Origin of the sequence: Streptomyces fuscichromogenes (genome assembly GCF_014645815.1) — a bacterium.
Taxonomy (GTDB): Bacteria; Actinomycetota; Actinomycetes; order Streptomycetales; family Streptomycetaceae; genus Streptomyces; species Streptomyces fuscichromogenes.
This window is the reverse complement of the sequence record NZ_BMML01000003.1, coordinates 229842-457862: the sequence shown is the minus strand read 5'-3', so window position 1 is coordinate 457862 and position 228021 is coordinate 229842. Positions and strand designations below refer to the sequence as shown.

208 protein-coding genes and 2 pseudogenes (1 of these 210 cut by a window edge) are annotated in these 228021 nt (G+C 71.0%); 103 read left to right on the top strand and 107 right to left on the bottom strand.

What is annotated here, in order from left to right; translation table 11 throughout:
• From IEZ11_RS09125 to IEZ11_RS09065, 13 genes are all read left to right on the top strand, one after another.
• Positions 1-290 carry the 3' end of an aromatic ring-hydroxylating oxygenase subunit alpha gene (locus tag IEZ11_RS09125; RefSeq protein ID WP_189262105.1) on the top strand. 1063 nt of this gene lie to the left of the window's left edge, so the window shows 290 of its 1353 coding nt (coding positions 1064-1353); its start codon lies beyond the left edge, outside the window; the stop codon is at positions 288-290.
• Between the two features lie 48 nt (positions 291-338).
• A complete protein-coding gene (locus tag IEZ11_RS09120; protein WP_189262104.1) occupies positions 339-737 on the top strand; it encodes a nuclear transport factor 2 family protein in 399 nt (132 codons plus the stop codon).
• 247 nt (positions 738-984) lie between these two features.
• Complete coding sequence (locus tag IEZ11_RS09115) at positions 985-2001, top strand: acyl-CoA dehydrogenase family protein (RefSeq protein WP_189262103.1); 1017 nt, start codon at positions 985-987, stop codon at positions 1999-2001.
• On the top strand, positions 1998-2753 hold the full coding sequence (locus tag IEZ11_RS09110) for an SDR family oxidoreductase (RefSeq protein WP_189262102.1): 756 nt from the start codon (positions 1998-2000) through the stop codon (positions 2751-2753). Before IEZ11_RS09115 ends, IEZ11_RS09110 begins: the two co-directional genes overlap by 4 nt.
• A gap of 133 nt (positions 2754-2886) precedes the next feature.
• Complete coding sequence (locus IEZ11_RS09105) at positions 2887-3426, top strand: TetR/AcrR family transcriptional regulator (RefSeq protein ID WP_229712901.1); 540 nt, start codon at positions 2887-2889, stop codon at positions 3424-3426.
• A gap of 68 nt (positions 3427-3494) precedes the next feature.
• Entirely contained in the window at positions 3495-4301 is an 807-nt protein-coding gene (locus IEZ11_RS09100) for an enoyl-CoA hydratase (protein ID WP_189262100.1), read from the top strand.
• Between the two features lie 37 nt (positions 4302-4338).
• Positions 4339-5172, top strand: coding sequence for an acyl-CoA thioesterase (locus tag IEZ11_RS09095; RefSeq protein WP_189262099.1), 834 nt, complete (start codon positions 4339-4341; stop codon positions 5170-5172).
• Between the two features lie 149 nt (positions 5173-5321).
• Positions 5322-6017, top strand: a complete 696-nt coding sequence (locus IEZ11_RS09090; protein ID WP_189262098.1) for a TetR/AcrR family transcriptional regulator — start codon at positions 5322-5324, stop codon at positions 6015-6017.
• 294 nt (positions 6018-6311) lie between these two features.
• Positions 6312-7508, top strand: coding sequence for an amidohydrolase family protein (locus tag IEZ11_RS09085; protein ID WP_189262097.1), 1197 nt, complete (start codon positions 6312-6314; stop codon positions 7506-7508).
• 122 nt (positions 7509-7630) lie between these two features.
• Positions 7631-8842: a cytochrome P450 gene (locus IEZ11_RS09080; RefSeq protein WP_189262096.1), complete on the top strand. Its 1212-nt coding sequence runs from the start codon at positions 7631-7633 to the stop codon at positions 8840-8842.
• Positions 8843-8870: 28 nt separating this feature from the next.
• The gene (locus IEZ11_RS09075; protein ID WP_189262095.1) at positions 8871-9065 is read left to right on the top strand and encodes a ferredoxin; all 195 of its coding nucleotides are present in this window, start codon (positions 8871-8873) and stop codon (positions 9063-9065) included.
• A gap of 54 nt (positions 9066-9119) precedes the next feature.
• Positions 9120-9887, top strand: coding sequence for an SDR family oxidoreductase (locus tag IEZ11_RS09070; RefSeq protein ID WP_189262094.1), 768 nt, complete (start codon positions 9120-9122; stop codon positions 9885-9887).
• A 227-nt stretch (positions 9888-10114) separates the two neighbouring features.
• Positions 10115-10762 (top strand): TetR/AcrR family transcriptional regulator, encoded by a 648-nt coding sequence (locus IEZ11_RS09065; RefSeq protein ID WP_189262238.1) that lies wholly within the window; start codon positions 10115-10117, stop codon positions 10760-10762.
• 974 nt (positions 10763-11736) lie between these two features.
• Here IEZ11_RS09065 and IEZ11_RS09060 read toward each other — a convergent pair.
• The gene (locus tag IEZ11_RS09060; RefSeq protein WP_189262093.1) at positions 11737-12642 is read right to left on the bottom strand and encodes a helix-turn-helix transcriptional regulator; all 906 of its coding nucleotides are present in this window, start codon (positions 12640-12642) and stop codon (positions 11737-11739) included.
• A gap of 211 nt (positions 12643-12853) precedes the next feature.
• Here IEZ11_RS09060 and IEZ11_RS09055 point away from each other — a divergent pair, with 211 nt between their 5' ends.
• The 5 genes from IEZ11_RS09055 (at position 12854) to IEZ11_RS09035 (ending at position 15666) form a co-directional block, all read left to right on the top strand.
• Positions 12854-13693, top strand: coding sequence for an SDR family oxidoreductase (locus IEZ11_RS09055; protein WP_189262092.1), 840 nt, complete (start codon positions 12854-12856; stop codon positions 13691-13693).
• Between the two features lie 109 nt (positions 13694-13802).
• The gene (locus IEZ11_RS09050) at positions 13803-14588 is read left to right on the top strand and encodes an SDR family oxidoreductase (protein WP_229712899.1); all 786 of its coding nucleotides are present in this window, start codon (positions 13803-13805) and stop codon (positions 14586-14588) included.
• 32 nt (positions 14589-14620) lie between these two features.
• Entirely contained in the window at positions 14621-14947 is a 327-nt protein-coding gene (locus IEZ11_RS09045; protein ID WP_189262090.1) for a carboxymuconolactone decarboxylase family protein, read from the top strand.
• A gap of 13 nt (positions 14948-14960) precedes the next feature.
• Complete coding sequence (locus IEZ11_RS09040; RefSeq protein WP_189262089.1) at positions 14961-15377, top strand: (R)-mandelonitrile lyase; 417 nt, start codon at positions 14961-14963, stop codon at positions 15375-15377.
• Positions 15378-15522: 145 nt separating this feature from the next.
• A complete protein-coding gene (locus tag IEZ11_RS09035) occupies positions 15523-15666 on the top strand; it encodes a hypothetical protein (protein WP_189262088.1) in 144 nt (47 codons plus the stop codon).
• Positions 15667-16063: 397 nt separating this feature from the next.
• On the opposite strand, the gene IEZ11_RS09030 is transcribed toward IEZ11_RS09035, so the two are convergent.
• Entirely contained in the window at positions 16064-17002 is a 939-nt protein-coding gene (locus tag IEZ11_RS09030; protein ID WP_189262087.1) for a helix-turn-helix transcriptional regulator, read from the bottom strand.
• Positions 17003-17397: 395 nt separating this feature from the next.
• On the opposite strand from IEZ11_RS09030, the gene IEZ11_RS09025 reads away from it, so the two are divergent.
• Positions 17398-18297 (top strand): helix-turn-helix transcriptional regulator, encoded by a 900-nt coding sequence (locus IEZ11_RS09025; RefSeq protein ID WP_189262086.1) that lies wholly within the window; start codon positions 17398-17400, stop codon positions 18295-18297.
• Between the two features lie 127 nt (positions 18298-18424).
• Here the strand turns inward: IEZ11_RS09025 and IEZ11_RS09020 are convergent, their stop codons facing one another.
• On the bottom strand, positions 18425-19060 hold the full coding sequence (locus IEZ11_RS09020; protein ID WP_189262085.1) for a TetR family transcriptional regulator: 636 nt from the start codon (positions 19058-19060) through the stop codon (positions 18425-18427).
• 131 nt (positions 19061-19191) lie between these two features.
• Between IEZ11_RS09020 and IEZ11_RS09015 the strand changes: the two genes are divergently transcribed.
• The gene (locus tag IEZ11_RS09015; protein WP_189262084.1) at positions 19192-19956 is read left to right on the top strand and encodes an SDR family NAD(P)-dependent oxidoreductase; all 765 of its coding nucleotides are present in this window, start codon (positions 19192-19194) and stop codon (positions 19954-19956) included.
• 619 nt (positions 19957-20575) lie between these two features.
• Here IEZ11_RS09015 and IEZ11_RS09010 read toward each other — a convergent pair.
• Positions 20576-22060, bottom strand: coding sequence for an MFS transporter (locus IEZ11_RS09010; protein WP_189262237.1), 1485 nt, complete (start codon positions 22058-22060; stop codon positions 20576-20578).
• 272 nt (positions 22061-22332) lie between these two features.
• On the opposite strand from IEZ11_RS09010, the gene IEZ11_RS09005 reads away from it, so the two are divergent.
• The gene (locus IEZ11_RS09005; protein WP_229712897.1) at positions 22333-22944 is read left to right on the top strand and encodes a TetR/AcrR family transcriptional regulator; all 612 of its coding nucleotides are present in this window, start codon (positions 22333-22335) and stop codon (positions 22942-22944) included.
• A 563-nt stretch (positions 22945-23507) separates the two neighbouring features.
• On the opposite strand, the gene IEZ11_RS09000 is transcribed toward IEZ11_RS09005, so the two are convergent.
• On the bottom strand, positions 23508-24347 hold the full coding sequence (locus IEZ11_RS09000) for a COG4705 family protein (protein ID WP_189262082.1): 840 nt from the start codon (positions 24345-24347) through the stop codon (positions 23508-23510).
• Between the two features lie 116 nt (positions 24348-24463).
• On the opposite strand from IEZ11_RS09000, the gene IEZ11_RS52385 reads away from it, so the two are divergent.
• Positions 24464-24637, top strand: a complete 174-nt coding sequence (locus IEZ11_RS52385; RefSeq protein WP_189262081.1) for a hypothetical protein — start codon at positions 24464-24466, stop codon at positions 24635-24637.
• Positions 24638-25007: 370 nt separating this feature from the next.
• On the opposite strand, the gene IEZ11_RS08990 is transcribed toward IEZ11_RS52385, so the two are convergent.
• The 3 genes from IEZ11_RS08990 to IEZ11_RS08980 are packed head-to-tail and all read right to left on the bottom strand — an operon-like array spanning position 25008 to position 28233.
• Positions 25008-26282, bottom strand: coding sequence for a COG4705 family protein (locus IEZ11_RS08990; protein WP_229712896.1), 1275 nt, complete (start codon positions 26280-26282; stop codon positions 25008-25010).
• A gap of 38 nt (positions 26283-26320) precedes the next feature.
• A complete protein-coding gene (locus IEZ11_RS08985) occupies positions 26321-27589 on the bottom strand; it encodes a sensor histidine kinase (protein ID WP_189262080.1) in 1269 nt (422 codons plus the stop codon).
• Positions 27580-28233 carry a response regulator transcription factor gene (locus IEZ11_RS08980; protein ID WP_189262235.1) on the bottom strand — a complete coding sequence of 218 codons (654 nt, stop codon included), beginning with the start codon at positions 28231-28233 and terminating at the stop codon, positions 27580-27582. Before IEZ11_RS08980 ends, IEZ11_RS08985 begins: the two co-directional genes overlap by 10 nt.
• Before the next feature lie 379 nt (positions 28234-28612).
• Between IEZ11_RS08980 and IEZ11_RS08975 the strand changes: the two genes are divergently transcribed.
• From IEZ11_RS08975 to IEZ11_RS08960, 4 genes are all read left to right on the top strand, one after another.
• Positions 28613-29041 (top strand): BlaI/MecI/CopY family transcriptional regulator, encoded by a 429-nt coding sequence (locus tag IEZ11_RS08975; RefSeq protein WP_229712895.1) that lies wholly within the window; start codon positions 28613-28615, stop codon positions 29039-29041.
• A gap of 4 nt (positions 29042-29045) precedes the next feature.
• Entirely contained in the window at positions 29046-30071 is a 1026-nt protein-coding gene (locus IEZ11_RS08970; protein ID WP_189262079.1) for a M56 family metallopeptidase, read from the top strand.
• A 462-nt stretch (positions 30072-30533) separates the two neighbouring features.
• Entirely contained in the window at positions 30534-31868 is a 1335-nt protein-coding gene (locus tag IEZ11_RS08965; protein ID WP_229712894.1) for an MGDG synthase family glycosyltransferase, read from the top strand.
• Entirely contained in the window at positions 31865-32617 is a 753-nt protein-coding gene (locus IEZ11_RS08960) for a polysaccharide deacetylase family protein (RefSeq protein ID WP_189262077.1), read from the top strand. Before IEZ11_RS08965 ends, IEZ11_RS08960 begins: the two co-directional genes overlap by 4 nt.
• A gap of 91 nt (positions 32618-32708) precedes the next feature.
• On the opposite strand, the gene IEZ11_RS08955 is transcribed toward IEZ11_RS08960, so the two are convergent.
• The 5 genes from IEZ11_RS08955 to IEZ11_RS08935 form a co-directional block, all read right to left on the bottom strand.
• Positions 32709-34931: a transglycosylase domain-containing protein gene (locus IEZ11_RS08955; RefSeq protein ID WP_229712893.1), complete on the bottom strand. Its 2223-nt coding sequence runs from the start codon at positions 34929-34931 to the stop codon at positions 32709-32711.
• A 246-nt stretch (positions 34932-35177) separates the two neighbouring features.
• Positions 35178-36494 (bottom strand): MFS transporter, encoded by a 1317-nt coding sequence (locus tag IEZ11_RS08950; protein WP_189262076.1) that lies wholly within the window; start codon positions 36492-36494, stop codon positions 35178-35180.
• Positions 36491-37705 (bottom strand): type III PLP-dependent enzyme, encoded by a 1215-nt coding sequence (locus IEZ11_RS08945; protein WP_189262075.1) that lies wholly within the window; start codon positions 37703-37705, stop codon positions 36491-36493. The genes IEZ11_RS08950 and IEZ11_RS08945 overlap by 4 nt, the downstream gene beginning before the upstream one ends.
• Positions 37702-39411 carry an IucA/IucC family protein gene (locus tag IEZ11_RS08940; protein ID WP_189262074.1) on the bottom strand — a complete coding sequence of 570 codons (1710 nt, stop codon included), beginning with the start codon at positions 39409-39411 and terminating at the stop codon, positions 37702-37704. The genes IEZ11_RS08945 and IEZ11_RS08940 overlap by 4 nt, the downstream gene beginning before the upstream one ends.
• 37 nt (positions 39412-39448) lie before the next feature.
• Positions 39449-41023 (bottom strand): IucA/IucC family protein, encoded by a 1575-nt coding sequence (locus IEZ11_RS08935; protein WP_189262073.1) that lies wholly within the window; start codon positions 41021-41023, stop codon positions 39449-39451.
• A 409-nt stretch (positions 41024-41432) separates the two neighbouring features.
• Here IEZ11_RS08935 and IEZ11_RS08930 point away from each other — a divergent pair, with 409 nt between their 5' ends.
• From IEZ11_RS08930 to IEZ11_RS08900, 7 genes are all read left to right on the top strand, one after another.
• Entirely contained in the window at positions 41433-42194 is a 762-nt protein-coding gene (locus IEZ11_RS08930; RefSeq protein WP_189262072.1) for a response regulator transcription factor, read from the top strand.
• Complete coding sequence (locus tag IEZ11_RS08925; RefSeq protein WP_189262071.1) at positions 42191-43654, top strand: sensor histidine kinase; 1464 nt, start codon at positions 42191-42193, stop codon at positions 43652-43654. The genes IEZ11_RS08930 and IEZ11_RS08925 overlap by 4 nt, the downstream gene beginning before the upstream one ends.
• Before the next feature lie 174 nt (positions 43655-43828).
• Entirely contained in the window at positions 43829-45862 is a 2034-nt protein-coding gene (locus tag IEZ11_RS08920) for a right-handed parallel beta-helix repeat-containing protein (RefSeq protein WP_189262070.1), read from the top strand.
• Between the two features lie 339 nt (positions 45863-46201).
• Positions 46202-47254 (top strand): NAD(P)/FAD-dependent oxidoreductase, encoded by a 1053-nt coding sequence (locus IEZ11_RS08915; protein ID WP_189262069.1) that lies wholly within the window; start codon positions 46202-46204, stop codon positions 47252-47254.
• A gap of 21 nt (positions 47255-47275) precedes the next feature.
• Complete coding sequence (locus tag IEZ11_RS08910) at positions 47276-47485, top strand: DUF4262 domain-containing protein (protein WP_189262232.1); 210 nt, start codon at positions 47276-47278, stop codon at positions 47483-47485.
• Between the two features lie 208 nt (positions 47486-47693).
• On the top strand, positions 47694-48065 hold the full coding sequence (locus tag IEZ11_RS08905) for a CU044_2847 family protein (protein WP_189262068.1): 372 nt from the start codon (positions 47694-47696) through the stop codon (positions 48063-48065).
• Complete coding sequence (locus IEZ11_RS08900) at positions 48065-52303, top strand: nSTAND1 domain-containing NTPase (RefSeq protein WP_189262067.1); 4239 nt, start codon at positions 48065-48067, stop codon at positions 52301-52303. Before IEZ11_RS08905 ends, IEZ11_RS08900 begins: the two co-directional genes overlap by 1 nt.
• Before the next feature lie 442 nt (positions 52304-52745).
• Here the strand turns inward: IEZ11_RS08900 and IEZ11_RS08895 are convergent, their stop codons facing one another.
• The gene (locus tag IEZ11_RS08895) at positions 52746-53339 is read right to left on the bottom strand and encodes a TetR/AcrR family transcriptional regulator (RefSeq protein WP_229712891.1); all 594 of its coding nucleotides are present in this window, start codon (positions 53337-53339) and stop codon (positions 52746-52748) included.
• A 110-nt stretch (positions 53340-53449) separates the two neighbouring features.
• Between IEZ11_RS08895 and IEZ11_RS08890 the strand changes: the two genes are divergently transcribed.
• Positions 53450-54175 (top strand): NADPH-dependent F420 reductase, encoded by a 726-nt coding sequence (locus IEZ11_RS08890; RefSeq protein ID WP_189262065.1) that lies wholly within the window; start codon positions 53450-53452, stop codon positions 54173-54175.
• Positions 54176-54458: 283 nt separating this feature from the next.
• Here IEZ11_RS08890 and IEZ11_RS08885 read toward each other — a convergent pair whose 3' ends face one another.
• Complete coding sequence (locus IEZ11_RS08885) at positions 54459-55178, bottom strand: TetR/AcrR family transcriptional regulator (protein ID WP_189262064.1); 720 nt, start codon at positions 55176-55178, stop codon at positions 54459-54461.
• A gap of 320 nt (positions 55179-55498) precedes the next feature.
• On the opposite strand from IEZ11_RS08885, the gene IEZ11_RS08880 reads away from it, so the two are divergent.
• On the top strand, positions 55499-57097 hold the full coding sequence (locus IEZ11_RS08880; RefSeq protein WP_229712890.1) for a GMC oxidoreductase: 1599 nt from the start codon (positions 55499-55501) through the stop codon (positions 57095-57097).
• Positions 57098-57300: 203 nt separating this feature from the next.
• Here IEZ11_RS08880 and IEZ11_RS08875 read toward each other — a convergent pair whose 3' ends face one another.
• A complete protein-coding gene (locus IEZ11_RS08875) occupies positions 57301-57888 on the bottom strand; it encodes a TetR/AcrR family transcriptional regulator (protein ID WP_189262062.1) in 588 nt (195 codons plus the stop codon).
• Positions 57889-57994: 106 nt separating this feature from the next.
• On the opposite strand from IEZ11_RS08875, the gene IEZ11_RS08870 reads away from it, so the two are divergent.
• Entirely contained in the window at positions 57995-59191 is a 1197-nt protein-coding gene (locus tag IEZ11_RS08870; protein WP_189262061.1) for an MFS transporter, read from the top strand.
• A 242-nt stretch (positions 59192-59433) separates the two neighbouring features.
• Here IEZ11_RS08870 and IEZ11_RS08865 read toward each other — a convergent pair whose 3' ends face one another.
• On the bottom strand, positions 59434-60027 hold the full coding sequence (locus tag IEZ11_RS08865) for a hypothetical protein (RefSeq protein WP_229712889.1): 594 nt from the start codon (positions 60025-60027) through the stop codon (positions 59434-59436).
• A gap of 614 nt (positions 60028-60641) precedes the next feature.
• Between IEZ11_RS08865 and IEZ11_RS08855 the strand changes: the two genes are divergently transcribed.
• Complete coding sequence (locus tag IEZ11_RS08855; RefSeq protein WP_189262059.1) at positions 60642-61589, top strand: cation diffusion facilitator family transporter; 948 nt, start codon at positions 60642-60644, stop codon at positions 61587-61589.
• Positions 61590-61665: 76 nt separating this feature from the next.
• On the opposite strand, the gene IEZ11_RS08850 is transcribed toward IEZ11_RS08855, so the two are convergent.
• Complete coding sequence (locus tag IEZ11_RS08850; RefSeq protein ID WP_189262058.1) at positions 61666-62016, bottom strand: helix-turn-helix transcriptional regulator; 351 nt, start codon at positions 62014-62016, stop codon at positions 61666-61668.
• Positions 62017-62134: 118 nt separating this feature from the next.
• Between IEZ11_RS08850 and IEZ11_RS08845 the strand changes: the two genes are divergently transcribed.
• Complete coding sequence (locus tag IEZ11_RS08845; RefSeq protein ID WP_189262057.1) at positions 62135-62911, top strand: ANTAR domain-containing protein; 777 nt, start codon at positions 62135-62137, stop codon at positions 62909-62911.
• Positions 62912-63070: 159 nt separating this feature from the next.
• On the opposite strand, the gene IEZ11_RS08840 is transcribed toward IEZ11_RS08845, so the two are convergent.
• From IEZ11_RS08840 to IEZ11_RS08830, 3 genes are all read right to left on the bottom strand, one after another.
• On the bottom strand, positions 63071-63397 hold the full coding sequence (locus tag IEZ11_RS08840; RefSeq protein WP_189262056.1) for a plasmid stabilization protein: 327 nt from the start codon (positions 63395-63397) through the stop codon (positions 63071-63073).
• A gap of 49 nt (positions 63398-63446) precedes the next feature.
• A complete protein-coding gene (locus tag IEZ11_RS08835) occupies positions 63447-63602 on the bottom strand; it encodes a DUF6131 family protein (protein WP_189262055.1) in 156 nt (51 codons plus the stop codon).
• 305 nt (positions 63603-63907) lie between these two features.
• Positions 63908-64465, bottom strand: coding sequence for a hypothetical protein (locus IEZ11_RS08830; RefSeq protein ID WP_189262054.1), 558 nt, complete (start codon positions 64463-64465; stop codon positions 63908-63910).
• 193 nt (positions 64466-64658) lie between these two features.
• On the opposite strand from IEZ11_RS08830, the gene IEZ11_RS08825 reads away from it, so the two are divergent.
• Positions 64659-66107 carry a catalase gene (locus IEZ11_RS08825; protein ID WP_189262053.1) on the top strand — a complete coding sequence of 483 codons (1449 nt, stop codon included), beginning with the start codon at positions 64659-64661 and terminating at the stop codon, positions 66105-66107.
• 69 nt (positions 66108-66176) lie between these two features.
• On the top strand, positions 66177-66338 hold the full coding sequence (locus IEZ11_RS08820) for a hypothetical protein (protein WP_189262052.1): 162 nt from the start codon (positions 66177-66179) through the stop codon (positions 66336-66338).
• 224 nt (positions 66339-66562) lie between these two features.
• Here IEZ11_RS08820 and IEZ11_RS08815 read toward each other — a convergent pair whose 3' ends face one another.
• Positions 66563-67522, bottom strand: a complete 960-nt coding sequence (locus IEZ11_RS08815; RefSeq protein ID WP_189262051.1) for an SRPBCC family protein — start codon at positions 67520-67522, stop codon at positions 66563-66565.
• Positions 67523-67525: 3 nt separating this feature from the next.
• Entirely contained in the window at positions 67526-68338 is an 813-nt protein-coding gene (locus IEZ11_RS08810; RefSeq protein WP_189262050.1) for a histone protein, read from the bottom strand.
• A gap of 147 nt (positions 68339-68485) precedes the next feature.
• On the opposite strand from IEZ11_RS08810, the gene IEZ11_RS08805 reads away from it, so the two are divergent.
• From IEZ11_RS08805 to IEZ11_RS08735, 15 genes are all read left to right on the top strand, one after another.
• The gene (locus IEZ11_RS08805; RefSeq protein WP_189262049.1) at positions 68486-68848 is read left to right on the top strand and encodes a gas vesicle protein GvpO; all 363 of its coding nucleotides are present in this window, start codon (positions 68486-68488) and stop codon (positions 68846-68848) included.
• Positions 68849-68879: 31 nt separating this feature from the next.
• Positions 68880-69371 (top strand): gas vesicle structural protein GvpA, encoded by a 492-nt coding sequence (locus IEZ11_RS08800; RefSeq protein WP_189262048.1) that lies wholly within the window; start codon positions 68880-68882, stop codon positions 69369-69371.
• Between the two features lie 2 nt (positions 69372-69373).
• Positions 69374-70087, top strand: a complete 714-nt coding sequence (locus tag IEZ11_RS08795) for a GvpL/GvpF family gas vesicle protein (protein WP_189262047.1) — start codon at positions 69374-69376, stop codon at positions 70085-70087.
• 12 nt (positions 70088-70099) lie between these two features.
• Complete coding sequence (locus IEZ11_RS08790; protein ID WP_189262046.1) at positions 70100-70354, top strand: gas vesicle protein GvpG; 255 nt, start codon at positions 70100-70102, stop codon at positions 70352-70354.
• A 21-nt stretch (positions 70355-70375) separates the two neighbouring features.
• Positions 70376-70816, top strand: a complete 441-nt coding sequence (locus IEZ11_RS08785; protein WP_373294865.1) for a gas vesicle protein — start codon at positions 70376-70378, stop codon at positions 70814-70816.
• Positions 70809-71672, top strand: a complete 864-nt coding sequence (locus IEZ11_RS08780) for a GvpL/GvpF family gas vesicle protein (protein ID WP_189262045.1) — start codon at positions 70809-70811, stop codon at positions 71670-71672. Before IEZ11_RS08785 ends, IEZ11_RS08780 begins: the two co-directional genes overlap by 8 nt.
• Positions 71669-71902 carry a gas vesicle protein gene (locus tag IEZ11_RS08775; RefSeq protein ID WP_189262044.1) on the top strand — a complete coding sequence of 78 codons (234 nt, stop codon included), beginning with the start codon at positions 71669-71671 and terminating at the stop codon, positions 71900-71902. Before IEZ11_RS08780 ends, IEZ11_RS08775 begins: the two co-directional genes overlap by 4 nt.
• Positions 71899-72327 (top strand): gas vesicle protein K, encoded by a 429-nt coding sequence (locus IEZ11_RS08770; protein WP_189262043.1) that lies wholly within the window; start codon positions 71899-71901, stop codon positions 72325-72327. Before IEZ11_RS08775 ends, IEZ11_RS08770 begins: the two co-directional genes overlap by 4 nt.
• Before the next feature lie 82 nt (positions 72328-72409).
• Positions 72410-72583, top strand: a complete 174-nt coding sequence (locus tag IEZ11_RS08765; RefSeq protein ID WP_189262042.1) for a CsbD family protein — start codon at positions 72410-72412, stop codon at positions 72581-72583.
• A gap of 195 nt (positions 72584-72778) precedes the next feature.
• Positions 72779-73345, top strand: coding sequence for a GNAT family N-acetyltransferase (locus IEZ11_RS08760; RefSeq protein ID WP_229712888.1), 567 nt, complete (start codon positions 72779-72781; stop codon positions 73343-73345).
• A 151-nt stretch (positions 73346-73496) separates the two neighbouring features.
• Positions 73497-73835 carry a hypothetical protein gene (locus IEZ11_RS08755; RefSeq protein WP_189262041.1) on the top strand — a complete coding sequence of 113 codons (339 nt, stop codon included), beginning with the start codon at positions 73497-73499 and terminating at the stop codon, positions 73833-73835.
• Between the two features lie 37 nt (positions 73836-73872).
• Positions 73873-74457, top strand: a complete 585-nt coding sequence (locus IEZ11_RS08750) for a hypothetical protein (RefSeq protein WP_189262040.1) — start codon at positions 73873-73875, stop codon at positions 74455-74457.
• A 75-nt stretch (positions 74458-74532) separates the two neighbouring features.
• Positions 74533-74736: a hypothetical protein gene (locus tag IEZ11_RS08745; RefSeq protein ID WP_189262039.1), complete on the top strand. Its 204-nt coding sequence runs from the start codon at positions 74533-74535 to the stop codon at positions 74734-74736.
• 245 nt (positions 74737-74981) lie between these two features.
• Positions 74982-76355, top strand: coding sequence for a cryptochrome/photolyase family protein (locus tag IEZ11_RS08740; RefSeq protein WP_189262229.1), 1374 nt, complete (start codon positions 74982-74984; stop codon positions 76353-76355).
• On the top strand, positions 76352-77857 hold the full coding sequence (locus tag IEZ11_RS08735) for a cryptochrome/photolyase family protein (RefSeq protein WP_189262038.1): 1506 nt from the start codon (positions 76352-76354) through the stop codon (positions 77855-77857). The genes IEZ11_RS08740 and IEZ11_RS08735 overlap by 4 nt, the downstream gene beginning before the upstream one ends.
• A gap of 20 nt (positions 77858-77877) precedes the next feature.
• On the opposite strand, the gene IEZ11_RS08730 is transcribed toward IEZ11_RS08735, so the two are convergent.
• From IEZ11_RS08730 to IEZ11_RS08715, 4 genes are all read right to left on the bottom strand, one after another.
• Positions 77878-78771, bottom strand: coding sequence for a cobalamin-dependent protein (locus IEZ11_RS08730; protein WP_373294878.1), 894 nt, complete (start codon positions 78769-78771; stop codon positions 77878-77880).
• A 104-nt stretch (positions 78772-78875) separates the two neighbouring features.
• On the bottom strand, positions 78876-79502 hold the full coding sequence (locus tag IEZ11_RS08725) for an RNA polymerase sigma factor (protein ID WP_189262036.1): 627 nt from the start codon (positions 79500-79502) through the stop codon (positions 78876-78878).
• Positions 79503-79652: 150 nt separating this feature from the next.
• Positions 79653-81785 carry an MMPL family transporter gene (locus IEZ11_RS08720; protein WP_229712887.1) on the bottom strand — a complete coding sequence of 711 codons (2133 nt, stop codon included), beginning with the start codon at positions 81783-81785 and terminating at the stop codon, positions 79653-79655.
• A gap of 222 nt (positions 81786-82007) precedes the next feature.
• Positions 82008-82448: a MarR family winged helix-turn-helix transcriptional regulator gene (locus IEZ11_RS08715; protein WP_229712922.1), complete on the bottom strand. Its 441-nt coding sequence runs from the start codon at positions 82446-82448 to the stop codon at positions 82008-82010.
• Between the two features lie 249 nt (positions 82449-82697).
• Between IEZ11_RS08715 and IEZ11_RS08710 the strand changes: the two genes are divergently transcribed.
• The 4 genes and pseudogenes from IEZ11_RS08710 (at position 82698) to IEZ11_RS08695 (ending at position 86549) form a co-directional block, all read left to right on the top strand.
• Positions 82698-84257: an SDR family oxidoreductase gene (locus tag IEZ11_RS08710; RefSeq protein ID WP_189262035.1), complete on the top strand. Its 1560-nt coding sequence runs from the start codon at positions 82698-82700 to the stop codon at positions 84255-84257.
• Between the two features lie 293 nt (positions 84258-84550).
• A pseudogene (locus IEZ11_RS08705) lies at positions 84551-85039 on the top strand (phospholipase D-like domain-containing protein); the annotation flags it as partial.
• Between the two features lie 58 nt (positions 85040-85097).
• The gene (locus IEZ11_RS08700) at positions 85098-85934 is read left to right on the top strand and encodes a YihY/virulence factor BrkB family protein (protein WP_189262034.1); all 837 of its coding nucleotides are present in this window, start codon (positions 85098-85100) and stop codon (positions 85932-85934) included.
• 117 nt (positions 85935-86051) lie between these two features.
• Positions 86052-86549 (top strand): MarR family winged helix-turn-helix transcriptional regulator, encoded by a 498-nt coding sequence (locus IEZ11_RS08695; protein ID WP_229712886.1) that lies wholly within the window; start codon positions 86052-86054, stop codon positions 86547-86549.
• Between the two features lie 2 nt (positions 86550-86551).
• Here IEZ11_RS08695 and IEZ11_RS08690 read toward each other — a convergent pair whose 3' ends face one another.
• The 6 genes from IEZ11_RS08690 to IEZ11_RS08665 form a co-directional block, all read right to left on the bottom strand.
• Positions 86552-88360, bottom strand: coding sequence for a PP2C family protein-serine/threonine phosphatase (locus tag IEZ11_RS08690; protein WP_189262032.1), 1809 nt, complete (start codon positions 88358-88360; stop codon positions 86552-86554).
• Positions 88357-89403 (bottom strand): ATP-binding SpoIIE family protein phosphatase, encoded by a 1047-nt coding sequence (locus IEZ11_RS08685; RefSeq protein ID WP_189262031.1) that lies wholly within the window; start codon positions 89401-89403, stop codon positions 88357-88359. The genes IEZ11_RS08690 and IEZ11_RS08685 overlap by 4 nt, the downstream gene beginning before the upstream one ends.
• Entirely contained in the window at positions 89400-89849 is a 450-nt protein-coding gene (locus IEZ11_RS08680; RefSeq protein WP_189262030.1) for an ATP-binding protein, read from the bottom strand. Before IEZ11_RS08680 ends, IEZ11_RS08685 begins: the two co-directional genes overlap by 4 nt.
• Positions 89846-90265: an STAS domain-containing protein gene (locus IEZ11_RS08675; RefSeq protein ID WP_189262029.1), complete on the bottom strand. Its 420-nt coding sequence runs from the start codon at positions 90263-90265 to the stop codon at positions 89846-89848. The genes IEZ11_RS08680 and IEZ11_RS08675 overlap by 4 nt, the downstream gene beginning before the upstream one ends.
• On the bottom strand, positions 90262-91155 hold the full coding sequence (locus IEZ11_RS08670) for an STAS domain-containing protein (protein WP_189262028.1): 894 nt from the start codon (positions 91153-91155) through the stop codon (positions 90262-90264). The genes IEZ11_RS08675 and IEZ11_RS08670 overlap by 4 nt, the downstream gene beginning before the upstream one ends.
• 137 nt (positions 91156-91292) lie before the next feature.
• Positions 91293-92441 (bottom strand): PP2C family protein-serine/threonine phosphatase, encoded by a 1149-nt coding sequence (locus IEZ11_RS08665; RefSeq protein ID WP_229712885.1) that lies wholly within the window; start codon positions 92439-92441, stop codon positions 91293-91295.
• A 161-nt stretch (positions 92442-92602) separates the two neighbouring features.
• On the opposite strand from IEZ11_RS08665, the gene IEZ11_RS08660 reads away from it, so the two are divergent.
• Entirely contained in the window at positions 92603-93088 is a 486-nt protein-coding gene (locus tag IEZ11_RS08660; protein WP_189262026.1) for a MarR family winged helix-turn-helix transcriptional regulator, read from the top strand.
• 406 nt (positions 93089-93494) lie between these two features.
• Positions 93495-94484 carry an Acg family FMN-binding oxidoreductase gene (locus tag IEZ11_RS08655; RefSeq protein WP_189262025.1) on the top strand — a complete coding sequence of 330 codons (990 nt, stop codon included), beginning with the start codon at positions 93495-93497 and terminating at the stop codon, positions 94482-94484.
• A gap of 186 nt (positions 94485-94670) precedes the next feature.
• On the opposite strand, the gene IEZ11_RS08650 is transcribed toward IEZ11_RS08655, so the two are convergent.
• Positions 94671-94799, bottom strand: coding sequence for an adenine nucleotide alpha hydrolase family protein (locus IEZ11_RS08650; RefSeq protein WP_373294863.1), 129 nt, complete (start codon positions 94797-94799; stop codon positions 94671-94673).
• 76 nt (positions 94800-94875) lie between these two features.
• Here IEZ11_RS08650 and IEZ11_RS08645 point away from each other — a divergent pair, with 76 nt between their 5' ends.
• Positions 94876-95529, top strand: coding sequence for a cation efflux transmembrane domain-containing protein (locus IEZ11_RS08645; RefSeq protein WP_189262024.1), 654 nt, complete (start codon positions 94876-94878; stop codon positions 95527-95529).
• 106 nt (positions 95530-95635) lie between these two features.
• Here the strand turns inward: IEZ11_RS08645 and IEZ11_RS08640 are convergent, their stop codons facing one another.
• A complete protein-coding gene (locus tag IEZ11_RS08640) occupies positions 95636-95905 on the bottom strand; it encodes an SHOCT domain-containing protein (protein WP_229712884.1) in 270 nt (89 codons plus the stop codon).
• Between the two features lie 291 nt (positions 95906-96196).
• Between IEZ11_RS08640 and IEZ11_RS08635 the strand changes: the two genes are divergently transcribed.
• The gene (locus IEZ11_RS08635) at positions 96197-96721 is read left to right on the top strand and encodes a pentapeptide repeat-containing protein (protein WP_229712883.1); all 525 of its coding nucleotides are present in this window, start codon (positions 96197-96199) and stop codon (positions 96719-96721) included.
• Between the two features lie 105 nt (positions 96722-96826).
• On the opposite strand, the gene IEZ11_RS08630 is transcribed toward IEZ11_RS08635, so the two are convergent.
• The 11 genes from IEZ11_RS08630 to IEZ11_RS08580 form a co-directional block, all read right to left on the bottom strand.
• Positions 96827-97504, bottom strand: a complete 678-nt coding sequence (locus tag IEZ11_RS08630; RefSeq protein ID WP_189262023.1) for a hypothetical protein — start codon at positions 97502-97504, stop codon at positions 96827-96829.
• Between the two features lie 143 nt (positions 97505-97647).
• On the bottom strand, positions 97648-98652 hold the full coding sequence (hpaD, locus tag IEZ11_RS08625; RefSeq protein ID WP_189262022.1) for a 3,4-dihydroxyphenylacetate 2,3-dioxygenase: 1005 nt from the start codon (positions 98650-98652) through the stop codon (positions 97648-97650).
• Entirely contained in the window at positions 98649-100142 is a 1494-nt protein-coding gene (gene hpaE, locus IEZ11_RS08620; RefSeq protein ID WP_189262021.1) for a 5-carboxymethyl-2-hydroxymuconate semialdehyde dehydrogenase, read from the bottom strand. The genes hpaD and hpaE overlap by 4 nt, the downstream gene beginning before the upstream one ends.
• Positions 100143-100189: 47 nt before the next feature.
• The gene (gene dapA, locus IEZ11_RS08615) at positions 100190-101122 is read right to left on the bottom strand and encodes a 4-hydroxy-tetrahydrodipicolinate synthase (RefSeq protein ID WP_189262020.1); all 933 of its coding nucleotides are present in this window, start codon (positions 101120-101122) and stop codon (positions 100190-100192) included.
• A gap of 25 nt (positions 101123-101147) precedes the next feature.
• Positions 101148-102623 carry a fumarylacetoacetate hydrolase family protein gene (locus IEZ11_RS08610; protein ID WP_268239902.1) on the bottom strand — a complete coding sequence of 492 codons (1476 nt, stop codon included), beginning with the start codon at positions 102621-102623 and terminating at the stop codon, positions 101148-101150.
• 72 nt (positions 102624-102695) lie between these two features.
• Complete coding sequence (locus IEZ11_RS08605; RefSeq protein WP_189262018.1) at positions 102696-103469, bottom strand: ABC transporter ATP-binding protein; 774 nt, start codon at positions 103467-103469, stop codon at positions 102696-102698.
• Positions 103466-105364, bottom strand: a complete 1899-nt coding sequence (locus tag IEZ11_RS08600) for a dipeptide/oligopeptide/nickel ABC transporter permease/ATP-binding protein (protein WP_189262017.1) — start codon at positions 105362-105364, stop codon at positions 103466-103468. Before IEZ11_RS08600 ends, IEZ11_RS08605 begins: the two co-directional genes overlap by 4 nt.
• A gap of 2 nt (positions 105365-105366) precedes the next feature.
• The gene (locus IEZ11_RS08595; protein WP_189262016.1) at positions 105367-106416 is read right to left on the bottom strand and encodes an ABC transporter permease; all 1050 of its coding nucleotides are present in this window, start codon (positions 106414-106416) and stop codon (positions 105367-105369) included.
• Between the two features lie 37 nt (positions 106417-106453).
• Positions 106454-108037, bottom strand: coding sequence for an ABC transporter substrate-binding protein (locus IEZ11_RS08590; RefSeq protein WP_189262015.1), 1584 nt, complete (start codon positions 108035-108037; stop codon positions 106454-106456).
• Positions 108038-108063: 26 nt separating this feature from the next.
• On the bottom strand, positions 108064-109509 hold the full coding sequence (locus IEZ11_RS08585; RefSeq protein ID WP_189262014.1) for an aldehyde dehydrogenase family protein: 1446 nt from the start codon (positions 109507-109509) through the stop codon (positions 108064-108066).
• On the bottom strand, positions 109509-111191 hold the full coding sequence (locus IEZ11_RS08580) for a thiamine pyrophosphate-dependent enzyme (RefSeq protein WP_229712882.1): 1683 nt from the start codon (positions 111189-111191) through the stop codon (positions 109509-109511). Before IEZ11_RS08580 ends, IEZ11_RS08585 begins: the two co-directional genes overlap by 1 nt.
• Before the next feature lie 141 nt (positions 111192-111332).
• Between IEZ11_RS08580 and IEZ11_RS08575 the strand changes: the two genes are divergently transcribed.
• On the top strand, positions 111333-112082 hold the full coding sequence (locus tag IEZ11_RS08575) for a FadR/GntR family transcriptional regulator (protein WP_189262013.1): 750 nt from the start codon (positions 111333-111335) through the stop codon (positions 112080-112082).
• Between the two features lies 1 nt (position 112083).
• On the opposite strand, the gene IEZ11_RS08570 is transcribed toward IEZ11_RS08575, so the two are convergent.
• The 3 genes from IEZ11_RS08570 to IEZ11_RS08560 are packed head-to-tail and all read right to left on the bottom strand — an operon-like array spanning position 112084 to position 114776.
• A complete protein-coding gene (locus IEZ11_RS08570; protein WP_189262012.1) occupies positions 112084-112569 on the bottom strand; it encodes a hypothetical protein in 486 nt (161 codons plus the stop codon).
• Positions 112566-113759, bottom strand: coding sequence for a Rieske 2Fe-2S domain-containing protein (locus IEZ11_RS08565; RefSeq protein ID WP_189262011.1), 1194 nt, complete (start codon positions 113757-113759; stop codon positions 112566-112568). Before IEZ11_RS08565 ends, IEZ11_RS08570 begins: the two co-directional genes overlap by 4 nt.
• A gap of 60 nt (positions 113760-113819) precedes the next feature.
• A complete protein-coding gene (locus IEZ11_RS08560) occupies positions 113820-114776 on the bottom strand; it encodes a PDR/VanB family oxidoreductase (RefSeq protein WP_189262010.1) in 957 nt (318 codons plus the stop codon).
• Between the two features lie 106 nt (positions 114777-114882).
• On the opposite strand from IEZ11_RS08560, the gene hisC reads away from it, so the two are divergent.
• Positions 114883-115968: a histidinol-phosphate transaminase gene (hisC, locus tag IEZ11_RS08555; protein ID WP_189262009.1), complete on the top strand. Its 1086-nt coding sequence runs from the start codon at positions 114883-114885 to the stop codon at positions 115966-115968.
• Between the two features lie 231 nt (positions 115969-116199).
• On the opposite strand, the gene IEZ11_RS08550 is transcribed toward hisC, so the two are convergent.
• The 6 genes from IEZ11_RS08550 to IEZ11_RS08525 form a co-directional block, all read right to left on the bottom strand.
• Entirely contained in the window at positions 116200-117162 is a 963-nt protein-coding gene (locus IEZ11_RS08550) for an ornithine cyclodeaminase family protein (protein ID WP_189262008.1), read from the bottom strand.
• 5 nt (positions 117163-117167) lie between these two features.
• Positions 117168-118319: an alanine racemase gene (locus IEZ11_RS08545; protein WP_189262007.1), complete on the bottom strand. Its 1152-nt coding sequence runs from the start codon at positions 118317-118319 to the stop codon at positions 117168-117170.
• Positions 118316-119698 (bottom strand): M20/M25/M40 family metallo-hydrolase, encoded by a 1383-nt coding sequence (locus IEZ11_RS08540; protein ID WP_229712881.1) that lies wholly within the window; start codon positions 119696-119698, stop codon positions 118316-118318. Before IEZ11_RS08540 ends, IEZ11_RS08545 begins: the two co-directional genes overlap by 4 nt.
• Positions 119686-120723: a M42 family metallopeptidase gene (locus IEZ11_RS08535; RefSeq protein ID WP_189262006.1), complete on the bottom strand. Its 1038-nt coding sequence runs from the start codon at positions 120721-120723 to the stop codon at positions 119686-119688. The genes IEZ11_RS08540 and IEZ11_RS08535 overlap by 13 nt, the downstream gene beginning before the upstream one ends.
• A complete protein-coding gene (locus tag IEZ11_RS08530) occupies positions 120716-122518 on the bottom strand; it encodes a M1 family metallopeptidase (RefSeq protein WP_189262005.1) in 1803 nt (600 codons plus the stop codon). The genes IEZ11_RS08535 and IEZ11_RS08530 overlap by 8 nt, the downstream gene beginning before the upstream one ends.
• 529 nt (positions 122519-123047) lie before the next feature.
• Complete coding sequence (locus IEZ11_RS08525; RefSeq protein ID WP_189262004.1) at positions 123048-123692, bottom strand: helix-turn-helix transcriptional regulator; 645 nt, start codon at positions 123690-123692, stop codon at positions 123048-123050.
• 759 nt (positions 123693-124451) lie between these two features.
• On the opposite strand from IEZ11_RS08525, the gene IEZ11_RS08520 reads away from it, so the two are divergent.
• The 5 genes from IEZ11_RS08520 (at position 124452) to IEZ11_RS08500 (ending at position 130429) form a co-directional block, all read left to right on the top strand.
• Positions 124452-125027, top strand: a complete 576-nt coding sequence (locus tag IEZ11_RS08520; RefSeq protein ID WP_189262003.1) for a TetR/AcrR family transcriptional regulator — start codon at positions 124452-124454, stop codon at positions 125025-125027.
• Positions 125028-125116: 89 nt separating this feature from the next.
• Positions 125117-125911: an SDR family NAD(P)-dependent oxidoreductase gene (locus IEZ11_RS08515; protein ID WP_189262002.1), complete on the top strand. Its 795-nt coding sequence runs from the start codon at positions 125117-125119 to the stop codon at positions 125909-125911.
• Between the two features lie 255 nt (positions 125912-126166).
• Positions 126167-127189 (top strand): methyltransferase, encoded by a 1023-nt coding sequence (locus IEZ11_RS08510; RefSeq protein WP_189262001.1) that lies wholly within the window; start codon positions 126167-126169, stop codon positions 127187-127189.
• 247 nt (positions 127190-127436) lie between these two features.
• Positions 127437-128000: a DinB family protein gene (locus IEZ11_RS08505; RefSeq protein WP_189262000.1), complete on the top strand. Its 564-nt coding sequence runs from the start codon at positions 127437-127439 to the stop codon at positions 127998-128000.
• A 500-nt stretch (positions 128001-128500) separates the two neighbouring features.
• Positions 128501-130429, top strand: coding sequence for a maleylacetate reductase and hydroxyquinol 1,2-dioxygenase domain-containing protein (locus tag IEZ11_RS08500; RefSeq protein WP_189261999.1), 1929 nt, complete (start codon positions 128501-128503; stop codon positions 130427-130429).
• Positions 130430-130500: 71 nt separating this feature from the next.
• On the opposite strand, the gene IEZ11_RS08495 is transcribed toward IEZ11_RS08500, so the two are convergent.
• From IEZ11_RS08495 to IEZ11_RS08480, 4 genes are all read right to left on the bottom strand, one after another.
• On the bottom strand, positions 130501-131382 hold the full coding sequence (locus tag IEZ11_RS08495) for a helix-turn-helix domain-containing protein (protein ID WP_189261998.1): 882 nt from the start codon (positions 131380-131382) through the stop codon (positions 130501-130503).
• Between the two features lie 139 nt (positions 131383-131521).
• Positions 131522-134287, bottom strand: coding sequence for a helix-turn-helix transcriptional regulator (locus tag IEZ11_RS08490; RefSeq protein WP_189261997.1), 2766 nt, complete (start codon positions 134285-134287; stop codon positions 131522-131524).
• 201 nt (positions 134288-134488) lie between these two features.
• The gene (locus tag IEZ11_RS08485; protein ID WP_189261996.1) at positions 134489-135277 is read right to left on the bottom strand and encodes an SDR family NAD(P)-dependent oxidoreductase; all 789 of its coding nucleotides are present in this window, start codon (positions 135275-135277) and stop codon (positions 134489-134491) included.
• A 405-nt stretch (positions 135278-135682) separates the two neighbouring features.
• Positions 135683-136345 carry a hydrolase gene (locus IEZ11_RS08480; protein ID WP_189261995.1) on the bottom strand — a complete coding sequence of 221 codons (663 nt, stop codon included), beginning with the start codon at positions 136343-136345 and terminating at the stop codon, positions 135683-135685.
• 333 nt (positions 136346-136678) lie between these two features.
• Here IEZ11_RS08480 and IEZ11_RS08475 point away from each other — a divergent pair, with 333 nt between their 5' ends.
• The 7 genes from IEZ11_RS08475 (at position 136679) to IEZ11_RS08445 (ending at position 143738) form a co-directional block, all read left to right on the top strand.
• The gene (locus tag IEZ11_RS08475) at positions 136679-138568 is read left to right on the top strand and encodes an amidohydrolase (RefSeq protein ID WP_189261994.1); all 1890 of its coding nucleotides are present in this window, start codon (positions 136679-136681) and stop codon (positions 138566-138568) included.
• A gap of 58 nt (positions 138569-138626) precedes the next feature.
• Positions 138627-139712, top strand: coding sequence for an MBL fold metallo-hydrolase (locus IEZ11_RS08470; RefSeq protein WP_189261993.1), 1086 nt, complete (start codon positions 138627-138629; stop codon positions 139710-139712).
• A gap of 94 nt (positions 139713-139806) precedes the next feature.
• Positions 139807-140022 carry a lipase family protein gene (locus tag IEZ11_RS08465; protein WP_229712880.1) on the top strand — a complete coding sequence of 72 codons (216 nt, stop codon included), beginning with the start codon at positions 139807-139809 and terminating at the stop codon, positions 140020-140022.
• 89 nt (positions 140023-140111) lie between these two features.
• Positions 140112-141101: an alpha/beta fold hydrolase gene (locus IEZ11_RS08460; protein WP_189261992.1), complete on the top strand. Its 990-nt coding sequence runs from the start codon at positions 140112-140114 to the stop codon at positions 141099-141101.
• A 104-nt stretch (positions 141102-141205) separates the two neighbouring features.
• Entirely contained in the window at positions 141206-142009 is an 804-nt protein-coding gene (locus IEZ11_RS08455; RefSeq protein WP_373294877.1) for an alpha/beta fold hydrolase, read from the top strand.
• Between the two features lie 140 nt (positions 142010-142149).
• Positions 142150-142827, top strand: coding sequence for a YoaK family protein (locus IEZ11_RS08450; protein ID WP_189261991.1), 678 nt, complete (start codon positions 142150-142152; stop codon positions 142825-142827).
• Between the two features lie 77 nt (positions 142828-142904).
• On the top strand, positions 142905-143738 hold the full coding sequence (locus IEZ11_RS08445) for an alpha/beta fold hydrolase (RefSeq protein ID WP_189261990.1): 834 nt from the start codon (positions 142905-142907) through the stop codon (positions 143736-143738).
• A 166-nt stretch (positions 143739-143904) separates the two neighbouring features.
• Here IEZ11_RS08445 and IEZ11_RS08440 read toward each other — a convergent pair whose 3' ends face one another.
• Both IEZ11_RS08440 and IEZ11_RS08435 read right to left on the bottom strand, forming a co-directional pair.
• Entirely contained in the window at positions 143905-146835 is a 2931-nt protein-coding gene (locus IEZ11_RS08440; RefSeq protein WP_229712878.1) for an AfsR/SARP family transcriptional regulator, read from the bottom strand.
• Positions 146836-147218: 383 nt separating this feature from the next.
• Positions 147219-148244, bottom strand: coding sequence for a M28 family peptidase (locus IEZ11_RS08435; RefSeq protein WP_229712877.1), 1026 nt, complete (start codon positions 148242-148244; stop codon positions 147219-147221).
• Between the two features lie 197 nt (positions 148245-148441).
• Between IEZ11_RS08435 and IEZ11_RS08430 the strand changes: the two genes are divergently transcribed.
• The 3 genes from IEZ11_RS08430 to IEZ11_RS08420 all read left to right on the top strand — a co-directional run bounded on the left by IEZ11_RS08430 (position 148442) and on the right by IEZ11_RS08420 (position 153837).
• Entirely contained in the window at positions 148442-151405 is a 2964-nt protein-coding gene (locus tag IEZ11_RS08430; RefSeq protein ID WP_229712876.1) for an AfsR/SARP family transcriptional regulator, read from the top strand.
• Between the two features lie 484 nt (positions 151406-151889).
• Positions 151890-152642 carry a helix-turn-helix transcriptional regulator gene (locus IEZ11_RS52205; RefSeq protein WP_308426462.1) on the top strand — a complete coding sequence of 251 codons (753 nt, stop codon included), beginning with the start codon at positions 151890-151892 and terminating at the stop codon, positions 152640-152642.
• A gap of 484 nt (positions 152643-153126) precedes the next feature.
• Complete coding sequence (locus IEZ11_RS08420) at positions 153127-153837, top strand: HAD family hydrolase (RefSeq protein ID WP_189262220.1); 711 nt, start codon at positions 153127-153129, stop codon at positions 153835-153837.
• Positions 153838-154580: 743 nt separating this feature from the next.
• On the opposite strand, the gene IEZ11_RS08415 is transcribed toward IEZ11_RS08420, so the two are convergent.
• The 4 genes from IEZ11_RS08415 to IEZ11_RS08400 form a co-directional block, all read right to left on the bottom strand.
• Positions 154581-155102 (bottom strand): DUF2231 domain-containing protein, encoded by a 522-nt coding sequence (locus tag IEZ11_RS08415; protein WP_189261987.1) that lies wholly within the window; start codon positions 155100-155102, stop codon positions 154581-154583.
• Between the two features lie 178 nt (positions 155103-155280).
• Positions 155281-156021 carry a DUF6924 domain-containing protein gene (locus IEZ11_RS08410; protein WP_373294876.1) on the bottom strand — a complete coding sequence of 247 codons (741 nt, stop codon included), beginning with the start codon at positions 156019-156021 and terminating at the stop codon, positions 155281-155283.
• Positions 156022-156233: 212 nt separating this feature from the next.
• On the bottom strand, positions 156234-158324 hold the full coding sequence (gene ligA / locus IEZ11_RS08405) for an NAD-dependent DNA ligase LigA (RefSeq protein WP_189261986.1): 2091 nt from the start codon (positions 158322-158324) through the stop codon (positions 156234-156236).
• 192 nt (positions 158325-158516) lie between these two features.
• Positions 158517-160862 (bottom strand): ATP-binding protein, encoded by a 2346-nt coding sequence (locus IEZ11_RS08400; protein WP_189261985.1) that lies wholly within the window; start codon positions 160860-160862, stop codon positions 158517-158519.
• Between the two features lie 128 nt (positions 160863-160990).
• Here IEZ11_RS08400 and IEZ11_RS08395 point away from each other — a divergent pair, with 128 nt between their 5' ends.
• On the top strand, positions 160991-161824 hold the full coding sequence (locus IEZ11_RS08395; protein WP_189261984.1) for an alpha/beta fold hydrolase: 834 nt from the start codon (positions 160991-160993) through the stop codon (positions 161822-161824).
• Positions 161825-161954: 130 nt separating this feature from the next.
• Here the strand turns inward: IEZ11_RS08395 and IEZ11_RS08390 are convergent, their stop codons facing one another.
• Positions 161955-163493, bottom strand: a complete 1539-nt coding sequence (locus IEZ11_RS08390; RefSeq protein ID WP_189261983.1) for an ArnT family glycosyltransferase — start codon at positions 163491-163493, stop codon at positions 161955-161957.
• A 474-nt stretch (positions 163494-163967) separates the two neighbouring features.
• Positions 163968-164558: a TetR/AcrR family transcriptional regulator gene (locus IEZ11_RS08385; protein WP_189261982.1), complete on the bottom strand. Its 591-nt coding sequence runs from the start codon at positions 164556-164558 to the stop codon at positions 163968-163970.
• Between the two features lie 95 nt (positions 164559-164653).
• On the opposite strand from IEZ11_RS08385, the gene IEZ11_RS08380 reads away from it, so the two are divergent.
• Entirely contained in the window at positions 164654-165373 is a 720-nt protein-coding gene (locus IEZ11_RS08380) for an SDR family oxidoreductase (RefSeq protein WP_189261981.1), read from the top strand.
• A 94-nt stretch (positions 165374-165467) separates the two neighbouring features.
• Here IEZ11_RS08380 and IEZ11_RS08375 read toward each other — a convergent pair whose 3' ends face one another.
• The 5 genes and pseudogenes from IEZ11_RS08375 to IEZ11_RS08355 all read right to left on the bottom strand — a co-directional run bounded on the left by IEZ11_RS08375 (position 165468) and on the right by IEZ11_RS08355 (position 169824).
• Entirely contained in the window at positions 165468-166538 is a 1071-nt protein-coding gene (locus tag IEZ11_RS08375) for a zinc-dependent alcohol dehydrogenase family protein (RefSeq protein ID WP_189261980.1), read from the bottom strand.
• Positions 166539-167035: 497 nt separating this feature from the next.
• Positions 167036-167908, bottom strand: coding sequence for a universal stress protein (locus tag IEZ11_RS08370; RefSeq protein ID WP_189262219.1), 873 nt, complete (start codon positions 167906-167908; stop codon positions 167036-167038).
• An 11-nt stretch (positions 167909-167919) separates the two neighbouring features.
• Positions 167920-168105: pseudogene (locus tag IEZ11_RS08365) on the bottom strand (alcohol dehydrogenase catalytic domain-containing protein); the annotation flags it as partial.
• Positions 168106-168128: 23 nt separating this feature from the next.
• Positions 168129-169037 carry a universal stress protein gene (locus IEZ11_RS08360; RefSeq protein WP_189261979.1) on the bottom strand — a complete coding sequence of 303 codons (909 nt, stop codon included), beginning with the start codon at positions 169035-169037 and terminating at the stop codon, positions 168129-168131.
• 151 nt (positions 169038-169188) lie between these two features.
• Positions 169189-169824 (bottom strand): DoxX family membrane protein, encoded by a 636-nt coding sequence (locus IEZ11_RS08355; RefSeq protein ID WP_189261978.1) that lies wholly within the window; start codon positions 169822-169824, stop codon positions 169189-169191.
• Positions 169825-170132: 308 nt separating this feature from the next.
• On the opposite strand from IEZ11_RS08355, the gene IEZ11_RS08350 reads away from it, so the two are divergent.
• The 3 genes from IEZ11_RS08350 to IEZ11_RS08340 all read left to right on the top strand — a co-directional run bounded on the left by IEZ11_RS08350 (position 170133) and on the right by IEZ11_RS08340 (position 174141).
• The gene (locus IEZ11_RS08350; protein WP_189261977.1) at positions 170133-171587 is read left to right on the top strand and encodes a WGR domain-containing protein; all 1455 of its coding nucleotides are present in this window, start codon (positions 170133-170135) and stop codon (positions 171585-171587) included.
• Positions 171588-171823: 236 nt separating this feature from the next.
• Positions 171824-172204, top strand: a complete 381-nt coding sequence (locus IEZ11_RS08345) for a VOC family protein (protein ID WP_189261976.1) — start codon at positions 171824-171826, stop codon at positions 172202-172204.
• A 230-nt stretch (positions 172205-172434) separates the two neighbouring features.
• Complete coding sequence (locus IEZ11_RS08340; RefSeq protein ID WP_189261975.1) at positions 172435-174141, top strand: MFS transporter; 1707 nt, start codon at positions 172435-172437, stop codon at positions 174139-174141.
• A 354-nt stretch (positions 174142-174495) separates the two neighbouring features.
• On the opposite strand, the gene IEZ11_RS08335 is transcribed toward IEZ11_RS08340, so the two are convergent.
• A complete protein-coding gene (locus tag IEZ11_RS08335; protein WP_189261974.1) occupies positions 174496-175119 on the bottom strand; it encodes a TetR/AcrR family transcriptional regulator in 624 nt (207 codons plus the stop codon).
• Positions 175120-175305: 186 nt separating this feature from the next.
• On the opposite strand from IEZ11_RS08335, the gene IEZ11_RS52380 reads away from it, so the two are divergent.
• Together IEZ11_RS52380 and IEZ11_RS08325 are read left to right on the top strand one after the other, a co-directional pair.
• Complete coding sequence (locus IEZ11_RS52380; RefSeq protein ID WP_189261973.1) at positions 175306-175746, top strand: hypothetical protein; 441 nt, start codon at positions 175306-175308, stop codon at positions 175744-175746.
• 316 nt (positions 175747-176062) lie between these two features.
• Positions 176063-177397 carry an NAD-dependent succinate-semialdehyde dehydrogenase gene (locus IEZ11_RS08325; RefSeq protein ID WP_189261972.1) on the top strand — a complete coding sequence of 445 codons (1335 nt, stop codon included), beginning with the start codon at positions 176063-176065 and terminating at the stop codon, positions 177395-177397.
• A gap of 416 nt (positions 177398-177813) precedes the next feature.
• Here IEZ11_RS08325 and IEZ11_RS08320 read toward each other — a convergent pair whose 3' ends face one another.
• A complete protein-coding gene (locus IEZ11_RS08320; RefSeq protein ID WP_229712874.1) occupies positions 177814-178644 on the bottom strand; it encodes an alpha/beta fold hydrolase in 831 nt (276 codons plus the stop codon).
• A 281-nt stretch (positions 178645-178925) separates the two neighbouring features.
• Here IEZ11_RS08320 and IEZ11_RS08315 point away from each other — a divergent pair, with 281 nt between their 5' ends.
• Positions 178926-179582, top strand: a complete 657-nt coding sequence (locus IEZ11_RS08315) for a TetR/AcrR family transcriptional regulator (protein ID WP_189261970.1) — start codon at positions 178926-178928, stop codon at positions 179580-179582.
• 124 nt (positions 179583-179706) lie between these two features.
• Here IEZ11_RS08315 and IEZ11_RS08310 read toward each other — a convergent pair whose 3' ends face one another.
• The 11 genes from IEZ11_RS08310 to IEZ11_RS08260 all read right to left on the bottom strand — a co-directional run bounded on the left by IEZ11_RS08310 (position 179707) and on the right by IEZ11_RS08260 (position 189615).
• A complete protein-coding gene (locus IEZ11_RS08310; RefSeq protein WP_189261969.1) occupies positions 179707-180351 on the bottom strand; it encodes a TMEM175 family protein in 645 nt (214 codons plus the stop codon).
• Positions 180352-180532: 181 nt separating this feature from the next.
• Complete coding sequence (locus IEZ11_RS08305; protein ID WP_189261968.1) at positions 180533-180718, bottom strand: hypothetical protein; 186 nt, start codon at positions 180716-180718, stop codon at positions 180533-180535.
• Between the two features lie 210 nt (positions 180719-180928).
• Complete coding sequence (pqqE, locus tag IEZ11_RS08300) at positions 180929-182044, bottom strand: pyrroloquinoline quinone biosynthesis protein PqqE (protein ID WP_189261967.1); 1116 nt, start codon at positions 182042-182044, stop codon at positions 180929-180931.
• Positions 182041-182304, bottom strand: a complete 264-nt coding sequence (gene pqqD / locus IEZ11_RS08295; RefSeq protein WP_189261966.1) for a pyrroloquinoline quinone biosynthesis peptide chaperone PqqD — start codon at positions 182302-182304, stop codon at positions 182041-182043. Before pqqD ends, pqqE begins: the two co-directional genes overlap by 4 nt.
• Positions 182297-183061 carry a pyrroloquinoline-quinone synthase PqqC gene (gene pqqC / locus IEZ11_RS08290; RefSeq protein WP_189261965.1) on the bottom strand — a complete coding sequence of 255 codons (765 nt, stop codon included), beginning with the start codon at positions 183059-183061 and terminating at the stop codon, positions 182297-182299. The genes pqqD and pqqC overlap by 8 nt, the downstream gene beginning before the upstream one ends.
• A gap of 127 nt (positions 183062-183188) precedes the next feature.
• A complete protein-coding gene (gene pqqA / locus IEZ11_RS08285) occupies positions 183189-183323 on the bottom strand; it encodes a pyrroloquinoline quinone precursor peptide PqqA (protein ID WP_189261964.1) in 135 nt (44 codons plus the stop codon).
• Positions 183324-183403: 80 nt separating this feature from the next.
• Entirely contained in the window at positions 183404-184384 is a 981-nt protein-coding gene (locus tag IEZ11_RS08280) for a ThuA domain-containing protein (RefSeq protein ID WP_229712873.1), read from the bottom strand.
• A 38-nt stretch (positions 184385-184422) separates the two neighbouring features.
• Positions 184423-186570: an outer membrane protein assembly factor BamB family protein gene (locus tag IEZ11_RS08275; protein ID WP_189261963.1), complete on the bottom strand. Its 2148-nt coding sequence runs from the start codon at positions 186568-186570 to the stop codon at positions 184423-184425.
• Between the two features lie 210 nt (positions 186571-186780).
• Positions 186781-187593 (bottom strand): citryl-CoA lyase, encoded by an 813-nt coding sequence (locus tag IEZ11_RS08270; RefSeq protein ID WP_189261962.1) that lies wholly within the window; start codon positions 187591-187593, stop codon positions 186781-186783.
• Positions 187590-188798, bottom strand: coding sequence for a CaiB/BaiF CoA transferase family protein (locus IEZ11_RS08265; RefSeq protein WP_189261961.1), 1209 nt, complete (start codon positions 188796-188798; stop codon positions 187590-187592). Before IEZ11_RS08265 ends, IEZ11_RS08270 begins: the two co-directional genes overlap by 4 nt.
• Before the next feature lie 49 nt (positions 188799-188847).
• Entirely contained in the window at positions 188848-189615 is a 768-nt protein-coding gene (locus IEZ11_RS08260) for an IclR family transcriptional regulator (RefSeq protein ID WP_189261960.1), read from the bottom strand.
• Positions 189616-189828: 213 nt separating this feature from the next.
• On the opposite strand from IEZ11_RS08260, the gene IEZ11_RS08255 reads away from it, so the two are divergent.
• The 6 genes from IEZ11_RS08255 to IEZ11_RS08230 all read left to right on the top strand — a co-directional run bounded on the left by IEZ11_RS08255 (position 189829) and on the right by IEZ11_RS08230 (position 197792).
• Positions 189829-191331, top strand: coding sequence for an aldehyde dehydrogenase family protein (locus tag IEZ11_RS08255; RefSeq protein ID WP_189261959.1), 1503 nt, complete (start codon positions 189829-189831; stop codon positions 191329-191331).
• Positions 191328-193079: a thiamine pyrophosphate-binding protein gene (locus tag IEZ11_RS08250; protein ID WP_229712872.1), complete on the top strand. Its 1752-nt coding sequence runs from the start codon at positions 191328-191330 to the stop codon at positions 193077-193079. The genes IEZ11_RS08255 and IEZ11_RS08250 overlap by 4 nt, the downstream gene beginning before the upstream one ends.
• Before the next feature lie 109 nt (positions 193080-193188).
• A complete protein-coding gene (locus IEZ11_RS08245; protein WP_189261958.1) occupies positions 193189-194349 on the top strand; it encodes an ABC transporter substrate-binding protein in 1161 nt (386 codons plus the stop codon).
• A 7-nt stretch (positions 194350-194356) separates the two neighbouring features.
• Entirely contained in the window at positions 194357-195226 is an 870-nt protein-coding gene (locus tag IEZ11_RS08240; RefSeq protein ID WP_189261957.1) for a branched-chain amino acid ABC transporter permease, read from the top strand.
• Positions 195223-197058: a branched-chain amino acid ABC transporter ATP-binding protein/permease gene (locus IEZ11_RS08235; protein WP_189261956.1), complete on the top strand. Its 1836-nt coding sequence runs from the start codon at positions 195223-195225 to the stop codon at positions 197056-197058. Before IEZ11_RS08240 ends, IEZ11_RS08235 begins: the two co-directional genes overlap by 4 nt.
• Positions 197055-197792, top strand: coding sequence for an ABC transporter ATP-binding protein (locus tag IEZ11_RS08230; protein ID WP_189261955.1), 738 nt, complete (start codon positions 197055-197057; stop codon positions 197790-197792). The genes IEZ11_RS08235 and IEZ11_RS08230 overlap by 4 nt, the downstream gene beginning before the upstream one ends.
• On the opposite strand, the gene IEZ11_RS08225 is transcribed toward IEZ11_RS08230, so the two are convergent.
• Entirely contained in the window at positions 197749-198255 is a 507-nt protein-coding gene (locus IEZ11_RS08225) for a TetR/AcrR family transcriptional regulator (protein WP_189261954.1), read from the bottom strand. The genes IEZ11_RS08230 and IEZ11_RS08225 overlap by 44 nt on opposite strands.
• 138 nt (positions 198256-198393) lie before the next feature.
• Between IEZ11_RS08225 and IEZ11_RS08220 the strand changes: the two genes are divergently transcribed.
• Entirely contained in the window at positions 198394-199254 is an 861-nt protein-coding gene (locus IEZ11_RS08220) for a shikimate dehydrogenase (RefSeq protein ID WP_189261953.1), read from the top strand.
• An 11-nt stretch (positions 199255-199265) separates the two neighbouring features.
• Here the strand turns inward: IEZ11_RS08220 and IEZ11_RS08215 are convergent, their stop codons facing one another.
• Entirely contained in the window at positions 199266-199712 is a 447-nt protein-coding gene (locus IEZ11_RS08215; RefSeq protein ID WP_189261952.1) for an anthrone oxygenase family protein, read from the bottom strand.
• Positions 199713-199803: 91 nt separating this feature from the next.
• Here IEZ11_RS08215 and IEZ11_RS08210 point away from each other — a divergent pair, with 91 nt between their 5' ends.
• On the top strand, positions 199804-200382 hold the full coding sequence (locus IEZ11_RS08210) for a TetR/AcrR family transcriptional regulator (RefSeq protein ID WP_189261951.1): 579 nt from the start codon (positions 199804-199806) through the stop codon (positions 200380-200382).
• Here IEZ11_RS08210 and IEZ11_RS08205 read toward each other — a convergent pair.
• Positions 200353-201303: an AraC family transcriptional regulator gene (locus tag IEZ11_RS08205; RefSeq protein ID WP_189261950.1), complete on the bottom strand. Its 951-nt coding sequence runs from the start codon at positions 201301-201303 to the stop codon at positions 200353-200355. The genes IEZ11_RS08210 and IEZ11_RS08205 overlap by 30 nt on opposite strands.
• 128 nt (positions 201304-201431) lie before the next feature.
• Here IEZ11_RS08205 and IEZ11_RS08200 point away from each other — a divergent pair, with 128 nt between their 5' ends.
• Entirely contained in the window at positions 201432-202211 is a 780-nt protein-coding gene (locus IEZ11_RS08200) for an MBL fold metallo-hydrolase (RefSeq protein ID WP_189261949.1), read from the top strand.
• Positions 202212-202291: 80 nt separating this feature from the next.
• Here the strand turns inward: IEZ11_RS08200 and IEZ11_RS08195 are convergent, their stop codons facing one another.
• From IEZ11_RS08195 to IEZ11_RS08160, 8 genes are read right to left on the bottom strand one after another with little or no spacing between them, the layout of a single operon-like run.
• Complete coding sequence (locus IEZ11_RS08195) at positions 202292-203059, bottom strand: ferredoxin reductase (protein ID WP_189261948.1); 768 nt, start codon at positions 203057-203059, stop codon at positions 202292-202294.
• Complete coding sequence (locus IEZ11_RS08190) at positions 203052-203663, bottom strand: sulfite oxidase-like oxidoreductase (RefSeq protein WP_189261947.1); 612 nt, start codon at positions 203661-203663, stop codon at positions 203052-203054. Before IEZ11_RS08190 ends, IEZ11_RS08195 begins: the two co-directional genes overlap by 8 nt.
• Positions 203660-204967 carry an amidohydrolase gene (locus IEZ11_RS08185; RefSeq protein WP_189261946.1) on the bottom strand — a complete coding sequence of 436 codons (1308 nt, stop codon included), beginning with the start codon at positions 204965-204967 and terminating at the stop codon, positions 203660-203662. Before IEZ11_RS08185 ends, IEZ11_RS08190 begins: the two co-directional genes overlap by 4 nt.
• A complete protein-coding gene (locus tag IEZ11_RS08180; RefSeq protein ID WP_189261945.1) occupies positions 204964-205740 on the bottom strand; it encodes a nucleoside phosphorylase in 777 nt (258 codons plus the stop codon). The genes IEZ11_RS08185 and IEZ11_RS08180 overlap by 4 nt, the downstream gene beginning before the upstream one ends.
• A complete protein-coding gene (locus tag IEZ11_RS08175; protein ID WP_189261944.1) occupies positions 205737-206642 on the bottom strand; it encodes an ABC transporter permease in 906 nt (301 codons plus the stop codon). The genes IEZ11_RS08180 and IEZ11_RS08175 overlap by 4 nt, the downstream gene beginning before the upstream one ends.
• Complete coding sequence (locus IEZ11_RS08170) at positions 206642-207718, bottom strand: ABC transporter permease (RefSeq protein ID WP_189261943.1); 1077 nt, start codon at positions 207716-207718, stop codon at positions 206642-206644. The genes IEZ11_RS08175 and IEZ11_RS08170 overlap by 1 nt, the downstream gene beginning before the upstream one ends.
• Before the next feature lies 1 nt (position 207719).
• Positions 207720-209288 carry an ABC transporter ATP-binding protein gene (locus IEZ11_RS08165; protein WP_189261942.1) on the bottom strand — a complete coding sequence of 523 codons (1569 nt, stop codon included), beginning with the start codon at positions 209286-209288 and terminating at the stop codon, positions 207720-207722.
• Complete coding sequence (locus IEZ11_RS08160) at positions 209269-210321, bottom strand: BMP family ABC transporter substrate-binding protein (RefSeq protein WP_189261941.1); 1053 nt, start codon at positions 210319-210321, stop codon at positions 209269-209271. Before IEZ11_RS08160 ends, IEZ11_RS08165 begins: the two co-directional genes overlap by 20 nt.
• A 327-nt stretch (positions 210322-210648) precedes the next feature.
• Here IEZ11_RS08160 and mtnA point away from each other — a divergent pair, with 327 nt between their 5' ends.
• Positions 210649-211680, top strand: a complete 1032-nt coding sequence (mtnA, locus tag IEZ11_RS08155) for an S-methyl-5-thioribose-1-phosphate isomerase (RefSeq protein WP_189261940.1) — start codon at positions 210649-210651, stop codon at positions 211678-211680.
• A gap of 49 nt (positions 211681-211729) precedes the next feature.
• Here the strand turns inward: mtnA and mtnB are convergent, their stop codons facing one another.
• The 3 genes from mtnB to IEZ11_RS08140 are packed head-to-tail and all read right to left on the bottom strand — an operon-like array spanning position 211730 to position 213671.
• Positions 211730-212338, bottom strand: a complete 609-nt coding sequence (mtnB, locus tag IEZ11_RS08150) for a methylthioribulose 1-phosphate dehydratase (RefSeq protein ID WP_189261939.1) — start codon at positions 212336-212338, stop codon at positions 211730-211732.
• Complete coding sequence (gene mtnC / locus IEZ11_RS08145) at positions 212335-213069, bottom strand: acireductone synthase (RefSeq protein ID WP_373294875.1); 735 nt, start codon at positions 213067-213069, stop codon at positions 212335-212337. The genes mtnB and mtnC overlap by 4 nt, the downstream gene beginning before the upstream one ends.
• A 2-nt stretch (positions 213070-213071) precedes the next feature.
• The gene (locus IEZ11_RS08140) at positions 213072-213671 is read right to left on the bottom strand and encodes a 1,2-dihydroxy-3-keto-5-methylthiopentene dioxygenase (protein WP_189261937.1); all 600 of its coding nucleotides are present in this window, start codon (positions 213669-213671) and stop codon (positions 213072-213074) included.
• Positions 213672-214217: 546 nt separating this feature from the next.
• Here IEZ11_RS08140 and IEZ11_RS08135 point away from each other — a divergent pair.
• From IEZ11_RS08135 to mtnK, 4 genes are read left to right on the top strand one after another with little or no spacing between them, the layout of a single operon-like run.
• Positions 214218-215318 carry a substrate-binding domain-containing protein gene (locus tag IEZ11_RS08135; protein WP_189261936.1) on the top strand — a complete coding sequence of 367 codons (1101 nt, stop codon included), beginning with the start codon at positions 214218-214220 and terminating at the stop codon, positions 215316-215318.
• Positions 215305-216840: a sugar ABC transporter ATP-binding protein gene (locus IEZ11_RS08130; RefSeq protein ID WP_189261935.1), complete on the top strand. Its 1536-nt coding sequence runs from the start codon at positions 215305-215307 to the stop codon at positions 216838-216840. Before IEZ11_RS08135 ends, IEZ11_RS08130 begins: the two co-directional genes overlap by 14 nt.
• A gap of 36 nt (positions 216841-216876) precedes the next feature.
• On the top strand, positions 216877-217923 hold the full coding sequence (locus tag IEZ11_RS08125) for an ABC transporter permease (protein WP_189261934.1): 1047 nt from the start codon (positions 216877-216879) through the stop codon (positions 217921-217923).
• A gap of 13 nt (positions 217924-217936) precedes the next feature.
• Complete coding sequence (gene mtnK, locus IEZ11_RS08120; RefSeq protein ID WP_189261933.1) at positions 217937-219160, top strand: S-methyl-5-thioribose kinase; 1224 nt, start codon at positions 217937-217939, stop codon at positions 219158-219160.
• A gap of 181 nt (positions 219161-219341) precedes the next feature.
• Here mtnK and IEZ11_RS08115 read toward each other — a convergent pair whose 3' ends face one another.
• Together IEZ11_RS08115 and IEZ11_RS08110 are read right to left on the bottom strand one after the other, a co-directional pair.
• Positions 219342-219830: a DUF8617 domain-containing protein gene (locus tag IEZ11_RS08115; RefSeq protein WP_189261932.1), complete on the bottom strand. Its 489-nt coding sequence runs from the start codon at positions 219828-219830 to the stop codon at positions 219342-219344.
• Positions 219831-219957: 127 nt separating this feature from the next.
• Entirely contained in the window at positions 219958-220545 is a 588-nt protein-coding gene (locus IEZ11_RS08110) for an NADPH-dependent FMN reductase (protein WP_189261931.1), read from the bottom strand.
• 88 nt (positions 220546-220633) lie between these two features.
• Here IEZ11_RS08110 and IEZ11_RS08105 point away from each other — a divergent pair, with 88 nt between their 5' ends.
• Positions 220634-221140 (top strand): MarR family winged helix-turn-helix transcriptional regulator, encoded by a 507-nt coding sequence (locus tag IEZ11_RS08105; RefSeq protein ID WP_189261930.1) that lies wholly within the window; start codon positions 220634-220636, stop codon positions 221138-221140.
• 35 nt (positions 221141-221175) lie between these two features.
• Here IEZ11_RS08105 and IEZ11_RS08100 read toward each other — a convergent pair whose 3' ends face one another.
• From IEZ11_RS08100 to IEZ11_RS08075, 6 genes are all read right to left on the bottom strand, one after another.
• Positions 221176-222993 carry an ABC transporter ATP-binding protein gene (locus IEZ11_RS08100; RefSeq protein ID WP_189262216.1) on the bottom strand — a complete coding sequence of 606 codons (1818 nt, stop codon included), beginning with the start codon at positions 222991-222993 and terminating at the stop codon, positions 221176-221178.
• A gap of 245 nt (positions 222994-223238) precedes the next feature.
• Positions 223239-223382 (bottom strand): hypothetical protein, encoded by a 144-nt coding sequence (locus IEZ11_RS08095; RefSeq protein ID WP_189261929.1) that lies wholly within the window; start codon positions 223380-223382, stop codon positions 223239-223241.
• A 71-nt stretch (positions 223383-223453) separates the two neighbouring features.
• Entirely contained in the window at positions 223454-224656 is a 1203-nt protein-coding gene (locus tag IEZ11_RS08090; RefSeq protein ID WP_189261928.1) for an ABC transporter permease, read from the bottom strand.
• A gap of 155 nt (positions 224657-224811) precedes the next feature.
• Positions 224812-225522, bottom strand: a complete 711-nt coding sequence (locus tag IEZ11_RS08085; protein WP_189261927.1) for an ABC transporter ATP-binding protein — start codon at positions 225520-225522, stop codon at positions 224812-224814.
• Complete coding sequence (locus IEZ11_RS08080; RefSeq protein ID WP_189261926.1) at positions 225519-226991, bottom strand: peptidoglycan-binding domain-containing protein; 1473 nt, start codon at positions 226989-226991, stop codon at positions 225519-225521. The genes IEZ11_RS08085 and IEZ11_RS08080 overlap by 4 nt, the downstream gene beginning before the upstream one ends.
• Positions 226988-227938 carry a DcrB/PsbP domain-containing protein gene (locus IEZ11_RS08075; protein ID WP_189261925.1) on the bottom strand — a complete coding sequence of 317 codons (951 nt, stop codon included), beginning with the start codon at positions 227936-227938 and terminating at the stop codon, positions 226988-226990. Before IEZ11_RS08075 ends, IEZ11_RS08080 begins: the two co-directional genes overlap by 4 nt.
• Positions 227939-228021 lie beyond the last annotated feature (83 nt).

Here is a 228021-nt window from a genome sequence, read left to right as displayed (position 1 = left end):
TCTCGTACCGCGTACGACCCGATTCCGGCGACCCGGAGCACTGTTACTTCGAGTTCTGGTCCCTGACCCTGTATCCCGAGGGCGAAGAGCCGGGGAAACCGACGCTCGACGGCGTGTACCCGGCGGAGAGCGAGGCGTGGCCGCTCATCCCGCGGCAGGACTTCAGCAACATCGAACGCCAGCAGCGCGGCCTGCACACCCCCGGCTACAAGGCGCAGCGGCTCGCTCGCAAGTACGAGGACGGCATCGCCAACCTGCACGTCCACCTCGACTCCTACCTCGCCCGCTGACGGATCGAGACTCCGGTGACATCGAGAAACATGGAAACCCTGCGCCGAATGATCGGCGGGGGAACCGCGGAGTTCAACAAGGACCGGACGAGTGAGGCCTACGAACACAGGATGGTCGAGTTCTTCCATTCCGACATCGAGGTCCACGAACCGCCGTGTCTCCCCCACGGAGGCGTCCACCGGGGACGGGAGACCTGGCTCAGGGTCCGACGCACGATGATGTCTCATTGGGAACAGAAGCTCGACATCCTGCATGTCTGGGAAGACCCCGAAGCGGACGTCATCATCCTCAACTACATGATGGACTGGACCGCCAGGACGACGGGCCGCAGTTTCCGCATGCCGGCCGTCGAGGTCCTGACCTTCAGGGACGCGAAGATCGTCAAGGTCGAGTTCTATCCCCAGGACGCCAAGGCGATGGCGGAGTCGCTGGAACCCGCCGTGTGAAGGCCGTGCGGAAACCGTACGAGCATTGCGCTCCCTGCCCACTCAGTGAGTGCGCCGGCGCGAACGGCGCGCGGATGCCGGAGGCGAGATCTTTGGCCGCTCCATCACACCACCCCGGTGCCCGGGGGGCCGTCCCGGCGCCGGCCCCGCGTGGGCCGGTTCTTCGCCAAGGCGGCACTTTCGTCGGGCGGAGCCTCGGCCCCGACACGCCGACGCCCCCGCGGTTCCCCCCTGCAGGGGCCGCGTGATGCTCCGAACCGACACCGACACCGGACTCGTCGCGGAGTTCCGCAAGTCCGTCGCCGCCGCTCTCGACCGCGACGAGCCGTCCGGCGCGCGTTCCGCGCTGGTGAAGGCCGGCTGGCTGGACGCGCTGGCCGCGCAGGAGGCCATGGCCGTCGCCGTCGTCTTCCGTGAACAGGGGCGAACCGGCATCGACGCGGCAGCCCTCGACGACGTCCTGGCTGCGGCTCTGGGTACCGGTGAGGCTGCCGTCGCCTACCCCGCCACGGCCGGTACCCACGTGGTGCTGCCGGCGCACCGCCACGCCGAACGACTGCTCTGGCTGCCCGACCTGAGCGGCGAAGGCCTGGTCGTGGTGGACCTCGACGGCCCCGTCGAAGCCCGGCCGCTGGGAGGCATCGATCCGGCCGCGGGCCTCCTGGCACTGCCGGGACTGCCCGCGGGCCGGACCACGGACATCCCCGCCACGGTGTGGCCCGCCGCCCTGGCCGCAGGTCACCGCGCGCTCTCCCACCAGTTGGTGGCGAGCAGTCGGGCGTTGCTCGCCCTCGCGACGGACTACGCCGGGGAGCGCAGGCAGTTCCGCACGCCCATCGCGGAATTCCAAGCGGTGAAGCACCGGCTCGCCGAGACCCTGGTCGCCGTCGAGGCCGCCGACGCCGCGGCCGTGGCCGCCGCCACCGCCGGCACGGTCACCGCCGCGATGGTGGCCAAGATCCTCGCCGGCCGGGCCGCCGACGCGGCCGGCCGCAACTGCTTCCAGGTGTTCGGCGGTATCGCCTTCACCAGTGAACACGAATTCCACCGAGGCTATCGCCGGAATCTGGTGCTCGACCGCCTGCTCGGAGACCCCCGCACGCTGGCACGCCGTCTCGGCGCCCAGATCCGCGCGGGCGACCTTGCCGGTGAGCGACTGGTGGGCCTGGCCGACGTACCCGGTATCGGTCCTGACGGGAGCGGGCCGCGCCTACCGGCGGCCAAGCGATCCGCCCGACGACAGAAAGGAGAGGCGTCCAGATGACCCAGCGCTTCATGGGCAAGGCAGCACTGGTCACCGGCGCCAGCCGGGGCATCGGATTCGCGATCGCCCGGCGATTGGTGGCCGACGGTGCCCGGGTATGCCTGACCGCGCGCAAGGAGGAGGCGCTCGACGCGGCAGTGAGCGAGTTGGGCGGACCGGCGAACGCCATCGCGGTGGCAGGACGCGCGGACGACCCGGCTCACCAGGCCGACGCCGTTCGCCGCACCGTCGAGGCGTTCGGCGGCGTCGACCTGCTGGTGAACAACGCCGGCACGAATCCCGCCTACGGCCCGCTGCTGGAACTCGACCTCGCCGCCGCACGCAAGACCTTCGAGGTCAACTGTCTGGCAGCGATCTCCTGGGTGCAGCGGGTACATCGGGCGTGGATGGGCGAGCACGGTGGTGCGATCGTGAACGTCTCATCGCTTTCGGCATCGCAATCGGCCCCCGGAATGGGCTTCTACGGTGCCACGAAGGCCATGCTCAACCGCGTCACCCAGCAACTGGCCACCGAACTGGGCCCGGGAATCCGGGTGAACGCCGTGGCTCCCGGTCTCGTGAAGACCCGCTTTGCGGAGGTTCTCTACCGGGACAAGGAGGACGCAGTCGTCGAGGCGTATCCGCTGAAGCGACTGGGCGTCCCCGAGGACATCGGTGACACCGTCTCCTTCCTGCTGTCCTCGGACGCCTCCTGGCTGACGGGACAACTCGTCGTCGTTGACGGTGGAGTCAGCCTCGCCGGCGCCGGTTGACGCTTCGCGGTCCGGCACCAGGAACGACACCCTCGGTGAGGTGGTAGCGATGGATGGCAGCACCAGGCGACCTGCTCCGCACCACGCTGTGTCGTCTCTGTCCACGGCGGAACTGTGGTTCGCGGAGCACGGAATGCACGCGGTTCCCGACCCGGCGGCCAGGGCGGAGCTGGCGTGCGCGATCACAGCCGAACACGCCCGCCAGATCGAGCGGCTGCGTGCCCCCATGGTGTCCAGGACCGACGGGTCGGCGGAGCTGCGTGACTGGGTCGACTGTCTCGTCAGGCCGGTCACCCAGCACCTGGACCGGCTGGGCAGCCCCACCTGGTACGCCAGGTTCTGCGCCCAGTTGCTGAAAGAGCCGCTCCTCCACGACGTCACGCTCGACGTGTCGTTGGCCGCTTCCCCGGCTCTCCCGGCTCTCCTTCAGGGGCTGGAGCGCTGCCTTCCGGAACTGCCGGCGCACACCCACTTCGAACGCGCCACCATGGCTCGCCACTTGATCGTGCACGTGTGCGCGGAGCGCGAGTCCGCGCTGGCGGAAGGTTCATCGACGCTCTGGTCGAGCTGGGACAACGCCGCCGCGTGTCTCGTCGACGGTGTCACGGGCCTCTGGCGCGCGCCCGTCGCCCACTCCCCCACCGGCCGAGACACCGCCCGCCTGATTCCTTGATGTTGACATCAACGACACCTAGCAAGAATCGGACCGCATGGACGGTCCGTACTCGGAGGGCAGACACGATGCGGTTCGACCACGTCGAGTACGACGTCGACGATCACGTCGGGATCATCACGCTGGACCGGCCCGAGGCCGCCAACGCACAGAGCGAGAAGGTTCTCGTCGAACTGGACGAGGCATGGCGCCTCGCCGAGTCCGACCGCGAGGTCAAAGTGATCGTCCTGCGGTCCACCGGCAAGCACTTCTCGGCCGGACATGACATGTCGGGCACACAGCCGACCTCGGCGGACACCGGGATTCCGCTGCCCGATGCCATGTACGACTGGGAGACGCGGTACTACTTCCACTTCGCGAAACGCTGGCGCGACGTTCCCAAGCCGTCGATCGCCGCGGTGCAGGGCAAGTGCATCGCCGCGGGGCTGATGCTGTGTTGGCCGTGCGACCTCATCGTCGCCGCGGAGAACGCAGAGTTCTCCGACCCGGTGCTCTTCATGGGCATCTGCGGGGTGGAGTACCACGCCCACACCTGGGAGTTCGGCCCCCGCAAGGCCAAGGAGATCCTTTTCACCGGCGACTCGATCACCGCCGGGGAAGCCCGGCAGCTCGGGATGGTCAACCAGGTCGTTCCCCCGGACGAACTCCTTCCGGCGACGCTCCGACTGGCCCGCCGCATAGCAAGGGTTGACGGCTTCGCGTTGCGCATGGCCAAGCGGGCGGTGAACCGCGCTCTCGACGCGCAGGGGTTCAGCGCCGCCCTGGAGGCGTCGTTCGACATGCACCACCTCGGCCACAACCGCGCGCTCGTGATCACGGGTGACAAGCCGGCCCTGGTCAACTTGGCCGCCATGAAGGAAAGGAGGGCCGAGTGAACCGGTCCGACGACCCCCAGCCCTCGGAGTGACAGCCATGCCATTCACCATCGAGGCCTTTCTTGACGCGCTCGACCTGAAGGAAGTGGGCACCGACCGCTACACCGCCGGCAACATCGACACCGGCCACTTCGTGGTCTTCGGAGGCCAGTTGCTGGCACAGTCGATCGCCGCGGCCCGGTTCGCCGAGCAAGGCAAGTCCGTCAAGACCCTGCATACGGTCTTCGCCCGGGCGGGTTCACCGGCCGAGCCCATGCAGATCTCGGTGGAGCGGCTACACAGCGGCCGGTCGCTCGCGAGCTGCACGGTGACCATCAGCCAGGGCGAGCAGGTGTGCACCCGGTCCATGGTTCTGCTCAGCGCGGACGAACCCGACTTCATCCGGCACGGCGACCGGCTGACCGACGCCGGTCCGCCGGCAGCGGCGAGTCGCCGCCGCGAGGACAACGGCGAGTGGGAGGTGCGGATTGTCGACGGCGCCGACATCGACGATCCTCTCGCGGTCGGCCCGGCACGGCTGGGCGTCTGGACCCGCTTCCCCAACGCCCCCGACGATCCGGCGACCGCACAGGCGCTGCTGGCCTACGCCACCGACGGTTTCCTCATCGGCACCGCGATGCGACCCCACCGAGGGGTGGGCCAGTCGCTGGCGCACAGAACGATCTCGAGCGGTGTGCTGAGCCATACGATCACTTTCCACGAGCCCTTCTCCGCCGCCGACTGGCTGCTGCTGTCGCACAGCAGCCCCTACGCCGGCCGCGGGCGGAGTTACGGACGCGCGGACGTGTTCGCCGAGGACGGTCGGCTCCTGGCGTCCTTCGTCCAGGACAACATGATCCGCGCCATGCCGAAGGGCGCCACCGGGCTCTGAGCGGCCAGGGCTGACGGCTGAGGCAGGCGTCGTACAGACTCGCCCTGCCCCGCCTGCACATCACGGCTCCCCGTCTGTCGCCCGCGTCCGAGTCGTCGGCCCGCTCGATAGACTGACCGGTACGTGAGCCGACAGTGAGGAGATCCGCCGTGGTGGCCACGACCGGCCCGACAGGAGACACCTCGGGCGGCCCGCGGGCCCGCCAGCGGGCGGAGGCTCGTGCACGTCTGCTGCGCGCGGCGAAGGAGGTGTTCGAGGAGAAGGGGTTCCTGGACGTCCGGGTCGCCGACATCGCCGGCCGCGCCGGGGTCTCGCACGGCCTCTTCTACCACTACTTCGACTCGAAGGCGGAGATCTTCCGCGAGCTGGCCACGATGGTGGACCGGGAGCTGACCGACACCATCGACGTCATGCTGGACCGCTCGTCGGGAGCGACGCCGTACGAGCGGCTGCGGAAATCGATCCGCGTGCATTTCGAGCGGTACCGGGACGAGGCGCGGATGATGGCGGTCATCGAGGAGGTGTCCCGGTACGACGACGGTGTCAGGGCGGCCCGCGAGACCCTGCACGCCGCCGAGATCGAGCGCGTCGTGAAAGCGATCCGTCAGTTGCAGGAGCGGGGCATGGCCGACCAGCGGCTGGACCCACGGGTCGCCGCCGTGGCGATCGAGGCGCTGACCTGGAACTTCGCCGAGCGCTGGCTGGTTCGTGGCGAGTTGGACTGCGACTTCGACGACTGTGTCGACCAGTTCTTCGTCATGTTGACCAACACCCTCCAGATCAAGGAGGGTTCGGGGCCGAACGACGGCCAGGCCCCGCGCGAGGCAAGCCGCCGCACCGGCTGATCCAACAGGTGGGTGGCGCCTGACCGTGCCGCTGCCCGGCCTGGTCACCGCCGCCCCGTACACCCCGCCGGACACGAGCGTACCTCGCGTTCTCCCGACCGAAGTCCATGGTTCCACCCATGCGAACGGTGCGGGCCTCAACGGGTTGATGACCTCTGTCCGTTCGGCGGGACAAGCGGCGAACGTGGACCCCCGGAGGCGCTCCGCCCGACCGCTCACCCCTACCTCCGCGGGATCCCACGACGTCATTCACCTTCATTGACATCAACGTCAACCAACTGCATGCTGATGAGCATGAGCGGATCATTGGGTTTTCCGGTATTCGACTCCGACAATCACCTCTACGAGACACGGGACGCCTTCACACGGCACCTGCCCAAGCGGTACGACGGCGCCATCGAGTACGCCGAAATCCGCGGCAGGACAAGGCTTCTGATACGCGGTCAGGTCTCCAACGCCGTTCCGAATCCGACGTTCGAAGTGGTCGCGCGTCCGGGGGCGCAGGAGGAGTACTTCCGCAACGGCAACCCGGAAGGCAAGTCCTACAAGGAGATCGTGGGCGAGCCCATGCGCGCCGTCCCGGCGTTCTTCCAGCCCGAGCCCCGGCTGAAGCTGCTGGACGAGCTGGGCGTCGACCGCACCCTGATGTACCCCACGCTGGCGAGTCTGCTGGAGGAGCGTCTGCGGGACGATCCGGAGCTGACGCACGCCGTGGTGCACTCGCTCAACGAGTGGCTGCACGAGGAGTGGCAGTTCAACTACTCGGACCGCATCTTCACCACTCCCGTGATCACTCTGCCGATCGTGGAGGAGGCGATCAAGGAACTCCAGTGGGTGGTCGACCGTGGCGCCAAGGCGGTACTGATCCGACCCGCACCGGTGCCCGGCTTCCGCGGGTCGAGGTCGTTCGCCCTCCCCGAGTTCGACCCCTTCTGGCAGGCGGTCGTCGACGCCGACGTACTCGTCACCATGCACGCCTCCGACTCGGGTTACGCGCGCTACGTCAGCGACTGGACGGGCCCCATGGAGTCACTGCCGTTCCGGGACCAGGCGTTTCGCATGCTGACCACCAATTTCGGGCACAAGCCGGTGGAGGACGCGTGCTCCTCCATGGCACTGCACGGCCTGTTCACCCGGTTTCCCGACCTGCGTATCGCCCTGATCGAGAACGGGGCCGGCTGGGTGCCGGGGATGTTCGAGCTCTGGGAGGACGTGTACAAGCGCACCCCCCAGGCATTCCAGGAACACCCCGTAGACGCGTTCAAGCGCAACGTCTGGATCGCCCCCTTCCATGAGGACGACATCAAGGTGGTCGCCGCCGAACTCGGAGCGGACCGGCTCCTGTTCGGTTCCGACTACCCGCATCCGGAGGGCCTCGCCCAGCCGACCAGCTACGCCGACCATCTGCCGTCGGACATGCCGGCTGAGGACGTCGCCAAGATCATGGGCGGCAACCTCTCGGAGATCATGCGCGTTCCGGCCCGCACCTGACCGGTCCGGCTCGACGTTCCCTTCGCGGGTGGCGTGTCGACCGGTGGGTCCCGGCGACCTCATCGCTGCTTTACGCCACCCGCCGTTCTCAGCGGTGGAGCCGCGAACTTCTGGAGGAATGCATGAGCACTGCCGCCGGGCCGGAGATCCCGGACTTCCCCGTCGCGCGGGCCCCGGGGTGCCCTTTCGACCCGCCGCCCGTCTGGCAGGCTCTGCGCAACAACGCTCCGGTCAGCAAGGTACGGCTGTGGGACGGCAGCACCCCCTGGTTGGTGACCCGCTACGCCGACCAGCGCGCGTTGCTGGCCGACCCCAGGGTCAGCGTCGACTCGGGTCGCCCCGGCTACCCGCACCTGTCACCGCACGGTGGCGGCTCGAATCTCGGCTTTCTCAGGATGGACGACCCCGAACACTCCAGGCTGCGCCGCCTGGTGACCGCGCCTTTCGCCGTCAAACGCATCGAGGCGATGCGACCCATGGTGCAGAAGATCGTCGACGACCTCGTCGACGGGCTGCTCACCGGTCCGAAGCCCGTCGATCTCGTCGAGGCCTTTGCCCTGCCCGTTCCGACACTCGTGATCAGCGAACTGCTCGGCGTTCCGTACTCGGATCACCAGTTCTTCCAGGAGAACAGCACCGCCGTCATCAGGCGCACGGCGACCATGGAGGAACGTACGGCGGCTGGTCGCAATCTGGGCGAATACCTGGGCGAACTCGTCGGCCGGAAGCTCGCCGAGCCCCGCGACGACGTGCTCTCCGAACTGGCGGCCCGTATCAAGGCCGGCGACCTGACCCACCGAGAAGCCACCCAGATCGGGGTCCTCCTGCTGATCGCCGGGCACGAGACCACCGCGAACATGATCGCCTTGGGCACTGTGGCCCTGATGGAACACCCGAACCAGCTGGAACTGCTGCGCCGCACGGACGATCCGCACGTTGTCGCCACCGCGGTCGAGGAACTGCTGCGCTACCTGCACATCACGCACAACGGCATGCAACGGGTGGCGGTCGACGACATCGACATCGCCGGCCTGACCGTCCACGCCGGCGAAGGGCTGCTGATGCTCAACGAGGTGGGCAACCGAGACCCGGAAGCCTTCCCCGAGGCACCGGACACCCTCGACATCACCCGGGACGCCCGTCATCACATCGCGTTCGGCTTCGGTGTGCACCAGTGTCTGGGGCAGTCGCTGGCGCGCATGGAACTGCAGGTCGTGTACAGCACCCTGCACAGGAGAATCCCCACCCTCAGGCGAGCGGTCGGCCTCGACCGGATTCCGTTCAAGCACGATGCGTTCATCTACGGAGTCCACGAACTGCCCGTCACCTGGTGACGCCACCGCACGCCCCAAGGAGGATCTCGTGAAGGTGACCATCGAACAGGACAGGTGTATCGGGACCGGACAGTGCGTGCTCGCCGCCTCCTCGGTGTTCGATCAGCGAGACGAGGACGGCATCGTCGTCCTGCTCGACGACAACCCGCCGGCCGACCAGGCGGACGGCGTCCGGCGCGCGGCCATGGTGTGCCCCGCCCTCGCCATCCGTCTCGCGGAGTGACGCAAGCGCAACCGATGCCCCGATCATGACTGTGTGACCAGGTAGGGAGCAGATGTGCAGATCGCAGGGATGTCCGCACTCGTCGTAGGGGGAACCGGCGGCCTCGGGGAGGCCACCGTACGCCGGTTGCACGCCGCGGGTGCGCAGGTCGTGGCCGCGGACGTCAACGACGAGAAGGGCAGGAGTCTGGAAACCGAACTCGGCATCCGCTACGTACACACGGACGCGACCGACGAGAAGAGCGTCACGGCGGCGGTCACGGCGGCCGAGACCACGGGACCGCTGCGGATCGTGGTGGACGTGCACGGCGGCCCGGCGAGCGGCGGCCGACTGGTCGGAAGAGACGGCAGCCCCTTGGACCTGGACGGTTTCCGCACGACGATCGAGTACTACTTGACCGCGGTGTTCAACGTGATACGCCTCGGTGCCGCGGCGATCGCGCGGCAGGACCCGCTGGACGACGGTGGTGGGCGGGGAGTTGTCGTCACGACCGCGTCCATCGCCGCGTTCGAGGGGCAGACAGGCCAGCTCCCCTACGCCGCGGCGAAGGGCGGGGTGGCCAGCATGACGCTGGTCGCAGCGCGCGATCTGTCACCGCTGGGCATCCGTGTCGTCACCGTCGCCCCAGGCACCGTGAACACTCCCGCGTACGGAAAGGCCGGCGAACAGCTTGAGGCCTACTGGGCTCCTCAGGTGCCGTTCCCGAGGCGCATGGGCCGCGCGGCGGAGTACGCGGCGCTGGTGCAGCACCTGTGCGAGAACGACTACCTGAACGGAGAAGTGGTGCGGCTGGACGGCGCGCTGCGCTTCCCGCCCAAGTGAGTACCGGCGGCGCGGCCGGTGTACGCCATGCCTGTCCCACGGGGCGTCGTGGTGCTGGTGTGCGACTCTCGAAGACCGACGGCTCGCCCGGTGCCGCCCTCGACGCCAGGCGGGCCCCGCTGATCAGTAGGCTTTCCTTCCGTCGCCCACCGTCCTGGGGGCGGACCTTCGGTGGCAGCAGGGACTGGTCGTCGCAGGGCAGTGGAAGTCCCGGAGCGGTGACGATCATGGCTGGCAGAAGCGTGCGGGAGGAGAAGGTCGAGGCGACCCGGGAGGCGATTCTGGGCGCGGCCGAGCGGCTGTTCGCCGAGCATGGCGTGTACGCAGTCTCCAATGCCCAGATCAGCGAGGCCGCGGGGCAGGGCAATACCGGCGCGGTGAACTACCACTTCGGCAACAAAGCCAACGTGGTCCGTGCGATCGCCCGCAGGCATGCGGAGCAGATGGAAGAGATCCGCGCCCGCATGGTCGGCGAGACCGCGGATTCCACGGATCTACGGGATTGGGTTGCCTGCATGGTCCTGCCTCTCACAGAGCACCTGGAAGCACTGGGCAACCCCACCTGGTACGCCCGCTTCAACGCGCAGTTGATCGCCGACCCCGCACTCCACAAGGTCAGCGCCGAGGAGTCCCGCTCGTCCCCCTCACTGGGACGCTTGCTGGACGGGCTCAACGCGTGCCTGCCCGCTCTTCCCGCCGACGTACACGCCAACCGTGGCATCATGGCCCGGCACCTGATCGTGCAGATGTGTGTCGACCGCGAGCGCGCGCTGTCCAACGGCACTCCTGTCTCGTGGCCGACCTGGCATGACACCGCCACTGGTCTCATCGACGCGATCATCGGCATGTGGACCGCTCCGGTCACGACACCGTGACCTCTCCGGCGCCTCCGGGTCACCCGTCTCGATGACGTCCCGGGTCGCCGCGATCGCCGGCTGGTCGGGCCGCAACACGGCGATCAGGGGCCGGTCGGCCCGGTCACCGACCGCCTCGATGCCGACACCGAGGACATCCGTGCCCTTGCGGCCGTTGGCGAACCGGACCGGTAGCAGACCGCCCGCGAAGGCGACACCGGGTCCTCCACGCAGAGCTCGGACTGTGTTTCGAGCGGCAGGCCGGCCGGACAGGCCGTGGCCGGAGCCGACGCTCGCGATCCAGCCGACCGATCCGTCGGCGACCGAATTCCGCTCGACCAGGCGGAGGAATTCGGCGGGCGGCAGGGATGTGACCTCGAAGTGCTTCGGAACGTCGGCCGATGGGTCCTCGAACTCGGTGGCCGGCTGGTAGGTGGGGACGGCCGGCAGTGTGCACCGGAAGACAGAGCCGGGCGGCTCGGTCGCGCGGACCTCGGGGGTGAGGTCGAACTCGACCGCCACCGCGTGTTCCTGGGCCCGCGGTTCGATGAGGTACGAGCAATCCCGCACGATGGCGTCGAGGTCGGTCAGCTGTTCCGACTTGTTCCGGGCGGCCGGCGTACTGCCGCAGACTGGCCGGTATCCGCCCGGCCTGATCGGTCTGCCGGACAGCGTTGTCGAGCCCCCAGAGCGCGGACTCATGGTCGACCCTGGACGGGACCCGCCAACTCGCCCGGCGCATCGCCGACAGCGACCCGACCGCGCTGCACGCCGTACGACCGGCGACCACCGAGAGCGGCGAGGTGGTGGCGATGCTCGTCCACATGTTCAACCCGCGCACCCTGGTCCCGTCCGGCCCGCTCAGCGGACTCCGAGACGACCTGGCCTCCGCCGTACGAGCCGCCGTGTACCAGAGCGCCCTGCCCCTGGCCACCCGCAGACTGACCAGCCATGACAAAAGCGTGCACCATCACGGCATCCGATGGCCGTGCCTGCTATGGGTGCGACGCCGAGGGACGGCTGCGCCGGTCCGGGGGTGTCGAGGACTGGGAGCCGAGCATGTCCAGGAGGACGAGGGCGTCGTACTCGGACGTGTTCGGTTCAGCGTAGTACGTGACCAGGCGGTGGCCGGGAGTGCCCTCAAGTTGCATGGACTGGTAGCCGAGAGTGAGGTCGCCGATGTCGGGATGGTGGAACGCCTTGCGTCCGTACGAGCGGGCCTTGACGTCGTACCGTTCCCACAGGCGGGCGAAGTCCGCGCTCTTGACGAGAAGTTCACCCGCCAGGCGAGTGAGGTCGGGGGCGTCGGGGTCGGTGCCCGCCAGGGCACGTAGACGGGCGACGCAACTGCGGACCTGGCTGTTCCAGTCGTCGAACAGGTCGTGGGCTTCCGGGTGAAGGAAGACGTAACGGGCGATGTTGCGGTCCTTGGCCGGCCACTGCTCCATCCCTGCGAGAAGGCGCAGCCCACCCGCGTTGTACGCGAGTACGTCGGTGGTGCGGCTCACGACGTGCGCGGGGTACGGACGCAAACTCTCCAACAGCAGCTTGACGCCCGCACGCACGGTCCGTGACGGCGCGGTGCGGGGTTCCGGCATCTGTTGGGTGGCCGGCCTCACCAGACTGCGCAGGTGCTCGTGCTCGTCATCCTCGAGTTTCAACGCGCGGGCGAGGGCGTCGACGACGCCGGGGCTGGGGCGGGTCTCGGTGCCCCGTTCGAGGCGGATGTAGTAGTCGATGCTGATTCCGGCGAGGGTGGCCATCTCCTCACGGCGCAACCCGGGCGTGCGCCGCAACCCGGAACCCACCGCGAGGCCGACCTCGGCAGGCGTCAGCCGAGCGCGTCGGGCACGCAGGAAACGCCCCAGCTCGGTGCCGGCGGCGGTGGTTTCACGTGTCATGAACTCCAGTGTCCATACACAGTGCCCCGCCCGGGAGGTCTCTGAGGGGCCCTGTCACTCCCCCGGATGGCACGGCCTGCCACTGTGCGCGCCACTCACGCAGGCTGGATTCCGGGGGAGTGACAGGGCCCCTCCCACCGGTCGGCGCCCGGCACAGGATCCGCTGTACTCGGCCAAGACCGCGACAGCGTGGAGAGAAGGGATGGGAGACATGAGCAGGGAAGCGAAGGAAGTCGTCGTCGTGATCGGCTCCGGCAGCATCGGGCTTGCGATTGCGCGTCGGGTCGGCGCGGGCCGCACCGTGCTGCTCGCGGACCACAGCGAGAAGGCGGCCCAGGGCGCCGCCGAACGGCTGCGGGGCGAGGGGTACGACGTGACGACCCACGTCACCGACGTCTCCGACCATGACGCTGTCGAGGCCCTGGCCGACGCGGCGACCGCCCTGGGACCGGTCACCCAGGTGGTACACACCGCCGGTGTCTCCCCCACCCAGGCCGGCATAGAGCGGCTTCTGCACGTCGATCTCCTGGGCACGGCGATGGTCCTGGACGCGTTCGCCCGTGTCGTCGCCACCGGCGGGGCCGGCATCGTGATCGCCAGCATGGCCGGGCACCGGGAGAGCCCCTACGCGCCGGAGATCGAGCACGCGCTCGCCACCACCGAGACGTCGAAGCTGCTGGAACTGCCGTTCCTCCAGGCCGACCAGATCGGCTCCACCGTGCACGCCTACGCACTCTCCAAGCGGGCCAACTCCCTGCGGGTGCAGACCTCGGCAGTCGCCTGGGGCAGGCGAGGTGCCCGTATCAACGCCGTCAGCCCCGGCGTCATCATCACGCCCCTGGCGGTGGACGAGCTGTCCGGACCGCGCGGTGAGTGGTTCGACCAGGTGCGCAAGGCGTCTGCGGTCGGCCGCTTCGGCACCCCCGACGAGGTCGCCGATGCGGCTGCATTCCTCCTCGGCCCTCGGGCCGGATTCATCACGGGTGCCGATCTCCTCATGGACGGTGGAGTAACCGCGGCGCTGCGTACCGGGGAACTGACCATGCCCTGAGCGTCGAGAACAGGCCCCCCGACTCGGACTGTTGCTCCGCCCGAAGCCGCGGAGCACGATCCACGACCCTCACAACCTGGCACAAGGATGATCCATGGCAACAACCCCCATGACGGTTCTGGTGGTCGGCGCGACGGGCAGCATCGGCCGCCTCGTCGTGGCCGAGTCGATCGCGCGCGGACACATCACGCGTGCACTGGTACGTGACGCATCGAAAGCCCGCCGTAGCCTCCCCAACGAGGCACAGATCACCGTAGGTGACGTGACGCGGCCCGACACGCTCGCGCAGGCCGTTGCCGACGTCGATGCCGTCGTGCTGACGCTCGGGTCCGACGGTTCCGCACACTCCTCACCGGAGAGTGTCGACTACGCGGGCATTCGCAACGTCCTGGTCGCGCTGGGTACTGAGAAGCCCCGCATCGCGTTGATGACGGCCATCGGCCTCACGTCCCGCAGCAGCGTCTACGATCATCTCCTCGACTGGAAGCGCCGCTCCGAGCGGCTGGTCCGTGCCAGCGGTCTGCCTTACACGATCGTGCGGCCGGGCTGGTTCGACATGAACGGCCCCGACGAGCACGGACTCGTCTTCCTGCAAGGGGACACCCGGCGCTCCGGCAGCCCCGCGGACGGCGTGATCGCCCGCCGTCAGATCGCCCAGGTGCTGGTGGACGCCCTCACCACGCCGGAAGCGGCGAATCGAACCTTCGAACTGATCGCTGAATCCGGTTCCGCCCCCACCGACCTGGCCCCGCTGTTCGGCGCGTTGCGACAGGACACACCCGGTTCTCTGGACGCAGTCGCGGACGAGGCGAACATGCCCCTGGAGCAGGAACCGCGTCACGTACGTGAGGACCTCGCCGCGGTCACCGCCTCCACGCGGACCACAGGAACCTGAACCACCCCAACTAAAAAGGCGGCACCCGCCCCATGGCAGAGAAACCGACACCGGCACAGCAGCTGATCGGCGACACCGCACCGAAGCTCGTCGAACTGACCGATGAGGTGCTCTTCGGTGACGTGTGGGCCCGCGAGGAGCTGTCCCCGCGCGACCGCAGCCTGATCACCGTCTCCGCGCTGGTGGCCCTGTACCGCACGGAGCAGCTCGGCTCACATCTGCGCCGCGCACTCGACAACGGCCTCACCCAGGACGAACTGGCCGAGGCCATCACCCATCTGGCGTTCTACGCCGGGTGGCCCTCCGCGATGAGCGCCGTCACCCAGCTCAAGGCGATCGTCGCGGACCCGTCCCGCTGACCTGGAAAGAATCATGGAACTTCTCAAGCACCCGCCCACCACCAAGGCGCCCGCCGACTGGTTCACCGGCGACGTGTGGTTCGACGTCATCTACGCGGGCCAGGAGCCGTCCCGGATGCGTGCCAACATGGTCCGCTTCTCCCCCTGTGCCCGCACCGACTGGCATTCCCACGCCTTGGGCCAGACCCTGCACATCGTCTCCGGCGTCGCGCTCATCGGTACCCGCGACGGCACGGTCATCGAGGCACACCCCGGTGACACCCTTTACACGCCACCGGGCGAGGAACACTGGCACGGCGCCGATCCCGGCCACTTCATGACCCACCTCGCCCTCTGGGAGAGCCCCGGCCCGGACGGCGGCCCCGAAACCACCTGGCTGGAGAAGGTCGACGACGCCGAGTACGGCGCGCCACGCAGCCGTACTCGTTGACGATCAGGAAAGAGATCACGCCAGCAACCCGTCTGGTCTGGCAACACCTGCGAGGTCGGCCGGGAGGGCGTGCAGACCTCCCGTCCGCACGGGCGGGCTGTGCGCGAGTATCGGCGTCGACGGCGGCCGCGGTGAGGCGGCGTGCGTGCCGCAGGCCGTCGGCAACCGGGGCAAGCTGCCGGTCTCCGAGGGCTCGGCATGCCCCCGACTGCCCCTGTCCGACGTGTTCTGCACCAGCCGCCACTGCGCGGTCACCACCGGCGTCGGCGCCCCGGCCGAAAGCTGGTAGAGCATCAGCCTGCCGGGCGGGCGCCAGGACCGCACCGACCTCGGCGGGGACTTCCCTGCCACCGACGCCGTGGCCGAACGCGGCGACGAAGGAATCGAGCGCGCGCGAACTGACCGGCGGTCGCAGCAACACACGGGGGCCTGGAGTGGCTCGGCGCTCTGTCCGCCCTGCACATGTCGATCGACGCGATCGCCTGGACATCCCTGAGTTCATGAACAACATCACCCGCACCGGCAAAGTCGCCCCGGCCCGCGCTTCCATCGAGGAGTTGCTGCCGGACGTCCTGGAGGGACGCATCGAGCCGGGCCGCGCCCGGACCGCACCGTCGGCCAGGCCGACGTGCCCGGTGGTGGCTGTCGGGGCCATGACCGACCGCGCGGGGCGCTCAAGGTCCTCGTCACGCCCTGGCCCGGGGGCCCCGCTGAGTACCGGTAGTCGCAGGGGCCTGCCCGTCCGCCTCCGTCAGCTCCCGATCCAGCTGGACCATCACGTCGTACTCAGGCGTCCCCGGTTCGGCATGATAGGCGACCAGGCGTTGACCGCTGCCCCCTTCCAGCTGAAGCGAGTAGTAGCCGAGACTGAAGGTGCCGGCCTCCGGGTGATGGAAGGTCTTGGTGCCGTGGCTGTGGCCCTTGACGTCGTAGAGCTCCCACAGCCGGGCAAAGTCCGGGCTCTTGGCGAGCAGCTCCTCGACGAGACCGGCGAGACCGGGGGCATCGGGTTCGACGCCCGCGAGAGAGCGCAGTCGGGCGACACAACCGCGGATCTGGTTCTCCCAGTCACCGAACAAGACACGGGCGGTGGGGTGGAGGAAGACATAGCGAACGATGTTGCGCTGCCCTTCAGGCCAGTCCGCCAGCCCGGCCAGCAGCCGCAGCCCACCCGGGTTGGCGGCCAGCAGCTCCATGGTGCGGCTCACCATGTGTGCGGGACAGGGGCGCATACGGTCCAGGAGCAGTTGCAGACCGGGTTCCACGGTGCGGGTGGGCGCCGCGGACGAGCGCTCGAACGCGCCACCACGCGCAGCACACGCCGCGAGGTCCCGCAGGTGCCGAAGCTCGGGCTCCTCAAGTAGCAGAGCGGCGCCGAGAGCGTCCACGACGGATGGACTGGGGTTGGTCTCCCGGCCGCGCTCCAGTCGCGTGTAGTAGTCGATGCTCACCCCAGCGAGTGTGGCCAGCTCCTCCCGGCGCAGTCCCGGCGTCCGACGCAACCCCGACCCTGCGGGAAGGCCCACGTCACCGGGAGTGACCCGAGCGCGGCGGGCTCGCAGAAAGGTCCCCAGTTCGCGGCCGCCGTTCCGGTCGCTCCGTTCGGTGCCGTCCTCACGTGTCATGCAGACCAGTTTCGCAGTCCCGTGATCAGGTCGGCAGCGGCGTGGGGGGCCCTGTCGCACCCCCGGAGCACGGGTTCCCCGGCGCCTCACGGCAGTCCTGAGCAGCGAGCTGGCGACCCGACCGGAGAGCCCGGACGCCCCAGGCGGGCGTCCGGCTTGCCCTAGGTCAGGCGCATACGCACATCCAGGACGGCCCCGTCCGGACGGTTCGCCAGCAGAGCGAGTGAGTTCTCGGGTCCGCTGGAGCGGCAAGCGACCGGGGGCGGTGTGAAGAGATCCGTCGCAAGCTGCACATCGCCCTCGGAGGAGGACCCCGGTCGACATGACGGCGACCTGCGACTGGCTCCTTCGCCCGGCTCATAGCCCCATCACGCCTGCACTGCCACACTGGGCACATGGCACGGCAGCAACAGAACGGCACGGCCGGTACGGAACTCGGGAACTTTCTGCGCGCTCACCGCGCCAGCGTGACTCCAGCGAAGGCCGGCCTTCCGACCGGGCCGGGAGTCCGTCGCACCCCCGGGCTTCGACGGGAGGAGATCGCTACGCTCGCCGGTGTCAGCGTCGACTACTACGTGCGTCTGGAACGTGGCAAGGAAAGCAACCCAAGCCCCTCCGTCGTCGACGCCCTCGCCAGGTCGCTTCTCCTGGACCCTGCCGAGCATGAACATCTGCGCGTCCTCGTCGCCCGAGCCGCGGGCGCCTCCGTGCTGGAGCATCCGTCCCCCGACGGCGATACGGTCCGGCCCGGAGTCGTACTACTGCTGGAGAGACTGAGGCCGTTCCCTGCCTACGTGCTCAGCCGCACCATGGACGTCCTCGCCTGCAACCCGTCGGGGCTTCGACTGTTCTGCGGGTTGGAGGACTGGCCCGTCGGGAAGCGCAACGTGGTCCGCTACGTCTTCCTGCACCCGACAGCGCCCAAACTGTTCGACGACTGGCACGACCAGATCCGCGCCGCCGTGGGCCGTCTGCGCTCCCTGCACAGCCTCGAACCCGATGCCCCGGGTCTGGCCTCACTGGTCGACGAACTCCTGGGCGCGAGCCCTGAATTCAGCGATCTGTGGGAACGCTATGACGTGCGGCTGCACACCCATGGCAGCAAGACCTTCCATCACCCGGACGTCGGCGACCTCACGCCCGGCTACCAGAAGATGCAGATCGAGGGCACGCTTACGCAGCGGCTCGTCGTCTACTACGCCGAGCCAGGCACTCCTGATCATGACAAACTGACGATCCTCGACATGGCCCAGATCGGCCAGAGCACGCCTCATCCCGCTCACGACGCGCAGTGATCCCTGATCCGGAGACCGCTCCGGCCAGCGATGGCCGGTTGTTCGTGGCCTGCCTGTCGGGCAGCTTCATCGAGCACGATGCCGGCCAGCCCCAGGTTCAGATATCGCCATCAAGCGCAGGTGCGTCTCACCCGTCATGGCGAAACTCCTGACGCCGACCGCTGCCCCTTCCAGGTGCGAGCGCCGCGAAGGCATCGTCGACGATGTCGCTCAGGTCGACGGCACCGTCCGCGACGGTCCACTGTTCGACAGCGATGTTCAAGCATTCCATGGCCGCCGCAGCCGATACCAGGAAGCCGATGGACATATCGCCGGGCCTGCCTGAACGCTCGGCCAGGATGCCGGCCAGGACACGATGCCAGCTGGAAAGCATCTCCAGGCGGGCGGCGCGCAGGGCCGTGGACTCGTCGATCAGACGGGCCAGGCTGAGACTTTCGGCCAGGTTGTCGAAGTAAGGCCTGGTGAGCGCGTCAACAGCGTGGCGCAAGGCCGTCCAGTCGTCCTCGTCGACGGGGCGAGCGCGCAGCGCGTCGGCGGCCGCTTCACAGTTCGAGTCGAAAGCGCTGAGAACAGCCTCCTCCTTGTTACGGAAGTACCGCAGGAACGTGCTGCGCGACACCCCGGCCGCTTGGGCGATCTCGCCTGCGGTGACCTGGTCGAAGCCTTCTCGGCGGAACAGTTCGATGGCCACCTGGGCCAGCCGGGCACGCACGGCGGCCCGCGCGATGTCTCTTGTACTGGTCACACCTGATACTTCGGTCATCCTTCGATCGTATCCCCGGAAACAGCCATCCTCGTCATAAATGAGCGATTGATTCATCCGCGATACAATGTCTCATGACCAGTTCAATGCTTCACGAGGGGTCCATAGCTCACGCATCCGAGGAAGCAGCCATGCGGGGGCTCCGGGGCAAGAGTTTCGTCGTCGCGGGTGACGCCACCGGTACCGGCGAAGACGTGGCCAAGCGCCTTGCGGCGGAAGGTGCATCAGTCACGTTGGGAGACGTGGACTTCGCGCGAGCCGAAGAGACGGCCCGACGCATCATCGAGAGCGGCGGTAGAGCGCTTGCGATCGAGTGCGACTTCACCGATCGAGCTTCTCTTGAGTGGCTCGTCGATCGGACCGTCAGCCGGTTCGGCGGGATCGACGGTCTGTGCAACGTCGGCGTTCGCCCGTCCGCAATGGTCCCCGACAACGAGGTGAGCCTCCTTGACCTGGATCCGGAGGTCTGGCGCCGCGCTCTGGAGGTGTACCTGCTGGGTTATGCCCTCACCTGTTCGACCGTCCTTCCCCCGCTGCTGGACCAGGGCATGGGCGCCATCGTCAACATCGCCCCGGGAGTCGCCGAGGGCGGCTCAGACGGCCGCCCGGCCTCATCCGTGCACAGCGGCGTCAATTCCTTGACCCACCACATCGCCACCCGTTGGGGCGAGAAGGGTGTCCGCTGCAACACCCTCACCATCAGCCAGGCCAGGCACGGAACCTGGGCGGAAGGCGGTAGGCCGGCCCAGACCGCGATCCCGGTTCACGCTCCGGCACCGTGGCCGGGTCACCCGGACGACCCCGCCGCAGCCGCGGCCTTCCTGCTCTCGGACGAGGCCAAGTCGCGCAACGGAGAGGAGTGGTACCTGTACGAGGACACCAATCCGCGCGGCTGACCGCCAGCGGGTGAGTCGTGGAACGGCGTCGTTCCGCCACGCCGCCGTGCCGCCACGGCTCGGGGAGCCGCTGGTGATTCCACGGGTCGACAGAACAAGCCGCCCATCAGAGTCAGTGCGGTCCGCCGACCGCGGCACGGGCAACCGTCCCCTCGTAGGCAGCCTGTCACGGAACCTGGCGCGTCGGCCACGCAGGTGCACGCCGCCACGGAGCGAGCAGACCAGGCCGGTGATCCACTCCCCATCGTCGCAGACCAGGAATACCACGACGTCGGCGAGTCCCAGGTCTTGCCAGAGCGCGGACTGGAGGGCGCCGGCTTGCAGTTCCGTGTCCTTCGTGCCTGTCTTCCCGAAGCCGTGAGTCAGTTCTTCCACTGGCCGCCAGCCATGTCGATGGTCTCACCGCACATGTAGCCGGCGGCTTCGGAGGCCAGGTACGCCGCCATGTCGCGGCACCCCGGCGGCGGCCACGCCCGCGGGATCGCCCCCGCCGCCGTCGACCGCCGCCTACCCGCACATCGTTCGGACCGTGGAGAGGGACGGGGCGGCTGACGACGTGCCTCGTGGCCGTTCTTCAGGACCGAGCCGACCACCGAGCAGGGACCACGCCTGAATCGACTCAGTCGGAGAGCGGAACGGAGGCCTGAACAGCGGCAGGCGGAGTCTTCTCCGCCAGGTCGAGGCTGCTTCGCAGACGGACCGGCTGCAGCAGGAGCGCCGCGATGACAGCAAATGCGGCCGCCACGGCTGCGAGCAGGAAGACCTGGGCCGTCGCATCCCCGTATGCGACCCGGACGATGTGCTGCATCGCGGGGGACCGCGTGTTCTCCGAGGCGCCGGAGAGCCCGGCGGAGGCGAGCCCCTTGGCGATCTGATCCTGAACATGACGGGCCAGTACCGCGCCGAGGACCGAGACGCCTATCGTGCCGCCGAGGGAGCGGAAGAACGTCACCGTGGAGCTGGCCGCGCCGACGTCCTTCAGCTGGACGGTGTTCTGCACCATGAGGACCAGGTTCTGCAGGGTCATGCCCACACCCATCCCGACACAGAGCATCGACACGCTCAGGAACAGCATGGGCGTCTGGTAATCGATGGTCCCGAGGCCCGCACACCCGGCCGTGAGCAGGACAGCGCCGGTGATGACGAACGGCTTGATCTTCCCGGTGCGGCTGATCAGCCTGCCGGCGACCGTCGAAGCGATCAGGATGCCGACCATCATGGGGATCGTCAGCAGACCTGCCTCGGTCGGACTGTGACCGCGGCTGAGCTGGAAGTACTGGCTCAGGAAGACCGACGCACCGAACATGGCCGTCCCCACAGCGAGGCTGCCGACGATCGCCAGCGCCGTGGTGCGCTGCCGGACGATGGCGAGCGGGACCACGGGCTCGGCTGCGCGCCACTCGACCCACACGGCCACGAGGAGCAACGCCAACCCGCCGCTCACCATGGCGGCGGTCTGCCAGGAAGCCCAGGCAAAGGAGTTGTCCACGAACGACACCCAGATCAGCAGCACGCTCACACCCGCGGAAATCAGCGTGGCACCCAGATAGTCGATCTTCACGTTCTCCCGGCGGATGACAGCCAGGTTCAACGTCCGCTGGAGCAGCAGGAGAGCCGCTATGGCGATCGGTATCCCGATGAAGAAACACCACCTCCACCCCAGCCAGGAGGTGTCGACGATGACGCCACCGAGCAGTGGTCCGCCGATGGTGGACGTGGCCGTGACACTGCTGATGTAGCCGCTGTATCGCCCCCGCTCCCTGGGCGGAATCATCGCGGCGAGAGAGATCTGGACAAGTGCCTGCACACCGCCGACAGCGATGCCCTGCACAGCGCGGGCGGCAATGAGCTGAGTGGCTGTCTGGCTGACTCCCGAGGCCAAGGCACTCAGGATGAAGATGGCGATCGCCACCTGCACAAGGACTTTCTTGCTGAAGAGATCGGCGAGCTTGCCCCAGATCGGAGTCGTCGCAGTCGTCGTGAGCAAGGACGCGGTGACCACCCATGTGTACTGGGTCTGCGATCCGTGCACAGCTCCGATGATCTTCGGGAGTGCGCTGGAGACGATGGTGCTGCTGAAGGTCGACACGAACAGCGCGAGCATCAGCCCACTGAGTGCTTTCAGCACGGTTCGGCGGGATGTGAGCGAAGCGCCTTGAGGGCTGGGCTCGTTCAGTGTGGTGCTCGTCACAGGCACTCCTGCCGGTTTCGATAGGTGACTTTACACGGCGTATAGCGAGATGGATTTCACCATACACGGAGTAAAGTGAAGTCATGGATCGTCCCACCGCACGGCCAGCTGACCCCGGGGGCACCGCTGCCACCCCTGACACGTCGGCGCTCCGGAACGACAGCCCGCCAGAACACGGGCCCCGCGTGAACCTGCGCCTGCAGCAGAAGAGGCTGACGCACCTCCGGCTCCTCGAAGCCACCGTCAAGGTGTTCACCGAGAAGTCGTTCGTCGACGCGCGGATGGAGGACATCGCGCAGGCTGCCGGGGTGACCCGAGCCACCGTCTACGCGCACTTTCCCGGCAAGGCCGAAATCATCGATGCTCTTGTCGAGCGCGTGTACACCTTGATGGAGGAGGCATACGCCGAGCTCGCCGCACTGCCCCGATGGACTCAGGCCGGCGTACGTGCCTGGCTCGACGACGCGGAAACGCGGTGGCGGGACATGGCACCCATCCGCCGAGTCACCAACGCGGCAGCCCCCACCGCACTGCGCAGCGTCGATGCCGGCCGGGCCCAGTACGTCAAGGCCCACGAGCGCTACGTCGGCCTTCTCATCTCACCATCCGATCGCTGGCGTGGTGCAGACCCGGCGGAGGCCGGCCAGCGAGCCCTCATGGCTGTTCTCCAGACAGAGTCGTTCTTCTCAGCATGGATCGCCGTGGGCTGGCCCCTCGCGACCGCCGACCCACTCCGGCTGCTGGCCGACTCCCTGTGCCACATCCTCGCTCCGGCGATGCGCGAGGACGACGAGTAGACCTGTCCTACGCCAGGGAGCGCTTGGCCAACGGCGGATCTGCCCATCAGCAAAGAGACGCCGCCGGTGCAGCGGTCGCTCCAGCCCTGCCTCAAGAGCGGCCGCCTCCCCGACGAAGCTCCGGGGTATCCAGGAGACTGCCCCAGCGCCCCGTCCGCCACGGCTCGCTCGCCCCCGGCACCTCGTCGATGGCGACCGGGGCAGCCGACGACACGAAGACCTCACACCGGAAACGCTCATCCCGTCCGCGCCGAGCACGTCCCGAGAGTCGACCCGGTACCGGTGTCCAGTGCAGCAGCACAGCCCGCCCTCGCGAGGCAGAAGCGGCACGAACTCAGGGGTTCCGGCTGTCGCCCACCTCGTTTTCGAGGAGCGACGTACCGGCCGCCGTGAGCGCGCGGACCAGCGCAGCGTCCAACCACCCCGGTCCGCCCGGCGAGGGCAGCAGCGCCGCCGCGCCGCTGGTGATCAAGCAGGCCGTGGGCTCGCACTGCTGGGCACGCCGGAGCAGGGAGCCTCACCTGCGCGTTCCGTTCCTCCGCGAACGCCTGCCCCGCCCCGGTTCAGACGGTGTGGCGCATGGTTTGCCGGGGCTGCGCGACGTCCTTCCGGGTCAGCGCCAGATACACCACCAGACCGAGGACGACACCGAGGAACAACACGCTCGTGACGACGGTGCCCAGGCCCACCCCGCCGTCACCGGTCGGCTGAGAGAGGTAGGCGCCGACGGACGCGCCGAGCGGGCGGGTGAGGACGTAGGCGATCCAGAAGCTCCACACCGCGTCCAGGTCGAGCGCGAGGTGCGCGAGGGCGACCGCGGCGATGACCAGGGCGAACAGGACCGCGGACAGCCAGTGGCCGAAGTCCATCCGCTCGGAGACCAGATCGCCGGCGGCGGTGCCGAGCGCGAAGGTGAACAACACGGCCAGCCAGTAGAAGGACTCACGGCCCGTGGTGTCGATGCTGTGGAGGGACAGCGTCCGCTCGCGTCGGTACCAGGCCACGAAGACCACCGCGAGGGCGATCGCGAAGACGGTGGTGCTGGTCTCCAGGGGCACACCCATGTCGCTGGTCAGACTGTCGCTGATCAGCGTGCCGACGACGCTGATCAGCGCGACGGCCGTCCAGTACACACCGGCGCGGTAGGCACTGGTGCGCAACTGCACGACCAGGACGACCGCCAGCAGGGCGGTCATCAGCACCGACACTCCGGGCAGGCCGAGCCCGGTCTTCTCATCGAGGAGGTCGGCGGCAGTCTCCCCGACCGTCGCGCAGAGCGCCTTGATGATCCAGAAGTGGACGGTGACCTCGGGCACCTTGTTCCAGCACAGCCGGCGGCCCGAGGACACCGCGGCATCGGCCGATGAGACCGCCGTACCTTGTGATGATGTCTCGTGTGCCATGAGGCCCGACCGTGCCACGGACTAGCTGAACGAATCCTGACTGCCGTACGGCATCCGCCGGCCTCGCCGGCCTCGCCGAGCAGTGTGATCGCCTCCCTCGCCACGACGGCAATGGCGTGCACGGCCCCTCCGGCAGCCGTGGTTCCCGCAAGATCCATATCCCCGACCGGGGCGAGTGCGCCATCTCGGTACTCGACTTCGAGGAGGGCCGACTGACCAGGAAGTGGCGTCTGCCGAACGGCGGCAGCCCCGACATGGGCGGCGACTCCACGGACGGCGGGGTCCGGTGACTGGCCGGCCCCTACAACTCCGACCTGTACGCCGTCGACACCGCCAGGGGTGAACAGCTCGCCCGCAACAGGATGGGCAGTGGCCCGCACAGCCTCGCGGTCCATCCGCGGCCAGGCCGCCACTCGCTGAGTCGCACCGGCAGCTTCCGCTGATGCATGGGCGCTGATCCGGGACTGCCACCGGACGCACCACGAGCCGCGGCCGTGCCCGGCAGTGACAGGTGACAGGCTTCCGGCGTGGCGAGGCGGTGCACCACCACGGATACGCGACAGGAATCGGCGCACCGCAGGAGGCGGTGCTGGTGGAGCGGACGGCGAACCTCGGGCTGATCGGCGGCGGCTCCGGCGGAGCCGCCGCCGATCAGGTCCGTCAGCGCATGTCTGTGAGGAGGGTGCTGAGTTCGGCCTCCTGCCGGGCCGGCGACATCGGCGGGTTCGAGTGGTCGATGCCGAACGTCTTCAGGACCTGGTCCATCTGGGCGTCGAGGAACGTCCAGCCGGTGTTGTCCAGCGGCTGCAACGAGGCCTGGTCGGCATCCCAGAGGTCTCGCAGCGACTGGGCGGCCGCGTGGGCCCCGGTCGCGTTACCCGACCGTGCGTCCCTGAGCGAGGTCGTCGCGAGTGCCTTCAGTGCGTCGACCTTCGTGGCCGGGAACTTCTTCACGGCCTGGCCGGGGGCGAGCTGGACGGTGGAGGTGGCGTCCTCCTCCGGCGCCGGGCCGACGTGCGGCCGACTGTGTGCCCAGACCAGCAGGCCTCCGGTGGCGACGGCCAGGAGGGCGAAGCCCGCAAGTGCGATGCGCTCCCGCTTCGGGTCGGCGGTGATCTGCGGGGTGTGCGTGGCGTCGTAGGTCTCGGTCACGTCGGAGCGCGTCACCGTCAGGTAGATGACGGTCGCCAGGATCAGGCCGAGGAAGATCAGGCTGGTGGTGAACGTGCCCAGCGCGAGGCCGGTCGGCTCGCCCGGCTGAGCGACCTTCGGGGAGCCGAGCCAGTCGCCGATGTTGGCGCCCAGCGGGCGGGTCAGGATGTAGGCGAGCCAGAAGGACAGCACCGGGTTCGCCCCGAACTTCCGCAACAGCGCGATCGCCGCGATGAGCCCGAGCGGCAGCAGGACCGAGACTCCGGGGCTCCAGCCGGTGAGCTCAAGGGTCCAGTCGCCGGTCGCGGTGCCGAGCGCGAAGGTGACGAGCACGGTGAGCCAGTAGAACGACTCACGCGGCAGCGTGTTGACCGAGTGGATCGAGAGAGTACGCTCGCGCAGCCACCACACGCCGAAGACCACGGCGAGCAGGACCGAGAACACCGCGGTGCTGATCCACAGCGGCACGTTGAGGTGGTCGGTCAGGATGTCGGTGTACAGCGTGCCCGTGACACTCACGACGACCACGGTCAGCCAGTACGGGAACGGGACGTACCGCTTCAGCCGCAGCTGGACGACCAGGACCACGACGAACACCGCGGTGAAGATCCAGGCCGTGTTCACCAGGCCGACGCCCAGCTTCATGTTGATCCAGTCGGCGAAGCTCTCACCGACGGTCGTGCACAGGATCTTGATCACCCAGAACCAGATGGTGACCTCGGGGACCTTGTTCAGCATCAGCCGCCCGCTGCGGCGCGTGCGGGCTTCGCTCGTCGTTGTCATGTGCCGAGGTTGGCTCGGCCAACCTGCACACAACCTGACTACGCGATCGCCTCCGCCGTGGGGAAGGTCACCTCGACGCGACCGTGACCGTCCGCGATCGCACGGACCGCCACTCCCGCGGACGCGGCGAGACGCTTTACCACGGCCAGCCCCAGCCCGTGCCCGTCGCCGCCGGTCACGCCCGCTTCGAAGACCCGGTCGACCTCTGCCGGATCAAAGCCGGGCCCGTCGTCGAGGACATCGATCACGACCCCCTGGGGCTGGATGCGGGCCGTGACCCAGACACGCGAACTCGCGTGCCGCAGGCCGTTCTCCAGCAGAGGTGCCAACACCGCCACGACGAGTTCGGCCGCCACGGCGACGTCGACGTCGGTCGGGACGGCGAGGTCGATGGCGCGACCGGCGATCGCCTGTCGCGCCGCTGTCCTGAGATCGCAGCGCGTACCGCCTTCGATCCGTGTCCGGGCGGCGCCCAGAATCGTCGTGATCGCCGTGTTCAGGCGGTCGACCTCGGTCAGAACAGTCTCCGGTGCGACCTGGTGGCCGGAGAGCTGCGCCAACTGTGCCTCGCCCCGCAGGGCCGTCAGGGGCGTCCGCAACTCGTGGGCGATCTCGTCGGTGAGTCGGCGTTCGTCCGCTAGCGCGTTGTCCACGCGGTCGAGCAGGCGATCGAGAGTTCGGCCGAGTTCCCCGAACTCGTCCCGGGGAACACCCAGGTCGAATCGGCGCCCGGGTTCGTGATCGCCCCAGTCGTCGGCGAGAGCGGCCATCTCGTGGACCACCCGCAGCGCACGACCCACCACAAGGCGCGCGACGAGGCCGGCGAGCAGGATCGAGATGCCGCCCAGCATGAGCGACATCGTCAGGCTGCGCTGCTCCGACGTCTCGTACGGCGTCAGGTCCACTCTCACGACCACCATGACGTGGTGGCCTTCGAGCCGGATCGGCTGGGCGTACAGAAGGTGACTGCCGACCGTGGTGGTCTGCGACTGCCCGGACCCGACGAGCGCATCGACGCGGTCAAGGACGCTGCCCGGCACGATCCCGTCGATGAGATGCCCATCGGCGTACACCCAGGAGACGGTGTCCAGCGCTTCGTTGCCGCCCTCGATCAGCACGACGTGGCCACCGCGTACGGCCACGTTCGCCGCCACCGCCTCCGCACGTGTATGCGCCAGAGCGCTCGCGTCGGCGTCGGTCACCTGGCTCAGCAACACGTGCGAGACCACGACGAGCACCGCGACCACCGCCGTCGCGATCAGAACCGCGAGCGCGACGACCCTCCCACGAAAGCCTGTCACTCCCATCGATAGCCCACCCCGCGGACCGTCGCCAGGCGATCGGCCACGCCCAGCGCACCGAGTTTGGTCCGTAGCCGGCGAACGTAGGAGTCAAGGGTGTTGTCGCTGACCCGCGCGCCATGCGGCCAGCCGGCAGCGACGAGGGCGTGGCGGCGTACCGCGTCGCCCTGCGAGGCGATGAGCCGGCCCAGCAACCGAAACTCGGTCGGCGTCAGGTTCTCGCTCGTCGAACCGTGGATCACGACATGTTTCGCCGGATCGAGAACGATGCCCCTCGGTGGGGTCGTCGCGGTTGTCCTGCGTAGCAGGGCGCGGACCCTCACCAGCAACTCCGGGATGTCGAACGGTTTCGTCATGTAGTCGTCGGCTCCCGCCTCGAAGCCGCCCACCTTGTGATGCATGCCGTCCAGAGCGGTGAGCATCAGCACCGGGGCGTCAACGCCACGTGCCCGCAGCGCCAGGCAGAGGTCGCGGCCATCGGCGTCCGGGAGGCCCAGATCCAGGACGACCAGGTGAGGGACCGGCTCAAGTTGCCGCAACAGGCTGTCCGCGGTGGCAGCGACGGCGACCGTATGGCCGTCGTGCTCAAGTGCACGCTTGAGGACGTCACGGACCGCCGCGTCATCCTCACACACCACGATAAAAGCCACAGGCTGACCCCAGGTACTCCGGCGACAGTTCTCTCTTGCACCCGCTGCCGCGCCCGTCACCGACCGGACGCCGATCAGTGCCACCATCAGAAGACCGACGCTCCGCACGAGCCCGCCGACGACCTGCCGCCGGAACCGGGACGACTACAGCGACGACAGTCTTGTAGACATATTACGGAACGCTGGACGCGAAAGGCCGCCCGGTTCCGGGATTGATGATCCCGCCGCACGCCCCAACCTCTACGTGATGTAGTAGCCGCTCGGGAAGCATACGGGATCTCACCTACCTGGAGTTCTCACGCAAGGGCACGTCCTACAACAAGTAGGACGTGGGCGGGTAGCCTGTACGCGACAACGGCGAGGGAAGGCGGACGGTGAGGTGACGGGCCGAGGAGACGAGGAGGCCATCGAGGCGTCCGGCAGGCGGGCTCGCGGCGAACTGGAGAGCGCCGTGCTCGCCGCACTCTGGGGGGCAGACGGTCCGCGGACCGCACGGGAGGTCCGGGAACAGCTGCCGGGCGACCTCGCCTACACGACCGTGCTGACCATCCTGTCCCGGCTGCATGACAAGGGCATGCTGGTGCGGCACCGCGAGGGCCGTGGCTATGCCTATGAACCGGCCCGGGACGAGGCGTCGCACACCGCCCAGCGCATGCACTCCCTGCTGACGGGCGGCTCCGACCGTGAGGCGGTGCTGGCCCGTTTCGTCTCGGAACTGTCCGAACAGGACGAGCACCTGCTGCAGCAGCTGCTGTCCGGGCACGACGACATGCCCCCGGAGAGCCGGCGCCCACCTGGGAAGCGGTGAGCCGGTGCTGATCAGCGTCTACATCCCGTTCCTCGTCACGGCCGCACTCGCCGTGCTCGCACGGCCCGTGGCGCACCGGCTGCCCCCGCGCCCAGCGGCCCTGGCGCTGGCCTGCGCCGCGCTGGTGACGGCGGCCGGATGGGCGGGATCGCTCGCCCTGCTGGCCTTCACCGGAGTGGCGCAGATCCCGCAGATCGCCGAAGAGGGCCGCTGGTCCGTGTCCGCACTGCGCTCCCAGGACCCCGTCTATGCCGTGGTCGCCGCCGTCAGCACCCTGGTGCTCGCGGTGTGCGTCGTCTCCTTCGGCGTGGCCGCCGTCCGGCAGGGCCGCCACCTGCTGCGGGCCCGGCGGGAGTGCGCCGGGCTGCCCGGCCACACGGAGCTGGCCGTACTCGATGACGACGTCCCGCTGGCCTTCGCACTGCCTGGGGCACCGGGCCGCATCGTGGTCTCCCGAGGGATGCTGCGCCGCCTCGGTGACGCCGAGCGCGAGGCGCTGCTCGCCCACGAGCGGGCGCATCTGCGCGGGCGTCACCACGTGTTCCAGAGCGTGTGGCGGCTCACGGCCGCCCTGAACCCGTTGCTGCGGCCGGTGGCCGTCGCGGGCAACTTCGTCCTGGAGCGCTGGGCCGACGAGGAGGCCGCCGAGCGGGTCGGTGACCGTACGGTCGTCGCCCACGCCGTGGGCCGCGCCGCCCTGGCATCCGCCGGTGCGTCCCGTCCCGCCGTGCTGGCCGCGACCGGCGGGGTGGTGCCCCAGCGGGTACGGGCCCTGCTGGCCCCGCCGCCCGCCCGTCGCAGCCTGCCGCTGCTGGCGGGCGGTCTGCTGCTGGCCGTCTGCTGCGCGAGCCTGGCCAACGCCGCCTCCGACAGCGACCGCATGCTGGACAGCGCGCAGTGGGCGCTGTGCGGGGCGCATGCCGACACCACCACCGCCGCGCCGACCGACCACGACGACACCCCTGCTCACGGACCGGACGGCTGCTGTGCTCACCCCGATCGTCCAGAGCACGGAGCGCGGCACGTCTGACCTGCCCGGCGCCGATGGCTCACGCCGTCGCCCGAGCGGTCCCGCAGAGCACGGTGAACGTGCCCGGTGCGGGCGGTGACGCGGGAAGAGCGCACGCCCCGAACCCCGAACGTCGTCATCATCGCCTGTGGATCGAGCACTGCCGCAATGGCCATGAGACCTGACGCCATCGGTGCCTCGGAGCCTCTCTCCTCGATGAGCCGCCACTTCCTCTACATCTCGTAGTAACTTGACCGGAATCAGCCGGGCTACCGAGGCCCGGGGCGCCGCCGGATCCCCGCCCCCACCTCGCGGCGATCGTTTCCCAAGTTCTACATCATGTAGTAGCTTCCCTTCTCGGCACCACAGCGGTCGAGTCATGGCCCTGGTCCGCGCGCAGGCGCGGCCTCGGCCTGCCCACCAGCGCCGTCTGGGCCGGGGCATGCCCGGCGTGCCCCGTAGCCCATGAGGAGGCGATCCACCGTGGTCCACCGTGACGATCTGGTGCCGGAGTCGGCGCCCTCGCCGTCCGCCGCACCGCCGCAGGGCGGCGCCAGGCGGATCGCGATCATCTCGGCCGGTGTCGGCGCGGGACACGACGGTGCGGCCGCGGGACTGGCCCAGCGGCTGTCCGAGCACGGGTACCTGGTGGACCGGCACGACTTCCTCGACCTGCTGCCCACCGGTACGGGCCGGCTGCTGTGCGGTGCCTACCACCGCATGCTGACCCTGATGCCGGACGGCTACCAACGCCTGTACACGGCCACCGACCGGGCCGCACGCCCCGGCGCGCTGTGGCGGGCCCTGTTCCGCGCGGCCGAGCAGCGCACCCTGCGCGCGCTCGCGCCGGACACCTGCGCGGTCGTCTCGACCTACCCCGGCGCCAGCCAGGTCCTCGGCGCGCTGCGTCGGCGCCGCAGTCTTACGGTGCCGGCCTTCACCTATCTCACCGACTTCTCCGTCCACACCCTCTGGGTTGCCCCCGGCATCGACGCCCACCTGGCCGTACACCCGGTGCCGGCGGCCCAGGCCCACGTACAGGGCGCGGCCGCCGTCACCGTCGTCGGTCCGGTCACCGACGCGCGCTTCACCCCTGCCGGGGCCGGGCAACGGGCCGCCGCCCGCGAGCGGTTCGCCCTGCCCGCGGACGCACCCCTGGCCCTGCTGGTCGCCGGGTCGTGGGGGGTCGGGCCGGTGCGACGGGCCGCCGCCGAGATACGGGAGACCGGGATCGCGGTGCCCGTGGTGGTGTGCGGACGCAACGAAGCCCTCGTGGCGGAGCTGCGCGAGGACGGCATCGAGCACGCCTTCGGCTGGGTGGACGACATGCCCGAGCTGATGCACGCCTGCGACGTGCTGGTGCAGAACGCGGGCGGGCTGACCTCGCTGGAGGCGTTCGCCGCCGGGCTGCCGGTGGCCAGTTACCGCTGCATCCCCGGTCACGGCCGGACCAACGCGGACGCCCTGGACGAGGCGGGCCTGGCGGCCTGGATCCGCGACCCGGCGGACCTCGGCCCGGTGCTGGCCGAGCTCCTCCACGGACCGCGCGGCCGGGCCCAGCGCACGGTGGGACTCGACCTGCACCGCCTGGCTCCCGGACCGGTGACCGCCATAGCCGCCAGAACCGGGCCACACACCGCGCCGGGCGCACAGCCCGCGGCCAGGCGCTTCGCCGGCCGGCGACGGATAGCCCTGACGGCCGTCACCGTGGCGGCCACGGCCTGTCTCGGCGTCGCCGCCCCGCTGGCCTACGCCTACAACGAGACGCCCGCCCGCTTCTCCGCCGTCGCCCACTACCTGGACGGAGACGGACGATGACCCCGGCCCGTCTGGCCCGTGCCACGGCACTCGTCTCGGCCGCGGCGGTGCCCGCGCTCGCGGCACTGCACGCGGCACCTGTGATCTCCACGTTCGGGCCGCTGCGCAACGCGGCCATGCCGCGCCTGGCCGGCCGCGGCCGGCCCGATCACGTCGCGCTCACCTTCGACGACGGCCCCGACCACCTGTCCACCCCGCGCTTCCTCGACTTCCTCGACGCACGCGGGCTGCGGGCCACCTTCTTCCTGCTCGGCTCCATGCTGGCCCGCTCACCGGGGCCGGCCAAGGAGATGGCCGCCGCCGGGCACGAGATCGCCGTCCACGGCTGGCACCACCGCCCGCTCCTGCTCCGCGGTCCCCGCGCCGCGTACGACGACCTCGCCCGCGCCCGCGACGCCGTGGCCGACGTCACCGGCAGGCCGCCCGTGCTCTTCCGGCCGCCGTACGGGGTGATGAGCACCGGCGCCCATCTGGCCTGCCGGCGCCTCGGTCTGACCCCGGTGCTGTGGACCTGCTGGGGCGAGGACTGGCGCCGACGGGCCACTCCGCGGTCCGTCGAGCGCACCGTCCTGACCGACCTGCGCGGCGGCGGCACCATCCTGCTGCACGATTCCGACTGCACCTCCGCGACCGGCTCCTGGCGCACCACCCTCGCCGCGCTGCCCCGCATCCTCGACACCTGCGAGGAGCGCGGCTGGCAGGTAGGACCCCTGCGCGAACACGGCGTCCCCGGCCTGCCCCGCCGGTGAGCCCGCCGCTCGTCGAAGCGGAGCCGCCATGGCCAGGCTCAGAGCGGTTCGGACCCGAGCACATGGCCAGAGCCGGCGTCCATGAGACGGCTCAAGGCCCGCGCCGGACGCTTGTCGGAGCCGTCGTGCCGGTTGTCGGCGTGGGTGAGGTGGTGCCGCCGGTTGTGCCGCCGAGGAAGCCGCCGCCGGTACCGGCAGTGGTTCCGGCGGTGTCGGTCGGACTCGCTCCGGCACAGTACTGCCGGTGCCGGTGCCGGTGGCACGGCGTGGTGGTGAAGGTCGGGGTCGCCGGGGCGGTCGGGGTGGCCGGGAGTGTGCTCGGGGCCGCGGTGGCGGAGGGGGTCGGCGAGGGCGCGCCGTATTCGTCCGTGCTCCGGCCCAGTTGCGGTGCGGGCGGGAACTGCTCGACGGGCTGTCCCCGAAGGGCGGCTGTCATGTAGCCGGTCCACACCTCGGTGGGCATGTCGGCGCCGAAGACCTTGGCGTAGCCGCCGACACCCTGCATGGACCGGAGGCCGGCGTTCTTCGGGTCCTCCTTGAACATGCTCACGGCCGTGGTCAGCTGCGGGGTGTAGCCGATGAACCAGGCGGACTTGTAGTCGTCGGTCGTACCCGTCTTGCCGGCCGCCGGGCGGCCCAGGGCCTGGGCGTTGGTACCGGTGCCGTTCTTGACGACGTCTCGCAGGACGTCGGTGACGGTGTCGGCGGTCGAGGCGGGCATGGCCGTGGTGCCCCTGGGCTTGTCGAAGCCGGTCAGCTGCCGGCCGTCGGCGACGACCTTGGTCACCGAGTACGGCTCGTGCTGGACCCCGCTGTCGTCGAAGGTGGCGTACACGTCCGCCATCCGGATCGCCGACGGGGTGGAGGTACCGATGTAGAAGCCCGGGGTGTCGTACTGCAGGCTCGTGCGCAGCAGCCCCGCCTTCAGGGCCTCGCCTTCCACGTTGTCGTAGCCGACGTACTCGCCGAGCTGGACGTAGGGGGTGTTGACCGACTGCTCCATCGCCTTGCGCAGGGTGATGTACCCCCACTTCGTGGACACGTCGTTGCGCTGGTGCAGGAGCCCCGTGGGGTCCTTCGAGTCCGGCAGTTCCTGGCCCTGCTGGTTCTTGATGGTGATGCCGTCGTCGCCGTCGAACTTCGAGGCCGGGGTGATCGGTGAGGCCGGCTGCCCGGGAGAGAGGACGGCGCCGTGGTCGAGAGCGGCGGCCAGGTCGACCGGTTTGAAGGTGGAGCCGACCGGCACGCCGGTCGCGTCCGCGTTGTCCGTCCAGTGACCCTTGTTCCAGCCGGGCCCGCCGTACAGCGCGACGATCGCACCGGTGGACGGATCGATCGACGCCGCGCCGACCTGGACGTCCTTGTCGGCCGAGCGGTGCCGCGGATCGAGATGCTTCCGCTCCATCGCCGCTACGGACGCGGACAGCGCGCCGACCTTCTTCTTGTCGAAGGTGGTGTAGATCTGGTAGCCCCCGTGGCCCAGCTGCTGGTCCGTGAGGGACGTGTGTGCCTCGACGTATCTCTCCGCGGCCTGCACCAGGTATCCGGTCTGCCCGGCCATGCCCGCCGACGGCGTGTACGGCTTGGGCGTGGGGAACCCCGCCGCGAGGTATCGCTGTTCCTGGGCGGCGGTGATTTTGTGGATCTTGGCCATCCGGTCCAGCACGTACGTCCAGCGCGCCTTGGCCTGGGCCCTGGCCCGCGGGTCGGTGTCCGCGTGCATCAGCAGGCTCGGCTCGTTGACCGCGGCGGCGATGAAGGCCCCCTGGCTGACGGTCAGCCGGAAGGCGGGCACGTGGTAGTAGGTACGGGCGGCGGCCTCGATGCCGTAGGCGTCCCGGCCGTAGTAACAGGTGTTGAGGTAGCCCTGCAGTATCTGCTGCTTGGACATCTGGTCACCGATCTTCAGGGAGATCATGATCTCCCTGAGCTTGCGGGTGACCGACTGGTCCTGGCTGAGGTAGGTGTTCTTCACGAACTGCTGGGTGACGGTGGACCCCGACTGCACATCACCGCCCGTGGCCATGTGGTAGACCGCTCGGAGCATGCCCTCCGTGTCGACGCCGGGATCGGAGTAGAAGGTGGCGTTCTCCGCGGCGAGGAAGTCCCACTGCACCAGCTTCGGCACCTGGGCGAGGTCGACGTTCTGCCGGTTGGTCGCCCCCTGGGTGGTCATCACCGAGCCGTCCGACCAGTAGTAGGTGTTGCTCTGCGCTTGGGTACTGGGGTTGGCGCTGGGAATGGTCGTCGTGGCGTAGGCGTAGCCGAACAGCCCGAGCAGGCCGGCGACGAACAGCAGGAAGGTGCCCGACACCAGCTTCCACGACGGCAGCCACCGCCGCGGACCACGTCGACCGGTGCGCGGGTAGTCGATCAGGCCCCGCCGACCGGGCCGCGTGACGTCCGCTTGTCGCGTGCCGGCGGTCCGGCGGGCCCGCCCGCCCCGGGACTGCGCAGCCCTGCGTGCCGCGGCCCGGCCACCATCGTGCAGGCCGTCGGAGCCGGACGGTGTGGTCCTCCCCGACGATCGGCGCCGGTGTTCGCTCATTCTCGCCACTCCTCAGCCAGGGCCCTCCCCCAAAAAATTTCTACAAGTTGTAAGAGTAAGGCTCTCCCGTACCGCGCATGCAGCCACCCCCTGGTCAGAGGTGCGGATCCGGCGTCGGGTGCGGCGCGCGAAGGAGAGGGAGAGCGTGAGCGCGGTGACGAGCGAGACGACGCCGCCCAGCACCAGGGTGGAGCGGGCTCCGAGAGCGTCGGACACCAGGCCGACCAGCGGTGCGCCGATCGGGGTGCCGCCGAGGAGGACGAGAAAGTAGACGGACAGGACACGGCCCCGCAGCGGGGGGTCGGCATGGAGCTGGATCAGCGCGTTGGCGGTGGTGGTCACGGTCACCGCGGCACATCCGGTGACGAACAGCAGGACCAGGAACGAGCCGTAGGTCGGCATGAGGCCCTGCGCGACTTCCAGTGCGCCGAAGCCGATCGTGGTGGAGGTCAGACGGCGTGCGGTGGGGGGCTTGCCGTGGCGGGCCCAGTAGACCGCGCCGAGGAGGCCGCCCAGGGCGTAGGCGGCGGAGAGGCAGCCGAAGGCGGCGGCGCCGGTGTGGAACACCGTGATGGCGACGAGCGAGACGGTGACCTGGAAGTTGAGACCGAAGGTGCCGACGAAGGCGATGAGGCTGATCGGCAGGAGCAGCTCCGGGGTGGTGGCGATGTGGCGGAGTGCCTCGCGCGCTCGGGTGGGGCCCGGTCGCGCGCTGACAGGGGCGTCCGGCGTGTCGGTACGGATGGTGCTCAGGCCGTAGAGGACGGCCAGGTACGAGACGGTGTTCAGGAGGAACACCGGGCCGGTGCCGAAGGCCGCGACGGTCAGGCCGGCGAGGGCCGGGCCGATGGCGCGGGCCACGTTGAACTGGGCGGCGTTCAGACTGACCGCACTGGCCGTGCGCTCGTGGGAGACGAGTTCGCCGATGTAGGCGTTGCGGGCGGGACCGTCCACGGCGGTGGCGGTGCCGAGGGCGAAGGCCAGCGCGTAGAGGGACGGCAGGTTCACCGCTCCGGTCACCGTGAGCAGTCCCAGCAGGAGCGACTGGGCGGCCATCGCCGTCTGGGTCAGGAGCAGCGTCCTCCGCTTGGGATACCGGTCGGCCAGAACGCCTCCGGTCAGGCCGAGCAGTGTCTGCGGCAGGAACTGCAGCGCGGTCACGATGCCGACCGCGCTGCCGCTGTTGCCGGTGGTGTGGAGGACGAGCAGGTCCTGGGCGGCGCGCTGCATCCACGTGCCGATGTTGGAGACCAGCTGTCCGAGCAGGTAGCGCCGGAAGTTCCGGACGGCGAGTGCGTGCGTCGCAGGCAGGCGGACGACGGCACTCATGACGTCTGACGGGCATACGTGTCGCCTGCGACGGGCGGGCCGTCGGTGGCGGCGGCGAGGTGATGGAAGGTCGGGTGGGGGTGCATGAGGAACGCGTGGTGGGAGATGTTCCACGCGTAGGCGCCGGCCATGGCGAAGGCGACGCGGTCGCCGACGCGCAGCCGTTCGGTCATGATCCGGCTTGCCAGTACGTCCTTGGGCGTGCACAGCTGTCCGACCAGCGTCACCGGCTCGTCTCGCACCTCGGGACGGTTCCAGGGCCACGGCCAGGTGTCGTCGGGGATCACCTCGAAGGGCTGGTCGTGCTGTTTCGCGGCCGGGGTGCGCAGGTGGTGGGTGCCTCCGCGCAGTACGGCGAACGCGTGCCCCCGGCTGAACTTGATGTCCAGGACCTGGCTGACGTACCAGCCGCAGTACGCGGTGACCGAGCGGCCGGGCTCGATCCGCAGGGTGAGGTGGGGGTGGCGGGTGAGGATCCGGCGCAGTCCGGCGCCGAGGGCGGGCCAGTCGAACACTCTGGGCGGATGCGTGTAGTCGACGCCCATGCCGCCGCCCACGTTGACTTCGCGCAGGTCCACTCCGCGAACGCGGGCCCAGTTCTCGGCCCAGGCAAGGACCTTGTCGACGAGCAGGAGCTGGGGCTGGGCCTGGAGGCCGCTGGCGAGGTGGAAGTGGAGGCCGCGCAGGCGGATGCCCGGGACCGACGCCATCACCTCCAGGCAGCGGTCCAGTTGTACGGGATCCATGCCGAACGGCCCGCCGCCCATGGCCAGGGCGACCCGGCCCACGTCGACGGGCAGGTTGACGCGCAGCAGGACGTCCACGGTCCGGCCGCCCAACAGGGTTGCGAACAGGCGGAGTTCGTGCTCGCTCTCGATGTGCAGGCGCTCGACTCCGGCGTCGAGCGCACGAGTCAGCTCCTGCTGGGTCTTCCCCGGGCCGCCGAAGGCGATCGGGGCGCCCGGGACGATGGCGCGGACGTGGTCCAGTTCGCCGCCGGAGGCCACCTCGAAGCCGTGGACGTGTTCGGCGAGGGTGCGCAGGATCAGGGGGTCGGAGTTGGCCTTGGCCGCGTACAGCAGCTCGACCCGGCCCGGCAGTGCGGCCCGGATCGTACGCACGTGGTCGCGCAGGTCGGGCAGATCGTAGACGTAGGCGGGCAGCTCGTCGTCGGACAGTGCGGCGACGAGGCCGTACGTCCCGGGCCTCACCGGACCACCTCGCGGGGGAAGTCCGCGCCGAGCGGGCTGGGCAGGGGCACGTAGGCCGCGTGCCGGTCGGCCTGGCGGGACCAGCGCAGCAGAAGGTTGGCCTTGGCCGGCAGCGGTACGCCGGACAGCAGGGCACGCAGGCGCGGCGGTTCGGCGGCGGTTCGGGCGTAGTCGGCGAGGTGGTCGCGGACCAGGCCCCACAGGGCGGGTTCCAGCGCCGGTTCGAGGTCGGCCAGGGCGCTGAGCATTTCGGCGGTGTGGTTGACCAGGAGGCAGTACGCGACCCGGTTCCAGCCGTGTTCGGGATCGTAGGTGAGGGGACCGCGCACCTCGTCGGGGAGCTCGTCGAGGGCCTGACCGTGACGGCCGGGCAGGAGCTTGGTGCCCTCCAGGTCGCGGAAGAACATCTGCGCGGGCGTGCCGTCCGCCTCGACACCGACGACGACGTTCTGCAGGTGGGGTTCGAGCACGACGCCGTGTTCGAAGTAGGCGGCCAGTACCGGGGGCAGCAGCAGTCCGAGGTACGCGTCCCACCAGGCCAGGATGGAGCCGTCGCCGTGGGCGAGCAGCTGGGAGACATGAGCCGCGCCGGTCGGATACTCGTCGGCCACCGCGGCGGCGAGCAGGGGGGTGACCCCGGGACGCAGATGACCGCGCAGGCCGGAGCGGACGATGACGCCGAAGCCCTCGAGGAGGGCGGTGTCGCCGGCCGTGTCGAGGGTGCGGTAGCCGGGCTCGGCGAGGAGCGCGCAGCCCGGGTAGCGGTCGGTGAGCCGGGCGAAGACGGGCTGGAGCAGCCGGTTGAGGGCGACGGCCCCGGACAACTCGTAACTCGCGTGCTTGCGAACGCAGTTGGTCAGGCGGACGTTGAGGCTGAACTTCAGGAACACGTCGGTCGCGGGGTCGTACAGCGTCCGCACCGACGCGGTCGGCACCAGCTCGGGTCCGCCCGTGCCGGTGTCCACGACGTCTCCGGCGGCGACCGCCTCGCGCAGCCGGTCGTGGTCCTTCAGCAGCCGGTACTGCCAGGGGTGCACGGGGAGTACGGCGAACTCCGGGCCGGCCACCGGGTGCAGCGCGTCCAGCGCGTGCGGCTCGCCCTCCTCCCGAAGGAGGCGGCGGCGCACGGCCAGGTAGCGCAGGCGGAATCGGGTGCCGGTCTCCGGGCCGTACGCGAGCCAGTCCGCCGGGTCGCCGGTACGGGCCTTGGGCGTGGGGTGGAAACGGTGGCCGAACACCAGGGACTGCTCCGAGGCGACGTACGGGTCCGCGGACGCCCGGACACCCGCTCGCTCCTCCAGTACGACGCGGATCGTCTCCCGGCTGTCCGCCACCTGGCCCAGGAACTCCTCGTTGGCCAGGCCCGTGCGCTGTTCCAGTTCGTCCTGGATGCAGCCGGCCAGCTCGCGCCAGTCCACGCTCACCCAGGCATCGCCGTCGAGCCGCTGCGCCGGGCCCTGGAAGCGGTGCGCTCCGATCAACGAGGTCCGACGCAGCGCGGCACGCAGCAGCAGGCCCCGGCGGGGCAGTCGCAGCAGGAGGTGATCGTCGACGACCGTCACCTGATGCTCGGGGGCGGACACCTCGCGGATCAGGCAGTTGAGCAGCGTGTGGGTCGTGACGAGGTCGGCTGTCAGCGACGGCTCTCCGTCCGGGGGATGGACGGAGGTGGCGTCATGGGTGTGGGGGGCTGTGCCGGTGGTCATGTGGTCGCTCCAGGGGGACAGCGGTCGGTGTCAGAGGTCAACGGCAGAGCGCCAGGGGGTTGGGAACGGATGTCCATTGCGCGGCGCCCGGATTCTCGGACAGACGCATCGCGATGGTCGCCTTCAGCGGCATCGTGTCTGCGAAGAACGCTGCCGCGTCCTCCTGCTCCGGCAGGTCGGCGAGAACGCTCCGTCCGGCCTCGGCGACCGTGCCCCACAGCTCCCGCGGCTCAGCCGCCCGGGTCCGGCCGAGGACATCCACCAGCTCGCTGAAGACCCCGCTGATCAGGCCGCCGAAGAGCTTGGTGCGCAGCGCGCCGATGTCGTCACCGGCGCGGGTGCCCAGCAGCGGCGGCAGTGTGAAGCCGCACCGGGCCAGGCGGCGCGGGCTGACCCGTACGCCGTCCAGGTCCCGGTACAGCATCCGCACCGGCCGCCCGTTCCGCAGGACGACCAGCGTGTTCTGGCCGTGCGCCTCCAGCGCCACCCCCATGGACAGCAGCGTCAGGGCCGGCGGCAGGACGAGGCCGGCGAGGTCCGCGAGCCAGCGGACCGGGTCCCCCGACACCACGGCGGCTCCGGTCGCGTGCACGGCCGTGAGCGGTACCGCGATCTCCCCGGCGTCGAGGTGGCGCTCGGTCGATTCCCGGATCATGGCCGTCAGGCTCGCGGAAGGCCGTCCGTCGACGCGTACCGAGCCACCGCCCAGTTCCCGCAGGACACGCAGGCTGCCGCCGTGTCCGGCCTTGTCGACGACGGCCGCGACCAGCTCGGACAGTGGCGGCCCGTCGGCCACCTCGGCCGCGGAGATGGTGCGCCGGTAGTTGGTGACCTGGACGTCGAGCGCGGTCTTGACATGGCAGCCGGGCAGGGCGCCCAGCGGTGCGAGGGTACGCAGGGACAGCAGCGGGCGGGCCGGGATCGTCTCCTCCACGACGACCAGGTCACGGTGGTGGCCGAGCACGTGGTCGCGCTGCCAGGGGTGCACCGGCAGCAGGTAGGCGTCGCCGTCGCGCAGTGCCCGCGGCCAGTCGCCGGCGCCCTGCCAGCGGTCGGCCGGGACCCGGAGCAGCGCCAGCCGGACGACCGGGTGGTGCTCGGGCGCGTAGGCGAGCACGTCGGCGACGGACATGCCGGTGCGGGTCCGGCAACAGGGGTGCTGCGGGTGGCCGTCGACGACCGCCTGCTCGGCGTCCGCCGAGTCGGCCGGAGTGACCTTCCGGCCCGCGTTCGCGGCTCTGGCGAGGGCCAGGTTGACGACGCTGTTGTCGAGTTCGGCCGCCAGCCGCTCCGCCGCGGGGGTACGCAGGCCCAGCTGTGCCAGCAGCCGGACCGGGTCGCTGATCGGCCCCTCCGGCCCCGAGACGGCGAAGTCCTGCGGAACGTCGGCGAACGGTCGTGCGCCCGCCTCGGCCGCCGAGAGCGAACCGCCGCGTCGCAGCTCGACGACCGAGGATCCGGACGCACGGCGACGCGTGGTCACGCCGGGCAGGGGTTCTCGTACGAAGGCGCCCCACAGGCGGGACAGCACGGTGGCGCGTGCTCCCGGGAGCGCGGTCGCGAAGGGCTCCACCAGGTCCGGGCGGATGCGGCGCAGTTCGTCCATGGGCATGCGGTGTCCCTGGTTCTCGCGGTGGCGGGTTGTCCGGTGGTGCTCCGGTGGCACCGACCGCCCGACCGACGCTACGGGAAGACGATCAAGGGAATTGCCAGAGCGAATACAGCGAAAGGCCGAAGGCAGCCCCGGAAGAGCGTTTCGCCTTGCACGGTTCCGGCCGAACCGGCCGAGGAGGGCATCGGGGCGCGCGAACTGACCTTGGATCAGGTTCCGACTGTCACCTGGGAGATCGAGGGCCGGCGTCCGACGTCCTAACTCCTGGCTTACGCCACGCTGGCCGGGCCCTTGATGTCGTCAAGAAGCCGCGCCACGGCGAATGAGCCGACCGTGGAAGATCACTGGCTCGGGGGAGCTTGCGGCGTTTGCGCCACGCGCCGTGGCCGGCGTCTGTGAGCCTTTCGACATGCGTGTCTTGCTGATCGAGGACGACGACCGGGTGGCCGGGCCGTTGATGGAAGGGCTGCGCCGTTTCGGGTTCGCCGTGGAACACGCCAGAACGGGAGCCGAGGGCCTCGCCGCGCCGGAGGTGGCGATGGTGCTGCTGGACCTGGGGCTGCCCGACATGGACGGCATCGACGTCTGCCGGGCGCTGAGGTCCCGCTCGTCCGTACCGATCATCATGATCACGGCCAGAGACGACGAGGTGGACCGTGTGCTGGGGCTCGAACTGGGCGCGGACGACTACGTCTCCAAGCCCTTCGGCGTACGGGAACTCGTCGCCCGGATCCGGGCCGTCACCCGCCGCGCCCGCCCAGCGGTCGCGGACCCCCAGTGTGGGTCTTCGAAGCCCTCGAACAGCCTCGATCATCCCGGGACACCCGACATCCGGCGGATCGGCCCCCTGACCATCGACTGCCGCACCCGGCAGGTACGCCTGCACCGGTCGTCCATCGCCCTCGCGCCCAAGGAGTTCGACCTGCTCACCTGCCTCGCCGAGGACCCCGGCGCCGTCTGTTCCCGCCGGCAGATCCTCGACACGGTCTGGGAACCGAACTTCTTCGGCCCCACCAAGACCCTCGATGTCCACATCGCCGCACTGCGCCGCAAACTCGGCGACGCCTCCTGGATCGAGAACATCCGCGGAATCGGCTTCCGCCTCGTCCTCCCGGCACCTCTCGACGCCACGTCCGCCGCAACGCAGGCGCGCGGCGGAGAGATCCGGTGACCCGTCGCCTCCTGCTCAGCCACCTGAGCCTGATACTGCTCGTCCTGCTCGCGCTCGAAGTGCCCTTCGGCGTCTTCTACGCCCGCAGCGAGGTGGCCCGCTACTCCCGCACGGCGGAGCAAGGGGCGATGACGCTCGCGGAGGTCTGCGAGGACAAGATGGAGCACGGGCTGACAACCGACCTGCCGGACCTCGCCCTCGCGTACGGGCGGCGGACCGGCGGTACCGTGCTGGTCGCCGACCGAAGCGGTGTCGTCCTCACCGACACCTCCGCCCACGCCGTGGTCGGCGAGGACCTGTCCGCCGAGCCGGACATCTCCACGGCACTGCACGATCACCCCGCCGTCGGCACGCGCGGGGCCCCGCCCGCAGACGGTGAGTTCCTCTTCGTCACCGTGCCGGGCGGGTCCGACCCCGCCGTCGCCTGTGTGGTGCGAACGGTGTACGCACTGGGCCCGCTCAAGGCCAGGGTGCGCACCACCTGGGCGGTCCTCGCCGCCGTCGGTCTCGGGGTCCTCGCCGCCGCCTCCCTGATCGGATTCGCTCTCGCGCGCTCGATCACCCGCCCCGTGCAGGCCCTGGAACGCGCCACCGCTCAGCTCGCCGAGGGCCGGATCACCGATCCGCCGGCCACCGACCACGGTCCACCGGAACTGCGCCGGCTCGCCACGTCGTTCACCCGAACCGCGACCCGGCTCCAGCACCTGCTCCAGGCTCAGCAGGCGTTCGCCTCCGACGTGTCACACCAGCTCAAGACACCGCTGACCTCGCTCCGCCTGCGCCTGGAGAACTTCGAGCCGCACCTCGCCCCCGGCGCTCAGGACAGCCTCGACAAGGCGCTCGGGGAGCTGGAGCGGCTCAGCCGCATGGTGCAGGGGCTGCTCGCTCTCGCACGGCTGGAGAACACGGAGATCCGGGCAGAAGCCGCCGATCTCCATGCCGTCGTCGTCGATCGCGCGGACATCTGGACGGCCTTCGCCGACGAACAGCAGGTCGACATCATCGTGTGCGGAGGCACGTCCGTTCCGGTGCTGGCAGTCCCCGGCGCACTGGAACAGATCATCGACAACCTGCTCTCGAACGCGCTCCGCGTGTCCGCACCGGGAACCTCCGTCACGCTGGCCGTCATCACCAACCCCGCACCTGGCACCCGCACCCCGCCCACCGCCGAGCTGCATGTGATCGACCAGGGCCCCGGCATGACCGAGGCCGAACGGCTCAGAGCCTTCGACCGCTTCTGGCGAGCTCCCCACGCCGACCACGACGGCACCGGCCTGGGTCTGCCGTTGGTCCGGCATCTCACCCGCGCGGGCGGAGGCGAGGTCACCCTGGAGGCAGCCCCCGGCGGCGGCCTCGACGCCGTCGTCCGCCTCCGGCACGCCGAATGCCGCAACCAGCAGGATCGCCTCGTCACCACCGCGGACGTCGAGACGGCGGCCCGGTACACACCCGCACGGTAGGGCGCCGATCCCCTGGACGTCGATTGCGCACCCCGGACATCCCGGCCCACAGCCCCCTGCGGCGTGCCATAACAGCCTCCGAGGCCTGAACTCGATCCACAGCAAGAGCAATTGATCCGATGTCTCACGGCCACCGTCATTGACGTCTTCTCTTGACACCCCTACCTTGCCAGCATGCTTCCCACAAGAGAGCAGACACACGGCGTCAGTTCCATGAAGCGATTACTGTTATTCATCGGTTCTTACCGTGTCATCGCGGTCTTCGTCTGCGCGCTCCTGCCCATCGGAGTGCTCACCCTGCCCGCACGCGCGGCAGCAGCGGTCACCTACTTCGTCTCGCCCAGCGGCAGCGACGACAACCCGGGAACCAGCGCCGCCGCCCCCTTCCGTACCCTCACCAAGGCACAGACCGCGGTCCGGGCGGTCGACACGTCGACGTCCGGCCCGATCACCGTGACGCTGGCCGGCGGCGTCTACCGGCTGTCCAAGACCCTGACCTTCACCGCCGCGGACTCCGGTGGCGGTACGGCCGGCACCGTCTGGTGGAAGGCGGCAGCCGGACAGAGCCCGGTCATCAGCGGCGGGGTCCGGATCACCGGCTGGGCCAGAACCGGCACGGACAGCGGCATCTGGTCGGCCCCAGCACCCAGTGGCCTGGACACCCGGCAGCTGTACGTGGACGGCGTGCGCGCCCAGCGCGCCACCGGCTCCCTGCCGGTGTCGGTGACCCAGACAGCGACCGGATACACCACGGCGTCCGGTGACCCCATGGCCGGCTGGCGCAATCCGTCCGCGATCGAGTTCGTCTACCGGGGCGGCCTGGGGCTGTGGACCGAACCGCGCTGTCCGGTCGCCTCGGTGACCAGCACCACCATCACCATGGCCCAGCCCTGCTGGAACAACTCCACCCAGCGTGTCATGCGCACCGACGACTCAGGCCGTACCTACAACCTGGTCGGCCGCAAGTCGATCACCGAGAAGCCGACAGCGGTGGAGAACGCCTACGAACTCCTCGACAAGGCCGGGGAGTTCTACCTGGACAAGAGCGAGCACCGGTTCTACTACATCCCCCGTTCCGGGGAGGACCTCACCACCGCGGACGTCGAGGCACCCTCGCTCGACACGCTGGTGGCGTCCTCCGGCAAGACCTCGGACGAACCCGGTCACGTCGGCTTCCAGGGCATCCAGTTCAGCTACGCGAACTACACCACCGCCAACACCGGCACCGGCTTCTCCGAGATCCAGGCCACCTACCAGGTCACCGGCGCCAACGGCTACGCCACCCAGGGACTGTGCGACTTCGTGGCCGGCGGCACCTGCCCCTACGGCAACTGGACGAAGATGCCCGCCGCGGTGCGCTTCACCTACGACAAGACCATCCACTTCGACCACGACTACTTCGTCCACCTCGGCGCGGCCGGACTGGACCTCGGCGACGGCTCGCAGAACGACACCGTCACCGCCTGTGTGTTCACCGACATCTCCGGCAACGGCCTCGACCTGGGCGGTGTGGACATCCCCCAGCCCAGCAGCTCCGCCCAGCACACCAGCGGAATCACCGTCAAGGACAGCCACTTCCACGACACCGCCGCCGAGTACCACGGCGGAGTCGCCATCGACGCCGGCTACATCGAAACGTCGACCATCACCCACAACCAGATCGACCACGTCCCCTACACCGCCATCTCCATCGGCTGGGGCGGCTGGCCCGACAAGGTGAGCCTGCCCGCACAACCCAACTACTCCAACAACAACACGATCTCGAACAACCTGATCTACGACCACATGTCGCTGCTCGGCGACGGCGGAGCCGTCTACACCAACGGCATCACCGGCACCTCGATGGCCACCGGTGAGCATGTCAGCGGGAACGTGGTCCACGACCAGCTCAACACCTCCGGCGGCCATGTCCTGTACACCGACAACGGCGCCACCTACGTGTCGATACTCGGCAACGCGGTGTGGAACATCAACGTCTCCCCCTGGGGCAGCAAACACGGCAACTACACCGCCGGCGACGGCACATACGACCCGACGGACATCGAAGGCAACTACTGGCCGAACGGTCCCTCCGACTACGACAACAAGGGCGTCCTGATCCAGGACAACCACAACATCACGGCAGCGGATCAGGTTCCGTCGAGCATCACCGCGGCCGGCGGCATCGAGGCGCAGTACCAGACGATCCTCTCCTGGCAGCCGGCCTGACCCGGAAGCGCCCCGACTGGGGCCCTGCCGGGCTCTGCCCAGGTGCAGGACCCCACTCGCGCGGATGCGGCGGCGTGGCGTGGGTGACCGAGCAGGTCCGTGCAGGTCGGACAAGGCGGTCGGCGATCTCGCCGAGCCCACCGCCGAAAACCAGTGGAGCATGTCGTGAAGCCCACGCGTTGAATCCGCCGACCGCGGCGCCCCGCGCCGCACCGCACCGCACCGCACCGCCCACGGGTCGAACGACAGGTTGGATTCGGTTGCGGGATCCCCGCGGCAAGGCGACAGTGTTCCCCCGGTCACAGCCTGACCGGTCATCGGCCCGGCGAAGAGGAGCTCATGTCAGCCGTGGTCGTCGGTACGGGGATCGTCGGCTCCTCGGTGGCCTACCACCTGGCATCCCGGGGTGTCCCGGTGACTCTGCTCGACCAGGGACCGGCGCCGGCTGCGGGAGTGACGGGCGACTCCTTCGCCTGGATCGGTGGCTGCGGAGGAGACTGGCCCGGCGGAGCGCGGGACCTGCGCGGTTCCGTGCTCGCGGACTACCGGCGCTTGGAAGCCGAGCTACCCCACGTCGCTGTCCGCTGGACAGGCTCGCTGGCCTGGACCCGTGCCCAGGGCCAGCGTGACTCCCCGTTGGGCCCCGGCCGGTTCCGGGTCGGAAGAAGCGACATAGCGGCGCTGGAACCCAACCTGCGCAACCCTCCCGAGCAGGCCGTCCACACTCCGAGCGACGGAGGCGTCGATCCGGCCGCACTGACCAACGCACTCGTGGATGCTGCTCGTGCCCGCGGAGCAACGGTGATCCACAACTCGGTCGTGACCTCCCTGAAGATGACGGGTGAACGCGTCGAGGGAGTGCTGTCCGCCACCGGATTCCACGCCGCCACAACGGTTGTGCTCGCCGCCGGAACCGGCATTCCCAAACTGTGCGAGCCGCTGCTGCCGGCCCTGCCCGTTGCCGCGTCCGCTGCCCACCTGGTGCGGCTCACGGCACCGGCCCACCTGGTCAGGAGCATCGTGGCCGGCCCGGATCTCGAAGTCCGCGAGGTCCGTGACGGAGACCTCGTACTGACGCTCCCGCAGGTCGAGGACATGCCGACGGCGTCATCCGAGCAGGCCGCGCAAGAGGCGCTCCGCCGCTTGCGGGCCGCCTTCCGCGGCAGCGACAGCTGTCGCCTGCTGGGCAGTCGTATCGGCAGACGACCGATGCCCTCGCAGGGCCCGGCCATCGGATACCTGACACAGGACCGATCCGTCTACGTCGCCGTCATGCACTCGGCCATCACCCTGGCACCCACCGTCGGACGGCTCGTCGCCGACGAACTCGTGAGCGGCAGACCAGCCCCCGAGCTACGGCGTTGCCGGCCTCGCGGTCTCACCCAGTGGTGAGGTACGGACCGGGCGGACACGATCGCCTACCCGATCGGTCTCTCGCACACTCACGGCGCACCTCAACTCGCCGTGCTCGGGCTCGATGTCCACGCCGTGCACCACATGCTCGACAGGCTCGGAGCGGAGTCCGCCACGGGCGCCGAACCGGCTGACGGCCAGAGGCATCCTGAGGTCGTCGACGGTCACCAGGTTGCGTGGCCCGACGTGGCTGACCGCTTTCACCGGTAAGAACAGGCCGAGGAGAGGCATCGGGAGTCACAGACCCACTGCGAGCCAGGCGACTCGATTGAGTCGTTCGGCGTTGGGATCGAGCCACTTTGGCCACACCTGTGTGGCGGCTTCGTGAGGACCTCCCGTCCGGGGCGGGCGGACTCGGAGAATCGCGGCGGACGAAGTCCGCACTGTCGGCAAGACGTGGGATGACGTAGGGGGACGGATGAAGCAGTTGGTGGAACTTCCGGTCGACGTCAAGGACGGGCCTCAGCAGACGGTTCAGGTCGAGATCGAACAGGTCGCGGACGGTCTGGCCGACGTGTCGCGCTCCGGGCGGCTTGCGGCGCGTGCCGCGCGGTCGCTCGGGGACATGCTGACCGGCATCAGACCGGTGGCCGAGAGCTTCGTCGAGGGTTTCGCCGGCATGGAGCATTCGCCGGACGAGATCGGTCTCGAGTTCGGGCTCTCGTTGACCGCCCAGGCCGATGTCGTGGTGTCGTCCACCGCGGCGGCAGCCAACTTCAAGGTCACGCTCACCTGGAAGAAACCCGCGGCCGACAGCTCTGTCCCGGAGCCGTCCGGTGGCGGATCCTGATGGAGGAGAGCGAGGCAGGCCGCACGTCCTTCCCGGACTCGGCCGTTCTACGGATTTTCGCGTCCCCACCCGATCCGGACGTCGCCGATGGTCCGCTGGGCGTGGGTTTCCTGGTCGACGACCGCCACGCGATCACCTGCGCGCATGTCGTCGTGGCGGCGGTCGGCCCGGCGCGAGGGGGCGAGTCCCAAGAAGGTGCGCGCGTGCACGTGGACCTGCCCCTGCTGTCCGGGGCGGGCAGTCCGGCGGCGACGGTCACGGCAAGCGTCGTGCTGTGGGGTCCCTCCCGGGCCGCGATCGGCCCGGATGTCGCGGTGTTGCGGCTGGACAGCGTCGTGCCTGGTGCCGGGCCGGCGCAGGTCGTCGACATCGAGCCGGAGGCGATGCGCGGACATGTCGCCCAGATCGTCGGTTTTCCCGAGGGCCGCGGGCAGGGCGTCTGGCACGAGGGTGTCCTGCGCGGGCGTCAGGCAGACGGCCAGATCCAGGTCGATCGGGTCGGAACCGGCTACCGCGTCTCCCGTGGCTTCAGCGGCAGCCCCGTATGGGACCAGGCTCTCGGCGCCGTGATCGGGATGATGGTCAAGGCCGAACTGGGCGAGCCTGCGGCCGGCTTCATGATTCCCGTCAGTCAGCTGGCCGCGGCCTGGCCCCCGCTGGCAGCCATGGCGCGTCCCCCCTCGCCGTTTCGCAGCCTCGAACCGTTCGAAGAGGCGCACGCCGCGGCGTTCTACGGCCGGGACGCCGACACGGCCCGGGTCGCACAGGTCGTGGCGGAACAGCGGTGGACCACGCTGGTGGGCCCCTCCGGCTGCGGCAAGTCCTCACTCGCGATGGCGGGAGTGGCACCTCGGCGCCGCGACGCGGAGGACACCGTGGCGATCCTTCGTCCCGCCCACCACGCCACCGCCTTCCGGGGCCTGGCCGCCGTGCTGCTGGACCTGCTGGAGCCCGACTGCGCCGAGGCGGAGAAGTTCGCGCGGATCTCCGCGGTGGCCGACGAGATCGCCCGCCACGGGATCCGCGGGGTCGCCGCACGCATCCTGCACGTGCAGCACGCCCGACGGCTGCTGATCGTGGTCGACCAGTTCGAGGAACTCCTCGACGACGAGGTCTTCGTCCCCGGCGACATCGACGCCCTGGCCGACGCCCTCGGCCCGAAGTCACCGCAGACGGTCTCGGTGCTGGCTGTCCTGCGCACGGACTTCCTCGGCCCCGTCCTGGACCATCCCCGCCTCGGCCTTCTCGCCAAGAAGCGGATCGAGGCCCTGGAACCGATGCGGGAGGGGCAACTACGGGACATCGTCACCAAGCCCGTCAGCCACATACCGGCCATCGGCTACGAGGACGCGCTCGTCAACCGCATCCTGGCCGACGCCGGCGACGCGCCGGGCATCCTTCCCCTGCTCAGCTTCACCCTCGCCCAACTGTGGGACCACCAGCGCGGCGGACGCCTCACCCACCGTGCCTACGACGCACTCGGCGGAGTCACCGGCGCCCTGGGCACGCACGCCGACCAGATCTGGAGGCAGTACGTCGGCGACGAGGACGAAGAGCACGCGGAGAAACTGCTGACCCGGCTCGTGCGCACCCCCATCGGGACGGAGGCACCGGTCCGCCGCCTCACCACGCGCGCGGAGCTGAGCGACCGCGAGTGGCAGATCGCTCAACGCCTGGCCGGCGCCCGGCTCCTGGTCCTCAATCGGGCCCGCGTCCACGACCGGCCAGGAGCCGAGGGGGACGGGCGGTCCGACGTCGAGACCGTCGAACTCGCCCACGAAGCGCTCATCTCCAGCTGGGACAGGCTCAGTTCCCGGGTCAGGGCGGACCGCGTCTTCCTGGACTGGCGCGAGACCCTCCAACTCGACACGGACCGATGGGACAAGGCCGGACGGCCCAAGGATCTTCTGCCGGCCGCCACCGCACTCGCCGCCGCGCAACGGTGGCTTCCGGAACGCACCGCCGAACTGAGCGATGCCCAACGGGACTACCTCGACCAGGGGCGCGCCCACCGCCGGCTCCTCACCCGCCGCCGCCGCGCGGTGATGGCCCTGTTCGGCGTCCTGCTGATCGTCGCCGGGGTTACCGCCGTGGTCGCCGTCGACCAGCGGCAGACCGTCGTCCGCCAACGCGACCGGGCCACCTCCGCGCAGGTCGCAGGCCTGGCGCAGTCCCTGGGTCGTACCGACCCGCAGCTCGCCCGGCGGCTGGCCGTCGCCGCTGCCGGCCTCGGTGACACCCCCGAGGCATGGTCCGCCCTGCTCACGGCGCGTTACCAGCCCGAGAAACTGGCCGTGAAACTGCCCGGGTTCGACGTGACGGCGGTCGACCTCGACCGCACCGGTCATATCCTCGTCGCCGGCGGCGGGACGAATCTCGGCACCTGGGACGTGGACACCGGCAAGCGGCTCGGCTCCTACCGGACCACCGCGAGAGTACGGAACGTGAGCCTGTCCGCCGACGGCACGACCGTGGCCGTGAGCACCGACGACGAGAACACCACCGTGCTGGACACCCGCGGACTGCACCCACGCGGCCGTCCCTACCTGACCGGGCCCGCGCTCTTCTCCCTCAGCCGGCAGGGCACCTACCTGGTGGCCACCGGAGAGGCGACCGACAACGGCTACATCGCCGGCGTCTGGAACACCCACACCGGAAAGCAAGTACTCCGACGCACCAGCGACAACTCACTCCATCCCTCCTTCTCCCCGGACGAACGACTGCTGTGGTTGACGGGAGTCTCGGACCATGGCCCCACCCGGACAGACCTGCGGACCGGGAAGGACCTCCCCACCCCGAAGTTCGGTCTCAAACCCGATGACGACCCCGGACCGGTGGCATTCAGCCCCGATGGCCAGCAGTTCGCCATGCTGACCACCCGCGGCCTCTACACAGCGGGCGCCCCGTACGACAACCGCGTCTATTCCAACCTCATTCAGGTACCGCGGTCGCAGGAGGACACCGGCCTGGGCGGCGGCGACGTGCATTTCAGCCACGATGGGAAGTTCGTCGCTTTCGGCTTCACCCTGTGGGACGCGATCCTGCCCGAGGACCCGGTCTTCACATACCGGACGATCTCCAGTGACTGCGAGTCCGGCACGTTCCGGTTCTCCGTCGATGACTCCGAAATGCGGTGCGTCGGCGGCGACGGGACAGTCCGTTCCCTCGACATATCCCGCCTCACCCAGCACGGCAAGCGGACCGATTCCAGTCCCACGGCGGTGGCGAGCCAGAACGGGTCGACCATCGCGGTAGCCCAAACCGACGGCGGGGACGGCGGTGGCAGAGTCCAGATCTGGTCCACGGCACCGCTGGCCAAACGCATGGAACTCACCGTCCCTGTGGAAGACCGCCTTCTGCTCAGCCCGGACGGCAGGCTGATCGCGGCACAGGACAAGCAGGACAGGGTGGAGATCTGGGACTTGGTCAAGCGGGTCCGGCTCGGCACCCTGCCGGGCAATGTGGGCGGAGCCACGAAAACCGTGGCCATCTCCCCGGATGACAAGTCGTATGTCACCTATGACCGGGTCAAGAACCTCGGGGCGCGAGGCGTCGTCAACTCCCTGAGGTTCTACGACCTGAGGACGATGAAGCTGATCCGACAGGAGAACTTCACCCTCAAGTCCGCCGTGCTCGACTTCTCGACGACGGTGGCGTTCCGGCCGGACGGGAAAGCCGTGGTCGTCAGCCCGCTCCTGGGCATGGTGGCGTTCCCCTCCGGCAAGATCCTCGTACCCGGCACCCCGGACCTGAGCCTCGACGGTTTCAGCCCCGACGGCGAATCGGCCTATTCCGACCCGAACAGCGTCCAGGGCAATCTGTTCTTCCTCGACCCGAAGACGCTGGGTCCCGAGGGCGAGGCTCTGAATGTCGGCGGTCTCACCGTAAGCGCCGTCCCCACAGCCCATTCCCCGGACGGCCGCCTGATCGCCGGCGTCTACGACGACACGGCGTTCGACAACACGCTCTCCAAGGCCGACGAGATCAAGATCTGGGACCTGCAATCACGTCAGCAGCTCGGATCCACCCTCACCGGCCCCGTCGGCGACCTCGAACTGACGACCTTCACCGCCGACAACTCCTCCCTGGTGAGCCTGGACGACCAAGGCGTGTTCCGCACCTATACGATCGCCCCTTCACGGCTCGTCCGTGAGCTGTGCACCATGTCGGGTGGCGGCCTGACCAAGCAGGAGTGGCGGGCCCACATCCCCGACGTCCCCTACCGCAGGACCTGCTGATCACGACGGTGTCAGCGGTTGTCGACGAGGATCGTGTGCAGCCACGGGCTGCGCACGGCCGGTAGCCGGACCAAGGTGCGCCGGAACGTCCCCCGGTCGGTCCGCTGGGGGTCCAGGTCTGACCCGTCCGGGGATGGACCGGTACGAGAAGGATGTCGACGCCCGTGTCCGGGGAGGGCTGTCCCGGTCCGGCCAGGACGGCGCGCCGCTTCGGGGGGCCTGCCGACAGCAGGGCGTCGAGCGCGCGTTGGAACACGTCCGCGGTCAGACCGCCCGGGACCTCCAGCGGCTGCCCCTGGGAGGCGACCAGCAGGTGGGCGAGCGCCTGGCCGGCCGCCGCCTCCCACTGCGGGCTCCACGACCATCCGCCGGGGGAAGGGCACCTGCCACCGCGGTGGAGTATCAACGCTGCGTGGGCCGGTGCCGGCCGACAGGACGGCCCTCAGCTCGGGCCGAGTGCGGCGAAGGCTTCGTCGAGGAGGGTGACGAGGTCGAACCGGCCGTCGGAGTCGCTCCAGTGGTCGACGGCCGCGTTCAGACAGTCCAAGGCCGCGGAGGCACGAACCCACTGCCCGATCGCCGGTGCCCCCGCCGAGCCGGCGCGTTCGGCGAGAGCCCGTGCGAGGGCCGGGCGCCAACCGTGCTGCTTCTCCAACTGCCGGGCACACAACGCGGGAGTGTCACGGATCAGGCGGGTCATGGCGAGGGAGGCGGCCGGGTCTTGGTGATAGGGCTCGATCGCCACCTCCAGGGCCTGCCGGAGCGCGGTCCACTCGCCCTCGTGGGCGGGACGTGCGCGCAACGCTTCGGCGACCCGCTCACCCCTGGCATCGGCGGTGCCGAGAACCGCGTCCTCCTTGGTTCCGAAGTAGCGAAGGAAGGTGCTGCGGGAGACGCCGGCTGCCGCGGCGAGGTCGTCGACCGTGACCTTCTCGAAGCCGTCGCGACGGAACAGCTCGAAGGCCACCTGCCCCAACTCCGCTTGTACGGCGGCTCGCGCGATGGCTCTGGTGCTCGTCCGCCTTTCACTGGTCACCCCGCGATCATACCTGGTCGTCGACCCTGACTTGCAGGAACGAAACTCAATGCCTACAGTGACACTCAGTTTCACATACGGACTCAAGTTGCACATCACATGAGGCACCCATGACCACACGAACCCTTGCTGTCATCGGCAGCGGCATGATCGGCGGCGCGCTCGCCGGCCTGGCGGTGAAGGCCAGGCTGCAGGTGCTCGTCACCAACTCCCGCGGTCCTGAGACCCTCGCCGACCTCGTCGCCCGTCTCGGTACCGGCGCCCGCGCCGTCACCGTGGAAGAGGCCGTCGAGGCCGGTGAACTGGTGGCGGCCGCCATCCCGTTCAGGAACCATGCGCAACTGCCCGCCGAATCGCTGGCGGGCAGGACCGTGATCGACGCCATGAACTACTACCCGGAGCGCGACGGCCGGATCACCGCCCTGGACTCGTCGGAGCTGACCTCCAGCGAGTTGACGCAGCGGCACCTGTCCCGATCCCACGTCGTGAAGGCCTTCAACAACATCGACTTCCACCGCCTGGCCACCAGCGCCCGCCCGGCAGGAGCCCCGGACCGCAGCGCCCTGCCCATCGCGGGCGACGACCCGTCGGCCAAACAGGCGGTGAGCCGATTGCTGGACGCCCTGGGCTACGACGCCGTCGACATCGGCACCCTGTCCCAGAGTCGGCCCAGCCAGCCGGGCACACCCGTCTACGTCCAGCCCTACATGGCCGAGCGGCCCGAGGGCCTGAGCCGGCAGGACGCCCAGCGTTGGTTCTTCGACACACCCGGGGTGCCCGTGTCCGCGGAAGAGGTCAGGGAACTGGTCGCGCGGGGCCGCACGTCGGACACGTAGCACCGCACCCAAGGGCCGAGGACCGGGCCGCGCCCCGACACCGGCAGGCCGCGAAGTGCGCGTCACGGCCGGCCTCCGGGGCGCCCCCGCCGACCGACGCCACGTGCACTCGCCGCGTGTCGCGGTGCGCCGAGGGCCGGCGAGGGGCCGCCGTGCGCGATCGGCCGCAGGGTCGTGGACGGGCCCGCAGCACGTGACCGGCAGGCGCGGGCGTGACCGTGCCGCAGCCCTCGCAGCGCCATGGGCCCCAGTGCGACAGGGGCGAACAGCCGCGTCGGGCTTGTCAATCGGTGACGCGGCGGTCCGACGGATCGTCGCGTGCGGCGGGACCGATGACGGAGAGACGAAGCAATCGCGTCGCACCGGAGGCGTCGGCGGCCCCGGTCTCGAAGAGCCGGGCCACCAGAAGAAGCGCCGCGGCCAGAGCCTCGCCGAGGGACGGCCCCTCCGGCTCCACTGGCTGCACCGCCCAGTCCTCCACGGCGACGCGCAACGCGGCGTTGAGCATGCCTGCCTCCACCCGGACCGCGAGGTCACGCGCAGAGCGACCCGTGCCCTCGGCGATCACGCCCGCGAACACCTCTTCGGCGTCGAAGTGCGCCTCCAGCCATACGGCGCGCAGCCCCGGCTCGTCCCGGCTCAACCGCACGAGGTCGCGGAGCGCCTCGATGGGCTGCGCTGCGACCGTCCCCGGATCGTCGAAGCCGGAGATCGCATGAGCGAACGAGCCGTCGCCTCTCCAGTAAGCCCGCAGACGCTCGGTCGCCATCTCGATACCCGCGGCGAGAAGGGGGCGGACGCACTCCTCCTTGGAACGGAAGTAGCGCCACAGAGTGCGGGTGGAGACCCCCGCCGCGGAGGCGATGTCCTCCGCGGTGGTCGCCGCCACGCCCTGCACGACGAAGAGGCGCACCGCCTCGTCGGCGATCTCCATACGTGTCGCGTTGCGGCGCCGCTCCGTCAACGGCGGCCTGCCGGCACGCCCTTCAGGTCTTCCGGTCACGCGCCTCCCCCTCGACTCGGCTTCGCCGATCTTAGTTCACGTCACACTGCGACTTAATGGCACAGTGCGACAGACGGTGCTACGGTGGCGACGCCAGAAACGCCATGGACACATCAACTCGATGTGGCCTGGTACGGCGTTGCGGCCGCAACCCGCACGACTGCTCGAAGTCAACGCCCGGGTTCCCGGCCTCTCTTCACCTCGCTCAGGCATCCCTCCGTTCCCCACACAGTCCGGCCCCGTGGGTCCGTAGCCCATGAGTGGCCCATCCGATGGGATCCCCCATGCCCGACAGTGCTTCCGCTCAGTCCGCACCCGGTATGGATCGCCGACGCCTCCTCGGCGCGGCCTTGTTCGGCGCGGCCGCGCTCACCGGTTCCGTGGCCGGTGCCACCACCGCACGGGCCGCGACCTCCGCGTCCGTGCCGCCCTCGTCCGCTCCGGTGACGGAGGAGCGTGCGCGAGCCGTCGTCGTCGGCACCGGCTTCGGCGGTGGAGTGACCGCCCTGAGGCTGGCCCAGGCCGGGGTGACCACCCTGGTGCTGGAACGCGGGCGACGCTGGCCCACCGGCCCCGACGCCACCACCTTCTGCCGCTTCGCGACCATGGACAACCGGTCCGCGTGGCTCACCGATCACAGCGTCATCCCCGGCGTGGACAAGACGTGGACGCCCTACACCGGTGTCCTGGAGGCCGTGGCCGGCGACGGCATGACCGCCATGTGCGGGGCCGCGGTGGGCGGCGGGTCGATCATGTACCACGGCATGACGTTGCAGCCGGCCAAGGAGGACTTCGCCGCGTCCATACCCGTGGCGGCCGGCCTGTACGACGACCTGGACCGGTGGGCCTACCCCACCGTCGCCCGTGCCCTGGGGATCTCCACCATTCCCTACGACGTCCTGGCCAGCGATCCCTACGCGTCGTCCCGGCTCTTCGAGAGCACCGCCCCCGCCGCGGGCCTCACACCGTTCCACGTGCCGCTGCCCATCGACTGGAGCTACGTCCGCGGCGAGTTGTACGGCCAGTACGACGCGACGTACACCACCAGCGACATCGCCTTCGGCGTCAACAACGGCGGCAAGCACTCGATCGACGTCACCTACCTCGCCCAGGCGGAATCGACCGGACTCGTCGAAGTGGCGCCACTGAACGTCGTCCGTGACATCGCGCTCGACGCGAACCGGCGATGGGTGCTGTCCGTCGACCGCATCGACACCGGGGGAAACGTCCAGGAGAAGAAGCGCATCGTCGCCGACGCCGTCTTCCTCAACGCCGGTTCCCCCGGCACGACCCGGCTCCTGGTCAAGTCGCGCGCCAAGGGCCTGACACCCGATCTGCCCGATGCCATCGGCACGCAGTGGGGCAACAACGGCGACCGGATCTACGCCTGGATCGGGATGGACGGCGACATCGGCACCCAGCAGGGCGGCCCCGCCTGTGTGGGCGGCCGGGTTCCGGACAGCGCCATCCCGCTCACCGTCGTCCACGCCGGGTCCCCGATCCAGCAGCCGGGCGTCAAGGCGATGTCGGTCATCGGCTTCGGCCTGGTCGAGGCCGCCGGCACCTGGGCGTACGACGCGGACACGGACGACGCCGTGCTGACCTGGCCGTCCTCCGGCGACGCCGCCCTGCAACAGCTCATCGCGGCACGCATGCGGGCGCTCGCCCAGGCGGGCGGTGGCATGATGATCGACACCAACGCCGAAGCGCCCTCCACCTGGCATGCCCTGGGCGGAGTGCCCATGGGCGACGCCGTCGACCTGCACGGGCGCGTTCTCGGCCATCACGGCCTCTACGTCCTCGACGGCGCCCGGATCCCGGGCTCCACGGGTGCCTGCAACCCGTCCATGACCATCGCGGCCCTGGCCGAGCACAGTATGGCGGCCATCGTCCGCCAGGATGTCGGGCGCGTCTTCTGAGTCATGACCGGGCCTCGTTCACGCAGGTGCCTCAGGCGTGAACGAGGCGTCCGTCACCATCGCCGGAGCCGCGGCGAACCGCGCGTCGAGCCGCCGGCACGCCCCGGCCCGTGCGAACAGCCGCTCACCTGCGTCGGCTCCGCCTGCGACCTCGCGCGCTGCTACCTCGCGCCGGGCCCGTGACCGCCGCTCCGGCCGGCTGCTCAGGCACCGTCCCCGTTCGTGGACAGGGCCGGGCCCGCGGCGACGATCGCGTGCACGGTCTCGGTGACGAGGCGCCGGTCCAGCGGCGCGTCGGCGAAGGCGCGGTGCATCGGCCAGCCCTCGATCAGCGCGTCGAGCGCGCGGGACACGCCGGGCGTGAAGTGCAGGGCGAGGCTGTCCCGGCTGCGTTCGAGCCAGGTGCAGGTGGTGACGGAGACCGCCTCGTTGTGGTTGGCGTAGGCGTACATCTCGAAGATGAGCGTCATGTCGCGGTCCGTGGCGTAGGCCGGACCGCAGATCAGCTCGACGACGGCGGCCTCGGCCTCGGCCGTGGAGCCGGCGGACTGCAGGGTCCGCCGGTAGAGCTCGGACATGGTGTCCGACAGCCGCGCGAAGGCCTGGGCCAACAGGTCCGACATCCCGTCGAAGTAGTACGTCAGGGAGCCGAGCGGCACCTCCGCCCGTGCCGCGATCTTCCGATGGGTGGTCCTGTGCACGCCGCCCTCCGCGATCACGTCGAGGGCCGCATCGAGAATGCGCTCCTTGCGTCCGGGATCGTTCGGGATCTCGCGTCGTGTGCCGCTCACGCCCTCAATGTGTCATGGGTCGGCCGCTCCGGAGTGTGTACAGATGTACAGGTGAGTGTGTACGGTCGTACAGACTTTTGCACGGACACCTCTGGAGCCACCGCCCATGACCGCCGACCTGGCCCGGCGCCGTACCGCCGTCTTCGTCCTGTTCTTCGCACCCGGTCTGACGATCTCCTCCTGGGTGACCCGCACCCCGGACGTACGCGACCTGCTCGGCGCCTCCACGGCGCAGATGGGTCTGATCCTCTTCGGCCTGTCGGTCGGCTCGATGATCGGCATCCTGTTCTCCGGCGCGCTCGTGGCCCGCTGGGGTGCCCGGCTCGTCATCCTGGCCGGCACGTCGGCCATCGCGGCCGGTGCCGTGGTCGTCGGCGTCGGGGCCGCCACCGGTTCGGGCCCGGCGGTCGCTGTGGGCCTCGGCCTGTTCGGACTGGGCATGGGCGGCGGCGAGGTGGCGCTCAACGTCGAGGGGGCGGAGGTGGAACGGCTGCTGGGCCGCTCGACGCTGCCCGCCATGCACGGCTTCTTCAGCCTCGGCACCGTCCTCGGCGCCGTCGCCGGGATGTGCCTGACGGCGGTCGGCTTCCCCGTCGTCGTCCATCTGGCAGTCGTCGCCGCGGTGGTGCTGGCCGCGCTGGCGTCGGTCATCCGCAGCGTCCCCGTGGAAGTGGGCCGCCAGAGCGCGGCCGAGAGCCGCGAGCCGGGTGCGGCGCGCACCGCGGTGTGGAAGGACCCGGCGCTGCTGCTCATCGGCTGCGTCATCCTCGCCCTCGCCATGGCCGAGGGCACGGCGAACGACTGGCTGCCGCTGGTGATGGTGGACGGGCACGGTTTCGACGCGGCGCTGGGGTCGGCCGTCTACGCCGTGTTCGCCGCCGCGATGACTCTCGGGAGGTTCGTCGGCGGGCGGTTCGTGGACCGGTTCGGGCGGGCTGCGGCGCTGTGCGGGAGCGCGCTCGTCGGGGCTGCCGGACTGGCCCTGGTGATCTTCGTGGACAACCAGGCGGTGGCGGCCGCGGCGGCCGTGCTGTGGGGCCTCGGGGCGTCGCTCGGGTTCCCCGTCGCGCTCTCCGCGGCCGGCGACTCCGGCGCGGACTCCGCCGCCCGCGTCTCACTGGCGGCGACGGTCGGCTACGTCGCCTTCCTGGTGGGCCCGCCCTCCCTCGGTTACCTCGGTGAGCACTTCGGTCTGCGGCACGCCCTGATCCTGGTGCTCGTCCTGGTGGTGGCCGCCGTGTTCGCCACGCCCGCCGCCCGTTCGCCCAGGGAGGAGCGGGACGCGGAGCCGGTCCGCGGGTGACGCACGGCCGCCCGGTCGGGCGGCTGCCGAGAGGGCGTCCTCAGCCGGTCGGACGGGCGCCCGGGGTGTGCCGCACAGGGCCGGGGAGGAGGCCCCGCCCGGCACGAGGGAGGACCGAGACGTCGCCCTTTGATGGTGTGACCGGTTCGCCTGATGGTGTGGCTGGTTCGCCGGTCGGGTGACTCCGCGGTCACCCGGCCACCGCGGCGCCGCCTCACGCGCCGGCTCCACCGGGCCCTTGTTCAGCGCCCCTGCCCCTGACCGCGCCGCTGGGTGGGACGAGAGGTGCGGCGTGGGCGGCGGGGCTGCCGGGCCGGGCTGTCGGCGGGCTGGGCCGCGGGGGAGGAAAAGCCGCCGGGAACACCCGGCCGTGCGGGCATCGGCACCTGGGCCGGCGGCGCCTGTCCGTCCCGGCGGCCCGCGCGGGCCGGCCGGGCGGCGCGGGCCAGGACACGGGCGTTGGGGATCAGCGGGGCGCATGCCTCACAGACCTCTTCGAGCGTCCAGACGCGTCCCACCAGGGGGTCGTGCTGCAGGACCAGCGCCACGCCGCCCGCGCAGTGGACGGGCCTGTCCGGGTGGGCGGCGCACTGCGTGGAGCCGCAATGACACCAGGCGTTGGTGTGGACGGTGGCGACCCGAGCATGGGCGGCGGCATGCTGGGCGGCGAACGCGCGCAGGCCGGCGACGTCCTTGGAGCGGGGCGGCATCCGGCAGGCCGCGGTGGTGCAGGTGACCGTGGCGGTGCGGTCGGCATGCCCGGTCAGACGGATCGTCCAGACCCGGCCGGGAACAGGCTCGGTGGAAGGCTCGCTGGCAGCGGTGGTCACGGGCATCCGTTTCTGAAGAGATCGATGGCATGAAGCAGTCCACTATGAGCTACCCGGCACCGATGCGACACCAACTCCACACAGGAGCCTGGCCTCGCCTTCACGTCGTGTACTGCCAGGCACGGTTGCGCTGCCCACCACCGCCCGAATCCGCCGCCGTTCGTCCCGCACTCCCCCACTCCTCACCCCGACTCGTCCTGTCACCGGTGCTGTTCGTCCTCCAGCCCGATCCCTCCGGGACGATGGCCGCAGTCGGCGGACAGGCGAACAGCCGCCTTGCGCCGATTCCGCCGGCGCCCCCGCGGCCCGCCTGTGCGAGGGACCGCGTCGACCAACGGCATCAACTGGGTGACGTCGTGACGGTTTCCCCCGGTCAGCAAGTCCGATCGCCGGGACCTGACGCAGGACCGGCCAGACCCGGGCCCCGGTCGTGTCGTCCCGTGAGCCCGGCGGGGAGCATCCGCTGGTCCGCTCCCACCCGTGTGAGGTCACTCATATCGGGCACTCGTGAGTGCGGTGGTGCACAGATCACTCGTGCGGACCGTCGCCCGTCTCACCCCGTACGGAACGTGACGGAAGGGGTGGCGGATGTACGAAGCGATGCTTGGGCGGGCGATGTGATGTCCGCAGGAGTTGGTAACGCGGCCGAGCAGGCCCGGCGGGCCCGTACGGACCGGCGTACCCGCGTGACCGTCGTCGTCGCGCTGGTCGCGAATCTGGTCATCGCCGTCGCCAAGGCCGTCGGCGGGTTCGTCGCCTCCTCGCCCTCCCTGCTGTCCGAGGCCGCGCATTCGGCGGCCGACAGCCTCAACGAGATCTTCCTGCTCACCGCACTGCACCGCAGCCGTCGTCCGCCTGACCGGTGGCATCCGTTCGGTTACGGCAAGGAACGGTGGTTCTGGTCGCTGCTCGCCGCGATCGGCATCTTCGTCATGGGCGCCTGCTTCTCCTTCGTCCAGGCGGCAGAGGCCCTGCACAGCACCGAGACCGTGTCGGTGCCGCGCTATGCCGCCGGAATCGCCGTGCTCGCGGTCGCACTGCTCGCCGAGGGCGGTTCGCTGCTGCGGGCGCTGTACCAGGCTCGTCGGCAGGGCGGTACGGCCCACGACCCGGCGCATCGCACGGTCATCGCCGAGGACAGCGCCGCCGTGGTCGGAGTCGTTCTCGCCATGGCGGGGATGGGACTGCACCTCGCCACCGGGAACCCGGCGTGGGAGGCGGCGGCCTCCCTGGCCATCGGGCTGCTGCTCGTGTACGTCGCCTACCGGCTGGCCCGCGAGTCCCGCGACCAGCTCATCGGCGCCGCCATCGGCCCCGAGGTACGCACCGCCATCCGCTGCATGCTCGATGGCGAGCCCGAGATCGACAATGTCGCCGAGCTGCTCACCATGCGCCTCGGCCCGGACTCGGCACTCGTCGCCGCCCGGATCGACCTGGTCCCCGGCCTGGACAGCGAGGAGGTCGAGACGGTCTCCGTACGCATCAAGAAGACCGTGTCCGACCGCTGGCCGCAGGCGGACCAGGTCTTCCTCGACATCACCGAGGCACCACCGCGCCCGGGGCGGTGAGCACCGGCGGCCGGCGGTGTGCGGGGCTCCACCGTGACCCGGGGTTTCCGGGTCTCACCCACCGACCGGGCGGGGCTCAGAAGTCGGCTTGGGCCTGCTCGACCGTGCCCTGGCGTTCGACCTCGGCCCTCACCAGCATCGACAGCAGGGAAGCCACCGTGAGCCCGGCCTCGGCCGGATGGCGCAGGATCTTGCTCGGGTCGATCTGGTAGTGGTTGGTGCGTCCGCTGCGGGTGTGGGAGAGGTAACCGTCCTGCTCCAGATCCGAGATGATCTTCTGGACGGCACGTTCGGTGAGCCGGCAGCGGGCGGCGATGTCCCGGATCCGCGCGTTGTGGTTGTCGGCGATGCTCGCCAGGACCCGCGCGTGATTGGTCACGAACGTCCATCCCGTATGCGGCTCGGGCACTCCATCGACTTCCGGCATGGCCAAATCCTACGGCTGCTTTTTCATGCACACAAAAGCATGAAAAGATATTCACGTTTATCTTGACGTATCAGTTGGGGCGTAAGAGCCTGGAGAAGGAGACGTGGAGGAGGCGACGATGATCAAACCGCCCTACGACGCTCCGTGTACGAGTGGGGGCGCGGTCGTACGCCCTGCGTCGCTTCCGTCGGCCACCGCGCTGCTGGTGCGGACGGGACCGGACGGTGTCCGGGTGAAGGTCGCAGTGAGCGGGGAGTTCTGCCTCGACAACAGTCAGGACCTGCGCCACGCACTCACCCTCGCCCTCGCCAGGTCGGCCGAGGGAATCGACCTGGACCTGGGCGGCATGGCATTCGCGGACTGCTCCGCACTCAACGTTCTGCTGGCCGTTCGCCGTCAGGCGATGCACGACGGGAAGGCCGTCATCGTGACCGCCGCAAGCCCGGTTGTCGAACGCTTGCTGACCGTCACGGAGACCTACGCCCTCTTCTTGCCGGCGCCCGATGACATCGGCTCGTCCACCGACGGACCCCGCGCGCAGGGCGGGAGCGGCGCGGGCGTGGACGACGGGCTCCTCCAGGTCGAGGTCGTGCAGCTGCGGCGTGCGATGCGGACCAGGCCGGACATAGACCTGGCCCGCGGAATCCTCATGGCGTCCTTCGGCCTGCACCCGGATGAGGCATGGGAGGCGCTGGTCACGGCCTCGCAGAACACCAATACCAAGCTGCACCGGCTGGCCAGGGACGTGGTGGCCGCCGTGGAGCAGGGGATCTCGCTGCCGGATCAGCTCCAGCGGCAGCTCACGATGGCCGTCGCCCGGGCCCGGAACACCGGCGGCGCCCCGCAGGGTCGGCCCCTGCGGCAGACCAGGTGTTCGCGCCAGGAGCACGCGTAGGCGCCGCTCGCCCCGGAGGTGACCGGCCCTCGCGCAGACCGTTTCGGCCCTGCGCACGAGCGGCTTCTGGGCGGTCACGGCACTTCATCTTCTCTCCGCGTGTCACCTGTTCACCGGGGTGGCCGGCATAGCGCGCACGAACGCGGGAGCCGCGCTTCCTCAACGGCCCAGGGCGTTCGCCAACTGCTTCTTGGTCATCGAGGAGCGACCATGGATGTTCCGCTTCCTGGCCTCCTCGTACAGCTGGTCCCTGGTCGGTCCTTGCGCACCGCTGTGGGAGCGCTGCCCGCCACGCTGGTAGGCGGACAACGGGTCCCGGATGGAGGCCCGGCCGGCGGTCTTCGACTCGCCCGACCTCGCGCGCTCCTTGTTGACCGTCCGTGCGGCGATCTCCTTGGCCCGCTCGGCGGTCTCGCCCCGGTCCTGGGCGCTCTTCTTGATGTGTTCGTACTGTCGTTCGCGCTTGGAACTCGATCCAGCAGGCATAGTGCTCCTCCGGACACAGAGGCGGGACGTGATCCGACGCGGGTGCGGGCTACCAGTAGTGACGTCGGCCGGCGACGGCGTGGCCGGCCGAGCCGAGCACGAACAGGACGAGTCCGATCACGAGCAGGATGATCCCGATCGTCCACAGGAAGCCGATATTGAAGACGAATCCGAGGACGAGCAGGATGACGCCGACGGCGATCACGGCCTTCTCCTCTCTCTCGGGCCGACGTGTCGGCCGCTGATGGTTGTGGGTCGAGGGGATGGTTGTGGGTCGAGGGGATGGTTGTGGGTTGAGGGCCGCCCGTCCGGTGTCCACGCGCGCGACCAGGCTGTCCGGGGCCTGCACGGCGGTAGTTGCGGTATCGGGCGGCGAGGTGCTGTCCGGAGCTGTGCCGGCCTCGGGAGGCCGCACGAGGTGACCGATGGCCGGTCAGGCGTCAGCGGCGTGCGGTGTGTCGTCGCGACGCGTGTCGGCTCCGTGTCCGTCGGTTCCCGTCCGCTCGGGTGTCAGGCCGTGACATGGCGCGTCTGGCCGCCGTCGAGCAGGAGTTCGTCGAACAGCGCCCGGTAGTGCACCATGGCGCTGCGCAGTTGTTCGGTCGTGGCCTGATGGCCCGTGCTCAGCATGTCGATCTCGTGAGCGGCCCGGTAGTGCTCAAGGGTGCGACCGTGTTCCACGGAGAGATCCTTGAGCTGTTGGTCGTAACTGCCGGTGGGATAGCCGCGTTCCTCCATCAGCGAGGTCACCAGCCGGTCCGCGTCGTGCACAGCGTCCTCAGGCCGGTCCACGAACTCGTGCTGCACATCGTCCCAGTCCCGGGCATAGCGCTCGCGGACCCTGTCGGGCAGCGGTTTGATGTCGAGCTTCTCATGGCGTTTCTGGCGTGCGCCGAGTTCGCGCTCGGCGGCGAGCCTGCTGTCCGCGTCGTCGACCGTCCGTTCGTACTCCGGACCGAACCGCTCGCGCAGAGCCCGGCGCCGCCGGGAGAGAACGAGAGCCGGGACGATCAGCACGACGACCACCGCGATGGGAATGACGATCGCCAGAAGCGTGCTGGTAGACATCCGACCGACCTCCCTTCCTGTTGATCGATGCTTTACCGAGTACCCCCTTTGCCTCGAATAATCGGAGGCACGCGGGCCGGCTTTTCTCCGCCTGATCCGTCGCCCGGAGGACGTTTGACGCGGCTGTCCAGGGTCACGCGCCTTATGGGCCCCTGAAGGACCGGCTGCGAGGCCCGACGTAAGGAGGAATGTCATGACGGAGATCCACACCGCCACCACAACCGACTCAGGTGCTCCGGTGGAGAGCGACGAACATTCACTGACCGTCGGGCCCGGAGGTCCGGTCCTCCTGCAGGACGCCTACCTGATCGAGCAGATGGCGCAGTTCAACCGCGAGCGGATTCCCGAGCGCCAGCCGCATGCGAAGGGAAGCGGCGCCTTCGGTCACTTCGAAGTGACCCACGACGTGAGCGGCTACACCAAGGCGGCCGTGTTCCAGCCGGGTACGCGCACCGACCTGGTCATCCGGTTCTCGACCGTGGCGGGTGAACGAGGCAGCCCGGACACCTGGCGTGACCCGCGCGGCTTCGCGGTGAAGTTCTACACCACCGAAGGCAATTACGACATGGTCGGCAACAACACACCGGTCTTCTTCGTCAAGGATCCGATGAAGTTCCAGCACTTCATCCGGTCCCAGAAGCGCCGCGCGGACAACAACCTGCGCGACCACGACATGCAGTGGGACTTCTGGACGCTCTCCCCGGAGTCCGCCCACCAGGTCACCTGGCTGATGGGCGACCGTGGAATTCCGCGTACGTGGCGCCATATGAACGGGTACTCGTCGCACACGTACCTGTGGATCAACGCCGACGGCGAGCGGTTCTGGGTGAAGTACCACTTCAAGACGGACCAGGGCATCGAATTCTTCACCCAGCACGAGGCCGATCAGATGGCCGCCGCCGACACGGATTACCACACGCGTGACCTCTTCGAGCACATCCGTGACGGGGAGTTTCCCAGCTGGACACTCCATGTGCAGGTCATGCCGTACGAGGACGCGGCGGACTACCGGTTCAACCCCTTCGACCTCACCAAGGTATGGCCGCACCGCGACTACCCGCTCGTCCCGGTCGGCCGTATGACGCTCGACCGCAACCCGACCGACCACCACGCCGAGATCGAGCAGGCGGCCTTCCAGCCGAACAACCTCGTCCCCGGCATCGGTCCGAGTCCTGACCGGATGCTGCTGGCCCGGCTGTTCTCCTACGCGGACGCCCACCGCCACCGGATCGGTACCAACTACCAGCAGCTTCCCGTCAACGCACCCGTCGTCGACGTCCACACCTACTCCAAGGACGGCGCGATGGCCTACCGCAGGACGACCGACCCCGTCTATGCCCCGAACTCCAAGGGCGGCCCGGCCGCCGACACGGCCCGTCACGGAACCCCGCCCGGCTGGGAAGCGGACGGCGAGATCACCCGTGCCGCGTACGTCTCCCACCCGGAGGACGACGACTGGGGACAGCCCGGCACGCTGGTACGCGAGGTCATGGACGACGCGGCCCGCGACCGTCTGGTCGACAACGTCGTGGGGCACCTCCTCGACGGAGTGAGTGAGCCGGTCCTCGAACGCGCCCTCGCGTACTGGGCGAACATCGACGAAACCATCGGCAAGCGCATCGCCGACGGCGTGCGGGCGTAAGGGCCCATCGGCTGCGTGCACGTCCAGCGCCACAGCCCGCGAACCCGAAACCAGAGAGCGGAGAACGTCATGAAGACCCCCGGTGCCAGGAAAACACCTCATCCGGCCGACGACGAGACGCGGCGACGGTCGGCGGAGCAGCGGAACGTCACCGCACCCACACCGCGGGATGTCCGGGACAAGGCCAAGGCGAAGGACGCGCCCGAGTCCCCGACGGGAGAATCCTCCTGACCGCTGCCTCCCGCCTCTCCGGCACCCGCGTTCTTGGCCACGCGAGGCACCATGGCGAGCGCTACGAGCATGACGCGTGCACATATGTGACGATCCGTCATCTCGGATATCCCCGCACGGCCGACGTGATGCCCGGCGCTCGCCGGAGCGAGCGGTCCAGCGGGCCGGGTGTCACCGCGAGGGAGCATCTGCTCGGCCGGAGGGGCGCACGCCTTCGGTGGACTTCATGCTTCCTCGTCCTCGTCCTCTTCCCCCTCGGCCTCGTCTTCGTACTCGTCCTCCGCTTCGGGATACTCGTCCTCCGGCGCCTCCTCCCCTTCTTCGCCGGGTTCCTCCTCGGGCTCTTCCTCTTCGTACTCCGCCTCTTCCTCCTCCAGCGCCTCCTCGTGCGTGCGCACGACCTCGCCGTCGCGGATTTCCCCGCGCCAGCCGTCGGCTTCCTCGTCGGAGAGGGTGACGTAGCGCTGGAAGTGCTTGGCGTCGAGCCGCAGTCGACGGCCCTGGGCACGCCAGAGGTTGCCCGTCTTCTCGAAGAGGCCCGAAGGGTAGTACTCGACGACGAGCACGATGTGCGTGAGCGTGGGCGTCAGTTCATGGAAACTGACGCATCCCTTGGTGCTGCCTTTGGCGCCGTCCGAAGTCCACACGATGCGCTCGTCCGGGATCTGTTCCTGGACGGTGGCCTTCCAGGAACGCGTGGACGGGCCCACCTTCACCTTCCAGTCGCTGCTGGTCTCGTCCCCCTGCGACACACTGCGCACGCCTTTGGCGAAGGAGCTGAACTTCTCGAACCGGGTCCAGTGGTCGTAGGCGACACGGACGGGGACACCCACGTCCAGGTGCTCGATGATGGTCGTGACCTTGGGAGTGCCGGACTTGCGGCCCTTGCCGCCGCCGAACAGGCTCGAAACCTTCTCGACCGCGCTGTCCTTGATGCTTTTCGCCTTCTCACCGATGAGAGCTTTGATCGGTGAGTCCCCCTGGAGGACACGGGCGCCGACTTTCGGCAGAACGCCGCCGTTGTCGGCCACGTCCGCCAACTGGTCGGTGAGATCCCCTACTTTGTCGCCTGCCACGTCCGCGAGATGCTCCATCTGCGCACCGAGGTAGTCGACGAGTTCGTCGCGCAACCGGTCCAGGCCGGAGAGTTCGGCCTGCGCGGTCTTCTGCGCCGTCCTGACCATGGCCTACCTCCTGCGCGTGGACGCCTTTTTGGCCGTCGCCGTCTTCGGCGTGGTCTTCCTGGCAGCGGCCTTCTTCGCCGCGGTCTTCCGGGGCGGCGCGGCGGTCTTCTTCGCCGTGGCCTTCCTCGCCGGAGCCGCGGTCCTCTTCGCCGCGGTCTTCCTCGCGGGAGCGGCCCTCTTCGGGGCTGCCTTCTTCGCCGGCTGCGCCTTCTTGGCGGCGCTCTTGTGCGGTGTCGCCTTGCGAGGCGTGGAGCGCGCGGACGGGCGCTTGGCCGTACGGCGGCGGGGCGTCTCTTCGGTGGCGTCCTCGGCCCGGTGACCGGGCCGACGGCGCCTGGACGTCAGCCTCTTGGCCCTGGGCGCCTCCTCTTCCTCCTCTTCCTCCGGTTCTTCCTCCTCGGGCTCCTCTTCCTCTTCCTCTTCCGCCTCCTCGTCCTCGTACTCTTCCGCCTCCTCCGGCTCGTACTCCTCGTCCTCCTCTTCCTCGCCGCCCTCTTCCTTCTCGCTTCCGACGCGTGCCGTCCGCTCGTGCAACGCGTCCGCGAGGTCAGCGAGTTTGCGGTCGGCGGCCGCGACGAGAGCCTTCCGGCCGGCGTCCTTGAACTCGCCACGCACCTGCTCGTTGAGGTCCGCGACCTGGGGAATCTCCTGCAGCTTGCGCAGCCCCTCGGTGAGCAGTTGCTGCGGTTCGAGGCCGAAGCGGCGGCCCGCGATGTAGGTGGCCAGACCGAAGGCGAGCCTTCCCTTCTTGGCCCGGCCGAGGACGTAGCCACCTGCGACTGCGGCAGCGAGAGCGATCTTCGTCGAATCGTTCATCGATCATTCCCTCCGGCGAGCCGCTGCACGGTCGCACGGCGGCGCCCGGCCGCCATCGGCCCGTCGCGGCACACTTTCAAGATGTATATGGTGAAATTGTACATTTGAGTGATAGCGGAGTACCGCTCCAGCGACGGAGTTGGGAACATGCCCGCGTCAGACAAGAACGGCACGGGGAGTGGCAGGCGCCCCTCCCGCAGTGACGACACCGTGCACCGCGCCCGCAGCGGCAGTTCGCGAAAACCCGCCGGCCACTCGGCGGCCTGGGCCATGCGCTCCGCCGCGGGGCAGCTGGAGGAGCTCCTCGGGCGCACCCCCGAGTCGGTCTCGGCAATAAAACCGACCGAGGACGGGTGGGAAGCGGATGTCGAGGTACTCGAACTGGAGCGAGTCCCGGAGACCACCAGTGTGCTCGGCACCTACCACGTGACGCTGAGTGCGGGAGGTGAGCTGCTGGCGTACGAACGGACCCGCCGTTACACGCGGGGTCAGATCGACCGGCGCCGCTGACGCACACCAGGGGGCGGCGAAGGGAGGCGCCATGACTGTGGTGCCACAGGGCGGAACGAGCCTGTCGCGCGGCAGCACGAGCAGCCTGTACGACGTCCTGGATCTGATTCTCGACCGCGGCCTCGTCATCGACGTCTTCGTCCGTGTGTCTCTCGTCGGCATCGAGATACTCAAGATCGACGCCCGCATCGTCGTAGCCAGCGTGGACACCTATCTCCGCTTCGCCGAGGCGTGCAACCGCCTCGACCTCGAATCAGGCAGCAAACAGCCCACCCAGCTCACCGACCTCGTCGGCGAGGTCACCGAGGGCGGGGCCGAAGGCAAGGCCAAGGGAGCCCTGACCGGCGCTGTGGAGGCCGTCAGGAACACCCTGACCGGCGACGACGAGGAAGAAAACGCGGAAGAGGAGTACGACGCGGACGAGGACGGCGAAGGTGCCCAGGAGGAACCCGAATACGAGGAGGAGCCCCGGCAGCGGCGTCGTCGACAGGCCAGAACGGCCTCCCGGCGACCGAGGGAGTGACCATGGCCGTCTACGTGTACTCCATCACCTCGAACGACCACCCGACAAAGCTGGACGGTCTGCACGGCGTCGGTGATCCTCCCGGCACGCTGCGCACGGTGACCGCCGGAGTTCTGTGTGCGGTCGTCAGTGACGCGCCCGAGGACCTGCGTCCCAGGCGGCGTGACGTCCTGGCTCACCAGGAGGTCCAGGAGCGGCTGATGGCCGACGGTGCCGTGCTGCCGCTGCGGTTCGGCATGACGGCCGACAGCGACGAAACCGTTCGGGCGGCTCTGGAGGACAGGGCGGACGAATACCAGGAACGGTTGCGGAGCCTGGAAGGCGCCACCGAGTACAACCTGAAGTGCTCATGGGAAGAGGAAGCGCTCTTGCGCCGGATCCTGCTGGAGTCCGACGAGGCTCGCGAACTCAACACCGTCCTGCGGAGCGGGTCCGGTACCCCGCAGATGTCACTCGCGCTCGGCGAACTGGTCGCGCAGGAAGCCGATGCGCGACAACAGGCTCTCGCCAAGGGCATCGTCGAGGCGCTGCGCCCGTACGTGTTCGACGAGAGCCTCTCGCTCCCCGGCGGCCATGACTTCCTCAGCGTCTCCTTCCTGGTCCGAGCGGACAAGGAGGAGATGTTCCTGGCCACGGGGATCAGCCTGGCCAACCAACTGGGCGAGGAGTGCGAGGTCCGACTGCGCGGACCTCTGCCCCCGTACAGTTTCGTGTGAGAGGCACGGCTCATGGGCTTGCTGACTCAACTCCTCACCTTCCCGCTGGCGCCCGTACGCGGCGTGGGCTGGGTCGTCGACCGGGTGGTCGAGGCCGCCGAACGGGAGTACTACGACCCCGAGCCCGTCGAGCGCGAACTGGCCGAGCTGGAGCGGGCACTGCTGGCGGGCCGTATCGACCAGGCGGGCTTCGACGAGCGGGAGGACCAGCTCCTCGACCGTCTGGAAGAGATCGCGGCCCATCGGCGGGGCGACCACGCTTCCTGAGCCGGAATCGAGGTGGTTGCGGTGTCGGAATCCCCGGTCGACCGGCTGAGCACGTACCCCTCCCGGGCAACGGCTCCCTACGGCTACGACCACGGCTCCTCGGCGAACCTGGCCGACATCCTGGAGCGCGTCCTGGACAAGGGCATCGTCATCGCAGGGGACATCCGGATCAATCTCCTCGACATCGAACTGCTCACCGTCAAACTCCGGCTCATCGTCGCCTCCGTCGACAAGGCCAGGGAAATGGGCATCGACTGGTGGGAACACGACCCGTCGCTCTCCTCCCGCGCCGACGACCGTGCACTGGCCGAGGAGAACAGACGCCTGCACGCGGAGATCGAAGCCCTGCGAGGCGAGCGGGAGCTGACGCGCGAGGAGCCAGGGGCGACCGTCGAGCGGCGCCACCGCTCGTCGCGGCGGCCCTCCGCCCCTCGGCGCGGGAACGGGATCGCCGATGACTGAAAGGGTCGCTTATGCCTACGCCGTGCTGCGCGCCGTAGAAGGCCTCGGCACGGTCCTGGAGGGCGTGGAAGGCGTGGCGGGGGCTCCCGTCCGCCTGCTGCCGGAAGGCTCTGGGGGCGCGCTGGCCGCCGCTGTGAGTTCGGTGCCCGCCCGGGACTTCGAGGAAGATGCCCTGCGACGCCATCTGGAGGACCTGGACTGGCTTGAGGCCGTTGCCCGCGCCCATCACGGCGTGATCGAGGCCCTTGGCGCGCGCACCACCGTGCTGCCGATGCGGCTCGCCACGGTGTACCTGGACGACGGGCGCGTGGAGGCGATGCTGCGCGCCGAGGCCGACGAGTTCTCGCGAACCCTGCGACGGCTGGCGGGACACCTCGAATGGGGCGTGAAGATCTACGTGGAGCCGCAGCCGGACACGCAGGCCACCGGCGCGTCGTCGGCGGTGGCCGGCACGGCTGACGGGCTCAGTCCGGGCCGGGCCTATCTGCGTGCCCGTCGTTCCCAGCGGCACTCCCGTGACGAGTCCTACCGGGCCGCCCGGCAGGCCGCCGAACGCGTCGAGGCGATCGGCCGCGCCCTGGCGGCCGGCCACGCCCGGCACCGGGTTCAGCAGGGAGAGCTCGCCGCCGGCGCCGGAGAGAACGTCGTCAACGACGCCTACCTTCTCTCGCGCGACGCGGCAGCGGAATTCCGTACCAGGGTCCTCGACGCCGGCCAGGATCTGCCCGGTGTACGGATCGACGTCACCGGGCCCTGGGCGCCGTACTCCTTCGCCGCCCCGCCAGACGCGCGGAGCCCGGCGCCGGACCATGCGCCGGACCGGGCGCCGGACCGGGCGCCGGACCGGGCGCCATGAACGACGTGGAGCAGCTCCCTGGGGCCGAGCCGCTGGCACAGCGCCAGGTCGCTCTCGTCGACCTGCTCGACCGCCTGCTCAGCGGAGGCGTCGTCGTCACCGGGGACCTGGTCCTGTCGATCGCCGACATCGACCTGGTCCGTATCTCGCTACGGGCCCTGATCGTCTCCGTGAGCGCGCAGAACCCGTCACCGTGGACGGCAGCCGCTCATCCCGAGGACAGGGCATGACGGGCGCGGCGGCCGACCGGCATCCCGATCCGCCGGACCGCCTGGCGGAGGTCTCCGACGCGGCCGACCGGGCCTTCCGGGCCTTCCGGCTGCTGCCCGCCGTACCGGACGACGCCCGAGAGTCCGGGCCGCCGCACCCCGCCCACCGCATCAGCGCCGACCCGGACACCGTCGAACGGGACCTGGTCAGGCTCGTCCTCACCCTGGTCGAACTCCTGCGCCAGCTCATGGAACGCCAGGCGCTGCACCGCGTCGACCAGGGGGACCTCACCGAGGAGCAGGAGGAGCGGCTGGGCTCCACGCTCATGATCCTCCACGATCGCATGTCCGGCCTGTGCGCCGACTACGGCCTGACCCTGGAGGACCTCAACCTGGACCTCGGCCCGCTCGGCACACTGCTCCCACCTGTTCGTCCCGACGATTGACCGCCACCCCGTTTTCACTGCCCCATAAGGGGCACTCGGACCGCGTACACGACTTCCCACAGGCCTAGGAGGGTGAACGACGATGGCCGGAGGGCAAAAGGCAAAGGGCAAGATCGAAGAGGTCACGGGAAAGACCAAGGAGGCGGTCGGCCGTAGCGTGGGCAACGAGCGTATGACGGCCGAAGGACAGGCCAAGAAATCGAAGGGCGCGGCCCGCCAGGCCAAGGAGAAGACGAAGGACGTTTTCAAGCACTGAAAACGAAGATGCCGAGCGGGATCTCGTTTCGGAGATCCCGCTCCTTTGTGCCGTCGGACCTCGGCGTGGTCCGAGGACTTCCACGAACGCCGGTGGATACGCCTGCCGACTCGCCGAGAAAACCCGTTGCGAGCGACCCGCGTCGGATGTCTAATTGACCGGCCACCGATCACGGGAGGGATCATCAGTACATCGTTGCCCACTCCCTCGTTGCACACCGCTCGCCTTCGACTGCGTGCCTTCGAAGACGCGGATGCGAACGACCTCTTCGAGCTGCACAGCAGCGCCTACGTGCTGCGCTACTGGGACTCGCCACCCTGGCACGAACGCGTGCGCGCCGAGAAGTTCATCACGGCCTGCCGGCAGATGGCGCAGGAGGGCACCGGGGCGCGGCTGGCCGTGGATCGTGTCTCGGACGGGGCGTTCATCGGCTGGTGCACCTTGAACAGGTGGAATCCGGACTTCCGCAGCGCGTCGCTCGGCTACTGCTACGACGACGCGGCGTGGGGACACGGCTACGCGACCGAGGCCGCGCGTGCTCTGCTCCGGTGGGCCTTCGACACGCTGGACCTGAATCGCGTCCAGGCCGAGACCGATACGCGCAACGTGGCTTCTGCCCGCGTGCTGGAGAAGCTCGGCTTCGTGCGTGAGGGGACGTTGCGGGAGGACTGCGTCGTCAACGGCGAGGTCTCCGACTCGTGGGTCTACGGGCTGATCAGGCGGGAGTGGCAGTCGTCGGCCGAGTCGGTTCCCGCGCCCTGAGCCTTTTCGACCAAAGCCAACCTTCGTCGGTGCAAGTTCCTGGCGCCTGCCGTGGAAGCTCCGCTGCGACACCACCCGCATCACCGACCTGGCCAAGGCTGTCCTGACCGCAACCTGAGGAGCAGGCCTCACCGCCACCTATACTCCTGGGGTGTCTGATACATCGAACTTCCTCCATGTTTCGTCCGTGCTCAATCGGCGGTCGATCTCGCGGCATGGCCTGGACTGGACCCGGATGGGCGCCGCACCGGGAATCGCCGGCAGCGGCCGCCCTGAGGTGGAGGGGATCTTCGTCTGCCGAGGCGAGGAGGAGGCAGATTTCCTCCTTCAGATCAACAACACTGGTGGGCCGGTTGATCTGTGGTCCGTGGACGGCATCGATGAGGGATCGCTCCTCGACAACGGCAACGGGTTCGTCTACCTGCCCGACCGCATACCAGCCGCGCGGGTCCGCCTCGTGCGACCGGACGTTCCTCAGCTTGGTTTCTGACTTCGCGCGACGTGGCGGCTGCGCGGACGATGGCCTCATGAACGGGGAGGAAGCCGACGCAGCCATTCGCTCCCAGGAGGAGCCCGCGCAGCAGAGGCCCAAGAAGCTCCTGCTGGTTCACAGCCGCACGGCCCAGACTCGTGCCGACGCCCTCCGCCCCCGGTACGACCAGCGATCCAGGCGGCGCGCCACCGCGAAGCCGGAGGCGTTGAAGGCCCTTTACGACGCCTTCGAGTGGATCCGCGGGGGGAACCGGGCTCCGGGTGGCTTCAAGCGCGCTCGACCCGACATCGCGATCGGAATCGTTTACGACATTGCGGTGCAGCTAGCCGAGACATGCCGGGATGCCCGGGTCGTCGGGCCGGCCCTCCATGTTCCTCAGCCCGAACATCCTCCGCGGCACGGCAAGATCGCCGATGGGGTGTTGGCACGGAACGTTGCCGAATCCCTCACCGCTGTTGTCGCCCAGGGCCACGCACTCGACCGGGACCTTGCCGCGGCCACGGGCACTCCCCCGCTGCCTGCCCTGAAGGAGTGGTCGGACTCGGTGCGGAACAGCGGCGCCGGCTTCAACTTGCATGGGGCGTACCTGGAGGAATTGATGGAGCGTCTGCCCGAGTAAACGGAGGCGTCCGGACAGGGCGAGCGGCCTGGCGCGGTCACGATCAACGGGAAGTTCGTCGCGATCAACACCCCCGTGACCAACAGTCATCTTGCCGTGGGCGAGCGGGTGACCCGTATCGGCGCGACCGTCCAAGCCGTCGCTGATCGCGGCCACACAGACGTTGCGGCCGCCATCCGCGCTCTGACCGAGGCAGTCCAGCACACCCCGGAATTCACCGAGGACCAGCGGGACGAACTCCTCGACCACGTCGCCGACGTGGTCGGCGAGCTGGGTTGACGCCCCGGCCGCGGAGACGATCATGGCCATAGCGGCCTTGGCACGGCTGAGTCCGCGGGGCTCATCCGGTGCGGCCGCCGCACCCTCACCCTCACCCGCCGTTGGCGTCGATCGCCTCCCACCGGCCGTCGTCGCGGACGCGCCATCACCCGATCGGGGGACTGACGGCGGCCCGCCGCATCCGGCGGCGGGCCACGGGGCGAAACCATTCGAGAACGCCCTCGTCGGAAGCGGAAGTGAGCCCCATGCAGACCTCGGTCGTCGTCTACACCTGCGATCTGCGCCTGTCGGACCATCCGCCGCTGCGCGCGGCGCTGCACGGCGGAGGCCGGGTGGTGCCGCTGTTCGTGCGTGACCGGTCCGTGGACGGAGCGGGTTTCGCCGCGCCGAACCGGCTCGCGTTCCTCGCCGACTCTCTGCGGGACCTGGACGCCCGGCTGCGGGAGCGGGGCGGCCGGCTGGTGCTGCGCGAGGGCGACACGGTCACGGAGGTGTGCCGGGTGGCCGCCGAGGCGGACGCCGACGAGGTGCACATGGCGGGTGACGTGAGCGCCTTCGCGAACGCGCGCGAACAGCGGCTGCGGCGAGCCCTTGAGGCCGACGGGCGGCGCCTGTACGTGCATGACACGGTGAGCACCGCCGTGGCACCGGGCGCGGTGACGCCGGCCGCCTCCGACCACTTCGCGGTGTTCACGCCGTACTTCCGGCGCTGGTCCGCCGAGGGGCTGCGGGACGTGCTGGATCCGCCGCGCGCGATCACCGTGCCCGAGGAGGTGGGCTCCGCCGCGCTGCCGGAACGCGGCGACGTGAGCGGGGTGTCACCGGGACTGTGCGCGGGCGGTGAGACGGAGGGGCGGCGCAGGCTCACCGCGTGGCTGCGTTCCGGCGTGGACGCCTACGAGGAGCGGCACGACGACCTGGCGGGCGACGCCACCTCCCGGCTCTCCCCCCACCTGCACTTCGGCACGCTGTCGCCGGTCGAGGCGGTGCAGCGGGCGCGCAAGGCGGGCGGCACGGGCGCGGAGGCGTTCGTACGGCAGGTCGCCTGGCGCGACTTCCACCGTCAGGTGCTCGCCGCCCGACCGGACGCCGCCGCCCACGACTACCGGACCCACCGTGACCGGTGGCGCACCGGAAGGAGCGCGGAGGCCGAGGCCGAGGCGTGGCGGGCCGGCCGCACCGGCTACCCGGTGGTGGACGCGGCGATGCGGCAGCTGAGCCACGAGGGCTGGATGCACAACCGGGGCCGACTGCTGGTCGCGAGCTTCCTCACCAAGACGCTCTACGTCGACTGGCGGGTGGGCGCCCGGCACTTCCTGGACCTGCTGGTCGACGGTGACGTGGCGAACAACCAGCTGAACTGGCAGTGGATGGCCGGTACGGGCACCGACACCCGGCCCAACCGGGTGCTCAACCCGGTCGTCCAGGGCAAGCGGTACGACCCGGACGGGGTGTACGTGCGGCGCTGGGTGCCGGAACTGGCGGACGTGCGGGGGGCCGAGGTGCACGAGCCGTGGAGACTTCCGGGGCTGGAGCGAGCGAGCACCGACTACCCCGAGCCGGTGGTGTCCCTGCCGGAGGGCCTGGACCGCTTCCGGCGGGCCCGGGGACGGGCATGACGACCCCGCACTGGCTCTTCGGCGATCAGCTCGGGCCGCACTTCCTCGCGCCCGGCGGCGCGGACGGGCCGGGCCGCGGGGCGCCCGTGGTGATGATCGAGGCCAGGTCGGTCTTCCGGCGGCGCCGCTTCCACCGGGCCAAGGCGCATTTGGTGCTCTCCGCGATGCGGCACCGCGCGGCGGAACTGGGCGGGCGGGTCAGGTACGTACAGGCCGAGACCTACCGTGAGGGCCTGCGGCGCGCGGTGGACGGCGGGCCGGTCACGGTGTGCCACCCCACCTCGTACGCGGCGCTGCGGCTGGTGCGGTCGCTGCCCGGGGTACGGGTGCTGCCGGCCCGGGGGTTCCTGGTGGCGCACGAGGAGTTCGCCGACTGGGCCGGCCGGCGCACCGGGCGGCTGCTCCAGGAGGACTTCTACCGCTGGGTGCGCCGGGAGCACGACCTGCTGATGGACGGCGACCGGCCGGCCGGCGGCCGTTTCGACCACGACCACGACAACCGCGAGCCCCCGCCGCGCGGTGTCCGGAAGCTCGACGTGCCGGGCCCGTACCGGCCGCGCGAGGACGACATCGACGCCGAGGTCCGCGAAGACCTCGACCGGTGGGAACGCGAGGACGGGGTGCGGTTCGTCGGCCGGGACGGGCCGCGCCGCTTCCCCGCCACGCGCCGGGAGGCGCTGTCGGCCCTGCGCCGTTTCCTGGCGCACCGGCTCGCGTCCTTCGGGCCGTACGAGGACGCGATGCTCGCCGGCTCCCCGGAGATGAGCCACAGCCTGCTGTCGTCCTCGCTGAACCTGGGGCTGCTGGACCCGGCGGAGTGCGTGGCGGGCGCCGAGCGGGCCTGGCGGGAGGGTGCCGTCCCGGTGAACAGCGCGGAGGGCTTCGTACGGCAGATCGCGGGCTGGCGGGAGTACGTCTGGCAGCTGTACTGGCACTTCGGCGAGGAGTACCGGTACGGCAACGCGCTCGGGCACACGCAGGAGCTGCCGGAGTACTTCGCCGAGCTGGACGCGGACGCGGTCACCGCGCGCTGTCTGGCCGGCGTGCTCGCCCAGGTGCGCGACACCGGGTGGACGCACCACATCCCCCGCCTGATGGTGCTGGGCAGCCACGCCCTGCAGCGCGGCTGGGACCCGGCCGCGGTGACCGACTGGTTCCACCGCTGCTTCGTCGACGGCTACGACTGGGTGATGGTGCCGAACGTGGTGGGCATGTCCCAGTACGCGGACGGCGGCAGGATGACCACCAAGCCGTACACGTCGGGCGGCGCCTACCTGCACCGCATGAGCGACCTGTGCGACGGCTGCGCCTACCGGCCCACCGAGCGCACCGGTCCGCGCGCGTGTCCCTACACCGCCGGGTACTGGGCCTTCCTGCACCGGCACCGGCGGCTGCTGGCGGGCAACGCCCGCATGCGGCGCGCGGTCCAGGGCCTGGACCGGCTCGGCGACCTCGACGACGTGCTCGGGCAGGAGCGCGGGAGGCGCGCGGAGATCCCGTGAGAGCGCGGGCGGCCCTCGGTTCACCCCGCGCCGCACAGCGCGCGCAGCGCTTCCACGGCCTGTGCCAGTCCGGCCGGTCTGAGCACGCCGGCCGGCTGGGAGCGGCCCCAGCCGGGGCCGCCCAGCAGGACCGCCGGCCCGCGCCGCGCCCCCTTCATGCCCCAGCGCTGTCCGGCGACCTGCCGGGCCAGGGCCGGAGCCGCCCGGACGCTCTCCTGGGCCCACAGGAAGACCGCGACCGGGCCTAGCCTGCGCACCGCCGCGTCCAGCGCCTCGACGGGCACCGCCGCTCCCAGCATGCGCACCGGCAGGCCCTCGCGGCCGAGCGCCGCGTGCAGCGCCTCCAGGGGCAGGGTGTGCTGTTCGCCGGGCGCGCAGGCCAGCAGGACGCAGCCGGCCGTCGGGGAGGGCACCGGGACGGCGGGCGGCGCGCTGCGGCGCAGCACGGTGGAGACATGCCAGGCCAGCAGGTGCTCCACCTCGACGTACTGGTCCTCGGAGGAGGCCCAGCGGCGTCCCACGGCGTGCAGGGTGGGCACCATCACCTCCTGCCAGGCGACCACGACGCCGTACCGCTCGACGGCGGCGGTGAGCTGCTCCTCCAGGGCCGGGGCGTCCAGCCGGACGGCGGCGCGGGCCAGCCCGCGGCACTCCAGGCGCACGTCGCCGAGCGGCAGCGCGCCGGCGGCCCGCGAGCGACCCGCGGGCGCGGGCGCGGTCTCCGTCGTGGGTGGCGGGGCGGGGGCGGCCGTCCGGGCGGAGCGGGCCGCGTCGGCCGGCGGGATGCCGGTCGCCGTCAGCCGGCACATCTCCTCGACCGTCGCCACGTCCGCGGCCGTCCAGCGGCGGTGCCCGCCCTCGGTGCGCGCGGTCGGCCCGATACCGTAGCGGCGGTCCCACGAGCGCAGGGTCATGGGCGAGACGCCGAGGCGGCGGGCGAGCACACCGGTGGTCAGTCCGGCGCCGCCCGGCACGGCGGACGGCTCGGGCGGCGGCGACTCGTCGAAGTCCACGGCGGTCACGCGCTCCTCTCGACGGCCCGTTCCGCGGCCCGTTCGCCGGCCCCTGTCCCGACCAGGCTCCGCTCCATGCGCAGCAGACCGCGCCGGGCGTGGCTCTTGACCGTACCCAGCGGCCAGCCGGTGACGTGGGCGATCTGCGTCTGCGTGAGGTCACCGTAGAAGGCCAGGCACAGCACCCGCCGTTGGGCCTCGGGGAGCCGGCGCAGCTCCCGGGTGACGTCCACCCGGTCCAGGACCGCGTCCTGCGCGTACGACGGGTCCGGCACCCGGGTCGACTCGCGGGCGGCCGCCGCGGCCGCGACGTCCGTGCGCCGGGTTCGCGCGGACAGCGCGTCGGCGATCTTGCGGCGGGTGATGCCCACCAGCCAGGCGGACAGCGGACCGCGGCCCGGGGAGTAGCCCCCGCGGCCGCGCCAGGCCGCGAGGAACACCGTCTGGGTGATGTCCTCGGCCTCGGTCCCGTCGCCCAGCGACTGCCGTGCCAGGGACAGGACGAGCGGCGCCCAACGGCGGTAGACCGCCTCCAGGCCGCCCTCCTCCCCGGCCGCGAAACGCAGCGCCAGATCGCGCTCCGGGTCCGCCACCGGCACGGGCGGGACTTCGGTCACGGCGATCGCGGTCATCCGGCTGCTCCTTGTGCGGGAGGCTCGCTGCCTCACCACCACCGTCCGTCCGGCGCCCCGGCGGGAGCAACTCGCATCGAGTCTGCATCGAGTCACCGGACCTGCGGGCGGGACCTGCCGTGCCCCGCCCGGACGGTGGCCGTCAGGTGCTCAGACGCCGTCCTCCCCCTGGAGGGCGGGGCAGGGCTGCAGGTCCGGTACGGGGGTACGACCGGCCGGATCCCCGGCGCCGGGCCGGGTGGGCCACCACACCCGGTCCCCGGCGTCCCGGACCAGCGCCGGTACCAGCAGGGAGCGCACCACCAGGGTGTCCAGCAGTACGCCGAAGGCGACGATGAAGGCGATCTGCACCAGGAATGCCAGCGGAATCACGCCGAGCGCGGCGAAGGTGGCGGCGAGCACCACGCCCGCGGAGGTGATGACCCCGCCGGTGGTGACGAGCCCGCGCCGGACCCCTTCGCGGGTGCCGTGCCGCAGGGTCTCCTCCCGGACCCGGGACATCAGGAAGATGTTGTAGTCGACGCCGAGGGCGACCAGGAAGACGAACCCGTACAGCGGTACGGACGGGTCGGTCCCGCTGAAGCCGAACAGGTTGCCGAAGACCAGCGCCGCCACGCCGAGGGTCGCCGTGAAGTTGAGGGCGACGGTCAGCACCAGCAGGACGGGCACCGCCACGGAGCGGAGCAGCAGCACGAGGATGGCCAGGATGACGGCGAGCACCACCGGGACGATGACCGTGCGGTCGCGTTCGGCGGCGCGCAGGGTGTCGTACTGCTGCGCGGTGTAACCGCCGACCAGGGCGTTCGCACCGGGCAGGGTGTGCAGCGCGGTGCGCAGCCGGGCCACGGTGTCGCGGGCGGCCTGCGTGTCGGGGGCCGCCTGCGCGGTCGCCTCGAACCTGACCCGGCCGTCCACCACCCGCGGTCCGGCCGCCGGACGGCCCTCGCCGCCGGTCGCGGTGACCGACGCGATGCCGGCGGTGTCGCGCACGGTGCGTGCCACCCGGTCGGCCGCGGCGGCGTCGGCGAGGACCACCACGGGGGTGCCCGCACCGGCCGGGAAGTGCCGGGCCAGGGTCTGCTGGGCGGCCACGGACGGCACATGCCGTACGAACGTCTCGTCCAGCGGCACGCCGCGGGAGTCCAGGGTGAGGGCGCCCGCCGAGCAGACGAGCAGTCCGGTCAGCGCGAGGGCCCACACCCGGCGCGGTGCCCGGTCGACCAGCTGGGCGACGCGCTGCCAGAGCCGGGTCGCGCCACCGGCCGCGATCCCGGGCCTGGCGGGCCAGTAGGCGCGGCGGCCGAGGAGGGCCAGGACGGCCGGCAGGAAGGTGAGGGCGCTCAGCGCGGCGCAGGCGATCCCGACGGCGCCGACCGGCCCGAGCGCCCGGTTGTTGGTGAGGTCGCTGAGCAGCAGCGCGATCAGGCCGAGGGCGACGGTGCCGGCGCTGGCGAGGACGGCCGGGGCCGACCGGCGCAGGGCGGCGCGGGCGGCGTCGTACCGGTCCCGGCCCGCGGCCAGTTCCTCCCGGCAGCGGGCGGTGACCAGCAGCGCGTAGTCCGTGGCGGCGCCGATGACGAGGATCGAGAGGATGCCCTGCACCTGGCCGTCCACGCGCACCAGGCCGTGGCCGGCGAGGACGTAGACGACGGCGCACGCCAGTCCCAGGGCGAACACCGCGCCGGTGATGACCACGAGCGGCAGCAGCAGCGAGCGGTAGACCAGCAGCAGGATGACGAGGACGGCGGCCAGGGCGACCGCGAGCAGTACCCCGTCGATACCGGAGAAGGCGTCCGCCAGGTCGGCCTGGGTGGCGGCCGGGCCGGCGAGCCGCACCCGGGTGCCGGGGATCTCGGCCGCCGCCCGGACCCGTTCCAGCGTGGGCGCGAGCCGGTCGCCCAGGTCGGGGCGGAGCGGCACGACGGCCTGGAGGGCGGCGCGGTCCTGCGAGAGGAGGGCGGGGGACGGGGTTCCGGCCGTGCCGGGTGTGCCGGCGAGCGCGGCCATCGCGGCGGTGGCCGTGCGCTGCTGCGCGCCGGCGCTCTTCTCGCCGTCGGCGGTCCACACGACGATGACCGGCAGGGTCTCGCGCTGCTGGAAGGCGGTCTGGTCGCGCAGGACACGGGTCGACTCGGCGCTGCGGGGCAGGAAGGCGGCCCGGTCGTTGGTGGCGACCTCGCCCAGCCGTCCGGCGAAGGGTCCCAGCAGGGCCCCGACCACCAGCCAGACGGCGACCAGGGCGAGCGGGACGAGCACGCGGGTGCGGTGGTGCGGCGGTGTCATGCGACTCCTCGGGGCGAGCGGGGACGGCAGGGGCGTACGGGGGGATGCCGGCGGTGTACCGACGTACCGGGGGTGTACCGGGGGGAGAAAACTCGACGGTAAACAATCTCAATGATCGAGTAATGTCAATCGGCGAGGTGTCTCACCGCTGCTTCTCCGTGGACCGGCCGATCGGATGCAGGCGCGGATCCGGCGGTCGCCGGCCGCGGCCCGGACCGTGCCTCAGCGACCGGCGGGTTCCCCGGGTATCCGGGCCAGGATGTCGTTCAGCTCCGTCAGGAACCGCAGGGCCACGGCCAGTTCGTGTGCGTCGAAGTCCGCCCCGGCCTGGCGCAGGGCGTCGGCGAGGGGCCGGAAGTGGCTTCGGGCGGCGGCGCGGGCGTCGGCGACGTACTGGAGGTGCACCACCCTGCGGTCGGCGTCCTCGCGCACCCGGCGGACATGTCCGGCGCGCTCCAGCCGGTCGACGCAGGCGGTGACCGCGCCCGAGGTGAGACCGAGCAGCGCCCGCAGTCTGGTGGGCGTCATCGGCTCGGGGGTGTCGAGGATGGCGGCCAGCGCCTGTACGTCGGTGGCGTGCAGGTTCTGCCGGGCCGCGTACTGCTGGATGACCCGGCCGATCTCGCCGTGCATGCGACGCAGCTGCACCGCGAAGGCCGACAGGTCGCCCGCGAAGGCGGGCGGTTCACCGGCGGCGGTGAGTTCAGCGGCGGAGGCGGAGCGGTCCGCGGCGACGGCCGGCGGCTCACCGGCCGGGGCCGGACCCGCGGCGCCCCCTGCGCGCCGCCGCGCCGGGTGCCCGCCGCTCGCTTCCGTGTTCACCGGCGCATCGTACCGGGGTACTCGCGGATCACGGCCGAGGTGCATCCGCGTGGGGTGCCACGGCCGAAGACCCGGACGTGAGGAGGCGCCATGGAGACGACGGCAGACCGGCCCCTGTGCCTGGTGACCGGGGCGAGCGGCTACATCGGCGGACGGCTCGTGCCCGAGCTGCTGGCCGCCGGACACCGGGTGCGCTGCCTGGCCCGCTCCCCCGGGAAACTGCGTGACCATCCCTGGGCCGGGGAGGTGGAGGTGGTCCAGGGGGACGTCACGGACCCGGTCACGGTCGGCGCCGCCATGCGGGAGGTCGCCGTGGCCTACTACCTGGTGCACGCGCTCGGCACCGGCCGCGGCTTCGAGGACACCGACCGCCGGGGCGCCGACGTCTTCGGCACCCAGGCCGCCCGCGCCGGGGTGCGCCGCATCGTCTACCTCGGCGGGCTGACCCCGGCCGACGTGCCCGGGCAGGAGCTGTCGCCCCATCTGCGCTCGCGGTCCGAGGTCGGGCGGATCCTGCTGGCGAGCGGGGTGCCTGCCACGGTGCTGCGCGCCGCCGTGATCATCGGATCCGGCTCGGCCTCCTTCGAGATGCTGCGCTACCTGACCGAGCGGCTGCCGGTGATGGTCACACCGAGCTGGGTACGCACCCGCATCCAGCCGATCGCGGTCCGGGACGTGCTGCGCCTGCTGGTGGGCAGCGCCCGGATGCCCGCGGACGTGAACCGCGCCTTCGACATCGGCGGGCCCGACGTCCTGACGTACCGCGACATGATGCTGCGCTACGCCGCGATCGCCGGACTCCCCCGGCGCGTGATCGTGCCGGTGCCGGTGCTCACCCCCCGGCTGTCCGGCCTCTGGGTCGGCCTGGTCACCCCGGTCCCCGCGTCGATCGCCCGGCCGCTGGCGGAGTCGCTGCGGCACGAGGTGGTGTGCCGGGAGAACGACATCACGCGCTACGTCCCCGAGCCGCCCGGCCGTTCCATCGGCTTCGACGACGCGGTACGGCTGGCGCTCAAGCGCGTGCAGGACGCCGAGGTCTCCACCCGCTGGTCCTCCGCCTCGGTGCCCGGCGCGCCCAGCGACCCGCTGCCCACCGACCCCGCCTGGGCGGGCGGAAGCCTCTACACCGACCTGCGGGAACGGTCGGTGGACGCACCGCCCGAGGCTCTGTGGCGGGTGATCGAGGGCGTCGGCGGCGAGAACGGCTGGTACTCCTTTCCTCTGGCCTGGTCCGTGCGGGGCATCGCCGACCGGCTCGCGGGCGGGGTGGGGCTGCGCCGCGGGCGCCGGGACGCGCACCGGCTGCGGGTGGGCGACTCGGTGGACTTCTGGCGGGTGGAGGAGATCGAACCGGGCCGGCTGCTGCGGCTGCGCGCGGAGATGCGGCTGCCGGGGCTGGCCTGGCTGGAGATGCGGGCGGGCACCGACGCCACCGGCCGTACCCGCTACCGGCAGCGGGCCCTGTTCCATCCGCACGGGCTGCTCGGCCAGGCCTACTGGTGGAGCGTCTCCCCCTTCCACGCCGTCGTCTTCGGCGGCATGGCCCGCAACATCGCCCGCGCGGCCGAGCGGGCGGACGGCGACGGCCCGGGGACCGGGGTGCCCACCGCCGACGGCACGGCGTCGGCGGTGCTCCGTCCGACCCGGTGAGGGTGGGGCCGGAGCGAGCACGTGAACGCTGGTGCGAGCACGGAAGCTCCGGAGCAAGGGGGGAGTTCTGGAGCGAGTGCGGAAGCTCCGGAGCAAGTGCGGGAGCTCTGGAGTAGGTGCGGGAGCTCTGGAGTAAGGCGGTGCCGGCCGGGCATTCGGTCCTCCGGGCTCGTCCGGCAGCCCTCGACCTTCCGTCTTCATGGCCCAGTGGGGGATTCGGCGTGATACTCGACGATGTACCGGCGACTCCGGCTCCCGGCGATGCTCGGGACGATCCGCTCGGCCCGGCACACCTCCGGGTCGTGCTCACCTCCGCCGAGGAGCGGTTCCGGCTGGCCACCGCCTGCTTCGCGCCCGACACCTACTTCATCGGCCTGCTGTGCGAGACCGCCCGCCGCGGTGTGCGGGTCGAGATCCTGCTGCCGGGCCCGCACACCGACCAGCGGGCCTGCCAGCTCGCCGGTCAGCACCACTACGCGCGTCTTCTCCGGGCCGGTGTGCACATCCGCCAGTACCAGCCGACCATGATGCACGCCAAGATCATCACCGTGGACTCGGTCGCCTCCCTCATCGGATCCACGAACTTCAACCGCCGCTCCATGGACCACGACGAAGAGGTCGTGCCCACCGTCCTGGACGAGGAGTTCACCGCGGCGCTCGACCGCGACTACGAGGCGGACCTGGAGCACAGCGTCGACATCGACCTCGGCCGGTGGAAGCGACGGGCGGTGCTGCAGCGCGCCAGGGAAGCCGCGGTCACCCCGATCCGGCGCTTCCTGTGAGCCGGCCGCGCCGCACCCCTGGGACATCGCGGGCAACGGAAGTGAGAACATCCGCCTCATGGAAAAAGCGGACGGCCGTACGGCCCGCTGGTGGAAGGCGCTGCGCCGGACACCGGCGGCGGTCTGGAACGACGACATCACGGACTGGGCCGCGGCGCTGACGTACTACGCGGTACTGGCCCTGTTCCCGGTCCTGCTGGTCGTCCTCTCGATCCTGGGCCTGACCATCCCCACGGCCAAGCCGCAGGTCATCGACCGTATGGCACAGGCCGCCCCGCTCGCCTCCCGCGCGCTGCTGCGCAGCACCCTGCGGCAGATGGCCGGACAGTCCTCGACGGCGTGGACGGTGATCGTCCTGGGCGGGTCGGCGGCCCTGTGGTCGGGGTCCAGCTATCTGAGCGTCTTCCGCCGGGCGTTGCACGCCATGCACCGGATCAGTTCGCACCGGCCGGTCTGGCGGACCGCGCCGCGCATCATCGCGACCGCCCTCGTCCTGGTCACCCTGCTGCTCACGTCCACCATCGCGATGGCGATCACCGGCAGCCTGGCCCGGCGGCTGGGCCGGGTGCTGGACCTGGGAACCGGACCGCAGGCGGCGTGGGACACCCTGCGGTGGCCGGTGGTGGCCGTGGTCGCGGTCGTACTGGTGCTGGTCCTGTACCGATCCGGCCCGGCGCCCACCCGCGCGATCCGGAAGATGGCGCCGGGCGGCGGGCTGGCCGTGGTGCTGGTGCTGACCGTCTCCCTCGGGTTCACCGTCTACACCTCGCACGTCGGCACCTATCACCGCCTGTACGGCTCGCTGGCGGGCGTCGTCGTGTTCCTCATCTGGCTGTGGCTGTCCAACCTGGCCCTTCTGGTCGGTGCCCAGTTCAACGCGGAACTGGCGAAATGAGTCTGCGGGGATTTCATGCAGGACCGCACACCCACCGCTTGCGCCCCCGTTCCCCGGGTACAGCGAGGGAAATGGAGTGTCCTCGCAGCAGCCGTTCCCACTGAAAGCGAAGTCGTCGTGACTGTTCCCGGCGGCCCCGACGGCCGTGCCGAGGGCCCGGGTGGCGATCCGGGCGCGGCCGCGCACGAGATCGCCGATGCCGTGGAGCGTCTGGTGAGTCTGTGGTCGACGGCCGCGCAGCAGGCGCCGGTACGCCTGTCACCGCACCAGTTGCGAGCGCTCTGGGCCCTGGATACGGCACCGGAGACGAATCTGACGGGCCTGGCGGACCGGCTGGACATCGGGCTGCCGACGGCGAGCCGGCTCTGCGACCGGCTGGAGGCGGCGGGGATGCTGGAGCGGGCGCCGCACCCGCGCAGGCGCCGCGAGCTGCGGCTGAGGCTGACGCATCACGGGCGCCGGGTGCTGGACGACGTGGCACGTCGCCGCGTCCAGGCCCTGACCGGGGTGCTGGCGGCCATGGAACCCGTGGAGCGATCCGCGCTCGTGCGGGGCATGAAGGCCTGCTTCGCGGCGGAGGGCGACCCGTCCTCTCGACCGCGGCGGACACCGTAGTGTCAGCGGGCCGGTGGCCCCTGTTGCCCCGGTGTCTCCGGTAGCTCCGTGCCGGCGGCACGGCACGCGTTCTCTGCCCTGAGGACGTCCGCGTCATCGCGAGGGATGTGGCAGAGCAGCAGGCAGACGTCGTCGTCGCGTTCGGAGTCGCGCAGCAGGGGCTTCAGCAGCGCCTCGGCGCACGCGTCCAGGTCCTCCAGCTCGGCGGCGCCGAGTGCGGCCACGGCCCGGCCGAGTGTCTCGATGCCCGGGTCGATGCCGTGGGCCCGCCGCTCCACCAGACCGTCGGTGTACAGCACGAGCGTGGAGCCCGGCGGCAGTTCGGCGGTGTGGTCCTCGTACTCGAAGGGCAGGGGCACGCCCAGCATGACGCCGGGTCTGGTGTCCAGGACACGCACGGTTCCACCGGGTGTGCGGGCCAGCGCCGGAGGGTGGCCGGCGGCGGCCCAGACGACGTGCGGGTCGCCGGGCCGGAAGCGGGCGATCACCGCGGTCGCGTACAGGTTCGGCTGCTGATGGCAGAGCATGCGGTGCAGGCGGGTGAGGATGCGGGCGGGGCTGTCGTCCTCGACCGCGTAGGCACGCAGGGCGGTGCGCAGCTGGCCCATGATGACGGCGGCGCGCAGCCCGTGCCCGGTGACGTCTCCCACGACGGTGAGCAGGCTGCCGTCGGGCTGGGGGAAGGCGTCGTACCAGTCTCCGCCGATGTTGAGTCCGCGGGTGGCGGGCAGGTAGCGGGCGGCCAGGCGCACCCCCTCGGTGCCGGGCAGGGCGGTGAGCTGGGCGCGTTGCAGGGCTTCGGCGGTGTCCCGGTGCTGTTCGTAACGGCGGGCGTTGTCCAGGGCGATGGCGATGCGGCGGGCCAGTTCGACCAGCATCACGCTGGTGTCCTCGTCGAAGCGGTCGCCGGGCGCGGTCAGGGTCAGCACGCCCAGGGTGCGGCGCACGGTGAGGGGGATGCACAGCAGCGGCGCGTTCGGGGACAGTACGGACGGTGGCAGGTCGTCGATGCCCGGAAGGGCGCCGGGGTACGGTCCGGCCTGCTGCGGGCGGCCGAGCCGGGCGGCCGCGACCGCGGCGGCGGAGTGCCCGCTGCCCGGGTCCTCCGGTTCGTCGAAGAGCCAGACTTCGACATCGCTCGCGTACCCGGGGACGAGCAGCCCGGGAAGGCACCGCAGGATGTCCTCCTGGTCGAGCGACGCGGTGACGGCGGCGCTGGCGTCGGCGAGGAAGGTCAGCAGACGCCGTGCCTTCTCCGCCTCTCCCCGTGCGGCCCGTTCGGCGTCGAGCAGGTCCCGCTGGATCCGTGCGGCGGCGTCGAGTTCGGCGTGCAGGGCCATCACGCCCTGGTTGGTCTGGTGCAGTTCCTCGCGGTGCAGGCGGAGCTGCCGTTCCGTCTCGTCGAGCCGGCGCAGGATCGCGGCCGTCTCCACGTCCGCCGCCAGGACCGCTTCCACGAGGGAGCACTCGTCCGGGTGCTGCGACCGGTGCGGTTCGCCCCCTGTCCACGCCGGACGACCCGGGCAGGTGAGCGCCAGCCGCCAGAGCGGCGTTCGGCCGAGTTCGGCCGGAACGGGCTCGGCGACGGCCTCGACGAGGAGGGTGCCGTCGGACGCGGACGGCCGGACGGTGAGGGTGAGTTCCGCACCGCACGCGCCGAGACACGCGCGCAGCCGTGCGGTGAGCGCGGTGAGGAAACGGGCGCGTTCGACCTCGGGGGCGCCCAGGCCGGCCGTGAGGCGCGCGGCGAAGGCCCGGGCGCGGGCGGCTTCCGCGGCCGAGGTGATCTTCCGTACGTCCGGCGGCGTCACGGGCGCCCGCCCGGACGTCCGGAGGCCAGTACCGCCACGCAGGTGTCGTCGCGCACGGGGGTGGCGGCGCTGCTGGCGTCCCGGAGGACGGCCGCCGCGACCACGGCCGGGTCGTGTGCGAGGAGTTCGGCGTCGGTGGGCGGCACCCACCGGCTGGGCAGTCCGTCGCTGTGCAGGACGAGCAGGCTGTCCGGCGCCCAGGGCCGGCTGCGCACGGGTACGGTCGCCGGAAACTGCGCGCCGACGATGCCGGGGTGCGAGATGAGGTGTTCCCAGGAGCCGTTGTCGTGCAGGCGGGCTCCTGTGTTGCCGACCCCGGCGAAGGCGAGTTCCCCGCGGTGCGTGTCCAGTTGGGCCACAGCCACCGCCGCCCCGCGGGTGGGCCGCAGGGCCGTGTGCAGATGACGCAGGATCTCCGCGGGCCGCAGATGCCCGACGCGGGGCAGTTCGTCGACGGCGGCGCCGGACGCCTGGGCGGCCTTGGCGCCGTGCCCCAGGCCGTCGGCGAGCAGCAGGGTCAGCAGGGCGCCCGAGCGGACACAGCTCCAGGCGTCCCCGGAGTACTCGGCACGGGCGAGCGGGATGTTGATCCCTCCGGCTCGTCCGGCGGCCCCGGTGTGCGGACGGCCGGCGTCCTGGTCGACCCGGGCCACCGCGACGGTGCCCCGGGCGCTGCTGTACAGGTCGAACGCGCTGGAGATGCGCAGGCAGGTGCCCAGACCGGCGCCGAGCGAGGCGTCGCTGGTGCTGTAGCCGTCGCGGAGGGCGACGGTGACGTCGGGGATGCCGGGGCCGTGGTCGAGGGCACTGATCTGGACCGCCGGACCGCTGGTGGCCGGTGCCGGGCGATCGACGAGGTGGATCACCAGGCGGCCGCCGCCGGCGTGCTTGAGCAGGTTGGTGGCCAGTTCGGTGGCGACCAGGGCGGCGACCGCCGTGCGGTGGTCGTCGAGACCGGCGTGGGCGCCGGCGGCCTCGGTCGCCACCCGGGCGTCCCGTACCCGGGTGGAGTCGTGCACGGGGACGTCCCAGACGCGTGTCATCCGAGCCCCGGGCGGACGGCGGGCGCCCGGGTGACCCAGGCGACGACGGTGACGACCGTGCCCTGACCGGGCTCGGTCTCGACGGAGAGCTCGTCCACCAGCCGCTTGGCCCCGCTGAGGCCCAGTCCCAGGCCGCCGCCGGTGGTGTAGCCGTCGGTCATGGCCAGTTCGACGTCGCGGATACCGGGACCGGTGTCGGTGAAGAGCAGCCGGAGCCCACGCGCCGGACCGTGGTGCAGCGGGTGGATCTGCGCCTGCCCGCCGCCGCCGTGGACGAGGGTGTTCCGGGCCAGCTCGCTGGCGGCGGTGACGATCTTCGTCTGCTGCACGAGCCCGAATCCGAGTTCGGCGGCGAACTGGCGCACCTGGTGGCGGACCCATGCGAGGTCCGCGTCCGAGCCGATCGGCAGGCTCGTGACGGTGGCGGGTTCGGAGGCAGGTGTCACGTGCCCCCCTCGGGTGTGTCCGGGGCGACCGCGGCCGGGTCCCGCGCGATCAGTTCGAGAGCGCGCGCGGCGTCGAGGGCGGTCTCCAGGCCGGGCAGGGTGAGGCCCAGTTCGACCAGGGTGATCGCCACGGCGGGTCGCATCCCGCACAGCACGGTACGGGCGGCCATCAGCCGGACGCCGGCGGCGATCTCGGCGATGACCCGGCCCAGGAACGAGTCGACGATGTCCACGCCGGAGACGTCGATGACCACGCCGTCCGCCGCGCTGTGCGCGATCCGGTCGGTGATGTCCTGCTGGAGTTGCTCGGCCATGCCGTCGTGCAGGTCTCCTTGCAGGGTGACCAGCAGGATGTTTCCCAGCGCCAGGACCGGCACCGCCACCGGGTTGCCCGGAACCGGAGGGGGCAGGGTCATCGCGGGCTCGCGCCGTCCGCGCGCCGGAAGACCTCGATGCCCTGCCGGGCGAGCGCGTAGGCCAGTGCGTCGGCCAGCGAGCTGCGGGTGAGCACGGAACTCAGGTCGATGCCGAGGTGCACGATGGTCTGCGCGATCGCGGGACGGATCCCGGAGACGATGCACTCGGCGCCCATCAGGCGGGCGGCGGCGACCGTCTTCATCAGGTGCTGCGCGACGAGCGAGTCGACCGTGGGGACGCCCGTGATGTCGAGGATCGCGTAGCGGGCCCGCTGCTCGACGATCGCCTGGAGCAGTGACTCCATCACCACCTGGCTGCGGGCACTGTCCAGGGTGCCGATCAGCGGCACTCCGATGATGCCGTCCCACAGGCTGATCACGGGGGTGGCCACTTCGAGCAGTTGCAGCTGCTGGCGTGCGATCAGCTCCTCGCCGGCGCTGACCGCCGTCTCCATGAGCACCAGACGGAGTGTTCCCATCAGGACGGTCAGCGCCAGCAGGACGTCCGGCGCCTCCCGCTCGGGCGGCCCCTGGGCCTCGCCGTGCAGCAGTTCGACGGCCACCGCCCGCAGGCCGGCGGCCTCGTCCGCTATCTGGCCGGGGGTGAACCCGCTGCGGGAGCGGGAGGCGGCCATGTGCCCCAGCTGCTCGCGCACCGGGCCGAAGCCGGGGGCCCCGACGCTCTCCAGCCGGCCGCTCGACGCCACCTCCGAGAGGGCGTCCACGACGGCCTTGCAGGCCTCCACCGCCTCGTCCCTGGAGACGGTGAAGACGGTTCGGAACAGCGGCGCGTCCGCCCATCGCTGGGCGATCTGTTCGCGACGGCTCTCCAGGAAGGCCGCCAGTTCCCGCGCCGCCGAATCGGCCGCTGCCCGCTCCGGCACGTGCATCGTCTCCCTCTCAAGAACAGGCTGCCGCGCCACGATCAGCGCAACAGCATCAATTATTGTCACATGACAAGCATTGGCTCCGTGCGTCCCGCGGAAACAACACAGCATCGACACATTCACGGCCCGCCGTCGGCGGCTCAGCGTCCGTGCCAGTCCAGACAGACCACCAGGGCGTCGTCCTTGGGGGCGGACTGGCCGCGATGACCGGTCAGCTCCCGCAGGACGGCACGCGGCACCTCGGCGGCGGGCAGCAGACGGGTGGACATGATCGCGCGGGCCAGGGCGGCGTCCCCGTACGCCTCCCCCCGCGGCGAGGCGACCGCGTACACCCCGTCGCTGACGAAGACGAGCCGGTCGCCGGGCTCGACCGAGAAGTCCTGAGCCACGTAGTCGGTCTCCTCGAACATGCCCAGCGGGAGCTGTGCCTCGAAGGCGACCCGCTCGACCACGCCGTCCCGCAGCCGCAGCAGCTGCGGGGAGCCGGCGTCCACGACCTTCACCCGGCCGGTGGCCAGGTCGAAGTCGAACATGAGCACCGACAGGTAGCAGCTCCCCCGGTAGTGGGCGTACACCGCCTGGTCGCCCAGGGCCGCCTGGTCCGCGAGGGCGATCCCGGCCCGCCGGGCGTTGCGCAGGGCGTTGATGGCGAGGTTCGTCAGCAGGGAGGCCTCTATGCCCTCCCCCATGCCGTTGGTGACGTAGAGCATGAGGTGGTCCGCCGAGGCGGACCAGTCGAAGTTGTCGCCGTGGATGGCGTACGCGGGCTCCAGCTGCGCGCCGAGTTCGTACTCGGGCCGGGCGCAGGAGCGGCCCGGCAGGAGCTGCCACTGCATCTCGGCGGCCAGCGTCAGCCGGTCCTTGCGTCGCGCCCGGAGGTACACGTCCGTGTCGCGTTCGGCCACCACCACCTCGTGCCCGAGCACCTCGGCGATGTCCGCGAGCTCCTTCAGGCAGTCACGTGCCTCCGCCTCGCCGGGCAGGGTGACGGAGAGTACGCCCAGCCGGTCTCCCCGTACCGTGACCGGCAGATGGACGCGCACCGCCCCGCCGCGCACGTCCTCCACGAACGGTTCCTGGGCACCGAAGGCACGGCCGGCGGGGCTGTTGTGCACCGACACCGGCTCCGCCGTGTGCGGCAGCACCGACACCGGCTGCAGCACGGTGAGCCCGTAGTCGGCCATGAACAGGTCGACGCACCGCGCCGCGTACGCGTCCACGAGCACGTGCCGCACGGCGTCGAGCAACTCGTGTGGAGCCGCCGTACGCAGAGCACGCTCAGCAGTCACAAATCTGTTCACGATCGTAAGTACACCAATCCTTCGACGGACACACACGGACCCCGTCAGGCGACGAGGCCGTCCGAGTCGAGTCGCGCCGGGCCGCGAACCATCTCTTCTCACTACCGGCACCTAGTACCCTGGCAGGCGTCCCAGGTGCCTGCGAGAGTGTGACGGTGACCGACTTCCGCCCCCGCCCCGAGCCCGTCCAGGTCGCACGCGCGACCTTGACCGCCATGGAGTTGCTGGAAGTCCTGTGGGGCCGCGCCTCGACCGCGCCGGCCTCTCCGTCGCAGCTGCGCGTACTCCTGATGCTCGAACACCAGGACGGCATCAATCTGCGGACCCTCGCCGACTCCCTCGCCTCCACGCCACCGTCCACCAGCCGCCTCTGCGACCGGCTGGGGGCCGCCGGTTTCGTCGAGCGGGTGGTCAGCCCCACCGACCGGCGCGAGGTACGGCTGCACCTCAGCAGCCGCGGCCGCGCCTTCCTCGACGACCTGCGCGCACGGCGGGAGCAGGAACTGCAGGCGGTGCTGGAGCTGATGCCCGCCGCCAAGCGGACCGCGCTCCTGGAGGGGCTGGAGGCGTTCTGCGACACGGCGGCGCTGCAGATACTCGAGAACACGTCGCACGCCGGGGACAGGACGGCCTGAACCCGGCGCCCCGCGACCGCTCACCCCGGCACTCCGGGGCCCGGACGGCCGGCGCACAGCGCGACCTCCGCCCACCGGAACATGGCAGATCCTTCCCCGTGCATGCGACTCCGCCACTTTCTTGCCTCACGGCCATAGTTGTCAAATGGCAACTGTCCACTTCTTCCTCCCGCCGTTTCGAGTACCCCCGCCTGCCACGGAATTGCCTGTGGGCTACGCCTCAGCGGCGGGGCACCACCGACGAACGGGATCCCGGAACGCGCCCCGGTGCTCGTCGTCCCGTCGGCAGTCGCGTGCACAGCCACCGCCGTGGGCCCACTCGGTCCCTCCCTGGGTCCATGCGGCCCATGCCGCGCCCCGGTGTGATCGTCCACGCTGGAAGCGGGGCCCGGCGAAGGGAGTCACCGTGACCACTCACGACGTGGACGCGCACACGCTCGCCAGCCTCGTGGCCGACGCCACGGCGGCGCCGTCGCTGCACAACGCGCAGCCCTGGAGCTTCCGTCACCTCGCCGCGCAGGGGGTTCTGCGCCTGTACGCCGACCTGTCGCGTGCGCTGCCGCGCACCGACCCGGACGCCCGCGGTCTGCACGTGGGCTGCGGTGCCGCCCTGTTCAACCTGCGCGTGGCCGCCGCCGCGGCCGGACGGTCCCCGGTCGTACGACTGCTGCCGGACCCCGCGGAGCCGACGCTTCTCGCCGAAGTGGCCCTGAACGGCACCGAACCACCTGATCAGGCCCTCGCCGCCTGCTGTCCGGCGATCCCCCTGCGCCACTCCAGCCGCCGTCCCTTCAGCGAGCGGCCCCTGTCGGCCGACCTCCAGGACCGGCTGTCCGAAGCCGCACGTGCCGAGGGCGCGCAGCTGGCCTTCCCCGGCGCCTGGCATGTACAGGAGCTGCTGGAGCTGGTGCAGGACGCCGAGGGCCGCGAGGCACTCGATCCCGGCCTGCGCGCCGAGACCGCCCGCTGGGTCCGGACCGGGCCGACGGAATCCGCCGGAGCGTCGGACGGTATACCCGCCGAGGCGCTCGGTCCCGGCCGGTACGGTCCGGCGACCCCGGTGCGTGACTTCACCGCAGGGCGGCCGGTGCCCGGACGCGGCTGGGCGGTGTTCGAGAAGAACCCGCACATCGCGCTGCTGGGGACGGGTCACGACGGTCCGGCGGACTGGCTGCGCGCGGGCCAGGCGCTGGAGCGCGTCCTGCTCGTGGCCACGGCCGGCGGGCTGGTCACCTCGATGACGTCCCAGACCCTGGAGTGGCCAGAGCTGCGCTGGATCACGCGCGACCCGGCTTCGGCCATGGCCCATGTGCAGATGGTGATCCGCCTCGGCTACGGCCCGGAGGGCCACCCCAGCCCCCGGCGTGCGGTGAACGAGGTACTCGACGTCGTCTGATGAGGAGGTGTCGTAGGAAGTCTCCGAGGCGATGCCCGTCGGTTCGGTCCTCGTCGTCGACGGCGAGGGCGTGCTCGTCGGTATCGTCACCGGCCGCGTACAGCCGCACCGTCCGGCCGACGAGGTCACGGCCCCAAGTCGCCATCGGCAACGTCCTCGTCCTCACCTGTGCACCGGACGCAAGGATCACGCTGTCCGCGGGACGACGGCCACCGGACAGTCCGCCTGGTGCAGCAGGCGGAGTTGCAGGCCACGGTGTCCGTGCCGACGACGGGCGCCCAGCGCGACGAGGTCGGCGGCGGCCGAGCGGTTCACCGGGATCCGGTGGGCCGGGCCCTCTGCCGTCGCACCGTGTACCCGGCGTCGCAGGGTGCTCTGGGAGACTCGGGCGGTGACCACTGTGGACGACGTCGCCCGTAGCTCCCTCCTCCGCCGGGGCTTCGCCCTGGAGTACACGACCCTCGCCTGGAATGTCGTCGGCATCGCGGTGCTCGCCGTCGCGGCGGTCGACGCCCGTTCCGTGGCCCTGGCCGGGTTCGGTCTGGACTCCCTGATCGAGATCGGCGCGTCGACGGTGGTCATCTGGGAACTGTCCGGGACCGGCGAGGCCAGGCAGCGCCGCGCGCTGAAGCTGATCGGGGCCGCCTTCGCGCTTCTGGCCGGCTATCTGCTGGTGCAGTCCACCTGGGTGCTGGCCGCCGGTCACCACCCGCGCCACTCACCCCTGGGCATCGTCTGGACGGCCGTCACCGCCGCCGTGATGTTCGCTCTGGCCGCGGGCAAGGCCCGCACCGGCGCCGCGCTGGACAACGCGGTTCTCAGCGCCGAGGGCCGGGTGACACTCGTCGACGGGATGCTGGCCGCCGCGGTCCTGCTCGGCCTGGTCCTCAACGCCGCCTTCGGCTTCTGGTGGGCCGACCCCGCCGCCGGGTACGTGCTCGTCCACTACGCGGTCCGCGAGGTACGGGAGAGCTTCTCCGCCGCAACGGTCCCGGCCGGTTCCGCGGCGCCGGGTGCCCCGACGCCCCCGGCACCACGCGCGTGACCCTTTCCGGGCGGCTACGGGGTACCGCTGGGCCGACCGCTCGCCAAGGCACTGGTTCGCCGAAGGCCGCCGTCGTGTGCTGGATCGCGGTGACGCAGCGCGGTCACTACTGCCTCGGGCGGTGTGCGGCGAGGCGTTCTCGGGCCTGTGTGTACATGTCCGTGTCGATCTCTCCCGAGGCGTAGCGCCGGTCGAGGATGTCCTCCGGGTTCTCGCGCCGCTCGCGTCCCTCCCAGCCGTCGCCGCGCGCCCCGGCACCCCCGGACGAACCGTGCGTCAAGCGGATCACGGCCCACACCGCAAGGCCGATCAGCACGATCCACAGCAGGGGCATGAAGGCCATCCAGGCCCATCCGCCGCCGTCCCAGTACATCACCGTGCCCCACCTCCACCTGCGACGTTCCGAAAACGCCCGTTGTGTGTTCATGGTGGGCCCCGCCCGGCGGGGACACCTAGGGCTCATCGGTCCCCCTCCCGGACCACTCGGCACCCCACCACGAGCCGGACGGCCTCCCGACGTCGTTCACGGCCGCAGGGAGAGGTGGCTCTCCTCTTCCTGTGCGTGATGCAGGCCCGGCACGGAATCAAGGCAGGAGCGCAGGGCGACGAGTTGCGGCAGCCGGTCGACGCCCTCTGACCGCGGATGGCGCAGGACGCGCGGAGCATCGTGGCGAAGTGGGTCGCACGAGAACACGGCACAGACCGGCCGCAGAAAATCCGCGAGCCGGAGTCCGGCTTGGCTGGCACGCTGACCCTCATGGCCACGCCCCTGAACCCACGACAACGACTCGCCGCACTTCAGCGCTACGCAGCCTTGAGCGGTGAGGACTTCACCGGCCAGAACCTGGTCTCGGCCAGGACTTCGCAGCTGCGATTCACCCGATGCTCGTTCGTGGCGGCCGACCTGCGTCACGCCGACTTGGACGGCTGTTCGTTCAGGTTCTGCGATCTGAGCGGTGCAGACCTGCGCGGGGCCTCGCTGCGAGGAGCGCACTTCGCCGGCTGCGATCTTCGTGGCGCGGATCTGCGCGGTGCGGACCTCACGGACGCCGGCCTCGGCCGGGTCAACACCGGCAGACCACCGTACGGCCTCACCGACATCACCGGCGCCCGCCTGGAGGGAGCGATCCTGCGCGACGTCCGACACGACGATGTGATCGGTTGGCGGTCTGCGGTCGACCACATCGGGTAGACCCCGAGCTCAGGCCCCGCGCCGGCTGGAGGTGACTCTCGTCCTCCGGCTGTGGAACGTCACGGTCGTGGCGTCGGTCGGCCGCGTCGCACTGTCGGGCCCTTCCTATCCGTGTGCGGCGGTTCTGCCGAGCCATGGCCTCAGGCCCCGCCGCGCTGCCCGCAACACCTCGTCCGGGGGCTGCTCGTCGGCTCGTTCGATCACAACGAGACCCCAGTCCTTCCGGCGGACCGCGCCGAGTGTCACGGCGCGCTCATGCCGCAGGTACGTCACCGCCGAAGCGACGTCGGCCACCGGAGGACTCACCTCGTAGTCGGCGAGTTTCCCGACGTACCGGTCCAGCCACTGCTCGCCTTCCCGCGTCGCGGCCCGGGACAGGGCGAACTCGGCATTCCCGTCGAGGAAGACCATGACCGGCCGGACCCGTGCGAGAACCCCGGTGAGGTCGGTCATGAAGGCGTCGATCGCCTCTTCGCCGTGCCCCATGGCCAGCAGCGTCGGTACGAACGGCATCAGCGCGTCCGCGACCACGACGTCATCACCGCTCGCCACCACCGCGTCGACGAACTTCGCCGCCGCCTCGATCAGCGTCTCCGGCTCGACCGTGCCTGCCGTCTTGAACTCCTCGGCCACCGCGGCGAACTGCGGTCGGGTCAAGATCTCCTCCTCGCGGAAGTGGTCCACCCGCAGTCCCGTATCAGCCAGCCATCGGGACAGTCCGGCGCACAGCGTCGACTTGCCCACTCCGGGAGATGCTCCCCACACCGTGATCAGAACCGTCATGGTTGCCGAGCCTAAGCGGTCGGCTCCGGAAGTCCTTCGAGGGCGGCGCGGGTGTCAGGTGACGGCCGGATCACCGTCGTCGGTGGGCTCGCTCGCCGCCCGGTGGCCGGCTCACGGACCACCGTTCATCGGTCCTCGGTCTGTCAGCCCAGGCCGTCCGCGCCGACCTGCACTGCGGACTCGTCCAGGAGCGAGTCCATGACCGGCTGCGGGGTGCCGTCCAGACCGAGCACGGGTGTGGCCTCCTTGTACCAGGACTCGATGACGGCGTTGCCCCAGAAGTCACGGCGGCGGTCGTCGTGGACGTTCCAGCGGTAGGTCTCGTGGTCGGGGTCGCCGGTGTAGTAGTCGGAGGTGTAGACCTCCACGCGGTGGCCGTCGGGGTCGCGCAGGTAGAGGTAGAAGGCGTTGGAGACGCCGTGCCGGCCGGGGCCGCGCTCGATGTGGTGCTCCTTGCGGATCGAGCCGAACAGGTCAGCGCAGCGCAGGACTTGATGGGACTCGTGGGTGGCGACGCCGAGATGGTGCAGACGGGGTCCGGCGCCTCCGGTGAAGGCGACGTCGTGCACGGTCTGCTTGCGGTACATCCAGGCCGCGTACAGCTCGTGTTCGTCGCCCTCGATCGTCTCCGAGCAGCCGAAGCCGAGGGATCTGTAGTGCGCGTAGGCGGCGGGGATGTCCGGCGTGCAGATGTTGAAGTGGTCCAGGCGGGCGATCTCGGCGCCGTGGCGCAGGTCGTAGCGCTGGATGAGGCGTTCCGCGCGCTCGATGTCGTGGAAGAACTCGACGGGGAAGCCGAGCGGGTCGACGACGCGGACGGCGTCGCCGATGCCCTTGGTGCCCTGACCGGCCGGGACACGTCGCACCGGGCGGCCGAGGCGGGTGAAGAAGGCCTCCGCGCGGTCGACGTCCTCGGGGGTGCGGACGCGGTAGGCGATGTGGTCGAGGGCGGCTTCGGCGCCCCTGCGCAGGACCAGGCTGTGGTGGGTGAGTTCGTCGCTGCCCCGCAGGCAGAGGGTGTCGCGGTCCTCGTACTGGACGTGGAAGCCGAGCATGTCCGCCCAGAACCAGCGGGCCCTGGGCAGGTCGGTGACGACCAGTTGGGCGTAGGCGGAGCGGATGACGTCGGGCGCGGTCGGGGCAGTCACCGTGCGGCTCCGAAGCGGGGGGTGTGCACGTCGCCGAGCGCGACGTGGACGATCTTGCAGTCGGAGTAGAAGTCGATGCTGTGGGCGCCGCCCTCCCGGCCGACCCCGGAGGCCTTCACGCCGCCGAACGGGGTGCGCAGGTCACGGACGTTGTGGGAGTTGATCCACACCATGCCGGACTCGACGGCGTGCGCGATACGGTGGCCGCGCTTGAGGTCCGAGGTCCAGATGTAGGCGGCGAGCCCGAACGGGGTGGCGTTCGCCAGCTCGACGGCCTCGGTCTCGTCGTCGAAGGGGGCGACGGCGACGACCGGGCCGAAGATCTCCTCCTGGAAGATGCGGGCGTCACGAGCCACGTCGGCGAAGACGGTGGGCTGGAGGTAGTTGCCCTCGGTGAGGTGGTCCGGGCGGGAGCCGCCCGCGACCAGCCTCGCCTCCTTCCTGCCGATCTCGACGTAGTTCAGGACGCGTTGGTAGTGCTCGGGGTGGACGAGGGCGCCGACCTCGGTGGCCGGGTCGGCGGGCAGGCCGACGCGGACGCCCGCGGCCCGTTCGGCGAGACGGACGGTGAACTCCTCGTACGCCGGGCGCTCGACGAGCACCCGCGAACCGGCCGTGCAGCGTTCGCCGTTGAGGGAGAACACGCCGAACACGACGGAGTCCAGGGCGGCTTCGAGGTCGGCGTCGGCGAAGACGACGGCAGGAGACTTGCCGCCCAGCTCCATCGAGGTCGTCTTCAGATGCCGGGCCGAGGAGCGGATGATGTGCCGGCCGGTGTCCGTGGAGCCGGTGAAGGAGATCAGCGGGACGTCCGGGTGGTCGACCAGGGCCTGGCCGGCCTCGTCGCCGATGCCGTGGACGATGTTGGCCGCGCCAGCCGGCAGGCCCGCCTCGGCGAGAATCTCCGGCCACAGGGAGGCGGACAGCGGGGTCCACTCCGCGGGCTTGAGCACCAGTGTGCAGCCCGAGGCGAGGGCCGGGGCGAGCTTCCAGCTCTCCAGCATGAAGGGGGTGTTCCAGGGGGTGATCAGACCGGCCACGCCGACCGGGGTGCGGACCACGTAGCTGATCTGCTCGGTGCCCTGGCGGAAGGCCTCCTCGCCGAGGCCGACGATCACGTCGGCGAAGAACCGGAAGTTCTCCGCGGCGCGGCGGGCCTGTCCGCGGGCCTGGCTGATGGGCAGCCCGGAGTCGAACGACTCGAACTCGGCGAGCCGGTCGTGACGGGCCTCGATGGCATCGGCGATCCGGTTCAGGACCTGGGCACGGCGGCGGGTGCCGTACGCCGCCCAGCCGGTGAACGCGCTCCTCGCGGCGGCGACCGCGCGGGCGATGTCGTCGGTGCCGCCGCGGGCGGCCTGGGCGTAGGGCTGGTTGGAGACCGGGTCGAGGACGTCGAAGGTGCGTCCGTCGGCGCTGGGGACGGTGTCGCCCCCTATCCAGTGGTGGATGGTGCCGGGCAGGCCGTCGGGGCGGTGCGGGGCGGTCATGGTCGGGTGGCTCCTGGTGCGGGTTCGGGGACCGGTACGGGGACGGGTCAGGACTGTTCGGCGAGCTGCTGGGTGAGGTCTGCGCCCTGCCGCAGGAGCTGACGGATGCGGGGCAGGGAGGCCTCCGTCGGGGTGATCAGCGGGGGACGCACATGCGCCGAGGCGATGCGGCCCTGCTGCTGGAGCACCCACTTCGCGGGCGCGGGATTGGTCTCGACGAAGAGCAGGTCGACCAGCGGGTGCAGCCGGTAGTGCAGGTCGCGCGCGGTCTCGAAGTCGCCCGCCTCCCATGCCTCGTACATGCGGGCCACGGCCTGGGGGGCGATGTTGGCGACCGCGCTGACGAAACCGGCGCCGCCGAGCGCGAGCAGCGGCAGGCAGAGCAGTTCGATACCGGACCAGACGAGCAGGGAGCGGCCGCACTCGTGGATGACGCGGGAGAAGTGCTCGAAGTCCTTGGTGGTCTCCTTCACGCCGACGAAGTTGTCGAAGGCGCGGAAGAGCCTGCCGACGGTCTCCGGCGCGATGTCGACCGCGGTGCGCGAGGGCACGTTGTAGGCGACGACCGGCAGGTCGGGGAACTCCCGGCAGACCGTGGCGTACCAGACGTACAGCGCCTCCTGGGTGGGGCGGGCGTAGTACGGGGTGATGACGAGTGCGGCGTCGGCTCCGGCGTCCTGGGCGGCGGCCGTGATCTCCAGGGTCTCGGCGAGCTTGTGGGAACCGGTGCCGGGCAGGAAGGGGACCCGGTCCCCGATCTCGTCGGCGACCGCGCGGATCGCGGCGATGCGCTCGGCGGTGCTCTGGGCACTGGGCTCGCCGGTGGACCCGCCGAGGGAGATGCCGTGCGAGCCGGCGTCGAGCTGGAAGCGGACCAGGCCGCGGAGGCTGTCGAGGTCGACGTCTCCGGTGTCCTTGAACGGGGTGACGACGGGGGCGATGGATCCCCGGATCACCGAGGGGTCGCTGCGGAACTTCATGCGGGTTCTCCTTGGCGGTGCCGGTTCAGGAGGCCGGCTGGTTGTCGGGCCACTGCTCGTATCGGGTCGTCCACTCCCCCGTCAGGGGGTAGAGGCCGTCGATGCCGGCCCCGGCGTGGACCTGTTCGGTGATGAAGCGTTCCTGGCGTTCCTGCTCGCGGGAGTCGGCCACGAGTTCTCCGGCCAGGTGGGGCGGGACGACGACCACGCCGTCGGCGTCGCCGACGAGGAGGTCGCCGGGGTGCACGAGCGCGCCGCCGCAGGCGACGGGCAGTCCGGTGTCCCAGGGGACGTGGCGGCGTCCGAGAACGGACGGGTGCGGGCCCGCGTGGTAGACGGGCAGGTGGAGTTCGGTGACCGCGGCGGAATCACGGAGTGCTCCGTCGGTGACCACACCCGCGGCGCCGCGCTTCAGGGCGCGCAGGGCGAGGATGTCCCCGAGGGTTCCGGCGGTGGGATCGCGGCGGGCGTCCATCACCAGGACGTGGCCGGGGCGCAGTTGCTCGACGGCGCGTTTCTGGGCGTTCATACCGTTGCCGTGCCGGGCGAAGAGGTCCTCGCGCAGGGGCAGGTAGCGCAGGGTGTGGGCGACGCCCACCATGCGCAGGTCGGGCCGGGTGGAGCGGACTCCGTCGACCGACATGTGGGGCAGCCCGCGCTTGCGCAGCTGGGCGCTGAGCGTGGCCACGGCGACGGACCGCAGGCCCCTTTCGAGGTCCGGGTCCAGCAGGGGCGCCGGGGTGTGCGCGGGGCCCCAGGCCGCTTCGGCCTCGGCCGCGTCGAGGCGGGGCATCGCACCGTGTTCTTCCAGCGCGGGGCCGGTGGTGACGGTGTTGGAGAGCCGCCCGGTGCTCGTGGCGCCCGCGGTGACCTCCACCTCGACGGTGTCACCGGGGACGACCACGGAGGCGCCGGCGGGGGTGCCGGTGAGGATGACGTCGCCCGGTTCGAGCGTCATCAGCCGGGAGAGGTCGGCGATGAGGCCGGCGAAGGGGAACAGCAGGGTGTCGGTGGTGTCGTTCTGGACGAGCTCCCCGTTCACCCAGGTCCGCAGGGTGATCCGGGCCGGGTCGACGGTACGGGCGTCGAGGAGGCGGGGGCCCAGGGGGGTGAAGCCGTCGGCGCCCTTGGAGCGGAGGTTGGAGCCCCGGTCGGCGTACCGCAGGTCGTAGACGCCCGCGTCGTTGGCCGCGGTGACGAACTCGACGTGCGCCCATGCCTCCTCGGGCCGGACGTTGCGTGCGGGCCGCCCGATGACCAGGGCGATCTCGCCCTCGAACCCCATCAGTTCGCAGCCTTCCGGGCGGACCAGGGGGTCACCGGTGCCGGAGAGGGAGGAGGCGGGCTTGAGGAAGTAGGAGGGGTGGGGCACCCTGCGCCCTCGTTCGGCGGCTCGGCTGGGGTAGTTGAGATGGACGGCGATGATCTTCGACGGCTTGCTGCCGAGGGGATGGGGCATGTTCCTGCTCCTTGCTGGGCTCCTGCGGGTGCGCCGTGCCACGGCCGGGTCTGCCCGGCACCGGTGCCGTTGGTCCCGGCGTCGCCGGTGACTGCGTCCGGGCGCCGGACGGGGCTATACGGCGGCGGCGCCGAACTCACCGGGGGTGGGCAGGGAGTCGATGAGCCTGCGGGTGTAGTCGTGCCGCGGACGGGTGATCACGTCGTGGCTCGGTCCCTGCTCGACGATGCGGCCCTGGTACATGACGGCGGTGGCGTCGGCGATGTAGCGGACCACGGCGAGGTTGTGCGTGATGAAGAGGATGGTCAGGCCGAGGTCCCGGTGGATCTCGCGGACCAGGTTCAGCACGGCGGACTGGACGGACGCGTCGAGCGCGGAGGTGATCTCGTCGGCGACGAGGATCTTCGGGCGGGCGGCGAGCGCCCTGGCCACGGCGACGCGCTGGCGCATGCCGCCCGAGAGCTGTCCGGGGTATCTGCCGCCCGCTGCAGCGGGCAGCCGGACGCTGTCCAGGAGTTCGGCCACCGAACGGTCGACCCCGCCGGGGCCGGCGGCGTCGTTGGCCCTGATGACCTCGGCGATGCTCGCGCCGACGGTCATGCGTGGGTTGAGCGAGGTGTAGGGGTCCTGGAAGACCATCTGGACGGCGCGCGCCCGCCGGTGTCCGCGGTCCCGGATGTCGGTGCCGCCTGCCAGGATCCGTCCCCGCGCGAGCGGCTGGAGTCCGGCGACGGCGCGCGCGAGGGTCGACTTGCCCGAGCCGGACTCTCCGACGAGGCCGAGGACGGTCCCGGACGGTATGAACAGCGACACGTCGTCGACGGCGGTGACAGCGGCGCCCTTCCGGCCGAAGACCACCGTGGCGGACTCGATGTCCAGGGTGCTCATGTCGCGCTCCTCGGGGTGACTGTCCGGGGCGTCAGGGGGAACCAGCAGGCGACGGTGGCGTCCGCCGTTCCGGGTGTCAGGGTGGGCAGGTCGGTGCGGCACCGGTCCTCGGCGCGGGTGCAGCGTGCCGCGTAGGCGCAGCCGGCGATGGGCTCGTCGGGGTGCGGCGGGTGGCCGGGGATGGTGTCGAGCGGCTTTTCGACCTCGGTGTCGAGGGTCGGGAGGGATGCGAGAAGGGCGCGGGTGTAGGGGTGTGCCGGGCCGTCGAGCAGGGCGTCGACGGAGAGTTCCTCGACGACACGGCCGGCGTACATGACGACGATGCGGCTGCACAGCGAGGTGAGCACCCCGATGTCGTGGGAGACGACGAGTGCCGCGCTGCCGTCCTCGTGGCAGCGCTCGTGGAGGGTGCGCAGGACGTGGTGCTGGACGGTCATGTCCAGCGCGGTGGTGGGTTCGTCCGCGATGATGAGGTCGGCCTCCGCCATCTGCGCCATGGCGATGAGGACCCGCTGGCGCATGCCGCCGGAGAGCTCGTTCGGGTACTGCCCGAGGCGCGTCTCGGGGCGGGTGATCCGCAGTCGGTCCAGGAGTTGTACGGCCTTGTTCCGGGCGCCGGCGGGCGCACCGCCGTGGTCGGGCAGTCCCTCGGTCAGCTGGGTGCCGATGCGCAGGGCGGGATTGAGGAAGGTGCTCGGGTCCTGGAAGACGACGGCGATACGGCGGCCGATCCGTTCGCGCAGTTCGCTGTCGGAGAGGGCGGCGAGGTCCGTGCCGTCGAAGTCCAGGCGGCGGCTGCGGACGCTGCCCGTCGAGGAGGTGAGGCGGGCGATCGCCATCGCGGTGACGGACTTGCCCGACCCGGACTCCCCCACCACGCCGACGATTTCGCCGGGGTGCAGCCGCAGCGACACGTCACGGACCGGTGTGGTCCAGCCGCCGGCCGTGGGGAACTCCACCCGCAGGTTCTCGACGGTGAGCAGGGCCGCGGTGGTGTGCTCACCGGCGCCGGGCGGCGGGGTGCCGAGTGCGGCGGCGGGTGCCGGTGTGCGCGCGGCACGCACGGGCGAGTCCTGGCCGCGTGCGATGCCGGCGAGGACCTCTCCCGCGAGCCCGAACGCGATGCCGGCGACGACGATGGCCGCTCCGGGGGCGACGGTGGTCCAGGGGCTGGTGTAGACGGCGGGCAGGGCGTCGCCGAGCATGCGCCCCCAGTCGAAGTCGGGTGCCTGCACGCCGAGGCCGAGGAAGCTGAGGCTGGAGAGCGCGAGGAGGGCTCCGCCGATGTTCAGGGTGATGTAGACGAGGACGGGCTCGGCGATGTTGGGGAGCACGTAGCGGGTGAACTGGCGGCGTCGCGAGATGCCGAGCATGCGCGCGGCGACCAGGTAGTCGCTGCTTTCGATGCCCGCGGTCAGGGTCTGCATCAGCCGGCCGAAGACCGGGGTCATGGTCAGGCCCATGGCGATGACGGCCGTGGTGGCGCCGGGGCCGAGGAGGATCGTGGTGAACAGGGCCACGAGCAGGACGGGGAACGCCATCCAGGTGGTGAGCACGGAGGCGAGGACCCGCTGGACCCGGCGGCCGAGGACGACCGGGAGCGCCCCGACGAGGGCGCCCAGCACGACGGCGAGGGCTGTCGCGCCGACGGCCATGACCAGGGATCGGCGGGTGGCGGTCAGTACTCGGGCCAGGACGTCGCGGCCGAGGTTGTCGGTGCCCAGGAGGTGGGCGCCGGAGGGTGCCTGGGCGAGATGGGCGGGGTCCGGGACGCGTGCCTGGTCGCCCCAGATCCAGGGGCCGATGACGGCGAGCACCACGAGGGCGACGACCAGGACGGTGGCGAGCAGGCGGGTGGGGGTAGCTCCCGCTGCTCCGAGGCGGGTCTTGGGCATGATCAGCGCTCCAGGAGGGTCGTGCGCCGGTCGAGGAGCGCGAGCAGGACGTCGACGAAGAGGTTGATCAGGATGATCAGGGTGGCGTAGACGAGGGCGATGCCTCCGACGATGTTGTAGTCACGGCCGCTGATCGCCTGGATGAGGGCGTATCCGAGGCCGGGCCAGTTGAAGACCTGCTCGACGAGGGCGGTCGCGGCGACCATTCCGGCGGCCGTGGTGCCGGCCAGGGTGAGAACGGCGGTCAGCATGTTGGGCAGGGCGTGGCGCAGGTAGAGGGTGGCGGTGGGCAGGCGCTTGGAGCGGGCGGTGCGCATGTAGTCCCGGCCGAGGACCTTCAGCCCTTCGACGCGGGCGACCCGCGCGATCACGGCCGACGAGGGAGCGGCGAGCGCGAGGACGGGCAGGACGTAGGAGGCCGTGCTGTCCGATCCGGCGACGGGCAGGACGGGCCACCAGATTCCGAAGGCGATCACGAGGCCGGTGCCGAGAAGGAACTCCGGAACCGCTGTGGTCAGGCCGGTCGCGCCGTTGAAGCCGAGTTCGAGGCCCCGGCGGCGGCCTTCCCGGGTCAGGACCGCGGTGGTGAGTCCGACCGGGACGGCGATCAGCAGGGTGACGAGGACGGCGAGGGCCGCCAGTGCGAGGGACTTCGGCAGACGGCCCTCCACGACGTCCGTCACCGGCTGCCCGGTGAGGATCGAGGTGCCGAGGTCGCCGTGCAGAAGCCCGCCGAGATAGTCGGCGTACTGGCGCCACAGCGGCAGGTCGAGGCCGAGCTGGGCTCTGCGCTCCGCGATGAGCGAGGGCGGGGCGGTGGGGCCGAGCGCCTGCCGCACGGGGTCTCCCGCGGACAGGCGTACGACGACGAAGGCGACGGAGACGATGACGAACAGCGAGCCGAGGGTGCGTCCCGCACGCCGGAGCACGAAGCGCCACCAGACCGCTGCCGGGCGTCTCCGTGAGGTGCCGGTGGCCTCGGGCCGGCCGGTTTCCGCAGCGCCGTGCTGCGGGGAGGGTGTCTCCCGGTGCCAGTGCTGTACGACGGACATGCGCTGTCCTCCTTCCGGGCGCGCGTTTCCTGGTCGCTTACTTGGTCAGGCGGATGGTGGAGCCCTTGACGGCTCCCAGCTGGCCGACCCTGAACGTGACGTGGGACCCGTAGACGGTCTTGGAGTTGGCCTCGATCGGGGTCAGATCGGCGTTCCTGACGAGAGCCGCCTCGGCGGCCTTCCAGTCGGTGCAGGAGGCGGCGCCGGCGACCTTCTGCGCCCTGGCGATCTGCTGCTGGTAGTCCTTGTTGTCGATGGAGGCGAAGTTGCGGCCCCTGGGCGGCGCCTGTCCGTTGGCGAGGATCGTCCACACGCTGGGGTCCTCGGTGCTGAAGGGCGCCCAGACGACGTCCCAGTCGCCGCCGGTGAAGAGGGTGGTGGCGTAGCTGTCGGAGCCGGTGAGCCTGACCTTGACGCCGAGCTTCGTCCACTGGGTCTGGAGCAGTTCCACGGCCGAGACCAGGTCGGCTCCGCGGTTGCTGGGGTAGAGGACCGTGAGGGCGAGCTTCTTGCCGTTCTTGCTGCGGATGCCGTCGCCTCCCTTCTTCCAGCCGGCCGCGTCCAGGGCCGCGGCGGCGGTCTTGAGGGTGCCGGCGGGCAGGTTGCCGGTGATGGCGTCGTAGGAGCAGACGGCGGGTTCGCCGGTGACGATGCTCTTCAGCTCGGTGCCGCGTCCGCCGGTGGCGACCGATCCCAGGGCCTTGAGGTCGAGGGCCTGGGCGAGGGCGGTGCGCACGGCGGGGTCGGCGCCGGCGCGGCCGACGGCGTGGTTGTAGAACAGCAGCGCGGGGTCGGTCCTGACGGTGGCCTTGGTGAAGGAGCCGCGGTCGAGGCGGTCGCGGTCGGCGCCGCCGACGGTGGCCAGGTTCACGTCGCCCGCGGTCAGGAGGTTGGCGCGGGTGGACTCGTTGGGGACGACCTCGACGACGACCTTGGCGGGCACGCCCTTGTCCTTGGCCGTGACTCCGTCGGCGCCCCAGGTGTAGTTCCTGCGCACGGTGAAGGTGTAGGTCTGTCCGGCGTCGGCGCTGGTCAGCTGGTACATGCCGGAGCCGGAGGTCTTCGTCGTCAGCTTCGCCGGGTTGTCGGCTCCGGCACCGCACAGGATCGGCATGTAGCTGAGGTTCTCCAGCAGGAAGCTGCCGGGGGTCGGGGAGCTGACGGTGAGGGTGCCGGCCGCGTCGTCGGCGGTGACCTTGGCGTCGGCCGGGATGTAGGCCCCGAGCCATGGGGAGGCGTTCCTGGTGTCCAGGACCCAGTCGAAGGTCTTGGCGACGACGCTCGGGGTGACCGTCGAGCCGTCGGCGCAGGTGACTCCCTTGCGGAGGACGAAGGTCGCCTTCGTCGTCGTCACCTTCCAGGACCTGGCCAGCTCACCGGAGTAGCCCTTGTCGCCGAGGGTGCGGGAGACCAGGTGGTCGTAGGCGAGGGAGCCGATGGCGGTGCCGGCGGCGGTGCTGTTGGTCAGCGGGTTGAGCGCTCCGGGATCGGCGTCTACGGCGATGGTGGCCGTGCCGTCGGTGACATATCCGGTGCCGCCCGGACCGGAGGTCGCCTGCGACGTGCAGGCGGTCAGGAGCAGACCTGCGCAGGCCATGGTCGTGAAACCTCTGTACCGCATGTGTACGTCCTTTGCTTTGGTCTCGATCAGAGCGACGTGTGAAGGTCGCGCGCGCCCATGACGGTCTTCGTCTCCAGGAACTCCGCCAGCCCCTGGGCGCCGCATTCGCGCCCGATGCCGGACTGCTTGTAGCCGCCGAAGGGCGCGCCCACGTCCAGTCCCGCGCCGTTGATGCCGACGGTGCCGGTGCGCAGCCGCCGGGCGACCTCCAGGGCACGCAGCGGATCCGCCGACCACACTCCGCCGGACAGGCCGTAGTCGCTGTCGTTGGCGAGTTCCACGGCGTGGTCCTCGTCGTCGTAGCCGGTGATCGCGAGGACGGGGCCGAAGACCTCCTCGCGGAAGATCTTCATGTCGGGGGTGACCGCGCCGAGCACGGTGGGGGCGATGTAGGCCCCGGCCGCGAGGCTCGGCAGGATGTCCGTGCCGCCCGTCAGCAACCGCGCGCCCTCGCGGACGGCCTGGTCGATGTGGCGCCGTACACGCTCCAGTTGCACGAGCGAGGCGAGCGGCCCCATCACGGTGCCGGCGAGAAACGGATCACCGGGCCACCAGTCCGCGGCCTCGGTGACCACGGCCTCGTACCAGTCGTCGAGGCTCTCGCGGGGCACCAGCAGACGCGTCAGCGCGGCGCAGGTCTGGCCGGTGTTGGCGAAGCACGAGCGGACCACCTGGGCGGCGGTGCTCGCGGTGTCGGCGTCGTCCAGGGCGATCGCCGCGGACTTGCCCCCGAGTTCGAGGGCCACCTTCTTGATGGTGGACGCCGCCGTCCTGGCGACCCGCTCGCCGACCGCCCGGGAGCCGGTGAAGGTGACCATGTCGACGTCCGGGTGCGCGCAGAGCGGCTCCCCCACGGCGCTCCCGTCCCCGAAGACGACGTTGAAGGTGCCGTCCGGCAGCCCCAGTCCGTGGATGAGTTCGGTGAGCACGGCCGCGTTGAGAGGGGCCACCTCGCTGGGCTTGAGCACGACGGTGCAGCCGGCCAGCAGGGCGGCACCGGCCTTGAGGACGATCTGGTGGAGCGGGAAGTTCCACGGGGTGATCGCGGCGACGACGCCGACGGGCTCGGTGACGACCAGGGAGTCGGAGACAGGGGTCGGTCCCGCGAGGTTCTCCGCCGCCTCGATCAGGGCTTCGAGGTCGGCGATGGCGACCCCCACCTGGGCCTGTCGCGAGAAGGCCAGCGGTGAGCCCATTTCGGAGGTGAGGGTGACGGCCAGGCGGTCACGGTGCGCGTCGAGTGCCTCGGCCAGACGCCGGACGGCTTCGATCCGCCGGGTCGCCGGCAGCGCCGACCACCCGGGGAAGGCTCTGCGGGCGGCCCGGACCGCACGGTCCACGTCGGTGGACGTGCCGGCGACCGTGGCGCCGATCGGCTTCAGCGTGGCGGGATCGACGACGTCGATGACGCCCGGATCCGCTCCTGGTTCGTCCCAGACTCCGTCGATGTAGTGCCGTACCAGGTCGTGCATCAGGACTCCTCGGTGCGCAGGTGTGCGTCGGGGGCGAGCGGAGCCGGCCGCGGGATGCCCTCGTGGATGAGGTGCCAGGGAGAGGGGAACTCGCCGACCGGCACGTCGATGAGGACGGGCTCGCCGGCGCTCACGGCGTCGCCGAGGACGCCTTCGAGCTCCTTGGGGGTGCGGGCGTGCGCGGACGCGATGCCGAAGGCCTCCGCGAGCACGGGATAGTCGGGGTTGGCCAGGTCGGTGGCGAAGTAGCGGGCGTCGTAGCGGTTCTTCTGGATGCGCCGGACGTTGCCGTAGAAACCGTCGTGGAAGACGACGGTGACCAGACCGATGCCGTACTTGCGGGCGGTGGAGAGTTCCTGGAGCGTCCAGGAGAAGCCGCCGTCGCCGTTGATGGAGACGACCGGACGGTCCGGGTCGGCGGACTTGACGCCCAGCGCGGTGGCGAAGCCGTAGCCGAGGGTGCCCTGGTACCCGGGGCCGATGTAGGTGCGCGGCCGGTAGGCGGGATAGCAGGCGCTCGCGGCGTAGCCGACCTGGGTGAACTCGCTGACCAGGACGCCGTCGTCGGGAAGCGCCTGCCGGATGGCGGCCAGGTACTCGCGCTGCGGTGCGATGTCGGCGAACTGTCCGTCCAGCCATTGCCGTACGGCGGTGAACTCGTCGTCCCGTCGCGTACGGGCGGGGCCTTCGACCTCTTCGGCGAGTCCGAGCAGGCCGAGGCGGGCGTCCGCGTGCAGGCGCACGTCGGCCTCGCGGGGACCGTGCAGATCCGCCTCCTCGGCGTTCAGCAGGATCACCTTGGCTCCCGCGGTGTCGATCCGGGTCCCGAAGGTGGAGACGAACCGGGTGCCGACCGCGAGGACGACGTCGGCGTCGGGACGGAAGGCGCGCAGGGCGAGGGCGTCGAACGCGAGACGGTGCCGGGCGTCGATGGCGCCGCGGCCGTTCTCGCTGACGAGGACCGGCGCTTCGAGCGCTTCGGCGAGGGCCACGAGGGCCTCGGAGGCGTCGGCGGCGATCGCTCCGCCGCCCACGTAGATCAGCGGGCGGCGCGCCTTCCGCAGCAGTTCCCCCGCCTTGGCCACCAGCTGGGGGTCGGGCTGTACGAGGGCGCCCTCCACGCGCTGCGGGATCACCGCCTGCGCGGTGGCGGCGAGCACGTCCGGCGGAACCTCCAGGGCCACGGGCCGCGGACGTCCGCCGCGCAGCTGACGGAAGGCCTCGGCCACCAGGGCGGGGATCTGCTCGGCCGAGCGGGCGGTGCCCGTCCACTTGGTCAGCCGCTGGAGGATGCCCGTCTGGTCGGGTATCTCGTGCAGGGCGCCGAGGCCCTTGCCGATGGCCTGCGAGTCGATCTGGCCGGCCAGGAGCAGGACGGGGGAGTTCGCCGAGTAGGCGGTGGCCAGGCCCGACAGCGCGTTGAGGACGCCGGGGCCCGGAACCACCATGGCGACGCCCACCTCGCCGGTGCTGCGGGCGTAACCGTCGGCCATGTAGGTGGTGGCCTGCTCGTTGCGGGCGCAGGTGAAGGCGATCCGGTCGGCCCGCCTGTACAGGGCGTCGGCCGCCGGGTCGAGCTGCACTCCGGGGATGCCGAAGACCCGCGAAACCCCCTGGGCTGCGAGGGATTCCGCCAGCAGGTCGCCGCCGGTCAGCGAGTTCGAAGGGTTCAACGGGTTCAACGGAGCTTCCTCACACTCAAACGAATCAATTCGTTATAGTCGATATTATCGAGAGGTCGATTCACGTCAAGGCCCCCGAGCTTCGTAGGATTGGCCGCGAGCCCGGCGCCGAGGCGGCCGCGGGCAGGGGTGAGGAGTGACATGGCAGCAGCAGAGAAGGCGGTCCGGCCCGTGGCGGAGGGGCGCTCCGTGACCTTCGACCGTGCGCGCAGCACGGGCTCCGTCGTCGACTCGGTCGTCGAGCAGGTCGAACGGACCATCGCCGAGCGAAGGCTGCCGGCCGGCTACCGCTTCGGCACCAAGCAGGATCTCTGCGAGCAGTTCGGCATCGCCCCGGCGACGCTGGGCGAGGCCCTGCGCGTGCTGCGCGGTCGCGGCGTCATCGAGGCCCGGCCCGGCCCGGGTGGGGGCCTCTTCGTCACCGAGCGCTCTCCCCTGCTGCGCCTCGCGCACAACGTCATGCAACTGCGCGAGCAGGGCGCCACCGTCAACCAGGTCGTGGCCGTGCTCGACGCGCTGGACGAGTCCGTCATCAGTGACGCGGCCCGGTACCGGAGCAAGGACGACCTGGGGGATCTCGACGCGCTGATGGGTGAGGTCGCCGACGTCTGGCACGTGCCCGCGGAGGGCCTGCACGCCAACTGGCGGCTCCACCGGCGGATCGCCGAGATCTCGCCCAACCCGGTACTGCGGGCCTTCTACCTGAACCTGGTGGACTACATCGAGAGCGAGCTGGCCGGCGGCCAGGCCGCGACCATGGACGTCCCCGGTTTCGAGGCCGCGTCCGAGGACCGCCTCGACATGCACCGCGCCATCGTCGAGGCGATCCGCTCCGGCGATCAGGACGAGGTCAGGGCCGCCGTACTGCGCCACCGCACGCTCGGCCGCTGACTCACCGCAGCGCGAGCACCCGGCGGGCCAGGTCCGCCGGGTCGACCTCGCTGATCCCCGCCCCCGCGCCGACCCGGACGACCACCCCGCCGTCGGACCGCGGCACGGGCCCCGCCAGATCCGCGACGGGCTCGTCGACCCAGGCCCACGGACGCCGTCCGGCGTAGTCACGGATCACCGGGAGCTTGTCGAACTGCGCCGGCAGGAACGGCCACGGGGCCTCCGGCAGCCGCAGCACCTCGCGGAACGCCTCGTGCGCCACATGGCCCCACTCCGACACCCACACGATCTGGAACAGGCCGGCCAGTTCGGCCACCCGGTCCGCCGCGACCTCGGGCACCGCGACCTCGCGCGCCCATCTCCCCCAGGCCGTCAGCCGCACGGTCCGGGCCGGCACCACCGGATCCTCCAGCGCGATCACGCCACTGATGCCGAGCATCAGCAGGGGCCTGTCCCCCGCCGGGAGCCGCGCCGCGTACCCGCTCATGCGCTCCCGTCCCCGGCCGCGTCGGGTCCGTCCTCGAAGTAGTTGCCGCCCTCGACGCGGATCGTCGCCGCGGATTCCTCGAAGACGACACCGGCGGGGTGCCCGCCCTCGGCGACGGCCCGGATCTGCCGGGCCATCATCCGGCGCAGCATGGCCACCCCCTGGTCCGTGATCGTCAGGTGGTCCTCGTGGTGCAGCGAGACGGAGCCCTGGCTCTTCTGCGCCTCGTAGTCGCCGGGCATCATCTGATGCTCCGCCTCGCTCAGTTCGGCCCACGGCCTGCCGTCGTGCGTGGAACGCAGCTTGCGCAGGAAGTCCGGGTCCGTGTCGCGGGCCAGGGTGAAGATCTTGAAGCTGGTGTCGTCGAGTGGCACGACCCAGCCGATGATGTTGGTCCGGCCCGCCGAGAGCCGGGGACTGGCCACCACGCGCAGGTTCGGGAACACCACTTCCGTGACCCGGCGCAGCCGCCGGCCGTCGCTCAGCTCCCGCGTCTGCACCGAGCGCACGCCGCGGTCGGTGTACTCGAAGGTGACCTCCGGCATCAGGGCCATCTCGGGCGTGAACTGGAAGCCGCTGAAGCGGGCGTGCAGGATCGGCACGTGGAACGGGTCCAGCACGTTCTCCCAGTGCTGGAGCCAGTTGAAGTCGAGCAGCGCGGGGCCGCCTCCCCCGACGCCCGTGTCGTCGACGATGAGGTGCTCGCCGGGTCCCAGCTCCTCCAGGGTGTCGTAGCGGGGCAGCAGCGGTTTTCTCGCCGGGTCGCCCAGATAGGCCCACACCAGGCCGTAGCGCTCCTGGACGGGGTACCACGGCTGGCGGATCCGCTCCCGGTGCAGGCCGAGCTCCGGCTCGCAGGGCTGCTCCAGGCAGTGACCCCGGGGGTCGAACACCCACCCGTGGTAGCAGCAGCGGATACCCTCCTCCTCGACGCCTCCGTAGTACAGCGAGGCTCCGCGGTGGGCGCACCGGGGATGGAGCAGGCCCACGGCTCCGCGGCGGGTGCGGAAGAGCACGAGATCCTCGCCGAGTATCCGCAGGGCCTTGGGTGCCGTGATCGCCTCGTCGGACCGGGCGACCGGCTGCCAGTAGCGGCGCAGCACCTCGCCGTACGGTGTGCCCGGACCGACCTGTGCCAGGTCCAGGTTGGGCTCGCGCAGTCTCAGGCCGTAGGCCGTTCCGGTGTCCATCAGACAGCTCCGTTCCTATGTCAGGTCCTATGTCAGGGCGTTCAGGCGCAGGGGGGTGGGTCAGACGTCGAGCACGAGACGAGGCGTCCGGGCGCGCGAGACACAGACGAGGACGGTCTCGCCCGCGGCCCGTTCCTCGGCGCTCAGCACGGAGTCGCGGTGTTCGGGCTCGCCGGAGACGACCGGTGTCTCGCAGGTGCCGCAGATGCCCTCCAGGCAGGAACTGGGCACCTTGACGCCGGCCTGTTGCAGGGCGGCCAGGATGGTGGTCTCCGGGTCCACGGACACGGTGACGCCCGAGCGCCCGCACTCGACCTCGAAGGCTTCCGCGGAGGCCGGGGCGGCCGGCGCGCGCGGCTGGAACCTCTCCACCCGGAGGGTGCCGACGGGCCAGTCGGCACTCATCTCGTCGAGGGCGTCGAGGAGTTCGGCCGGTCCGCAGGCGTAGACCGCCGTCGAGTCGGTGACCGGTCCCAGCCAGTCACCGAGATCGGCCCGCCCGTCGCGGTCCTCCGGCACGATGTCGACCGGCCCGTCGAGCAGCGGGTCGTCGACGAAGGCCATGCGGTCGAGCGAACGGCCGAGGTAGAGCAGACGCCAGGGCACGCCCGCCGCACGGGCCTCCCGGATCATCGGCAGCAGCGGCGTGATGCCGATGCCTCCGGCGACGAACAGCGTCCGCTCCGTGCCCGGGACGAAGGGGAAGTTGTTGCGCGGGACCGTGACGGTCAGGACATCGCCGGGCCGGACCTGCTCGTGTATCCACCGGGATCCGCCGCGCCCGGACGGCTGACGCAGTACGGCCACCCGCCATGCCGTGCGGACACCGGGGTCGGAGCACAGCGAGTAGGACCGCTCGGTCCCGTTCCCCAGGCGGAAGGTGGCATGGGAGCCCGCCCGCCAGCCCGGCAGCTCCGTCGAGTCGACCGGGCGGAGCTCCAGGGAACAGACGCCGTCGGCCTCCCATCGCAGTGCGGTCACCCGCACCCGATGCGTCTGACCTGCCTCAGCGCCCATGAGGGCCTCCGATCTTCGCCGTCATCACGTTCACCACAACAACATAAATGGTTATAGTTAATATAGTCATTGTCAATCCTTCGGCCGCCCCCAGAGGAGAAGCCCTGTGTCACCCCTCCGCCTGCGCGATCTCTCCGGCATACCGGACTACAAGCCCGGGAAGGCCGCTCCCGCGTCCTCGCGGGGACCCGCGCCGTTCAAGCTGTCGTCCAACGAGAACCCGTATCCGCCCCTGCGGTCCGTGACGGAAGCGCTCAACGGCTCTGCCGCACTCGTCAACCGGTATCCGGAGACCGCCGCGAGCGACCTCACCCGGGAACTGTGCACGCGGTTCGCCGTCGAGCCCGCCCAACTGGTCCTGGGGAGCGGTTCCGTGGAGATCGTCTCCCAGCTCATCAGGGCGACGGCCGGCGAGGGCGACGAAGTGGTCTTCGCCTGGCGGTCCTTCGAGGCGTACCCGATGCTGACGCTGGCGGCCGGCGCCGTACCCGTCCGGGTGCCGCTCACCGCGGACCACCGGCACGACCTGGACGCGATGCTCGCCGCGATCACCGAGCGGACCCGCCTCGTCCTGGTCTGCAACCCCAACAACCCGACCGGCACCGTCGTCACCCGCGACGAACTCGACCGGTTCCTCGGCCAGGTTCCCCCGGACGTCACCGTCGTGATCGACGAGGCGTACGTCCAGTTCAACCGGCACGCCGACAGCCCGCAGGGCATCGACTACTTCCGCCGGCACCCGAACGTGGCCGTGGCACACACCTTCTCCAAGGCCTACGGCCTCGCCGGCCTGCGGGTGGGTTACGCGCTCGCGCCGGTCCAACTGGCCGCCGCCATGCGCAAGGTCGCGCTGCCCTTCGGGGTGACGGCTCTCGCCCAGGCGGCCGCCGTCGCCTCGCTGCGGGCGGAGGACGAACTCGCCGAACGCGTCGAACACCTCGTGCGGGAACGCACCCGGGTGACCCGGGCCCTGGCCGAGCAGGGGTGGCGACTCCCCCGGACCGAGGCGAACTTCCTCTGGTTCCCGCTCGGCGGGCACACCATGGCCGCCGCGGCCGAGTTCGAGACCCACGGCCTGCTGGTGAGGCCGTTCGCCGGAGAGGGCTTCCGCGTCACGATCGCGGAGGTGGAGGCGAACGACGCCGTCATCAAGGCGGCCCGGAGCGTCCGCGACGCAGGCCTGTACGACTGACGCGGCGCATCCCGGGGGCGGGGGAAACTCGCGGTGCGCTGACCGAACCCCGGCCCGAGCCCGCCGGTCAGCGGGCTCGGGCCGCCGAAGAGGCCCTGCCGCAGGAAGCCGGCCGGGCGGGAGTCGCGTGCGCGCTGTCTCCCTGAGCCGTCCGGCGACGCGAAGCGCGCGGGCCGGAAGCCTGGTCCGCTTCCGGCCCGCGCCGCAACCCGTTTTCTCGGTGGACCGGCACTACTCGGCGGCCGCGGCCGCCGACGTCCCGTCCTCCCCGTCCGTGTCGCGTGCCAGCAGCGCCTCCGCGACGTACAGGTCCTGGAGCGCGATGCCCGAGCTGTCGAACACGGTGATCCGGTCCGCGTCGGACGGTCCCGGATCTCCCTGGGACAGGACGGAACCGATGGCGGTCACGTCCCCGGGGTCTCCGTCGTAGTGCTGGAACTCCCCGATCCGCAGCGACTGGGACGGCAGGTCGCAGAACAGGACCGCACGGTGGAGCAGCGCCGGGGGCAGCTCCTGCTTGCCGGGCGCGTCGGATCCCATGGCGGACACATGGGTTCCCGGACGCACCCAGGCGGCCTCGAAGAGCGGCGCGCGCGCCGTGGTGGCGGTCACGATGACGTCGGCCGTGGCGCAGCCCGTCTCCGCGTCGGCCGCCCTCGTCTCCACCGCGCCGAGGTGCTCGTCGAGCCGCCTCCGGAGGCCGTCCACCCGGGCCCGGTCGCGTCCGACGACGTTGATGCGGGTGATCGGACGGATCCGGGCGACGGCCAGGCACTCGTACAGGGCCTGGTGGCCGGTGCCGAAGACGGTCAGCACCGCCGCCTCCGTGCGCGCCAGGGCATGGGTGGCGACCGCGTCGGCGGCGGCCGTCCGGTAGGCGTTGACCTGCGAGGCCTCGACGACGGCGCCGATCCGCCCTCGTTCCTGGTCGAACAGGAGGACGGTCGTGCCGTGCCGCGGCAGTCCTCTCGCGTCGTTCGACGGAAAGTACGTGCCGATCTTGACGCCGGCGAACCGGCCGCTCGCCCCGGACTTGAGGGTGAACTGGTCGTTCTCGTCGGATCCGTGGCCGATCACGACGGGGAACAGCGTGGCCCCGGGCGCGGCGGCCGCGACGAACGCGTCGGTCACGGCCCGGAACGCGAGCTCGTGGTCGATCAGCGCCGAGGACCGCTCTTCCGTCAGGATGCGCATGCGGGTCACCAGCCTCCGACGCGGTGCAGCACGGTGTGGCCGACGTCGGGCCGGCCCTGGTCGAGGAGGAGCCGGCCGTACTGGCCGGCCGTCGCGCAGGCGTGGTTGGGCAGGACGCGCACCCGGGTGCCGATCGGCAGCGCGGGCAAGGCCGCCGTGCTGCCCTCGCGCAGCGAGAGGATGCCGTGTTCCTGGTTGGCGCTCGTCATGAGCAGGTCCGGGTAGGGCCGGCCGTCCGCGTCGAGCACGACGCCGTAGCCCTGGTCCGTGTCCTGTTCGGCGGTGCCGCGGTCCTGCGACATGGCGGTCCATCCGCCGTCGGTGATCAGCCGGCCGCGTTCGGGCTGGTGGGCGATGACCGTCACGACCACGGACAGGGCGATGTCCGTGGTGTCGCAGACGCCGATGCCCGCCATGACGAGGTCGAAGAACAGGTAGTTCCCGGCGCGGATCTCGGTGATCCCGTCGGTGTCGCGGATGAAGTGGGCCGTGGGTGTCGAACCGATGCTGACCACGTCCACGCGGTGTCCGGCCTGCCGCAGTGTCCGCGCGGCCCGGACCGTGACGGCTCGCTCGTTCTCGGCGGCGGCGGCCAGTTCGGCCGCTCCGCGGCAGTGGTAGGACTCGCCGGCGTGCGCCAGCACACCGCGCAGTTCGGCGTCGCGCAGGGCTTCGGCGACACGCAGGAGTTCGGGGTCCTCGGGGCGCAGGCCGCTGCGGTGCCCGTCGCAGTCGATCTCGATCAGGGCGGGGATGCGGTCGCCGAAGGCGGCCGAGGCCTCTGACACCGCTTCGGCCTGGAGCACGCTGTCCAGGAGCACGACGAGGTCCACGCCTCCCGAACGGATCTCGTGCACACGCCTGAGCTTGTCGGGCGCGATTCCGACGGCGTACACGATGTCGTCGAAGCCGTCGGCGGCGAACGCCTCGGCCTCCGCGAGCGTCGACACCGTGACCGGGCCGGTACCGCCCGCCCAGATCTGCCGCGTGAGCTCGGGCGACTTGGCCGTCTTGACGTGCGGACGAAGGCGTACGTCGAAGGGTTCGAGGTGCGCGTTCAGCCGCTGGATGTTGCGGGCGACCCGGGCGGCGTCCACGAGTGCGTACGGTGTCGACGCGCCGTCGGCGGCCGCGGGGGTGGCGGGGAGGCGGGTCATGTGCGCTGTTTCCTCTGAGGCGGAACGGTCGCGATGTCCCGCAGGAACATCGCCTCGGCGATGATCGCGGCCTGGAGGTCGGCCAGCAGGACGCTCTCGTCGGTCGCGTGGATGTTGCTGCCGGGCTCGGAGATGCCGAAGAGCAGGATCTCGGCTTCGGGAGCGGTAGCCCGGAGTGTGCCGCACAGCGGGATGGATCCGCCGTCGCCGACGGTCACGGCCGGCCGCCCGTGCGCCGTGGACAGGGCCCGTGCCAGCGTCGCGTGGGCGACGCCGCCGGGGGCGGAGACGAACGGATCGCTCACGACCAGCTCGTCGATCTCGATGTCGGCCTGCCAGGGATTGTGGCGCCGCAGGTGCGCCGCGAGCAGATCGGCCGCGGCGCGGGCCGGCACACCAGGAGGGACCCGGAGGTTCAGCAGTGCGCGGGCGGCGGGCTGTACGGCGGGAACGGCCTGGCTCAGGGCCGGGACGTCCATCGCCATCACCGTGAGCGCGGGGCGTGCCCACAGCTGGGTCGCGATGTCCGTCGAGCCGAGGACCCGGACGCCGTCGGCGAGGCCGGCGTTCGCCCGGAAGTCGCTCTCCGGGTAACCGGCGGTGTGCGCGGACGGGATGCGCGGCATGCCCTCGATGACCGTGTCGCCGCTGTCGTCGCGAAGGCTCGCGAGCATGCGCAGCAACGCCATGACCGCGTCCGGTGCCGCTCCTCCGAAGGTTCCCGAGTGCAGCACCCTTGAGCCGGTGCGGACCGAGACCCGTGAGACCACCACGCCGCGCAGGGAGGTGACGATGGCGGGCTGCCCTGGGCCCGGGTTGGACGCGTCGAGAACGAGTGCCGCGTCGATGTCGTCGAACTCTTCGCGGTGGGTGCGGATGTAGTCGTCCAGGCCGCGTCCGCCCTGCTCCTCCGAACCCTCGCAGACGAAGCGCACGGCGGCCGTGCAGTGGTCGCCGAGCGCTTCGAGCGCGGTCAGGTGTGCGACGACGCTGCCCTTGCAGTCGGCCGTGCCGCGCCCGTACAGGCGCTCGCCTGCCCTGGTGATGTCGAACGGCGGATGTGTCCAGTCGGCCGGGTCGCCCTCGGGCTGCACGTCGTAGTGGCTGTAGAGCATGACGGTCGGCGCGCCGGGGTGCCCGGGCCGGTGGGCCAGGACGGTGAACGAGCCGTCCGACGTCTCCTGCAGCCGCGGCTCGGGGAACCCGAGCCGTTTCAGCCGGTCGGCGACCACGGTGGCCGTCGCGGCGCAGGCGGCGCGTCGCTCGGGGTCCTTGCCGAAGACAGAGGGCAGGCGGACGAGTTCGCCCAGTGTCCGCACGGCGTCGGGCATGAGCGCCAGGACGGTTTCCCGCAGTCGGTCGTCGGTCAGCGGTTGCATGCGGCCACCAGGAGGTCGAGGGCGGCCGACACGTCGTCCAGATGCACCATCTCGAACGGGCTGTGGGTGTAGCGGGTCGGCACCGTGAGGAGTGCGGTGGGGATGCCCTGCATCATCAGTTGGGCGCCGTCCGTGCCGAAGGACGCGAACGCGGCGTGCTGCACGGGAATCTTGTTCCGGTCGGCCAGGTCGAGGAGCACACGGGTGAGGCCGGCGTCGTAGTGGGTGGCCGCGTCGGAGTGGACGAGGGCCGGGCCGCGGCCGAGGGCCACCTCGCGAGCGTCCGAGGGCATGCCGGGGAAGTCTCCGGCCGGCCCCACCTCCAGTGCGACGGCCTCGTGGAAGGAACCGAGGTCGTGCCGCAGCGAGGCGGCGCCGACCGCGCCGGTCTCCTCCTGGACGGTGGCCACCAGCACGACGTCACGCGTCGCACGCGTCCCGGCCAGGCGGTCCGCCAGTGCCGTCATCAGGGCGAGCCCGACGCGGTCGTCGAGGGCCTTGCCGATCAGGTGACGGCCGAGCCTGCGCGTCTTGGCCCGGTAGAGGACGGGGCTGCCCACATGGATGCCCGCGGCCAGGACGGACCGGCGGTCGGGGAGCCCGAGATCGACGAAGACGTCGTCCCAGGAGGCGATACCGCCGTCGAGGCGACCGCCCGTCGAGCCGCGCAGATGGCCGGTCGCCCGTGCGAAGACGCCGTCGACCAGGCCGCTCGGCGTGAGGATCTGCGCGATGCGGTTGACCGCTTCCGGCAGGATCCCGAAGCCGGAGCCGCGCATTCCGGCCCCCAGGTGCACGAAGCCGTCCTCGGTGATGGTCCGCACGCGCAGGCTCATCTCGTCCATGTGCGCCTGCACCATGAGCCGGGGCCCGTCACCGGGGATCCGGCCCACCACGTTCCCGACGGAGGTGGTGCTCACCTCCGCGCCGGACCCGGCCCACCGCTGTCTCAGGAAGTCGGCCACCGCTCCTTCGTGGCCGCAGGGACCGGGCAGTTCGGTGAGCTGCTTGATCAGCTCAAACACCCGTGGACCCCGCTTCGCCCAGGTACTCCTGCGGCGCGATGCCGAGGTGCTCGAAGCGGGACTCCACGACGGTCCGCGCGATGGGGTGGTAGAAGCCGCGGTTGGCCCGGTAGGTGCGCAGCGCCAGGGGCAGTGTCGAGGGGTTCTCCGCGAGGGCGTCGTACAGCTGCTTCAGGTACTTCATCCGGCCGACACCGCCCAGCAGCTCGACCGTCGCCTCTACGGCCGGCCGGTACGCGGACCGGACGCCCAGAGCGAGCCAGGCCACCCGGATCTCCAGGTTCGTGTGCCGGGTCAGTCCATGGGCCTGGTCGAGGGCTTCGAGGAAGTCCACGCCCTTCGGCGCGGTGAGCCGGCGCACGTAGGCCTTCCAGTGCTCGGCGGTCCAGTGCGCCTGCTCGGCGCCGGGCAGGTCCTGGCCGACGGCCGCGGTCTCGGCCAGGAAACGGGAGGTGACCTCGGGGGTCCCCTCCGGAAGCCAGTCGCCGTAGAGCCACTCCTTGTAGTCGATCGCCTCGGGGAAGATGCCGTCGACGTACGTGAGGAACTCCTCCGTCGTCAGGCTCCGGAACGCGAAGTCGGCGAAGAACCGCTTGAAGAACGGGTCGAAGCGCTCCCGCCCGACGGCTTCCTCCAGCGCCCGCAGGAACAGACCGCCCTTCTCGTGCGCGACCCAGGACGACGTGGTGTCGGGGTCCTGACCGGTCAGGTCCTTGCGCAGCCGGGTCAGCTCGGGTGTCCCGGCGAGGTAGGCGAAGTCGTCGCGCAGGTCGTCGATCGCGAGCGCGGTGTGCAGGTCCGCGACGTCCACGCCGGCGGTGGCCTCGGTGATCCGGCGCTCGGCGTACGTGGTGAAGCCCTCGTTCACCCAGAAGTGGTTCATGGAGTGGCCGGTGACCAGGTCTCCGCTCCAGTGGTGGGCGATCTCGTGACTGAGCACGCCGACCTCGGACCTGTCGCCGAGCACGATGGTCGGGCTGAGGAAGGTCAGCCCCGGGTTCTCCAGCCCGCCGTAGGGGTAGCTCGGCGGCATGACGATGAGGTCGAGGTCGCCCCAGGGATAGGGGCCGTAGAGGTCCTCGGCGGCGGCGAGGAGCGTCTCGACCTCGGAGAACTCCTCCGCGGCGGCGGCCAGCCCGTCAGGCTCGGCCCAGAGCAGGCTACGGGGGCCGATGCGCCGCGCGGCCACGTTTCCGACGACGAGGACGATGAGATACGGCGGCCGGGGTTGCGGAGCGTCGAACTCGAACGTGCGGGTGCCGTCGCCCCCGACGGTTCCGTCCCCGCTCGTCGATTTCGCGGACATCAGCGCCGTGTAGCCGTCCGGCACCGTGATCCTCGCCCGGAAGCTCACCTTCGCCGACATGCTGTCGTGCAGGGGGATCATGGAGCGGGCGTGGATGGTCTGGCACTGGCTGAAGAGGAAGTCGTGCGTGCCCGCGGAGGTCTGCTCAGGCTCCAGCCACTGCAGTGCCGTCGAGCCTTCCGTGGTCTCGTAGGCGACGCGCACCCGGTCCTCGCCCGCCGGCAGTACGAACGTCAGCGGCTCACCCAGCACCGGGTCGGTGTCACCGAGGGTGTAGGACAGGGGCTCGCCGTCCGGCAGAGCCAGTCCCAGGATGTCCAGCCGGCGGGTGTCCAGGACCACCTCGCCGCCGGTGGTCCGGTCGAAGGTGAGCGTCACCGAGCAGCGCAGCCGCTTCCGCCCGAAATCGACGATGACATCCCAGTCGACGTGCCGCGTCTGCGGCATGCCGGGGCGCAGCCGGGAGTGCGGGTCGAATTCAGCTTGCATCAACTGCTCCTTCTCGGTTTCCTGCCAGTGCTCACCCCGCCCGCGGACGTGGACGAGAACGGCCTCCTGCCGGCCCGAGCCGACGCGCGGCGGTGGGCCAGGAGCGGCACCGCTGTTCAGGCGCCCGCAGAGCCGGCCGGCGGACGAACCGACCTGAGACCGGCCTCCGCCCGAAGCCATAATCACTATAATCATTCCTACTGAAGCGGGCAAGGATCCGACCCATTCGTGCCCGCGGAGGAGGCCGTCGCCCGTGCGCCGGCAGTCGCGGAGGATCTGACACCGAAAGCGGCCGCGCGCGGGCACGGTTCGGACCGGAGGCGTCGCCCCCGAGGCCACCCTTCAGGGGCGGGGTGCCCCAGCCCGGGAATGCCGATGTCGGCCCAGCCGTAGCAGCGATGCCCCTCGGCTCCGGCGTCCGCGCGGAACTTCCCGACCCCGGCGGTGACTTCGCGCGTACGCCCCACCTCACGCTCGCAACCGAGAGGGAGATGCCCTCTTCAGGAAACGAGACGCGGACCGCGTCGGGTCACAGGGCGCCCATGCGCATCGCGAAGGCCACCGCGTGCGTGCGATTGCGCAGATTGAGCCGTCGCGTGACGGTGAAGATGATGTTCTTGATGGTGCGCTCGGAGTAGTTGAGCCTGGCCGCGACCTCGGTCGTGTCCAGGCCCTCGGCCAACAGCCTCAGAACCTCGACCTCCCGGCCCTCGAAATCCACTGGCGGATTCGAGCCCGTCGGTTCGCGCAGCAGGGCGCACTCCTCGATCAGGGATCTGAGCAGTTCCCCCGGCATCTGTGCTCGACCCGCCCGGCTGTTCAGCACGGCCTGGAGAATCTCCGTGAACCCCGTCCGCGCCCGGGGCAGCACACTGACGAGGCCGTACCGGACAGCCTGGGCCAGTCGCGGTCTGCTGATCCGGTCGGCGACCAGGACGATACGCGTCTCCGGATCGGCCGAGGCCCCGGACGCCTCCTCCATCCAGGACATGGTCTCCTCCGTCACCTCGTCGGCCAGGATCAGGACGACGTCCGCGCGCGCCGCCTGGTCGGCCGGCAGCAGCACCGTCCCCTCCGACCGGCGCAGGAGGAGTTCGACACCCTGCAAGGACATCGGATCGGCCGCCCGGACGACGATCGATATCGCGGCAGGAGTCTTCTCCTTGTGGGTCAACACAGGTCCTCCAGGATCGGCGCGACGTGGTCTCGAGGGTTGGTCGGCCGGACCTTCTCCCCATGTCACTCAGGAAGGTCCGCGAACGCGGTGAGGCCGACCCGGCTCTCCAGGAGCGTCGCCCTCGCATTCCAGAACTGCCCGTCCGCGCACGCCGACGACGGTGTCGAGCCGGGCACTGCGGCAGTCGGCGCCGCATCGGGCGGACACCGGCCGGAGCGCACTCACCCGACGAGGGCGGAACCCCGCTCCGGAAGACTTCGCTTCCTCGACACCGCCGGAGACGAACACGGCGGCCTTTCGCGACCGCGCCGAGCCGACGAGGCAGCCACGCAGAACGCCCCGCGGACGGAGAAGCGGATTTCCCCTTCGCGGACGCGCTGGGAAGGTTCCTGGGTTCTCACGAACTCCAGGACACTCGTTTCCTGGTTCATCGAAGCGCCTGGTACGGGTATCCGGGCGTGTCCAGCGACGGCCATGAAGGTTCACTGGCCGTGCCCGGGACGGCTGGATCGGTCATGGGGTGTGCTCCATTCCTGCGTACAGAATCGACGTTAGGAGAACGCCTGCCCGAGCGCCCCACGCAATCGCGTAGTCGCCTCGGCATCGCCGAGCAACACCGATCACCAACTCACGGACCCTGGCGAAGGCACCGCCCGTACGCGCGGCACATGGGTTTCCACCTGCACAGATACCGTCCTGAGGGGGACGCCCATCATTGTGGATTGACTATTCCACAAAGCGCGCTACTCTTACGTCATGGTTCGGATCAGGGAGTTCGACATCGACCAGGCGGTGGATCGCGCCATGGATCTGTTCTGGCGCCGCGGCTACGCCGGGACATCCCTGCAGGACCTGCTGCAGGAGTTGTCCATCGGCAGCGGAAGCTTCTACGCGGCCTTCGGTTCGAAGGAACAGCTCTACCTGCGCTCCCTGGACCGCTACATCCACCTCCAGGGCGGCGACCTGGAGAAGACCCTCGGCGGAGGGGCCGGGATCCGGCCCGCCGTCCGCAAGGTGCTCACCTCCCTGATCGAGGCGGACCTGACCGACCCCGCGCGCGGCTGCCTCGTGGTCAACACCTCCACACAGTGCGGCGGGCAGCCGTCGGCGACGGAGCGCGTCAACACCGCCGTACGGCAGGTCGAATCCCTCCTCGCCGACGCCCTGGAGCGGGCGCAGATGCGTGGCGAGATCTCCTCGGACAAGGATCCGAGGAAGCTGGCCCGTTTCCTCACCACGGTCATCCAGGGCATCCGCGTCGTCGGCCAGGCACGCACGGGGAGGGAGTTCGCGGAGGACGCCCTGTCCACCGCGATGCACGCACTGGACTGACAGCCACAGGGACTCCCGCATCCGCCGGATCCACCTGGCAGGGACACCCTGCCCCAGTTATGTATTAATCATTCAAGAAAGGGATCGTCATGGAGCTGCACCTCAAGGACAAGGTCGCCGTCGTCACCGGAGCCAGCAAGGGCATCGGCCTGGCCGTGGTCGAGAAGCTGGCCCACGAGGGCGTCAAGGTCGTGGCCGGCAGCCGCTCCTCCACTCCCGAGCTGGACGCTCTCGCGGCCGCCCACGACATCACGATCGTGCCGGTCGACCTGTCCACCACAGAGGGCGCGGAGACCCTGATCCAACGGGCCGTGGAGCGCCACCAGCGCCTGGACATCCTGGTCAACAACGTCGGCGCCGCCGAACCCCGCGAGTCGTTCCTGAAGGTCGACGACGCCGACTGGCAGCGGATCTTCGACCTGACCTTCTTCAGCGCCGTCCGCGCCAGCCGCGCCGCCCTCCCCCATCTGATCGCATCGGGCGACGCGGCCATCGTGAACATCAGCTCGATCAACGCCCGGCTGCCTTTCCCGATGGTGGTCGACTACTCGGCGGCCAAGGCCGCACTGACCAACCTCAACAAGTCCCTGTCGGAGGAGTTCGCCCCTCAGGGCGTGCGCGTCAACGCCATCGCTCCGGGCCCGGTCCGCACGCCGTTCTGGACCGCGCCGGGCGGTTTCGCCGACGCCACCGCCTCCGCCGCCGGGACCACCGCACAGGAAGCGCTGGACGTCGTCGTGCCGCAGAGCATGGGCATCACGTCCGGACGCGTCAGCGAGGCGCACGAGGTCGCCGACCTCGCTCTGTTCCTCGTCTCCCCGCTCGCCGCGAACATCACCGGGACGGAGACCCTCATCGACGGCGGCCAGACCAAGACGCTCTGAGCTCCGCACCAGACACCCGTCGCGCCGCGCGCCGGCACCCCGGGCACGAGACGGCCGACGCCACCGCGCGTCATGACGAGACAGCCCCATACCGCCCCAGACCGCAGGACTGTGCCCGATGGGGCAACTTGCGTGGTCAGGGGTCCCCTCTCCCCCCGCCCATCCCTTTCATGTCACACCGCGTGACCGCTCCAGGGCCGGTCACGGCCTCAAGAATGTTTACCATTCAACCTCCAAGACCAAACGGAGAGAGAAATGTCGGTCAACGACCCGATCACCCCTGAGCCGCTTCTGCAGATCGGCCTGGGCTTCATGGCCTCCAAAACCCTGCTGAGCGCAGTGGAGTTGGGCATCTTCACCGCGCTGGCCGACGGCGGCCGCGACCGCGCGGCCCTCGCCTCCGAGGTGGGCCTGCACCCCAGGTCCTCCACGGACTTCCTCGACGCCCTGGTGTCACTCAACGTGCTCACCCGCGACGAGAACGGCATCTACCGCAACACCCCCGCCGCGGACCTGTTCCTGGACCGGGCCAAGCCGTCGTACGTGGGCGGCATCCTCGAAATGGCCAACACCCGCCTGTTCGGCTTCTGGAACAACCTCACCAACGCGCTGCAGACCGGCACCCTGCAGAACGAGGTCGCGCACAGCGGCGCCCCGTTCTTCGCCACGCTCAGCCAGGACCCGGCCGCCTGGCGCAACTTCCTCAACGGCATGAACGGCGTCAGCACTCCCCTCGCCGCCGCTCTCGCCGCCGACTTCGACTGGACCGGCCGTCGCCACGTCATCGACCTCGGCGGAGCCCTCGGCGCCGTACCGGCCGCCGTCCTGCACTCCAACCCGGACATCACCGGCGCTGTCTTCGAACTGCCCCCCGTGGCCCCGGTGTTCGAGGAGTTCGTCGCCGCCCACGGCCTGACCGACCGCCTCTCCTTCCACGGCGGGGACTTCTTCTCCGACCCGCTGCCCGAGGCCGACGTCTACGTCATGGGGCAGATCCTCCACGACTGGAACCTGGAACAGCGCCAGTTCCTGCTCAGGAAGGCCTACGACGCGCTGCCCGAGGGCGGCACCCTCATCGTCTACGACGCCATGATCGACGACGAACGCCGCCACAACACCTACGGCCTGATGCTGTCGCTCAACATGCTCATCGACACCGAGGGCGGATCCGAGTACACGGTCGCGGACGCCACCCAGTGGCTCCGGGCCGCCGGCTTCGCCAAGGTGGAGGCCCGTCAGCTCATCGGCGGCTACACGGCCGTCTACGCCACCAAGTGAGTATGGGTCTCACGACCGAGCGTTGACGAGCAGCACGCGAACGGCCCCGATACGGACCGCCGTTCGCACCGCCGCCGCGGATGCCCCCGGAACACGACACGGGCGCTCTCCGCGGCGGAGGCATGTCGGCCGGGGACCGGGTCGCGGACGGCGGGGCGGGCGGCCGTTTCGACCCGGCGCCGGGATACGGTCATCAGGCGCGGCCCGATGGGCAGAGCCAGGTCTCTGCTGTATGTAGTGTGCCCAAATGACAAGAAGCGAGCGGCTCGCGGAGCAGTTGGACTGGCACTGGCACAAGAACCTCCGGCCGCGGCTGGACGGTCTTGCCGATGAGGAGTACTTCTGGGAGCCGGTGCGCGACTGCTGGAGCATCCGCCCACGTGGCACGTCGGCCGCACCGGCATCGGAAGGTTCGGGGCAGTGGACGATGGACTCCGCGTTCCCTGCCCCGGTGCCGGCGCCGGTGACCACGATTGCCTGGCGGCTGGCGCACATCATCGTCTCGTGCCTGGGCTATCGGGTCGGATGGTACTTCGGCGGCCAGGAGGTCGACTCCGAGACATTCGCCTACGCGGGGACCGCCGACGAGGCGCTGAAACAGCTCGATGAGATGTACGGGAGATGGAACGCGGGGGTCCGTGCGCTCTCGGACACCGACTTGGAGAACCCGCCCGCGAGGGGTCCCGAACGGTTTCCCATGGAGAACCGGGTCCTGCACATCAACAGGGAGCTGATCCATCACGGCGCCGAGATCTCCCTGCTGCGCGACCTCTACCGCCGGCAGGACGGAGCCGTACCGCGCCGCATATGACCTTCCGGCAACGGCGATCGGGCTTCGGACTCCAAGGAGACACCCCTTAGTCGAACTACCCCCTGTACGGGAGTGGTTCACGTCTGCCGTGCGTGAAAGTGCAGCGTCGCTTCCCCTTCGGGCCCTGGTGTTGGACGGGCATTCGCGCACTCTGCTGAGATCGCAGGGCGAGTGCGATTCCGTCTATGGGAATCCGGGAGGTGCGATGTTCATCATCATCTGGCCGGACTGGTGAAGCGGCGCGGCCGTTCCGCGTGAAGCCCCGGCTGTCCGCCCTGCGTCATGGCGTGGCGGACAGCCCGGTCCGCCTCCCACGGCAAGGACGCCGGCCAGGTCCGGACAGTGCCGACGGGCTCAGCTGAGGTGACCAGCGACATCACGGCGCTGATGCGTCGTTCGTGCCGGAACACGCGTCGGCTGTGCAGGAATTGACTCATGCCCGCCCCGCAAGCTGGAGACCAACCACCCTGCATCCCGACTCGACGCGGAGGCGACGCCACATGCGCACGTTCGTTCACACATCCCATCCGGTACGAGTGGTCTTCGGCTCCGGTACCGTCGGCCGGCTTGCCGAGGAAGTCCGGCGGCTGGGCGGTGAGCGGGTGCTGTTGTTGTCCGGCAGCGGCCTCGGAGAGGCGGCCGCACGGGTCCGGGACACACTCGGCGACCTGGTGGTCGCTGAGTTCCGTGGCGCGGTCATGCACACACCGGTGGAGGTGACGGAACAGGCTGTCGCCATGCTGCGCGAGGCCGGCGCCGACTGCCTGGTGTCGGTCGGCGGTGGGTCCACGACAGGCCTGTCGAAGGCAATTGCCCTGCGCACCGATCTGCCTCAGGTCGTCGTGCCGACCACGTACGCCGGTTCCGAGGTCACCCCGGTCCTCGGCGAGACGCGCGACGGACGCAAGGTCACCCAGTCCTCGGCCGCGATCCTGCCGGAGACCGTCGTGTACGACGTCGACCTCACGCTCTCGCTGCCTCTGCCCATGTCGGTCACCAGTGGTGTGAACGCCATGGCACACGCGGTGGAGGCCCTGTACTCCGCGGATGCGAACCCGGCCACCGACCGTCAGGCTCTGGACGCGATGGCACGGATCGCGCGGGCGTTGCCGCGGCTGGCCGCCGATCCGGCCGACCGGGAGGCCCGCGCCGACCTGCTGCAGGCGGCGTGGCTGGCGGGGACGTGCCTCGCCGATGTGGGCATGGCCCTGCACCACAAGCTGTGCCACATCCTGGGGGGCAGCTTCGACCTGCCGCACGCCGAGACGCACACCGTGATCCTGCCGCACGTGATGGCGTACAACGCGTCCGCCGCCCCGGACGTGATGCGTCGCATCGCCCGGGCGCTGGACGTGCCCGACGCCGTGAGCGGCGTGTACGACCTGGTCGCCTCGCTGGGCGGGCCGACCTCGCTGCGCGAGCTGGACATGCCGGCGTCCAGCCTGGCGGCCGCTGCCGAACTCGCCGCGGCGACGCCGTGTCCGAACCCGCGGGAGGTCACCGCCGAGGGCGTCCGGGAACTGCTGACCGACGCCTGGCACGGGCGGCGGCCCGAGGGCCCGGCCACCACGGAAACCGTGCTGGCGCAGCTCGCCGAGCAGGTTGTCGCGAGCTTCGCGCAGGCGCCCGACGCGCGTCTGCGTGACCTGCTCACCGGCCTCGTACGACACCTGCACGCCTACGTGGCGGAGCAGGACGTCACCGAGGCGGAGTGGGCCCACGCGATCGACTACCTCACCCGGACCGGACACCTGAGCAGCCCGACCCGGCAGGAGTTCGTGCTGCTCTCGGACGTGTTGGGCATCTCCAGCGCCGTGGACGTGCTGACCAACTCCCGTACGCCCGACACCACCCCCTCCGCAGTCCTCGGGCCCTTCTACGTGGAGGGCCCGCCCGAGGCCGCCCACGGCAGCGACATCTCCGCCGACCTGCCCGGCACTCCGCTGTGGGTGGACGTGACCGTCACCGACACGGCGGGGGAACCGCTCAAGGACGCGGTCGTGGATGTCTGGCAGGCCGACGAGGAGGGCTTCTACGACGTCCAACTCCCCGATCAGGAAGAGCCGGTGCTGCGAGCCCGGCTTCGCACCGACGCGGAGGGCCGACTCACCTTCTGGTCGATTCTCCCCTCGCACTACCCCATCCCGGGCGACGGTCCCGTGGGACAGCTGCTCACCGCGGTCGGCCGCCATCACTACCGTGCACCGCACATCCACTTCATGATCAGCGCCCCTGGCCATCGTCGGCTGGTCACGCAGTTGTTCGTGTCCGACGGTTCCCACCTTGACAGTGACACGGTGTTCGGAGTGAAGGACCCTCTCATCGTCGACTTCACCCCACAGACCGGACCGGCGCCCGACGGCCGCGTCCTCGAAGGGGAATGGCGTCTGCTGACCCACGTCTTCCGCGTCGCTCCGTTGGCCGACTGACCGTGCCCGCCGTCGGCCCGCCGCTCGGTCAGCGGGGTGACCGCGGTCGGCGAGAGCAGGTGAGGTGGGTTCTACTGCCGCCGTGACTCCGCACGGCGCATGGCGGCCGGAGTGGTGCCCAGGCGGGATCGCATCACTCTGGTCAGGTGCTCCTGGTGGGAGAATCCGCAGTCGACCGCCACCTGCCAGATCGGCGCCGACCCGGTGCGCAGCAGCTGACTGGCCCGCTCCAGTCGCAGACTCAGCAGGTACTGATGGGGTGAGTGCCCCGTACTCGCGCGGAACTGGCGTGTGAACTGGCTGGGACTGAGCGAGGCGGCGGAGGCGAGGTCGGCGATCGGCAGGGGTTCGGCGATCCGGTCGTGCATGAGGTCACGCACGGCCGTGAGCTGGCGGTCCGAGAGTCCGGAGCGCGAGGGTGCCGGAGTGGCAGGGCGGGGGACGTGCCGTCGGACGAGCTGCGCGGCGAGCATTCCCGTCAGCTGGTCCACGTAGGTACGGGCCGAGGGCTCCCAGCGGTGGACGGCGGAGTCCAGTTCGCGCATGAGCTGTTCGGCGAGCGGGTCGCTGACACCGAGTTCTTCGGCCAACTCGACCGGTCGCCCTTCGTTGGCTTCGCGCAGAGCATGGTCCGACAGGTAGGCGTGCACCGTGTCGAGGTCGCCGGCCAGTTCGACGCTCAGTTCCCTGTCGGCCGGCTGCAGGAACAGGCCGCCCGGCGGGATCCTCCGCGACCGGGTTCCACTGCCCCGGCCGCGTCGCACAGTGACGGGTCCACCGAGGTGAAGGACGATCAGATGGGTGGGTGCGGGGGCGAACTCGGCCTGGTAGGCCCGCTCCCGCTGGGAAGACACGTACAGATGCGTCCAGCCGAGCCCGGAACTGGTGGACCGGGGCTGTATGTCGGGCTGGCTCAGGATCCCGAGGGTGTCGGCGAGTCCGAGTTCCGGCACGGTGTGGCCTCCGAGTACCGACTTTAATCTGGATTGATCAATACAGAAAGGTCAAGCGTACCCGATGCCGCACCTTGCCACGGGAGTCGGTCGACCGTGGTCCGGAGTCGGGCCGAGCGTGTCGGCCGACGACCCGCTGTCAGTCGTCGGAATCCGTTTCGCTCAGCCTGCGACCGATCTGCTTGCGCGACGTGATCCCGAGCTTGCGGAACACCCTGCTCAAGTGGAACTCGATGGTCGAGGTGGTGACGAACAGCTGGGTGGCGATCTCCGGGTTGGTCAGCCCCGACGCGGCCAGCATCGCCACATGTCGTTCCTGCGGGGTGAGGTCGAACTGGGTGTCGACCGTTCGCTTGCGTGCCCGCTCCCCGGTGGCCAGCAGCTCCGCCCTCGCCCGCTCGGCGAAAGGCGCGGCTCCCCAGGACTCGAAGGCCTCGTAGGCGGCCCGCAGCTGGACCCTGGCGTCGGCACGGCGTCTGCGCCGGCGCAGCCACTCGCCGAACAGCAGCCGCGACCATGCCAGTTCCACGGCCACCGGGACCTTCTCAAGCTGCGAGATCGATTCCTGGTACAGGTGCTCGGCTCCGTCGTCGTCGGTCATCAGGGCCCGGCAGCGCGCGAGCAGCCCCAACGCCCATGGGGTTCCGGCCACAGGAGCGCGCTCCTCCATACGCTCCATGGCCATGGCGGCGGCGTCCCGGTCGCCGGCCCGCAGCCCGGCCTCGACCATGCCGGCAAGATTGACGTCACCGATGACCACCGAGCGCTCGGCGAACACCATGAGCAGGGCGTCGAGCGCCTCCCGGTACCGCCCGCGACCGATCTCGAAGATGCTCAGGGCCTGGCCGGACCACCGGTACGTCGATCCGATCCCCAGGCTCTCCGCCAACGCGTTCATCGCGGCGACCGCGGCCCGCAGCTCGGTTTCCCGACCGGTCCAGGCGTACAGCAGGGCCTTGTGGAAGTCTCCCGACTCGCGGAGTCCGGTCGCGGCCATGTAGTCGTCCGCCTCGATGTAGCAGCTCTCGGCGGCGGCGAACCGGCCGTCCCAGATCTCCACGGTGGCGAGGGCGGTCAACGCCATGCTGAGCCCGTGGAGCGCTCCGCGAGCGCGGTCCGCCGTCACCAGCTTCCCGAGGATCTCCCCCTTGGCCTCGATGTCCCACAACTCGTCGCTCGCGATGCTGACCATGACGCTGAACGCGTTCTCCTCCTGGAGATCGTCGGCGGTACGCAACCGGGCCAGGGCCGCGGCCAGGGCCGGGGCTCCCGCGGCGTAGCCGTAGGCGACCGAGCGCGCCAGCGCCGCCATCAGCGGATCGGGGCTCCAGGCCGGCAACGCCGGTTCGCGCCAGGCGTCGGCCGTGACCCTGGCGACCTCGCGGGTGGTCGTCCCGGTGATCGTCCGGCCGCCGACGATCGCGGCGTACGTCGCCTCGCGCAGCAGGTCCCAGCTCGCCACGGGATCCGTGGTGCCGAGGTCGGCCACCGCCTCCAGCAGCATCGCGGGCACCTCGCGGGGGCGGGAGTTGAACAACTCGACGGACGCCCGCAGCCGTGTCGCGCGGGCCCGGGCGACCGGCCCGGTCAGGTCGGGGGTGGCGACTTCGAGCAGCGGTCGGACCGCCGGCAGATTGCCGGAGGTGAGGTGGGCCGCCGCCGCGTCGAGATACCGCTCGGCCCGCTTGCCCGGATGCGTGGTCATCTCCGCCGCCCGGGTGAGCACCAGGGCCTGTTCGGAGTATCCGCCACGCGCCTGGGCCAGGTCGGAGACGGCTTCGAGTGCCGCGGCCACGTTGTCGTCCGGGCCGTCGGTCGCCTCGGCCAGATGCCAGGCCCGGCGCTCGGGGGCGCTCGTGGCGGCGAGGGCCGCCTGGACACTGCGCCGCTCCTCGACGGACGCGGCCGAGTGGACCGCCGACCGGATCAGCGGGTGGCGGAATCCCACGGTGGTCCCGCGCCTCAGTATCCCCGCGTCGACCGCGGGCGTGGCGGACCGGATGGACAGCCCCAGGGCGCCTGCGGCGCGCCGCAGCGCCGCCTGGTCGTCCGTCGGTGTCGTGGCCATGAGCAGCAGCAGGGTCTGGGTGTCCGCCGGCAGCAGCGCCGCCGCCTGCCGGAAGTGCTCTTCCAAGTGCCGGTTCACCGGCAGTGGTTCAGGCAGTGGTGTGACCCCGGCCAGCTGTTCCGGGCCCAGGTTCACCGCCAGTTCGAGGAGCGCGAGCGGGTTGCCTGCGGTGCCGGCCACCAGCCGCTCGGCGACGGCCTGGTCCAGGTGTCCGGTCACGCCGTGCGTCAGCAGGGCCCTGGCCTCCACGTCCGCGAGTCCCTCCAGCCGGAGTGCGGGCAGCGCGCCGAAGACGTCGTGGCCGCCGGTCCCGTCCCGCCCGGCGAAGAGCAGCCCGAGGCAGTCCGCGTACAGGCGTCGGGCCACGAACGCCAGGGTCTCCGCCGACTCGCGGTCCAGCCACTGCACGTCGTCGATCAGGCAGAGCATCGGCGCCGCCGTGGCCACGTCCGAGAGCAGCGTCAGCGCGGCCAACCCGACCAGATGGAGGTCGGACGGCGCGGCGTCGGTCAGCCCGAACGCGGCGTTGAGGGCGTCCCGCTGCCGGTGCGGCAGAGCCGACAGCCGGCCGAAGTGGGGCCGCAGGAGCCGGTGCAGGGCTCCGTAGCCCAGTCGTGTCTCGGCCTCCACGCCGACCAGTCTGACGACTGTCAGGTCCTGGGCGGACTCGGCGGCGTACTCCAGAAGCCGGGATTTGCCGGCTCCCGCGTCGCCGGTGAACACCAGGACTCCGCTGAAGCCGTCGCGGACCGATGCGAGCAGCCTTCCGATCGCCTCACGCTCCGCCTGCCGACCGACCATCGGCGGCGCCGCCGCGTGGTGAACCCCGGACCACACCTTGAGTTCCTCCTTTCGCGATGCTCCGCCCGGTTCGGACGCCGGTCGCGCCGCAACAGGCCGAGCGAGCGGCACATGACGGTGGTCAGCGCACCTCGCCGACCGCCGAGGCGATGCGATGCGATGCGGCGGGCCGGTGTCCCTCACGGCGGATCTCCCGCCCGGGTGGCCGGCCTGCTCACCAGCGCGGTACGTCCGTGTTCAGACGGTGCCGGTCAGGCCACCGTCGATGACGAAGTCCGATCCCGTCACGTTGGCCGACCTTTCACTGGCGAGCAGCAGGACCAGATCGGCGACCTCCTCGGGCCGTGTGCAGCGGCCGGTCGCCGATTCCCGGGCCGCCTTTTTCGCCGCTGCCCCGGCGCTGCCGCCGTTGAGGTGCGCCAGAGGCGCGGCCACCTCGTCCTCGTCGAGCCGCAGGTCGGTCGTCAGCGGCCCTGGGCAGACCGTGTTGACCCGGATCGCCCGGGGCCCGAGCTCCTTCGAGAGCGACTTGCTGAAGCTGGCCAGTGCGGCCTGGGCCGCGCTGTAGTCGATGAGCATGGGGTCGGGCAGAGCCGCGTGGACGGAGGAGACCGTCACGACGGCGCCGGAACCGGCTTCGAGCAGGAGCGGCAGCGCTTCCCTGGTGGCACGGACCGCCGAGAGGAAGCCGGTCTCAAGCATCGAGAGCCAGTCGAGGTCGGTGACCGACTGGAAGCCGCTGGTTCGCGGACGGGCCGTCCCCGCGTTGTTGACCAGGACGTCGAGGCCACCGAACGCGGTGGCGGCGGCGTCGATCAACTCGGCCGGTCCGTCCGGCGTCGAGAGGTCCACCGCCACCGGCAGGACCGGGTGTTCACCCGCGAGCCGCCGCAGTTCGTCGCTGACGCGGCGGGCGCCCGCCGTCACACGGGCGCCTTCGGCGGCGAGGGCACGCACGACCGCGAGTCCGATGCCGTTGCCGGCACCGGTGACCACGACGCGCTTGCCCTGCAGGTTCAGATCCACGGGGGACCTCTCTCACGTGTCGGGCGGTCTTGCCCGGATCGCCTACGACGCTAAGAGGGGACCGCTGTCCGACACACCACGCGAACGCGTAGTTCACCACTCGTCTTCGCGCGCCCTGCCCCGACTGCCAGGTACTTCGACCGCGCGGCGGACGCCCGGCAAGGCGCCGCGGCCTCCGTGCTCCTGGCTGGGTCGCCGCTCGTCGGGGGAACGGACGGGCGCCGCTTCGACAGCGCGACGAAGCCGTTCCCGGGGCCGCCTCCCGCCGGTGAGGCGCCTCCGTCCGGTCACCGGCCGGTTGACCCGCTCGCTCGCATGCGCCGGACATGGCTCCCGCGCAGCACCGGGCGCGCCGACCGCGTCCCGCCCCGCCCCCCGCCCCCGTCCGCGTGCCCTGCCCGTCGGTCAGCCGGTGGTGTGGGAACCGATGATGGACTCGGCATAGACCGCGCCGAGGCCATAGGTACCGGCGTGCTCCTTCACCACCTCGATGACGGCGCCGTAGGTCTCGGTACGGAGCCAGTCACGCTGGAGCTCCAGCAGGACCTGGAGCCAGGTCATCGGAACGGCTCCGGCCTGGACCATGCGCTGCATGCCGTGTTCGTGGGCCTGCCGACTCACTCCGCCCGACGCGTCGGCGACGACGTACACCTCGTATCCCTGGGACAGTGCGGACAGCACGGGCAGCACGAGGCACACCTCCGTCCACAGTCCCGCGATGACGATCTTGGTACGCCCCGTGGCCTTGACGGCCTCCACGAACGCGGGGTCCTCCCAGGCGTTCATCGTGCTGCGGTCGATGATCTGCTGATCCGGGAAAACCGCCTTGAGCTGCGGGATCATCGCGCCCGAGAACTGCTTTTCGGCCACGGTGCTCAGCACCACCGGCACATCGAACACCTTGGCCGACTTCGCGAGGCCGACCGTCGAGTTGATGATCTCGCCTCGCTCGCCGCTGGACGCGGCGAAGAACATCTGCGGCTGGTGGTCCACGAACAGCACCGCGCAGTTGTCCGGGGTGAGCAGGTCGGGGCCGGGCAGGGCGGCGACAGCGGAGATGTCGAACATGGTGGAGTCCTGTCGGTCGTGGGGGCATGTCGTGTTCCCGGGCCGCCGGACCGCGCGTCGAGGAGGCGGGAAGCGGGCGGCACGCCGTGGACGCTAGAGAGCCCCTTGTGGACATTCGCTGCCCAAAAGGTGACCGACGTCGACTACGCCCCGAGGGCCGGCGGTACCGGTTTGTCCACCCCAGTCCGTGGCGGCCGTCGGCCGGCGCGTCCCGCTGGGGTGGGGCCCCGGTGCGAACGTCGCTCGCTCGGAGGTGTCCTGACGTGGTCGGCCATCACGGTTCGCGCGGCCAGGAGCCCTTGGACCGTGGGCAGCCATCCCGAGGGAGGGACCATGACATCCATGCCGGTTGCCGGCATCCGCGAAGGTGCTCCGGCACAGCCCGCGGATCTCGTCCTGCGCAATGCGAAGGTCTTCACCGGCGACCCGAAGCGGCCGGCCGCGACCGCGTTCGCCGTGCGCGAGGGCTCGGTGACCGTCGTCGGCGGGGACCGGGAGGTCGCTCCGCTGGTCGGTCCGCGGACTCGGGTGGTCGACGCCCTGGGACACCGCGTCGTGCCGGGCCTGAACGACTCGCACAACCACGTCGTCCGCGGCGGCCTGCATTTCGTCCTCGAACTCCGCTGGGACGGCGTGCGGACTCTGCGGCAGGGGCTGGCGATGGTGCGGGAGCAGGCCGCACGGACTCCGCCCGGCCAGTGGCTCCGGGTCGCGGGCGGCTGGAGTGTCGAGTCGGTGGCGGAACACCGGATGCCGACTCCGGCGGAACTCAACGCCGCCGCGCCCGACACCCCGGTCGTGATCACCCACCTCTATCAGGCCGCGATCCTCAATCGCGCCGCGCTGCACGCCGCCGGGATCACCCGTGACAGCCCCGACCCCGCGGGCGGCCAGATCGTCCGCGGCCACGACGGCGAACCCACCGGGTTGCTCATCGCCGCGCCGGGCGCCCTGCTGCTGTACTCGACCCTGGCCAAGGCCCCGGTCCTGGACCCAGAGGGCCAGAAGGGCTCCACGAGGCAGTTCCTCCTGGAGTTGAACCGGTTCGGGTTGACGTCACTGATCGACGCCGCCGGCGGATTCCAGGACTTCCCGTCGGGCTATCGCACGGTCACCGACCTCCACGCCGCCGGCGAGCTGACCGTCAGGATCGCCTACCACCTGTTCCCGCAGACCCTCGGCCAGGAAGTCGACGACCTGCGCCGTTGGATCGGCATGGTGCGGCCCGACGACGGCGACGAGTGGCTGCGGCTCAACGGCGCGGGCGAGAACCTGACCTGGGCCGCGGCGGACTTCGAGAACTTCGCCCAGCCCCGTCCGGAACTGGGCCCGTACGAGGCTGAGTTCGAGAACGCCGTCCGGCTCCTGATGGAGAGCGGCTGGGGATTCCGGTTGCACGCCACGTACGACGAAACCGTCCGTCGCGACCTCGCCGTCTTCGAGAAGCTGGCTGCCGAAGGGCTCTTCCCCGGCGGGAACCGCTGGCTGTTCGACCATGTGGAGCTGGTGTCGGAGGAGAGCCTGGACCGCATCGCGGCGCTCGGCGGGGCGATCGGCGTCCAGCACCGCCTGGCATACCAGGGCACCACCTTCCGTGACCGCTACGGCTCCCAGGCCGCGACGACGGCGCCGCCGCTCGGCGCGATGCGCAGCCGTGGCCTGCACGTCGCCGCGGGAACGGACGCCACCCGGGTCTCGACCTACAACCCCTGGGTCGCCCTGTACTGGCTGGTGTCCGGGTGCAACGTCGCCGGTGTGCCGCTGCGGTCGGGACACCACCGTATGGACCGGGCCGAAGCCCTCGCCTCGTACACCGTCGGCGGTGCCCGGCTCACGGGCGAGCAGGACGTCAAGGGCATCCTCGGTCCGGGCTACTACGCGGACTTCGCCGTACTGACCGACGATTTCTTCGAGATCCCCGAGGAGCGGATCCCCGAGATCGAGGCACTGCTGACGGTCGTGGGCGGTCGGGTCGTCCACGCCGCCGGCTTCTTCGAAGGCCTGGCGCCGGCCGTGCCCCCCGTCCGGCCGGACTGGAGCCCGCTCGCGCACTTCGGCGGCTACCAGGCGGGCCACGGCTGCGACCGTTCCGGGCTGCGCCAGGCCGAGGGGGTCCGGGACGCGGCCGCCGAATCCGCCGAACAGCTCCGGTGGCGACAGCGCACCGGCCGGGCCACCGGCGGTCACCGGCCGCTCGACACCTTCGACCCCTGCTTCAGCTGAACACCTCTGCCGCTGAACGGACCTCCCCGTCACCGAATCGAAAGGCGACCAGAACCCCATGTCTCCCGAACTCCAGCCTCCGACCGGCCGCCGCGGATTCCTCAAGGGCGCTGCCACCGCCCTCGCCGTCCCGGCCGCCGCCACCCTCGTCGGCGTGGGCGCGCTGGCCGAGCCCGCCCGTGCCGACGACGGTGGCCTGCCCGACTACGCGCCGATCCCGGCCGCCTCGGTCGGGCCCACGCCGAACGAGGACGGCTACCACGTGGGCCAGATCGCCGGAAACCTCTACTGGGTCACGGACTCCTACTACCAGGCCATGTTCCTGACGACCACGCGGGGCGTCGTCCTCGTCGACGCACCGCCGACCATCGGGCACAACCTGCTCCGCGCGATCGACGACATCACCCGGGCCAACGGCCGGCCGAGCAAGGTCACCCACCTCGTCTACTCGCACTCGCACGCCGACCACATCGGCGCCGCCGGGCTGTTCGGAACCGACGTCGTGCGCGTCGCGCACGCCGCGACGGCCGGTCTACTGGCCCGCGCGGCGGACCCCAACCGCCCGCTGCCCACGGTCACGTTCCACGACAAGTACCAGCTCAAGGTCGGTGGAGAAACCCTGCGTCTGGCATACCACGGCCCCAACCACTCCCCCGACAACATCTTCATCCACGCGCCCGAGTACGCCACCCTGATGCTGGTCGACGTCCTGTACCCGGGCTGGGTGCCGTTCAAGAACCTCGCGGTCTCGCAGGACATCCCCGCCTGGATCAAGGCCCAGAGCATCGCGATGGACTACCCGTGGCAGACGTTCGTCGGCGGCCATCTCGGGCGGCTCGGCGTCCGCGCGGACGGTGCGCTGCAGATCCGGTACATGGACGACCTGGATGCCAGCACCAGGTCCGCGATCGCCTCCGTCGACCCGACCCCGTTCTTCGCCAAGTACGGTACGCAGGGGAACTCGTGGGCGATCTTCAAGACGTTCCTCGACGCGGTCGCGGACACCGCGGCCGCTCCCGTGGCCGCGAAGTACACCGGAGTCCTCGCCGCCGCCGACGTCTTCACGCGCGACAACGCCTGGACGCTGCTGGAGTCCCTGCGGATCGACGCGGGCGTCCTCGGGCCGTTCGGCGTCCACCCGTGAACCGCTGGGACTCCTCCCCGGTGCGAGGGCAGCGCGGTCGCCGGTCCGGTGTGCGCGTACCGGGTCAGGACACCCGCGCAGGAGAGGCCCAGCCATGACCGTCCCCGTTCCCGTGGTGTTCGTCCGCGGACTCCGGCCGCACAGCACCTCCTGGCGGCCGTGGACCGAGCTGTTCCGCGGGGAGGGCTACGGCCCGTCCGCGCCCGGGTGGCCCGGCGACCCCGACACCGTCGAGGAGACGCGCCAGAACCCCGGGAGCGTCGCCGGAGCCGGCTGCGTCATCGACGGCGGCCTCGTCGGCTCCCGCTGACCGGGCGTCACGGCTCGGCGCGCGCCGAGGCCGCCACACCTCGCCTCCTCCCCCCCCTCGCCTCCCCCTCGCACCCCCTGGAGAGATCAGTGAGATTCCGCCTGCCCAGGTCCCGCCGCCTGGTGGCCGCGGTATTCGCCCTGGCCGTCGGCCTCGGCTCGACCACCCTCACGGCCGCGGCCTCCGCCAAGCCGTCGCCGTCCGCCGGTGAGCAGGTACCCGCCGGTTTCAGCGAGCACAAGACCCGGGTCGCCGGGATCGGCATCAACTACGTGATCGGCGGCCACGGACCGACCCTGGTCCTGATCCACGGCTACCCCCAGACCTGGTACGAGTGGCACGGCATCATGCCCGCGCTCGCCAGGCACTACACCGTCATCGCCCCGGACCTGCCCGGCGCGGGCCGGAGCGACACGCCGGCGTCCGGCTACGACAAGAAGACGATGGCCGCCGATCTGCACGCGCTCCTGGTGTCGCTCGGCAAGGACCACGACGTGAACGTCGTCGGCCACGACATCGGCACGATGGTCGCCTACTCCTACGCGGCCCAGTACCCGCACAGCGTCAGGAAACTCGTGCTCAGCGAGGCCCCGATCCCGGACCCGGGCATCTACCAGTTCCCGTCGCTGACGGCCCAGGGCCCCGGGGCGTGGCACTTCGGCTTCTTCGCCCTGCAGACCGGCCTCCCCGAGAGCCTGATCCGGGGCCGCGAGCTGACCTGGACGACCGGCTTCATGCGGGGCATCGCGGTGCACAAGGACGCCCTGACCCCGGACGACCTCCAGGTCTTCGCCTCCTACCTGCGCGACTACGCGCATCTGGAGGCGAGCTTCGCGTGGTTCCGGACGTTCCCGCAGGACATCGCCGACAACGCGCGGTTCCAGAAGAAGCCCCTGACCATGCCGGTACTCGCGATCGGCGCCTCCGGCAGCCTCGGCTCGTCGGTCGCCGAGCAGGTGCGCCACTACGCCGCCCATGTCACCCCGGCCGTCATCCCCGACTCCGGCCACTGGATCTACGAGGAGCACCCGAAGGAGACGACAGACCTGCTGCTGCGCTTCCTGGGCGACCGGCGATGACATCGGGACGGAAACCGACCCCTAGGAGAACTGTCATGACAGGCATCGAACAGGTCCGACTCGGCGCGGTCGGGCAACGCCGCAGAAAGCTGATGCTTTCGGCGATGGCGGTCGGGACACTGCTCGCGGTCCCGGCGCTGTCCGCCGCCACGCCCGTCCGCTCGGCGTCCGCCGCGAACGTCACGACGGCGTCCGCCGCACCGAGCACCCCGAAACCGACCGTGGTCCTGGTCCACGGCGCGTTCGCGGACTCGTCGAGCTGGGACGCGGTGACATCCCGGCTCGAACGCCAGGGATACCCGGTGCTCGGCGTGGCGAACCCGCTCCGCGGCCTGGCCTCCGACTCGGCCTACGTGTCCAGTGTCCTGGACACCATCCCGGGACCGGTCGTCCTGGTCGGCCATTCCTACGGCGGCGCCGTCATCACCGACGCCGCGGCGGGCCACGCCAACGTCAAGGCCCTGGTGTACATCGCCGCGTTCGCTCCCGATCAGGGCGAGTCCGGCCTGGCGATCCTCGGACAGTACCCAGGCAGCCAACTCCCGCCGGCACTGACGGTCCGGGCGTTCCCGGGCGGGCAGGACGCCTACGTCGACCCCGCCGACTTCCGGCAGGTCTTCGCCGCCGACGTGCCGGCCGGCAAGGCCCGGCTGATGGCGGCCGGGCAACGGCCGGTGGCGCTGGCCGCGTTCGCGGAGCCCAGCAGCACACCGGCCTGGAGGACCATTCCCTCCTGGTTCCTGGTCGCAGGCGCCGACCACGCCATCCCGCCGGCCGCCGAGCAGGCCATGGCCCGTCGCGCGGGTTCGCACACCGAGGTGATCCGCGGCGCCTCGCACGCGGTCCTCGTGTCGCGTCCCGACGCCACCGCGCACGTCATCGAGGCCGCCGCCCGCGCCACCTCCTGACCCGACGTCAGCCGCCAAGGGCGTGGCTTCGGTCGAGCGATGCCCCGGCGATCCGCGAAAGGAGCGAGCATGCCAGCCCTGTCCGATCCGGTCCGCACGCATCCCCGTGGCGGGCGCGCCACCGATCGGCGGCGACGGAGATGACCGGCTCCCGCGACCACGGTCCGCTGCCGGGCCTGCTCCTCGCCCTGACCATCGGGACCGGCCTGGTCGACGCCGTCAGCTATCTGACGCTGGGCCACGTCTTCGTCGCGAACATGACGGGCAACATCGTCTTCTTCGGATTCGCGGTCGCCGGAGCCGGCGGCGTCTCCTGGAGCGCGACGCTTGTGGCCGTCGGCTGCTTCGGGGCCGGCGCGTTCGTCGGCGGACGCCACGGCAGCACCCGCACGACCCACCGCGGCCGGCTGCTGGCCGTCACGTGCGGGGCCCAGTGCGTACTGGTCGCCGTGACGGCCTTGCTGGCGGCCTTCGCCGATCCGACGCGCCGCGGCACACAGCTGGCCATGGTCGCCCTGCCGGCCGTCGCGATGGGCGCCCAGAACGCCGTGGTCCGCCGGCTGGCGGTCCCCGACCTGACCACGACGGTGCTCACCCTGACGGCCGCGGGGCTGTTCGCGGACCGGACCTCGAACCAGGTACGGCTGCGGCGCGTCGCCTCGATCCTGGCGATGATGACGGGGGCGCTGGTCGGCGGTCTGCTGCTGCGCCACGGCCGGATCGCCGCTCCGCTGTGGGCCGCCGCGGCCGTTCTCGCGGGGTGCGCGGTGACGGCCGACCGGCTGCGACGGCGCGACACGGCCGAGAGCTGGAGCTGAGCGCGCACGCCACACCCACCTCACCCACCCCGGCGCCGTCAGCGCGCTGATCCACCACACCGCGAAGGGAAACCGACATGCCGTACATCACCGTCGGCCAGGAGAACTCCACCGGCATCGAGCTGTACTACGAGGACCACGGCAGCGGGCAGCCCGTCGTGCTGATCCACGGCTACCCGCTGGACGGCCACTCCTGGGAGAAGCAGCTCCCGGCCCTGCTGGACGCGGGCCACCGGGTCATCACCTACGACCGCCGCGGCTTCGGCCGGTCGTCGCAGCCGACCACGGGCTACGACTACGACACCTTCGCGGCCGACCTCGACACGCTGCTGACCGAACTGGATCTCACCGACGCGGTACTCGTCGGGTTCTCCATGGGCACGGGAGAGGTCGGCCGTTACCTGGGCACGTACGGTTCGCAGCGCGTCGCCAAGGCCGCGTTCCTGGCCTCGCTCGAACCCTTCCTGGTCAAGACCGACGACAACCCGGGCGGCGTCGACCAGTCGGTCTTCGACGGCATCCTGGCGGCGGTCACCGGGGACCGCTACGCCTACTTCACCGGCTTCTACGAGGCGTTCTACAACCTCGACGAGACGCTCGGGGACCGGATCAGCGAAGAGGCCGTGCGGGCCTCCTGGAACGTGGCGGCGGGCGCGTCGGCGTACGCGTCGGTGGCCTGCGTGCCCACCTGGATCACCGACTTCCGCGACGACGTCACCAAGATCGACATACCGACGCTGATCCTGCACGGCACGGCCGACCGGATCCTGCCGATCGACTCCACCGGGCGACCCTTCCACGCGCTGCTGCCCTCGGCCGAGTACGTCGAGATCGAGGGCGCCCCGCACGGTCTGCTGTGGACACACGCGGAGGAGGTCAACGCCGCGCTGCTGGCCTTCCTGGGCAAGTGACCGCTCGACTCGGCCATGCCCCGAGGGGCCTGGTCCATGACTCGGTGCAGGTCCTCGCGGATCGCCCCGCCGGTGACCTGCACCGAGATGCCCTGTCGGCCTTCGGGGGCCGGCCGCCCCCGGAGAGGGCACGCGCGGCCCGCGCGCAGCTGGCAGAGGCCGTCGGTCACTCGGTCATGGCAGTCGATGTGCCGTCGGTCCGAAGCTTCGCCCGCACCTCGGCCGCCCACGGGGGATCGATCTCCGTGAGGATGTCCGCCGCCTGCACCCACACCGCGCGAGCGGCCGCGTCGTCACCGGTCGCCGCGTAGGTGTCGCCGAGCCGGGTGAGGCTGCCGGCCTCGTTGTAACGGTCGCCGTTCCTGCGGAGCATGGCGATGGCTCGCAGGTAACAGGCCTTCGCCCGCCTGAAGTTGGCCAGATGGTGATGTGCGTAGGCAAGGGTGTCCCAGGCGTTGGCCTCGTACGGACCGCCTTGGTCCTTCATCCGTCGGTACAGGGAGAGCGACCGTAGGGCGTTGGCCATGGCCTTGTCGTAGTCGCCGAGTACCGCTTCGTACCAGGCGATCGCGTTCATCGCGTCCGCCTGCCCGCTCAGGTGTCCGGCGATGCGGTACAGGTCCAGGGCGTGCCTGGTCTGCCGTATCGCCTCACCGTGCCTCTCGGTACGGGTCATCACCCAGCCGAGGGCGCGTCGGGTGTGCGCCTGGCCGAGGTCGTCGCCCAGGGCCTCGAACAGGGACAGGGCGTGACGCAGGTGGTCCTCGGCCTCGGGGTAGCGGCGGAGCAGTGAACAGGCGCGGCCAAGGCCACCGTGGGCATGCGCGACGCCGACGGGGTCGCCGAGCTGCTGGGCCGCGGCGAGAGCGATGCGCTGGAGGTCCGCCCAGTCGTGCCAGTGCCCGAACCGTTCGTGTACCGGGTCCAGCAGCCGCGCCAGTTGCCACGTGTGGCCGCCGAGCCCGTCGTCCACCGACTGCCGCGCCACTTCCAGCAGGACGAGCCGCTCCGTACTGAACCAGCTGAGGGCGGACTCGGCGTCCCGCAGGGCCACCGGGGTCCCCGTCGCCTCCGACGACGGGGCCGGCGAGGGGAAGACACCCGCCGGATCGAGAAGGGAGGCGCTGACATGCGCGGTGAGCAGATAGTGATCCAGCATGCGGCACATCGCGTCGCGCCGCTCCTCCTCGCTGTCCCCTTCCCCGTCCCCGGCGCCAGCGAGTTCGTTCGCATACGCGCGCAGGAGGTCATGGAAGCGGTACCGGCCCGGGGCCTCCTCGGTGAGAAGGTGCGCGCGCGTCAGCTCCGCCAGCAGGGAACGGACCCGGGCGGTCGGGCGGTCCGCGAGTGCGCCGGCCGCGTGTGTCCCGATGTCCGGCCCGGGATGCAGGGACAGGAGCCGGAACAGCCGGGCAGCTTCGCCGGTCAGGATGCGGTACGACCAGCCGAACACCGTCCGTACGTCTGTCGCGGCGTCGAGGCCGTCGAAGGCGTCGAGGCTTCCGTTCGCCTCCATGAGTTCCGCCGCGATGCCGGACAGCGGGAACGTCGGGTTCATCAGGGCGCGGGCCGTGATGATGGACAGCGCAAGTGGCAGCCCACCGCAGAGGGAGATGATCGTGTCGACGGCAGCGGGTTCGGCGGCCACCCGGTCGGCTCCGAGGCGTCGTAGGAGTGACTGCCTGGCGTCCTTCGGGGACAGCAGGTCCAGGGTGAGGGGGTGGGCGCCGCCGGCGACCACCAGGCTCGTCAGCTGATTGCGACTGGTGATCAGGACCAGGCAGCCGGCGGCGGCGCCGGGCAGCAGCGGACGTACCTGGTCGGCGTCGCGCGCGTTGTCCAGCAGGACCAGGACGCGTCGGTCCGCGAGGAGGCTTCGATACAGGGCGGACTGGGCTTCCAGACTGTCGGGCATCTGCTTGCGGCTGACTCCCAGAGCCTCCAGGAACCCTCGTACGGCTTCCGCCGGGTCCATGGCCGCGCCATGGAGGTCGAATCCCCGCAGGTTGACGTAGAGCTGGCCGTCCGGGAACCGGTCCGCCACTCGATGGGCCACCTGGACGGCCAAGGTGGTCTTGCCCACTCCGGCCATGCCCCCGATGGCGTTGATCACCATGGTGGTGCCGGGTCCACCGTCGACACAGGCGTCCGGAAGGCGGCGCAGCATGTGGTCGATCTCGGCCTCGCGGCCCGCGAAGTGTTCGTAGGCGGCCGGGAGTTGGGCAGGCCGGGGCAGCGGCACGAGCAGGTCGTCGCGAGCCGGGGAGGCCGTCTCCGGAGCAGCGGCCCCACCGGTGGAGCCGTCACCCGCCAAGGGCGCGAGGGGCGTCGGCGCAGCGGGGGCGGACCGCGCGCTCAGCACTTCGCGGTGAGCGGCCAGCAACTCGGCGGAGGGCTCGACGCCCAACTCCTCGGCCAGGAGCGCCCGGATCTTCTGATACGTCTCCAGGGCCTGGGCCTGCTGGCCCGTCAGCGCCAGCGCCCGGATCAGCCGGCCGTGCAGCGGTTCGTCAAGGGGATGGCCGTCCGCCAGGCCCTGCAGTTGAGCCAGCACCGGTTCCGCGCGGCCGTGGCGCAGGGCCACGTCGGCGGCCTCCTTGACCGTGGCCAGCCGCTCACCGTCGAGTCCCGCGAACACCGGGTGGCTGCGGGCCTGAACCGGTATCCCGGCGGCCGCGTGACCGCGCCACAGCGCCAGGGCCTGCGCATACAGCTCAAGGGCGGACACGGCATCGTCCGTCCGGTCGGCCGCTCGCGCCTGCGCGCGAAGGTCACGGAAGCGCAGCAGGTCAAGTGTGGTGGCGTCGACGTCCAGCCGGTATCCGCCGCCCTCTCGGAGCAGCCAGCTCCCGGTCGCCATCCGGGGCAGCCCCGGCTCCAGCACACGGCGCAGCGCCCCCACATAGCGGCGCACGACGTTGACCGCGCTGAGCGGCGGATCCTGTCCCCACAGCATGTCGACGACTTCCGCGGCGGTGACGGGCCGGTCGCTGCTCGCCAGCAGCAGCGCCGCGAACGCCTGCTGCTGCGGGGGCCCCAGGCGCAGCTCGCCATCGGCCCGCCAGGCGCGTACCGGACCCAGCACGGCGAAGTGCACCGTCTCCCCCGGGGCACGGACCTCCCGCCTGCCGGCAGAACCGGTCGTGGGTGCGGCTAACGGTCTCTGTGTTTCGGCCGCCTGCGTCATGTGGCGGTCGGCCGAGCACGGTGACCGGCGAAGCGCGAGCCGGAGCCCGGACATGCCCTCTGCCTGCTGGACGCGTAGCGCACCATGGTCATGAATCTCCTCATCCCGAGGCCCCGCCCCGCCCTCTCCGCCCGCGGCCGACGCGCGTTCCGGCCGTGCCGTCAGGGACCTTTCCCCAGCTCACAGTACCCCGGCCCGCAGGGCGAAGGCAGGTCGTACCGGGTCGAGGTCGGGCGGCCGCGGGTGTACAGGAGGACCAAAGGGTGCACGTCGCCCATGACCATGACGTCGGCTCACCCGCACGGCCAGTGCAGCGCGGTGGCCGCGGTCGCGGCGGTGACCGCGGCCAGCCGGTCGTAGTCGAGGAGGTCCGGCGTGTCCGTGGGGCGGTGGTAGTGCTGATTGCGGAAGTTGGCGGTGCCGGTCAGCATGAGGGCCGGGATCCGACGGTTCCAGAACGAGGCGTGGTCGCTGCGCCCGAGGTGATTCGCCGGTGGCACCGCCAGGCCGATGAGCAGACCCAGCGGCCCTTCGGGACGTCGGTCACGGAGGGCGATCGAAGGGAGGGCGGGCAGTGCCGGACCCGCACACGCGGCCGCGCGCTGCCACAGAGTGGCCGCGTCCTGTGTGGAACGCCGGTGGACCACGAGGGTGAAGTCTCCGCGGAAGCGGTTCGCACGGACCTCGCGGGCGGCCGAGGGGAAGGCCAGTCCGAAGCCCGCGGGCAGCCGCTGACCACCGGGCTCGGGCGCGAAGTACCCGACCGACTCCAGGCAGATCATGCCCGCCACCTGTTCCTGCCGGGCAGTGAACTGCCGGGCGGCGTACCGCGAGCCGATCAGCCCCAGTTCCTCCATGTCGAAGCACATGAGGGTGACGGGCGGCGGCTCTTCCAGCGCGCCGAGCAGCCGGGCGGCTTCCAGCAGGACCGCCACACCGGAGGCGTTGTCGTCGGCTCCTGGGCTTGCGTCCACGGAGTCCAGGTGCGCGCCGATCAGCACCGTCGGCCGCTGTGGGTGCCCGGGGAGTCTCGCGATCAGGTTGGCGCCGGTCAGCCTCCGGTGCAGGCGCAGCTTGAGAGGGAGGAGCCGGTGCCCTTGCCGGTCGGTCGTACCTGGTTGCCAGCGCAGGTCGAACGGCTCTCGCTCGACCTGCCATCCGGCGGCCGTCAGCTCGCCCGTCACATGGCGCTCCGCCTCGGCCATGGCTTTCGGCGTGCGCACCCGACTGCGTGGGCACGCCGCGAGGGCGTCGACATCGCGTCGAAGCCGTGCCGGGTCGACCTGCCCGGCGAGTGTCTGCATCGCCGACTCGATCATGCGGGGACTCCGTCCGTCGTGCCGAGCGCCGCTGCTCGATCCGGCTCGCTGCGGCGGGGGCGGCGTGGGCATTCGGCGATCACCGGTTGAGGTGGCTGAAGTGACCATCGGCGACAGCATCGCAGGACGGGAGCGCTCAAGGCCGGAAATGATCAAGGTCGGCCCGTGTGAACCGCCGGGGTCATAGAATCCGAACCGTGCGTTTCACAGTATTGGGGCCCGTCAGAGTCTGGCGAGGCGAGACGGAGCTGAAGACGGGCCCGCCCAAGCGACGCGCCCTGCTGGCCCTGCTCCTGGCGCGGGTGGGGGAACCCGTTCCGGTCCACGAGATCGTCGACGTGCTCTGGGGCGAGAACGCACCGGCCGGCTCCGTCAATGTGGTGCACCGTCATGTGGGCGCTCTGCGAAAGCTGTTGGACACGGATCCGTCGGGACAGACCACGTCGAGCCGCCTCGTCCGTGGTTCCGGAGGCTACCGCCTGAGACTCCGCGCAGGGGAGCTCGACCTCCAGCGGTTCCGTTCCCTGCGGGACGAGGCGAGTGCGGCCCGGGATCTGGGCGACCCGGCCCGAGCGGCCGCAGCACTGATCGAGGCACTCACCCTGTGGCGCGGACCCACGGCGTCGGGGATCGCGCCGGAAGTGCGCGCACACCCCGTCTTCGCGTCGGTGGACCGGGAGTATCCGGCCGCGGTGAAGGAAGCCGCCGCGGTGGCCCTCGAAGCCGGACCGGCACTCGCCGGGCAGATGCTGCCGATCCTCCGGCAGACGGCCGCGGCCCACCCCTTGGACGAGGTGCTGCACGCGAGTCTCGTCACAGCGCTCGCGGTGACCGGACACCGGGCCGAGGCGCGGAACGCCTACCGGGACGTCAGTACGCGACTCGTCGACGAGCTGGGTCTGGACCCGGGCCCGGAACTTCAGTCCGCCGAACAGCAGTTGCCGCGCAGCGCCGCCGCCACGCCACCGGACCGACCGGAGAACGAAAGCAGTCCGCAGACCGGTCCCCACGTCGATACGGACTACAACGCCCTCCAACTGCCGTACGGCGGCGCCTCCGTACCGGAGGATGCCACCGAGAGGACGGCTCCGGCAGGCGACTCGACCCGGGTCCGTCCCGCGCAACTCCCGCCCGACCTGCGTATGTTCACCGGCCGCCACGCCGAACTGAGGCGCGTGCACGCACTCCTGTCACCGCCGGACGATCGGCCGCACACCGTGGTGATCAGCGCGATCGGCGGCATGGCCGGCATCGGGAAGACCAGCCTGGCCGTGCACTGGGCCCACCAGATCGCCGACCGCTTCCCCGACGGCCAGCTCTATGCCGACCTGCGCGGCTTCGACCCGTCGGGGTCGATCGCGGATCCCGCGGAGGTGATCCGCGGCTTCCTCGACGCCCTGGGCGTCCCCGCGCACCGCATACCGGCCGGCCTCGACGCCCAGGCCGCCCTCTACCGGACTCTGCTCGCCGGTCACCGCGTCCTGGTGCTGCTGGACAACGCGCGCGACACCGAACAGGTCCGCCCGCTCCTGCCGGGCTCCGCCGGATGCCTGATAGTCGTCACGAGCCGCAACCACCTGCACGGACTCGTCGTCGTGGACGGCGCCCATCCCCTCTCGCTCGACCTCCTGACGGCCGCGGAGTCCAGGGAGTTCCTGATGAGGCGACTCGGCACGAAGCGGGTCGCGGAGGAGCCGACGGCCGCTGACGAGATCGTCGCACTGTGCGGCTCCCTGCCGTTGACGCTGGCCATCGTCAGCGCCCGGGCCGCGGCCCATCCGGGCCGGAGCCTCTCGTCCGTCGCCGAGGACCTGCGAGGGACCCGCGGCAGCCTCGCCGCCTTCACCCACGACGATCCCGTCACCGACCCCCGCACGGCGTTCTCGTGGTCCTACGACGCTCTCACGCCAGGTGCGGCGAGACTGTTCCGCCTCCTGGCGCTCCATCCCGGACCCGACGCGTCCACCGCGACCGCGGCCGTGCTGCTGGGCCTGCCTCTCAAGGACACCCGCCCGCTGCTCGCCGAACTGGTCGGCGCGCATCTGCTCACCCAGCGGTCCCCGGGGCGCTTCGGTTCACACGAACTGCTGCGGATCTACGGCGCGGAACTGGCCGAGTCACACGACACTCCCGAGGAGCGGGACGCCGCACGGCACCGGCTGCTCGACCACCTCCTGCACACCGCTCACCGGGCCGACAGCCTGCTCGCACCCCACCGGGAACGTCTCACCCTGTCCCCGCGGGTCGTCACCGGGGCCGGTCCGGTGACGTTCAAAGTCAGGGAAAAGGCGGCAAGTTGGCTGAACGCCGAGCGTCCGGTCCTCCTCGCGGCGGTGCAGGAGACGGCCCGTACCGGCTTGGGCACCCACTGCTGGCAGCTCGCCGCGACACTGGAGCTCTTCCTGGACCGGCACGGCCGGTGGCAGGACCAACTAGTCGTTCAGGAAGCGGCGTTGCACGCGGCCGAGGAACTGGGCGACCTCTCGGGACGCGCCCACGCGCACCGGGCCCTGGGCTTCGTGAACGGGCGCCTGGAGCGCCCCGCCGAGGCACGCGAGCACCTGTCCACCGCGCTGGAACTGTTCGCCGCCATCGGCGACGCGCCCGGCCAGGGGCGCGTCCACCGCTACCTGGCCTTCCAGGCCAACCGCCAAGGCCGTCACCACGAGGCACTCGACCACTACCGCGAGGCGCACGCGCTGTACGCGGCGGCCGGTCATCGCAGCGGACAGGCAGGCATCTTCAACGAGGTCGGCTGGACCCACATTCTGCTCGGCGCGTACGAGGAGGCCCTGGCCGACTGCCAACGGGCGATCACCATGAACCAGCAACTCGGCGACCGCAACGGGGAGGCCGCCGCCTGGGACAGCCTCGGCTACGCCCACCATCACCTCGGCCGGTATCAGCAGGCCCTCACCTGCTACGAACACGCGTTGGCGGCGTACCGCGAGATCCACGACGACTACCTGGAAGCGGACACCCTCGTGCACATCGGTGACGCGTGGGAGGCCGACGGCGCCCCGGAGCGGGCGGCGGGCGCCTGGCGGCAGGCGTTGGAGATCCTGGAGACCATCGAGCACCCGGACGCCGAGCACGTACGCGACAAGCTCCGGCGCCCTGCCGGCACCCGGCTCGGCACCTCGTCGTCAATCCGCGGTTGAGACCACACGTACGCGGGGCTCGGCAACCGTACTCCGCCGGTCCGCCACAGTCGTGAACGCTCGCCTGGCGGGTGGTCACCTTCTTGGCACGCTTTGCACACCCCCACCCCCGTACCGTCACCGGACAGCACTCAGCCTTCCCCGAGCGGCCCGGAACGCCGAAGGAGAGCACACCGGCTGATCAGGAGCCACCGCGGTGGAGGCCACCTGACTCAGCTCGCAGTGCACAGAGAACTGACCGTTTGAATCCTGTGGGGGAACCGTGCCTGCCCTGCCCGGTGGAGAGAGGCCAGCCATGCGAATGAAGCATCTTCTGACCAGGGTGGAGGACGACCCGGACGTCGGCGTCGGCTGCCGACTCCGGTCGGCTGCGGGTCCCGTGCGGGCCCATGGGAGGGAGGACTCGCCGGAGGCGCAGGTCGCGCTTCTCCTGACCGGGGCGAACGCCGTCGGATCCCCGACTGTCGAGCGTGGTGCGTCGGTGGTGCGCGCAACGCAGCACTTCGACGGCGGTCGGACAGCCATGGCCCGCGCCCCAGGTGCCGTCACCGACCCCGCCGGCGAACAGCTCCTCGGCACCGGCGACCCGAACCGCAGGAAGGAGACGTATCAACCCGAGATGCCCGCGCTTGTCGGACCACTGGTCCACGAGACACGACAGCGCCCGCTCCAGAAGACCGGTAGCGCCTCCCGACTCCTGCACGAGCATTTCCTGCGGGCACGACGCGAGATCAAGGGCCCGATCGCCGCCGTCGACTCCAGGACGATGTTCTTCAACTCGGCCGCCGCCGGGATTCTCCGATCCGTGGACCGGGCCGCGTTGTGGGAGTGGGCGAGCCGGGAACTGACCGAGCGGTCCGAGCACACAGGCTCCTATGTCGTGCTGCCCTCCGGCGCACGCGCGGACCACTGTCAGGCGATCTGGGACGGCAAGATCCTGGTGGGTGCCGTCGTCTGGCTGCACATGGCCGAGCCCCCGTCGCCAGAAGACGCGACGGCCGCCCGCAGATGGGCGACGCTCACGGCGTCGGAGCGCCGAGTCGCCGAACACATCGCCAGGGGACTGACCAACCGGGAGGCCGCGGCGCTGCTCTCCCTCTCGCCCCACACGGTGGATTACCACCTGCGCCACGTCTTCCAGAAGCTGGAGGTCAGGTCGCGCGTGGAACTTGCCGCCCTGACGGCCAGGTTCGCACGACCGGGTGACGGAGAGCCGACACCGAAGCCCCTCACCTGAAGAGCCGAACCGCGAGCCACCCTGCGACCGGCAGCCAGAGGCCGCCCCTTGTGCTGTGTCGGCCGGTGTTCCCACCGCTGCTTGAACGCGACGAAATCGTCGGCGGACACGACCGGGTCCGAGCCGGGCCGGCGGGTGCGGGCGGCGATGACCAGCCAGGTCCACCGGTCGGCTTCCCAGGGCGTCCGAGGCCTGGGCGAGGTCCGGTTCAGGGTCTGGCGGGCAGAGCGGAGGGTGTGCGGTCGGCCGGGGCGGTCGGCCGCGGTGTGGGGTTCTTCGATCCGCCGTCGGCAGGCAACCACTCGTGTTGCGGCAGCCGCGCCTGAGGTATCCCCCGCTGGACTTCAGGTGTTTCCACCGGAACCAGCGCCTCACACATCTCGTCACCAGCGCCCGTTCCTGCACGCGACGTCGCTGGATACTTCGAAGCGTGACGATCGAAAGAGCTTGCGGGCCGGCGGCGGGCGCGGCCAGGATCGAAGGCATGGTCAAGGGTGTGATGTTCGACTTCTCCGGGACCCTCTTCCGGATCGAATCGACCGCGCAGTGGCTGCGCGCGGTCGTAGCGGATGCCGGTCTGGCCGTGCCCGTAAGTGAACTCGACGCGTGCACTGCCCGGTTGGAGGAGTTCGGGGCTCAGCCGGGAGGGGTGCCTCCGCGTCGAGTGCCCACTCATCTGGAGGATCTGTGGCGGGGGCGCGATCTGACCGCCGAACGACACCGGGCCGCCTTCACGGCCCTCGCTCAGGAGGCGCGGCTGCCGTCGGCCGACCTGGCCGCAGCCCTCTACGACCGTTCACAGGTGTCCGAGGCCTGGCAGCCGTATCCCGACACGGAGGCAACCCTGCGCGCCCTGCACGAGCGAGGCGTCCCGATCGCCGTCGTCAGCAACATCGGCTGGGACATGCGCCCGGTCTTCCGCGACCACGGGGTCGACGACCTTGTCGATGCCTACTTCCTCTCCTTCGAGTGCGAGGTGGAGAAGCCCGATCCCCGGATCTTCCAGATGGCGTGCGACAGGCTCGGGGTGGCGCCCGCCAACACCCTCATGGTGGGAGACGACCGGGTCACGGACATCGGTGCCGCCGCGCTGGGGTGCCAGATCCGCCTGGTCGATCCCCTGCCCGTGGCCGAACGACCCGACGCGCTGACCGAGGCGCTTCAGCTTCTCGAGGAACAGCCCCGCCTAATCTGACCTGCCGCAACCGCTGCTTGAGCGCCGCGTGAAAGGCCACCATGAGCTGGGACGTTCTTCGGTACACCCGTAGGCAACGGCAGGCTGTTCTGGGGTGTGCCGTGGTCCTCGGTGTGTGGGGGGCTTGCCGTAAGTCCGTACTGCGCTGCTCTCGTTGTCGGTCACCGGGTCGGTGCGGCCGTTGACACTTGGGGCATGCTCGGCTCTGTTCCCCTGGTGCTGAGCGTCCTGGCCTTCGGGACGGCAGTCTCCGGCGGCAGTGGGACCGCTCGTGGAGCCAGGTGGCAGGACGAGGTCCTGACTTCGAGCACAAGGCGGCACAGCTACGCCGCCAGTGGCGAGCCGGCCACAAGGCCGGCAGAAGCAGCCCGCAGAGCTCGTAGCAGCGCCGCGGCCGGCATGACCGGCCCGGCCGCCGACGCCCGAGTTCCCGCACCCTCCCGGACGGCCGAACCGTCACACCGGTCACGCCTGGTCAGGGCATCTCAACGAGATCGTGCTACGAGCTCTGTGGCTCGGCAAAGGGACGGAAACGTCTCATCGCCGAGGATCACCGCGGGTCGGCCGCACACCACAGGCGTTCGAGAGGCCAGGTGCCAAGCGGCACGACCGGGGCGCGTGGAAACCCGCGCACCGCTTCGTGCGGTCGGACGCCGTCCGAAGGCTGATTCCCGGTGGGGAAGGGCAAGCCGCTACGAGGGCCGTTGCGCGTCCGGCCCGGACGGTTGCCATGTCAGGATCCGTCAGTGATCCGTGCCGCCGTTCGAGGCCGCTTGGGAGAAGCCGTCGTGCCATGCCGCCTTCGCGCCCGAGTCGCCGATGCGGTAGACGTCCACCACCGCGCCGGCCGCCACCACGAGCGAGAGGACCATCGCTGCCACGCGCACCGGCGCAGCGGACCAGAAGGCGCCGTCCGCGGGAACCGGGGCGGAATCCGCTTTCGTGGCGGAGCGGCCGGTCCACCAGATCAGGGCTGCCAGAGCGAACAGGCCCAGGGCCCACGGGAGCAGGCCGTCGCCGAGTTCGGCATGCCGCTGCACCAGGGCGTCGTCCGTGACGTGCCGCTCCAGCCACTCACCGGCCTGCGTGGTGAGCGGCACGCTGACCAGTGTGACCAGCGCCAGCACCGGCAGCACCGCGCCCATACGTCGGGCCGCTCGACGTGAGACCGCTGCGGCCACGAGCGCCAGCGCGGTCAAGGGGACGAGTACCACGACGAGGTGCACGAGCAGGATGTGTGCGGGCAAGCCGTTTATCAGGGTCATCAACAGATCCTTGAAAGAGTTGGCCAGGAAACGGTGCGAAGGCGCGCCAGCGTCGCACAGGAACTTCTCAGTAACCTCTCAAGCGGATACGGGACCCACGGCGAAGTCGGCTGACACCGGTACGGCGTGAAAGGTGGCCTCGGCCGTGTCCCTCGCGCAACGCACCATGCCCGCTGGATCATCGGTCCTCGGCGACGAAGTCGCGGAAGTCCATGTTGGCGATCTCCAGGTTGCACGTCATCGATCCGACCTCGCCGCAGGGCAGGACGGCCTGCTGCCCCGGGCTGTCGTACAGGTCGACGACGGTCAGCGGTCGTCCGGGCGCGGCGAAGGTCCGGGCGTCGGCGAGCGCGACCAGCGTGGTGTGCTCCTCGGGCGGGACGAGCGCCGGGACCTGGCCCGGCTGGAGGTCTACGAAGACAGGGTCGTCGACGACCAGCGCCGTCAACGGACAGTGATCCTCGTCGATCTCGTCCGGGTCCGGGTCCGCGCCGACCCAGCCGCCCGCGTCCGTCCCGCCCAGTTCGCCGAGCAGGGCTTGCCAGCCCGCCTCGTCGTCGAAGCAGGTGCGGACCAGCAGGGCCGCGGAGGTGGCGGGCAGTGACGGGAGGGACCGGTGCGACGGCGACGGCGCCGACGTCGGCGTGGGAAACGCCGGGCGGCCGCCATCGCCCTGGTACATCCCGTACCGGTCCATGCCGCGCACCAGGTCGTCGAAGGCGAGGGCACCGCTCAGCAACTCGGCGAGGATCTCGCCGAGCCGGGCCGACGGGACCCGTACGCCGCGCCCGGGGGTCTCCGCCAGGTCCACCAGCAGCGGCCCGTCCCCGCCGTACACCACCGGGATGTCCGCCAGGACGACGACCGGCGGCACGGGACCGCCGTCGGGAACAAGCGCCGGGATGTTTCCCCCGTGCAGGTAGTGCCATCCGCTGTCCTCGACCAGACGCAGCCGCGCCCCCCCCCCGGTCGCCGAGGACGAGCCCGTCGTCTTCCCGGCGGGCCCCGATCCCGTCGAGGAGCCCGCCCCACAGGGCCCTGCCGTCCTCGTAGCACGTGCTCACCAACAGCACCTCACCGGGCGCCGGCTGAGGAAGCTCGGGAAAGGACATGACTCTCCTTGCGGCGGTGTCAGACGAGGTGGTCGGCGACGAGGGAGGCGAACTCGTCGGGTGTGGCGAGACGGACACCGAGGTCCTCGGCCTTGGCTCGCTTGGACCCGGCGTTGTCACCCGCGACCACCAGGGTGGTCTTCCTGGACACGCTGGACGAGGAACGGCCGCCGGCCCGCTCGATGAGTTCGTTCATCTGGTTGCGGCTGAGCTGTTCCAGAGGCCCGGTCATCGCGCCGGTGACCACGACGGTCATCCCGGCGAGCGGACCGGCTGCCGGGGTCGAGGCCGCGTCCGTGCCCTCGGTGCCGGGCTCCGCGGCGGCCGGCGTGAACGTGGCGCCGGGCTCGGTCATGTTCACCCCGGCCGCGGCGAGTCCGTCGATCAGCGGGGCGAGTTCGGCGAGTTCGGCGACGATGGACGGCGCCTTCTCGGGGCCGATGCCCTCGACCTGCTGGAGAGCCTCGGCGTCCGCGGCTCGGATGTGGTCCATCGTCGCGAAGTGCCGGGCGATCCGCCGGGACATGGACCGGCCCGTGCCGCGGACGCCGAGCGCGCACAGCACCCGGGACAAGGGCTGCGTCCTGGCCTTGGCCAAGGCGGCGAGAAGGTTGTCGGTACTGGTGTCGCCCATCCGCTCCAGGGCGAGGAGCTGGTCGCGGGTGAGGGCGAACAGGCCGGCGAGATCGGTGACCAGTCCGGCCTCGACGAGTTGGACGACACGGGTGGCGCCGAGGCCTTCGATGTCGAGCTGGTCGCGGCCGGCGGCGTAGGAGAGGGAGGCGACCAGGTGGCAGTTGCGGCCCTGCTCGCAGCGCCAGCGTTCCTGGCTGGTGTCGATGCCGGACCCGCACCGCGGGCACACCTGCGGGAACAGGATCGGCTGTTCGGCGCCGGTGCGCAGGTGGGCGACGGGCGCCTCGATGCGCGGGATGACATCGCCGGCGCGGTGGACCATGACGTGGTCGCCCAGCCGCAGGTCGCGGCGGGTGATGTCGGCCGGGTTGTGCAGGGTGGCGTAGGTGATGGTGGAGCCGTCTATCTCGACCGGTTCCAGGACCCCGCGTGGGGCGATGATGCCCGTGCGGCCGACATTCCACTCCACCTCCAGCAGCCGGGTGATCTTCTCCACGGCGGGCAGCTTGTAGGCGATCGCCCAGCGCGGGGCCCGCGACCCGGATCCGGCGGCCTGCTGATCGGCGGCAAGATCGGCCTTGATGACGATGCCGTCGATCCCGAACGGCAGGTCGGCACGGAGCGCGGCGATCTCCTTCACCCGGGTGAGCACCTCATCGGTGGTGGCGGCGGTGACGCCGGGCACCAGGGTGGCGGCGGTCGTGTTCACACCGAGCCCGGCGGTCAGCGTCATCAGCTCACTGTGCGCGAGGGCGGAAAGCCGTTCGGCCAGGACATCGTCGGTGTCCGGCAGCGGCAGCAGGCCGTAGCCGAAGAACGTCATCGCCACCGTGTAGGCGCGGTCCTTGGCACGCAGCGTGCCCGCCGCGGCGTTGCGCGGGTTGGCGAACGGCTGCCCGCCGTGCGCGGTGCGCACCTCGTTGGCATGCTCGAACTGAACGGTGGTCATCAGCACTTCGCCACGCACCTCCACCGTGACCGGCTCGGCCAGTTCGTCCGGGAGACCCTGTACGGTGCCGATCGCGTGCGAGACGTCCTCCCCGGCGATTCCGTCGCCCCGGGTGATCAGCCGGGTCAGCCGACCCTGGGTGTAACGGGCGGCGACGGCCAGTCCGTCGAACTTCGGCTCGGCGCTGAAGCGTTCCACGTCGTGACCGAGCCGGCGGGCCAGCGAGGCCGCCCAGGCGGCGAACTGTTCCGGCGAGAACACGTTGTCCAGGCTGAGCATCGCCACCGTGTGCGGCACATCGCCCTCGGCCGCACCACCGGCGACCTTCCCGGTGGGAGAACCGGACAGCACCTGGTCCGGGTGATCGGCCTCCCACGCGGCGATACCTCGTACGAGCCTGTCGTACGCGTCGTCGTCCAGGGACGAGGTACCGCCCGCGTAGTAGGCGGCCGCGGCCGTCACCGCGTCCTCGACCGCCTGCGCATAGGCGGCGGCATCCACAATCTGCACCACAGGTGTCGTCATGTCCGCCATCCTGCCTGCCACCACTGACAACGCCCCGCGCAGAGCCGACGGTCCGCCTCGCGGTGACCGATCCGAGCGGGTCCGCCACCATGGACAGCGCGGCCGGGGAGGAGAGGAGCGCGTTGGTGCTCATCCCGGTCCGCTGCTCGAAGGGGCCTCGATCCGGCGCGGGTGGTCACCGGGGCCGGGGCGTCAACAGGGCCGCCGCCTGGGGCAGACGCCCTGCTTCGTGGATCGCGCGCCGGGGTCCGGAGTCGCGTGAGCATCTGCGGTTCGGGCTGCGAGGCGTTCGAGTGAAGCTGCTGTCCGTTCCGCGGCGGCCGTGTCGCCGGCGGTGGTGAACAGCCGGTGCGCCTCGGCGAGTCGGGCGCGGGCCTCGGCCAGGTCGCCGCAGTGCTCCAGGGCGGTGGCGAGGCCGGTGAGCGCCTGGGCCTTGAAGCGGTCGGTGCCGCCATGGGTGGCCGGGGTGATGACGGCCCGATAGGCCTCCACCGCCTCGCGCCAGCGCCGAAGGGCCAGCAGGTCACGGGCTATCTGATGACGCAGGATCGCCTGCGCGAACTCCTGGAAACCGGGCGCGTCCCCCGCGTCCGTACCGAGCAGACCCCGGTGGACGGCCAGCGCCTCCTCCGCGCGGCCGGCCTCCCGCAGGGCGCTGCCCAGCACCCGCCGGGAGACCGCCAGCCCGGCCCGGTCGCCGGTCGTCCCGAAGAGCCGTACTGCCTCCTCTGCGGCCCGTGCCGCCTCCGCGGGCCGGTCCAGTCGCGTACAGGCGCCGGCGATGTAGGTCCAGGCCCAGCCCTGCTGACCGCTGTCACCGGCCTGCGTCGCCAACTCCAGTGCCTGACGGGCGTGTTCCTCGGCCTGCTGGTACTGGCCGCCGCCCACCGAGTACGTCCAGGCGAGGCAGTTGAGCTGGTGGGCCTGGGCCGCCGGGTCGCCGAGCGCCGCGGCGGAGCGGACTCCGTAGGTGAACAGGGTGCGCCACTCGGGCCAGGTGTCCCAGCGGTCGGAGAACCAGTACAGCGTGCGCGCCGTGTGGACGACCTCCTCGTGCCGCTCCGCCTCGAACATGATCCGCAACGCGCCGGCCCAGTGGGCGCGTTCGGTGCTGAGCCACTCCTCCGCTTCGTCGGCGGAGGCCGGGACGAACGCGGGGGTGGCTCCCGGCCACGGCTCGGGCGCGCCGGGTGCCTCGAACCAGCGGCCCGCCGCCGAGGCCGACCGCAGCAGCCAGTCCGCCATGCGCAGCGCGGCGGCCTCCACGGGCGACACGGGCTCCTCGGTGCGGAGTTGCTCGCGCGCGAAGAGCCGGACGAGATCGTGGAACGCGTAGCGCCCCGGCGTGGGCTCCTCCAACAGGCCCCGCTCGACCAGCAGATCAAGGGCGTCCTGGACCGCGGTCGGGTCGTCGTCGCCGGCGAGTACGGCGGCGAGGTGGGGGCCGGTCTCATGGCCGGGGAGCAGGCTGAGCCGGCGGAACAGCAGCCTGCGGGGAGCGGTGAGTTGACGGTAGGAGAGGGCGAGCGCGCCGCGTACGGCCAGGTCGCCCGCGACCAGGCTGCCCAGCCGCCCTTCCTCGTCGGCGAGTTGGTCCGCCAGCCGGGTGGGGGTCCAGGCAGGGCGGCTGGAGAGGCGGTTGCCGACGATCCGCAGGGCCAGCGGGAGATGCCCGCACAGGTCCGCCAGCCGGTTGATCGCCTCCGCCTCGCCGTCGGTGCGCGGGGTGCCGAGGATCCGTTCCAGCAGCGTCGCCGACTCCCTGCCGCTGAGGGCGCCGAGCCTGATCCGCCGCACACCCTCGAGTCCCGTCAGCGGCCGACGGCTCGTGACGAGTACGAAGCTGCCCTCCGCGTCCGGCAGCAGTGGCCTGGCCTGTGCCTCGTCGGCCGCGTCGTCGAGGACGACCAGCACGCGCCGGGTGCTGAGCGTGGCCCGGTAGACGGCCTCGCGTGCCATCGGGTCCACCGGGATCCGGTCGGGCGGGTGCCCGAGTGCCGTCAGCAGCAGGACCAGTGCCTCGGCGGCGGGCAGGGGCGTGTCGCTCATGCCGTGCAGTTGCACGCTGACGCAGCCGTCCGGGAAGTGACGGGCCGCCAGTTGCCGTGCGGTCTGTGCGGCGAGGGTCGTCTTGCCCTGTCCGCCCGGCCCGAAGAGGACCACCACACGGGTGCGGTCCCCCTTGGCCAGTGCCTCCAGATCGGCCAGTTCCTGCCTTCGTCCGGTGAAGTCCGGGACCGTGCGCAGGAGATACGGCGGCGCGGCGGGACCACCGCGTTCCCGGCCGGCGTCGGCCAGCCGCTGGAGCCGCTGCCGCTGCTCGCGGTCGAGTTCCAGGGCGGCGGCGAGCGCGTCGACGGTGCGGCGCTGGGGTCCGCGGCTGCGACCGCGTTCCATGTCGCCCAGTGCGCGGACGCTGACGCCGGAGGCCTGTGACAGCTCCTCCAGGGTCAGCCGGGCCGCCCGGCGCAGGGAACGCAGCATCACGCCGAAGGCGGTGCCGCCGTGGGGCAGGTCAGCGGAGAAACGTCTGGTCATCACGACAATTAGAACAAGCGCGTTCTGCCTCCCTGCTTCCGCCTGCACTTCTGCCTGCGGTTCTGCCTGGTGGCGGGCCCCCGACGCTGGTGTGCTGGACTCTCCGAACCCCAGGAGGACGAACCGTCATGCCGTACATCACTGTTGGCGAAGAGAACAGCGCGTCGATCGAGCTCTACTACGAGGACCACGGCACCGGACAGCCCGTCGTGCTGATCCACGGGTACCCCCTGGACGGCCACTCCTGGGAGAAGCAGCTGCCGGTCCTGCTGGAGGCCGGACACCGCGTCATCACCTACGACCGCCGCGGCTTCGGCCGCTCCTCCCAGCCCACCACGGGCTACGACTACGACACCTTCGCCGCCGACCTCGACAAGATACTCACCGCGCTCGACCTGACGGACGCGGTGCTGGTCGGCTTCTCGATGGGCACCGGCGAAGTCGGCCGCTACCTGGGCACCTACGGCTCGGCCCGGGTCGCCAAGGCGGTCTTCCTGGCCTCCCTCGAACCCTTCCTGCTCAAGACCGACGACAACCCGACCGGTGTCGACCAGGCGGTCTTCGACGGCATCCTGGACGCGGTCACCAAGGACCGGTACGCCTACTTCTCCGCGTTCTACCAGGACTTCTACAACCTCGACGAGACGCTGGGCAGCCGGATCAGCGAGGAGGCCCTCCGCAACAGCTGGAACGTGGCGGCCGGTGCCTCCGCGCATGCCTCCGTGGCCTGCGTGCCGACCTGGATCACCGACTTCCGCGCCGACGTGGCGAAGGTCGACGTCCCCGCCCTGATCCTGCACGGCACCGGCGACCGCATCCTGCCGATCGACGCGACCGGACGGCCGTTCCACGCGCTGCTGCCGTCGGCCGAGTACGTGGAGATCGAGGGCGCCCCGCACGGCCTGCTGTGGACGCACGCCGAAGAAGTGAACGCGGCGCTGCTGTCCTTCCTCGCCAAGTAGGGCTCCCACCCGGCCGGATGCCCGGCGTCCGGCCGGACCGCCGATGCCCCTGCGCCCGTTTCGCGCCTCGGACGCGCCTGAACCGGGCCAGGACGGCCGACGTCGGGCTCCTGCCGTTGGGGCGCGGGGGTCACGAGTAGGTGCGCAGTTCGGGCCAGGTCTCGCCCCACGGGCGCCGGGGGCCCGTACAGACGTAGACGTGGCCGCCCCATTCGACGTTGTGCACGCCGTCGGGGTTGGAGAGGGTGGCGGCCACGCGGACATGTCCGAAGTACCGGCGCAGATAGGCGCCGTACTCTGCGGCGTGGTCGGTACCGGGGGCGACGGCCACCACGGTCGTGGCGTCAGGATCGCCGGGCCCCCACCACCAGTCGGTGTTCTGGGCGCTCACCGCAGTGGGCAATCCCGTGCCCCGCCCGAGTTCGTTGATGGCGCCGGCCTCGCCGTAGTCCGCCGTGAAGATCAGCGCGTTCGCGCGCTGCCCGGCCGGGAGCCCGGTCCACACCTGCCGTACGGTGCCCACCAGTTGGGGCCAGCCCAGAGATTCCCCGGAGTTGGTGCTGATGCCGTACGTCCAGGCCACGTCGGACGCGGGCAGTACCGGCAGTACGATCACGGCAAGCAGGGCGGCCGAGGCGGCGGTTGCGACCATCAGGCCGCGCAGCCGGTTCGGGCGGGAGTGCAGCCACCCGTCGAGTCCCACGGCCCCGGCCGCCAGCAGGCCCACGTACAGGCCGCCCAGGTAGTACACCTGCGCTCCGGTCGTCACGGCGAACAGCACGAACAGCACGGCGTACGCGGTCACCAGGCACCGCCACAGCGGCCGGCCGGACCGCCACAGGAACCGTAGGCCCGCCACCCACAGCAGGGTCATCGCCAGGCAGGACATGCCGAGCTGCCCCACGATCCAGGTGGGGATGTTCCCCGGGCCTCCGTTCTCCCCGTTCAGCGCCCGCGTCATCGCGACCATGGCCCAGCCGTGTCGCGCCTGCCACCACAGGTCGGGCAGCACGAGCAGCACGGCTGTCGCGACGCCCGCGAGCAGCCGGCGGTCGGCCGTGGTCCGGCGGGCCGGGCCGAGCAGCGTGGCGGCCAGCAGGACGACCCCGAAGATCGCCGCGAGGTGGTTGAATTCCGCGCCCACGCCGACCAGCGCTCCCACAGCCGGCCACCACCGCGTGTCGCCGGTGCGGCCGATCCGTACGACCACGAGCGCGATCGCCGCCCACGCCAGCATTTCGTAGGAGGTGGTGTTGGCGACGTGCGCGCCGCCCAGGAGCACGGGCATGGTGGCGGTAGCGATCGCCGCGAGCAGGTGGGTCCGCCGCGCGCCGCCGAGCTCCCGTGCGGTCATCCCGCCTACGACCACCGTGCCTGCGGCGGCCAGCGCGGGCCACAGCCGCAGGCCCGCCTCCGAGACCCCGAACAACGACAGGGAGACCCGGGCCAGCAGCGGCGCCAGCGCCGGCTGGTCCACATAGCCCGCCTGGAGATGCCGAGCGCAGTCGAGGAAGTACAGCTCGTCGATGTGGAAGCCGTAGCGCGAGGACAGCACCATCAGGACGGCAAGGACCACCCCCGCGACGGCGAACACCCGCCGGTCCAGCGGTGCGATCCGCCCCCCGGCCTCCCCGTCCGCTCCCCGCTCCACGTCCGTCGTATCCGTCATCCCCGTTACCCCCGGCCCCGATCGCCCGGCTCCTCGGCTCCCCGGTCCCTCGGCCCCTCGATCGCATCGTCCGTGCGGCCGAGGGGGCGCGGCCCGGCGCACGGCTTCCAGGCCGCTCATACCCCATGCGCCCGCTCCACACGCGGTGAAGTGCCCCCGGACGACGCTTCCCGGCGGCCCCGAGAGCCGACTCGTGACGGGCCGAGCGGCCCTGTCGAGCGGAACATTGCTGAGCCGCAGGTCAGGGGTGGCGCGCTAGGTCGTCGTCATGCGGCCGGTCCCCGCGTACGGCGAGCAGCGGGCTTCGACTGTGTGCGGCAGGCCGGGGGGCCGCACCGCGCCGACCACCAGGCCGGCGGACCCGTGGACTGGCGACGCGGCGGAGGCCAGGACCGGCGCGGGATTGCATGGCCACGGCTGCCCGGCCGTGGTCCGGCATCCGCAGTCGTCCTCGGTCGATGCGCGGTCAGCGCGTCACGGCCGGGGCAGCGCATCGAAGTCCACCGCGCCCAGACCGGCGGCGAGTTCGGCGGCCGCCTCCCGGATGCGGACCGGCAGGCCGACGCCGTCCGGCTGGTCGGTCCAGCGGTCGAACGCCGTGCGGAAGATGGCGACACCGACCTCCGCGAGCAGCGTCGCCTGCGATTCCGCGGTGCCTCGGTCCCGCAACGCGCCCGCCACCGCGGCGGTCACGTCGGCGAACTTGGTCCGCCCCCGTTCCTGCAGCTCCGGGCTGGCCCGCACGACCGCGCGCCGTTGCGCGGCGAGCGGGGCCTGGTCGGCCAGCGCGCCGGCGATGTCCAGGAGAGCGGCCAGGAGTGCCTCGAAGGGCGAGAGGGCGGCGTCAGCGCGCCGGACGGAACCGGCGAGGGCGACCGGCAGTTGTTCGGATTCGGCGAACAGCACGTCCCGCTTGTCCGTGAAGTAGCGGGAGAACGAGCGCCGGGTCAGTCCGGCCCGCTCGGTGATCTCCGCGACCGTGACGTTCTCGTACCCGTACTCAAGGAACAGCTCCAGCGCCGCCTCGCGGAGTCGGTCTTCGGCACGTGGATCCCATCGAGGCATGTCTCCACCATACCAGTGATGACTCAGTGAGCCATCATGGGTGCTACGGTGATGACCCAGTGAGTCATCACTGTTCGAGACCAAGGAGTGGCACCATGACGTTTTCAGGCCGACGCATCGTCGTCATCGGCGGCAGTTCAGGCATGGGACTGGCCACGGCACACGCCGCGGCGGCGGCCGGGGCGGCGGTCACGATCGCGTCCAGCGACCGGGGGCGCCTCGATGCCGCGCTCGCGCAGTTGCCGGACACCTGCGACGGAGCCGTCGTCAACACCCGCAACGAGGCTGACATCGCCGCCCTGTTCGACCGCGTCGAGGAGCTCGACCACGTGGTGTACACGGCCGGTGATGCGGTGCGTCCACAGCCGCTGGTGGACCTGGCGCTGGACGCCGCGCGGGACCTGTTCGAGGTCCGCTTCTGGGGAACGGTCGCCACGGTCAAGCGCGCGGCACCTCTCATCCGGCCGGGAGGCTCGATCGTGCTCACGTCCGGGACGGTCGCTGTTCGCCCCGCACCCGGCACCGCGCTCGCGGCCGCCGGCGCCGCCGCCACCGAGGGACTGACGCGGGGGCTGGCCGCCGAGCTCGCGCCTGTCCGCGTCAACGCGGTCCGGGCGGGAGCGATACGGACGCCGCTGTGGGACCCGGTGCCGGAGCCCCAGCGTGCCGCGCTGTTCGCGGCCCTCGCCGATCGGACGCTCACCAAGTCGATCGGCGAGGCGGACCAGATCGCCGCGGCGCACCTGTACCTGATGGAGAACCGCTTCGTCACCGGAACCGTGCTCAGCGTCGACGGAGGCGCCGTCCTCGCCTAGCCCGCTCCCCGCGCCGCATTCGGCCCCCGCCAAAACCTTCGAGCACACCTGGCGCGACCACCTGCGCCGCCACCTCCACGGATGGCCGACCCCCTCAGGCCGTGCGCAGGGCGACGGTCTCGTGCTGTCCGTCCCCGAGTACGACCTTGAGGGCGCCGGTGGTGGCGGCGTGGGCGAAGACGTCGTACGCCTCCTCCATGCGGCGCAGCGGGAAGGTGTGGGTGACCAGCTGTGCGGTGGGGAACCGGCCGGCGGCGGCCATCCGCAGCAGGGCGGGGGTGGAGTGGGTGTCCACCAGGCCGGTGGTGATGGTGACGTTCCTGCTCCACAGGTCTTCCAGGTGCAGGGTCGCCGGCCTGCCGTGCACGCCGATGTTGGCGACGTGCCCGCCGGGCCGGACCATGCGGGTGCACAGCTCGAAGCTCTCCGGCACGCCCACCGCCTCGATGACGACGTCGGCGCCCAGGCCGTCGGTCAGGTCGGCCACCAGCTGCCGCGGCGCCTCGTGGACATCGGCCACCGCGTCGGCACCGAACCGGTGGGCGGCCTCCAGCCGAGCCGGAGCCGGCTCCACCGCGATGATGCGCTCCGGCGAGAACAGCCGCGCCGTGGCGATCGCCGCGAGTCCGATGGGCCCGGCACCGACGACCGCGACGGTGTCGCCGGGACGGACGTGCCCGTTGAGGACGCCCACCTCGTAGGAGGTCGGGAAGATGTCCGCGAACAGCACGGCATCCTTGCTGTCGAGGGTGGCGGGCAGGGCGTGGACCGACAGGTCCGCGAAGGGGACGCGGACGTACTCGGCCTGGGTGCCGTCGACGAGGTGGCCGAGGATCCAGCCTCCGCCGCCGCGGCACTGGCCGTACATCCGCTCCCGGCAGTACGAGCAGCGCCCGCAGGAGCTGATGCAGGAGACCAGCACACGGTCGCCGGGGCGTACGGTCCGGACGTCACCGCCGACCTCGACGATCTCGCCGACGGCCTCGTGGCCGAGGACCGTGCCGGGCCGCACCTCGGGCACGTCTCCCTTGAGTATGTGCAGGTCCGTGCCGCAGACGGTGACGGCCTCGACGCGCACGATCGCGTCGGTGGGCTCCTTGACGGCCGGATCGGGGACCTCTTCCCAGGCGGACTGCCCGGGGCCGTGGAACACGAATCCCTTCATGACGCTCCTCATCCCACTCGGTCGGCTGCGGAACCGGGACCCGGTGACGAGGCGACAAGGTGACGAAGTGACGAGGTCGCGGCTGTCGGTACGCGGCCTGCCGCTTTCCAGGTACCGGGTTTGCCCCGCACCTCCAGCCTGGTCCATACGCGGGAGGCCGGCTTGGGCCGGTCGGGCCACTTCAGCCGCTTTGTTCTCGCCACGTCCGAGAAGACCCAGCGGCCGGCGCTCCCCCGCACTGCACGCGCCCTCGCCTCACCTGTCCGAGTCGCTCGCCCTGACCCCGGCCGTCGACGTCCTCTCCGTGGCGCGATGGGCTGAACGGCCCCCCTGCCGTCCCCCGGGGCCGGGGGGAAGGGGCACCTTCGAGTCAAGGGGCCGCGAACGCCGGGCTGTTGGTCGTGGTGAGGGGCCACCGCCGAAGAGCCGGTTGGGCGAGCGTCGCGGGCGAGGTGATGTCGTTGACGGCGGCGGCCTCGGCGTCCTGGGCAGGGCGGTCATGTCGGCTCGGGCACGATGACGACGGGGCAGGCGGAGTGGTGCAGCACGCCGTGGGCGACCCGGCCCAGCTGGAGCCCGAAGGTCCGTGGGCGGCGCCGGGCTCCGACGACCAGGAGGTCGGCGTCGTGCGAGGCCGCCACGAGCACGGACCGGGCATGGCCCTCCACCGTGTGCCGGTGCGCTTCGATGTCGCCGGGGACGTTCTCCAGCGCCGTGTCCAGGGCCTCCACCGCCTGCTGCTCGTGCAGCCGGGCGGGTTCCGCGGACATCAGGGGGTGATCGGTGGTCTCGCGCGCGGGCGTGCGCCAGGCCCGTACGGCGTCCAGGGGCACCCCGCGCCGCCGCGCCTCCTCGTAGGCGAAGCGCACGGCCGCGGACTCCTTGCCGTCCTCACCGACACCCAGGACGATCCTGCCGTGGACCGGCGCCGCGGCCTGGTTGTCGTGGTTGCCGCGCACGACGACCAGCGGGCAGTGCGCGTGCCCGGCGAGAGTCAGGCTCACGGAGCCGAGCAGCGCCTCGGCGAGGCCGCTGCGGCCCCGGGTGCCCGTCACCAGCAAGGCGGCGTCCCGGCTCTCGTGGACCAGCGCGTACTCCGCTTCCTCGGCCAGCACCTCCGTGGAGACCGCCGCCCCGGGCCGCCGGGTCCGGGCGCGCCGCGCCGCGGTCTCGACGATGTCCTCGGCCATGATCTCCTCGGACGGCCTGTGCGGATCCTGGGCGAGGTGGGTGCCCTCGTACCGCTCCCACAGCGAGGCGTACACCAACCGGAGCGGTGCCCCGCGCAGCACGGCTTCGTCAGCCGCCCAGTCGACGGCCCGCAGACCGGGCTCGGAGCCGTCGACACCGACGACGATCGGCAGGACCATCGCACTCACGCTTCCCCACCGGGGACGAACGGCGGGTTCGGCCTGACGGGCCAGTCGCCGTGCGCGGCGTGGCTGTCGGTGTGGCGGAGCCCGGAGGCCTCGACACGGAGGCGGACCTGGCCGGGGCCGGGCTCGGGGTCGGGGCGGTCCTCGATGACCAGGGGCTCGCCGAAGGCTCGTACGACCGCTGCCTTCATGATGTGTGCTCCTTCGAAGCGGGTCAGTCGTGCGGGACGACGGCGACGGGGGCGGTGGAGTGGTGCAGGACGGTGTGGGTGACGGAGCCGATGCGGGTGCCGAGCGGGCCGCGGCGGGTACGCCGGCCGACGACCACGAGGCACGCTTCGCTGGAGGCGTCGACGAGATGGGCACCCGGCGTGCCGTAGGGGGACTGCTCGCTGACGTCGACGGCCGGGAACTTCTCCCGCCAGGGGCGCAGGACCTCGGTCAGCGCGGTGCTCTCCTGCCGTGCCAGCTCCTCACGGAGACCCAGGTCGGTGGTCACACCGTAGGTGTCGCAGTAGTAGGGCGGGTTCCAGCCGTGCACGACCCGCAGGGACGTACCCCGGCGGGCGGCCGCGGCGAAGGCGAACGCGATCAGGTCGTCGTCGGGGCTCGTGATGTCGAGGCCGAGGACGACGGGCCGGAACGGCGTCGCCGCGGACGGAATGCCGACCGGGTCCGCCTCGTGTTCGTCGGCGGCCTGCTCACCGGCACGGACCAGGACGACGGGCCGTTCGGCGTGGGCGACGACGGACAGGCCGACGGAACCGACCATGAACCCGCCGATGCCGCCCAGGGCGCGGGAGCCGAGCACGAGGAGTTCGGCGTCGTTCGCCGCGCCCACGAGGACGTCCGCGGGCCGCCCGGACACCTGCTCGGTGCTCACGTCGAGGCCGGGGTGACGCAGCCGCAAGCCCTCGGCCGCCTCGCGCGGAATCTGCTCGGTCCAGTGCTGCTGGGTCTCCGGGCCGAGCAGCGGCGCCTGTGCCATGGGCGTCGGCACGGGCTCCCAGACGTGGAGCAGCTTCAGCGGCTGCTCCAGCAGCTCCGCCTCGCGGGCCGCCCACTCGGCCGCGGCGCGGCTCTCGGGAGAGCCGTCGAGTCCGACGGCGACGGTGCGGGTCATGATCTCTGCCTCCTGAACGGGGATTCCGTTACGAGCGTCGTCCTGGGACGGGTTGTCCGGCAGGGGCCGCAGGTCCCTGCGGGGGGCCGGTCGGCCCTGGCCGGTGCGGGATGCGGCGGACCCGGGACAGGACCGGCCACGCCGACCGCGATCACCGCAGCCAGCGGCTGCGACGGACCAGCGGGAGCTTCGCCCACAGGTGCCCGAGACCGAGGGCGTCGCCCGCGGAGCAGGCGGCCAGGGCGATCAGGGCCACGGCGTAGATGAGGTGATAGTCGACGAAGGGGTTGCTGGACATGCTCGCCGAGCCGTCCGCGAGGTGCTTGGCGGGCGGCCACTCGGCCAGCCACATCAGCGCCATCATGGCGGTGCCGGCGACGGCGGCCAGGCGCAACGCGACGCCCGCGGTCAGGGCCACGCCGACGCCGAGCAGGCCGAGCATGAACAGCCAGTCCGCCCAGGTGTCCCCGGCCCAGGAGTGGAAGGTGGACCGCATCGGGCCGGCCGCGACGGAGCCGAGGAAGCCCTTGGCCGGCGAGCCGCCGTCGATCCAGCCCTTGCCGGGCGGGGTGGCGTAGCCGAAGCCGAAGGTCTTGTCGAGGAACGCCCACAGGAAGACGAACCCGGTGAGCAGCCTCAGCGAGGCGAGCGTGCAGGCGCGCGCGGTGTGAGTGTCAGTCTCCGCCGCCGCCGACGCGGTGGCCTCGGACGCGGCGGCGGTCCGGTTCCTGCGGACGGACGGCAGGTGGAAACCGGAGTTCCGGCGGGGGTGCTCGTGCACGGCCATGACGGTGGTCCCTTCGGAAGGAAGCGGGGCTGTGCGTTCGGTTCCTGACGCCCCTCACTCTCGTCTTGCGGGGCGTTGGCCGCCGGATGCCGAAGGTCGGTGTCGACGGGACTGAACGGCCCTGTCCGCGAGGGCCGTTCGGGGTGCGTGCTCGGTCGGCCGCACGGCCGCACGGCCGCACGGTTACGGGCCGTGCGGGGCCCGGCGGACGGTCCGCGAAGGCCGTTGTCAGTGCCTCCGTCTACGGTTTGATCACTGGGGTCCGCAGGACATACCGCGGATCCGTCATGGGAGGGGTTCGGTCAGCCATGTCCATCGGTTCCGCCGCGGTGTCGACGACGTATCTGGAGCTGTCCCAGGAGGACGGTGCCGCGCACAAGTTCTACGAGGTGACCGTCGCCGACCTGGTCGTGACGGTGCGGTACGGCCGGATAGGCGCCGAAGGACAGACGCAGACGACGACGTTCGCGACGGCGGAGAAGGCACGGGCCGCGGCCGCGAAGAAGGTCGGCGAGAAGGTCCGCAAGGGATACGCCCCCGCCGTACAGGGGCAACGCGCGCCGCGTTCGGTGACCCGGCGCCAGGTCGCCTCGGCCCCCTCCACCGCGCGCTCCGCCGCACCCGTGCTCTGGCGCTTTCGTACCGGCTCCGCCGCGTTCGGCATCCATGTCGACGACGACCGCTGCTGGGTCGGCAACCAGTCGGGCGATGTGTACACCCTGGACCACGAGGGCGGCGTACTGGCCCGCTTCAGCCTGCCGGACGGCGTGAAGTGCCTGGTCGCCGACGACTTCTGGATCTACGCGGGCTGCGACGACGGCAAGGTGTACGACCTCTCCTCCAAACTGCCGTTCGTGGCCTACGACATCGCGGCGGACGTCGACATCTTCTGGCTGGACATCCACGAGGGCGTCCTGGACGTCTCCGACCGCGACGGCCGGCTCACCGTCATCGACCACGAGGACGAGCACCAGTGGGCCCGTCGCAGCCAGGGCGAGCAGGCCTGGATGGTCCGCGCCGACGAGCGGGCCGTCTACCACGGCCACACCAGAGGCGTCACGGCCTACGCCCCCGACGGCGGCCGGGAGCTGTGGCACACACCGACAAAGGGCGGGGTGCTGTTCGGCTGGCAGGACGGCGATGTGGTGTACGCGGGCACCGCCCACAAGGCGGTCCAGCGGCTGTCCAAGGCGACCGGCGCGATCGAGGCGACGTACACCTGCGACAGCGCCGTGTACTCGTGCGCGACCTCGCCCGGCGGGCGGTTCGTGTTCGCCGGTGACGCGGCCTCGTCCGTCTACTGCTTCGACCAGGACGGCACCCGGCTGTGGAAGCTGGGCACGGGCGACGGCTCGGCGCTGTCGATGCAGTACCACGACGAGCGGCTCTACCTGGTGACCACCGACGGTTCGCTGGTCTGCGTGGACGCGAGCGAGGCGGCCGTCACGGCGGCCCAGCAGGGCACGGTGCCGGTGCCGCGGGACGTCAAGCTGGCGGCGGCGATGCCGGCCTACGCACCGGCCACGGCCGTGGGCGCGGTGGCAACCGTCGCGCAGGCGCCCAGCGGCGCGATCGTCGTGGAGTGCGTCCAGGAGTCGGGCCGGGTCCGGGTGCACGTCGTGTCCGGCGGCTACGACCAGTCGCTGAACGTCCAGTTCCCACGGGCGATACGCGAGCCCGGGGCCCGCTATGTCGTGGACTCCCTGCACACGGCGGCGGGCGGCTTCTACCGGGTACGCGGTGACATCCGACGACTGCTCTGACCGAACCGAGGGTGCCGTCATTCCTTGGGCGAACCCGGACCGACGTGACAACGGGTCGTCCCCGGACGGCCGTTCGCGGGACGCCGCCGACGGGGTCGAGGAACTGCGGCGGGCCGCACACGGTATCCGGGCCCGGTGCCGAGGCGGGTGTCCCCGCTGCGGGTCCGGCGCCCGCGATGAGTTCACCGTCCTCGAACGGTCTGTCCAGCGACACGACCGTTCTCGACAGGAGTGCCATGTCGACCATCCAGCCAGTGATCGTGACTGCCGACCAGGACGTCCTGCTCGGCTTCTACACGAAATTGTTCGGCGCTGAGAAGATCTTCCGGGTGCCGGCGGAAGGCCCGGCCTTCTATCTCGGCCTGCGCATCGGCGACACCGACCTCGGGCTGGTGGCCAGGGAGAACCTGGGGGCCGGGGCGGCGGCCGGTGCGGGTGCGCGGATCCTGCTCAGCATCGAGGTCGACGACGTCGACGAGACGCTCGGCCGGGTGGCGGCGCTGGGCGGCTCGGTGCGCGGCGGCCCCAACGACATGCCGTGGGGACAGCGCGTCGCCCACATCCAGGACCCCGACGGCAACCCGGTGAACCTCACCCAGCCGATCCCGGCCGACTGACGCTGTTCCGAGGTCACGCCGGGCGAGGAGCCGAGTCCCGGGGTCGCCGGGCGGCGAGGCCGAGGGGAACGGCCGATGCTCACCCGGCGGCGTGAATGGACTCGTGCAGCCCTCTAGGCGTACCGACTAGTCGGTACTAGCCTCTGGCCACGCTCTCGGAGCCGGGCCGCCGCGCACCCTGGTCGCGCCGACGCGAGCACCTGGTCTCCGGGTCTCCTGGGAGGAGCCGTATGTCCGCCGACACGACGCCGTTCGACGCCGACAGACCCGCGCCCGATGTGCCCGCCGCGGACGCCCGCACCCCGCTGGCCTGGCTGTACCGCCGCGAGCTGGCGGACTACCCGCCCACCGGTCGCCGGATGGTGTATCTCTCGATCGTGGTCGTCACCACTGTCGTCCTGTACTACATGCTGTACATCCAGTACGCGGTGGCGACGTCGATCATCACGCACTTCGGCATGACGTACCGCTACTTCATCTGGGTCTCGGTGATCGGCAACGCGGTCGGGGCCTTCGCCTCGCTCGTGGCCGGTCTGGCGGACCGCTGGGGCCGGGCGAATCTGGTGGTCTACGGACTGCTGATCGCGGCGCTGCTGGTCTTCTTCGGCCTGCCGAACGCGGCGAACAAGACCTCCTATCTGGTGCTCTTCGCACTCGTCAGCTTCATCGAAGGCATCGTCCTGGTCGCCACCCCCGCGCTGATCAGGGACTTCTCCCCGCAGCTCGGCCGGGCCACCGCGATGGGGTACTGGACGATGGGTCCGGTCATCGGCTCCCTGGTGGTCACCACCGTCACCAGCAACACCCTCGACAGCGCTTCCTGGCAGGACGAGTTGCGCTATTCGGCGATCGCCGGGGCCGTCGTCTTCGTCGTCGCGATCTTCGCGCTGCGCGAGCTGTCCCCGGCGCTGCGCGACCAGATCATGGTGACGCTGCGGGACCGGGCACTGGTCGAGGCACGCGCCAAGGGGCTGGACACCGAGGCGGTACGCCGCGGCGAGTGGCGGCAGATGATGCGCCTGGACGTGCTGGGCTCGGCCTTCGCCATCGCCGTGTTCCTGCTGCTGTACTACGCGGCGGTCGGCAACTTCGTCGTCTACTTCGCGACCGTCTTCGGCTACAGCGAGCAGCGCACCAACGCGCTGGCCAACTGGTACTGGGCGGCCAACGCCATCGCCCTGGTCCTGGTCGGCCTGCTCTCGGACCGGCTGAAGGTGCGCAAGCCCTTCATGATCGTCGGCGCGGTCGGCTCCATCGTGGTGACCGCGGTCTTCGCCACCCGCGCCACCCACCTGACGACCGACTACTACACCTTCGCCTGGCTGTTCGTCGGCATCGGCGTCTTCAGCGGCATCGCCTACGCGCCCTGGATGGCGAGTTTCACCGAGACGGTGGAGAAGCACAACCCGGCGGCCACCGCGGCGGGCCTGGCCGTGTGGGGCTGGACGGTGCGCATCGTGGTCGCCGTCTCCGCGGCCTTCATCCCCGTGCTGGTCACCTCCGTGACCCCGCTCGTGGAGCACGGCGCCGAGGTCAGGGTCGCCTCGGCGCAGGCGGCGCCGGCGCTGGCCATCGTCAACGCGCACCCGGAGCTCTTCGCCGAGCTGAACAAGTACACCCCGGCCACCGTGCCGCCCGCGTTGAGCGCCCGTGCGGTCCGGGAGGTCGGCGCGGCGGACCTCGCCGTCGTACAGAAGGCGGCACCGCAGCTGAAGGTGCTCGACGAGTACGGCGCCAAGGTCCAGAAGGCGTCGAAGGACGGGCCCGGCGAATGGCGGGACTGGTGGTGGATCTGCGTCGGCGGCCAGGTGCTGTTCCTGCCGTTCGTGTTCGTGATGGCGGGTCGCTGGAGCCCGAAGAAGGCGCGTCTGGACGCCGAGGCGCACCAGGTCGCGGTCAGTCGGGAGATGGCCCTTCTCGCCGCCGCCGAGGAGTGATCAGCCCCGCGTCCGGCCGCCCGCGAACAAGGCGGCCGGATGCGGGGCAGGGTGTCCGGCTGCCGGTCGGCGAGCGAAGCGTCGGATGGCATGTGCAGGGCAGCGGGCAGAGCTGGGCAGCCGCTTCCGGCTGCGGCCCAAGGGGTACCAAGGTCCCTGCGGCACGGGCGACCGGCCGAGTACGGCGCCGCTCAGGCGGCGACACGTCCGCGCGGCCCGTCCCCGCCCTCCGGTGAACGCGGCGCACCGGCCCTTGTCCCGGCCCCGGGCACCCGGACGGCGGCGTGGCACGAGCGCCGGCCGACGGGCGTGGCGCTCAGCGCGCTCGGGCGGCCAGCCGCGCCTCGGGCGTGCTCACGAGGCGAGCAACGTGCCCCGTCGCAGACCTAGTTCGGACTCGGCCACGGTGCGCGGCATGTCCGCCGCAGGCGTCCCGCGACGGTCCGCGCTGGTGTTGACGTAGGCGCTGGCGCCGTCGATCGCGACGAGGACCCGGATGGCGGCGCCCCAGGGATCCGCGCAGGCGAAGACCCCGGTCGCCGTTCCGGCGGCTATGAGCTCCTCCAGGCGCCGGCACCACAGCAGTTCCTGCTTCATGACGTGCTCGCGCAGCACCGGACGGTAGCGCGACAGGTGCCGGGCGTTGAGCCAGAGCTTGCTGACGTCATCGAACTCGGCGCTGGACGTGAGGCCGAAGAACCTCCGGAAGGTGTGCAGGGGGCCGTCCGAGTCCGGCGGCAGCAGGCCGTCGAGTTCCCTCATCGTGGCATGGGTGAACGCCTCGGCGACCAGCTCGTCCGCGGCCGGGAAGTAGTGGCCCACGAGTCCGGGCTGGACACCCAGCTCGTCGGCGACCCTGCGCAGGGTGACGCACTCTAGGCCCTCGGTGAGCCCGATCCGCGCCGCCGTGGCGACGATCTCGCTGCGGCGTTCGGCGGGTGCCTTGCGGACGCGCCTGCCGGGAGCTCTTGACGTCATACGACGAATGCTATTGAGTGGGCGACCAATAAAGCAATTGGTCGCCCGCCCAATAATGGCGGTCGGCCGGAAACCACCGCACCGCTCACCACGGTGCAGCGACGTAGCGACACAGCGGCCGACGTACGTCCGGCTCGGCGGTCGCGGCGGGCCGGGCCACCGGCGCAGCACCGTCAGGAGACCCACGTGAACGACTCCCTCACCGATACCGGTGAGCTCGCCGAGTACGGCTACCGGCAGCAGCCGAGCCGGACCCGGCCGGCGTGGGCCGTCTTCGCGATCGGACCCGCGACCGGCTCGCCGGTGGCCGGTGTCCACGCCGACGCCGACCTGGGCTTCGCCCTCGCTGCCCCCGCACGGGCCCGGGCCGCGGCCGTCACCTTCCCCGGGCAGCCGCCCGCCGCCGTGGCCTCGGGGACCGACCTGCTCGGGGTCGGCCCGGCCGAGCACTTCCTGAACGCCGGGACCGGCACCGGCGGGGTCGGTCCCGGCGTGGTGACGGGCCTGCGGCTGGTCGGTGCCGATCCGATCGTCGCGGTGGACCTCTCCCCCGAACGCCTCGCCGTGGCCCGCCGCTTCGGCGCCACCCACACCCTCGACGGTGCCCGTGACGACGTCGAGGCCTGATGCCGGAAGCAACTCGGCGGGCGTGGCCCACGCGTTCGAGGCCACCGGCAGCCCGAGGGTGATCGAGACCTGGCCGACCCGGGGCACGCGCGTCCTGGGCTGCGACTACGGGTCCGGCGTGGGCGAGATCGACATCCCCGAGCCCGGCCCGCCTGTACCTCTCCGGCCGCCTTCCGCTGGACGAACTGGTCGGCCGGACACCCCCGTTGAGCGAGGCTGCCCAGGCGCTCGGCGACCTCAGGTCCGGCACCGGAGTGCGGACCGTCCTCGAACCCTGACCCGTTTCCCCTTTGTTCCCCTGCCACTTGGAGGCACCATGTACGCCGTCACCGACCCGACCACCGGCGAGGTCGTGGAGACCTACCCGACCGCCACCGACGCCGAGATCGCCGCGGCCGTCGACGCCGCCCACGCCGCCGGCGCCTGGGGACGGACCAGCTCGGTGGCCGAACGCGCCGCGCTGCTGCGCCGCCTGGGCGACCTGCACGCCGAGCACAGTGCCGAACTCGCCGCGAGCATCGTGCGGGAGATGGGCAAGCCGCTCGCCGAGGCGGAGGGCGAGATCGGCTTCTGCGTCGACATCTACCACTACTACGCCGACCACGCCGAGGAGTTCCTGGCCGACGAGCCCCTCCATGTCACCTCCGGCGCCGGCACCGCGGTCGTGCGGCGCGGTCCGGTGGGCGTGCTGCTCGGCATCATGCCGTGGAACTTCCCGGCCTACCAGGTCGCCCGGTTCGCGGCCCCGAACCTGGCCGTCGGGAACACCATCGTCCTCAAGCACGCTCCGCAGTGTCCCGGTACGGCGGCGCTGCTGGAGCGGCTGTTCGCCGAGGCGGGCTTCCCGGCGGGCGCGTACGTCAACGTGTACGCCACCAACGAGCAGATCGCCGACGTGATCGCCGACCCGCGCGTGCACGGCGTCTCGCTCACCGGCTCCGAGCGGGCCGGGGCCGCAGTCGCCGAGATCGCCGGGCGGCACCTGAAGAAGGTCGTCCTGGAGCTCGGCGGCTCGGACCCGTTCGTCGTGCTGTCCACCGACGACCTGGACGCCGTCGTGGAGGCCGCGGTCGCCGCCCGCCTCGACAACACCGGTCAGGCGTGCAACGCGGCCAAGCGGTTCGTGGTCGTGGCGGACCTGTACGACGCGTTCGTGGAGAGGTTCACGGCACGGTTGCTCGACTCCGCCACCGGGGCACCGCTCTCCTCTGCAGCCGCCGCCGAGACCCTCGCCCGGCAGGTCGGTGAGGCGGTCGCGGAGGGCGCCACCCTGCACGGCTCCACCGATCGTCAGGGCGCCTTCTTCCCGGCGGGTGTGCTCACCGGGCTGACCACCGAGCACGCGGCGGCCCGCCAGGAGCTGTTCGGACCGGTCGCGATGGTCTTCCCGGCCTCCGACGAGGACGACGCCGTACGGATCGCCAACGACACGCCGTACGGCCTCGGTTCCTACGTCTTCACCACCGACCCCGAGCAGGCCGCCCGGGTCGCCGACCGCATCGAGGCCGGCATGGTCTTCGTGAACGGTGTCGGCGCGGAGGGTGCCGAGTTGCCCTTCGGCGGCGTGAAGCGCTCCGGCTTCGGGCGGGAACTCGGCCGTCTCGGCATGGAGGAGTTCACCAACAAGAAGCTGATCCGCACGGTGGCCTGAGCGGCACAGCGGATCCGGCGGCGGGCCTCGCGGCGGTGTCGGACGGCGCACCGCCCGGGGCCCGCGTCACCTCCCTCTGGACACGCCCCCGCCGAGGTGACGGACGTCCTCGGAGCTGACGGACTCCATGACGAGCATGAGGACCTCCATGCGGTACGGCGGCGCCACCCTCTTGGCGACACTGAATCTCCCGACGGTCAACCGCCCGACAGTCAAAGGCCCCTCAGTCGCCGTGCCGTCCAGAAGTACGGCGAACCGACCACCGTCGAGCCGTTCGAGCCTGTGCCGCCGACCGGGCTGCGCGAGACAGGCCGGGCCCACGATGATGTCCGTTCTGCGCGACCGGCGGGCACAGGTGCCGACGGTGCTGTGCGGTCCGCCGTACGAACGCGCGCGACGGAACAGGCCGCTCGGGGTCAGTCGGCCGGACCCGGCTTGACGACCGTGTCGACGAAGTCCCCGATGGCCTCCAGGGTCTGTCCGAGCCGCTCGATCTGCGGGAAGTGAGCGGCCTCGGGGATGGGCACGAAGCGGCTGTTGGGGAAGGAGTCGGCGTAGCCGCGACCGTAGGTGATGTTGGCGATGCCGTCCTCCTCTCCCCAGACGACCAGCACCGGGAGGGTGATGCGGCGCAGTCGGCCGCGGAGCTTGGGGTCGTAGGTGAAGCCGGCGCCGCCGTAGACGGCCAGGGTCTGCTGATTGGCCGCGGCGGCGGCGCGCTGCTGGTCGGTGAGGGTGGAGAAGTCCGGGCGGAAGGCCGCGTTGGCGAAGGAGAGCTTGGTGACCGCCTGTGGCGGCAGGGTACGCGGGTCGACGACCTGGTTGGCCGGCAGGTGGGCGTGGATACCGACGGCGTTGAGGAGGGTGAGGGCGCCGATGCGGCCCTTGGTGTCGCGCAGGGCCATCTCGGCCGCGATCCAGCCGCCGATCGAATTGCCGATCACCATCACGCCGGTCAGGTCCAGGCTGTCCAGCAGATCGAGGTAGGCCACCGCCAGGTCGGCCACGGAGTCGCACCAGTCGGGGCGCGGGGTGCCGTCGAAGCCGGGGTGGGTCACGCTGACGGCGAAGACGTGCTCCGACAGTGCGGTGGCCAGTCCGCTCATGGTGCGGGGGCCGGCGCCGCCGTGCAGGAGCAGCACGCCGGTGCCCTCGGCGTTGGCGCCGTACTCGTCGATGGTCACGGCCAGGCCGTCGGCGAGATCCACGGTGCGGGTGGTGGGCGTGGTGGTGGTCGGAGCGTTCACGGCGCTGATCCCCATTCATGAGAGTTGACTCGCACAAACTTAGATGGGCATCCACGCTTATGCAAGTGCACTCTCATGACGCGAGCAGGCAGTCAGGACGGAAGTCACGAGAGTCGGAGGCGGCACCACGCGACGTAGAAGCCCTCGTCAGCTCGGCATACCGATGCCCTCTTCATGAGAGCATGCCCTCATGAAGGTAGGGCGCTCGCCTTATGGAGTGCGAGCCCACTCTCGTCACGGGAGTCAACCCGCCCGAGCCGCGGACGACGAAAGGCGGACCCATGGGAACACAGAGCGCGACAGGGCGCGTCAACCAGAAACTGCGCACCCGCACCGCGATCGTGCAGGCCGCGGCCGAGCTCAGTCGTACCGGGCAGGAGGTGACCATGCCCGAGGTGGCCAGGAAGGCCCTGGTCTCCGAAGCTACCGCCTACCGTTACTTCCCCGACCTGCTCAGCCTGTTGACCGAGGCCATCGCCGGGCAACTGCCCACCCCCGCCGAGGCGTTGATTGCGGTGGCCGACTCCGCCGACCCGGTGGAGCGGGTGGCCGCCGTGACCGAGTTCCTGCTGCGTCACGTCCAGGCCCGGCAGGGCGTGGTGCGTGCCATGATCGCGGCGACCGTGGTGCGACCGGCGGAAGCCGCTGCCCGCCCGGGGCTGCGCTTCGGAATGATCGACCATGCGCTGGCACCGGCCGTCGAGAGCGGCTCCGTCGGGCCGGCCGCGCTGGAGCAGCTCAAGCGTGATCTCGCGGTTGTCGTCAGCGCCGAGGCGCTCTTCAGCCTGACCGATCTGCACGGGCTGGACCCCGAGGACGCCATCTCCAGCCTTCTGCACACCGCGACGACCCTCACCCGGGCCGCGCTGTGGGACGCCGAGCGCCCCGCCATCCGTGCCGGACGAGCCCCCACGCGCCGGCCTCACACAGACACCTGAGCGCACCCCGGCCGCGGCGGGCCGTGACAGGCCGCTGACCCGGTGCACGGCCTCGCCGAGAGGCTGGGGCGAGAGCCGGCGCGGACCGCCACCTACCGGGGGCGGACACGCGCGGGCCCTGCCCTCAGCTCTGCCCCCGGCGCGGTAGGCGGGTGAGGACCAGCGGCCCGACCACCGGTATCAGGATCCAGCACAGGTACGCGTACGTGGTGAGGAACGAGACCGGGACGGACACCAGGAACGCCACGGCGGCTGCGCCGATTCCCCTGGTCGCCTGGGAGAACACCTGCGTCGGGGTGCCCGCCCGGCTCAGGCCGGCGCGCCGGATCTCCCGGATCATCAGCAGGAACAGCGCACAGGCGGTGAACTGCACGGTGGCGTAGAAGCCGAACCGGACCTGGAACGCGCCGTCGCCGCCGATCACGTCGGTCGAGAACGGGGTGACCACCAGCAGGAGCAGCCAGTACACGGTCAGGTTGGTCAACCGACCGCTCACGGCCGCGACATGCCGGAACACCCGGTGGTGGGCCCGCCAGTGCGCGGCGATCACCACGAAACTGATCAGAAACGCCATGTAGCCCGCGCGGTGGTCGGACGCCGACCGTAGCAGCGCGCTGTTCGTCGAGCCCTCCGGCACCGGCAGTTCGAGTGCCAGCAGGGTCAGAGCGATCGCGATCACCGCGTCGCCGAAGAACGTGAGCCGCTCGGCAGCGGCCGTCCGGATCTCCACGTCCTCGGACGATTCATGCTCGGTCGAGACAGTCGTCATGACAGAAGGACTCCACATTCGCAGGGGATTGACAGTCCGTGCCCGCACCCGTCCCGGCCGACGGATCGGGGCCGCCAGAGCGCACCACCGGCACCACGCCCGCCGAGGCAAGCAGGCGGGCAGGTTCGGGTCGCCTTCTCCATCGGGCGAACACGGGCTGGGCAGTTGGTTGGACAACCTACTACCGGCCGAGTTCGACCACTGTTTCATGGATCTCGGTCAACGCGTCGTGCCGGGCGTACGCCGCCGCCAGCTCGGCGGCGCGCCCCGGCGTCGCGATCACCAGCACGTCCAGCTCGGCCAGGGCATCGAGCGTCGGCCGGACCAGCTCGGTGAGACGGACGTCGGCCGCGGTCCCCTGGGCCACCGCGACCACGCGGGGCGCCGACGCGACCTCGTCCCACCACTGCGCAAGCTCCGGCTTCCGGCCCGACCCGGCCGGCGACGCGGCGGCAGCGGCTCGCGTCCTGCGAGGAGCCTCCTGCCGAAGGGGCACGGCGATGAAGTCGGTCAGGGGGCGGTTCGCGCCGACCGGCCGGCCGAGGGTCGTGGAGGAGCCCGAACCCTTCTCGGCTTCTCACCGTGTCCGGCGGTCAGTTCGTTCCTGGAGCCGGTCAGGTGTTGTGGGGCGGCGAGGTACCGGCATGGGCGGAGTACCGGGGCGGGTGAGAGCGATCAGAGCGGCGTGGTCCGGGGACAGCGAACAAGCGGGGTCGGTACGGCTTGCGTCGCCGGTCAGGGCGAATGCCTGACAGCGGCATCCTCCGAAGTCCTCGGTACGCCGCTCGCAGCCGCGGCAGGGGTCCGGCATCCAGTCGGTGCCGCGGTAGGCGTTGAAGGCAGGTGATTCCTCCCAGATCCAACGCAGTGGTCGCTCCGCGGCGTTGGGCGCGTGAAGTCCGGGTACCGTCGCGGCGGCCGGGCAGGGCAGCGTTGTCCCGTCCGGAGTGACGGTCAGTGACACGGCGCCCCAGCCTCCCATGCAGGGTTTGGGCGCACCGGAGAAGTAGTCGGGCACCACCCAGGTGATCTCGACCGCGCCGCCCAGGCGTTCTCTCCATGCCTTCACCTGTTCCCCGGCTGCCGCCAATTGCTCCCGACTGGGCATGAGAGCGGCCCGGTTGAGCAGGCCCCAGCCGTAGAACTGCGTGTTGGCCAACTCGACGCGGTCCGCTCTCCAGGCCACGGCGAGTTCCATCAGCGCGTCGAGGGCGTCGAGATTGTGCCGGTGCAGGACGACGTTGACACCGAGCGGCAGACCGCGTTCCTTGACGAGCGCGGCGGCCTGTCGTTTGGCGTCGAAGGCGGGGTGGCCCGCGAGCTGGTCGGACCGGCCCGGGTCGGCGTGCTGGACGGACAGTTGGACGCTGTGCAGCCCGGCGTCCACCAGGGCGTCGAGTCGTCCGGCCGACAGGCCCACGCCGCTGGTGACCAACTGGGTGTACAGACCCGCCTCCACCGCGGCGCGGGCTATCTGTTCGAGGTCTCTGCGCAGCAGCGGTTCGCCGCCGGAGAGGTGCGTGTGCAGGACGCCGAGTTCCGCGGCCTGGCGGAAGACGGCGGCCCACTGACCGGCGGTGAGTTCCCGCGACCGGCGGGTCAGCTCCAGGGGGTTCGAGCAGTAGGAGCAGTGCAGCGGACAGGCGTGGGTGAGCTCGGCGAGCAGTGCCCAGGGCGGGGCGGGAGCCGTCATCGCAGGCAGCCTTCCGTGCGGAGCCTGTTGAGAAACGAGATGACGTCACCCCGGATCTCCTGGACATGGTCCGGCGCGAGACGGGTGATGATCTCGTCGACGGTGCGGGTGCCGTCGACGAGTTCGAGTACGGCCCGGCCGGATCCGTGCAGGACGACGACTCGTTCGGGCAGGAGCATCACGTCGACATGCCGCGCTTCGTCATGCCGCAGGAGTGCGGCGGTCGGGAGGCGGGGGCACCAGTCGCCTGGGTCATGCATCGCGTCGGCCCTCCCCACCGGCTCCTTGCACGCTGTCGAGCAGGCTCCACAGGACGTCGCACTTGAACGACACCGCGGCCAGTGCCTGTTCCTGCTGTTCTCCCGTGACAGCCCATGCGCGTACCCAGCCCAGGGCCTCGCTTCCGTCACGGCGGCCCTGTGGAACTCGCCCTCGGAAGTAGGACAGGCCGGCGGACTCGATCCAGGGGTAGTGGGCGGGGAACGTCTCCAGGCGCGTCAGCATGATCGACGGGGCGCAGAGCTCTGTCAGGGAGGAGGCGACCGCTTCCAGGGCACTGGCGTTGCGGCAGAAGTTGACGTATCCGTCCACGGCCAGACGGACGCCGGGCAGGAGGTGCCGGTGGTCGAGCAGTTCGTCGCGGCGCAGGCCGACGGCCTCGCCGAGCCGGAGCCATCTCTCGATGCCGCCGTCCTGGTCGGTGTGTCCGTCGTGGTCCTGGATGCGTCGCAGCCAGGACCGGCGTTGTGCGGGAAGGAGGAGCTTGCTCAGGACGAGGGCGTCCTTGATGGGGATGTTGCACTGGTAGTAGAAGCGGTTGGCGACCCAGGTGCGCAACTCGCCCGGCGTCAACCGGCCTTCGTGCATGCGCCGGTTGAAGGGGTGGCGGTCGTGGTACCGGCTCACCACCAACTCTCGCAGGCGGCGTTCCAGTTCGTCCGCGGTCCAGGGTTCCGGGCCGCTCCCGGTGGCCCGGTCGTGGTCGAGGAGCAGGGTGTCGGGCACGGTCGTGGTCATGGGGGACACCACCATCCTGTCTGCGTGGCGGCGTGCCCCGGCGTGGCCGGGGCATGCGCGGTTCCACCGAGGTGTGCCGCCGCAGCCCAGCCGGCTGTGCCGAGGACGCGCGGCGGCACGGCGTCGCCTACTTCGTGCGCAGGGAGTAGGCGGTGACTTCCAGCGCGGTGTCGACCACCGTGAAGTCGGGGCTCTGCCAGCCGACGGGGGTCGGGGCGGCCGGCTCGTTGCTCTGCTGCTGGGTGTGGGTCTCGTCGCGCATGGTGGTCTTGCCTTTCCGTGGAGAGGGACGGTGGCGCCGTGGTGGGCGCCGGGAACAGGCCGGCCGGTGGCGGCCGGACGTCACGTGCAGAACGGTGTCCTGCCCATGGCGGATTCGATGCCGCCGAGGAGGAGCTTCTGGAACTCGGCGGCGCCCGCGAAGGAGCCGTCGGTGGAGAAGTCCTTGGCGTCATGGCCGAGGGTGGTCAGCCAGGCGCGGCCGCCGTCGTAGTACTGGCACCACGCGACGGGGTGGTTCCGGCCGTGTCCGGGGTGGTGGTAGTTGCCGGTCACGCCCTTGGCGAGGGTGCTCTCGTCGACGTCGGCCAGGACACGTACCCGGGTCGGAGCGGGGATCAGGTTGTACCACTCGTCGGTGAAGGACCACGTGGCGGGCAGCGACCTGGTGGAGACGTCCTTGCGGTCGACGGTGTCGACGGTGCCGGACTGCTCGGGTCCGTGGTCGTAGAAGTTGGCGTTGCCGAGCAGTCCCTCGTACCAGGACCAGTTGTACTCGGTGCCGAAGGCGTTGTGGACGCCGACGAATCCGCCGCCGCCGCGGATGTACTGGCGCAGCGAGGTCTGGGCGGCGTCGTCCAGGGCGTCGCGGCTGGTGGAGTAGAAGATGACGGCGTTGTACTTGAACAGGGTCGCGGGTGAGGCGAGTTGGGTGACGTCCTCGGTGTAGTCGACCTGGAAGCTGTTGTCGGCGCCCAGTTCGAGCAGCGCGTTCTGGACGACGTTGGCGTCGGTGAGCGGTGGGTTCATGCCGGTGGCCAGGGCGGGGCCGAGGTTGGCGTGGCGGGGGCCGGCGGTGTGGGTGTAGAGCAGGACCTTGTAGCCCTTGGTGGTGTCGAAGTTGCCCCAGTCGTGGTAGCAGCGGGCGTCGACGCCACGGCACACGCCGTAGTCGGGGTCGCCCAGTTCCTGTGCGCCCTGACCGGTGCGGTCCTGCGCCACGCTGAGGGTGCCGGTGGCCACCAGGGCGACGGTGATGCCGAGCGTGGTGGCGGCGCTGGTGAGTGCTGCATGCAGCGGACGCATGCGGAGTCTGGTTCTCATGGAGCGTCCTTACGTCGTTCGAGGAGGTGGGCCGACGCCTACCGGACGACGACCTTGCCGGTGTTCTGCGGGGCGATCGGGTCGTTGTAGAAGTACTCGCCGGGGGTGTCGAAGGTGTACGAGAAGGACTGGCCCGGCATCAGCAGTCCGGTGTCGAACTCGGCCTCGAAGAACGAGACCGCGCCGTGTGCGGACCTGTTGTCCGCGGGGTTGACGAAGGTGACCGTGGTGCCCTTGGCGATGGTCAGGTGCTGTGGCGACATGGCGTTCTGGGCGACGAGGTTCTCGGTGGTGCCGGGGGCGTTCCTGGTGCTGTCCCAGATCCGGCCGAGGGTGACCGTGTTCCCGGCGGTCTCACCGGTCACGGCGGCGGTGCGGATCTGGTTCCGCTGGGACGGCGGGGTGGGGGCGGCGGCGGGGCTGACGTTGCCGCCGAGCCGGAACGCCCACAGGTGGTCGCCCTTGGGGATGTCCGGGTAGGGCAGGCCGTTGCCGCCGGCGAGGACGGCGACGTACTGCTCGCCGTCGATCTCGTAGGTCAGCGGGTTGGTGTTGACGCCGGCGCCGCACTGCCAGGTCCACAGCTCGCTGCCGTCGCGGTCGTCGAGTGCGGTGAGCACGCCGTCGGGGCGCCCCTGGAAGAGAAGGCCGCCGGCGGTGCTCAGGACGCCGTTGCCGTGGGCGAGGGACCACTCGCCCTCCTGTCGCCAGGCGACGGTGTTGGTGCGCGGGTCGACCGCGGCGAGGCCGCCGGCGAAGTACTCCCCCAGCGGGCGGGCGGTGTTGACGCGGCCGCCATGGGTGTTGGAGTACGCGGAGTTGATGAGGCCGTAGCCGACGTAGACCAGACCGGTGCGGTGGCTGAAGGACGGGGAGGACCAGTCGGCGCCGCCGCCCGCGCCGGGGAAGATGATGGTGGCGCGGTCCCAGTGGACCTCGAACACGCCGCCGGTGGGGTAGAAGGGCACCGGCCGGGTGGCCTTGTCGAGTTGCGGCTCGGTCGCCACGAAGGGCTCGCCGCCGGGGAAGGGCTGGGTGGGGGCCGTCTTCTGGGCCGCGTGCTGCGGGACCGGGCGTTCTTCCATGCCGTGGACCGGCTTGCCGGTGGCGCGGTCGAGCATGTAGTACATGCCGGTCTTGCTGCCGTAGACGACGATCCCGCGCTTCTTGCCGTCGATCAGGATGTCGGCGAGCACCGGGGACATGACACCGTCGTAGTCCCAGATGTCGTGGTGCACGGACTGGAAGTGCCAGCGCCGCTCGCCGGTCTTGGCGTCCATGGCGACCAGGCTGTTGGCGAAGAGGTTGTCGCCGCCACGGGTGGAGCCGTCGGTGCGCGGATAGGGGTTGCCGAACGTCCAGTAGACCAGGCCGAGTTCGGGGTCGACGGCGGGGTGGATCCAGCAGACGGCGCCGCCGGTCTTCCAGGTGTCGCCCTCCCAGGTGTCGTTGCCGTACTCCCCCGGGCCGGGTGTGCCCCAGAAGACCCACGCGACCTCGCCGGTACGGGCGTTCAGCGCGTAGGCGCGGCCGCGGGCGCCGGCGGTGCTGCCCTGGGTGCCGATGTAGACCAGGCCGTCCCAGTACACGGCGGCTCCGGCGAGGCCGCCCTTACTGCCGCCGCACTGGCCGGAGGCGGGGTCGCAGCCGGGGTCGCCCTGGTCCTCGACCAACAGTTCACGGCTCCATACGACAGCGCCGGTCCTCTGGTCGAGGCCGTAGACCTTGTTGTCGCCGGAGATGGTGAAGGCCAGCCCCTCGCCCAGGGCCAGGCCGCGCATGTTGGTGGTCTGGCTGCCGACGTTCGTCTTCCACCTCACCTGTCCGGTGCGGCCGTCGACGGCGAAGACGTTCTGCTGGGTGGTGGCCAGGTAGAGCACGCCGTTCTGGGCGATGACGGCGCACTGCTGGGCGGATGAGGTGGAGCCGTTCTCCAGGTTGACGTGCCACGCGCCGCCGAGCTTGCGGACGTTGCCGGTGGTGATCTTCTTGAGCGAGGAGTAGCTGTGGTTGCCGAGGTTGCCGCCGGCCTTGGGGTAGTTCGTGCCGGTCGCGGCGTGGGCCTGGTCCGGCACCGGCCGCGCCAGGTGGCCGGCGGGGGCGGCCTGGGCGGGCGTGCCGTGGAGCAGCGCGACGGTGGTGGCCGTTCCGGCCGCGGTCGACGTGAGGAAACTGCGTCTGTCCATGGTCCCTCTTTCATGACGCGTCCTGACATACCCGTCAGTGGCGGGGCTGCGGAGTCTGAGGCGGGGAGAGGAAGGCGGAGGAGAGGAAGGCCGCGAGGCGGATCATGGTCCGCTGTACGGTTCAAATGGTCCGTACGGTGGTCGCCGATGGGCGGAAGGTCACGTTAGGGATGCGCGGGGGCGGGTGGCAAGAGATGCGACGCGGATTGTTCACGCGTCTTTCGGCTGGGGCAGCCGCGCCGGGAGGACGTCGCGCGGGATGGGGCCCTTGTTGCGGCGCCCCTGCCCGCTCTCCTCCCACGCGTGCGCCAGGATGCCGACAGACCGGCTCAGAACGAACAGGCCACGGGCCAGCGGGGCGGAGAAGCCCAGTTCGGCGTAGATGACGGCGGTGGCTCCGTCGATGTTCATCGGCACCGGGCGGGCGCCTGCCCGGCGTCTTCTGAGGATGCCCTCGACCGCGAGGCCGGCGTTGAGGAAGTCGCCGCCGACGACGTTGTCAGAAACCGCTTGCTGGACCAGCCGGATGAGCGGATCGCGCCGCGGGTCGACGGGGTGGAAGCGATGGCCGAAGCCCGGCAGGTATCTCGAACGGCTCTGCCAGTCGGCCATCACCTCCTGTGCGGCCTGCTGCCAACCACCGCCGGACGCCCGCAGGTCGCGGATGTCGGTGAGCATCTCCACGCACTGCTGGCCGGCTCCGCCGTGGGTGTCACCGAGCATGTTCACGCCGGTGGCGACCGCGTTGTTGAGGCCGACTCCACAGGTCACCGCCATGCGGGCGGCAGCGATCGAGGGAGCCTGTGGTCCATGGTCGACGCCGGCCACCAGGGCGGCTTCGAGCAGGGCCGATTCGCGCGGCGCAGGTGTGCTTCCGCGCAGCATCAGCCAGATGACGTCGACGAGACCGACGGTGCCGATGAGATCCTGTACCGGCCGTTCGCGCAGCTCGATGCTGCCGGGTTCGACATGGCTGACCGCGGTGGCCCACCACTGTGCGTCCGCGTCCTGTGCGCTGGTCATGAGGCGGCGGCCTCTCCGGCCGCCGCGGTGGCCGCGCTCGCCCACCGGTTCGCGATCTCCTCCCGCCGGGCGTTGTGTTCGCCCAGCAGCGGCGGAGGTGCCGGCGGACCGAACGCCTCCCCGTCGACGAGGACCCCGTTGCCCACGACGTGCAGCGGTCGTCCGGCACGTCGTGGATGACTGAGTCGGGTGATGAAGTTCCGGTGCGCCAGCTGCGGCTGTTCCAGGGCCTGCGGCACGGTCAGCACCCGCGCGGCGGGGACACCGGCGGCGTTCAGTTCGCGCTCCCAGTCGGCGGCGGCGCGGCTCGACAGCACCTCGTTCAGGGCCGTGTTGAGCTCTTCGCGATGGATCTTGCGCTGTTCCCGTTCGGCGAAGCGATCATCGGTGATCAGTTCCGGCGCACCGGCCAGCCGGCACAGCGTCTCGAACTGGCGCTGCTGGTTGGCCGCGATGTTCAGGGGCCCGTCCAGGGCACGGAAGGTGCCGGAAGGGGCCGCGGTGGGGTTCTGATCGCTGAGCGGTTCCGGGGGAATGCCGCTGACCAGGTAGTTGGAGACGGCCCAGCCCATGGTGGACAGCGACGCCTCCAGCATGGAGACGTCGAGACGGCTGCCTTCCCCGGTGCGTTCGCGGTGGAGCAGGGCGGCGCTGATGGCGAAGGCGGCCATCAGCCCGCCGGTGGTGTCGCAGACGGGGAAGCCGACCCGCTGGGGTGCGGTCTCGGCGGTGCCGGTGATGCTCATCATCCCGGTGAGGCCCTGGACGATCTGGTCGTAGGCCGGCGCGTCGCTCATCGGGCCGTCCTGGCCGAAGCCGGAGATCGAGCAGTACACGAGGCGCCCGTTGAGCTGGGCGAGGCGCTCCGCACCGTAGCCCATCCGCTCCAGCACACCGGCCCGGAAGTTCTCCAGCAGGACGTCCGCCCCCGACAGGAGCCGTTCGAAGAGGGCCCGGTCGGCGGTGTCCTTGAGATCCAGCTCCAGGGATGACTTGCCCGCGTTCTGGGCCAGGAAGGACGCCCCGACGCCGTCCTTGTTGAGCGCGGTGTCGGGACCCAGGCTCCGGGCCAGGTCACCCTGGCCCGGACGTTCGATCTTGACCACCTCGGCACCCATGAGCATGAGCTGGTAGCTGCAGTACGGGCCTGCCAGCACGTTCGTGAGATCCAGAACGCGTATTCCGTCTAGTGGGCGAACGTCCATATGACGTCTCCTTCCGGCGGCGCCTGCTGGGGCGCCGCTGCCGGCATGGTTAGGTACGCGGCCCCAGGGGATGGTGGAAGCCCTGGGAGGCGATGTGCGCGGCCGTCTCCCGCAGGTCTTCCGCGAACGCCTCGACGTCCTGCTCCGTGATGCGTGCGCTGGGGCCGCTCAACGAGAGCGAGGCAACCACGACGCCCGACTGGGTGCGGATGGGCACGGCGACAGCGGTGAGGCCGACGTCGCGCTCGCCGTGGCTGGTGGCGTACCCGCGGCCGGCGGCCTCTTCGGCCCACAGCCGCAGTTGCTGCACGTGCGACACGCCGTACGGGGAGGCGGAGGCGACCCGCTGCAGCAGCCCATCGGTGGCCCCGATGAGCAGCACCTTCGACGAGGCCCCGGCCCACAGCGGCAGTTCGTCGCCCACCCGCACCACATGCCGCAGGGGCTGGGGGCTCTCCTGCTGGGCGACGCAGACACGGTGGATGTCGCGCCGGATCATCAGATTCGCCGTCTCCCCGCGCCGGTCGACCAGCTCGCGCATGAGTTTCTGCGTGTCCGGCGGCAACTCCCAGCTGGTGTGGGCAAGATGCGCCCAGCGCCACAGGCCGGGTCCGGCCGTGTAGCCCGCGGGTGTCGCCCACAGCAGCCCGTACTGCTCCAGCGTCTGCACGAGGCGCACCACGGTGGTCTTGGGCAGGCCGGTCGCGTCGACCATGTCCTTGAGAGGGACGGCGGGCTGATCTTCGGTCAGCAGCGACAGGATGTCCAGAGCCCGTCGCACGCTGCGTACGCCGCCCTGTCCTTGCTCTGTGTCCACGCGGTCTCCTTCGTCGAGTGGTCGGCCGCTCGACCCGTTCTCCGGTGCGGCACTCAAGGCGGACAGCTTCTAACAAGCGGGCTCCGTTCGAAAACCGCTGGTTTCAACTTCCTCACGCCGACCTATTGCCACGGCCTCTCGGCGCCCGTACGTTACACGCCAGTCCACAGAGCAGTCCATGGAAACCATCAGATGGTTTTTTCTGGAGATGTGATGCTGCAAGACCTCCTCAAGGCCGCCGACCAGAGCGCCGTGGTCGAGGCACTCCCCTACATCGCCGGACGCTGGCGCGGCGACGGCCCTCCCACGGAGCGCACCGGCCCGTACCTGAGGCGCACCGTCAGCCGTGCCCCTGCCGCCACCCGGCGCGAGATCGACACCGCGGTCGAGCAGGCCGGCGGCTACGCACGGCAGATGGCCGGCCTCGCGCCCGCCGCACGGGCCGACATCCTGGAGACCGCCTCCCGCGACACGCTCGCCCACCGCGACCGGCTCGCCCGCCTGCTCGCCCTTGAGCTGGGCAAACCCGTCAAGGACAGCCGCACCGAGATCGACCGAGTGGCCTCCACGTTCGCGGTCTGCGCGGCCGAGGCTCGCGGTATCGACGGCGAGACGCTGCCCGTGGCCGGCTGGAACACCGGCATCGGCAACACCGCCTTCACCTACCGGGCGCCCGCCGGAGTGGCCCTCGCCATCACACCGTTCAACGCGCCGGCCAACCTCCTCGCCCACAAGCTCGGCGCCTCCTTCGCGGCCGGCAACACCACCCTGGTCAAGGCTCCGCCGCAGGCACCGGCCACCTCGGCCGCCGTCGTGGCCCTGCTCCTCGACAGCGGCATGCCCCACCAGGCGGTCCAGCTGCTGCACGGCGGAGGTGACGTCGGTGCCGCCCTGTGCGCCGCCGATCCGGTCAGCGTCATCAGCTTCACCGGCAGTGCCGACACGGGTACCGCCGTGGCACGCGCCGCGGGGCGCAAACGACTCGCGCTCGAACTGGGCGGCAACGCCGCCACGATCGTGTGCGAGGACGCCGACGCCGCGGCGGCAGCCCTGATCTGTGCCCGCACCGGATACAGCAACTCCGGTCAGAGCTGTATCTCCGTCCAGCGCGTGTACGTCCACCGCTCGCGCTACGCCGACTTCCTGGACGCCTTCACCGCGGCGGTCGACGCGCTCGTCGTCGGTGATCCGCTCGACGACGGCACCGACGTGGGCTCCATGGTCGACGAGAACGCGGCCGAGCGCGTGGTCACCTGGTCGAGCGAGGCGCGTCAGCTGGGCGCGAGCGTGATCCGCGGCGGCACCCGAGACGGTGCCACCGCAGCCCCGACCATCGTCGCCGACCCTCCCCCGCACGCCTCCGTCGTCGTCCACGAGGTGTTCGGCGCGCTGGTCGCCGTCATCCCCTTCGACGACTTCGACGGCGTCCTGGAGCAGTGCAACGCCAGCCGGTACGGACTGCAGGCCGGCCTGTTCACCCACGACATCACCCGCGTCCTCACCGCCTGGCGGCGCCTGGAGGTCGGCGGACTGATCGTGAACGGGAGCTCCAACTTCCGCCTCGACCACGTGCCGTTCGGCGGTGTGAAGGACTCCGGCTTCGGCCGTGAGGCCCCTCGCTGGCTCATCGAGGACTACACCGTGGTCAAGACCCTCGTCCTGCGCGGACTGTCCGTCTGGGGCGACAGCCGCGAGCTGCCCAAGGAGATCCCGTGACCACCGTGACCGCCGCCGAAGCCCTCGTCGCCCAGCTGGAGTCCTACGGTGTCGAGTACGTCTTCGGGACCTGTGGGCACACCAACATCGCCCTTCTCGACGCTCTCGGTCCCAGCTCGGTCCGATTCGTCATCGCCCGGCACGAGCAGGCCGCCGCGCACGCCGCCGACGGCTACTCCCGGGCCACCGGCCGCCCCGGAGTACTGCTCACCCATGTGGGGCCGGGCATGATGAACGCCGTCACCGGCGTCGCCACCGCGGCCCTGGACTCCGTGCCGCTGGTCGTCATCACCGGCGACATCCCCTCCTACTACTACGGCCGGCACCCGCACCAGGAGGTCAACCTCCACGCCGACGCCGACCAGACGGCGATCTACCGGCCCTTCTGCAAGCGCACCTGGGAGGTCCAGCGGGTCCAGGATCTCCCCCGCGCCACCGAGCGGGCCTTCTTCACCGCCACCAGCGGACGCCCCGGCGCCGTTCTGATCAACATCCCGATGGACCTGTTCAACCGGCCGGTCGCGCCCTACGACGGTACCCATCCACTGCCCGGCCACCTCGGCCGGCCGGGCCTGGACGAGGCGACCGCCGGACAGCTCGCCGAGGAACTGCTCGCGGCCGAACGCCCGTTGATCTACTTCGGCGGCGGTCTGCGCAGCCCCCGCGCACGCGCCGGGCTGCTGGCACTCGCCGAGCACCTGGACATCCCGCTCGCCCACTCTCTGATGGGCAAGGGCGTCGTGTCCGACCGGCATCCGCTGCTGCTGGGCATGCCCGGCTTCTGGGGGCTGGAGAGCACCCACGAACGCACCAGGGGCGCCGATGTCGTTCTGGCGCTGGCCACCCGCTTCGCCGAGACCGATGCCAGCTCGTGGGACAGCGCCTACACATGGAACTTCCCGCCGAGCAGGCTGCTGCAGATCGACATCGACCCCGCCGAGATCGGCCGCAACTACCCCGTGCACATCGGTGCCGTGGCGGATGTGGAGCTCGCCCTGGAGAAGATCGGCGCGGCGGTCCGGGCCCGCCAGGGCACGCCCGTCTCCCGTCCCGGCCTGCGCGAGAGCATCGCCGCCGCACGGACCGGCGTGTTCGAGGCGGCCCGCGAGGCCGGTCGCAGCGACGACTTCCCGCTGCGGCCCCAGCGCATCCTGGCCGACCTGCGCGAGGCCCTGCCCGACGACGCGATCCTGGTCACCGACGTCGGCTGGAACAAGAACGGTGTCGCGCAGTGCTACGAACTGCCCGAGGCGGGCCGCTTCATCACTCCGGGAGGCGCCTCCACCATGGGCTTCGGACCGGCCGCCGCGGTCGGCGTGCAGATCGCCCGGCCCGAGCGCGTCGTGGTCGCCCTCATCGGCGACGGCGGCATGAGCGCCCAGCTCCCCGCGCTCCCCATGGCCGTGGAACAGGGCGCGCCCGTCATCTTCGTGGTGATGAACAACCGCGCCCACGGCACCATCGCCGACCTTCAGGCCTCGTCCTTCGGCCGCTCCCACGGCTGCGAGTTCACCGACGCCGAGGGCCGGCCCTACAGTCCCGACTTCGCCCGGTACGGCGAGTCCTGCGGCGCCGACGGCTACACCGTCAACGCGCCGGGCGACCTGCGCAAGGCGCTCGAAGACGCCGTCGCGGCCCGGCGCCCGGCCGTGCTCGACGTCCCCATGGTCAACGAACCGGTGCCCACCCCGGGGCACTGGAACATCAAGGACATCTACGCCGGCCGCTTCCCGGCCGACGCCGTCTGATCCCCGCTCGTGCACCCGCTGCCGGCCCCGGCACCACGGGTCGGCACAGCTCGCGTCGCCTCCCCACACCCCTGCCTGCCATTCCACCGACACCGACGAGGTGACCCGCATGTACCGCATCGCCCAGCCTTTGGCCCCACGCACCCTGCTCGCCGCCGCCATCGCCTCGGCCGCGGCCCTGACCGCGTGCAGCGCGCCCGGCGGCTCCGACAAGGCCGGCAGTTCCGACTCGGGCCCCATCAAGATCGCCGTCGTGGACGCCCGCAGCGGCCAGCTGTCCTCGCTGGGCGACTGGGAGTTCAAGGGCGCCAAGCTCGCCGTGGACGAGTGGAACAAGAAGGGCGGCATCAACGGCCGCAGGATCCAGCTGAAGTCCTTCGACGACCAGGGCGACCCCACCACGGGCACCAACCTGGCCCGCAAGATCTCCAGCGAGAAGTACATCGCGATGATCGGCACCTCCGAGAGCGCGGTCACCATCGCCATGGCGCCCGTGCTGAAGCAGGAGGGCATCCCCAACATCACCTCGGGACAGTCCGACGGCCTGGTCGCTCTCAAGAGCGAGTTCCTCTTCCTCAACGGCCCCACCAGCACCACGTACGACACCACGCTGGCCAAGTACCTGATCCAGGAAAAGGGCTACAAGAAGATCGCGATGATCACGAACAACGGCTCCTACGGCGCCGGTGAGCACGACGCCTTCACCAAGGCCGCCAAGGACCTCGGCGTCACCCCCGTCACCGACCAGGTCGTCACCACCGACCAGAAGGACTTCAGCGCCGCCCTCACCAAGATCCGCGCGACGAAGCCGCAGGTGGTGTTCATCGGCTCGGAGGAGGTCGAGGCCGGCCTCATCGTCAAGCAGGCCCGCGACCTCGGCATCACCGTCCCCTTCGCGGGCGCCGCCCCGCAGGGCACGCCCGTCTTCGCCGACACCGCGGGCAAGGCCGCCGTGGAGGGCACCATCGTCAGCTCCCCCTACCTGAGCAACGACTCCGGCCCCGCCGCGCAGAAGTTCGCCGCCGCCTACAAGGCCGCCTACGGCGAGGACGCCGAGCTCCACGGCGCCAAGGCCTACGACGGCACCAACATCCTGCTGACCGCGCTGAAGAACAGCAAGGTGGCCACCGGCAGGAAGCTCGCCGACGCGATCCGCTCCACCGCCTACGACGGCCTGCTGGGGCAGTTCCGGTACGGCACCGACGGCGTCGGCATCACCAGGACCAGCATCGGCGTCATCACCTCCGGCGCGCTCGTCAGGCAGAAGTGAGGACGACGTGCAGGACACCCTCCAGACACTCGTCGGCGGCCTGAGCCTGGGAGCCGTCTACGCCCTGGTCGCGATGGGCTTCTCCCTCGTCTACCGCACGATGGGACTGGTCAACTTCGCGCACGCGGACATCGCCATGATCGGTGCCTACGCGGCCTCCACGTTCTACCTGACCGCGAAGCTCCCCTTCGCCGCGGCCATGGTGACGGCCATCGTGGTCACCGGGGTCATCGGCCTGGTCATCGAACGTGTGCTGCGCCCGCTGGAGAACAAGGACTTCGACCTCATGCTCATCGGCACGATCGGCTTCGGCATCGTGCTCCAGGCGGTCGCCGTCCTCATCTGGGGCACCACCGGCCGCGCCGTCCCCTCACCCCTGCACGCCGCGCCCCTGGACATCCTCGGCATCCGGGTACGCACCTACGACCTGCTGGTCATGGCCGTCACCGCGGTCGCGGTCGTCGCCCTGGCCCTCTTCCTCTCCCGCACCAAGCGGGGCGCGGCCATGCAGGCGGTCGCGATGGACCACGAGGCGGCCACCGCGGTGGGGATCGACGTGGGCCGCAGCAACGCCCTCGCCTTCGCCATCGGTGCCGGACTGGCCGCCCTCGCGGGCGGTCTGGTCGGGCCCATGCTCTACGTCGACGCCTCCCTCGGCGGGGCGCTCGGCATCAAGGGCTTCGCCGCCGCCATGCTCGGCGGCTTCGGCTCCGTCCAGGGCGCGGTGGTGGGCGGCATCGCCATCGGCGTTCTCGACTCCTACGCCGCCGGCCACTTCCAGGGCTACTCGGTCCTGGTCACCTTCCTGGTCTTCACCGTGGCCATCATGGTCCGGCCCACGGGCATCTTCGGCGAGAGGACGGTCAGCCGCGCATGAGGACCCGCATCGCCACGACCGGTGCGGTCGTCGTGGCCGCCTGGGCGCTCCCCTACGGTCTGGGCAGCTACACGATCCACGTCGTGGACATCGCTCTCATCTACGCCTTGCTGGCGATCGGGATGGGCCTGGCCATGGGCGTCTCGGGCCAGATCAACCTCGCCCAGGTCGCGTTCTTCGGCGTCGGCGCCTACTCGGTGGCCATCCTCACCACCCACTACGGGTACGGGTTCTGGCCGGCGGCCCTGCTGTCCGTCCTGGCCACCGTCGTCACCGGCCTGTTCGTCGGCATCCCGGCCCTGCGGATGCAGTCGCACTACCTGGGCATCGTCACCCTCGGTCTCGCCCTGGGGTTCGTCAACTGGATCACCAACGCCCACATCTCCGGCGGCGCCGACGGCATCTCCGGTGTCCCCGGCCCGACTCTGCCCGGTGTCGATCTCTCCAGCGAGTACCTCTACTACTACCTGGAAGCGGTCGTCTTCGGCCTCGCCCTCGTCTTCGGCCTGTTCGTTGTCCGCACCTCGCTCGGCCGCCGGCTGCGCGCCATGCGGGACGACTCGCTCGCGGCGGGGGCGACGGGCGCGGAGGTCCCGCTCCTGCGGATGACCGCCTTCCTGCTGGCAAGCCTCTACGGCGGCCTCGCCGGTGTCCTCTACTCGGGCCTCATCCGCTACGTGGCGCCGGAGACCTTCTCCATCGCCAACATGTTCATCCTGCTGGCGATGGTCGTCATCGGAGGCCGCCGCTCGCTGGTGGGCTGCGTGGTGGGAGCCATCGGCCTGACGCTGGTGCGGGAATGGCTGTCGGACTTCTCCACCTACGCCCAACTCGGCTACGGCGTCGTCGTGGTGGTGATGGTCGTCTTCGCGCCGACCGGTCTCGCCGGTGTACCGGCGCGGCTGCGCGGTAGGTACGAGCGGTGGCGCGGCCGGGAGACCGCCCGCGCCGAACTGCGGCCCTTCACGCCGTACTCCCCCGTCGAGCGTCCGGACACCGCGGGCGTGCTGCTGGCGGTGGAAGGCGTCACCAAGCAGTTCCGCGGACTGCGCGCGCTCGACGGGGTGTCCCTCGCCGTGCACGAGGGCGAGATCCGGGGCATCGTCGGTCCCAACGGCTCCGGCAAGACGACGCTGTTCAACGTGATCAGCGGCTTCTACCGGGCGACCGCGGGCACGGTCCGCCTCGTCGGCGACGACACCACCGCCGCCAGGCCCTACGCCCTGTCGCTGGCCGGGCTCTCCCGCACGTTCCAGAACCTGCGCCTGTTCGGTCAGCTGACCGTCCGGGAGAACGTCCTCGTCGCACTCGACCGCAGCCGCACGCACTCGATCTGGCGGTACGCCCTGTGGCAGCCGGGGGTGTGGATGCACGAACGCCTGCTGCGGGCGCAGGCGGACGAGGTGCTCGAACGCTTCGGACTGGCGGACTTCGCTGCCGCCGGCCCCACCTCCCTGCCGTACGGCATCCAGCGCCGTATCGAGATCGCCCGCGCCATGGCGGCGCGGCCGAGACTGCTGCTGCTCGACGAACCGGCCGCCGGGCTCAACGGCGAGGAGGTGCAGCAGCTCATCCGCATCGTCCGCTCGATCAGGGACAGCGGAACCACCGTGATCCTCATCGAGCACAACATGGGGCTCGTGATGTCGCTGTGCGAGAAGGTCACCGTCCTGTCCGGCGGGAACGTCATCGCAGAGGGCACCCCCCAGGAGGTCGTCACGGCGCCGGAGGTCATCGAGGCCTATCTGGGCGAGTCCGACCTGGCCGAGCTCGGCATGGACACACCCGAGGCCGCGGACCGGCCGGACCGTGCGAAGGAGGCGACCTCATGAAGGTCATCGCGGAGAGCACCGCGGCGGCGTGCCTGAGCGTGCGGGAACTGAGCGTGCACTACGGCGGGGTCCAGGCCGTCAGCTCCGTCGGCTTCACCGTGGAGCCCGGCCAGTCCGTCGGCATCATCGGCGCCAACGGTGCCGGCAAGACCTCCACCCTCAAGGCGCTCATGGGACTGGTCCCGCGCAGCGGCGGCAGCATCCGCCTCGGTGACAAGGACCTCACCCGGGTCAGGGCCCGCGACATGGTCCGCCACGGCATCGGCTACGTCCCCGAGGGCCGGCACGTCTTTCCGGGGCTCCCCGTCGAGAAGAACCTTCTCCTGGGCGCCTACTCACGGGCCTGGGACAAGGACACCCACCGGCAGCTCGACGAGATCTACACCCTCTTCCCGGTCCTCAGGGACATGCGCGGGCGACTGGCGGGGGCGCTGTCCGGCGGCCAGCAGCAGATGCTCGCCATCGGTCGCGCCCTGATGACCCGTCCGCGGCTGCTCGTGCTGGACGAGCCGTCCATGGGTCTGTCGCCGAAACTCGTCGGCACCATCCTCGACGTGCTGCTACGGCTGCGCGAGGAGGGACTGAGTCTGCTCCTGGTGGAGCAGAACGCCAAGCTCACCTTCGGGGCGACCAGCCACTGCGTCGTCATGGAGAACGGCCGGGTCGCCATGCGCGGCACCTCCGCACAGCTCAGCCACGACCCGCGGGTCCGAGAGGTGTACCTGGGGCTGTGAACGCCGCCACGACCGACATGCCCGCCGCCTCGCACCCGGCCGCCGGGAAGACACAGAACGAGCTGATGAAGGCGTGCATGCCGATCGCGTCCACGTCGGCGGTCATCCGCCCGTTCTCCCGTCCCCCGCACAGGATCCGTTCGATGACCGCGAGTGCGGGGGTCCGCAGGTCCGCCAGGTGCCGCGACCGGGACAGGTGGCGTCCTCGGTGGATGTTCAACAGCTGCTCCTGTCGGCGGATTTCGCGGTACGCGGCCTCCAGGACGGCGGTGAACAAGCCTTCCTTGCTGCCGAAGTAGTAGATCATCCTCTTGCTGGTAGAGGTCCGGGCCGCGATCCCGTCCATGAGCGCGCCGGCGTACCCGGCTTCAGCGAACTCCGCTCCGGCTGCCGCGAGTATCTCGCGCCGAGTCCGCTCGGCGTCGTGCGAACGGTGCCGGTCCGGCGAGACAACTCCGCCCATGCGAGCCCCCGTTGCCAGCCTCCGACCGGAGACGCGGTGTGTCCTGGGCGCGATCGGGGGATCCCCGCCACTTCCCGCAGCGCGCCGATCCTGATAGGGATAACGAACTAGTTCGTACATTACTCGTGTGGAGCCGGGATGAACCAGCACGCGTACCTGGTCGGACTGATTGCACCGGCAGCCGAGTACCCACTCAGTTCCGAACTCCAACGACGCGAAGCCGAGCGCCATCAACTGCTCTACCTGTGCCGGCACCTGCGCGGCGAGCGCGGTTTCGGCGCGCTGCTCGACGAGTGCAGAGCCTTCGGGTTCTCAGGACTCAGCGTGGCCACGACCGTCGCTCGCCCACCGGCCGACGGCTTGGACGGGCTGTCCCGGTCCGCCGCCAGAACGGGGACGGTCACCACCGTCGTCTTCGGCACCGACGGCAGAGCCGTCGGCCACGACGCCGCCATGGAAGCGTTCACCTCCGCCTTCGGGCGGAGCCTGCCGGGCGCCCGGCTCTCCCGGGTCGTACAGGTCGGCGCGACGGGAGCCGGTGTGTCCGTCGCCCACGCACTCGCCGAGCGCGGCGTGGAACACCTGACCTTGGTGGACACCGACCAGGCGCGGGCCTCGGCCCTGGCCGCGGCCGTGAACCGGCACGCGGAGGGGCGGCCCGCCGAGGCCGGCACGGTCGATGCTCTCGACCATCACCTGAAGCAGGCCGACGGACTCGTCAACGCTCCCCCGAGCGGGGGCAGTTCCGACCGGCTGACCCGGACGCTCGTCGAGTCGCTGCGGAGCGACCTGTGGATCAGCGACCTCGACCACCGCCCGGACGCGGCCTCGCTCGCGAAGGCAGCGCGGGGTCTTGGATGCCCGACGCTTCAGGGCGGGAGCCTGCTGGTGCACGCCGCGGCCCGAACCTTTCAACTCGTCACGGGTCGTGGCGCACATACCGCACACATGCTCGGCGACTTCGCCGACCTGATGGCGGAGCCGGCCGTCCACAGCTGAACCCCTGCCGGTCAGACGAGGGCGGCGACCAGCAGGGTGAAGGCGGCGACGAGCACGGCGACGCGGGCGTAGTGGAAGCGGTCCCAGCGGTTCATCTGCTCCTTCCAGTCCTCGGGGCGGTTCTCCGGGGTCCATGTCCTGCTCCGATTGTTGATCGGGACGAGCAGCAGGACCGACATCAGCACGCTGACGGCCAGCAGCGCGCCGGCGGTGACGGCGAGGCCGGTGCCGTGGTGGTGTCGTCCGGCGACGGCCCGGACCGCGACGAGGACGAGCGAGGTGATGTACCAGACCGGCATCACGGCGCCGAGCATCCGCCCCCCGTGGGCGCGGCCGAGTTGGGCACTGTCACCGGGGAGTGCGTCGAGGATCGGGTTGATGACGAAGGCCACGGCGAACTCCACCCCCACCATCACGCCGACGACCACGGTGGTGAAGACCTCAAGTGCGTTGAGCATGACGACCCCTCATGGATTCTAGCGCCGCTAGGTGACGAGGCAACGCTAGTACTGCTGTCGCTCGATTGTCTAGCAGTGCTAGGGTCGCATCATGTCGGTTCAGGAACGCAAGGAGCGCGAGCGGGCGGGCCGCGAACGCCTCATCGTGGCGACGGCCCGCGAACTCGCCGAGCAGCAGGGCTGGGACGCGGTCACCACCCGCCGGCTGGCCGAGCGCATCGAGTACAGCCAGCCCGTCCTCTACAGCCACTTTCGCGGCAAGCGGGAGATCATCGGCGCCGTCGCCCTCGTGGGGGCCGCCGAGATGGCCGCACTGCTGCGGGCCGCGGCCCGTGCCGCGGACGGTCCGCGCGCCCGGGCCGGCGCCCTCGCCCGCGCCTACCTCGACTTCGCCGAGCGCAACCCTGCGGTCTACGACGCGATGTTCCAGCTCGACGGCGGCCTGGCGTTCGCGCACGATGACACCCCGGAGCCCCTGAAGGACGCCTTCGCCGCGCTGCTGGAGAACCTCGAAGACGTCGCCGGGGACGGTGTCCACCCGGGGCTGTTCACCGAGGTGTTCTGGGCGGCCCTGCACGGGCTGGCCACCCTGACCCGGGCCGGACGGCTGCCGCCGGAGGAGACCGGGCGGAGGATCGGGCTACTGGTGGACCGGCTCGCCCAGGTCTGACAGGACGTCCCGGCGCTGTCCGCCCTGATGAGTACGTCGGAAGGCGCCGGGGGTCACGCCGGTGTGGCGGGTGAAGAACTTGCCGAAGTTGGTGGGTTCGACGAAGCCGAGGCGGCGGGCGACGGTCGCCACCGGTGCGTCGGTGTGGGCGAGCAGGCGCTGGGCCTCCAGGGCGACACGGGTGTCGATCACATGCTTGACGGGCTGCCCGGTGGCGGCCGTACAGGCACGGGTGAGGGTCTTGACGGTGTAGCCGAGGCGTTGGGCGTAGTCGGCGGCGCGCCGGGTGGTGGCGTAGGAGAGTTCCAGCTCGGTGCGGAAGCGGGCGTAGACCTCGCCACCCGCCTGCGGGTCACCGCCGCCCTCCGGGTGGGGCAGCCGGCGGACCTGCAACAGCACGGTGGCCAGCAGGAGTTGGAGGATCTCGACGGACACGGCCCGCTCCGGCCGGTCGTACTCCGCCCGCAACTGGCCCAGCAGGGTGGAGAGTACGGCGTACTCGGGGCGGGCGCCCAACTGCCAGCACGCCGGGCCGTACCACTCCCTGACCCACCGGTCGGCGCTGCTGGTGTGGGGCGGGAACCCGGACGTGAACAGCAGGTGTGTGCCGTTCGCGGTGCCCGGCCGCACGAAACTCTGCACCTGGCCGGGACGGACCCAGAGCAGGGTGCCGGGGCGGCAGGGGTGGGTCACGAAGTCGACGGCGTGCTCTCCGCTGCCCTCGGTGATCAGGGTGAGGGTGTGGAAGTCGACCCGGTGCACCAGGTCGGACCGGCGTTGCACCCGGCGGCGCCGCTCGTGCAGGGTCGCCAGGTCGATGATCTCGAAGCCGGGGACGTGCTCCGCGGGCGGGTTGAAGTCGAGCCGAAGGATGCCGCCGCCCGGGGAGGCATCACCGCCGTCATGCTCCGCGGACTGCATCACGGGCTCCGAATGTCGCCGATTTACCATGTCGCGTCTTCAGCGTACCTCGTCTGCCTGCGGTTTCGCGGCGAGAGTGGAGGTCGTCAAGGCGGCGCAGGGCCGCCTGCACCGCAAGGAGCACCTCCATGAACGGCACGGTCACGGTCCTCGACAAGGGTGCGGTCCGCATCCACAGCTACATGTCTCCGGCCGACACCTTCCACGCGACCACCCAGCTGATCGAGACACCCGCGCGCGTCATCGCGATCGACGCCCAGCTGGTCCCGGCCTACGCCGACGAGGCCGTCGCCTACGCCCGGGGACTCGGCAAGCCGCTGGACCGGCTGATCGTCACCCACGCGCACCCCGACCACTACAACGGCGCCGCCCGGTTCGGCGTACCCGTCCACGCGCTGGCCCAGGTGCGCGAGCAGATCATCGCGCGCGGCGACAGCCGGCTGCCCGGCGGCCTGGTCATCCCGGTCGCCGACGTCACCCCGACCGTGGACCTCGTCCCGGGTACCGAGGTGATCGACGGCGTCCGTTTCGTCCTGGAGGCCGTCTCCGGCGGCGAGGCCGCCGACGAACTGCTGGTCAAACTGCCCGACCAGGGCGTCCTGGTCGCCCAGGACCTCGTGTACCACGACGTCCACCTCTACCTCGGCAACAACGACATCGAGGGCTGGGAGCGGGCCCTGGACCTGCTGGCCGCCCAGACCGGCTTCGACACGGTCCTCGCCGGCCACGGCCTGCCCACCGGCCCCGAGATCTACGCGGACGTCCGCCGCTACCTCGCCGACGCCCGCGAACTGCTCGGCGACGACGGCGAGGCGTACAAGAAGGCGATAGTGGAGCGTCACCCCTCGCTCGTCGGCCCCTTCATCATCGACATCGCCAACCGGTCCCTCTTCCCCACCGATCAGTGAGCGACAGGTGCCGGCGTCGTCGACGAGCACGCCGGTGCCACGGCCGGCCCCGGAGCCCGTGCTCCTCGCGGAGGCCGAGGTCAGCCGAAGCGCTCGACGCGGATCCGTTCCACGGGCTGGCCCAGCGCGGCGAGCAGCCGGGAGGCGTGCTCGGCGAAGGCGTTGGAGCCGCAGACGTACGCCTCCCAGCCCTCGGCCGGTGCCTGCGCCAGGTACGGCTCCAGGTGGGCGGCCGACAGGCGGCCGGGCCGTACGCCGGGCGGGCCCGTGCGGGTGAAGACGGGGGTGGTCTCGGCCCCGTACTCGTCCGCGTAGATCAGCTCCTCGGGAGTGCGCGCCGAGACCAACAGGCGTACGGGGACGGTCAGTCGGCGCAGCCGGTGGTCGCGGACCATCGACATCAGCGGTACGACGCCGGAGCCGGCGCCGAGCAGCAGCGCGGGCCGGTCGCCGGCCCAGGCGAAGAACCCGCTGAGCGGGCCGCGTACCTCGACGGTGTCGCCGGGCCGGGCCACCCGGTGGAACCAGCCGGACACCTCGCCGCCCTCGACGTGGTCGAGGGTGAGCTCGACGTGGCCGCTGTCGCCGGGCGGTGACGCGATGGAGTAGTGCCGCTGGGCGACGTATCCGTCGGCGGCCGTCAGGCGCAGCATCAGGTGCTGGCCGGGCAGATGGCCGCCCCAGCCCGGCACGGCGAACCGGAACGTCGAGGCACGCGGCGTCTCCCGGCGGACCTCGACGAGGCGCGCCGACTGCCAGGCGGCCGCGGCGCGGTTGCTCGCGACGATCCGACCCGGCACGGCGAACCGGGTGGCCGGAGTGAAGGTCGGGGGCGCGCTTTCAGTCACCGGCGTAGCGCTCCTCGTTCCAGGGGTTGCCGCGCGCGTGGTAGCCGTTCTGCTCCCAGAAGCCCGGCTCGTCGTGGTCGAGGATGCGCAGGCCCGCGATCCATTTGACGCTCTTCCAGAAGTACAGGTGGGGTACCACCAGCCGGGCCGGGCCGCCGTGTCCGGGCTCCAGCGGCTCGCCGCCGAACTCCCAGGCGATCCACGCGCGTCCGCCGGTCAGGTCCGACAGCGGCAGGTTCGTGGTGTATCCGGTGTGCGCGTAGGCGACGGCGTGTGTGGCCGTGCGGAGCGGGCGGGCGAGGTCCAGGAACGTGTCCAGGGACACTCCGCCGAACCGTACCCCGAACTTCGACCAGCTGGTGACGCAGTGGATGTCCCCCTGGTACCCGGACCGCGGAAGCGCGTGCGCCTCCTCCCACGACCAGGTGCGCTCCTCGGCCACCAGGCCGTCGACCCGGAACGTCCAGTCGGCGGACGTGAGGTCGGGGGTGACCTCCGCGGACAGCACGGGCCAGGACTCCCCCGCGTCGTACTGGCCCGGCGGCAGCCGAGGATCGCGGTCGTCGGCGCGCGAGCGTCCGGTGAAACCCCGGGTGACGGTCATGCCGGCACCTCCAGGTCGGACAGGGCCCTCAGTGCCGCGGCCTCGTCGAGGGTGGTGAGCACGCGGTCGCGCATCAGCACGCGTCCGTCGACGACCGTGTCCCGTACGTCGGCGGACCGGGCGGCGTAGGCGAGCATCGACCACCTGTCGTGGCGCGGTGTGAGATGGGGGCTGTCGAGGTCCAGCACGATCAGGTCGGCGCGCTTGCCCGGTTCCAGGGAACCCAGCTGCCCGCCGAGGCCGAGTGCGCGGGCGCCCTCGATCGTCGCCATGCGCACGGCCTGCTCGGCGCCGACCGCCGTGGGGTCACCGCCCGCCTTGTGCACGAGCGCGGCCTGCCGCACCGCGCCCAGCAGGTCGAGGGTGTTGGAGCTGACCGCGCCGTCCGTGCCGAGTCCGACGGTCACGCCCGCGCTGAGCAGCCTGGGCACCGGGGCGATGCCGCAGCCGAGTTTGAGGTTCGACACCGGGCAGTGGGCGACCGAGGTGCCGCTGCGGGCCAGCGCCACGATCTCGGGCCCGGTCAGGTCCACGGCGTGCGCGACCAGCAGGTCGGGGCCGAGCAGCCCGAGCGCGTCCAGCAGTTCCACCGGGCGTCTGCCGTGCGCCACCTCGACCGTGGCGACCTCGATGGCGTTCTCCGCGGCATGGATGTGCAGCAGCGCGCCGAACTCCCGGGCCAGTGCGGCGATGTCCGTCAGCTGCTTTGGGGCGAGCGTGTAGGCGGAGTGGGCGAAGAGGACGGGCCGGGTGCCGGGGCGGGCCCGGCGCGCCGCCAGGTCGCGGCGGGCCCAGTCGAGGCGGTCCTCGTAGGCGATGCCGTCGGCCGGGTCCGGTACGTCCATGAAGGTGGGACCGGTGTGCAGTCGCCAGCCCGACTCCCGCGCGACCTGCTCGGCGGCCTCGTGGAACCAGTACATGTCCAGGGCGGAGGTCACGCCCGCCCGCACGCTCTCGGCGACCGCCACGCGGACCGCCGCGGCCACGTTCTCCGGCGAGAGCAGCTCGCCCTCCCAACGGATCACCCGTTCGAGGAAGCCCTGCAACGTCACGTCGTCGGCGCGGCCGCGCAGCAGCGTCATCGCCAGATGGGTGTGGGTGTTGACGAGGCCCGGCATGACCAGGCAGCCGGTCGCGTCGAGGGTGTCGGCGGCGGTGTAGCGGGCACGCAGTGCGTCGGCGGGGCCGACGGCCAGGATCTCGCCGTCGCGGACGGCGACGGCGCCGTCCGGTACGAGGGTGCCGGCGTCGTCGACCGTGAGGACGTCACCGCCGTGCACCAGGAGGTCGGCAGGGACGCTCACGCGAAGTCCCCTTCCGCGGCCCGTTCCGCCGCCAGCAGCCGCAGCGCCTCCAGCGAGACGACGGCGCCGCGCTCCACGCCCCGCACCACGACCTCGCGATGGGGGTCGTAGTTGCCCGTCGACAGAGGTGCCTCCTCGTCGACCAGCTCGTCCGCGTTCGCGCCGTCCACGACGAGCACGCCGCCCGCGACGAGCCCGCGCAGCGAGGCGGTCACCAGCAGTGCCGACAGCTCCATCTCGATGGCGGCGAGACCGGCCCTGTCGTACGCGACGAGCGGCAGCAGTCCCGGCTGGAAGGCGGCCCGGGTCCACACGATGCCCCGGTGGTGCGGGGCGGCGGCCTCGCGGGCCGCGCGCTGGAGGGCGAACACCGCCTCGGGGGCGGACACCGCCGGGTACTCGGGCGGCAGCAGCTGCTGGGTCACGCCGTCGTCGCGCACGGCCGCCTCCGCGATGACGAGGTCGCCGTCCCGGATCCCGGGCTGCATCGCGCCCGCGGTGCCGAACCGCAGCAGCGTGCGGACGCCGGCGTCCGCCAGCTCCTGGAAGAGCAGGATCGCGCCGGGCGCCCCCACCCCGTGCGAGGCGACGGTGACCGGCAGCCCCTTCCAGCTGCCGCTGAACACCCGGTACTCACGGTGGTACGAGATCTCCTCGGCCCCCTCCAGCAGCGCGGCGACGGCCGCCGCGCGCGCCGGGTCACCCACGACCAGGGCACGGGGCGGCAGGCCGGTGCGGGGTATGCGGGTGACGGGCAGCAGGTCCTGGGTCATGTGGCGACTCCGGAAGGGTCGGTGGAACGCGTGGAACGGGTGGATCCGGTGGTACGGGGAGTGCGGCCCCGGCGCCGGGCCGTGGTGAGGAACAGGGCGCCGAGGGTGACGACGTAGGGCGCCGCGTCCGTCGCCTGCTGCGGCAGACCGAGGCCCTGGAGGCGGAAGCCCACCGCCTCCGCGATGCCGAACAGCAGCGCGGCGAGCAGCACGCCGAGGGGCATGGCGCGGCCCAGCATGACGGCCACGACCGCGATCCAGCCGCGCCCGGCGGTCATGTTCTCGGAGAACAACGTGACGTTGCCGAGGGCGAGTTGGGCCCCGGCGAGTCCGCACAGCACGCCGGACAGGAGCACCGCGGCGTACTTGTGCCGGGCCGGGCTCACGCCGAGCGTCGCCGCCGCGTCCGGGGCCTCGCCGACACCGCGCAGCCGCAGTCCCCACACGTGCCGGGACAGCAGTACGGCGGTGACCACGACGGCGGCCCACGCCAGATAGGTCAGGGGGGAGAAGCCTCCGACGAGCGGCAGCCCGGCGAGGCTCGGGTCGTCGAAGGTGCCCTGGACGCCGAAGACCGTACGGAGCAGGAAGCTGGTCAGGCCGGCCGCGAGGAGGTTCATGGCCACGCCGAGGACCACCGCGTCTCCGCGCAGCGTGACCGCGCCCACGGCCAGGATCAGCGAGTAGGCGGCGGAGGAGGCCGCGGCGGCCAGCACGCCGAGCCAGGGGCTGCCGGTGAACCAGCTGGTGGTCACGGCGGTGAAGCAGCCCATCAGCATCAGGCCCTCCAGGCCGATGTTGAAGACGCCCGCGCGCTCGCACAGCGCGCCGCCGAGCGCGGCCAGCAGGATCGGGGTGAGGGCGCGCAGCACGGACATGAGCAGATCGGAGTCGAGGAACATCAGGCGGGCTCCCCCTGGGTGACGGGTTCCCGGCCGGCTGTTGCCGGGCGCCGGCGCGGGAAGCGCAGCCGGGCGGCCAGGAAGACGATGACGATGGCCTGGAGCACCTGCGTCAGCTCCCGCGGCACCTCGGTGGTGCGTTCCATGGCGAGGCCGCCGACCTGCAGCACGGCGAAGAAGAACGACGCGAGGAGGGTGCCCAGCGGGGCGGCGGACGCGAGCAGCGCGGCGGTCAGACCCGTCCAGGTGTAGCCGGGTGAGGTGAGCGAGCCGTCGAGGAACCGGTACGGGAAGCTCAGCACGCCGATCGCGCCGACGAGCCCGGCCAGCGCCCCGGAGGTGGCCATCAGGCGCAGCGTCAGGCCCTTGCGGTCCACGCCCGCGTAGGCGGAGAAGCGGGGGTTGAGACCGGTCATCCGGATCTCGTAGCCGACGGCCGTACGGGAGTCGGTGAACCAGTAGGCGCCCGCGGCGAGTGCCACCAGCAGCAGCCCCACCGTCACGGTCGACGAGCCGAGGACGGGCAGCGCCACGCCCGTGGGCAGCCGGCGGGTCTGCGGCAGGCTGGAGCCGGGTTCCTTGAGCGGATAGCGGACCAGGTAGGAGGCCAGGCTGACCGCCGGATAGCTGAGCAACAGGCTGCTCACCAGGAGCGGAACCCCGAGCCGGTTCTCGCACAGGGCCGCGAGCGCGGCGTAGGCGCCGCCGGCCGCCAGGCCGGCGAGCAGCGCGAGCACCGTGGTGAGGGACGGGGGCAGTGGTGAGTACAGCCCGGTGACGGCGGCGGCGATCCCGCCCAGCACCATCTGCCCGTCCCCGCCGAGGTTGACGAGCCCGGCGCGCAGCGGGACGGCCAGCGCCAGTGCCATGCCCAGCACGCTGGTGAGGGTGGTCAGTGTGGCGTCGATCCCGTCGGCCCCGAGGGATCCGGTGATGACGGCGCCGTACGCAGCGAGCGGGTCGGCGCCGGTGCCGACCAGGAACAGCCCGCCGATGACGACTCCGGCGAGCAGGGAGAAGGTGACGGGAGAGCGCAGTGCCTTCGATGCCCACGCCACGTCCGGTATGCGGGCCATGTCAGTCTTCGTCTCCGTCCTGCACGGCGTCGCGCCGCTGTGTCGTGCCGCCGGCCATCGCCAGGCCGAGCGTGCGTTCGTCCAGTTCGTCCTTCGGGTACGCGGCCGTCACCCGGCCCTCGTACATCACCAGGACCCGGTCCGACAGCCCGCGGATCTCGCTGAGCTCGGCCGAGACCAGCAGGACGGCGTGGCCCGCGTCGCGGTAGGCCACGATCTGGTCGTGGATGTTCTGGATGGCGCCGATGTCGACGCCCCGGGTGGGCTGTTCGACCAGCAGCAGCGGGGCCTCGTGGGCGAGTTCGCGTCCGATCAGCAGCTTCTGGAGGTTGCCGCCGGAGAGCGTCGCCGCGGGCAGTTCGGGCGCGGCCGCCTTGATGCCGAAGCGTTCGACGAGACGCCGCGCATGGGCACGTACCGCGGCGGGCGGCAGCAGGCCGCGCCGGGAGGACAGCGCGGTGCGGTGATGGCCCATCGCCAGGTTGTCCGCGACGGAGGCGGCGGGTGCGGCGCCCACCGCGTGCCGGTCCTCGGGTACGTAGGCGAGGCCCGCGGCGCGGTGGCCGGCCGCCGAGGCGTGGGTGACGTCCCGGCCGGAGAGGGTGACCCGGCCGGCGGTGACCGGCCGCAGCCCGGCCAGCGCCTCGACGAGCTCGCTCTGTCCGTTGCCCGCGACGCCCGCGACACCCACGATCTCGCCCGCGCGGACCGTGAGGTCGACCTCCCGCACGGCGTCGCCCGCGCTCAGTGCGGTGACGCCGAGGACGACCTCGCCGTAGGTACCGGGTGCGTGCACGCGGTCCAGTTCCACCGCGCGGCCGGTCATCGCGGCCGCGATCTCGTCGGCGCTGGTCGCCGCGGTACGCAGCCGGGCGGCGACCCGGCCGTCGCGCAGCACCGTGACGTTGTCGCTGACCGCCAGCACCTCGCGCAGCTTGTGCGTCACGAGGATCACCGTGCGGCCCTGTGCGGCGAGCGACTTGAGCACGGCGAACAGGGCGTCGGCCTCGGCGGGCGTGAGCACCGCGGTCGGCTCGTCGAGGATGAGGGTGCGGGCACCGCGGTGGAGCAGCTTCAGGATCTCCACGCGCTGGCGCAGGCCCACCGGGAGGTCGCCGACCCGGGCGTCCGGATCGACGGTGAGGCCGTGGGTCTCGGCGAGTTCGCGTACCCGGCCGCGCGCGGCGGCCCGGTCCACGAATCCGAACCGGCGCGGCTCGGCCGCGTAGACGACGTTCTCGGCGACGGTCAGCGACTCGAACAGCTTGAAGCTCTGGTGGACCATGCCGAGCCCGGCGGCCATCGCGTCCCCCGGGTCGCCGAAGGACACCTCGCGTCCGTCGATGCGCACGGAACCGGCGTCCGGCCGTTCCATCCCGTAGAGCACCGACATCAGCGTGGACTTGCCGGCGCCGTTCTCCCCCATCAGGGCGTGGATCTCCCCGTGGCGGACGGTCAGGTCGACGGCGTCGTTGGCGAGCGTGCCGGGGAACTGCTTGGTGATGCCGCGGAGTTCCACGGCCGGGGCCTCGACGGCCCCGGCCGGAAGGTCACTTGGCTGCGGGGTCATCGACCGTCAGCTCACCGGAGACTATCTGGTCACGCAGCGCCCTGACCTTCGTCAGGACGTCCTTGTGCTGGGCGATCACGCACTTCGAGGAGTCGACGCCGGCCTCCAGTCCGGTGAGGCTGATGCCGCCCTCCTTCAGGCCGTACGACACGGTCGTGCCGGTCGTGCCGCCGAGGACCGACTCGACGCCCTTCTCCACGGCGACGTCCGTGCGCTTGATCACGTTGTCGACGACGGTGCCGGGCGCCGACGGGCACTGGTTGACGTCGACGCCGTAGGCGAAGGCGCCCTTGGCCTTCGCGGCCTCGAAGACGCCGTAGTTGCCGGCCGCGGCGGCCGCCATGACCTGGTCGTAGCCCTTGGACAGCAGGGTGTTCGCCTGTTCCTTGGCGCGGGCGGAGTCGTCGAAGGGGGACTGCCCGCCGACGAAGCGGGTGGAGGTCTCGGTCTTCGCGGCGACCTTCTTCGCGCCGGCCGCGAACGGGTCGCTGTAGCGGCGGAACTGGGGGGTGTCGAGCACGTCCACCGCGCCGACCTTGCCCGACCTGCTGAGCAGCCCCGCCTCGGCGCCCGCGAGGTAGACGCCCTCGTGCTCGCGGAAGACCGCGCAACTGACGTTCTTGTACGTCTTGGTGGTGCACGCGTCGACCATCAGGAACTGCTGCTTCGGGTTCTTCTCGGCCTGCTGCGCGACGATGTCGGCGAACTCGAAGCCGACCAGCACGATGACGTCCGGCTTGGCGTCGACGGCGGCCTGCACGTTCTGCTGCTGGGAGGCGGTGTCCGTGGACTCGTAGACCTTCGAGGTCCCGTCGTGCTGCTTCGCCGCGTCCTTGATGCCGGTGACGGCCAGCTTCAGGAACTCGTTCTCGCCGACCGAGTCCGGGGTGACCAGGGTGAAGGACTTGCCGCTGCTGCCCGCGGAGGTGGTGGTGGCGTCCTTCTTGGCGGCCGCGTTGCAGGCGGTGGCGAGGAGGACGGTGCCGGCGGCGAGCGCGGTCAGCTGGAGGGTACGGCGGTGTCTGCGGTGCATCGGGGACCTTCCGGATACGGCAGGGCGCGCTCGGCGGTGGGCGCGTGAGAGTGGGTGATCGGACGACGGTGCGCTGAGGGGGGGGACGGATCAGCGGTGACAGCAGTCGCCGGTACAGCGGCCGAAGTCGAGGAACAGACGCCGGGTGAGCAGCGGCATGGTTCCTCCTTCGTCGTCTCGGTCCGCGGAACGGGGGTATCGGCCCGTGGAATGCGGGTGCTGGACTGTAACACCCGGATCCGGTCAACCGCCCATCCGTCTCGAACTGTGGTTCTCGCAGGTCATGTACGGTTGCAGGCACCATCGACACCCCAGGAGCGTCCCGTTATGTCCCAGGAACTGCGCGCCGTCGACTGGACGGGAACCGGCCTCACGCTCATAGACCAGACCCTGCTGCCGCACCGCGCCGAGACCGTGGACGTCCGGGATGTGGACACTCTGGTGGACGCGATCCAGCGGCTCGTGGTGCGGGGCGCGCCCGCGATCGGCGCGGCGGGCGCCTACGGTGTCGCGCTCGCGCTGCTCGAAGGCGAGCGGGAGGGCTGGAGCGAGACGCAGGTGCGTCAGGCCGTGGCCCGCATACGGGAGGCCCGGCCGACCGCGGTCAACCTGATGGTGTGCGTGGACCGGGTCATGGCCCGCTTCGCCGAGGGTCTTGACGCCGTGCTGGCGGAGGCGGCCGCCGTCCAGCGCGAGGACGTCGAGGCCAACCGCGCGATGGGCGCGTTCGGCGCCGACTGGCTGCTGAAGAGGACCGGCGAGGACCGTCCGCTGCGGATCCTGACCCACTGCAACACGGGCGCGCTGGCCACGGCCGGCTGGGGCACAGCGCTCGGCGTCATCCGTGAACTCCACGCGCGTGGCCGCCTGGAGGTCGTGCACGCCGACGAGACCCGGCCCCTGCTCCAGGGCTCCCGCCTGACCGCCTGGGAACTCGTCCAGGAGGGCATCCCGCACTGTGTCCAGGCCGACGCGGCCGCCGCCGGCACCATTCTGCGCGGCGACATCGACGCGGCGGTCGTCGGCGCCGACCGGATCGCGGCCAACGGCGACACGGCGAACAAGGTGGGCACGGTGGGCGTGGCCCTCGCCTGCGCGTACGCCGGGATCCCGTTCCTGGTGGCGGCACCGACGACCACGGTCGACCTGGCGACGCCGACCGGCGACGACATCCACATCGAACTCCGCGGCGAGGACGAGGTGTTGGAGTGGGCGGGCGTCCGCACGGCACCGGCCGGATCGCGCGGCCACAACCCGGCGTTCGACGTGACGCCGGGCCGGCTGGTGACCGGGCTGGTGACCGAGCGGGGCGTGCTGGAGGTCTCGGCGGGGCAGCTGCCCGGGGATCTGCTGCGCTGAACACGCCGAGGGCCACGGTCGGCCGACCGTGGCCCTCGGCGTACCCGGCTCAACGCCGCGTCAGCTCCAACTCCAGCAGCCATTCCACGACTTCCGTGTGGTGCCGGGCCTGCCGCGGATCGGCGCCCCACACGTACAGCCCGTGCCCGGCGACGACCACCGCGGGCATGCGCGGATCCCGCGCCGCCTCCAGCCGGTCACCGAGGACCTTCATGTCCTGGCTGTTGGCGATGACCGGCAGCGTCACCTCGACGTCATGGGCCGGCTGGCCGACGCCCTTGAGCATCTCCAGCTCCCTGAACACGATCCCGCCCGGCTGCCGGTGCCCCATCGCCACCGACGCCACGGTGTGCACGTGCACCACCGCGCCCGCGCCCGTCAGCGCGGCCACCCGCGCGTGCAGCTCGGCCTCCGCCGACGGCCTGCCCTCGCCCACGGCGGTGCCCTGTCCGTCGACCAGCACCACGTCCGCGGGCGTCAGTTCGCCCTTGTCGTGGCCGCTCGCGGTGACCGCCAGCCGCAGCGGGTCCCGGGAGAGCACCACGGACAGGTTGCCGGACGTACCGCGCATCCAGCCGAAGGAGGCGAACCGGGCGGACTCGGCGGCGAGGACGGCGCCCGCCTCCCGGAGGTCGGATGCGGTGATGTCGGCGCTCACGTGCTGCTCCCGGTCGTGCTGATGCTGATCTCGTCGAACGTGCCCGCTTCCGCGTGGTCGCCGACGCCTTGCTGGTGAAACGGCTCTCCGGGACGCCGGATCCCGACGGTGTGCCAGCCGGCCGCACGGGCCGCGTCCAGCTCACCGGGCCGGTCGGAGAGGAACAGCAGCCGTCCGGGCGGCAGTCCGGCCGACTCCGCGATCCGGCGGTAGGACTCCGGCTCCTGCTTGGGACCGGCGTTCTCGGTGTCGTGGAGGCCGGAGACCAGGGGCAGCAGGTCGCCCTCGGGGGTCGAGGAGAACCACGCCCGCTGGGCCGCCACCGAACCGGACGAGTAGACGTACAGCCGCAGGCCCGTCGCGTGCCAGCTGCGCAGGGCCGGCACGACGTCGTCGTAGAAGTGCGAGACGAGGTCGCCGCGGGCGAAGCCCTCGGACCAGATGAGGCCCTGGAGGGTCTTCAGCGGGGTCGCCTTGCGGTCGTCGTCGAGCCAGGCGTTCAGCGTCTTCACGACCGCGGCCGGGTCGGCGTGCGGGTCGCCGGTCAGCTCGCGTACCTGTGCGACCGCCCGCGCCACCTCCGGATCACCGCTCCGCTCGCAGAGCAGGGCCGCGAAGCGGGCGCGCGAGTACGGGTACAGCACGTCCACGACGAAGCCCGTGGCGCTCGTGGTGCCCTCGATGTCGAGCACCACCGCGTCCACGTCGAAACGGAGGGCCGGGACCGGCAGGCTCACGCGGCGCCCTTGTCCGCCTCGTACCCGGCCGCGATCGTGTCGTAGTCGGGGAAGCGGGACGCGATGGTCGATCCGGTGAAGCTGCCGATCCAGCCGTCCTCCTCGTGGAAGAAGCGGATCGCGGTGAACGACGGCTTCGTGCCCATGTCGAACCAGTGGGTGGTGCCGCGCGGCACGCCCAGCAGGTCGCCCTTCTCGCAGAAGACCGCGTGCACCTCGCCGTTCACGTGCAGGTAGAAGATGCCGGAGCCGGAGACGAAGAAGCGGACCTCGTCATCGTCGTCGTGGGTGTGCTCCTGGAGGAACTTCTCCCGCGCGGCCTTCGCCCTGGCCGGGTACTCGGGGTCGTCGCTGGGGTGCAGGCCGAGGACGTCGACCGTGGTGAAGCCCTCCTCGGCGTTCAGCTTGTCGATCTCGGCGCCGTAGGCGGCGAACACGGTCTCGCTGTCGGCGTCGGACGGCACGTCCTCGCGGATCGGCCACTGCTCGAAGCGCACACCGAGCGGCTTGAGCGACTCCGCGATCTCGGCGGGGTCCGAGGTGCGGCGGAGCTGGGTCTCGGGGCCGGATTCGGACCACGTCGTCAGCAGCGTCATGGGAGCAACTCCAGGTGAAGGGAAGGAAAGTCCGGATGTCGAGACGGGCCGGACGAGCGGGCGGGAGACCGGAGACGGCGGGCCGACGGCGGATCAGCCGTGACAGCGCGCGGCGGTACAGCGCCACGTGCCGGGCAAGGGCAGCGTATGCACGCGTGATGTCGTCATCGGGCCTCACCATGCCGGGTCGGGTGCCGCCACCGTGATGGTAACTCCAGGTCGGACAGCCACCGGGTGTGACCCAGTCGTCGTCTCACCTGCTGAGAAACCGCTTCCCAGCCTTTGACGGGTGACCGAAATCGTTCTCATGATCTGCGTATGAAGACGCTGCTGCTCGTGCGGCGGCTGTACGTGGACCTGCTCCGGTCGACCACGGCCAGCTGTCGCTGACCCCTCCCGGAGCCCTCGCACGCCCGTCGTCCGGGCATGTGCCACTCGCTGCGCAATGACGCGTTCCAGCTCCCGCTCCGGTCCAAGCCACCGTCTGCTTCCGCGCGTTGTCCCGCGTTCCCGCTTCTGCGCCACCCTTTGCACCTGGAGCCTGTCATGTCCCGTGTCCGCCTGCCTCTCGCCGCGCTGTCGCTCGCGTCCGTCTCCGCCCTGGTCCTCTCCGGCTGCTCGCAGTCCTCGGACGCCTCCACCCAGGCGGGCAGCGACACCGCCGCCTCGGCCTCGGCCGCCACCGGCAAGAAGCCCGCCCCGTTCAGCAAGGGCACGGTCAAGGTCGCCCTGGTCCGGCAGAGCGGCGCCGGCGACTACTTCGAGCAGTGGGGCAACGGCGCCAAGGCCCAGGCCAAGGCGCTCGGTATCGACCTGACGGTGTACGACGCCCAGGCCGACAACGCCAAGCAGGCCACCGACCTCTCGTCCGCCATCAACTCCGGCGCACAGGCGATCATCGTCGACCACGGGTTCCCGGCCACCATCCAGCCGGAGATCGACCAGGCCGTGAAGAAGGGCATCAAGGTCGTCGTGTACGACGTCGACCAGACCAACAAGTCCGTCGTCAGCACCGAGCAGGACGACGCCAGCATGGCGCAGGCCGTCCTCGACGTGATGGCCAAGACGGTCGGCAGGAACACCAAGGTCGGCTATGTCAACGTGGCCGGCTACGCCGCCCTCGACAAGCGCGACTCGGTGTGGAAGAAGGCGCTCACCGCGAACGGCTGGACGCAGGAGTTCAAGGTCGGCAAGGTCACCGACTCGACCGCCACCGACAACGTCCCGCTGGTGTCCGCCGCGCTGACCCAGCACTCCGACGTGGCGGGCGTCTTCGCGCCCTACGACGAACTCGCCAAGGGCACCGTCCTCGCCGTGCAGAACAAGAAGCTCCAGGGCAAGGTGAAGGTCTTCGGCGCGGACGTCTCCAACGCCGACATCCAGAACATGACGGCCGCCGACAGCCCCTGGGTCGCCACCGCCGGCACCGACCCGTCCGCGGTGGGCGCGGCCGTGGTGCGCACGACCGCGCTGGAGCTGGCCGGTCAGCTGAACCAGTCCTCGGTCGAGTTCCCGGCCGTCGCCATCACGCGGGACTTCCTGGTCAAGAACAAGATCGAGAACATGGACCAGCTGCGCACCGCCCTGCCCGCGCTGAACCTCTCCAAGGTCAGCACCGCCGACTGGATCCCCAATGTCGCCCACTGAGACGGCCCTTGGGGGGACGCCCGCGGTCGGTCTGACGGACGTCAGCATGGCGTTCGGCGGCAGGACGGTGCTCGCCGGCGTCTCCCTCGACATCGCCCCGGGCAGCGTGGTCGCGCTGCTCGGGGCGAACGGCGCCGGGAAATCCACGCTGATCAAGATCCTGTCGGGCGTGCACCCCGGACACGGGGGTGAGGTACGGGTCGCCGGGGAACCCGTAGCCCTCCCGTCCCCTCTCGCCGCCCGCCAACTGGGCATCCAGACGGTCCACCAGCGCATCGGCGAGGGCATCGTGCCCGGCCTCAGCGTGGCCGAGAACCTGGTCTTCGAAGAGCTGGCGCAGAAGCGCGGCAACCCGTTCCTGAGCGGCGGCCGCACCCTGGCCCGCGCCCGCGAGATCCAGGCGGGCCTGGGCCTGGACTGGAGCGACGCGATCCTGCGCCAAGACGTCACCGACCTCGGCCTCTCCGACCGCCAGTTGCTGATCCTCGCCCGCGCGCTGGCCACCCGCCCCCGCCTCCTCATCCTCGACGAGCCCACCTCCGCGCTCTCGGCGACCGAGGCCGAGCGGCTCTTCGCGCTGGTCGAGAAGATGCGCGAGGACGGCATCGCGGTGCTGTACGTCTCCCACCGCCTCGGCGAGATCGACGCCCTCGCCGACCGGCTGGTCGTGCTGCGTGACGGCCGTCTCACCGAGGACCAGGCCAGGCCCTTCGACTGGGACGCCGCCCTGCGCGCGATGCTCGCCCAGGCGCAGGAGGCCCAGACCGCCCGCCCGACCCGCGACGGCGACCCGGGCGAGACCGTCCTCGCCCTGCACGGAGTACGGCTCCTCGACGGCCGCGCCCCGCTCGACCTCGACCTGCGCTCCGGCGAAGTCACCGGAGTCGTCGGCCTGTTGGGCGCGGGCAAGACCGAGCTGGCCCGCGGCCTGTTCGGCGCCGAGCCCTTCCGCACCGGAGCCGTCACCCTGGACGGCAGGGCCTACGCGCCCCGCCGCCCGGCCGACGCCATCTGGGCCGGCGTCCATCTGGTCCCCGAGGACCGGCACGCCGACGCCCTGGTCCCGGGCTGGTCGGTGGCGCAGAACATCTCGCTGCCGTTCCTCGGGTCCCTCTCCCTCGCGGGACTGGTGAACCGCTCCCGCGAGGACGCCCTCGGCCGCGCCGCCATCGACGCCCTCGGTGTCGTCACCCGCGACGAGCACAGCGCCGTGGAGGAGCTCTCCGGCGGCAACCAGCAGAAGGTGGTCGTCGGCCGCTGGCTCGCCAAGACCCCCCGTGTCCTCATCCTGGACGAGCCGTTCCGAGGTGTGGACATCGGTGCCCGCCGCGACATCGGCCGCCGGGCCCGCGCCCTGGCCGCCGAGGGCGCGGCCGTGCTCGTCCTGTCCGCCGACGTCGACGAGATCCTGGAGATCGCCGACCGGGTCGTCGTGCTCGCGGCCGGCGAGGTCCACCTCGACGCGTACGGCGAGGACGCGGAGCGCGACCGCGTGATCCGGACCATCGCCGGGTCCGTCTGAGTCCCCCGACACCGGCCGCCGAAGGAAGCAGCACCCATGACCACCACCCAGAGCACCGGGACCCCCGCCAAGGCGGCGCCCCGGCCCGCGCCCCGCACCGCGGTACGCGCCCAGAACGCCGTGATCAAGTACGGCTTCATCTTCGTCACCGTCGCGCTCTTCCTGTACTTCGCGCTGAGCGAGGGCACCTTCCGCGAGTCGGCGACCCTCCTCGACACGCTCCGGTACGTCTCCGTCGCGGCGATCCTCGGCCTCGGCGTCACCCTCACCATGGCCGTCGGCGGAATGGACATGTCCGTCGGCGCCGTCGCCGGCCTCGGCGTCTCGGTCGCCGCCCAGACGATGGTCGTCCACAACCAGGTCGGCGCGGTCGCGATCATCGCGGTGCTGGCGGCGGGCGCCCTCGCCGGACTGCTCAACGCACTCCTGATCGTCGTACTCAGGATCCCCGACATGCTGGCCACCCTCGGCGTCATGTTCGTGATCCAGGGCGGCAAACTCATCCTGGTCGACGGCCAGTCCGTCACCCCGGGCATGACGATGTCCGACGGCACCACGGCGCCCGGGAAGTTCACCGCGGGCTTCCTGCGCATCGACCGCGGCACGGTCCTGGGGATCCCCGTCTCGGTCCTGATCTTCGGCGCGCTGACGGTCGCCGCCTGGATCTTCCTCGCCCGTACCCGCTGGGGCCGCGTCCTGTACGCCATCGGCGCCAACGCCGAGGCCTCCCGGCTGGCCGGCATCCGGGTCGGCGCCTACCGTGCCCTGGCCTATGTCATCTCCGGTGTGCTCGCCTCGGTCGGCGGCCTGATCCTGGCCTCCCGCATCGGTCAGGGCGACGTGAGCGCCGGCACCTCCCAGCTCCTGGAAGCGGTCGCCGTCGCCCTCGTGGGCACCTCGGTGCTGGGCCGGGGCCGCCCGAACGTCTGGGGCACGGCCCTGGGCGCGGTCCTCATCGGCATCATCACCACCGGCCTGACCATCAAGGGCCTGCCGTACTACACGCAGGACGTGGTCGAGGGCGCCGTCCTCATCCTGGCCCTGGTCTTCAGCTTCACTCTGTCCAAGCGCCGTACCGCATAAGGAAACCGACACCATGGGCTACCGCATCCTGGACACCGACGACATCCCGGGCTACCTGCGCGAGCGCGGCCACTGGGACGACCTCGACGACATCCACGTCCGCGAGGTCTCCGACGGCAATCTCAACCGCGTGTTCCTGGCCTCGAACAGCGCCGGTACCCGCAGCCTCGCCGTGAAGCAGGCCCTGCCCTGGGTCCGCGTCGCCGGTCCCTCGTGGCCGCTGAGCCCGGACCGCTCCGACGCCGAGGCCCGCGCGTACGAGCAGATCGCCAAGGCCGCCCCGGACAAGATCCCCGCGATCCACGGGTACGACGCCGAGAACCACGCCCTCGTCATGGAGGACCTCTCCGACCTCCGGGTGCTGCGCACGCACCTCAACGAGGGCGGTTCCTACGGCCCGTACATCTCGGCCCGCATCGGCGAACTCGTCGCGCAGCTGTCCTTCGCCACCAGTGACTTCGGCATGCCCTCCGCCGGCCGCAAGGCCCTGATCGCCACCTCCGTGAACCCCGAACTCTGCGAGATCACCGAGGACGTGGTCCTCTCGGAGCCGTACATCGAGCACGAGCACAACCACTGGCACCCCGGACTCGACGACCTGGCCGCCGAGTTCCGCGCCGACACCCGGCTGCGCACCGAGGTCGCCGAACTCCGCCATGTCTTCATGACGAGCGGTCAGGCGCTGCTCCACGGCGACCTGCACACCGGCAGCGTCATGGTCGGCCGACGGGACGGCGCCGAGGTCGTCCGGGTCTTCGATCCGGAGTTCTCCTTCGTCGGCCCGATCGGTTTCGACCTCGGCCTGTACTGGGCGAACGTCCTCGTCTCCGAGGCCCGCGCGCACGCGCTGGGCGCCGAGAACGACCACGCCGAGCAACTGCGCCTGAGCTGGGCGGGGTTCGAGGCCGAGTTCCGGCGCCTGTGGCCGTCGCGCGTCGACACCTTCTTCGACGACGCCTTTCTGGAGCGGTTCCTGAGCCGGGTCTGGACGGAGTCGGTCGGCTTCGCGGGCACGGAGATCGTCCGCCGCGTCATCGGCTTCGCCCATCTCACCGACCTGACGACACTTGCCGACGACCTCCAAGTGCCCGCGTCCCGGCGCGCACTGCTCCTGGGCCGCGAACTCATCGTCAACCGCGCCGAGTTGGCCACCCCCGAGGCCATCCGCGACCGCTCCCACAGCCTCGTCGCACACCCTGGCGCGAACGAGCCGGACCATCGCCGCGCAGGGGTCTGACCTGCCCGCCGGCCGGGACCGGTGACCTCGGTGCCGATAGGGCGCAGGGTGCCACGCCGAGCCGGGCGGATCCGCCAGGTCGCCGAGGCCGAGCCGTGACCATCCGGCGTCCGCCCGACCAGCCCTCTCGCTGGGACCAGGCCTTCGTCCTCCTGCGCGCCGCAGGACCGCCATCGGCGCCTCAGGCGGGGTCGTCGTCCAGTCTGACCGCCCACAGCGTCTCGTCGTAGCCGCCGGAGGCGTCCAGGCCGAACCCCGCCTCCCCCGCCGCCTCAGCGCCCGAGTCGTCGTGAAGGACGACGGGCAAAGGCGGGTTGAAGAGGAGCTTCTGGCGGCGGATGTCGGCAAGACTCCGGTCCTCGCGGAGCAGGACACGACCGAGCTCGTCCCGCAGGGTGAAGTCGGCCCAGATCCGCGGCGGGGACGCCTCGGCGACGTACGAGAGGACCGACACGCCCTCGCCGTCCCGGTGGAGCCGCCCGCAGTTGCCACAGACGTACAGCGACGAGAACGACGCCTCCACGGCGCGTTGCCGCTCCTGTGTGTCGAGATCGTCAGGGGCGGGCCATGCGATCTGGTCGAAGAGCTCGTCGGGGACGAGCCGGAACCGCTGACCCGGGTTGTGGGAACCGCTGAAGATGTTCCCGCAGCCGCACTTGAAGCCACCCATGATGCTCGCCCCTTTCTTCGAAGCGTTTCTACCAGCCGCGCGTTCGGCGGGGCCGGTGGGGTTGCCCGCCGTAGCGGCGCCCGCCGCCTTCCCGGGCTCCGTCACCTGATCGGCCGCGAACCGGGCCTCATGCGGCCGTGGCCGTCCGCGTCCTGGCCTCGCGCACCCCGCGCAGCGCGCCGGACCAGGCGATCAGCTGGTCGAGCATGCCGCCCACGGCGGTGTCGAGGCCCTCTTGAGGGACGAAGCCGCCGGTGCGGAACGAGGGGTGTGACGAGATGGTGGGCTGGGCGCGGACCGTGGCCACCTGGAGTTCGGCGAGGACGAGCCGCAGCGCTTCGGCGGCCCGGGCTCCGGCGACCCAGCCACCGTAGCTGATGATTCCGGCGGCCTTGTCGTTCCACTCCCGGTAGACGTAGTCCAGGGCGTTCTTCAGGGCTCCGGGGTAGGAGCGGTTGTACTCGGGGACGACGAACACGTAGCCGTCGAAGCTGTCGATGAGCGCGCTCCAGGCACGGGTGTGGTCGTGCTGGTACTGCTGGAGGTTCGGGTTGCCGGGCTCGTCGAGGTTGCCGAGGTCGTGGTCGGCGAGGTCGACGAGTTCGTAGTCGGCGCCGCCGTGGGCGCGGGCGGCTTCGAGCGCCCAGGCGGCGATCTGGTCACCGCGGCGTCCGGGGCGGGTGCTTCCGAGGATGAGCGCAATGCGCAGCGTCATGGTCTTCCTTCCACAGGAGTTGACACATCAACTCTAGAGTGGAGGGAGTTGATGTAACAACTCCGCTGGTCGCGGTATCCTCGGCGGTATGACGGAGACTCGATCGCTGGAACCCGAGGAGTGGGAGTTCTGGGATACCTGGATGCGGGCGCAGCGCCTGCTCACCAGGGAGCTGGAGCGTGGGCTGCAGCGTGCCTGCGACATCTCGAAGGCCGAGTTCAGCGTCCTGGTGACACTGTGGCAGGCGGCCGGCCGCGAGATGCGCGTCGGCGAGCTCTCCGAGTCGCTCGACTGGGACAAGAGCCGCGTCTCCCATCAGCTGACGCGCATGGAAAAGCGCGGCTTCGTCAAACGCACCCAGTACGGGGCCGATGGCCGCCGCGCGGGGATCGGGCTGACCGCCGAGGGCCGCCGCGCCGCCCAGAGTGCCGTCCTCGTGCACGGCGGCAACATCCGCCGCCACTTCCTCGACTCGCTGACCCCCGAGCAGGCATCGGTCATCCGGGCATGGAGCGAGCAAGCGGTCGACAGCCTGGACCCCCACCGCGGCGAGACCGCCGGCGACGACGCGGTCCGACAGGGCGCCGAGCGATAACGGTCCGCCGGCGCCCCGAAGGTGGAGCAGTCGGGCTACCCCTCCTCCGCGGGCCGCTCGGTGCCGTGGTTCTGTGCGCGGTGGAGGTGGGCGTACGAGCCTTCGAGGGTCAGCAGTTCGTGGTGGGTGCCGGTTTCGACGAGGCGGCCGTGGTCCAGTACGAGAATGCGGTCGGCGTCCGGGGCGAGGTTCAGGTCGTGGGTGATCATGATGGTGGTACGGCCCCGCATCAGGCGGCGAAGCGGTGTGATGACCCGGCGTGCGGTAGCTGCGTCGAGGCCGGTGGTGGGTTCGTCGAGGACGAGTACCGGCGCGTCACGGAGCATCGCGCGGGCGATGGCGAGGCGTTGGAGCTGGCCGCCGGAGAGCTCCGCGGTGTGCGGGTCGATCGGGGTGTCGTAGCCGTCGGGGAGCGCGGCGACGAAGTCGTGGGCGTCGGCGGCGCGGGCGGCCCGGACGACGTCGGCGTCGGTGGCGCCCGGCCGGCCGCAGGCGATGTTCTCGTGGACGGAGTCGTGCAGGATGAGCGTCTCCTGGGGCAGCAGGGCGATGTTCTCCCGCAGGAAGCTCACCGGCATGCGGTCCAGCGGGACACCGTCGAGCCGGACCTGCCCGGCGGCCGGGTCGTAGAAGCGCAGGAGCAGCTTGGAGACGGTGGACTTGCCGGCTCCGCTCGCGCCGGTGATCAGCACCAGTTCGCCGGGCCGGGCCGTGAACGACACCGCGCTGAGGACGTCCTCGGCCGCGCCCGGGTAGCGGAAGCCGACCTGGTGGAACTCGACCTCGCCGCGCACCCCGCTCGGCCGCACCGCGCGGTCGGCCGCCGGGTCGGTGACGGCGGGCCGGGCGTCGAGGATCTCCAGCAGCCGCTCGGCTCCGGCGGTGGCGGCGGTCAGGGTCAGGCCGAGCCGGCCGAGGGAGCGGATCGGCGGGTACAGGTAGCCCAGGAAGGCAGCGAACGCCAGCAGTTGACCGATGGTCATCCGGCTCTTGGAGATCTCCCATGCGCCGAGGCCGATCACGACGAGCACGCAGAGCGTCTCGACGACCTCGACGAGCTGCTCGTAGAGCTCGCTGAGCCGGGCGCCGGTCACCGAGGCACGCAGCCAGGCGCGGGCCTCGCGGCGCAGCCGTTCCTCCTCGGCCCCGGCACGGTTGTAGGCCTGGGTCAGGGCGAGGTGACCGAGTGACTCCTCGACCACCGAGGTGATGGCGCCGTCGGCGACCCGCTCCTGCCGGGCGGCGGTCCTGATGCGTCCGGAGAAGCGGCTGGCGGCGAGCCAGAACAGTGGGGCCAGGGTGAAGGTGGCCAGCGCGAGGTCCCAGCGCAGCCAGAGCGCTGCGGCGGAGAAGAACACCGTGCTGAAGACGGCCGACACGGTGCCGACCGCACCCGAGACCACCATCTGCTCGATGGCCTCGACATCCCCGGTGAGACGCTCGACCAGATCGCCGGTGCGGTGTCGGCCGAAGAAGTCGGGCGGCAGGGACTGGACATGGCGGAAGACCTGTTCCCGCAGCCGCATCACGAAGCGCTCGGAGGTCCAGACCGCGAGTGAGTTGCCGAGGTAACCGACGACCGCGCCGACCAGCGCCGCGCCGAACCACTGGCCGGCCGGGGTCCAGAAGGCGGAGAGCGAACCGACTCGGAGCGCGTTGTCGGTCAGTTCGCCGAACAGCAGGACCGACTCGGTCTCGGCGAGCGCCGCGAGCACCACGCAGACGCAGATGAGCACCAGCCAGGAGCGGTCGCCCCGGGTCAGCGGCCAGAAACGGCTGAACGTGCGGCGGGCCGTGCGGCCGGGCCGGACGGCGCCGTCGGCCGTGGTCCCGCCCCGGTCGGAACCGCTCAGGCCGATGCTCTCCTGGTCCCCGGCGGTGCGCCGGTGCCGGCCGGGCACGCGGTCGCGCGGGGACGGGCCGCGCCGTCCGGCCGCCGGGGCGGGCAACGGTTCGGCCACGCGGATCTGTATCGTCGGCTGGTCTCCGAGCGTGGTCAACGTTCACTCACCCATTCCCGTTCAACGGCTGCGTTCCCTGGACACGACCGAGGGCGGGTCCCGGCGCGATGCCGAAGACCCGCCCCCGGTACCGAGACTCAGCCGCCGATGAGGCGACGGCGGGCGGCCAGCCTCATGCGGGTCCGCGCGGCGGCCTCCCGCTCCCGCGCGGCGAGCGCCTTCCGCCGCCTCTCGGCTTCGAGCCGACGGGCGATGCCAGGGGTGATCTTGCCGATGGCCATGGGAATTCTCCTTGTTTCCAGGGGGAACAGCTCTTTTTCTCTTCTGCCTCGGCCTTTCGGCCGCGACAAACTCAGGAGGGCGCCCGCAGCGCGTCGACCGGTTCCATACGGGCGGCCCGCAGTGACGGGTAGAGACCGGCGAGCAGGCCGACGAGGGCTCCGGCGAACGGGGCGCCGAGGGCGAGGTTCGTGTCGAGGACCGGGGTCCACTCCCTGAACACGGCGACGCACACCACGACGGTGGTCCCCAGGGCGGTGCCGACGATGCCGCCGAGCAGGCCGATCGTCGTCGACTCCAGGAGGAACTGGCCGGCCACCTGGCGTCGTGACGCGCCCAGCGCGCGCCGCAGTCCGATTTCGCCGACCCTTTCCATCACCGTCACCAGGGTGACGTTGGCGATGCCGATCGCACCGACCACGAGGGAGACCAGGCCGAGGACGAGGAAGAGGCCGTTGACGTCGCTCTGGACACCGTCGCGTGCCCTGGACAGGTCCTCCGGGGCGGCGACGGTGAGGGCCTTCTCCTGCCCCGGGGCCAGGGCGATCGGTGCCTGGTGTGCCACCTGCCGGGCCGCGCCCATCGCGGTGTTGATGAGTACCCGGGTGACGTCCCGCAGGCCGAGGCGGTCCGCGGCGGTGGTGGGCGGCACGATCACGGCCGTGGACAGCCGCTGTTCGCGTCTGATGCCGCCGAGGATGCCGATGACGGTGTACGACTGCCCCTGGAAGAAGATCGCCGGGGAGTCCTGCACCCGCTTGATGCCGAGCAGTCGCGCCGCCTGGTCGCCGAGAACCGCGACCTGGGTGTGCCCGGTGATGTCGCCGGAGTCGTAGAAACGGCCCGCGGTCATCGTGCCCCGCACGGCGGCGGGCAGGTCCGCCGAAGCGGCCACCACGGCCAGGGTCTGGCCGGAGACGTCGCCGGGCGCCTTCACGTCGTTGGCCCGCACCTGGACGCTGTTGGTGACGGTGGAGTCGGCGAGGGCGGCGACCGATTCCACTCCGGCCAGTCGCCGGACCGCGTCGGTCCCGGACCAGTCCACCAGCGGTCCGTCGTCCGAACCGGCCGGCGCGGACGGTACCGTCACGGTGACCGAGGTCGCGGTGAGCGCGTCGAACCGGCCGACGATCTGGTTGCCCGCGGTGGAGGCCACCCCGATGGTGATGACCAGCGTGGTGATGCCGAGCACGGTGCCGAGGGTGGTCAGCGCGGACCGTACCGGGCGGGCCATGACGCCGGCGAGGGCCTCGGTCCACAGGTCCCGGGGGTCCATCCAGGGACGCTCGACACCTTCCCCGGCCGATGCCGCGCGGGTCCCCCGTGTCCTCCGTATCCCCCGTATCCCGCGTATCCCCCGTATGTTCTGTATGTCCCGTGCCCCTCGTGCCCCTCGGGTCCTCTGCTGTCCTCTGGTCCTCGCCGCGAGTCTCACTCGGTCTCCAGGGTGAGGCTGCCGTCGGTGATGCGGACGCGCTGTCCCGCCCGGCGGCTGACCGACTCGTCGTGGGTGATCACGACCAGGGTCATGCCCTGGGCGCACAGGTCGTCGAAGAGTTCCAGTACGGAGAGGGTGTTCTCGGTGTCCAGGTTGCCGGTGGGCTCGTCGCAGAGCAGCAGTGCGGGGTCGCTGATCAACGCCCGTGCGATGGCGACGCGTTGACGTTCGCCGCCGGAGAGCCGGTCGGGCCTGAAGCCCGAGCGGTGCCCGAGCCCGACCCGGTCCAGCGCCTCCCGGGCGCGGGTGAGGCGGGCGCCGCGGCCGAGCCCGGGGCGCGGCCTGCGGTATGCCTCGGCCAGCATGACGTTCTCGTCGACGGTGCGGTACGGGAGGAGGTGGAAGGACTGGAAGACGAACCCGATGCGGCTGCCGCGCAGCGCGGTGCGTTCGAGGTCGCCGAGCCCGGTGGTCTCCACGCCGTCGAGCCGGTACGTGCCGGCGGTGGGCCGGTCCAGCAGGCCGAGCGTGTTGAGCAGCGTCGACTTCCCGGAGCCGGAGGGGCCCACGATGGAGAGGTGCTCCCCGCGCCGCACGGCCAGGTTCACGCCGCGCAGTGCGTGCACCGGGGGCCGGGTGTCGAAGGTCCGCTCCACATCGGTGAGTTCGATGACGACGGCCGCGGAGGAAGGGCCGGGTGTCACTCGCCCACCACCACCATGTCGTTCTGCTTCAGCGTGCCGCCGGTCGGCCTCACCTCGACGAGACCGGCCGCGGAGAGCCCGACGGTGACGTGTACGTCGCTGAGCTTGCCGTCGCGCTCGACCTGAACCCGGGCGTTTCCGTCGGACGAGGTACGGATCGCGGCGAGCGGTACCACCAGCACCTTGCCGTCCGAGGCGCCGATCTTGATGGTCACCTTCACGGCCGCCTCGGACTCGGCCTCGCCGACCAGGTCACCGGGGTCGGACACGGAGATCCGCAGCTGGACCGGGGAGGCGGTGTCGGTGGTGGTGCTCTCCTGCGAGGCCCCGTCGGAGCCGTCGCTGTCGCCCGCGGTCGTCCCCGCACCCGCACTTGTACTTGTACTTGTACTTGTACTTGTGGAGGAAGCGGCACCGGTGCCGAGTGCGGTCACGGTGCCCTTCGCCTTCTTGCCGTCCGTGGTCGTCAGCTCGGCGGCCATGCCCTTCCTGAGCAGTTCGGCGTCCGTGCCGGGGACGACCGCCTGCACCTCCAGGTCTGAACTGGTGACGGTGCCGAGCTGCCCGGTCGCGGCGTCCCCCGTCTTCACGGTCACCTTGTTCAGCCGTACGGGCAGCTTCGGGAAGAAGACCACCTCGCCTGCCGGGACCTTCGTCCCGTAGGTGGCCTGGAAGGTGCTGAGGGCGGCGTTCGCCAGGTCCAGCGCCTTCTTCGCGGACTTCACCTGGAGATCGTGGACCTGCGCGTCGGTGCTGGACTGTGGTGCGGGCGTGCCCGTGCCCGTACCGGAACCGCTGTCGCCGGCACTGTCACCTGCGCTCTCGCTGTCCGTGGTGAGGAGCGTCTCCTGCGCGGAGGACACCGCCTGTTGCAGCTGGCCCAGCTGCTGCTGGTCGGCCGCGCTCGGTTTCTGTGCCTCGTATCCCTTGCTCGCGTACCAGGCGGCGACCGCCGTCGCGGTGCCCTGGCGGTAGGTGCCGCTGCTCGATCCGGGGTCGAACCCGAGCCGCTGCAAGGCCTTCTGGAGCTGCTTCACGTCGTCGCCGGAGGAGCCCGGACCCAACGCGCGGTACATCGGTACGGATCCGCCGAGTGCGAACACGGGGCGGCCGTTGACCGTCATCAGCACGTCGCCCTCCTTGATCTCGGCGCCGGCGGCCGGCGCCTTGGTGATCCGCTGCTCCGCGCCCTCGCCGTCCGCGGCGGCGGCCGCCCCGGTGCCGACGGAGCCGGCCAGCGAGAGCGGACGGGGTGAGGCGAACTCCACCGAGCCGGACGCCACCACGGTGGCGGTCAGGGACTGGCGTTGCACCGCCACCGTCACCGGCCCGGCCTTCGGAGCACGGTGCGCGGCCGCGGCGTCGGCCGGGGAGCGCACCTGGGTACCGGCGACCCAGCCGCCCGCACCGATCAGGACCACCACGCCGACCAGGGCGCCCAGTTTCCTTCGGCTGTCGATCCGGTTCACTGGCCGTCACCCCAGTACGGGTGGGCCTTGAGCTTCGGGAAGTACGCGGCGCGGAACTTCTTGCCGCACTCCAGGTCCTTCAGGGAGATGTCGATCTCCTTGGTGAGCAGCGGCAGCGCCTCCTGCTTGGACATGGTGAGATGGTTCTCCGGCACGTCCTGGTCCAGCCGCACCATGTCGACCATGCCGGTCGGCTGGGTGGTGGTGACCGTGATGCCCTGCCCCCTCAGGCAGGTGGCGTACTGCTGGGCCAGTTGGACCAGCTGGGTGTCGCCGTTGAGCTGGAGACCGTTCGCGCGGTTGGCCTCCACCTTGGCCTCCCACGCCTTCTTCTCCTCGGCCGCGCTCAACTCCGGCCCGTTCGCGGCTTCCGACCCCTTGAGCTCGCAGCCGCCGAGCCTGTCCTTCTGCTTGGTGTTGCCGGGGGGACCTGACAGCGCCTGCGCGTACGCCGTCTTCTGGGCGTCGGTGAACCCCTTCTCGTCGTCGTCGACGGGATCGAATCCCTTGCCGCCGCCCCGCCCGTTCGTATGGCTGAAGGGGGCGTTGGGGTCGTCGGGGTAGACGGCGGCCGCGTAGGTGCCGAACCCGTACTTCTGCCGGGACTTCTTCGCCAGCGCGTAGTCCTGCGCGTCGAGGCCGGCGAGACTGTCGCCGCCGTCGGCCGTCGACACGTGCGGCGTGTAGGTGAAGCCCTGCTTCTTCATGCAGGCGGCGATGGTGTTCTCGGTGATGTACAGCTTCTTGGTGTCGGGATCCGCGTCGTCCGGGACGGTGAGCTGTACCGCCCCGTCGGCGTTGGTCGTCGTGCCGTTCGCGCCGCTGCCTGCCGTGGAGTCGGAGCGCGTGGCGGCCTTGTCGGCCGAACCGCCGCAGGCGGCAAGTACCGGCAGCAGACCCGCTGCCAGGACGGTGACCGCGGAAACGCGGAGCTTGGACACGCTCATGCCCTTTCTCTCGCCGCCGGGACGACGGACTCGGGAGGTCGAAGCCGTCGCTTGGTGTGCGGTGATGACGACGAGCCTGGGCG

Coding starts and splice junctions, on each gene's coding strand:
- IEZ11_RS09120 (WP_189262104.1), top strand. CDS start 339: ATGATCGGCGGGGGAACCGCGGAGTTCAACAAGGACCGGACGAGTGAG.
- IEZ11_RS09115 (WP_189262103.1), top strand. CDS start 985: ATGCTCCGAACCGACACCGACACCGGACTCGTCGCGGAGTTCCGCAAG.
- IEZ11_RS09110 (WP_189262102.1), top strand. CDS start 1,998: ATGACCCAGCGCTTCATGGGCAAGGCAGCACTGGTCACCGGCGCCAGC.
- IEZ11_RS09105 (WP_229712901.1), top strand. CDS start 2,887: ATGCACGCGGTTCCCGACCCGGCGGCCAGGGCGGAGCTGGCGTGCGCG.
- IEZ11_RS09100 (WP_189262100.1), top strand. CDS start 3,495: ATGCGGTTCGACCACGTCGAGTACGACGTCGACGATCACGTCGGGATC.
- IEZ11_RS09095 (WP_189262099.1), top strand. CDS start 4,339: ATGCCATTCACCATCGAGGCCTTTCTTGACGCGCTCGACCTGAAGGAA.
- IEZ11_RS09085 (WP_189262097.1), top strand. CDS start 6,312: ATGAGCGGATCATTGGGTTTTCCGGTATTCGACTCCGACAATCACCTC.
- IEZ11_RS09080 (WP_189262096.1), top strand. CDS start 7,631: ATGAGCACTGCCGCCGGGCCGGAGATCCCGGACTTCCCCGTCGCGCGG.
- IEZ11_RS09065 (WP_189262238.1), top strand. CDS start 10,115: ATGGCTGGCAGAAGCGTGCGGGAGGAGAAGGTCGAGGCGACCCGGGAG.
- IEZ11_RS09060 (WP_189262093.1), bottom strand. CDS start 12,642: ATGACACGTGAAACCACCGCCGCCGGCACCGAGCTGGGGCGTTTCCTG.
- IEZ11_RS09055 (WP_189262092.1), top strand. CDS start 12,854: ATGAGCAGGGAAGCGAAGGAAGTCGTCGTCGTGATCGGCTCCGGCAGC.
- IEZ11_RS09050 (WP_229712899.1), top strand. CDS start 13,803: ATGACGGTTCTGGTGGTCGGCGCGACGGGCAGCATCGGCCGCCTCGTC.
- IEZ11_RS09045 (WP_189262090.1), top strand. CDS start 14,621: ATGGCAGAGAAACCGACACCGGCACAGCAGCTGATCGGCGACACCGCA.
- IEZ11_RS09040 (WP_189262089.1), top strand. CDS start 14,961: ATGGAACTTCTCAAGCACCCGCCCACCACCAAGGCGCCCGCCGACTGG.
- IEZ11_RS09030 (WP_189262087.1), bottom strand. CDS start 17,002: ATGACACGTGAGGACGGCACCGAACGGAGCGACCGGAACGGCGGCCGC.
- IEZ11_RS09025 (WP_189262086.1), top strand. CDS start 17,398: ATGGCACGGCAGCAACAGAACGGCACGGCCGGTACGGAACTCGGGAAC.
- IEZ11_RS09020 (WP_189262085.1), bottom strand. CDS start 19,060: ATGACCGAAGTATCAGGTGTGACCAGTACAAGAGACATCGCGCGGGCC.
- IEZ11_RS09015 (WP_189262084.1), top strand. CDS start 19,192: ATGCGGGGGCTCCGGGGCAAGAGTTTCGTCGTCGCGGGTGACGCCACC.
- IEZ11_RS09010 (WP_189262237.1), bottom strand. CDS start 22,060: ATGCTCGCGCTGTTCGTGTCGACCTTCAGCAGCACCATCGTCTCCAGC.
- IEZ11_RS09000 (WP_189262082.1), bottom strand. CDS start 24,347: ATGGCACACGAGACATCATCACAAGGTACGGCGGTCTCATCGGCCGAT.
- IEZ11_RS08990 (WP_229712896.1), bottom strand. CDS start 26,282: ATGACAACGACGAGCGAAGCCCGCACGCGCCGCAGCGGGCGGCTGATG.
- IEZ11_RS08985 (WP_189262080.1), bottom strand. CDS start 27,589: ATGGGAGTGACAGGCTTTCGTGGGAGGGTCGTCGCGCTCGCGGTTCTG.
- IEZ11_RS08960 (WP_189262077.1), top strand. CDS start 31,865: ATGACCCCGGCCCGTCTGGCCCGTGCCACGGCACTCGTCTCGGCCGCG.
- IEZ11_RS08950 (WP_189262076.1), bottom strand. CDS start 36,494: ATGAGTGCCGTCGTCCGCCTGCCTGCGACGCACGCACTCGCCGTCCGG.
- IEZ11_RS08940 (WP_189262074.1), bottom strand. CDS start 39,411: ATGACCACCGGCACAGCCCCCCACACCCATGACGCCACCTCCGTCCAT.
- IEZ11_RS08935 (WP_189262073.1), bottom strand. CDS start 41,023: ATGCCCATGGACGAACTGCGCCGCATCCGCCCGGACCTGGTGGAGCCC.
- IEZ11_RS08930 (WP_189262072.1), top strand. CDS start 41,433: ATGCGTGTCTTGCTGATCGAGGACGACGACCGGGTGGCCGGGCCGTTG.
- IEZ11_RS08920 (WP_189262070.1), top strand. CDS start 43,829: ATGCTTCCCACAAGAGAGCAGACACACGGCGTCAGTTCCATGAAGCGA.
- IEZ11_RS08915 (WP_189262069.1), top strand. CDS start 46,202: ATGTCAGCCGTGGTCGTCGGTACGGGGATCGTCGGCTCCTCGGTGGCC.
- IEZ11_RS08905 (WP_189262068.1), top strand. CDS start 47,694: ATGAAGCAGTTGGTGGAACTTCCGGTCGACGTCAAGGACGGGCCTCAG.
- IEZ11_RS08900 (WP_189262067.1), top strand. CDS start 48,065: ATGGAGGAGAGCGAGGCAGGCCGCACGTCCTTCCCGGACTCGGCCGTT.
- IEZ11_RS08890 (WP_189262065.1), top strand. CDS start 53,450: ATGACCACACGAACCCTTGCTGTCATCGGCAGCGGCATGATCGGCGGC.
- IEZ11_RS08880 (WP_229712890.1), top strand. CDS start 55,499: ATGGATCGCCGACGCCTCCTCGGCGCGGCCTTGTTCGGCGCGGCCGCG.
- IEZ11_RS08870 (WP_189262061.1), top strand. CDS start 57,995: ATGACCGCCGACCTGGCCCGGCGCCGTACCGCCGTCTTCGTCCTGTTC.
- IEZ11_RS08865 (WP_229712889.1), bottom strand. CDS start 60,027: ATGCCCGTGACCACCGCTGCCAGCGAGCCTTCCACCGAGCCTGTTCCC.
- IEZ11_RS08855 (WP_189262059.1), top strand. CDS start 60,642: ATGTCCGCAGGAGTTGGTAACGCGGCCGAGCAGGCCCGGCGGGCCCGT.
- IEZ11_RS08850 (WP_189262058.1), bottom strand. CDS start 62,016: ATGCCGGAAGTCGATGGAGTGCCCGAGCCGCATACGGGATGGACGTTC.
- IEZ11_RS08845 (WP_189262057.1), top strand. CDS start 62,135: ATGATCAAACCGCCCTACGACGCTCCGTGTACGAGTGGGGGCGCGGTC.
- IEZ11_RS08840 (WP_189262056.1), bottom strand. CDS start 63,397: ATGCCTGCTGGATCGAGTTCCAAGCGCGAACGACAGTACGAACACATC.
- IEZ11_RS08830 (WP_189262054.1), bottom strand. CDS start 64,465: ATGTCTACCAGCACGCTTCTGGCGATCGTCATTCCCATCGCGGTGGTC.
- IEZ11_RS08825 (WP_189262053.1), top strand. CDS start 64,659: ATGACGGAGATCCACACCGCCACCACAACCGACTCAGGTGCTCCGGTG.
- IEZ11_RS08820 (WP_189262052.1), top strand. CDS start 66,177: ATGAAGACCCCCGGTGCCAGGAAAACACCTCATCCGGCCGACGACGAG.
- IEZ11_RS08815 (WP_189262051.1), bottom strand. CDS start 67,522: ATGGTCAGGACGGCGCAGAAGACCGCGCAGGCCGAACTCTCCGGCCTG.
- IEZ11_RS08810 (WP_189262050.1), bottom strand. CDS start 68,338: ATGAACGATTCGACGAAGATCGCTCTCGCTGCCGCAGTCGCAGGTGGC.
- IEZ11_RS08805 (WP_189262049.1), top strand. CDS start 68,486: ATGCCCGCGTCAGACAAGAACGGCACGGGGAGTGGCAGGCGCCCCTCC.
- IEZ11_RS08800 (WP_189262048.1), top strand. CDS start 68,880: ATGACTGTGGTGCCACAGGGCGGAACGAGCCTGTCGCGCGGCAGCACG.
- IEZ11_RS08795 (WP_189262047.1), top strand. CDS start 69,374: ATGGCCGTCTACGTGTACTCCATCACCTCGAACGACCACCCGACAAAG.
- IEZ11_RS08790 (WP_189262046.1), top strand. CDS start 70,100: ATGGGCTTGCTGACTCAACTCCTCACCTTCCCGCTGGCGCCCGTACGC.
- IEZ11_RS08780 (WP_189262045.1), top strand. CDS start 70,809: ATGACTGAAAGGGTCGCTTATGCCTACGCCGTGCTGCGCGCCGTAGAA.
- IEZ11_RS08775 (WP_189262044.1), top strand. CDS start 71,669: ATGAACGACGTGGAGCAGCTCCCTGGGGCCGAGCCGCTGGCACAGCGC.
- IEZ11_RS08770 (WP_189262043.1), top strand. CDS start 71,899: ATGACGGGCGCGGCGGCCGACCGGCATCCCGATCCGCCGGACCGCCTG.
- IEZ11_RS08765 (WP_189262042.1), top strand. CDS start 72,410: ATGGCCGGAGGGCAAAAGGCAAAGGGCAAGATCGAAGAGGTCACGGGA.
- IEZ11_RS08750 (WP_189262040.1), top strand. CDS start 73,873: ATGAACGGGGAGGAAGCCGACGCAGCCATTCGCTCCCAGGAGGAGCCC.
- IEZ11_RS08740 (WP_189262229.1), top strand. CDS start 74,982: ATGCAGACCTCGGTCGTCGTCTACACCTGCGATCTGCGCCTGTCGGAC.
- IEZ11_RS08735 (WP_189262038.1), top strand. CDS start 76,352: ATGACGACCCCGCACTGGCTCTTCGGCGATCAGCTCGGGCCGCACTTC.
- IEZ11_RS08730 (WP_373294878.1), bottom strand. CDS start 78,771: ATGACCCTGCGCTCGTGGGACCGCCGCTACGGTATCGGGCCGACCGCG.
- IEZ11_RS08725 (WP_189262036.1), bottom strand. CDS start 79,502: ATGACCGCGATCGCCGTGACCGAAGTCCCGCCCGTGCCGGTGGCGGAC.
- IEZ11_RS08720 (WP_229712887.1), bottom strand. CDS start 81,785: ATGACACCGCCGCACCACCGCACCCGCGTGCTCGTCCCGCTCGCCCTG.
- IEZ11_RS08710 (WP_189262035.1), top strand. CDS start 82,698: ATGGAGACGACGGCAGACCGGCCCCTGTGCCTGGTGACCGGGGCGAGC.
- IEZ11_RS08700 (WP_189262034.1), top strand. CDS start 85,098: ATGGAAAAAGCGGACGGCCGTACGGCCCGCTGGTGGAAGGCGCTGCGC.
- IEZ11_RS08685 (WP_189262031.1), bottom strand. CDS start 89,403: ATGACACGCGTCTGGGACGTCCCCGTGCACGACTCCACCCGGGTACGG.
- IEZ11_RS08675 (WP_189262029.1), bottom strand. CDS start 90,265: ATGACCCTGCCCCCTCCGGTTCCGGGCAACCCGGTGGCGGTGCCGGTC.
- IEZ11_RS08670 (WP_189262028.1), bottom strand. CDS start 91,155: ATGCACGTGCCGGAGCGGGCAGCGGCCGATTCGGCGGCGCGGGAACTG.
- IEZ11_RS08630 (WP_189262023.1), bottom strand. CDS start 97,504: ATGACGGTTCTGATCACGGTGTGGGGAGCATCTCCCGGAGTGGGCAAG.
- hpaE (WP_189262021.1), bottom strand. CDS start 100,142: ATGACCGCCCCGCACCGCCCCGACGGCCTGCCCGGCACCATCCACCAC.
- dapA (WP_189262020.1), bottom strand. CDS start 101,122: ATGAAGTTCCGCAGCGACCCCTCGGTGATCCGGGGATCCATCGCCCCC.
- IEZ11_RS08605 (WP_189262018.1), bottom strand. CDS start 103,469: ATGAGCACCCTGGACATCGAGTCCGCCACGGTGGTCTTCGGCCGGAAG.
- IEZ11_RS08600 (WP_189262017.1), bottom strand. CDS start 105,364: ATGCCCAAGACCCGCCTCGGAGCAGCGGGAGCTACCCCCACCCGCCTG.
- IEZ11_RS08595 (WP_189262016.1), bottom strand. CDS start 106,416: ATGTCCGTCGTACAGCACTGGCACCGGGAGACACCCTCCCCGCAGCAC.
- IEZ11_RS08590 (WP_189262015.1), bottom strand. CDS start 108,037: ATGCGGTACAGAGGTTTCACGACCATGGCCTGCGCAGGTCTGCTCCTG.
- IEZ11_RS08585 (WP_189262014.1), bottom strand. CDS start 109,509: ATGCACGACCTGGTACGGCACTACATCGACGGAGTCTGGGACGAACCA.
- IEZ11_RS08575 (WP_189262013.1), top strand. CDS start 111,333: ATGGCAGCAGCAGAGAAGGCGGTCCGGCCCGTGGCGGAGGGGCGCTCC.
- IEZ11_RS08570 (WP_189262012.1), bottom strand. CDS start 112,569: ATGAGCGGGTACGCGGCGCGGCTCCCGGCGGGGGACAGGCCCCTGCTG.
- IEZ11_RS08565 (WP_189262011.1), bottom strand. CDS start 113,759: ATGGACACCGGAACGGCCTACGGCCTGAGACTGCGCGAGCCCAACCTG.
- IEZ11_RS08560 (WP_189262010.1), bottom strand. CDS start 114,776: ATGGGCGCTGAGGCAGGTCAGACGCATCGGGTGCGGGTGACCGCACTG.
- IEZ11_RS08550 (WP_189262008.1), bottom strand. CDS start 117,162: ATGCGCATCCTGACGGAAGAGCGGTCCTCGGCGCTGATCGACCACGAG.
- IEZ11_RS08545 (WP_189262007.1), bottom strand. CDS start 118,319: ATGACCCGCCTCCCCGCCACCCCCGCGGCCGCCGACGGCGCGTCGACA.
- IEZ11_RS08540 (WP_229712881.1), bottom strand. CDS start 119,698: ATGCAACCGCTGACCGACGACCGACTGCGGGAAACCGTCCTGGCGCTC.
- IEZ11_RS08530 (WP_189262005.1), bottom strand. CDS start 122,518: ATGCAAGCTGAATTCGACCCGCACTCCCGGCTGCGCCCCGGCATGCCG.
- IEZ11_RS08520 (WP_189262003.1), top strand. CDS start 124,452: ATGGTTCGGATCAGGGAGTTCGACATCGACCAGGCGGTGGATCGCGCC.
- IEZ11_RS08515 (WP_189262002.1), top strand. CDS start 125,117: ATGGAGCTGCACCTCAAGGACAAGGTCGCCGTCGTCACCGGAGCCAGC.
- IEZ11_RS08510 (WP_189262001.1), top strand. CDS start 126,167: ATGTCGGTCAACGACCCGATCACCCCTGAGCCGCTTCTGCAGATCGGC.
- IEZ11_RS08505 (WP_189262000.1), top strand. CDS start 127,437: ATGACAAGAAGCGAGCGGCTCGCGGAGCAGTTGGACTGGCACTGGCAC.
- IEZ11_RS08500 (WP_189261999.1), top strand. CDS start 128,501: ATGCGCACGTTCGTTCACACATCCCATCCGGTACGAGTGGTCTTCGGC.
- IEZ11_RS08480 (WP_189261995.1), bottom strand. CDS start 136,345: ATGTTCGACATCTCCGCTGTCGCCGCCCTGCCCGGCCCCGACCTGCTC.
- IEZ11_RS08475 (WP_189261994.1), top strand. CDS start 136,679: ATGACATCCATGCCGGTTGCCGGCATCCGCGAAGGTGCTCCGGCACAG.
- IEZ11_RS08470 (WP_189261993.1), top strand. CDS start 138,627: ATGTCTCCCGAACTCCAGCCTCCGACCGGCCGCCGCGGATTCCTCAAG.
- IEZ11_RS08465 (WP_229712880.1), top strand. CDS start 139,807: ATGACCGTCCCCGTTCCCGTGGTGTTCGTCCGCGGACTCCGGCCGCAC.
- IEZ11_RS08455 (WP_373294877.1), top strand. CDS start 141,206: ATGGCGGTCGGGACACTGCTCGCGGTCCCGGCGCTGTCCGCCGCCACG.
- IEZ11_RS08450 (WP_189261991.1), top strand. CDS start 142,150: ATGACCGGCTCCCGCGACCACGGTCCGCTGCCGGGCCTGCTCCTCGCC.
- IEZ11_RS08445 (WP_189261990.1), top strand. CDS start 142,905: ATGCCGTACATCACCGTCGGCCAGGAGAACTCCACCGGCATCGAGCTG.
- IEZ11_RS08435 (WP_229712877.1), bottom strand. CDS start 148,244: ATGATCGAGTCGGCGATGCAGACACTCGCCGGGCAGGTCGACCCGGCA.
- IEZ11_RS08420 (WP_189262220.1), top strand. CDS start 153,127: ATGGTCAAGGGTGTGATGTTCGACTTCTCCGGGACCCTCTTCCGGATC.
- IEZ11_RS08415 (WP_189261987.1), bottom strand. CDS start 155,102: ATGACCCTGATAAACGGCTTGCCCGCACACATCCTGCTCGTGCACCTC.
- ligA (WP_189261986.1), bottom strand. CDS start 158,324: ATGACGACACCTGTGGTGCAGATTGTGGATGCCGCCGCCTATGCGCAG.
- IEZ11_RS08400 (WP_189261985.1), bottom strand. CDS start 160,862: ATGACCAGACGTTTCTCCGCTGACCTGCCCCACGGCGGCACCGCCTTC.
- IEZ11_RS08395 (WP_189261984.1), top strand. CDS start 160,991: ATGCCGTACATCACTGTTGGCGAAGAGAACAGCGCGTCGATCGAGCTC.
- IEZ11_RS08390 (WP_189261983.1), bottom strand. CDS start 163,493: ATGACGGATACGACGGACGTGGAGCGGGGAGCGGACGGGGAGGCCGGG.
- IEZ11_RS08385 (WP_189261982.1), bottom strand. CDS start 164,558: ATGCCTCGATGGGATCCACGTGCCGAAGACCGACTCCGCGAGGCGGCG.
- IEZ11_RS08380 (WP_189261981.1), top strand. CDS start 164,654: ATGACGTTTTCAGGCCGACGCATCGTCGTCATCGGCGGCAGTTCAGGC.
- IEZ11_RS08375 (WP_189261980.1), bottom strand. CDS start 166,538: ATGAAGGGATTCGTGTTCCACGGCCCCGGGCAGTCCGCCTGGGAAGAG.
- IEZ11_RS08370 (WP_189262219.1), bottom strand. CDS start 167,908: ATGGTCCTGCCGATCGTCGTCGGTGTCGACGGCTCCGAGCCCGGTCTG.
- IEZ11_RS08360 (WP_189261979.1), bottom strand. CDS start 169,037: ATGACCCGCACCGTCGCCGTCGGACTCGACGGCTCTCCCGAGAGCCGC.
- IEZ11_RS08355 (WP_189261978.1), bottom strand. CDS start 169,824: ATGGCCGTGCACGAGCACCCCCGCCGGAACTCCGGTTTCCACCTGCCG.
- IEZ11_RS08350 (WP_189261977.1), top strand. CDS start 170,133: ATGTCCATCGGTTCCGCCGCGGTGTCGACGACGTATCTGGAGCTGTCC.
- IEZ11_RS08345 (WP_189261976.1), top strand. CDS start 171,824: ATGTCGACCATCCAGCCAGTGATCGTGACTGCCGACCAGGACGTCCTG.
- IEZ11_RS08340 (WP_189261975.1), top strand. CDS start 172,435: ATGTCCGCCGACACGACGCCGTTCGACGCCGACAGACCCGCGCCCGAT.
- IEZ11_RS08335 (WP_189261974.1), bottom strand. CDS start 175,119: ATGACGTCAAGAGCTCCCGGCAGGCGCGTCCGCAAGGCACCCGCCGAA.
- IEZ11_RS08325 (WP_189261972.1), top strand. CDS start 176,063: ATGTACGCCGTCACCGACCCGACCACCGGCGAGGTCGTGGAGACCTAC.
- IEZ11_RS08315 (WP_189261970.1), top strand. CDS start 178,926: ATGGGAACACAGAGCGCGACAGGGCGCGTCAACCAGAAACTGCGCACC.
- IEZ11_RS08310 (WP_189261969.1), bottom strand. CDS start 180,351: ATGACGACTGTCTCGACCGAGCATGAATCGTCCGAGGACGTGGAGATC.
- pqqE (WP_189261967.1), bottom strand. CDS start 182,044: ATGACGGCTCCCGCCCCGCCCTGGGCACTGCTCGCCGAGCTCACCCAC.
- pqqD (WP_189261966.1), bottom strand. CDS start 182,304: ATGCATGACCCAGGCGACTGGTGCCCCCGCCTCCCGACCGCCGCACTC.
- pqqC (WP_189261965.1), bottom strand. CDS start 183,061: ATGACCACGACCGTGCCCGACACCCTGCTCCTCGACCACGACCGGGCC.
- pqqA (WP_189261964.1), bottom strand. CDS start 183,323: ATGCGCGACGAGACCCACACCCAGCAGCAGAGCAACGAGCCGGCCGCC.
- IEZ11_RS08280 (WP_229712873.1), bottom strand. CDS start 184,384: ATGAGAACCAGACTCCGCATGCGTCCGCTGCATGCAGCACTCACCAGC.
- IEZ11_RS08275 (WP_189261963.1), bottom strand. CDS start 186,570: ATGGACAGACGCAGTTTCCTCACGTCGACCGCGGCCGGAACGGCCACC.
- IEZ11_RS08270 (WP_189261962.1), bottom strand. CDS start 187,593: ATGACCAGCGCACAGGACGCGGACGCACAGTGGTGGGCCACCGCGGTC.
- IEZ11_RS08265 (WP_189261961.1), bottom strand. CDS start 188,798: ATGGACGTTCGCCCACTAGACGGAATACGCGTTCTGGATCTCACGAAC.
- IEZ11_RS08255 (WP_189261959.1), top strand. CDS start 189,829: ATGCTGCAAGACCTCCTCAAGGCCGCCGACCAGAGCGCCGTGGTCGAG.
- IEZ11_RS08245 (WP_189261958.1), top strand. CDS start 193,189: ATGTACCGCATCGCCCAGCCTTTGGCCCCACGCACCCTGCTCGCCGCC.
- IEZ11_RS08235 (WP_189261956.1), top strand. CDS start 195,223: ATGAGGACCCGCATCGCCACGACCGGTGCGGTCGTCGTGGCCGCCTGG.
- IEZ11_RS08230 (WP_189261955.1), top strand. CDS start 197,055: ATGAAGGTCATCGCGGAGAGCACCGCGGCGGCGTGCCTGAGCGTGCGG.
- IEZ11_RS08225 (WP_189261954.1), bottom strand. CDS start 198,255: ATGGGCGGAGTTGTCTCGCCGGACCGGCACCGTTCGCACGACGCCGAG.
- IEZ11_RS08220 (WP_189261953.1), top strand. CDS start 198,394: ATGAACCAGCACGCGTACCTGGTCGGACTGATTGCACCGGCAGCCGAG.
- IEZ11_RS08215 (WP_189261952.1), bottom strand. CDS start 199,712: ATGCTCAACGCACTTGAGGTCTTCACCACCGTGGTCGTCGGCGTGATG.
- IEZ11_RS08210 (WP_189261951.1), top strand. CDS start 199,804: ATGTCGGTTCAGGAACGCAAGGAGCGCGAGCGGGCGGGCCGCGAACGC.
- IEZ11_RS08205 (WP_189261950.1), bottom strand. CDS start 201,303: ATGCAGTCCGCGGAGCATGACGGCGGTGATGCCTCCCCGGGCGGCGGC.
- IEZ11_RS08200 (WP_189261949.1), top strand. CDS start 201,432: ATGAACGGCACGGTCACGGTCCTCGACAAGGGTGCGGTCCGCATCCAC.
- IEZ11_RS08190 (WP_189261947.1), bottom strand. CDS start 203,663: ATGACCGTCACCCGGGGTTTCACCGGACGCTCGCGCGCCGACGACCGC.
- IEZ11_RS08180 (WP_189261945.1), bottom strand. CDS start 205,740: ATGACCCAGGACCTGCTGCCCGTCACCCGCATACCCCGCACCGGCCTG.
- IEZ11_RS08175 (WP_189261944.1), bottom strand. CDS start 206,642: ATGTTCCTCGACTCCGATCTGCTCATGTCCGTGCTGCGCGCCCTCACC.
- IEZ11_RS08170 (WP_189261943.1), bottom strand. CDS start 207,718: ATGGCCCGCATACCGGACGTGGCGTGGGCATCGAAGGCACTGCGCTCT.
- IEZ11_RS08165 (WP_189261942.1), bottom strand. CDS start 209,288: ATGACCCCGCAGCCAAGTGACCTTCCGGCCGGGGCCGTCGAGGCCCCG.
- IEZ11_RS08160 (WP_189261941.1), bottom strand. CDS start 210,321: ATGCACCGCAGACACCGCCGTACCCTCCAGCTGACCGCGCTCGCCGCC.
- mtnA (WP_189261940.1), top strand. CDS start 210,649: ATGTCCCAGGAACTGCGCGCCGTCGACTGGACGGGAACCGGCCTCACG.
- IEZ11_RS08140 (WP_189261937.1), bottom strand. CDS start 213,671: ATGACGCTGCTGACGACGTGGTCCGAATCCGGCCCCGAGACCCAGCTC.
- IEZ11_RS08135 (WP_189261936.1), top strand. CDS start 214,218: ATGTCCCGTGTCCGCCTGCCTCTCGCCGCGCTGTCGCTCGCGTCCGTC.
- IEZ11_RS08130 (WP_189261935.1), top strand. CDS start 215,305: ATGTCGCCCACTGAGACGGCCCTTGGGGGGACGCCCGCGGTCGGTCTG.
- IEZ11_RS08125 (WP_189261934.1), top strand. CDS start 216,877: ATGACCACCACCCAGAGCACCGGGACCCCCGCCAAGGCGGCGCCCCGG.
- mtnK (WP_189261933.1), top strand. CDS start 217,937: ATGGGCTACCGCATCCTGGACACCGACGACATCCCGGGCTACCTGCGC.
- IEZ11_RS08115 (WP_189261932.1), bottom strand. CDS start 219,830: ATGGGTGGCTTCAAGTGCGGCTGCGGGAACATCTTCAGCGGTTCCCAC.
- IEZ11_RS08110 (WP_189261931.1), bottom strand. CDS start 220,545: ATGACGCTGCGCATTGCGCTCATCCTCGGAAGCACCCGCCCCGGACGC.
- IEZ11_RS08105 (WP_189261930.1), top strand. CDS start 220,634: ATGACGGAGACTCGATCGCTGGAACCCGAGGAGTGGGAGTTCTGGGAT.
- IEZ11_RS08095 (WP_189261929.1), bottom strand. CDS start 223,382: ATGGCCATCGGCAAGATCACCCCTGGCATCGCCCGTCGGCTCGAAGCC.
- IEZ11_RS08090 (WP_189261928.1), bottom strand. CDS start 224,656: ATGGACCCCCGGGACCTGTGGACCGAGGCCCTCGCCGGCGTCATGGCC.
- IEZ11_RS08075 (WP_189261925.1), bottom strand. CDS start 227,938: ATGAGCGTGTCCAAGCTCCGCGTTTCCGCGGTCACCGTCCTGGCAGCG.